The sequence below is a fragment of the Angustibacter sp. Root456 genome (genome assembly GCF_001426435.1).
GTDB lineage: Bacteria > Actinomycetota > Actinomycetes > Actinomycetales > Angustibacteraceae > Angustibacter.
In genome coordinates this window covers 170,616-399,807 of sequence record NZ_LMER01000001.1, presented here as the reverse complement: position 1 = coordinate 399,807, position 229,192 = coordinate 170,616, and the positions used below count along the sequence as shown (strand labels likewise).

General features: G+C 72.5%; 216 protein-coding genes, 1 tRNA gene and 2 pseudogenes (1 of these 219 running past the window's edge). 138 read left to right on the top strand and 81 right to left on the bottom strand.

The annotated features are described in order from the left end of the window. A protein-coding gene (locus tag ASD06_RS01910) for a nucleoside/nucleotide kinase family protein (protein WP_235502177.1) crosses the window boundary here: on the top strand, positions 1-388 show its 3' portion. The gene continues 302 nt to the left of window position 1, outside the view; only the last 388 of its 690 coding nucleotides appear in the window; its start codon lies off the left edge, out of view; the stop codon is at positions 386-388. Further along, positions 385-1,395, top strand: coding sequence for a LacI family DNA-binding transcriptional regulator (locus tag ASD06_RS01905; RefSeq protein WP_056672354.1), 1,011 nt, complete (start codon positions 385-387; stop codon positions 1,393-1,395). Before ASD06_RS01910 ends, ASD06_RS01905 begins: the two co-directional genes overlap by 4 nt. Positions 1,396-1,778: 383 nt before the next feature. Here ASD06_RS01905 and ASD06_RS01900 read toward each other — a convergent pair whose 3' ends face one another. Beyond that, positions 1,779-2,207 (bottom strand): type II toxin-antitoxin system VapC family toxin, encoded by a 429-nt coding sequence (locus ASD06_RS01900; RefSeq protein WP_056672352.1) that lies wholly within the window; start codon positions 2,205-2,207, stop codon positions 1,779-1,781. Then, positions 2,204-2,431 carry an Arc family DNA-binding protein gene (locus tag ASD06_RS01895; protein WP_056672350.1) on the bottom strand — a complete coding sequence of 76 codons (228 nt, stop codon included), beginning with the start codon at positions 2,429-2,431 and terminating at the stop codon, positions 2,204-2,206. Before ASD06_RS01895 ends, ASD06_RS01900 begins: the two co-directional genes overlap by 4 nt. A gap of 131 nt (positions 2,432-2,562) precedes the next feature. Here ASD06_RS01895 and ASD06_RS01890 point away from each other — a divergent pair, with 131 nt between their 5' ends. Further along, on the top strand, positions 2,563-3,144 hold the full coding sequence (locus tag ASD06_RS01890) for an NADPH-dependent FMN reductase (RefSeq protein WP_056672349.1): 582 nt from the start codon (positions 2,563-2,565) through the stop codon (positions 3,142-3,144). A gap of 112 nt (positions 3,145-3,256) precedes the next feature. Next, a complete protein-coding gene (locus ASD06_RS01885; protein ID WP_056672348.1) occupies positions 3,257-3,646 on the top strand; it encodes a cupin domain-containing protein in 390 nt (129 codons plus the stop codon). A gap of 72 nt (positions 3,647-3,718) precedes the next feature. Here the strand turns inward: ASD06_RS01885 and ribA are convergent, their stop codons facing one another. Beyond that, positions 3,719-4,351: a GTP cyclohydrolase II gene (ribA, locus tag ASD06_RS18670; RefSeq protein ID WP_056672346.1), complete on the bottom strand. Its 633-nt coding sequence runs from the start codon at positions 4,349-4,351 to the stop codon at positions 3,719-3,721. Further along, positions 4,348-6,738 (bottom strand): bifunctional FO biosynthesis protein CofGH, encoded by a 2,391-nt coding sequence (locus tag ASD06_RS01875; protein ID WP_056672345.1) that lies wholly within the window; start codon positions 6,736-6,738, stop codon positions 4,348-4,350. The genes ribA and ASD06_RS01875 overlap by 4 nt, the downstream gene beginning before the upstream one ends. A 113-nt stretch (positions 6,739-6,851) precedes the next feature. On the opposite strand from ASD06_RS01875, the gene ASD06_RS01870 reads away from it, so the two are divergent. From ASD06_RS01870 to cofC, 3 genes are read left to right on the top strand one after another with little or no spacing between them, the layout of a single operon-like run. Beyond that, complete coding sequence (locus ASD06_RS01870) at positions 6,852-7,586, top strand: response regulator (protein ID WP_056672343.1); 735 nt, start codon at positions 6,852-6,854, stop codon at positions 7,584-7,586. Continuing rightward, entirely contained in the window at positions 7,583-9,295 is a 1,713-nt protein-coding gene (locus ASD06_RS01865; RefSeq protein ID WP_056672341.1) for a GAF domain-containing sensor histidine kinase, read from the top strand. Before ASD06_RS01870 ends, ASD06_RS01865 begins: the two co-directional genes overlap by 4 nt. Continuing rightward, positions 9,292-9,948 (top strand): 2-phospho-L-lactate guanylyltransferase, encoded by a 657-nt coding sequence (cofC, locus tag ASD06_RS01860; protein WP_056672339.1) that lies wholly within the window; start codon positions 9,292-9,294, stop codon positions 9,946-9,948. The genes ASD06_RS01865 and cofC overlap by 4 nt, the downstream gene beginning before the upstream one ends. Positions 9,949-9,952: 4 nt before the next feature. Here cofC and ASD06_RS01855 read toward each other — a convergent pair whose 3' ends face one another. Then, a complete protein-coding gene (locus ASD06_RS01855) occupies positions 9,953-10,384 on the bottom strand; it encodes a pyridoxamine 5'-phosphate oxidase family protein (RefSeq protein WP_056672337.1) in 432 nt (143 codons plus the stop codon). A 142-nt stretch (positions 10,385-10,526) separates the two neighbouring features. On the opposite strand from ASD06_RS01855, the gene ASD06_RS01850 reads away from it, so the two are divergent. Next, on the top strand, positions 10,527-12,068 hold the full coding sequence (locus tag ASD06_RS01850; protein WP_056672984.1) for an AMP-binding protein: 1,542 nt from the start codon (positions 10,527-10,529) through the stop codon (positions 12,066-12,068). Positions 12,069-12,157: 89 nt separating this feature from the next. Further along, positions 12,158-13,144 carry an LLM class flavin-dependent oxidoreductase gene (locus ASD06_RS01845; RefSeq protein WP_056672335.1) on the top strand — a complete coding sequence of 329 codons (987 nt, stop codon included), beginning with the start codon at positions 12,158-12,160 and terminating at the stop codon, positions 13,142-13,144. Positions 13,145-13,167: 23 nt separating this feature from the next. On the opposite strand, the gene ASD06_RS01840 is transcribed toward ASD06_RS01845, so the two are convergent. Further along, positions 13,168-14,145 (bottom strand): TIGR03619 family F420-dependent LLM class oxidoreductase, encoded by a 978-nt coding sequence (locus ASD06_RS01840; RefSeq protein ID WP_056672334.1) that lies wholly within the window; start codon positions 14,143-14,145, stop codon positions 13,168-13,170. 54 nt (positions 14,146-14,199) lie between these two features. Here ASD06_RS01840 and ASD06_RS01835 point away from each other — a divergent pair, with 54 nt between their 5' ends. Both ASD06_RS01835 and ASD06_RS01830 read left to right on the top strand, forming a co-directional pair. Then, the gene (locus tag ASD06_RS01835) at positions 14,200-14,523 is read left to right on the top strand and encodes an antibiotic biosynthesis monooxygenase (RefSeq protein WP_056672332.1); all 324 of its coding nucleotides are present in this window, start codon (positions 14,200-14,202) and stop codon (positions 14,521-14,523) included. Positions 14,524-14,565: 42 nt separating this feature from the next. Next, positions 14,566-15,039 carry a nucleotidyltransferase domain-containing protein gene (locus ASD06_RS01830; protein ID WP_056672330.1) on the top strand — a complete coding sequence of 158 codons (474 nt, stop codon included), beginning with the start codon at positions 14,566-14,568 and terminating at the stop codon, positions 15,037-15,039. 9 nt (positions 15,040-15,048) lie between these two features. On the opposite strand, the gene ASD06_RS01825 is transcribed toward ASD06_RS01830, so the two are convergent. Continuing rightward, on the bottom strand, positions 15,049-16,350 hold the full coding sequence (locus tag ASD06_RS01825; RefSeq protein WP_056672328.1) for a PP2C family protein-serine/threonine phosphatase: 1,302 nt from the start codon (positions 16,348-16,350) through the stop codon (positions 15,049-15,051). A gap of 35 nt (positions 16,351-16,385) precedes the next feature. Then, positions 16,386-18,098, bottom strand: a complete 1,713-nt coding sequence (locus ASD06_RS01820) for a long-chain-fatty-acid--CoA ligase (protein ID WP_235502175.1) — start codon at positions 18,096-18,098, stop codon at positions 16,386-16,388. A 96-nt stretch (positions 18,099-18,194) separates the two neighbouring features. Between ASD06_RS01820 and ASD06_RS01815 the strand changes: the two genes are divergently transcribed. Continuing rightward, entirely contained in the window at positions 18,195-19,109 is a 915-nt protein-coding gene (locus tag ASD06_RS01815) for an MBL fold metallo-hydrolase (protein WP_082537579.1), read from the top strand. A gap of 30 nt (positions 19,110-19,139) precedes the next feature. On the opposite strand, the gene ASD06_RS01810 is transcribed toward ASD06_RS01815, so the two are convergent. Together ASD06_RS01810 and ASD06_RS01805 are read right to left on the bottom strand one after the other, a co-directional pair. Further along, the gene (locus ASD06_RS01810; protein WP_056672324.1) at positions 19,140-19,727 is read right to left on the bottom strand and encodes a helix-turn-helix domain-containing protein; all 588 of its coding nucleotides are present in this window, start codon (positions 19,725-19,727) and stop codon (positions 19,140-19,142) included. A 42-nt stretch (positions 19,728-19,769) separates the two neighbouring features. Beyond that, positions 19,770-20,453: a cyclase family protein gene (locus ASD06_RS01805; protein WP_056672323.1), complete on the bottom strand. Its 684-nt coding sequence runs from the start codon at positions 20,451-20,453 to the stop codon at positions 19,770-19,772. 90 nt (positions 20,454-20,543) lie between these two features. Here ASD06_RS01805 and ASD06_RS01800 point away from each other — a divergent pair, with 90 nt between their 5' ends. The 4 genes from ASD06_RS01800 to ASD06_RS01785 are packed head-to-tail and all read left to right on the top strand — an operon-like array spanning position 20,544 to position 24,886. Next, a complete protein-coding gene (locus ASD06_RS01800) occupies positions 20,544-22,115 on the top strand; it encodes a cytosine permease (protein ID WP_082537578.1) in 1,572 nt (523 codons plus the stop codon). Next, positions 22,112-23,137, top strand: a complete 1,026-nt coding sequence (gene speB / locus ASD06_RS01795) for an agmatinase (RefSeq protein ID WP_082537577.1) — start codon at positions 22,112-22,114, stop codon at positions 23,135-23,137. Before ASD06_RS01800 ends, speB begins: the two co-directional genes overlap by 4 nt. After that, the gene (locus tag ASD06_RS01790; protein ID WP_056672321.1) at positions 23,134-23,529 is read left to right on the top strand and encodes a nuclear transport factor 2 family protein; all 396 of its coding nucleotides are present in this window, start codon (positions 23,134-23,136) and stop codon (positions 23,527-23,529) included. The genes speB and ASD06_RS01790 overlap by 4 nt, the downstream gene beginning before the upstream one ends. A 16-nt stretch (positions 23,530-23,545) precedes the next feature. Beyond that, positions 23,546-24,886 (top strand): NAD-dependent succinate-semialdehyde dehydrogenase, encoded by a 1,341-nt coding sequence (locus tag ASD06_RS01785; RefSeq protein WP_056672319.1) that lies wholly within the window; start codon positions 23,546-23,548, stop codon positions 24,884-24,886. 129 nt (positions 24,887-25,015) lie between these two features. On the opposite strand, the gene ASD06_RS01780 is transcribed toward ASD06_RS01785, so the two are convergent. The 5 genes from ASD06_RS01780 to ASD06_RS01760 all read right to left on the bottom strand — a co-directional run bounded on the left by ASD06_RS01780 (position 25,016) and on the right by ASD06_RS01760 (position 29,988). Continuing rightward, complete coding sequence (locus ASD06_RS01780) at positions 25,016-26,017, bottom strand: NYN domain-containing protein (protein WP_056672317.1); 1,002 nt, start codon at positions 26,015-26,017, stop codon at positions 25,016-25,018. Between the two features lie 17 nt (positions 26,018-26,034). Then, positions 26,035-26,778: an SDR family oxidoreductase gene (locus ASD06_RS01775; protein WP_056672314.1), complete on the bottom strand. Its 744-nt coding sequence runs from the start codon at positions 26,776-26,778 to the stop codon at positions 26,035-26,037. Then, the gene (locus tag ASD06_RS01770) at positions 26,775-27,590 is read right to left on the bottom strand and encodes a carbohydrate ABC transporter permease (protein WP_056672312.1); all 816 of its coding nucleotides are present in this window, start codon (positions 27,588-27,590) and stop codon (positions 26,775-26,777) included. The genes ASD06_RS01775 and ASD06_RS01770 overlap by 4 nt, the downstream gene beginning before the upstream one ends. Continuing rightward, complete coding sequence (locus tag ASD06_RS01765) at positions 27,587-28,531, bottom strand: carbohydrate ABC transporter permease (protein ID WP_056672310.1); 945 nt, start codon at positions 28,529-28,531, stop codon at positions 27,587-27,589. Before ASD06_RS01765 ends, ASD06_RS01770 begins: the two co-directional genes overlap by 4 nt. Before the next feature lie 98 nt (positions 28,532-28,629). Then, the gene (locus ASD06_RS01760) at positions 28,630-29,988 is read right to left on the bottom strand and encodes an ABC transporter substrate-binding protein (RefSeq protein ID WP_056672308.1); all 1,359 of its coding nucleotides are present in this window, start codon (positions 29,986-29,988) and stop codon (positions 28,630-28,632) included. 429 nt (positions 29,989-30,417) lie between these two features. Here ASD06_RS01760 and ASD06_RS01755 point away from each other — a divergent pair, with 429 nt between their 5' ends. Further along, entirely contained in the window at positions 30,418-31,281 is an 864-nt protein-coding gene (locus ASD06_RS01755; RefSeq protein WP_200941789.1) for an AraC family transcriptional regulator, read from the top strand. Positions 31,282-31,302: 21 nt separating this feature from the next. On the opposite strand, the gene ASD06_RS01750 is transcribed toward ASD06_RS01755, so the two are convergent. Together ASD06_RS01750 and ASD06_RS01745 are read right to left on the bottom strand one after the other, a co-directional pair. After that, complete coding sequence (locus ASD06_RS01750) at positions 31,303-32,772, bottom strand: mannitol dehydrogenase family protein (protein WP_056672306.1); 1,470 nt, start codon at positions 32,770-32,772, stop codon at positions 31,303-31,305. A 136-nt stretch (positions 32,773-32,908) separates the two neighbouring features. Then, positions 32,909-33,415: a hypothetical protein gene (locus ASD06_RS01745; RefSeq protein ID WP_082537575.1), complete on the bottom strand. Its 507-nt coding sequence runs from the start codon at positions 33,413-33,415 to the stop codon at positions 32,909-32,911. A gap of 40 nt (positions 33,416-33,455) precedes the next feature. Here ASD06_RS01745 and ASD06_RS01740 point away from each other — a divergent pair, with 40 nt between their 5' ends. The 3 genes from ASD06_RS01740 (at position 33,456) to ASD06_RS01730 (ending at position 34,951) form a co-directional block, all read left to right on the top strand. Beyond that, positions 33,456-33,941 (top strand): hemerythrin domain-containing protein, encoded by a 486-nt coding sequence (locus ASD06_RS01740; protein ID WP_056672303.1) that lies wholly within the window; start codon positions 33,456-33,458, stop codon positions 33,939-33,941. A gap of 9 nt (positions 33,942-33,950) precedes the next feature. Then, entirely contained in the window at positions 33,951-34,520 is a 570-nt protein-coding gene (locus ASD06_RS01735; protein WP_235502174.1) for a DUF488 family protein, read from the top strand. A 152-nt stretch (positions 34,521-34,672) separates the two neighbouring features. Further along, complete coding sequence (locus ASD06_RS01730) at positions 34,673-34,951, top strand: cupin domain-containing protein (protein ID WP_056672301.1); 279 nt, start codon at positions 34,673-34,675, stop codon at positions 34,949-34,951. Between the two features lie 31 nt (positions 34,952-34,982). Here ASD06_RS01730 and ASD06_RS01725 read toward each other — a convergent pair whose 3' ends face one another. After that, the gene (locus ASD06_RS01725) at positions 34,983-35,681 is read right to left on the bottom strand and encodes a hypothetical protein (protein ID WP_056672299.1); all 699 of its coding nucleotides are present in this window, start codon (positions 35,679-35,681) and stop codon (positions 34,983-34,985) included. A 192-nt stretch (positions 35,682-35,873) separates the two neighbouring features. Here ASD06_RS01725 and ASD06_RS01720 point away from each other — a divergent pair, with 192 nt between their 5' ends. The 4 genes from ASD06_RS01720 (at position 35,874) to ASD06_RS01705 (ending at position 38,842) form a co-directional block, all read left to right on the top strand. Continuing rightward, a complete protein-coding gene (locus ASD06_RS01720) occupies positions 35,874-37,082 on the top strand; it encodes a sensor histidine kinase (protein ID WP_162248024.1) in 1,209 nt (402 codons plus the stop codon). Further along, complete coding sequence (locus tag ASD06_RS01715) at positions 37,079-37,738, top strand: response regulator transcription factor (RefSeq protein ID WP_056672294.1); 660 nt, start codon at positions 37,079-37,081, stop codon at positions 37,736-37,738. The genes ASD06_RS01720 and ASD06_RS01715 overlap by 4 nt, the downstream gene beginning before the upstream one ends. Before the next feature lie 254 nt (positions 37,739-37,992). Next, positions 37,993-38,172: a hypothetical protein gene (locus ASD06_RS01710; protein WP_056672291.1), complete on the top strand. Its 180-nt coding sequence runs from the start codon at positions 37,993-37,995 to the stop codon at positions 38,170-38,172. A gap of 76 nt (positions 38,173-38,248) precedes the next feature. Further along, the gene (locus ASD06_RS01705) at positions 38,249-38,842 is read left to right on the top strand and encodes a maleylpyruvate isomerase family mycothiol-dependent enzyme (protein WP_056672289.1); all 594 of its coding nucleotides are present in this window, start codon (positions 38,249-38,251) and stop codon (positions 38,840-38,842) included. A 14-nt stretch (positions 38,843-38,856) separates the two neighbouring features. On the opposite strand, the gene ASD06_RS01700 is transcribed toward ASD06_RS01705, so the two are convergent. Then, the gene (locus tag ASD06_RS01700) at positions 38,857-39,501 is read right to left on the bottom strand and encodes a dihydrofolate reductase family protein (protein WP_056672972.1); all 645 of its coding nucleotides are present in this window, start codon (positions 39,499-39,501) and stop codon (positions 38,857-38,859) included. Positions 39,502-39,610: 109 nt separating this feature from the next. Beyond that, on the bottom strand, positions 39,611-39,964 hold the full coding sequence (locus ASD06_RS01695) for a hypothetical protein (protein WP_056672287.1): 354 nt from the start codon (positions 39,962-39,964) through the stop codon (positions 39,611-39,613). Between the two features lie 151 nt (positions 39,965-40,115). Here ASD06_RS01695 and ASD06_RS01690 point away from each other — a divergent pair, with 151 nt between their 5' ends. From ASD06_RS01690 to ASD06_RS19075, 5 genes are read left to right on the top strand one after another with little or no spacing between them, the layout of a single operon-like run. Further along, positions 40,116-42,086: a sensor histidine kinase gene (locus tag ASD06_RS01690; protein WP_157371431.1), complete on the top strand. Its 1,971-nt coding sequence runs from the start codon at positions 40,116-40,118 to the stop codon at positions 42,084-42,086. Beyond that, positions 42,083-42,742: a response regulator gene (locus tag ASD06_RS01685; RefSeq protein ID WP_200941788.1), complete on the top strand. Its 660-nt coding sequence runs from the start codon at positions 42,083-42,085 to the stop codon at positions 42,740-42,742. The genes ASD06_RS01690 and ASD06_RS01685 overlap by 4 nt, the downstream gene beginning before the upstream one ends. Before the next feature lie 58 nt (positions 42,743-42,800). Continuing rightward, positions 42,801-43,145 carry a helix-turn-helix transcriptional regulator gene (locus ASD06_RS01680; protein ID WP_056672283.1) on the top strand — a complete coding sequence of 115 codons (345 nt, stop codon included), beginning with the start codon at positions 42,801-42,803 and terminating at the stop codon, positions 43,143-43,145. Between the two features lie 32 nt (positions 43,146-43,177). Beyond that, the gene (locus ASD06_RS01675) at positions 43,178-44,164 is read left to right on the top strand and encodes an SRPBCC family protein (protein ID WP_056672281.1); all 987 of its coding nucleotides are present in this window, start codon (positions 43,178-43,180) and stop codon (positions 44,162-44,164) included. 53 nt (positions 44,165-44,217) lie between these two features. Next, entirely contained in the window at positions 44,218-44,670 is a 453-nt protein-coding gene (locus tag ASD06_RS19075) for a universal stress protein (protein WP_056672279.1), read from the top strand. Here the strand turns inward: ASD06_RS19075 and crcB (ASD06_RS01665) are convergent. Together crcB (ASD06_RS01665) and crcB (ASD06_RS01660) are read right to left on the bottom strand one after the other, a co-directional pair. Beyond that, positions 44,663-45,046 (bottom strand): fluoride efflux transporter CrcB, encoded by a 384-nt coding sequence (gene crcB, locus ASD06_RS01665; protein ID WP_056672277.1) that lies wholly within the window; start codon positions 45,044-45,046, stop codon positions 44,663-44,665. The genes ASD06_RS19075 and crcB (ASD06_RS01665) overlap by 8 nt on opposite strands. Continuing rightward, positions 45,043-45,486: a fluoride efflux transporter CrcB gene (gene crcB, locus ASD06_RS01660; RefSeq protein ID WP_056672275.1), complete on the bottom strand. Its 444-nt coding sequence runs from the start codon at positions 45,484-45,486 to the stop codon at positions 45,043-45,045. Before crcB (ASD06_RS01660) ends, crcB (ASD06_RS01665) begins: the two co-directional genes overlap by 4 nt. A gap of 99 nt (positions 45,487-45,585) precedes the next feature. Between crcB (ASD06_RS01660) and ASD06_RS01655 the strand changes: the two genes are divergently transcribed. After that, entirely contained in the window at positions 45,586-46,590 is a 1,005-nt protein-coding gene (locus tag ASD06_RS01655; protein ID WP_056672274.1) for a YeiH family protein, read from the top strand. Positions 46,591-46,594: 4 nt separating this feature from the next. Here the strand turns inward: ASD06_RS01655 and ASD06_RS01650 are convergent, their stop codons facing one another. Then, positions 46,595-47,602: a LacI family DNA-binding transcriptional regulator gene (locus ASD06_RS01650; RefSeq protein ID WP_235502172.1), complete on the bottom strand. Its 1,008-nt coding sequence runs from the start codon at positions 47,600-47,602 to the stop codon at positions 46,595-46,597. Between the two features lie 114 nt (positions 47,603-47,716). Here ASD06_RS01650 and ASD06_RS01645 point away from each other — a divergent pair, with 114 nt between their 5' ends. From ASD06_RS01645 to ASD06_RS01615, 7 genes are all read left to right on the top strand, one after another. Next, positions 47,717-49,297, top strand: coding sequence for an alpha-N-arabinofuranosidase (locus ASD06_RS01645; protein ID WP_235502171.1), 1,581 nt, complete (start codon positions 47,717-47,719; stop codon positions 49,295-49,297). Positions 49,298-49,309: 12 nt separating this feature from the next. After that, positions 49,310-51,598: a family 43 glycosylhydrolase gene (locus ASD06_RS01640; RefSeq protein WP_056672269.1), complete on the top strand. Its 2,289-nt coding sequence runs from the start codon at positions 49,310-49,312 to the stop codon at positions 51,596-51,598. A gap of 67 nt (positions 51,599-51,665) precedes the next feature. Next, positions 51,666-53,006 (top strand): ABC transporter substrate-binding protein, encoded by a 1,341-nt coding sequence (locus tag ASD06_RS01635; protein ID WP_056672268.1) that lies wholly within the window; start codon positions 51,666-51,668, stop codon positions 53,004-53,006. A gap of 2 nt (positions 53,007-53,008) precedes the next feature. Next, a complete protein-coding gene (locus tag ASD06_RS01630; RefSeq protein WP_082537571.1) occupies positions 53,009-53,998 on the top strand; it encodes a carbohydrate ABC transporter permease in 990 nt (329 codons plus the stop codon). A 9-nt stretch (positions 53,999-54,007) separates the two neighbouring features. After that, a complete protein-coding gene (locus ASD06_RS01625; RefSeq protein ID WP_056672960.1) occupies positions 54,008-54,844 on the top strand; it encodes a carbohydrate ABC transporter permease in 837 nt (278 codons plus the stop codon). A gap of 13 nt (positions 54,845-54,857) precedes the next feature. Then, positions 54,858-55,079, top strand: a complete 222-nt coding sequence (locus ASD06_RS01620; RefSeq protein ID WP_056672267.1) for a DeoR family transcriptional regulator — start codon at positions 54,858-54,860, stop codon at positions 55,077-55,079. A 9-nt stretch (positions 55,080-55,088) separates the two neighbouring features. Next, positions 55,089-56,186, top strand: coding sequence for a DNA glycosylase AlkZ-like family protein (locus ASD06_RS01615; RefSeq protein WP_082537570.1), 1,098 nt, complete (start codon positions 55,089-55,091; stop codon positions 56,184-56,186). Here the strand turns inward: ASD06_RS01615 and ASD06_RS01610 are convergent. The 4 genes from ASD06_RS01610 to ASD06_RS01595 are packed head-to-tail and all read right to left on the bottom strand — an operon-like array spanning position 56,170 to position 59,307. After that, positions 56,170-57,483, bottom strand: a complete 1,314-nt coding sequence (locus ASD06_RS01610) for a DUF2254 family protein (RefSeq protein ID WP_056672263.1) — start codon at positions 57,481-57,483, stop codon at positions 56,170-56,172. The two genes, ASD06_RS01615 and ASD06_RS01610, sit on opposite strands and share 17 nt — an antisense overlap. Next, positions 57,480-58,562: a potassium channel family protein gene (locus ASD06_RS01605; protein WP_056672261.1), complete on the bottom strand. Its 1,083-nt coding sequence runs from the start codon at positions 58,560-58,562 to the stop codon at positions 57,480-57,482. Before ASD06_RS01605 ends, ASD06_RS01610 begins: the two co-directional genes overlap by 4 nt. Continuing rightward, positions 58,559-58,885: a hypothetical protein gene (locus tag ASD06_RS01600; protein ID WP_200941786.1), complete on the bottom strand. Its 327-nt coding sequence runs from the start codon at positions 58,883-58,885 to the stop codon at positions 58,559-58,561. Before ASD06_RS01600 ends, ASD06_RS01605 begins: the two co-directional genes overlap by 4 nt. Then, positions 58,882-59,307 (bottom strand): DUF1622 domain-containing protein, encoded by a 426-nt coding sequence (locus ASD06_RS01595; RefSeq protein WP_056672260.1) that lies wholly within the window; start codon positions 59,305-59,307, stop codon positions 58,882-58,884. Before ASD06_RS01595 ends, ASD06_RS01600 begins: the two co-directional genes overlap by 4 nt. 190 nt (positions 59,308-59,497) lie before the next feature. Between ASD06_RS01595 and ASD06_RS01590 the strand changes: the two genes are divergently transcribed. The 9 genes from ASD06_RS01590 (at position 59,498) to ASD06_RS01550 (ending at position 72,318) form a co-directional block, all read left to right on the top strand. Further along, the gene (locus ASD06_RS01590; RefSeq protein ID WP_056672258.1) at positions 59,498-59,923 is read left to right on the top strand and encodes a Fur family transcriptional regulator; all 426 of its coding nucleotides are present in this window, start codon (positions 59,498-59,500) and stop codon (positions 59,921-59,923) included. Positions 59,924-59,955: 32 nt separating this feature from the next. After that, positions 59,956-62,148: a catalase/peroxidase HPI gene (gene katG / locus ASD06_RS01585; RefSeq protein WP_056672957.1), complete on the top strand. Its 2,193-nt coding sequence runs from the start codon at positions 59,956-59,958 to the stop codon at positions 62,146-62,148. A 152-nt stretch (positions 62,149-62,300) separates the two neighbouring features. Beyond that, positions 62,301-64,910, top strand: a complete 2,610-nt coding sequence (locus ASD06_RS01580) for a SpoIIE family protein phosphatase (protein ID WP_162248023.1) — start codon at positions 62,301-62,303, stop codon at positions 64,908-64,910. Between the two features lie 37 nt (positions 64,911-64,947). Continuing rightward, a complete protein-coding gene (locus ASD06_RS01575; protein WP_162248022.1) occupies positions 64,948-65,547 on the top strand; it encodes a TetR/AcrR family transcriptional regulator in 600 nt (199 codons plus the stop codon). Beyond that, positions 65,544-66,194 (top strand): hypothetical protein, encoded by a 651-nt coding sequence (locus ASD06_RS01570; protein ID WP_056672252.1) that lies wholly within the window; start codon positions 65,544-65,546, stop codon positions 66,192-66,194. Before ASD06_RS01575 ends, ASD06_RS01570 begins: the two co-directional genes overlap by 4 nt. Beyond that, entirely contained in the window at positions 66,191-68,125 is a 1,935-nt protein-coding gene (locus tag ASD06_RS01565) for a YhgE/Pip domain-containing protein (protein ID WP_056672250.1), read from the top strand. Before ASD06_RS01570 ends, ASD06_RS01565 begins: the two co-directional genes overlap by 4 nt. Positions 68,126-68,261: 136 nt before the next feature. Beyond that, the gene (locus tag ASD06_RS01560) at positions 68,262-70,199 is read left to right on the top strand and encodes an APC family permease (RefSeq protein ID WP_056672954.1); all 1,938 of its coding nucleotides are present in this window, start codon (positions 68,262-68,264) and stop codon (positions 70,197-70,199) included. After that, positions 70,196-71,647, top strand: a complete 1,452-nt coding sequence (locus tag ASD06_RS01555) for a DUF4118 domain-containing protein (protein ID WP_162248021.1) — start codon at positions 70,196-70,198, stop codon at positions 71,645-71,647. The genes ASD06_RS01560 and ASD06_RS01555 overlap by 4 nt, the downstream gene beginning before the upstream one ends. Then, a complete protein-coding gene (locus ASD06_RS01550) occupies positions 71,644-72,318 on the top strand; it encodes a response regulator (RefSeq protein WP_056672249.1) in 675 nt (224 codons plus the stop codon). The genes ASD06_RS01555 and ASD06_RS01550 overlap by 4 nt, the downstream gene beginning before the upstream one ends. Here ASD06_RS01550 and ASD06_RS01545 read toward each other — a convergent pair. After that, a complete protein-coding gene (locus ASD06_RS01545) occupies positions 72,315-72,860 on the bottom strand; it encodes a GNAT family N-acetyltransferase (RefSeq protein ID WP_157371429.1) in 546 nt (181 codons plus the stop codon). The two genes, ASD06_RS01550 and ASD06_RS01545, sit on opposite strands and share 4 nt — an antisense overlap. A 319-nt stretch (positions 72,861-73,179) precedes the next feature. On the opposite strand from ASD06_RS01545, the gene ASD06_RS01540 reads away from it, so the two are divergent. Beyond that, a complete protein-coding gene (locus tag ASD06_RS01540; protein ID WP_056672945.1) occupies positions 73,180-75,303 on the top strand; it encodes a DEAD/DEAH box helicase in 2,124 nt (707 codons plus the stop codon). A gap of 13 nt (positions 75,304-75,316) precedes the next feature. Here ASD06_RS01540 and ASD06_RS01535 read toward each other — a convergent pair whose 3' ends face one another. From ASD06_RS01535 to ASD06_RS01525, 3 genes are all read right to left on the bottom strand, one after another. Next, positions 75,317-76,198: an oxygenase MpaB family protein gene (locus ASD06_RS01535; protein ID WP_056672247.1), complete on the bottom strand. Its 882-nt coding sequence runs from the start codon at positions 76,196-76,198 to the stop codon at positions 75,317-75,319. Position 76,199: 1 nt separating this feature from the next. Beyond that, entirely contained in the window at positions 76,200-76,481 is a 282-nt protein-coding gene (locus tag ASD06_RS01530) for a holin (RefSeq protein ID WP_082537566.1), read from the bottom strand. A gap of 103 nt (positions 76,482-76,584) precedes the next feature. After that, positions 76,585-77,427 (bottom strand): sulfurtransferase, encoded by an 843-nt coding sequence (locus tag ASD06_RS01525; protein WP_056672943.1) that lies wholly within the window; start codon positions 77,425-77,427, stop codon positions 76,585-76,587. Positions 77,428-77,591: 164 nt separating this feature from the next. Here ASD06_RS01525 and ASD06_RS01520 point away from each other — a divergent pair, with 164 nt between their 5' ends. From ASD06_RS01520 to recD, 4 genes are all read left to right on the top strand, one after another. Continuing rightward, the gene (locus ASD06_RS01520) at positions 77,592-78,029 is read left to right on the top strand and encodes a hypothetical protein (RefSeq protein WP_056672244.1); all 438 of its coding nucleotides are present in this window, start codon (positions 77,592-77,594) and stop codon (positions 78,027-78,029) included. 74 nt (positions 78,030-78,103) lie between these two features. Next, positions 78,104-81,499: an exodeoxyribonuclease V subunit gamma gene (recC, locus tag ASD06_RS01515; RefSeq protein WP_056672242.1), complete on the top strand. Its 3,396-nt coding sequence runs from the start codon at positions 78,104-78,106 to the stop codon at positions 81,497-81,499. Next, positions 81,496-84,894, top strand: a complete 3,399-nt coding sequence (locus tag ASD06_RS01510) for a UvrD-helicase domain-containing protein (protein ID WP_200941784.1) — start codon at positions 81,496-81,498, stop codon at positions 84,892-84,894. The genes recC and ASD06_RS01510 overlap by 4 nt, the downstream gene beginning before the upstream one ends. After that, positions 84,884-86,752: an exodeoxyribonuclease V subunit alpha gene (gene recD / locus ASD06_RS01505; protein ID WP_056672238.1), complete on the top strand. Its 1,869-nt coding sequence runs from the start codon at positions 84,884-84,886 to the stop codon at positions 86,750-86,752. Before ASD06_RS01510 ends, recD begins: the two co-directional genes overlap by 11 nt. A gap of 118 nt (positions 86,753-86,870) precedes the next feature. Here the strand turns inward: recD and ASD06_RS01500 are convergent, their stop codons facing one another. Then, a complete protein-coding gene (locus ASD06_RS01500; RefSeq protein ID WP_082537565.1) occupies positions 86,871-87,209 on the bottom strand; it encodes a WhiB family transcriptional regulator in 339 nt (112 codons plus the stop codon). Between the two features lie 137 nt (positions 87,210-87,346). Here ASD06_RS01500 and thpR point away from each other — a divergent pair, with 137 nt between their 5' ends. Next, a complete protein-coding gene (thpR, locus tag ASD06_RS01495; protein ID WP_056672236.1) occupies positions 87,347-87,958 on the top strand; it encodes an RNA 2',3'-cyclic phosphodiesterase in 612 nt (203 codons plus the stop codon). Here the strand turns inward: thpR and ASD06_RS01490 are convergent. The 4 genes from ASD06_RS01490 to ASD06_RS01475 all read right to left on the bottom strand — a co-directional run bounded on the left by ASD06_RS01490 (position 87,955) and on the right by ASD06_RS01475 (position 92,635). Continuing rightward, positions 87,955-89,454: a DHA2 family efflux MFS transporter permease subunit gene (locus tag ASD06_RS01490; protein WP_056672234.1), complete on the bottom strand. Its 1,500-nt coding sequence runs from the start codon at positions 89,452-89,454 to the stop codon at positions 87,955-87,957. The genes thpR and ASD06_RS01490 overlap by 4 nt on opposite strands. After that, on the bottom strand, positions 89,430-90,188 hold the full coding sequence (locus ASD06_RS01485; RefSeq protein WP_082537564.1) for a PadR family transcriptional regulator: 759 nt from the start codon (positions 90,186-90,188) through the stop codon (positions 89,430-89,432). Before ASD06_RS01485 ends, ASD06_RS01490 begins: the two co-directional genes overlap by 25 nt. Before the next feature lie 258 nt (positions 90,189-90,446). Beyond that, positions 90,447-91,073: a class I SAM-dependent methyltransferase gene (locus tag ASD06_RS01480; protein WP_056672233.1), complete on the bottom strand. Its 627-nt coding sequence runs from the start codon at positions 91,071-91,073 to the stop codon at positions 90,447-90,449. After that, entirely contained in the window at positions 91,070-92,635 is a 1,566-nt protein-coding gene (locus tag ASD06_RS01475; RefSeq protein ID WP_082537563.1) for a GGDEF domain-containing protein, read from the bottom strand. The genes ASD06_RS01480 and ASD06_RS01475 overlap by 4 nt, the downstream gene beginning before the upstream one ends. Positions 92,636-92,794: 159 nt before the next feature. Here ASD06_RS01475 and ASD06_RS01470 point away from each other — a divergent pair, with 159 nt between their 5' ends. Together ASD06_RS01470 and ASD06_RS01465 are read left to right on the top strand one after the other, a co-directional pair. Next, positions 92,795-93,313 carry a transcriptional regulator gene (locus ASD06_RS01470; RefSeq protein WP_200941783.1) on the top strand — a complete coding sequence of 173 codons (519 nt, stop codon included), beginning with the start codon at positions 92,795-92,797 and terminating at the stop codon, positions 93,311-93,313. Beyond that, positions 93,310-94,551 (top strand): MFS transporter, encoded by a 1,242-nt coding sequence (locus ASD06_RS01465; protein ID WP_235502170.1) that lies wholly within the window; start codon positions 93,310-93,312, stop codon positions 94,549-94,551. The genes ASD06_RS01470 and ASD06_RS01465 overlap by 4 nt, the downstream gene beginning before the upstream one ends. 28 nt (positions 94,552-94,579) lie before the next feature. On the opposite strand, the gene hisN is transcribed toward ASD06_RS01465, so the two are convergent. After that, positions 94,580-95,359 (bottom strand): histidinol-phosphatase, encoded by a 780-nt coding sequence (gene hisN, locus ASD06_RS01460; RefSeq protein ID WP_056672228.1) that lies wholly within the window; start codon positions 95,357-95,359, stop codon positions 94,580-94,582. A gap of 45 nt (positions 95,360-95,404) precedes the next feature. On the opposite strand from hisN, the gene ASD06_RS01455 reads away from it, so the two are divergent. Continuing rightward, positions 95,405-95,710 carry a DUF2087 domain-containing protein gene (locus ASD06_RS01455; protein WP_056672930.1) on the top strand — a complete coding sequence of 102 codons (306 nt, stop codon included), beginning with the start codon at positions 95,405-95,407 and terminating at the stop codon, positions 95,708-95,710. Positions 95,711-95,714: 4 nt separating this feature from the next. On the opposite strand, the gene rsgA is transcribed toward ASD06_RS01455, so the two are convergent. From rsgA to ASD06_RS01440, 3 genes are all read right to left on the bottom strand, one after another. Further along, complete coding sequence (gene rsgA, locus ASD06_RS01450) at positions 95,715-96,782, bottom strand: ribosome small subunit-dependent GTPase A (protein WP_056672226.1); 1,068 nt, start codon at positions 96,780-96,782, stop codon at positions 95,715-95,717. Positions 96,783-96,789: 7 nt separating this feature from the next. Then, on the bottom strand, positions 96,790-98,088 hold the full coding sequence (gene aroA, locus ASD06_RS01445; RefSeq protein WP_056672225.1) for a 3-phosphoshikimate 1-carboxyvinyltransferase: 1,299 nt from the start codon (positions 98,086-98,088) through the stop codon (positions 96,790-96,792). An 87-nt stretch (positions 98,089-98,175) separates the two neighbouring features. After that, positions 98,176-98,727 (bottom strand): DoxX family protein, encoded by a 552-nt coding sequence (locus tag ASD06_RS01440; protein ID WP_056672223.1) that lies wholly within the window; start codon positions 98,725-98,727, stop codon positions 98,176-98,178. Positions 98,728-98,833: 106 nt separating this feature from the next. On the opposite strand from ASD06_RS01440, the gene ASD06_RS01435 reads away from it, so the two are divergent. From ASD06_RS01435 to rsrA, 4 genes are all read left to right on the top strand, one after another. Then, positions 98,834-99,637 (top strand): SOS response-associated peptidase, encoded by an 804-nt coding sequence (locus tag ASD06_RS01435; RefSeq protein WP_056672221.1) that lies wholly within the window; start codon positions 98,834-98,836, stop codon positions 99,635-99,637. Further along, positions 99,634-100,287 carry an alpha/beta family hydrolase gene (locus ASD06_RS01430; protein ID WP_056672218.1) on the top strand — a complete coding sequence of 218 codons (654 nt, stop codon included), beginning with the start codon at positions 99,634-99,636 and terminating at the stop codon, positions 100,285-100,287. Before ASD06_RS01435 ends, ASD06_RS01430 begins: the two co-directional genes overlap by 4 nt. Before the next feature lie 188 nt (positions 100,288-100,475). Next, positions 100,476-101,123: a sigma-70 family RNA polymerase sigma factor gene (locus ASD06_RS01425; protein WP_056672217.1), complete on the top strand. Its 648-nt coding sequence runs from the start codon at positions 100,476-100,478 to the stop codon at positions 101,121-101,123. After that, complete coding sequence (rsrA, locus tag ASD06_RS01420) at positions 101,120-101,386, top strand: mycothiol system anti-sigma-R factor (protein ID WP_056672215.1); 267 nt, start codon at positions 101,120-101,122, stop codon at positions 101,384-101,386. Before ASD06_RS01425 ends, rsrA begins: the two co-directional genes overlap by 4 nt. Positions 101,387-101,456: 70 nt before the next feature. Here rsrA and ASD06_RS19870 read toward each other — a convergent pair whose 3' ends face one another. Continuing rightward, positions 101,457-101,531: a 50S ribosomal protein bL37 gene (locus ASD06_RS19870; RefSeq protein ID WP_369853652.1), complete on the bottom strand. Its 75-nt coding sequence runs from the start codon at positions 101,529-101,531 to the stop codon at positions 101,457-101,459. Positions 101,532-101,929: 398 nt separating this feature from the next. On the opposite strand from ASD06_RS19870, the gene ASD06_RS01415 reads away from it, so the two are divergent. From ASD06_RS01415 to ASD06_RS01400, 4 genes are all read left to right on the top strand, one after another. Further along, positions 101,930-103,417 (top strand): HD-GYP domain-containing protein, encoded by a 1,488-nt coding sequence (locus ASD06_RS01415; protein WP_056672213.1) that lies wholly within the window; start codon positions 101,930-101,932, stop codon positions 103,415-103,417. After that, on the top strand, positions 103,414-104,715 hold the full coding sequence (locus tag ASD06_RS01410; protein WP_056672211.1) for an HD-GYP domain-containing protein: 1,302 nt from the start codon (positions 103,414-103,416) through the stop codon (positions 104,713-104,715). The genes ASD06_RS01415 and ASD06_RS01410 overlap by 4 nt, the downstream gene beginning before the upstream one ends. 75 nt (positions 104,716-104,790) lie before the next feature. Continuing rightward, positions 104,791-105,882, top strand: a complete 1,092-nt coding sequence (locus ASD06_RS01405) for a type IV pilus twitching motility protein PilT (RefSeq protein ID WP_200941782.1) — start codon at positions 104,791-104,793, stop codon at positions 105,880-105,882. A gap of 77 nt (positions 105,883-105,959) precedes the next feature. Then, positions 105,960-106,775 carry a YhjD/YihY/BrkB family envelope integrity protein gene (locus ASD06_RS01400; protein WP_200941781.1) on the top strand — a complete coding sequence of 272 codons (816 nt, stop codon included), beginning with the start codon at positions 105,960-105,962 and terminating at the stop codon, positions 106,773-106,775. A 64-nt stretch (positions 106,776-106,839) separates the two neighbouring features. On the opposite strand, the gene mctP is transcribed toward ASD06_RS01400, so the two are convergent. The 7 genes from mctP to ASD06_RS01365 all read right to left on the bottom strand — a co-directional run bounded on the left by mctP (position 106,840) and on the right by ASD06_RS01365 (position 112,553). Beyond that, the gene (gene mctP, locus ASD06_RS01395) at positions 106,840-108,498 is read right to left on the bottom strand and encodes a monocarboxylate uptake permease MctP (RefSeq protein ID WP_056672208.1); all 1,659 of its coding nucleotides are present in this window, start codon (positions 108,496-108,498) and stop codon (positions 106,840-106,842) included. After that, positions 108,495-108,782 (bottom strand): DUF3311 domain-containing protein, encoded by a 288-nt coding sequence (locus ASD06_RS19515; RefSeq protein ID WP_235502169.1) that lies wholly within the window; start codon positions 108,780-108,782, stop codon positions 108,495-108,497. Before ASD06_RS19515 ends, mctP begins: the two co-directional genes overlap by 4 nt. A gap of 285 nt (positions 108,783-109,067) precedes the next feature. Further along, on the bottom strand, positions 109,068-109,472 hold the full coding sequence (sodN, locus tag ASD06_RS01385; protein ID WP_056672205.1) for a superoxide dismutase, Ni: 405 nt from the start codon (positions 109,470-109,472) through the stop codon (positions 109,068-109,070). A gap of 46 nt (positions 109,473-109,518) precedes the next feature. Then, positions 109,519-109,830, bottom strand: coding sequence for a S24/S26 family peptidase (locus ASD06_RS01380; RefSeq protein WP_200941780.1), 312 nt, complete (start codon positions 109,828-109,830; stop codon positions 109,519-109,521). A 26-nt stretch (positions 109,831-109,856) separates the two neighbouring features. Next, on the bottom strand, positions 109,857-110,693 hold the full coding sequence (locus ASD06_RS01375) for an amino acid ABC transporter ATP-binding protein (RefSeq protein WP_056672202.1): 837 nt from the start codon (positions 110,691-110,693) through the stop codon (positions 109,857-109,859). A 1-nt stretch (position 110,694) separates the two neighbouring features. Then, positions 110,695-111,648, bottom strand: a complete 954-nt coding sequence (locus ASD06_RS01370) for an amino acid ABC transporter permease (protein WP_056672199.1) — start codon at positions 111,646-111,648, stop codon at positions 110,695-110,697. Continuing rightward, positions 111,645-112,553: an ABC transporter substrate-binding protein gene (locus tag ASD06_RS01365; RefSeq protein ID WP_056672197.1), complete on the bottom strand. Its 909-nt coding sequence runs from the start codon at positions 112,551-112,553 to the stop codon at positions 111,645-111,647. The genes ASD06_RS01370 and ASD06_RS01365 overlap by 4 nt, the downstream gene beginning before the upstream one ends. 284 nt (positions 112,554-112,837) lie before the next feature. Between ASD06_RS01365 and ASD06_RS01360 the strand changes: the two genes are divergently transcribed. Then, positions 112,838-114,046 (top strand): NADP-dependent malic enzyme, encoded by a 1,209-nt coding sequence (locus ASD06_RS01360; RefSeq protein ID WP_056672194.1) that lies wholly within the window; start codon positions 112,838-112,840, stop codon positions 114,044-114,046. On the opposite strand, the gene ASD06_RS01355 is transcribed toward ASD06_RS01360, so the two are convergent. Further along, positions 114,043-115,734 (bottom strand): alkaline phosphatase D family protein, encoded by a 1,692-nt coding sequence (locus ASD06_RS01355; protein WP_056672190.1) that lies wholly within the window; start codon positions 115,732-115,734, stop codon positions 114,043-114,045. The two genes, ASD06_RS01360 and ASD06_RS01355, sit on opposite strands and share 4 nt — an antisense overlap. A gap of 18 nt (positions 115,735-115,752) precedes the next feature. Here ASD06_RS01355 and ASD06_RS01350 point away from each other — a divergent pair, with 18 nt between their 5' ends. Next, a complete protein-coding gene (locus ASD06_RS01350; RefSeq protein ID WP_056672187.1) occupies positions 115,753-116,718 on the top strand; it encodes a zinc-binding dehydrogenase in 966 nt (321 codons plus the stop codon). 102 nt (positions 116,719-116,820) lie between these two features. Here the strand turns inward: ASD06_RS01350 and ASD06_RS01345 are convergent, their stop codons facing one another. The 9 genes from ASD06_RS01345 to ASD06_RS01305 form a co-directional block, all read right to left on the bottom strand. Next, positions 116,821-117,432 carry a PadR family transcriptional regulator gene (locus ASD06_RS01345; protein WP_056672184.1) on the bottom strand — a complete coding sequence of 204 codons (612 nt, stop codon included), beginning with the start codon at positions 117,430-117,432 and terminating at the stop codon, positions 116,821-116,823. Further along, positions 117,429-118,268 (bottom strand): DUF4097 family beta strand repeat-containing protein, encoded by an 840-nt coding sequence (locus ASD06_RS01340; RefSeq protein ID WP_056672182.1) that lies wholly within the window; start codon positions 118,266-118,268, stop codon positions 117,429-117,431. Before ASD06_RS01340 ends, ASD06_RS01345 begins: the two co-directional genes overlap by 4 nt. 200 nt (positions 118,269-118,468) lie before the next feature. Then, positions 118,469-119,083 (bottom strand): GDSL-type esterase/lipase family protein, encoded by a 615-nt coding sequence (locus ASD06_RS01335; protein ID WP_056672180.1) that lies wholly within the window; start codon positions 119,081-119,083, stop codon positions 118,469-118,471. A gap of 4 nt (positions 119,084-119,087) precedes the next feature. Continuing rightward, positions 119,088-119,267 carry a DUF6104 family protein gene (locus ASD06_RS01330; protein WP_056672177.1) on the bottom strand — a complete coding sequence of 60 codons (180 nt, stop codon included), beginning with the start codon at positions 119,265-119,267 and terminating at the stop codon, positions 119,088-119,090. 6 nt (positions 119,268-119,273) lie between these two features. Continuing rightward, on the bottom strand, positions 119,274-123,110 hold the full coding sequence (locus ASD06_RS01325) for a multifunctional oxoglutarate decarboxylase/oxoglutarate dehydrogenase thiamine pyrophosphate-binding subunit/dihydrolipoyllysine-residue succinyltransferase subunit (protein WP_056672174.1): 3,837 nt from the start codon (positions 123,108-123,110) through the stop codon (positions 119,274-119,276). 176 nt (positions 123,111-123,286) lie between these two features. Then, on the bottom strand, positions 123,287-124,069 hold the full coding sequence (locus tag ASD06_RS01320) for an ABC transporter permease (RefSeq protein WP_056672173.1): 783 nt from the start codon (positions 124,067-124,069) through the stop codon (positions 123,287-123,289). Further along, positions 124,069-125,067 carry an ATP-binding cassette domain-containing protein gene (locus ASD06_RS01315; RefSeq protein ID WP_056672170.1) on the bottom strand — a complete coding sequence of 333 codons (999 nt, stop codon included), beginning with the start codon at positions 125,065-125,067 and terminating at the stop codon, positions 124,069-124,071. The genes ASD06_RS01320 and ASD06_RS01315 overlap by 1 nt, the downstream gene beginning before the upstream one ends. Before the next feature lie 67 nt (positions 125,068-125,134). Beyond that, on the bottom strand, positions 125,135-126,169 hold the full coding sequence (locus tag ASD06_RS01310) for an ATP-binding protein (protein WP_056672168.1): 1,035 nt from the start codon (positions 126,167-126,169) through the stop codon (positions 125,135-125,137). Then, positions 126,166-126,945, bottom strand: coding sequence for a response regulator transcription factor (locus tag ASD06_RS01305; protein WP_056672166.1), 780 nt, complete (start codon positions 126,943-126,945; stop codon positions 126,166-126,168). The genes ASD06_RS01310 and ASD06_RS01305 overlap by 4 nt, the downstream gene beginning before the upstream one ends. 59 nt (positions 126,946-127,004) lie before the next feature. On the opposite strand from ASD06_RS01305, the gene ASD06_RS01300 reads away from it, so the two are divergent. Next, positions 127,005-128,456, top strand: coding sequence for a GuaB1 family IMP dehydrogenase-related protein (locus ASD06_RS01300; protein ID WP_056672163.1), 1,452 nt, complete (start codon positions 127,005-127,007; stop codon positions 128,454-128,456). 19 nt (positions 128,457-128,475) lie between these two features. On the opposite strand, the gene ASD06_RS01295 is transcribed toward ASD06_RS01300, so the two are convergent. After that, the gene (locus ASD06_RS01295; RefSeq protein WP_056672160.1) at positions 128,476-128,904 is read right to left on the bottom strand and encodes a VOC family protein; all 429 of its coding nucleotides are present in this window, start codon (positions 128,902-128,904) and stop codon (positions 128,476-128,478) included. Between the two features lie 225 nt (positions 128,905-129,129). Here ASD06_RS01295 and ASD06_RS01290 point away from each other — a divergent pair, with 225 nt between their 5' ends. From ASD06_RS01290 to ASD06_RS01120, 36 genes and pseudogenes are all read left to right on the top strand, one after another. After that, positions 129,130-130,461 carry a hemolysin family protein gene (locus tag ASD06_RS01290; protein ID WP_056672157.1) on the top strand — a complete coding sequence of 444 codons (1,332 nt, stop codon included), beginning with the start codon at positions 129,130-129,132 and terminating at the stop codon, positions 130,459-130,461. Then, positions 130,458-131,516, top strand: coding sequence for a hemolysin family protein (locus ASD06_RS01285; RefSeq protein WP_056672154.1), 1,059 nt, complete (start codon positions 130,458-130,460; stop codon positions 131,514-131,516). The genes ASD06_RS01290 and ASD06_RS01285 overlap by 4 nt, the downstream gene beginning before the upstream one ends. 250 nt (positions 131,517-131,766) lie before the next feature. Beyond that, a complete protein-coding gene (locus tag ASD06_RS01280; RefSeq protein ID WP_056672150.1) occupies positions 131,767-132,957 on the top strand; it encodes a D-alanyl-D-alanine carboxypeptidase family protein in 1,191 nt (396 codons plus the stop codon). Between the two features lie 50 nt (positions 132,958-133,007). Next, positions 133,008-133,079 (top strand) — tRNA-Arg (locus ASD06_RS01275). A gap of 156 nt (positions 133,080-133,235) precedes the next feature. After that, positions 133,236-133,676: a PleD family two-component system response regulator gene (locus tag ASD06_RS01270; protein ID WP_056672147.1), complete on the top strand. Its 441-nt coding sequence runs from the start codon at positions 133,236-133,238 to the stop codon at positions 133,674-133,676. Positions 133,677-133,711: 35 nt separating this feature from the next. After that, positions 133,712-135,355 carry an arginine--tRNA ligase gene (gene argS, locus ASD06_RS01265; RefSeq protein WP_056672143.1) on the top strand — a complete coding sequence of 548 codons (1,644 nt, stop codon included), beginning with the start codon at positions 133,712-133,714 and terminating at the stop codon, positions 135,353-135,355. Then, positions 135,355-136,776 (top strand): diaminopimelate decarboxylase, encoded by a 1,422-nt coding sequence (gene lysA, locus ASD06_RS01260; RefSeq protein ID WP_056672138.1) that lies wholly within the window; start codon positions 135,355-135,357, stop codon positions 136,774-136,776. The genes argS and lysA overlap by 1 nt, the downstream gene beginning before the upstream one ends. Positions 136,777-136,889: 113 nt before the next feature. Then, positions 136,890-138,182 (top strand): homoserine dehydrogenase, encoded by a 1,293-nt coding sequence (locus tag ASD06_RS01255; RefSeq protein ID WP_056672921.1) that lies wholly within the window; start codon positions 136,890-136,892, stop codon positions 138,180-138,182. A gap of 2 nt (positions 138,183-138,184) precedes the next feature. Then, positions 138,185-139,270: a threonine synthase gene (gene thrC, locus ASD06_RS01250; RefSeq protein ID WP_056672135.1), complete on the top strand. Its 1,086-nt coding sequence runs from the start codon at positions 138,185-138,187 to the stop codon at positions 139,268-139,270. Positions 139,271-139,301: 31 nt separating this feature from the next. Continuing rightward, on the top strand, positions 139,302-140,183 hold the full coding sequence (thrB, locus tag ASD06_RS01245; RefSeq protein ID WP_200941779.1) for a homoserine kinase: 882 nt from the start codon (positions 139,302-139,304) through the stop codon (positions 140,181-140,183). Between the two features lie 303 nt (positions 140,184-140,486). Further along, positions 140,487-141,056 (top strand): annotated as a pseudogene (locus ASD06_RS19510) (Rho termination factor N-terminal domain-containing protein); the annotation flags it as partial. Position 141,057: 1 nt separating this feature from the next. After that, a partial coding sequence (gene rho / locus ASD06_RS01240; RefSeq protein ID WP_235502167.1) for a transcription termination factor Rho occupies positions 141,058-142,424 on the top strand: 1,367 nt, incomplete at its 5' end. 173 nt (positions 142,425-142,597) lie between these two features. Further along, entirely contained in the window at positions 142,598-142,972 is a 375-nt protein-coding gene (locus ASD06_RS01235) for a response regulator transcription factor (protein ID WP_056672128.1), read from the top strand. Then, the gene (locus ASD06_RS01230) at positions 142,969-144,072 is read left to right on the top strand and encodes a HEAT repeat domain-containing protein (RefSeq protein WP_056672126.1); all 1,104 of its coding nucleotides are present in this window, start codon (positions 142,969-142,971) and stop codon (positions 144,070-144,072) included. The genes ASD06_RS01235 and ASD06_RS01230 overlap by 4 nt, the downstream gene beginning before the upstream one ends. Further along, positions 144,069-145,583 carry a glycosyltransferase family 2 protein gene (locus tag ASD06_RS01225; protein WP_200941778.1) on the top strand — a complete coding sequence of 505 codons (1,515 nt, stop codon included), beginning with the start codon at positions 144,069-144,071 and terminating at the stop codon, positions 145,581-145,583. The genes ASD06_RS01230 and ASD06_RS01225 overlap by 4 nt, the downstream gene beginning before the upstream one ends. Continuing rightward, on the top strand, positions 145,580-147,673 hold the full coding sequence (locus ASD06_RS01220; protein ID WP_056672124.1) for an ATP-binding protein: 2,094 nt from the start codon (positions 145,580-145,582) through the stop codon (positions 147,671-147,673). Before ASD06_RS01225 ends, ASD06_RS01220 begins: the two co-directional genes overlap by 4 nt. A gap of 138 nt (positions 147,674-147,811) precedes the next feature. Further along, the gene (gene rpmE, locus ASD06_RS01215; RefSeq protein WP_056672120.1) at positions 147,812-148,039 is read left to right on the top strand and encodes a 50S ribosomal protein L31; all 228 of its coding nucleotides are present in this window, start codon (positions 147,812-147,814) and stop codon (positions 148,037-148,039) included. Positions 148,040-148,154: 115 nt separating this feature from the next. Further along, positions 148,155-149,255 carry a peptide chain release factor 1 gene (gene prfA, locus ASD06_RS01210; protein ID WP_235502192.1) on the top strand — a complete coding sequence of 367 codons (1,101 nt, stop codon included), beginning with the start codon at positions 148,155-148,157 and terminating at the stop codon, positions 149,253-149,255. After that, positions 149,252-150,130 carry a peptide chain release factor N(5)-glutamine methyltransferase gene (gene prmC, locus ASD06_RS01205; RefSeq protein ID WP_056672114.1) on the top strand — a complete coding sequence of 293 codons (879 nt, stop codon included), beginning with the start codon at positions 149,252-149,254 and terminating at the stop codon, positions 150,128-150,130. Before prfA ends, prmC begins: the two co-directional genes overlap by 4 nt. A 101-nt stretch (positions 150,131-150,231) precedes the next feature. Next, positions 150,232-150,888: an L-threonylcarbamoyladenylate synthase gene (locus tag ASD06_RS01200; RefSeq protein WP_235502166.1), complete on the top strand. Its 657-nt coding sequence runs from the start codon at positions 150,232-150,234 to the stop codon at positions 150,886-150,888. 43 nt (positions 150,889-150,931) lie between these two features. Then, entirely contained in the window at positions 150,932-152,209 is a 1,278-nt protein-coding gene (gene glyA / locus ASD06_RS01195; RefSeq protein WP_056672109.1) for a serine hydroxymethyltransferase, read from the top strand. A gap of 9 nt (positions 152,210-152,218) precedes the next feature. After that, entirely contained in the window at positions 152,219-153,340 is a 1,122-nt protein-coding gene (locus ASD06_RS01190; RefSeq protein ID WP_056672108.1) for a glycosyltransferase family 4 protein, read from the top strand. Between the two features lie 173 nt (positions 153,341-153,513). Continuing rightward, a complete protein-coding gene (locus tag ASD06_RS01185; RefSeq protein ID WP_157371427.1) occupies positions 153,514-153,885 on the top strand; it encodes a hypothetical protein in 372 nt (123 codons plus the stop codon). A 103-nt stretch (positions 153,886-153,988) separates the two neighbouring features. Continuing rightward, positions 153,989-154,468 (top strand): hypothetical protein, encoded by a 480-nt coding sequence (locus tag ASD06_RS01180; RefSeq protein ID WP_056672106.1) that lies wholly within the window; start codon positions 153,989-153,991, stop codon positions 154,466-154,468. 21 nt (positions 154,469-154,489) lie between these two features. Next, positions 154,490-154,708: an AtpZ/AtpI family protein gene (locus ASD06_RS01175; protein WP_056672103.1), complete on the top strand. Its 219-nt coding sequence runs from the start codon at positions 154,490-154,492 to the stop codon at positions 154,706-154,708. A gap of 109 nt (positions 154,709-154,817) precedes the next feature. Next, the gene (atpB, locus tag ASD06_RS01170) at positions 154,818-155,609 is read left to right on the top strand and encodes a F0F1 ATP synthase subunit A (protein ID WP_056672100.1); all 792 of its coding nucleotides are present in this window, start codon (positions 154,818-154,820) and stop codon (positions 155,607-155,609) included. A 66-nt stretch (positions 155,610-155,675) separates the two neighbouring features. After that, the gene (gene atpE, locus ASD06_RS01165; RefSeq protein ID WP_157371426.1) at positions 155,676-155,891 is read left to right on the top strand and encodes an ATP synthase F0 subunit C; all 216 of its coding nucleotides are present in this window, start codon (positions 155,676-155,678) and stop codon (positions 155,889-155,891) included. A gap of 37 nt (positions 155,892-155,928) precedes the next feature. Next, the gene (locus ASD06_RS01160; protein WP_056672098.1) at positions 155,929-156,525 is read left to right on the top strand and encodes a F0F1 ATP synthase subunit B; all 597 of its coding nucleotides are present in this window, start codon (positions 155,929-155,931) and stop codon (positions 156,523-156,525) included. Beyond that, on the top strand, positions 156,525-157,340 hold the full coding sequence (locus ASD06_RS01155; protein WP_056672095.1) for a F0F1 ATP synthase subunit delta: 816 nt from the start codon (positions 156,525-156,527) through the stop codon (positions 157,338-157,340). The genes ASD06_RS01160 and ASD06_RS01155 overlap by 1 nt, the downstream gene beginning before the upstream one ends. A gap of 87 nt (positions 157,341-157,427) precedes the next feature. After that, the gene (atpA, locus tag ASD06_RS01150; RefSeq protein WP_056672092.1) at positions 157,428-159,065 is read left to right on the top strand and encodes a F0F1 ATP synthase subunit alpha; all 1,638 of its coding nucleotides are present in this window, start codon (positions 157,428-157,430) and stop codon (positions 159,063-159,065) included. Between the two features lie 62 nt (positions 159,066-159,127). Further along, complete coding sequence (locus tag ASD06_RS01145; RefSeq protein WP_056672090.1) at positions 159,128-160,036, top strand: F0F1 ATP synthase subunit gamma; 909 nt, start codon at positions 159,128-159,130, stop codon at positions 160,034-160,036. A gap of 11 nt (positions 160,037-160,047) precedes the next feature. Next, positions 160,048-161,505, top strand: coding sequence for a F0F1 ATP synthase subunit beta (gene atpD, locus ASD06_RS01140; RefSeq protein ID WP_056672087.1), 1,458 nt, complete (start codon positions 160,048-160,050; stop codon positions 161,503-161,505). 218 nt (positions 161,506-161,723) lie between these two features. After that, positions 161,724-162,230, top strand: coding sequence for an NUDIX hydrolase (locus ASD06_RS01135; RefSeq protein WP_304438665.1), 507 nt, complete (start codon positions 161,724-161,726; stop codon positions 162,228-162,230). Between the two features lie 54 nt (positions 162,231-162,284). Then, entirely contained in the window at positions 162,285-162,905 is a 621-nt protein-coding gene (locus tag ASD06_RS01130) for a hypothetical protein (RefSeq protein WP_200941777.1), read from the top strand. A gap of 80 nt (positions 162,906-162,985) precedes the next feature. Then, positions 162,986-163,255, top strand: coding sequence for a F0F1 ATP synthase subunit epsilon (locus ASD06_RS01125; RefSeq protein WP_056672084.1), 270 nt, complete (start codon positions 162,986-162,988; stop codon positions 163,253-163,255). 13 nt (positions 163,256-163,268) lie between these two features. Further along, complete coding sequence (locus ASD06_RS01120; RefSeq protein WP_056672082.1) at positions 163,269-163,712, top strand: DUF2550 domain-containing protein; 444 nt, start codon at positions 163,269-163,271, stop codon at positions 163,710-163,712. 7 nt (positions 163,713-163,719) lie between these two features. Here ASD06_RS01120 and ASD06_RS01115 read toward each other — a convergent pair whose 3' ends face one another. Further along, positions 163,720-164,322: a cob(I)yrinic acid a,c-diamide adenosyltransferase gene (locus tag ASD06_RS01115; RefSeq protein ID WP_056672917.1), complete on the bottom strand. Its 603-nt coding sequence runs from the start codon at positions 164,320-164,322 to the stop codon at positions 163,720-163,722. 25 nt (positions 164,323-164,347) lie between these two features. Between ASD06_RS01115 and murA the strand changes: the two genes are divergently transcribed. Continuing rightward, the gene (gene murA / locus ASD06_RS01110) at positions 164,348-165,637 is read left to right on the top strand and encodes a UDP-N-acetylglucosamine 1-carboxyvinyltransferase (RefSeq protein WP_056672914.1); all 1,290 of its coding nucleotides are present in this window, start codon (positions 164,348-164,350) and stop codon (positions 165,635-165,637) included. A 30-nt stretch (positions 165,638-165,667) separates the two neighbouring features. On the opposite strand, the gene ASD06_RS01105 is transcribed toward murA, so the two are convergent. Further along, entirely contained in the window at positions 165,668-165,994 is a 327-nt protein-coding gene (locus ASD06_RS01105; RefSeq protein ID WP_235502165.1) for a hypothetical protein, read from the bottom strand. 85 nt (positions 165,995-166,079) lie between these two features. On the opposite strand from ASD06_RS01105, the gene ASD06_RS01100 reads away from it, so the two are divergent. The 4 genes from ASD06_RS01100 (at position 166,080) to ASD06_RS01085 (ending at position 171,891) form a co-directional block, all read left to right on the top strand. Beyond that, on the top strand, positions 166,080-166,934 hold the full coding sequence (locus tag ASD06_RS01100) for a 3-hydroxyacyl-CoA dehydrogenase family protein (RefSeq protein WP_056672079.1): 855 nt from the start codon (positions 166,080-166,082) through the stop codon (positions 166,932-166,934). A 101-nt stretch (positions 166,935-167,035) separates the two neighbouring features. After that, positions 167,036-168,904 (top strand): Na+/H+ antiporter, encoded by a 1,869-nt coding sequence (locus tag ASD06_RS01095; protein WP_056672078.1) that lies wholly within the window; start codon positions 167,036-167,038, stop codon positions 168,902-168,904. Between the two features lie 7 nt (positions 168,905-168,911). Next, positions 168,912-169,739 (top strand): GNAT family N-acetyltransferase, encoded by an 828-nt coding sequence (locus ASD06_RS01090; protein ID WP_056672075.1) that lies wholly within the window; start codon positions 168,912-168,914, stop codon positions 169,737-169,739. A 106-nt stretch (positions 169,740-169,845) separates the two neighbouring features. Further along, positions 169,846-171,891: a protein meaA gene (locus ASD06_RS01085; RefSeq protein WP_082537630.1), complete on the top strand. Its 2,046-nt coding sequence runs from the start codon at positions 169,846-169,848 to the stop codon at positions 171,889-171,891. Positions 171,892-172,040: 149 nt separating this feature from the next. On the opposite strand, the gene ASD06_RS01080 is transcribed toward ASD06_RS01085, so the two are convergent. After that, a complete protein-coding gene (locus ASD06_RS01080; RefSeq protein WP_056672072.1) occupies positions 172,041-172,334 on the bottom strand; it encodes a hypothetical protein in 294 nt (97 codons plus the stop codon). Positions 172,335-172,522: 188 nt separating this feature from the next. Between ASD06_RS01080 and ASD06_RS01075 the strand changes: the two genes are divergently transcribed. Both ASD06_RS01075 and ASD06_RS01070 read left to right on the top strand, forming a co-directional pair. Then, complete coding sequence (locus ASD06_RS01075) at positions 172,523-173,920, top strand: GNAT family N-acetyltransferase (RefSeq protein ID WP_056672069.1); 1,398 nt, start codon at positions 172,523-172,525, stop codon at positions 173,918-173,920. 81 nt (positions 173,921-174,001) lie between these two features. Beyond that, positions 174,002-174,421 carry a CBS domain-containing protein gene (locus ASD06_RS01070; RefSeq protein ID WP_056672062.1) on the top strand — a complete coding sequence of 140 codons (420 nt, stop codon included), beginning with the start codon at positions 174,002-174,004 and terminating at the stop codon, positions 174,419-174,421. A 12-nt stretch (positions 174,422-174,433) separates the two neighbouring features. Here the strand turns inward: ASD06_RS01070 and ASD06_RS01065 are convergent, their stop codons facing one another. Beyond that, positions 174,434-174,907, bottom strand: a complete 474-nt coding sequence (locus ASD06_RS01065; RefSeq protein ID WP_157371425.1) for an SRPBCC family protein — start codon at positions 174,905-174,907, stop codon at positions 174,434-174,436. A gap of 275 nt (positions 174,908-175,182) precedes the next feature. Between ASD06_RS01065 and ASD06_RS01060 the strand changes: the two genes are divergently transcribed. The 3 genes from ASD06_RS01060 to ASD06_RS01050 all read left to right on the top strand — a co-directional run bounded on the left by ASD06_RS01060 (position 175,183) and on the right by ASD06_RS01050 (position 176,934). After that, the gene (locus ASD06_RS01060) at positions 175,183-176,232 is read left to right on the top strand and encodes a glycosyltransferase (RefSeq protein WP_157371424.1); all 1,050 of its coding nucleotides are present in this window, start codon (positions 175,183-175,185) and stop codon (positions 176,230-176,232) included. A gap of 54 nt (positions 176,233-176,286) precedes the next feature. Further along, positions 176,287-176,598, top strand: coding sequence for a hypothetical protein (locus ASD06_RS01055; protein ID WP_056672054.1), 312 nt, complete (start codon positions 176,287-176,289; stop codon positions 176,596-176,598). Positions 176,599-176,703: 105 nt separating this feature from the next. Continuing rightward, positions 176,704-176,934 (top strand): hypothetical protein, encoded by a 231-nt coding sequence (locus ASD06_RS01050; RefSeq protein WP_056672053.1) that lies wholly within the window; start codon positions 176,704-176,706, stop codon positions 176,932-176,934. 25 nt (positions 176,935-176,959) lie between these two features. Here ASD06_RS01050 and ASD06_RS01045 read toward each other — a convergent pair whose 3' ends face one another. From ASD06_RS01045 to ASD06_RS01035, 3 genes are read right to left on the bottom strand one after another with little or no spacing between them, the layout of a single operon-like run. Further along, the gene (locus ASD06_RS01045; RefSeq protein ID WP_056672052.1) at positions 176,960-177,442 is read right to left on the bottom strand and encodes a DUF6328 family protein; all 483 of its coding nucleotides are present in this window, start codon (positions 177,440-177,442) and stop codon (positions 176,960-176,962) included. 42 nt (positions 177,443-177,484) lie between these two features. After that, a complete protein-coding gene (gene nucS / locus ASD06_RS01040; protein ID WP_056672051.1) occupies positions 177,485-178,180 on the bottom strand; it encodes an endonuclease NucS in 696 nt (231 codons plus the stop codon). 19 nt (positions 178,181-178,199) lie between these two features. Next, entirely contained in the window at positions 178,200-178,961 is a 762-nt protein-coding gene (locus ASD06_RS01035; protein WP_056672048.1) for a hypothetical protein, read from the bottom strand. A 201-nt stretch (positions 178,962-179,162) separates the two neighbouring features. On the opposite strand from ASD06_RS01035, the gene ASD06_RS01030 reads away from it, so the two are divergent. Both ASD06_RS01030 and ASD06_RS01025 read left to right on the top strand, forming a co-directional pair. Beyond that, a complete protein-coding gene (locus ASD06_RS01030) occupies positions 179,163-180,941 on the top strand; it encodes a 3-hydroxyacyl-CoA dehydrogenase family protein (protein WP_056672045.1) in 1,779 nt (592 codons plus the stop codon). A 3-nt stretch (positions 180,942-180,944) separates the two neighbouring features. Beyond that, positions 180,945-181,247, top strand: coding sequence for a hypothetical protein (locus tag ASD06_RS01025; RefSeq protein WP_056672043.1), 303 nt, complete (start codon positions 180,945-180,947; stop codon positions 181,245-181,247). 23 nt (positions 181,248-181,270) lie between these two features. Here ASD06_RS01025 and ASD06_RS01020 read toward each other — a convergent pair whose 3' ends face one another. Next, on the bottom strand, positions 181,271-181,924 hold the full coding sequence (locus tag ASD06_RS01020; protein WP_162248020.1) for a TetR/AcrR family transcriptional regulator: 654 nt from the start codon (positions 181,922-181,924) through the stop codon (positions 181,271-181,273). 61 nt (positions 181,925-181,985) lie between these two features. On the opposite strand from ASD06_RS01020, the gene ASD06_RS01015 reads away from it, so the two are divergent. Continuing rightward, positions 181,986-182,759 carry a maleylpyruvate isomerase family mycothiol-dependent enzyme gene (locus ASD06_RS01015; RefSeq protein WP_056672041.1) on the top strand — a complete coding sequence of 258 codons (774 nt, stop codon included), beginning with the start codon at positions 181,986-181,988 and terminating at the stop codon, positions 182,757-182,759. A gap of 12 nt (positions 182,760-182,771) precedes the next feature. Here ASD06_RS01015 and ASD06_RS01010 read toward each other — a convergent pair whose 3' ends face one another. Continuing rightward, positions 182,772-183,161: a DUF952 domain-containing protein gene (locus ASD06_RS01010; RefSeq protein WP_082537561.1), complete on the bottom strand. Its 390-nt coding sequence runs from the start codon at positions 183,159-183,161 to the stop codon at positions 182,772-182,774. 55 nt (positions 183,162-183,216) lie between these two features. Here ASD06_RS01010 and ASD06_RS01005 point away from each other — a divergent pair, with 55 nt between their 5' ends. Beyond that, positions 183,217-183,984 carry an alpha/beta hydrolase gene (locus ASD06_RS01005; protein ID WP_235502164.1) on the top strand — a complete coding sequence of 256 codons (768 nt, stop codon included), beginning with the start codon at positions 183,217-183,219 and terminating at the stop codon, positions 183,982-183,984. Positions 183,985-183,996: 12 nt separating this feature from the next. On the opposite strand, the gene ASD06_RS01000 is transcribed toward ASD06_RS01005, so the two are convergent. The 3 genes from ASD06_RS01000 to mce all read right to left on the bottom strand — a co-directional run bounded on the left by ASD06_RS01000 (position 183,997) and on the right by mce (position 187,214). Further along, positions 183,997-185,184 (bottom strand): AI-2E family transporter, encoded by a 1,188-nt coding sequence (locus ASD06_RS01000; RefSeq protein ID WP_082537560.1) that lies wholly within the window; start codon positions 185,182-185,184, stop codon positions 183,997-183,999. 30 nt (positions 185,185-185,214) lie between these two features. Further along, complete coding sequence (gene ccrA, locus ASD06_RS00995; RefSeq protein WP_056672038.1) at positions 185,215-186,564, bottom strand: crotonyl-CoA carboxylase/reductase; 1,350 nt, start codon at positions 186,562-186,564, stop codon at positions 185,215-185,217. 212 nt (positions 186,565-186,776) lie between these two features. Next, positions 186,777-187,214, bottom strand: coding sequence for a methylmalonyl-CoA epimerase (gene mce, locus ASD06_RS00990; RefSeq protein WP_056672031.1), 438 nt, complete (start codon positions 187,212-187,214; stop codon positions 186,777-186,779). A gap of 142 nt (positions 187,215-187,356) precedes the next feature. On the opposite strand from mce, the gene ASD06_RS00985 reads away from it, so the two are divergent. The 15 genes from ASD06_RS00985 (at position 187,357) to ASD06_RS00915 (ending at position 205,664) form a co-directional block, all read left to right on the top strand. After that, positions 187,357-188,565 carry an acetyl-CoA C-acetyltransferase gene (locus tag ASD06_RS00985; protein ID WP_235502163.1) on the top strand — a complete coding sequence of 403 codons (1,209 nt, stop codon included), beginning with the start codon at positions 187,357-187,359 and terminating at the stop codon, positions 188,563-188,565. Positions 188,566-188,573: 8 nt separating this feature from the next. Next, positions 188,574-189,536 (top strand): methylmalonyl Co-A mutase-associated GTPase MeaB, encoded by a 963-nt coding sequence (gene meaB / locus ASD06_RS00980; RefSeq protein ID WP_056672025.1) that lies wholly within the window; start codon positions 188,574-188,576, stop codon positions 189,534-189,536. A 131-nt stretch (positions 189,537-189,667) separates the two neighbouring features. Next, the gene (locus ASD06_RS00975) at positions 189,668-190,558 is read left to right on the top strand and encodes an ABC transporter ATP-binding protein (protein WP_056672900.1); all 891 of its coding nucleotides are present in this window, start codon (positions 189,668-189,670) and stop codon (positions 190,556-190,558) included. After that, on the top strand, positions 190,555-191,667 hold the full coding sequence (locus tag ASD06_RS00970; protein WP_082537559.1) for an ABC transporter permease: 1,113 nt from the start codon (positions 190,555-190,557) through the stop codon (positions 191,665-191,667). The genes ASD06_RS00975 and ASD06_RS00970 overlap by 4 nt, the downstream gene beginning before the upstream one ends. Positions 191,668-191,696: 29 nt before the next feature. After that, positions 191,697-192,002, top strand: a complete 306-nt coding sequence (locus ASD06_RS00965) for a thiamine-binding protein (RefSeq protein WP_056672023.1) — start codon at positions 191,697-191,699, stop codon at positions 192,000-192,002. Between the two features lie 6 nt (positions 192,003-192,008). After that, positions 192,009-192,560: a GNAT family N-acetyltransferase gene (locus tag ASD06_RS00960; protein WP_056672021.1), complete on the top strand. Its 552-nt coding sequence runs from the start codon at positions 192,009-192,011 to the stop codon at positions 192,558-192,560. A 23-nt stretch (positions 192,561-192,583) separates the two neighbouring features. Next, entirely contained in the window at positions 192,584-195,682 is a 3,099-nt protein-coding gene (locus tag ASD06_RS00955; protein ID WP_056672019.1) for an FtsX-like permease family protein, read from the top strand. Beyond that, the gene (locus tag ASD06_RS00950; protein ID WP_056672016.1) at positions 195,679-198,789 is read left to right on the top strand and encodes an FtsX-like permease family protein; all 3,111 of its coding nucleotides are present in this window, start codon (positions 195,679-195,681) and stop codon (positions 198,787-198,789) included. The genes ASD06_RS00955 and ASD06_RS00950 overlap by 4 nt, the downstream gene beginning before the upstream one ends. Continuing rightward, the gene (locus tag ASD06_RS00945) at positions 198,786-199,667 is read left to right on the top strand and encodes an ABC transporter ATP-binding protein (RefSeq protein WP_056672013.1); all 882 of its coding nucleotides are present in this window, start codon (positions 198,786-198,788) and stop codon (positions 199,665-199,667) included. The genes ASD06_RS00950 and ASD06_RS00945 overlap by 4 nt, the downstream gene beginning before the upstream one ends. Next, entirely contained in the window at positions 199,664-200,356 is a 693-nt protein-coding gene (locus ASD06_RS00940) for an ABC transporter ATP-binding protein (RefSeq protein WP_056672010.1), read from the top strand. Before ASD06_RS00945 ends, ASD06_RS00940 begins: the two co-directional genes overlap by 4 nt. A gap of 35 nt (positions 200,357-200,391) precedes the next feature. Next, a complete protein-coding gene (locus ASD06_RS00935; RefSeq protein ID WP_056672896.1) occupies positions 200,392-200,901 on the top strand; it encodes a MarR family winged helix-turn-helix transcriptional regulator in 510 nt (169 codons plus the stop codon). Between the two features lie 166 nt (positions 200,902-201,067). Further along, entirely contained in the window at positions 201,068-202,807 is a 1,740-nt protein-coding gene (locus ASD06_RS00930) for a methylmalonyl-CoA mutase (protein WP_056672008.1), read from the top strand. Positions 202,808-202,913: 106 nt separating this feature from the next. Then, a complete protein-coding gene (locus tag ASD06_RS00925) occupies positions 202,914-203,642 on the top strand; it encodes a hypothetical protein (protein ID WP_056672004.1) in 729 nt (242 codons plus the stop codon). Next, positions 203,642-204,655, top strand: coding sequence for a hypothetical protein (locus ASD06_RS00920; protein ID WP_056672001.1), 1,014 nt, complete (start codon positions 203,642-203,644; stop codon positions 204,653-204,655). Before ASD06_RS00925 ends, ASD06_RS00920 begins: the two co-directional genes overlap by 1 nt. A 43-nt stretch (positions 204,656-204,698) precedes the next feature. Beyond that, positions 204,699-205,664: a tetratricopeptide repeat protein gene (locus tag ASD06_RS00915; protein WP_056671998.1), complete on the top strand. Its 966-nt coding sequence runs from the start codon at positions 204,699-204,701 to the stop codon at positions 205,662-205,664. A gap of 310 nt (positions 205,665-205,974) precedes the next feature. Here ASD06_RS00915 and pgm read toward each other — a convergent pair whose 3' ends face one another. From pgm to ASD06_RS00890, 5 genes are all read right to left on the bottom strand, one after another. Beyond that, positions 205,975-207,609, bottom strand: coding sequence for a phosphoglucomutase (alpha-D-glucose-1,6-bisphosphate-dependent) (gene pgm / locus ASD06_RS00910; protein ID WP_056671995.1), 1,635 nt, complete (start codon positions 207,607-207,609; stop codon positions 205,975-205,977). A gap of 42 nt (positions 207,610-207,651) precedes the next feature. Further along, positions 207,652-209,253, bottom strand: coding sequence for a GGDEF domain-containing protein (locus ASD06_RS00905; RefSeq protein ID WP_056671993.1), 1,602 nt, complete (start codon positions 209,251-209,253; stop codon positions 207,652-207,654). A 62-nt stretch (positions 209,254-209,315) separates the two neighbouring features. Next, a complete protein-coding gene (glgB, locus tag ASD06_RS00900) occupies positions 209,316-213,071 on the bottom strand; it encodes a 1,4-alpha-glucan branching protein GlgB (protein ID WP_200941775.1) in 3,756 nt (1,251 codons plus the stop codon). Further along, positions 213,064-214,773, bottom strand: a complete 1,710-nt coding sequence (treS, locus tag ASD06_RS00895; protein ID WP_056671991.1) for a maltose alpha-D-glucosyltransferase — start codon at positions 214,771-214,773, stop codon at positions 213,064-213,066. The genes glgB and treS overlap by 8 nt, the downstream gene beginning before the upstream one ends. A gap of 2 nt (positions 214,774-214,775) precedes the next feature. After that, a complete protein-coding gene (locus ASD06_RS00890; protein WP_200941774.1) occupies positions 214,776-216,764 on the bottom strand; it encodes an alpha-1,4-glucan--maltose-1-phosphate maltosyltransferase in 1,989 nt (662 codons plus the stop codon). Positions 216,765-216,945: 181 nt separating this feature from the next. On the opposite strand from ASD06_RS00890, the gene glgP reads away from it, so the two are divergent. Continuing rightward, positions 216,946-219,531 (top strand): alpha-glucan family phosphorylase, encoded by a 2,586-nt coding sequence (gene glgP, locus ASD06_RS00885; RefSeq protein WP_056671988.1) that lies wholly within the window; start codon positions 216,946-216,948, stop codon positions 219,529-219,531. Between the two features lie 36 nt (positions 219,532-219,567). On the opposite strand, the gene glgX is transcribed toward glgP, so the two are convergent. Further along, positions 219,568-221,694: a glycogen debranching protein GlgX gene (gene glgX / locus ASD06_RS00880; RefSeq protein WP_369853640.1), complete on the bottom strand. Its 2,127-nt coding sequence runs from the start codon at positions 221,692-221,694 to the stop codon at positions 219,568-219,570. A 36-nt stretch (positions 221,695-221,730) separates the two neighbouring features. On the opposite strand from glgX, the gene ASD06_RS00875 reads away from it, so the two are divergent. Beyond that, positions 221,731-222,171 carry a nitroreductase family deazaflavin-dependent oxidoreductase gene (locus ASD06_RS00875; RefSeq protein ID WP_056671975.1) on the top strand — a complete coding sequence of 147 codons (441 nt, stop codon included), beginning with the start codon at positions 221,731-221,733 and terminating at the stop codon, positions 222,169-222,171. A gap of 4 nt (positions 222,172-222,175) precedes the next feature. Here ASD06_RS00875 and ASD06_RS00870 read toward each other — a convergent pair whose 3' ends face one another. The 3 genes from ASD06_RS00870 to ASD06_RS00860 are packed head-to-tail and all read right to left on the bottom strand — an operon-like array spanning position 222,176 to position 225,253. Next, complete coding sequence (locus tag ASD06_RS00870; protein WP_056671972.1) at positions 222,176-223,120, bottom strand: NADP-dependent oxidoreductase; 945 nt, start codon at positions 223,118-223,120, stop codon at positions 222,176-222,178. 40 nt (positions 223,121-223,160) lie between these two features. Next, entirely contained in the window at positions 223,161-224,759 is a 1,599-nt protein-coding gene (locus ASD06_RS00865) for an MDR family MFS transporter (protein ID WP_056671968.1), read from the bottom strand. Next, entirely contained in the window at positions 224,756-225,253 is a 498-nt protein-coding gene (locus ASD06_RS00860; RefSeq protein ID WP_056671965.1) for a MarR family winged helix-turn-helix transcriptional regulator, read from the bottom strand. Before ASD06_RS00860 ends, ASD06_RS00865 begins: the two co-directional genes overlap by 4 nt. Positions 225,254-225,352: 99 nt before the next feature. Here ASD06_RS00860 and ASD06_RS00855 point away from each other — a divergent pair, with 99 nt between their 5' ends. From ASD06_RS00855 to ASD06_RS00840, 4 genes are read left to right on the top strand one after another with little or no spacing between them, the layout of a single operon-like run. Then, positions 225,353-225,802 carry a hypothetical protein gene (locus ASD06_RS00855; protein WP_056671962.1) on the top strand — a complete coding sequence of 150 codons (450 nt, stop codon included), beginning with the start codon at positions 225,353-225,355 and terminating at the stop codon, positions 225,800-225,802. A 38-nt stretch (positions 225,803-225,840) separates the two neighbouring features. Then, positions 225,841-226,620: an enoyl-CoA hydratase/isomerase family protein gene (locus ASD06_RS00850; RefSeq protein ID WP_056671959.1), complete on the top strand. Its 780-nt coding sequence runs from the start codon at positions 225,841-225,843 to the stop codon at positions 226,618-226,620. Then, positions 226,620-227,579, top strand: a complete 960-nt coding sequence (locus ASD06_RS00845) for a class I SAM-dependent methyltransferase (protein ID WP_056671957.1) — start codon at positions 226,620-226,622, stop codon at positions 227,577-227,579. Before ASD06_RS00850 ends, ASD06_RS00845 begins: the two co-directional genes overlap by 1 nt. A 3-nt stretch (positions 227,580-227,582) precedes the next feature. Beyond that, entirely contained in the window at positions 227,583-228,329 is a 747-nt protein-coding gene (locus ASD06_RS00840) for a DapH/DapD/GlmU-related protein (protein WP_200941773.1), read from the top strand. A 4-nt stretch (positions 228,330-228,333) separates the two neighbouring features. On the opposite strand, the gene ASD06_RS00835 is transcribed toward ASD06_RS00840, so the two are convergent. After that, positions 228,334-228,816 (bottom strand): N-acetyltransferase, encoded by a 483-nt coding sequence (locus ASD06_RS00835; protein ID WP_056671954.1) that lies wholly within the window; start codon positions 228,814-228,816, stop codon positions 228,334-228,336. A gap of 127 nt (positions 228,817-228,943) precedes the next feature. Here ASD06_RS00835 and ASD06_RS19070 point away from each other — a divergent pair. Beyond that, positions 228,944-229,192: pseudogene (locus tag ASD06_RS19070) on the top strand (hypothetical protein); the annotation flags it as partial.

Genomic DNA, 229,192 nt, shown 5'->3' with positions numbered 1-229,192 from the left:
CTCCGAGCGCGCTGACCCGGTGGTGTACGTGCCGGAGTTCCGGCGCGAGCTCGAGGAGTCGTTCGCCTCAGCGCTCGCCGTGCCGCGCGAGGTGCCGCTCGTGATCACCGAGGGGAACTACCTGCTGCTGGACGACGGTGCGTGGCCGAAGGCGCGGGCGTACCTCGACGAGGTCTGGTACCTCGACGTCGACGAGCGCGTCCGGCGCGAGCGGCTGGTGGCGCGGCACCGGCGTCACGGGCGGTCGCTGGACGAGGCGAGCGAGTGGGTGGCTCGGGTCGATGAGCCGAATGCCGCGGTGATCGCTGCGACGGCGCCGGCTGCGGACCTTCGGGTTCGGTTCCGGGACGCGTCGGCCGGGCGCGTCGGGTCGGCGATGCCCGGATGACGACCATGCACGACGTCGCGAAGGCGGCGGGGGTCTCGCAGAGCACCGTCTCGCACGTCCTCAACGGCACCCGGGCGATCGCGCCGAGCACCGAGGCCGCGGTGCGCAAGGCGATCGAGGAGACCGGGTACGTCCACGACGACATCGCGCGGTCGCTGCGGTCGCGGCGCACCAACACCATCGGCGTCGCGACGTCGGCGATCTCGAACATCTACTTCGCCGAGGTCGTCAGCGCGGTGGAGCGTGCGGCGACGGCGCTCGGTCGCATCGTCATGCTCGTCGACACGCACGACGAGCCGGAGCGGGAGTACGAGGCCGTGCGGACGTTCGTGTCGCGGCGGGTGGACGGCATCGTGCTGGCCCCCTCCGCCGAGCCCGAGCGGAGCCTGAGCCTGCTGCACCGCCGCAACGTGCCGACCGTGCTGCTCGACCGGTTCCTCGAGGTCGAGAACGCCTGCGACATGGTGGGTGTGAGCAACGTCGAGCCGACGGCGCAGCTGGTCGACCTGCTCGCGGAGGCGGGGCACACCAACATCGGTTTCGTGGCCGGCCTTCGGGGGCTGGCGACGAGCGAGGAGCGGCTGGAGGGGTTCTCGCGGGGGTTGGCGCGCAACGGGCTGGCCGAGGGGCCTGTGGTGGAGGGGCGGTCGAACGGGGACGAGGCTCGCGCGGCGACGCGCGCTCTGCTGGCGCAGGACGACCGGCCGACGGCGCTGCTCTCGGCCAACAACGCCATGACGTTGGGTGTGCTGCAGGCCATCGGGGACGCCGGGCTCGCCGTCCCCAATGACATCTCACTCGTCTGCTTCGACGACCTGCCGTGGGCGGACCTGCTGTCGCCGCGGCTCACCGTCGCCGCTCAGCCGCTCGCTGAGATCGGGCAGCGGGCGATGCAGATGCTGCACGAGCGGATCGAGAACCCTGAGCTGCCACAGCGGGTGGTGCGGTTGGATCCCACGATCCACCGCCGCGAGTCAGTCGCCCCGCCTCAGGCGGCGTCCGGCTAGGCCACGCTGACGACCCTGTCGCCCGAGCCCTGCTACCACCCGACCGGGTCCACCTCCGGTGGCCCGGCGCCCGTCGCGTGCACGCGGACGAGGACGCTGCCACGACGACTGTTCACCTCGGTGGCGTCGCAGTACCGGAGTCCAACGGGTCAGGTCGTCCGGGTGCAGGTTGAGCACCTCGTGCGGGACGACGTCGCGGTTCGGCGTACGCCGCGTCATGGTGCCCGAGTTGTAGTGCGCCGTACGTCAGGCTGTCTCGGGCGCGTGACCAGCTCGTGGTGTGCGGTGATCCGTCGTTCGTCGAGGCGGTGGGAGGGCCTGAGGTGTTGAAGCGTCTGCGGCGAGGCGCGTGAGCAGTGACCGACGCTCCAGGCCGACTCGCGTCAGTCGTGCGCCGTCGGTCCGTCCCACGGGTTGACGCAAGCCACGCCAAGGGGCTCGAAGTGTTTCGTGTTCCGGGTCGCGACGGTCAAGCCAGCGGACTCGGCGACAGCAGCAATGAGCGCGTCGTCCAAGGGGGTGTGCTCCGGAACGCGGTAAGCCGCGAGGATCCGGGCTGCCGACAAGTCGAAGCCCAGGACACGACCCGCGAACGCAGGCAGGACGTTGTCCTCGAACCAGCGACGCAGGACCTCGCCCTGCTCGGCGTCGGCACGCTCCTTGGCGATCACGCCGCGCTCGATCTCGGCGATGGTGAAAGCGGAGACGAAATGGTCGCCCAAGGGAACTGACGCGGCCCACTCCTCCACAGAGCAGTTGCGCCCTCGCACCCGGAGCGCGGACACCACGTTGGTGTCCAGGAGGTACCTCACAGCTCGGCTGAGCGGGCGGTCAGGCCAAGGCGCTCCGGTTCGAACGTGATGTCAGCGCCCTCGTCGCTGCCCAGGATGTCGACGATCGTGACGGGCTCGTCGGCCAGGGCCCGCGCCAGCAGATCGCGCACTTCCGCCTCCATGGAGCGGTGATGCTGCTGAGCACGTGCACGCAGCGCAGCCTTGGTCCCAGCGGGAAGGTTGCGGATCAGTATCTGCTCCATGGACGACCACCTCCGATATCACGGTCACGATATCACCAGCCCCAGGGTGGCTGCTACGTGCAGCGGACCCCGGAGGCGCTTCGGGCAGGGTCTTGATAGGGTTTTGTTGAAACGTCAACGAAAGGGAGTCCATGCCCAACCTGACCGTGATCATCGGATCCACCCGCCCCGGACGCGCCGGCCTGCCCATCGCGAACTGGCTCGTCGAGCGCGCCGAGCGCCACGGTGGGTTCACGGTCGAGGTGGCTGACCTCGCGGAGATCGACCTGCCGTTCTACGACGAGCCGAACCACCCGCGGCTGGGCCAGTACGTCCACCAGCACACCAAGGACTGGAGCGCGATCATCGAGCGCGCGGACGCCGTCGTCTTCGTGACGCCGGAGTACAACTTCGGCTACCCCGCCGCGCTCAAGAACGCGATCGACTACCTCCACAACGAGTGGCGCGACAAGCCCGTCGGCTTCGTCTCCTACGGCGGTGTCGCGGCTGGCACCCGCGCCGTCCAGCAGCTCAAGCAGGTCGTCACGACGCTGAAGATGATCCCCGTCACCGAGAGCGTCAACATCCCGTTCCACGCCCAGTTCATCGACGGCGGCCGCGTCAAGGCCAACGAGGTCATGGAAGGTGCCGCCGACGCCATGCTCGACGAGCTCCTGCGGCTGGACGGCGCGCTGCGACCGTTGCGCGAGAAGAACGACCGCCAGGCGGCGTGACGGCGTCGCCGCCGACGAGCAGGCTGTCCGGAGGCGAGTCGCTGCTTGACACCGCGCACCCGCGGTAGCACCTTCCTCCCAACGAGGTCCCTGCCGCCCACAAGGAGTCGCTATGGCGGATGAGGCGCGGGTGAGGCTGGTCCGGCCCGCCGACCGCACGGCCGGTCACCCGACGCCTGGCATGCACCGGGAACAGGCCACCAGCACCGAGCGCACGTGGGCCGGCCACGTCACGACCGAGCCAGGAATGGTGTCCGGCTGGCACCACCACGGTGACCACGAGAGCCACATCTACGTGGTGTCCGGGGCCATGCGCATGGAGTCCGGGCCGGGCGGGCGAGACGTGGTCGACGCCGGGCCGGGCGACTTCATCTTCGTCCCGCCGCACACGGTGCACCGCGAGGGAAACCCAGCGACGGAGGACGCCACGGTCGTCGTCGTCCGAGCCGGCACCGGCGAGGTGGTCATCAACGTCGACGGCCCCGAGGCAGCCGACGACTGACAGACGTTCGCGCGGAGACGCGATCTACGCAGTGCTCCGCTACAAGGACCGCCACCGCGACCTGGCACCCGATCAGTCGCCCAGGGCGCGGCCGGCGTCAGCGGTGAGCGCCGCGCCGAGGTAGTGGCCGAACCGCACCATCTTCGTCGCCAGGTACCCCACGTTGGCGGGGGTGACGGGGGTGAGCAGCGGCACCTGCTGCCGGACGTCGATCCCGCCGTCCCGTAGGGCGGCGACCTTGTCGGGGTTGTTGGTCAGCAGGAGTACGGCGTCCGCGCCGAGGTCACGCAGGATGCTCACCGCGGGCCGGTAGTCCCGCGCGTCGGCCGGCAGCCCGAGTGCCAGGTTGGCGTCGACGGTGTCGAAACCTCTGTCCTGCAACGAGTAGGCCCGCAGCTTCTCAACCAATCCGATACCCCTGCCCTCCTGGCCCCGCAGGTACACGACCACGCCAGCGCCCTCCTGCGTCACGGCGGTGAGCGCCGCACGCAGCTGCGGCCCGCAGTCGCATCGGGTCGACGCGAAGGCGTCGCCGGTGAGGCACTCGGAGTGCACACGGGTCAAGACGCCATCGCGGAGGGCGTCGCGGAGGTCACCGCGCACCAGCGCGACGTGCTCCTGACCCGTGCCGGCGTCCCGGTAGCCGAAGGCCCGGAACGTCCCGAGCTCCGTGGGCAGCACGGTCTCGACGACGCGCGCGGTCACGAGGTCAGCTCCGCGACGCGCCGTTCCTGCGCGACCTCCCCGTACAGCGTGGTGCGCTGGCGCAGGGGCCGGCCGGCCGCTCGGGCGATGTCCGCGAGGTCGTCGGGCGTCAGCCCCTGGCCGTGGCTGGCGCCCGCGGCCCGGCTGATGTTCTCGTCCATCAGCGTGCCGCCGAGGTCGTCGACGCCGGCGGCGAGCAGCTGCTGTGCCCCGGCCGGTCCGAGCTTGACCCAGGACGCCTGCACGTGCGCGATGTCGCGCGCGTACGCGATGCGCGCGACGGCGTGCACGAGCACCGTCTCGCGCCACGTCGGCCCGCGCCTGGCACCTTGCTTGAGGTAGATCGGCGCCGCCATGTGCACGAAGGGCAGGCCCACGAACTCGGTGAATCCACCCGTCTCCCGTTGCAGTGCACGGGTTCTCAGCAGGTGCCGTACCCAGTGCGCCGGCCGCTCGACCGACCCGAACATCATCGTCACGTTGCTGCGCAGCCCGACGGCGTGGGCGGTGCGGTGCACCTCCAGCCACTCGTCGGTGGTGATCTTGTCCGGGCACAGCACCGCACGGATGTCGTCATCGAGGATCTCCGCCGCCGTTCCGGGCAGCGACCGCAGGCCGGCGTCCTTGAGCCGCAGCAGGTAGCTCTCGAGCGGCTCCTGCAGCCGGCGCGATCCCTCCAGCACCTCCAGGGCGGTGAAGCCGTGGATGTGCAGGTCGGGCACGCGTTCGTGCACCGCGCGGGTCACCTCGACGTAGAAGTCGCCGTCGAACGACGGGTGGATACCGCCTTGCAGGCAGACCTCCGTGGCGCCGAGCGCCCAGGCCTGCTCGCTGCGATCGGCGATGTCGTCCAGCGTGAGCAGGTACGGCGCCCCCCGCAGGTTCAGCGAGAGCGGCCCCTTGGAGAAGCCGCAGAACCGGCACTTGAACGTGCAGACGTTGGTGTAGTTGATGTTGCGGTTGACGACGAAGGTCACCTCGTCGCCGACGACCTGCCTGCGGATCTCGTCTGCCATCTCGGCCACGGCGTGCACCTCGCCGCCGCGGGCGGCGAAGAGCGCCTCGAGCTCCTCGGCGCCCGGGTCCTGACCCAGCCGCACGCCGTCCAGCACCTCGCGCACCCGCCCGCGCACGGTGCCACCGGCTGACGGGACCGGGCTCGGGTCGACGCCGGCGCCCGAGAACCACGCCGTCGACCGCCGGCCCACCTGGATCACCTCCGCGCCGGTGCCGACGTTCACGGCGTCGCGGTGGCGTTCCGGCCACAGCGCACCGGGGTCGTCGCGGCCGAGCAGATCGGCGTCGGCGCGGTCCAGCACGGGGAAGCGCGTGGCCGCGTCGAGCCAGCGCTCGGGCCGCGCGGCGAGCTCGGGGTAGATCGTCAGCCGTGGCGCGAGCTGGTGACCGGCTCCCTCAGTGGCGGCGCGCAGCTTCTCCAGAGACGGCCACGGTCGCTCGGGGTTCACGTGATCGACCGTCACGGGCGACACCCCGCCCCAGTCGTCGATGCCCGCGGCCAGCAGACCCGCGAGCTCGTCCGGCTCGGTGAGGTTCGGCGGGGCCTGCACGTGCACGTCGTCCGGCAGCACGAGGCGCGCGAGGGCGATCGCGCGCAGGTGGTCGTCCCGCGGGCACGGGGCGGCGGCGCGCATCGCCGTGCCGGGCTTGGGCAGGAAGTTCTGGACGATCACCTCCTGCACGTGCCCGTACGTGCGATGCGCCTCCGCGATCGCCACGAGCGCCTCGAGGCGGTCGGCCTCCGTCTCGCCGATGCCGACCAGGATCCCGGTCGTGAAGGGGATCGCGAGACGGCCTGCCGCCTGCAGCGTCGCCAGCCGACGAGCGGGCAGCTTGTCGGGGGCGCCGCGATGGGCCACCAGGTCCGCGCGCAGGCTCTCGATCATCATGCCCTGCGACGCGCAGGACGCCCGTAGCGTCGCGAGGTCCTCCTCGCTCAGCGCGCCGGCGTTGCTGTGGGGAAGCAGGCCGGTCTCCGCGAGCACCAGAGCGGTCATCTCGGCCAGGTAGCCGACCGTCGACACGTGCCCGTGCGCCGCCAGCCACTCGGCGGCCTCGGGGTAGCGCAGCTCGGGCGCCTCGCCGAGGGTGAAGAGCGCCTCGTGGCAGCCCGCGGCGGCGCCCTGCTCAGCGACGGCGAGCACCTCGTCGGGCTCCAGGAACGGAGCCGTCGCCGTCCGCGGCGAGTGGGCGAACGTGCAGTAACCGCAACGATCGCGACACAGCTGGGTGAGGGGGATGAAGACCTTGGGGGAGAAGGTCACTCTCGTGCCGAACAGGGCATCGCGCCGCTCGCGGGCCAGTCCCGTGAGGGAGCTGGTCGAGAGCTGCATGAGCGTCCGGGCGCGGGCATCCCACCGTGGCTGCATCCCGCCATCGTGTGGGCGCAGCCTCATGCCCGCCGCAACACGCGCTCAACGGAGGCACAACGCCCTGGGCGAAGACGTCGACCGCACTCAGTCGGCTGTGGTACCCATCCACCATGAGCCAGTCCGCGGCCGAGAAGGTCGCCGACGTGCGCGCGCCCGTCGTGCTCGTGGTGGACGACGACGCGGCCATCCGCACGGTGGTCCGCTGGCAGCTGGACGACGCCGGGTTCCGCGTCGTGGAGGCCGACGACGGGCCGTCCGCGCTGCGCCGGATCCGCGACGACCACCCGTCGCTGGTGGTGCTCGACCTGTCGCTGCCGCGGCTCGGCGGCCTGGACGTGCTGCGATCCGTGCGGGGCGGCCAGACCGGCCGGTCGGACATGCCGATCATCGTGCTGTCGGGTCGCAGTGGTGAGACGGACCGGATCGTCGGCCTCGATCTCGGGGCCGACGACTACCTGGTCAAGCCGTTCTCGCCCGGCGAGCTCGCCGCGCGCGTGCGGTCAGTGCTGCGGCGCAGCTCCTCCGAGCTGTCCGGCGAGGCCATCGTCGTCGGCACGCTCCGCGTGGAGCCCGCCAGCCGGCGCGTGCTCCTGGGCGGCGCGGAGGTCGACCTGACCCCGAAGGAGTTCGACCTGCTGGCGTTCCTCGCGGCGCACCCGCGGCACGTCTTCACCCGCAGCCAGCTGGTCGACCGGGTGTGGAACGCCTCGTCCGAGTGGCTCGGCGAGGCGACCGTCACCGAGCACGTGCACCGGCTGCGGCTCAAGCTGGAGAAGGACCCCTCGCACCCGAGGCTGCTGCGCACCGTGCGCGGTGTCGGGTACCAGCTGGTGGAGCCCGAGTGAGCACCGTCGAGCTGTCGCACCTCGGCGCCGGCCTCGGCCCCGAGGACGCGCGCGAGGTGCTCGACCGCCAGGCCGAGGTGCTGGAGCTCATCGCCCGGGCCGCCGCGCTGCCCGACGTCCTGACCCGGATCCTCACCTCCCTCGAGGAGCTCATCCCCGGCGCCCGGTCCTCGGTGCTGCTCCTCGACCGCGAGGGCGGGACGCTTCACCACGGTGCTGCGCCGAGCCTTCCGGCGCAGTACGTCGCCGCGATCGACGGCATCTCGATCCGGGAGGGCGCCGGCTCCTGCGGCACGGCCGCCGCGCTCAACGCACCGGTCGTCGCCATCGACGTGCGAAGCGACCCGCTGTGGGTGGACTTCCGGGACGTCGCCGAGGCGGCCGGCCTGCGCAGCTGCTGGTCGACCCCGATCGACGGGCGCGACGGGCTGCCGGTCGGCACGTTCGCGGTCTACCACCCGCAGCCGCACCGCCCGTCCCGGCGAGAGGAGCTCCTGGTCGACCGGTTCAGCCACCTGGCCTCGGTGGCCATCGAGCACGCCGGCCTGCTCGCCGACCTCGTCGAGAGCGAGGAGCGGTTCCGCCGGTCGTTCGACGACAACTCGCTCGGGATGGCGATCGTCGCGGCCGACCGCGTCATCGCCACGAGCAACCGGGCACTCACCACGCTGGCGCAGGCCGGATCCGGGCTGGTCGGCCGTCCGCTGGCCGAGCTCATGACGGCTCGCGGCCGCTCCCTGGATTCGCTGCTCGACGACCTCGACGGCAACGGCGGCGGCCCCATGACGTTCGAGGCCACCCTGCACCGCGACGACCGCCACGACGTCGAGGTGGAGGTGACGGCCTCGCTGCTGCACCACCGGGCCGGCGGCACGGAGCAGTACGTCGTCAACGTGCTCGACCTGACCGAGCGGCGCGCGGCCGAACGCGACCGGCGGGCGCGGCTCGAGGCCGAGACGGCCCGCCGGACGGCCGAGGAGCTCTCGCACGCCAAGTCCGAGCTGCTCGCTGCAGTGGGACACGAGGCCCGGACGCCGATCCAGGCCATCGTGGGCTTCGCCGAGCTGCTCGACACCATCGACCTCGACGAGGCGCGGCGGCGCGAGGCGCTGGGCTACATCGGCGCCGCGGCCCGGCACGTCATCGACCTCCTCGCCGACGTCCTGGACCTCAGCCGCCTCGAGGCCAACGCCCTCCCGCTCGACCTCGAGCCGGTGTGCGTGCGCGAGGTCGTCGTCGAGGTGTTCGGCCTGCTCTCGGCCAAGGCTGAGCAGCGGCAGGTCCAGCTGTCGCACGAGATCGCGGACGACGTCGTCCGCGCCGACCGGCGGCGGCTGCGGCAGGTGCTGCTCAACCTCGTCGGCAACGCGATCCGGCACGGGAACGTCGCCGGCCGGGTCGACGTCCGCACCCGCCCGGCGCCGGACGACGCCACGGTGCTCGTGTCGGTCGACGACGACGGTCCCGGCATCCCCCCGGACCTCCTGCCACGGGTCTTCGCGCCGTTCGCCCGAGCTGAGCCGAAGCCGGCGCCCGACGACGGTGGCGGCCCGGGCGACCTCACCCAGGACGAGAGTGTCGGGCTCGGGCTGGGCCTGGTCCACGGACTCATGAGCGCCATGGGCGGTGACCTCCGCGTCGACAGCACGGGACCGGACGGCACCTCGATGCTGCTGCGACTGCCCCGCGCCGAGGCGACGGCTCCGTGACGCCGCGCGCCTCGCACCGGGTGACGGCGGTCGTCCCGGTCAAGCCGCTCGCCCTGGCGAAGTCCCGCCTGGCGCTCGCCCCGGCGCAGCGACAGTCGCTCGCGCTGGCCTTCGCCGTCGACACGGTCTGCGCGCTCACCGGCAGCCCCCTGGTGGCCGGCGTGCTCGTCGTGACGGCGGACCCGATCGTCTCCGACCGCCTGCGCGAGCTGGGAGTGCGAGTCGCCGAGGACGACGCCAGCGGTCTGGGCGCGGCGGTGCACCACGGGCTGCAGGTCGCGCGCCGCTGGACGCCGGACGCCGGAGTCGCCGTGGTGCCGGCCGATCTTGCCTGCCTGCGGCCCGACGACGTGACGCAGGTGCTGACCGCCGCGCAGGCCACGCGGGGCGCCTTCGTGCCCGACCGAGCGGCGACCGGCACGACGCTGCTGGTGCAGCCGACCGGGCACCTGGCCGCCGCCCACTACGGCCCGGGTTCGGCGGCGCGACACCGCCTGATGGGCCTGGTGGCCCTCGACGACGCACCGGCCCGCGCGCGCCACGACGTCGACACCGTCGACGACCTGAGGGCCGCGCAGGCGCTCGGCGTCGGGCCGCAGACCGCCGCAGCGCTGCTCGCCGTGGACGGCCCGGTCGGCGAGGTCGCCTTCTGAGGCATCACGCCTCCTCGCTCGCCGCCCACCCCGTCACCCGGACGATGCGGCACACGAGCACGCGGTGGAAGGGCTTGTCGCGATACTGCGGGACGGCCCGGGCCAGCCGGTCGGTGAGGTCGTCCACCACTGCGGCCGGCGGGTCGTCCAGGTGCTCGAGGTCCGCTCGCACCCACCACAGCTTCGACCAGTCATCGGTCTCCCAGCGCTCGATGAGCAACGAGCCACGAGGATCGGCGGCCAGGTTGTCCTCGCGCTGCAGCCGCGACGACGCCTTCGGCTTCACCGTGTCGATCGGCACGCCGACGTGGCCGTCGTCGGTCACGGCGTACACGACGGGCTGCGGGTCGGGGCCGCGTTCGGGGTGCAGGGTACACAGCACGCCGTGCACCTGCTGGCTCAACCGCGCTCGTGCGACGTCCTCGGTCAGCCTCATCGATCGCTCCTCGGGCTCGTGGTCGGTGGGCCGGTGCGCGTCGACCAGCCTCGTCGATCCGAAGCCGCCGAACCATCACGCGTTCCTCAACAACTGCCGCGACGCCTTGACCGGCCCGACCACGCACGGCGACCTTGTCGGCATGAACCTCGCGACGTGGGTCGAGCGTCACGGGCGCGACCTGCGCCACCGGCCGGCGCTGGCCACCGGTGACCGCGTGCACGCGACGTGGGAGGGCTTCGCCGCCCGCACCGCCGGTGTGGCAGCGGGGCTGCGCGGTGAGCACGGCCTGGTCCCCGGCGACCGGGTCGCGATCGTCATGAAGAACCGGCCCGAGTACCTCGAGGCGATGTACGGCGCCTGGCACGCCGGTCTGGTCGCGGTGCCGGTGAACGCCCGGCTGCACCGCGACGAGATCGCCTACATCCTCGACCACAGCGGCACGCGGCTCGTCGTCACCGACGCCGAGCACGCCGACGACGTCGAGGCCCTGCTCGACACGGTGGAGTCGCTGCAGGCGGTGGTGCTGGCGCCCGGAGAGCAGTGGGACCGCCTGGCCGGCGCCTCGCCGATGCGGCTGCTCGACCGGCGTCCGGACGACGCGGCCTGGCTCTTCTACACCAGCGGCACCACCGGACGGCCGAAGGGCGCCACCCTGACGCACCGCAACCTGCTCATGGCCTCCCTCAGCTACTTCGCCGACATCGACGCGGTGTCGGCCGACGACAGCGTGCTGCTCGCCGCCCCCCTGTCGCACGGCGCCGGCCTGTACGGGTTGCCGCACGTGGCCCGCGGCGCCGTCAGCGTGTTCCCGAAGTCGGCCGCGCTGGACGGCCCCGAGCTGCTGACCCTGACCAACCGCTGGCCGGGGATGTCGTTCTTCGCGGCACCCATCATGGTGAAGCGGCTGGCGGCCGACCCGGCGCTCGCGGGCGCTGACCTCTCGCGGTTGAAGACGATCATCTACGGCGGCGCGCCGATGTACCTCGAGGACCTCGAGGCGGCGCTCGAGGCCTTCGGCCCCCGCCTCGCCCAGATCTACGGGCAGGGCGAGACACCCATGACCATCACCGCCCTGTCCAAGGCCGACCACGCCCCGCGCGACGACCCGCGACGGCGCGACCGCCTGCAGAGCGTCGGGTTACCCCGCACGGACGTCGAGGTCCGGGTCGTGGATCCCTACGACCGCGAGCTGCCCGTCGGTGAGGTCGGGGAGGTGGTGGTGCGCGGCGACGTCGTGATGGCCGGCTACTGGGGCCAGCCGGAGGCGACCGAGGAGACGCTGCGCGGCGGCTGGCTGCACACCGGGGACGTGGGCAGCTTCGACGACGACGGCTACCTCACCCTGCGCGACCGGTCGAAGGACCTCATCATCAGCGGCGGCATGAACATCTACCCGCGCGAGGTGGAGGAGGCGCTGCTCACCCACCCGCAGGTCGACGCCGTCGCGGTCGTGGGCCGGCCGGATGCGGAGTGGGGTGAGGCTGTGGTGGCGTTCGTCGTTGCCGCAGAAGGGGTTCAGCCGTCGGTCGACGCGCTCGATCGCACGTGCACCGAGCGCATCGCGCGTTTCAAACGGCCCAAGGAGTACTACTTCGTCGAGGCCTTGCCCACCAACAACTACGGCAAGGTCGTCAAGCGCGAGCTGCGCGAACGAGTGCGTAGCCAGACCGCTCATCGTTGAGCAAACCATGAGCGCCACAAGGCTTGTGACGCGCTCACGCCACCTGGTGAGGTACCAGACACAGCACCGATCGAGGAGATGTGTGCCCCATGAAGCTCGCCCTCTACCTGCCGAACTTCCGCAACCACGTGACGGTGCAGGAGCTCGCCGACCTGACCGATCTCGCCGAGGAGCTCGACTTCGACTCGGTCTGGACCCTTGACCGCGTCGTCGTCCCTGAGGCCTCCGACCGCGGGGAGCTGCAGTACTCCTTCGGGATGATGAAGGAGTTCCCACCGCAGCTGCCGGTCGAGTCACGCGGCAAGTGGTTCCAGGGCTGGCCGCTGCTGCCCTGGCTGGCGGCGCGCACCTCCAAGGTGCGCATCGGCATGAGCATCACCGACACGCCGTACCGCTCGCCGGGCGTCTTCGCCGCCGAGTGCGCCACGATCGACCACCTGTCGGGCGGCCGGCTGAACGTCGGCCTCGGCGCCGGCTGGATGCCGGAGGAGTTCGCCGCCTCGAGCGCGAGCCACCTCTTCCCGCGGCGGCACGCGCACGTGCGGGAGACGATCGAGATCTGCCAGGGCATCTGGGGCAACGAGACGTTCGAGTACCACGGCGAGTTCGCCGACTTCGACCCGTGCGGTTTCGGGCACCAGCCGCTGCAGAAGCCGCACCCGCCCATCTACTTCAGCGGCCTGCGTGACCCCAAGCGCTCGGCCAACCGCGTCGCGAAGTACAACCTCGCCGGCTGGATCGGCATCCAGGACACGCCGCGCGAGCTCACCGAGTGGCGCACCGCCATCGCTCGAGAGCTCGAGGAGCTCGGCCGGTCGATCAACGACCTCGAGATGTGCAGCATGATCTGGTTCACCATCACCGACGAGCCGACGGACCAGACCGACAACGGCAAGGTGTCGAACATCCTCGTTGGCACCGAGCAGCAGATCACCGACATGCTCAAGCGCTACAAGGAGGCCGGGCTCACCATGCCCCTGCTGTGGCCGCCCTTCGCCGACGTGCCGGTGTCCAAGACGCTCGACGACCTGAAGCGACTGAAGTACGACATCATGCCGAAGGTCGAGGCGGCCTGACGCGCGTCCCCCCCCGCGCTGCGTCAGGCGGGCGTCGGGGAGGCGGGGGCGAACGCCTCGAGCACCTGCTCGGCGTACGCCATCGCCTCCCCGGCGTCGACGTCCGGGGACCCCACCCGAGGCGAGAAGTTGAGGTCCACGAAAACCTCGGTGACACCTTGCTGGCTTAGTGCCGCAACGTCTTCGAGGATCTGCTCGCGGGTGCCGTGCAGTGGCGGCCGCGGGTCGTCGAGCGCGTCGTTCACCAGCTCGACGACGCCCCGGACGACGATCCGCAGCGCGTCCGGGTCACGGCCGGCCTCCCGCGCTCCGTCCCGCACCGCCTCGACGGAGCGCCCGATCGTCGTGAGGTCCTGGCGGCTGCTGCTGATCCACCCGTCCGCCAGCCGTCCCGCCCGGCTCAGGGCAGCCGGGGCTGCGCCGCCCAGAAGCAGCGGCGGGTGCGGGCGCTGCACCGACTGCACGCCCGTGTGCGATGGCGGCACGGTGTAGAACTCGCCGGCGAACTCGACCGGGTCGTCGGTCCACAGCGCGAGCAGGCAGCGCAGGTACTCCTCCATGCGCGCTCCGCGGCGCTCGAACGGGACGCCGGTCGCGGCGTACTCCTGCTGGAGCCACCCGATGCCCAGACCGACGGTGAGCCGCCCGTCGGACAGCACGTCCAGCGTCGTCATCTGCTTGGCCAGCACGGCCGGGGCGATGAAGGGTGCGCAGATCGTCGCCACGCCGAGTCCGATCCGCTCGGTGTGGCCCGCGACGTAGGCCAGCGGCAGCAGCGGGTCGTGCACGGCCCGGTACGCCGGCGCGTCCGCGGGGCGCGTCGCGGGGTTGTGCCGCGCCTCGTGCTGAAGGTCGCGGCTGCTGTCGGCCGGGCGCAGCACGCGCTGGAACGTCCACAACGACGCGTACCCCAGCTGCTCTGCGCGGCGGGCGACGTGCAGCATGTTCGACGGTGTGGCCCAGCTGCCCGACACCGGCAGGCCGAACCCGATCAGCGGCATGGTCAAGGATCGACCTTGCTACGGCAGCGTCGCAAGCGATGGCACCATCGGCGCATGATCGCCAGCACCCCCGAGCCGCCGTACACGGCCGTCATCTTCACGTCGCTGCGCACCGAGGGTGACCACGGGTACGCCGTCATGTCCCGCCGCATGACGCAGCTCGCGGCCGAGCAGCCGGGCTTCCTCGGCATCGAGTCCGCGCGTGAGGACGTCGGCATCACCGTCTCGTACTGGGCGGACGACGCGGCCGCCCGGGCCTGGAAGCAGGTCGCGGAGCACGTGGTCGCCCAGGAGCGCGGACGGTCCGCCTGGTACAGCGACTACCAGGTGCGCGTCGCCACCGTCACCCGCTCCTACGGCCCCGACGGCCCCCGCTGACGACGCCCGGGCGACGGGTGTCGGGCCTGAGAGGATCCGGTCATGGACCTGCTGACCGTGTACGGCGCCGCGCGGCGCGACGAGGAGGTCGCCCGGCTCCGGCGCGTGCTGGCGCTGCGCGCGCTCGTGGCCGCAGGGATGAGCCAGCGCCTCATCGGTGAGGCCGTCGGCATCACCCAGCCCGCCGTCAGCCAGCAGCTCAAGCACGCGACCGGGCTCGGCGGCGTCCACCCCGAGCTGCTCGTCGAAGCAGCAGGTCCCGTGCTCAGAGCCGTCGCGGCCGACCACAAGTACGCCCGTCTGGCCGTGTTCGGTGCCGTCGCTCGAGGTGAGGCGCAGCAGGGCTCCGTCATCGACCTGGTCGTCGAGCCGCCCATCGGCAGCGGCTCCACCGACTTCGGCCGCTTCCAGGAGCGCCTCGAGCGGATCCTCGACCGCAAGATCCAGCTGGTCGACTACGGCGGCCTCACGCCGGAGGCGGCCGACGAGGTGCGCCGCGACGCGGTCCCGCTGTGACCGAGCCGCTCAGGCCAGCGGGTCGCTGGCCCGCACCGGATCAGCGCCGGAGACCGCGCGCCGGTCGTGGTCGTGGTGCCCGTGCCAGTCGAGGCACAGCACCGTCGCATCGTCGCTGAGGGCGTGGCCCGTCGCCTCGAGCACGGCGTCCGCCATCGCGCGGACGGTCTCGCGCGGGTGCAGCGAGCGGGTCTGCTCGATGACCGCAGGAAGGTCGACGCTGGCGGCGTTGCGCTCGAGCATGCCGTCCGTGACGACGACGAGGCGGTCTCCGGGCGACAGCCCGAGCTCGGTGCTGTGGTACGGGCTCTCGGCGAACAAGCCCATGGGCAGGTCGACCGGAAGCGGCACCGGGCGCACTCGACCGTCCCGCGCCAGGTAGGGAGGGAGGTGGCCGGCGTTGACGATCTCCAACGACCCGGTGCGCAGATCGACCCGCCCGAGCAGGCCGGTCACGAAGTCGTCGGTGCCGGTCGTGACGGCGTGCTTGACCAAGGCAGCGCTCGTGCTCGTCACCTGCTCGAGCAGCGACCCGCCCTCACGCCGCGTCCCTCGCAGGCTGCCCATGCAGACGGTGGCGGTCAGTGCCGACAGCACCCCGTGACCCATGGCGTCGGTCACTGAGAAGTGGAGCAGGTCGCGGGCGAGGCTGTAGTCGAAGGTGTCTCCACCGATGCTGGCCGCCGGCTCCAGCCAGGCCGAGAGCGTGAACGCACCGGCCTCGCAGGTCCGGGCCCCTGGCAGCAGCCGTTGCTGGATCTCTGCCGACAGGCTGAACCGGCGCGTGCGCTGCCCCCACTCGAACAGGTCGGTGTGACGACTGTTCGCGATCACGACGAACGCCAGGACGTGGGCGAAGCGGCCGATCTCGGCCAGCGTCCCCCGATCGGGCTCTGCGGGCAGATCCATCTCGAGCAGACCGATGGCCTCACCGCGCTCGCTCACCGGGGCCAGCACCCTCCACCGGCCCGCCCCGCTGGCTCCCGGCACCGCCAGTACCTTCACCGTCTGGGTGCGCAGCGCCTGCTCCGCGGGTCCGCCGTCGAACGGGATGACGGTGGCCGACTCCTCGTCGTCGCGCCGAGGCCGGCGATGGCCGCCGGCGTCACCGGCGGTCGCCTCGTCGATCGGGCTGTGCGCCAGCCGCACCACGGCCCGCCCCGAGGCGTCGGCGATGAGGAGCGACACGGAGGTGGCGCCCAGCGCGGTCCCGAGCTCGCGTGTGACCGACTCGAGCGCTTCTACCGGTGACGACGCCTCGGCGGCGCGCAAGGTCGGCCAGAGCCCGAGGAGCCGGTCATCGTGTGCCACCGCCGAAGCATAGGCGCAGCACCCGATGAGCGGCGCTACGGGCGCCCCGGGCCGTCGTCCGGTGCCAGCCGCGCGAGCAGCTCCTCGCGCACCTTGCGCCGCAGCACCTTCCCGATGATCGACACGGGGAGCGCGTCGACCGCGTACACCCGTCGCGGCACCTTGTACGCCGCGACGTGCTCGCGGCACCCGGCCCGGATCGCCTCGACGTCGAGGGCGACGCCGGGCTCGAGCACCACGGCGGCGACCACCTCCTCGTCGCCCTCACCGGTGGGCAGGCCCACCACCGCGGCGTCCTGGATGCCTGGCAGGTCGCGCAGGGCGTGCTCGACCTCGCTGGGGTAGACGTTGAACCCACCGGTGATGATGAGCTCCTTGATCCGGTCGACGATCGTGAAGTACCCGTCGTCGTCCATCACCACGACGTCCCCGGTGCGGATCCACCCGTCCTGCAGCACCACCTCAGCCGTCTCGTGCGGTCGTTCCCAGTAGCCGGAGAACACCTGCGGGCCACGCAGCAGCAGCTCGCCGGCCTCCCCGTGCGCGAGGTCGCGGGAGGAGTCGTGCCGGTCGACCACGCGCACCTCGGTGGACGGGAACGGCACCCCGATCGAGCCGTTGCGGCGGCCCGGCCCGACCGGGTTGCCCAGCGCGACGGGCGAGGTCTCGGTCATGCCGTACCCCTCCACCAGCAGGCCGCCGGTCACCGACTCCCAGCGCGCCGCCGTCTCGGCCGGCAGCGCCATCGCCCCCGAGATGGCGTACCGGATGGAGGTGAGGTCGACGGCCTGGTCGAGCGCGGCGCTGGCCAGGCGGTCGTAGATCGGTGGGACAGCCGGAAGGAACGTGGCGGGTCGCCGCCGCATCGCCTCGAGCACCATCGCGACGTCGAAGCGCGGCAGCAGCACCAGGGTCGCCCCGATGCTCATCGAGAACGTCAGGCACAGCGTCAGTCCGTAGGCGTGGAACAGCGGGAGGACGGCGTACACGACCTCCTCGCCGTCGACGAGGCCGGGCACCCAGGCTCGACCCTGAGCGGCGTTGGCGCGCAGGTTGCGGTGGGTCAGCACCGCGGCCTTCGGGCGGCCAGTGGTGCCTCCGGTGTACTGCAGCAACGCGACGTCAGCGGCGGCCGGGCGCGGGTGGTCGGCAGGCAGGGGAGGGCTCGCGAGCAGGCGCTCCCAGCGCGCGACACCGGGCGCAGGTGCGGTCATGGCAGCCCGGGTCGCGCGGGCCTTGGCCACCGGTAGCCGCAGGGCGATCCGCTTGAGCGGCGGCAGAGCCGACGGCAGGTTGACCGCGAGCACTGTGCGGGCGCCGAGCGGCTCGGCGATCCGGCGCACCATCGGCGCGACCTTGTCCCACACCACCACCACCGTGGGGCGGTGGTCGCCGAGCTGGTACGACATCTCGTCCTCGGTGTAGAGGGGGTTGTGCTCGACCACGACCGCCCCGAGCCGCAGGGCCGCGTAGAACGCCACCACGTGCTGCGGGCAGTTCGGCAGCACGATCGCGACCCGGTCGCCCGCGCTGACCCCGAGCCGGCGCAGACCCTCGGCCGCCCGACTCACCTCGTCGGCGAGCTGCGCGTACGTCGTCGTCGCGCCGAAGAAGTCCAACGCGACGTGGCCGGCGAAGCGAGCGGCTGAGGCCTCGAGCAGGTCGACGAGGGACTCGTCCGGCACCTCGAGGTCGAGGGGGACGCCGGGCGCGTAGCTGCGCGCCCACGGGCGCTCTTCGCTGCTCACAGGCATCCCTCCTCACCTCGAGCCTAGGGTGCCAGGCGGCGTTCAGGCGCCGTTCCCAGCGGTCGGGTGCGACGACGCAGTGAGACGCTCTCAGGCATGGGCGACGCAGCGCGGCCGGGTGACCTGGACGTTCGGTGGATTCACGGGTCGACGTCGCGTCGGCGGCCGACCGACCCGCCGCTGCAGGTGCACCGCTACCGCGACGACACCATCATCGCCAGGCAGAGCAAGGACGTGACGTTCGAGGCACCATTCGTGTTCCTGCTGTTCGGCGCTGAGCGCGCGCTGCTGCTCGACACCGGTGCGGTGGACGACGACACGCTGCGGCGCGCCGTCGACGACCTGGTAGCCGAGTGGGTCGCCCAGCACCCGCACCCGCAATACGAGCTCGTCGTGGCGCACACCCACGGTCACGGCGACCACGTCGCCGGCGACCCCTCCTTCGCCGGCCGACCGCACACGGTGACGGTGGGCCGGTCGGTGCAGGACGTGCGAGCGTTCTTCGGTTTCACTGCCTGGCCCGACCAGGTGGTCGAGTACGACCTCGGTGGACGCCGCGTCGAGCTGCTCGCGATCCCCGGCCACCACCCGGCGTCCCTCGCCGTGCACGACGAGCGCACCGGGCTGCTGTTCACCGGTGACTCCGTCTACCCAGGGCGGCTCTACGTCGAGGACGTCCACGCCTTCGTCGAGAGCCTCGACCGGCTCGTCGACTTCGCGCAAGCGCGTGAGGTCAGGCACGTGCTCGGCTGCCACATCGAGATGACCCGCCAGCCGGGCCGCGACTACTACCTGGGATGTCGGCACCAAGCCGACGAGCCCCCGCTCCAGATGACCCTCGCGCAGCTGCGCAGCGTGCGGGACGCGGCAGCGTCCGTCGCCGCTCGACCCGGGATCCATCGCTTCGACGCCTTCGTGATCTGCAACGGCACGGGGCCGCGCACGCAGCTGCCGCTGGTGGCCCGCGCCCTCGCGGGCCGCGCTCGCGACGCGGTGCGGCGTGCGCGGTGACGGCAAACCGGCGAGGACGACGGCCCGGGCCTAGGCGCTTCCGCTCCACGGGGCGGGCGACAGCACCCACACGATCTCGGCGCCGCGTGAGGTGCTCGGGTTCTCCCAGGTGTGCGGCTCGTTGCCGCGCAAGGTGAGGGCGTCACCGGCGGTGAGGCGCTCGCGCCGGTCGGCGAAGACGAGATCGACGGTGCCCTTGATGACGTAGGCGACCTCGATCTCGCAGTTGATCGTGTAGAGGTCGGGGCCGCCCGTGGCGCCGGGCTCAGCGGTCGTGTGCACCACCTGCACGCGCGGCTGGCCGCGCGGCGTCATGAGCTTCTCGGCCACGCCGGTGCCACCGAGGTTGATCGCCGGCGCCGAGTCGCGACGCACCAGCTCGACGTCCGGGGCGCTGAACAGCGAGCCCGGGTTGATGCTGATCACCTCGCAGATGGTGATCAGCGACGCGACGCTGAGCGACGTCTCGTCCCGCTCCACGCGGCTGAGGAATCCCTTGGTGAGGCCGGCCGCCGTCGCCAGCTGCTCGAGCGTGTAGCCGTGAGCCTTGCGTGCGGCTCGCAGCCGCGCACCGAGCCGCGCGCCGTCGGCGGTGGGGGAGACGGGCAGCGGCCGCATCGCGCTCCTCAGGTCATGGGGGCCAACCGGGTCGACGCCAGACTAGTTGCCGGCCAACGGCTCCAGCTGCAAGGCCACGGCCCGCACCGGTGCGCCGTCCGCCGCCTCCAAGGCGATGGGGAAGCACGAGACGACCGGGTCCGGCCAGTCGATCGCGGCGACGTTGGTGAAGTTCTCGCCGATGACGCCGCCGGCCTCGGCGATGAGGTGGTGCACGGGGAAGCCCTCGCCGGGGTGGTCGTCGTCCGGCGTCTCGTCGAGGTTGATGGCGTCGATGCAGATGGTGCGCACACCGGTGTCGAGGATGCGGCGGCACGCGCCGGCGTCCAGGAACGGGTTGGCGAAGTACGAGGGCGTCCCGTAGCGCGTCGACCAGTCGGTGCGCAGCAGCACGATCACGCCGGGGCCGAGCCGCGAGGCCACCGGTGCCAGGTGGTCGTCCCAAGTGATCCGGCCGCGCTCGCCGGCGGCGGTGGCATCGACGACGACCGCGGGCCCGAAGAAGCGCTCGAGCGGCAACGCGTCGATGCGCGGCGTCGCAGCGTCGAAGTGGAACGGCGCGTCGACGTGCGTGCCCGTCTGCGAGCCCATCGACACCGACAGCAGGTTGAAGCCGTCGCGCTCGATGGTCGAGTGCGTCGTCAGTCGGGGCTCGGGATCACCGGGGTAGACGACGGTGCCGGGGCCGACGGTGACCGAAAGGTCCACGATGCGAAGGATCCTCATAGGAAACAACTATTGCATCTCATGCAACTCCGCGACTAGCCTCCGTCGAAGTCGTTCGCAGCGCAACGAAGCGCCCACCGAGGGAGACCCATGAGCGAGCTCCAGCACGACGCAGCGCCCGGCGCGACGTCGGAGGTCCGCCGCCCGCGTGCCACCGAGGTCGAGCAGCACGGCATCGACACCATCCCGCCCGAGCACCGGCATTCGCGCCCCCTGGACCTGTTCCGCATCCAGTTCGGCGGCGCCAACACCTTCGCCACGATCATCCTCGGCACGTTCCCGGTGCTGCTCGGCCTGTCGCTGTGGCAGGCGGTCGCGGCCACCGTGGTCGGGGTCGTCGTCGGGTCGCTGTTCCTCATGCCGATGGGCCTGTTCGGCCCGCTGACCGGTACGAACAACGCCGTGAGCTCGGGCGCGCACTTCGGCGTCCGCGGTCGCGTCGTGGGCTCGTTCCTGTCGCTGCTCACCGCGATCGCGTTCTACTCGATCTCGGTGTGGGTCAGCGGTGACGCGGTGGTCGGTGCCCTCGTGCGCCTGACGAGCATCAACGACTCCGAACTGTTGCGCGGCATCGTCTACGCGATCCTCGGCGCCATCGTGATCGTCGTCGTGATCTACGGTTACGCCTTCATGCTGCTGGTGAACAAGATCGTCGTCGTCGGCAACACGGTGCTGATCCTGCTGGGCGCGTTCGCCTACACGAGCAAGGTCGACCTCGGCTACGACCCCGGCTCGAGCGCATACGCCCTCGGCTCGTTCTGGCCCACGTTCGTGCTCTCCGCCCTGATCGTCATGGGCAACCCGATCTCGTTCGGCGCGTTCCTCGGCGACTGGTCGCGCTACATCCCCAAGGCGACGTCGGCCACGCGGCTCCTCGGCGCCACGTTCGGTGCGCAGCTCATGACCCTCGTGCCGTTCCTGTTCGGCGTCGTGACCGCGACGTTGGTCGCCGGCGACGCGGACTACGTCGTCGCGCTCATCAACCTCTCGCCGGCCTGGTACGCGGTGCTGCTGATCGTCGTCGCGTTCCTCGGCGGTCTGTCGACCGGCATCACGTCGCTGTACGGCACGGGGCTCGACTTCTCGTCGGTGTTCCCGCGGCTGTCGCGCGTGCAGGCGTCGCTGTTCATCGGCTCGCTGGCGTTCGTCTTCATCCTCGTCGGGCGCCTGGCGTTCGACCTGGTCGGCAGCGTCAACGCGTTCATCGGCGCGATCGTCATCTGCACGACGCCGTGGATGGTCATCATGACGATCGGGTACGTCGTGCGCCGCGGCTACTACCGCGAGAGTGACCTTCAGGTGTTCAACCAGGGCCGGCTCGGTGGGGCCTACTGGTTCAACGCCGGCGTCAACTGGCGCGGCATGGCGGCGTGGATCCCCTCGGCGATCCTCGGCCTGCTCTTCGCCAACTACCCGCCGCTCATCGAGGGACCGTTCCGCAACGTCGCGGGCGGCGTCGACCTCAGCCTCGTCGTCGCCATCGGGTTCGCCGCGATCTCCTACGTCGTGCTGCTGTACGTCTTCCCCGAGCCGCGGTACGCGTTCGGGCCTGATGGCTCACGCTGGGTGCCGACGCGCGACGTGACGATGCCGGAGATCACCGATGACCACCGGGCCTCTGAGCACCGCGCCCGCAAGCGTGCGACCGTGGGAGAGGCATGACGACCGAGGGGGGTAGGCAGGTGCAGGACAACAGCTCCGGGCTGCCGCGCATCACGACCGGGGGACGGATCGGGCAGGTCGACGCCACCGTCGTCCCGCGCTTCGCCGGGCCGGCGACGTTTGCCCGGCTGCCGCGCATCGACGAGGTGTCGGACGTCGACGTCGCGGTGGTGGGCGTGCCGTTCGACTCGGGCGTCTCGTACCGCCCAGGGGCGCGGTTCGGGCCGGCACACGTCCGCGAGTCGTCCCGGCTGCTGCGGCCGTACAACCCGGCCGCGGACGTCGAGCCCTTCGCCAGCCAGCAGGTCGTGGACGCCGGTGACATCGCCGTCAACCCGTTCCACCTCGAGGACGCGATCCAGCAGATCGAGGCCGGTGCGCGCGCCCTGCTGGAACGCGCCGACCGGCTCGTCACCATCGGCGGCGACCACACGATCGCGCTGCCGCTGCTGCGCGCCGTCGCGGCCAAGCACGGGCCGGTGGCGGTGGTCCACTTCGATGCGCACCTCGACACGTGGGACACCTACTTCGGCGCCGAGTACACGCACGGGACGCCGTTCCGCCGTGCGTCGGAGGAGGGGCTGGTCGATCGCAGCGCCTGCCTGCACGTCGGCACGCGGGGCCCGCTGTACGCGCGGCAGGACCTCGTCGACGACCGCGACCTGGGCTTCGCCATCGTCCCCAGCGTCGAGATCGACGACCTCGGCGCCCGGGGCGTGATCGAACGGATCACGGCCCGCGTCGGCGAGCGGCCGGTGTACCTGTCGGTCGACATCGACGTCCTCGACCCGGCGTTCGCGCCCGGCACTGGGACGCCGGAGGCTGGCGGCATGACGAGCCGAGAGCTGCTCGCGGTGCTGCGCGGGTTCGCCCACCTCAACCTCGTCGGCTGCGACCTCGTCGAGGTCGCGCCGGTCTACGACCACGCGGAGATCACCGGCATCGCGGCCTCTCACGTGGCCTACGAGATGCTCTCGGCCCTCAGCCCGCGCGAGACCCGCGACCAGGAGGTGCAGGCGTGACCGTGGACGACGACGTGCTGGCCACAGCGGCGGCGTTGGTGCAGGCGTTCGGCCGGCATGACACCGATGCGTACTTCGCGAGCTTCGCCCCAGAGGCGACGTTCCTCTTCTACACCCATGACGCGGCGCTGAGGTCGCGCGATGCCTATCGGCAGCTGTGGAGCGGCTGGGAGACAGACGGATTCCGCGTGCTGTCGTGCTCGTCGTCGGACCAACACGTGCAGCAGCTGACGGAGAACGTTGCCGTGTTCACCCATCGGGTGCACACGAGGGTGCGCACAGGGCAGGATGAGGAGTCGCTCGACGAGCGCGAGACCATCGTCTTCCGCCGCGAGGACGACGGCCGTTGGCTCGCCGTCCACGAGCACCTCTCACCGACACCCACCGCCTGAGCCGCAGGAGCTGCAGATGACCCAGTACGCCGTTGTCGACCCCGCCACCGGCGAGAAGGTCAAGGAGTACCCGACCGCCACCGACGCCGAGGTGATGGAGGCCGTCGCGAACGCGCACACGACGTACCAGGAGTGGGCACGTGAGGCGTCGGTCGCCGAGCGGGCCCGCCTCGTCGGTCGCGTCGGCGAGCTGCACACCGAGCGTCGCCAGCAGCTCGCCGAGATCATCGTGCGCGAGATGGGCAAGCCGCTCGACGACGCGCTCGGTGAGGTCGACTTCAGTGCCGCCATCTACGGCTACTACGCCGACCACGCCGAGCGCTTCCTCGCCGACGAGCCGATCGACCTGCTGGACGGCGAGGGGTCGGCGGTGATCCAGCGCCGGCCGGTCGGCGTGCTGCTCGGGATCATGCCGTGGAACTTCCCCGACTACCAGGTCGCGCGCTTCGCGGCCCCGAACCTCGCGGCAGGCAACACGATCGTGCTCAAGCACGCGCCGCAGTGCCCGCAGACCGCCGAGGCGCTGCAGCAGATCTTCCTCGACGCCGGCTTCCCGCCGGGCGCCTACGTCAACGTCTACGCCACCAACGAGCAGGTCGCCGACGTGATCGCCGACCCGCGCGTGCAGGGCGTGTCGCTCACCGGTTCCGAGCGCGCCGGGGCGGCCGTGGCCGAGATCGCCGGGCGCAACCTGAAGAAGGTCGTCCTCGAGCTCGGCGGGTCGGACCCGTTCATCGTGCTGAGCACCGACGACCTCGACGCCACGGTCGACGCCGCCGTCGCTGCGCGCCTCGACAACACCGGCCAGGCCTGCAACGCCGGCAAGCGCTTCATCGTCCACGAGGGCATCTACGACGACTTCGTGGCGCGCTTCACCGACAAGATCCTGCAGAGCGCGGTGGCGCCGCTGTCGTCGCAGGCGGCCGCGGAGCGCCTGGAGAGCCAGGTGTCGCAGGCGGTCTCGGACGGCGCGTCGCTGGCCTCGGCGGGGGAGCGGCAGGGCACGACGTTCCCGCCCGGCGTCCTCACGGGCGTCCGACCTGACGCCGACACCTACCACGAGGAGCTCTTCGGGCCTGTTGCGATGGTGTTCAAGGCGATGGACGAGGACGACGCCGTGCGCATCGCCAACGACACGCCGTACGGTCTCGGCTCCTACGTGTTCACCACCGACGCCGAGCAGGCGCAGCGGGTGGCTGACCGCATCGAGGCGGGCATGGTGTTCGTGAACGGCGTCGGCGCCGAGGGCGTTGAGCTGCCGTTCGGTGGCGTGAAGCGCTCCGGCTTCGGCCGCGAGCTCGGGCGCTTCGGCATCGAGGAGTTCGTCAACCGCAAGCTGGTGCGCGTCGTCCGCTGACCCGCTCGCCCGGCCCCTTGCTCGGTGATCACGTGAACAAGGCTCCCCAGCACTTCACGCGGCGTTCACGCCCTGTGAAGTGCTGGGGGACCTACTTCACGTGATCACCGCAGAGGGCGCCGGACGACGCTAGGGGAGGCGGACGACGAGCTGGCCGTTGGCGTCCACCTGCGACTCCACGACACCGGACCGCGACTCCACGAACGCCCGGAAGGTCGAGAAGCCGAGCGTCTTCTCCTTGAACGCGGGGTTCATCCGCTGCATCTGGCTCTTCACCCCGCCCGCGTAGACCCACTCGTCGTCGCTCTTCTGCAGGCCCACGCGCACGGCGCGCACCAGCAGTGACGTCGCCTCCGCCTCGGCCGGTGACTCAGCTGGTGACTCGGCTGGTGACTCGGCCGGTGACTCGGCCGGGGCAGCCACCTTCTGGGCGGCGGCCTTCTTGGCGGTCTTCTTCGCCGTCTTCTTCGCCGTCTTCTTCGCCGGAGCCTCCTGGGCGGCCGCAGCCCGGTCGGGGGTCTGCGCTGATGAGGTCTTCCCGGCGGCCGGCTGCTTGGCGGCGGGCGGCTTCAGGGGCGCGACGCCCGGCAGGTCGGCGTAGTCGATGAACTCGTCGCACGCGGAGACGAGGGCCCGACCGGTCGATCCCGCGACGCCGATGCCGACGACGTACCGCCCGAGCCGCTTGCAGCGCTGGGCCAGGGGGACGTAGTCGGAGTCGCCAGCCACGAAGACCACGTGCGAGATGTCGGGGTGGCGCACGAGATCCTCGACGGCGTCGACCGCCAGCCGGATGTCGGCGCCGTTCTTGACTCCTGACATCGTGAAGAGCTGGACGAGGTCGATCGACCAGCTGACGAGCGGCGCCTTGTACGCGGCGTTGGCCGGCACCGACCAGTCGGCGTACGCGCGGCTCAGGGCCACCGTGCCGAAGGAGGCGGCGTAGTCGATGATCGCGCCGATGTCGATCTCGCCCTCGGCCAGCTTCACGTCGATCGGGTCGGTCGAGTCGGCGGCGCGACGGTGATCGCGCGCCTGGTCCTTGCGCCAGGCTCCCGCACCGTGGGCGCTGTCGTAGCGCGAGATCACGACGTTGTCGAAGTCGATGTACACGGCCACCCGATCGCTCATGGGGTGACAGTACGGCGTCAGTGCTGCTCGGCGAGGCTCCACATGGTCCACAGCTCGGTGCGCATGCGCCGAGGCTGGCGCAAGGTGTAGACGATCGCGCCCGCGATGTCGTCGGGTCGCATGAACGGCCCCTGCGCGGGGTCGGCGTCACCGAAGCGCCCGTCGGCGGCCGCGAACGGCGTGTTCACGCCCGCGGGCGCGATCACGGTGGTGCGGATGCCCTCGGCCCGCAGCTCGCGATCGAGCGCCGTACCGAGGTTGATCTGCGCGCCCTTGGTGGCGGCGTACACGGCCTCCTGACCACCGCCGATGAGCAAGCCGGCCACGGACCCGAGGATCACGATGTCACCCCCGACGCCCTGGGTGCGGAACTGCCGCAGCGCTGCGCGGGCCAGCCAGATGGTGCCCTTGACGTTCAGGTCGACCATGAGCTCGATGTCGCTGGGGGAGTAGTCGAGCAGGCCGCCGTAGAAGCCGATCGCAGCATTCGCGACCACCGAGTCGACGCGGCCGAAGGCCGCCACGCCGGCGTCCGTCAGCGCGTCGGCGGTGGCCTCGAGCCGCGAGTCGCCACCGACGACGGCAACCCGGTCGGCGCCCCACTCGTCCCGCAGTGGTGCGAGGGCCTCCTCGCGCAGGTCACCGGCGACGATGCGACCCCCCGCCGCGAGCACCTGCCGCGCCGTCGCGCCACCGATGCCGCCCGCCGCACCGGTGATGACGACGACCGTGCCCTCGAGATCCCTGCGGTCGTCGGTCACTTGATCGCCCCCATCGACAGTCCACGCACCAGCTGCTTCTGAGCCACCCAGCCGGCGATGATCACCGGCAGCGCCGCGATCGTGGCCGCCGCCGACAGCACCGCGAGGAACTGGCCGCGACCGTCGACGAAGCTGCCCAGGAACGGCGGGGTGGTACGCGCCGCCGAGCTCGTCAGCAGCAGCGCCAGGAAGTACTCGTTCCAGGCGAAGATGAAGCAGATCAGGGCAGCCGCGGCGATCCCTGGCAGCACGAGCGGGAGGACGATCCGCACGATCTCGCGGAACAGGCCGGCGCCGTCGACCCGGCACGCCTCCACGATCTCGAACGGCACCTCGAGCAAGAACGAGCGCATCATCCACACCGTGACCGGCAGGTTCATCGCGCCGTACACGATCGCCAGCATGTAGATGTTGTCGAGCAGGCCGATGTTCTTGAGGATCATGAACAGCGGCAGCACGATCGCCGCCAGTGGCATGAAGCGCGTGGAGATGAAGAACGACAACGAGTTCTCGACGTTCTTCACCCGGCGGATCGACAGCGCGTAGGCCGCCGGGATCGCCAGGCCCACGGAGATGATGGTCGCCGTCACGGACGCCGTCACCGAGTTCTGCAGGTACCCGGCCATGCCGCGGTCCATGGCGAGCTTGTAGCCGTCGGTGACCGGCTTGAAGATGAACGAAGGGTCGACCGACGACGCCAGCGACTCGGGCTTGAACCCGTTGAGCACCATCCAGAACACCGGGAAGAAGAAGATCAGCACCAGCACCCAGGTGACGACCGTGATCAGCGACTGCTTGAGCGAGGTGGTCATCGGCTTCCTCCTGCCATGAAGACCTTGAACAGCGTCTTGAGCGCGATGGTGGCGACGATGATGGTGAGGATCACCGTGACGACGCCGTAGGCCGCCGCCTGGCCGACGTCGAGGCCGATGAAGGCGCGTTCGTACAGCAGGTAGGCGAGCGTCTTCGTGCCACCGGTGCCCTTGGTGAGGATCGCGATCGGGTCGAACACCTGGAGGATGATCACGGCTCCCAGCAGCACCCCGATCTCGATGTACATGCGCAGGTGCGGAAGCGTGATCCAGGTGAACGTCCGCCAGGGGCCGGCGCCGTCGACCATCGAGGCCTCGATGACCTCGCGGGGCTGACCCTGCAGGCCGGCCAGCAGGATCAACATCATGAACGGCGTGAACTGCCACGTCAGCACGATGACCACCGTGGCCATCGGGTGCTCGGTGCTCCAAGAAACGACGGGCAGGTGGAGGCTGCGCGAGACCCAGTTGAGCATCCCGATGTTGGTGTCGAACATCGAGTACTTCCAGATCAGCGCTGCAGCGGCCGGCATGACGAGGAACGGCGTGATCATCAGGGTCCGGGCGATGGCGCGGCCGCGGAACTGGCGATCGAGCAGCACCGCGAAGAGCATCCCGCAGGCCAGGGCCAGGAGCACCGAGAACGTCGTGATGAGCACGGTCGCCACGATCGACGGCCACAGGTCGCCGGACGACAGCGCGCTGGCGTAGTTGCTGAGACCGCCGAACGCGCGGTCCTTGGGGTAGAGCAGGTTCCACTTCGTCAGCGAGTACCAGATGGTAACGAGGAACGGGACCTGGGTGAGCAGCAGCAGGAAGACGAACGCCGGCAGGAGCAGCGCGCGGTTGGTCCACATCGCCCTGCGCTTCAGGGCGCGAGGGTCCCGGGTCGCCTGCGGTCTGCGAGCGGTGGCCCGCGAGGTCGGTGTCGTGGTCGTCATGTCGGCACTCCTTTCGTGCGACCCGAGGGAAGCGGTGTGGCGGGCGCCGGGCCGTGCTCCGGGGAGCCGACCCGGCACCCGCCCTCACCGGTGGTGCGTCACTTCTTGTGGGCGTCGCCGGCCTTCTGGGCGATGCTCTGGCACTTGCCGAGGGCGTCGTCGAGCGACGACCGGTTGGCGATGTAGTCGGCCACGAGCTGCGCGCACTGGTTGCCGACGTCCTGGAACTCGGGGATCGAGACGTACTGGATGCCGACCCAGGGCTGGGGGTTGACGCCCGGCTGCTTCGGGTTCACCGAGCTCATGACGTCGAGCGTGATCGGCGCGTAGGCCGCCGCCGCCTTCTTGTACTCCGGGAGCTCGTACGTCGAGGTGCGCGAGCCCGGCGGGACGTTCGACCAGCCGATCTTGTTGCCCACGAGCTTGATGTAGTCCTTGCTCGTCGCCCACTTCACGAAGTCGATCGCGGCGTCCTTGTGCTTCGTGGTCTTGGGGATCGCGAGGTTCCAGCTCCACAGCCAGCCGGACTCCTTGGTCTTCATGACCGGCATGTGCGCGTACCCCATCTTGCCCTTCACGGGCGAGTCGTTCGCCTCGAGCATCGAGGCCGCGACGGAGGCGTCCGCCCACATGGCGGCCTTGCCCTCCTTGAGCGCGGTGAGGCACTCGTTGAAGCTGTAGGAGACGGGGTCGGCCTCGCCGGAGTCGTCGAGCAGCTTCTTGTAGAAGCCGACTGCCTGCTTCCACTCCGGGGTGTCGACCGTGGCGTTCCAGCTGTTGTCGTACCAGTTTCCGCCGAACGTCTCGACGACGGTCGTCAGCGGCGCGAACAGGTCACCCCAGCCGGGCTTGCCGCGCATGCAGATGCCGGCCATGTTGCTGGTCTTCACCTTGGCTGCGGCGTCGGCGACCTCTTGCCACGTCGGGTGCTCGCCGATCTTCACGCCCGCCTTGTCGAGCACCGACTTGTTGTACATCAGGATCGACGACTCGCCGTAGAACGGCACCGCGTAGAGCTTGCCGTCGTTCGTGAGGGCGTCTCGCACCGGGGGCAGGATGTCGTTGACGTCGTACGCCGAGTCGGCCTGCAGGGACGGTGTGAGGTCCACGAGCCAGCCGTTGGCGCCCCACTGCGGCGTCTCGTAGGCGCCGATCGTCACGACGTCGTACTGGCCGGCGCCGCTGGCCACGTCCGCCGTGACGGCGCTCCGCAGGTCACCTTCTTCCATGACCTGGAAGTTGACGGTCACTCCCTGGTGGGACTTCTCGTACTCGGTCTTGAGCTGCTCCATGTCCTTCATCTGGCCGTTGTTGACCGTGGCCAGGTTGAGCGTGACCGGGCCGCCGCTCTTGGCCGCGGAGCTGTCGCTCGAGACCGCACCCGAAGAACATGCTGCCAGCGCCAACGCGGACGCCCCTGCGCCCAGTGCGAACGCCATGCGCTTCCTCGCAAGCATTCCTAGCTCCTTTGGTAGGTCATCGTGGCTCGTGCCGAGACGCGCCGTGTGCGAGTCCGTCGTGGGCCTCTCGGCCCCGTGGTCCAGGACGACGACCCGTGGTGTCACCGGACTGGAATCCCTAGAGAATCCGGGAACTGCGCCCGAGCCAACAAGCACCTGCGGGGGCTGCTTTCGATACTATTTTTCGCGCCCCTTCAGTGATCACGGTCGGCGAGCTAGCCTCGTCCCCGGTGGCACAGGGGATTGACGGCAGCGGCCCCGGGGTCAGCGGAGAGGAGCGTCTCGATTTCGTATCGATCCGGCGACGGTGCAGCGCGCTCTGCCGCCACGACCTCGCGTCCGTCGGGGGAGCCCCTGATCCACGCGCCGCTCGCACCTGCCCCGCGGCGCGAGATCATCCCGCCCCACCCGCAGCAGTCGATCCGGGTGCTCACCCACGACTTCCCGAGCGAGATCTGCGGGTGGGGTGCGCACCCGGAGTACGAGATCCACCTGATCACGCAGACGCACGGCAGCTTCATCGCCGGCGACCACATCGGCACCTTCGGCCCTGGGCAGGTGACGATGATGGGCCCGAACCTCGGCCACGACTGGGTGAGCGACCTCCCGCCGGGCGAGGTCGCGGTCGGCCGCGACGTCGTCATCCAGTTCTCCGACGAGTGGTTCAGGGCGTGCATGGAGCGCATTCCCGAGCTCGGCGAGGCACAGGAGGTGCTGCACCGCTCGGCGCGCGGCCTCGTGTTCTCCGGCTCCACCGCCGCCCGCGCCGCGCGCGCGATCCTCGCCGTCTCGCACACCCACGGTGCGGAGCAGGTGGCGCACTTCATCCGGCTGCTGTCGCTGTTCGCCAAGGCGCCGACGGAGGAGTACGAGGTGGTGGCGAGCGCCTGGATGGGGCACGCGCCGAACGCCAGCTCACGGGAGGCGGTCGAGGCTGGCCTCAGCTACATCTTCGACAACCTCACCGGCGACATCCGGCTCGCGACGGCGGCGAAGCTGGCGTACATGTCGGAGCCGTCGTTCTCCAAGTACTTCAAGGCCGCCACGGGGATGACGTTCAGCAACATGGTCAAGAAGCTGCGGATCGCCCACGCGAGAAGGCTTCTCGACACCACGGAGCACTCCGTGGCGACCGTGGCCACCCTGAGCGGCTACCGCAACATGGCCAACTTCAACCGGCAGTTCCTCAGCGAGGTCGGGACGACGCCGACGTCCTACCGGCGACTGGAGGCCACGCTCAAACCGCCGCCGGAGGTCTTCAGTCTGGGGCTCAAGGGCCTGCCCGACTGACGCGTTCGGTGGCGGCGGCGGTCAGCTGCCCAACAGGTCGACCAGCGTGGCGCGCAGGCCGCGGCGGACGATCGCGGCCCGAGCGCGCAGGAACGGTTGGCTGAAGCGCTCGTCATCGGCGAGGTCGCCGAACAGGTCGCGCTGCTCGAGGAACGCCGAGGCGTCGCCGTCGGACGCCGCCGACGCCAGAGCATCCGCGTGCACGTCCGGCGGTACCTCGCTGTCCGACAGCCCACCCCGGGCGATGAGGGCCCAGTACTCGGCCCACGCCGCGCACATCACTGCGCCCAGCTCCACCGGTCTGCCGGCCTCGAGGTTGGCCCGCACGGTGGGCAGGGTGAAGGTCGCCATCCGGTTCCCGCCGTCGGTGGCGAGTCGCACGAGCGTGTCGCGGATTCCGGGGTTGGCGAACCGCTCGACCAGCGTGGCCATGTAGGCGTCGAGGTCGATGCCGGGCAGCGGGCCGAGGGTGGGCGCCGCCTCCTCGGCCATGTAGCGCTCGAGGAAGGCGCGGACGAGGTCGTCGCGCATGGCCTCGTCGACGAGCGTGTAGCCGAGGGGTGCGCCGAGGTACGCGATCGCCTGGTGGCTGGCGTTGAGCAGCCGCAGCTTCATCAGCTCGTAGGGGCCGACGTCGTCGACGAGCTGGACGCCCACCTCCTCGAGCGGGGGGCGCCCGAGGGGGAAGTGGTCCTCGACGATCCACTGGGTGAACGGCTCAGCCGGCACCGGCCACGCGTCGCTGACGTCGAACTCGCTGGCGAGGGCGTCGCGGTCGGCGTCGGTGGTGGCCGGCGTGATCCGGTCGACCATGCAGCTCGGGAACGTGACGGCCTCGTCGATCCAGTCGGCGAGCGACGGGTCGATCCGCCGGGCCAGCCCGACGACGGTCTGGCGCGTCACGTCGCCGTTGCCCTGCAGGTTGTCGCACGACAGCACCGTGAACGGCGGGTGCCCGACGTCGCGGCGCCGGCGCAGTCCCTCGACGACGTAGCCGAAGGCGGTGCGGGGTGTGGCCACGTGCGCGACGTCGTGCTGCACGGCGGGGTCGGCGACGTCGAAGAGTCCTGTCGCGGCGTTCTTCAGGTACCCGCCCTCGGTGACCGTGAGCGTGACGAGGCGGACGTCAGGATCGACGAGCCGGGTGAAGACGGCTTCGGGGTCGTCGGGTGCGAGGAGGTACTCGAGCAGCGACCCGACGACACGCGGCTCAAGCGTTCCGTCGGGATGCCTGACCACGACGGTGAACAGGCAGTCCTGGGCGTGCATGACGTCGCGCATGGCGGAGTCCTGCGGTAGCACGCCGACGCCGCAGATCCCCCAGTCGAGGGCCGAGCCGCCCTGCATGAGCTGGTCGAGGTAGACCGCCTGGTGCGACCGGTGGAAGTTGCCGACGCCGAAGTGCACGATGCCCACGCTCGCCGCCGACCGGTCGTACGTGGGGGTAGGGATCTCCAGCTGGGCGAGGGCGGCGCTGCTCAAGCGGGGCACGGACGAGTCCTCTCACGCGGTCGATCGGGCGCAGGGCTACACAACCAAGGCCGACGTCCGGTGACGAGCGTCGAGGGCCAGGTCGACCGAAAAGCATCGACAGTTCAGGACATCGCATGCGCCTCGCGAGATGCGGTCACGCTCTGGCGGCGCGCAGGTGAGCCAGCACCAGGCCGACCGGCACGCTGACGAGCAGGACGGCGAGCACCCCTCGGTAGGTCCACGTCCCGAGGGTGCCGTGCAGACGTCGCGAGCGCAGCAGGGCGATGGCCAGGGCCACCACGCACGCCAGCCCACCGACGTCCACGAGCAGGGGGAGCGTCACCAGCGTGCCGGTGATCACCAACGCGTTGCCGGTGTTCCAGGTGCCGACCTGCGCCCAGCCGCTCGACGCCCGACGTTCCGCACCGGGCGTCACCAGGCCGGCAACGCCCATGGCGGTCTGTCCGACGCCGCCGACCAGCACGAGGTAGGCCGCGACCCAGCTGCCGTGACCCAGGTCGAGCGGCGACGTCACTGCGGCGACGAGGCCACCCGCGACGACGCACGCGACACCGAGCGCGACGAGGGTCCGGGATGAGGGATCGCGCGGGAGGAGGTCGAGCGGCGCAGGCTGAGTGGTCGCGGAGGCGTGTGAGGTCACCCTCCGAGTTTACACGGGAACGTCGGTGTAAACTCGGTGCGTGACCGGTGAACCGCACCACCAGACCCTTCGCGGCGCCCTCGAGCGCGAGCACCGTGAGATCGACGCCGGCATCGAGGCCTTCCTCGCGGCACCCGAGGACGCCGATGCGGCAGAGGGCCTCTCGACGTCCTTCACCGCGCTGCGACGGCACATCTACCTGGAGGAGGAGTTCCTCTTCCCACCGTTGCGCGCGCAGGGGCTGATGGCTCCGGTGCTCGTCATGCTCAAGGAGCACGGCGAGCTGTGGGACGCGCTGGACGAGATGGATCGTGCGACCATCGACGGCATGGAGCCAGAAGCGTTGCAGCACAAGCTGGAGCACGTGCTCGACCTCCTCGACCGGCACAACGCCAAGGAGGAGCCGATCGTCTACGCCGCCGCGGAGCGCCTGCTGGCCCCGGACGCGGCTGCGCGGCTCAATGACCTCGTGTCGACCAGGTCGCTCCCCACCGGCTGGGTGTGCGAGCGCGCCCGCACGCACTGAGGCCCCGGAGTGGCGACGTCCACGATGTTGACCTTCGGGCACGGCCGGCTCGACCGTGAGGAGCTCGCCGACCTGCTCGAGTCGGCGGGTGTCGAGGCGATCGTCGACGTCCGCCGCTTCCCCGGCAGCCGCAGCAACGCCGCCGCGTCACGTGGAGCGGTCGAGCAGCTGGCCGCCGAGGTCGACATCGCGTACCGGCAGGACGCTCGGCTCGGCGGACGGCGCTCGCTGACCAAGGACGAGGACGCCGCCTCTCCCGATACCTGGTGGCAGGTCAAGGCGTTCCGCGCGTACGCCGGCTGGACCCGCAGCGAGGAGTTCCGCGCGGGCCTGGCCGACCTGCTCGCGGAGGCGCAGACGCGCCGTACGGCGATCCTGTGCTCCGAAGCGGTGTGGTGGCGCTGCCACCGCCGGATCATCAGCGACGTCGTCGCGGTGGAGGGCGGCGTCCGGGTCGAGCACCTCATGCACGACGGCCGGCTCGTCGAGCACCCCGTGAGTGACGGCGCCCGTGGAGGCCCCGGCGGTCGCCTGGTCTGGGACGGTCAGGCGGGCGGCCGGACGAACCCGGTCTCGTAGGCGTACACCACCGCCTGGGCGCGGTCGCCGCCTAGGCTGGCGGCGAGGAGGATCGCACGGGCACGTTGGGCGTCGGGACGCTCGCCGACCGGTGCGTTCGCTGTTGGGTGGCGCCCGCCCCGTGCACCAGGCCGGCTGACGAAGGAGACGGCATGCAACAGGCGAGGTCCGAGACCACGATCGACAACGACGTCGTCCGCGTCACCACCTGGACGATCGGCCCGGGCCAGACCACCGGGCCACACCGCCATGCCCTCGACTACGTCGTCGTGCCCGTGCGCGGGGGCGAGCTGGTCATGACGTCCGCGGACGGCGTCACGCGCACCACCATGGAGCCAGGCACGTCGTACTTCCGCTCCGCCGGCGTCGAGCACGAGGTGTCGAACGACGGCGAGGTGACCGTCGTCTTCGTCGAGGTCGAGGTCGTCTGAGGGTCCGCGGTTGAGGGGGTGAGGCAGCGCCTCAGTCGGTCGACGCTGCACGGGGGTCCATCGCGAGGCGGACGCCCATGAGCAGGCTCCAGGCGAGGAAGTAGGCCAGGCCGAGCAGCCCCACGACCTCCAGCGGACCGCCGTCGTAGCTGCCGGCGTCGACGAGTGCGAACGGCACTCCCGCGAGACTCAGCCACGTCAACCAGCGCGGGACGAACGCCGAGCGCAGTCCGGCGATGCCAGCGGCCCCGAAGAGCAGGACGGCGGGCAGAGCCGACACGTCGAGCAGGCCGCTCTGCAGCGAGCCGAGGGCCTGGGTGACGGCCGCGTCGCCGCCGGCGTCAACGTACAGCGCCGCAGCCAACGCGGTGCCTTGGGCCGCGAGCACCAGACCGCCGGTGAGGGCCCCGCCGACGACGGCGACGGGACCGAGGGACGACTCCCGCGGCAGCGCGCGCCGGATCGCCGTGACGACCGCGGCGGTCAGCGCGAGGAACGCGACTGCGGCCAGCGCCCGCACGTAGCTCTGGGCGATGGCGTCTCCGGTGTGCTCGGCCAGCCACGACGGGTCGGCAGCGGGCGAGACGTCGCCTCCGGGCGGCGCCGGGAAGGCGGCGGCCGCGACGACCAGCAGCGCGGTGTACGCGGCGCCGGACAACGGCAGCAGGCGTCCGGTGACGTCGGGACGGCTCGGGCGCAGGCGGGTGGCGGTGGCATCGGTACGGGTCATGAGGACCTCCAAGGAGCGATGAACGGGACGGCTCCACGGTCGTGCCGCGTGCCGGTCGGCGTCGTCGGCCCTCGCGGCAGCACCGGTACGCCGGCAGTCCCCACTACGTCCGTCCCGGGTACGCCGCACGACGTATGGGTATGTGCCTCAAGGCAGACGCCGCAGCCGCCCACGACGCGTACGGTGTGCGACATGGCTGCTGCGCCGGGCCTTCGCCGACTTCGCCCCTGGGGTGACAGAGCGCTCTGCGCCGTCCTGGTGGTGATCGGCCAGTGGCAGATCTGGGGTGGTTGGCACGACGGGGGCGTCGGGGCTCCGCCGTCCGGAGACCGCGTCGCCCGGGCAGCGCTCGCACTCGTGATCGCGGCGTCCCTGCTGTGGCGGCGCCGGTTCCCGCTCGCGGTGGTGGCTGCAGTCTGCGCCGGCATCGTCACCCAGCTGCTGGTGGTGACGCCGTATGTGCCGTTCCTCACCGGCCTGCTGCCCATGGTGATCGCCAACTACAGCGCCGCTGCGTACGGCCGGCGGTGGCGTGCGGCCAGCCTGCTGCTCGTGATGGGCGCGCAGGTCGTCGTCTACGTGCGCATCCCGCAGGAACGGACGAGCGGCGAGGTGCTGTTCGGCTTGTTCGTGGCCCTCGGCACGTGGGTGGTCGGCGACGTCGTCCGGACGCGGTTCCACGGCGCCGAGCGGGTGCTGGGGGACGCCCGTCAGCTCGTCGCACAGAGCGAGGCGGCCACTGCGGCCGCTCTCGCCGACGAGCGCAGCCGCATCGCCAGAGAGCTGCACGACGTCATCGCCCACAGCGTGAGCGTCATGGGTGTGCAGGCCGGAGCCGCGCGGATGCTGATGGACCGACGGCCGGACGCCGCACGCGCCGCGCTGCTGGAGGTCGAGGCCACGGCCCGGTCGGCGGTCGAGGAGCTGCGCCGGCTGCTGACCGTGCTGCGCGACGACGGTAGTGCGGCCGAAGGCCTTGCGCCGCAACCAGGTCTGGGTCAGCTCGGCGAGCTGGTGGCTCAGGTGCGTGCGGCCGGGCTCGACGTGACGCTCGATGCGTCGGAGGCCGCTCAGGAGCTGTCGCCGGGACTCGACCTGGTGGCGTACCGGATCGTGCAGGAAGCGCTGACCAACGCGCTGAAGCACGCCGGCGCAGCGACTCTCGTCACCGTGCGCGCCGCTGAGGACGAGCTGCGGATCGACGTGACCAACGGTGCGCCACAGCCGGGCCGGCGCGGGGACCCGCTGCCCGAGGGTGCCCGACACGGCCTGATCGGCATGCGCGAGAGAGTGCAGCTCTACGGCGGCCGACTGGTTGCCGGGCCGTCCCCCGACGGCGGCTTCCACGTGCGAGCCGTGCTCCCGACGGACGAGGCGCGACAGCTGGGGCAGGTCTCGTGATCCGCGTCGTGATCGCGGACGACCAGGCGTTGGTGCGCAGCGGTTTCGGCGCCATCCTGTCGAGCGAGGACGACATCGAGGTCGCCGGCGAGGCGGGCACCGGCGACGAGGCGACCGAGCTGGTGGCCCGTACGTCACCGGACGTGGTGCTCATGGACGTCCGGATGCCCGGCAGCAACGGGATCGAGGCCACGCGACGGATCACCACGGCCCACCGCGCCAAGGTCGTGATGCTCACGACGTTCGATGTCGACGAGCACGTCTACGACGCCTTCCGCGCCGGAGCGTCAGGGTTCCTGCTCAAGACGGTCTCACCCGAGTACCTCGTGCACGCCGTACGAGCGGCGCACTGCGGCGAGACGCTCCTCGCGCCGGCGATCACCCGACGCGTCGTCGAGCGCTTCACGGCAGCTCCGAGGCCCGGCGACGGACGCCGTCTCGAGCGACTGACCGACCGCGAGCTGCAGGTGCTGCGGCTCGTGGCGCTCGGTCTGTCCAACGACGAGATCGCTAGTCGGCTCTACCTCAGCGCCGGCACCGTCAAGACCCACGTCGGTCGCATCCTCGCCAAGTACGACCTGCGCGACCGCGTGCAGGCGGTGGTGCTCGCCTACGAGACCGGCGTCGTCCAGCCCGGGTCAGCCCGCGAGGAGTGACGCACCGGCAGCCGTCAGGGACGCGAGGCCAGACCACGGACGGCCAGCACCGCACCGAGCAGCGCCACCAGCACGTAGACCGCCCGCTCGAAACGGTGGGCCGGACCCGTCGCCTGGTCGCGGCGACGCGTCCGGCTGTTTGAGAATGTGGGGTATGACGCCTCCCGCGACGTCCCGCCTCGCTCGCTCCTGGCCCGTCGCGGCGCCCGCGCTGGCCGCCGTCACGCTCGCCGCCACCTGGGGGCGCGACCTCGGTGTGGGTCGGCCATCGGCTGCATGCGCGGATTCCGGCGTGCGCGACGACGTGCCGCGTCAGATTCGTCGTCCCGCTGACGACGCGCGTCGCGGCCGACAAGGTCTCCTTCGCGGCCGGCCACCCGGGCCTGCTGATGGCTGTGTTCGGCGTCTTCCTGTTCCTGTCCATCGCGCCCTGAGGTCGCCGCGCCCTACCCGCTTGCCGTATCGGGAGGGGCTTGCGAATCTGGCAACCCACATTCTGGAGGTACGCCGATGAGCGGCTCACAGGCCTGGGTGGCCGACACCTACTCCGGGCTCGCCGACGTCCTGGAGCGCTCGGCGGCCAGCTGGGACGCGCCGTCGCTGTGCGAGGGCTGGCAGACGCGGCACGTCGTCGCGCACGCGACCATGCCCGTGCGGCTGACGCCAGAGCGCTTCGGAGCCGAGATGGCGGCGGCCCAGGGCGACTTCGGCGTCCTGTCGAACACGGTGGCCGCCCGAGACGCCGCGCTGCCGACGCAGGAGCTGCTGAGCCAGCTCCGGTCGCCTGACCTGCACGGGTGGCAGCCGCCGGGCGGCGGGGTGGCCGGAGCGGTCAGCCACGCCGTCATCCACTCGCTCGACGTCACGATCCCCCTCGGGGAGCGACCGGTCGCACCGGCTGAGGCCGTGCGCGACGTCCTCGACCAGCTCACGGCCTCGCACGGCGCGTGGTTCGGCGTCGACCTGAGCGGCGTCCGGCTGGCAGCAACCGACACCGACTGGGCCTGGGGTGACGGTGACACCGTCAGCGCCGAGAGCGGCGAGCTCGTGGCCCTCCTCAGCGGTCGAGCGCTCCCGGACGGGCGGCGCCTGCCCCGCCGATGAGGCGCGACCCGGCGTCAGCGTCGCCAGTACAGATGGTGGGTCACGCCGCTCGGGCTGGGGACGACGTCGCGGTGGAATCGGTCGAGGAGTTCGTCGGGGGAGTCCCACAGCCGCAGGCCCGAGCCGTACGTCACCGGTGACACGGCGACGTGCAGCGTGTCGACCAGGTCGGCGTCGAGGAACTGGCGGATCGTGCTCACCCCGCCGCCGAGCCGAACGTCCTTTCCGTCGGCCGCCTCGCGGGCCCGGGCGAGGACGTCGGCCGGTTCGCCGTCGACGAAGTGGAACGTCGTGTCCGACAACGAGAACGACGGCCGGGGGTAGTGCGTGAGGACGAAGACCGGCGTGTGAAACGGGGGTTCGTCACCCCACCAGCCGCGCCAGTCGTCGTCCTCCCACGGGCCGCGCACGGGGCCGAACTTGTTGCGGCCCATGATCTCCGCACCGATGTTGTGGTGGAAGGCGCGCACCATGCAGTCGTCCAGGCCGCGCGTTCCGCCGGAATCTCGTCGACCCGGCCAGCTCGCGGTCGGGAACGCCCAGGACATCAGCTGCCCGGGATCCACGTGACCGAACGGTCGCTCGAGCGTCTGGTCCTCACCGGCGCCGACGCCGTCCATCGACACGGTGAAGTTCTGGACCTTGAGCAGCTGGGGCACGGGCATCTCCTGTCGTGTGGGAACGAGAGTATGACCGTCCCTGCCACGCGAACTCATCGCTGGTGCAGGACCACGCCGAGGTCGGGGGTGTCCGACCTCGGCGTGGCGGTCAGGCGCGGACGCGCTGTCGAGCCAGGCCGAGGGCGCCGCGGATCGCGACGAACACCGTCGAGGCGAGGATCAGCACGTCCGGCACGATCTCTCGGGCACCCGACGAGCCGGCGTCCCCGGTGATGATGTGCAGGCTCAGAAGCACCAGCAGAGCGGCGAACACCGTGACGGCGCCGAGCGAGAGACGCGAGCCGCGCACGGCGAACCACGCCGTGAGGGCGACCAGCACGAGCGAGATCTCGATGGGCAGGATCGGGCTCTGGTCGGGAGTGAGCAGCGCGGCGGTGATCAGCAGGACGACGGTGGCGGCGACGCCCACGAGGATCGGGGTGCGTGCGGGGCTGGCGGTCATGGCTGCTCCTTCGGTCGTGACGATGACGGTCGGTGGTGATGACGGACACCGAACCGGGCCGGGCGTCACGCCGTCACGAGGTGGGTGTCCCGAACACCTCGGGACACCGAACTCCGGACGCCAGGACACCACAGCCCCGATGATGGGGCGCATGCGCGACCTGAGCCGCAGCCGTCGTCGGACGTGGGTGCACGGCACTGCGCTGCTCACGGTGGCGCTCGTCGTCGTCGCGGTCGCCGTGGCACCGTGGGAGAGCGCCCGACCGGCTCCCGGCCACACCACCGCCTGGCTGGCCCAGCTGTTCGGGGCGCTCACCTTCGGCTACGTCGGGGCGGTGATCGCCGACCGGACGCGGCCGCCGGTCACGGTCGTCGGCGCGGTGCTCCAGGTGCCGGGGCTGACCCAGGCGGCGACGTTGCTGACGTCCTCGCTGCTCTACCGGGCGGCGGTCGACCGCGCGGACCTGCCCGTCGTCAGCTGGCTCGACGGCTGGCTCTGGGCGCCAGGGCTGCTGTGCGTCCTCACCGTGCTGCCGCTGGTCTACCCCGGCGGCGCGGCGCTGCCGCGGCTTCGGCCGGCCCTGTTCGCTGGGGTCGCCGTCACCGTGCTGGGAACGGTTGTCGTGGCCGCTCAGGCGCTGCCGAGCAGCGGCGTACCGACGTCGCTGACGGTTGGCCTCGTGGGGGTGGTCGCGGCGTGCGTGGTCTGCGGGGTGGTGAGCCTCGTCGCACGCTCCCGTCGCGGTGACGCCCGCACCCGAGGGCAGGTGGCGTGGCTCGCCGGTGCGGTCGTCGTCATCGTCGCGTTCGAGCCGCTGCAGACGGCCCTACCGCGGCCCCTGGCCACTGCGGCGCTGGCCTTCCTCCCGCTGCTCGTGCCGGTCTCGGTTGGTGTCGCGGTGCTCCGTCACGGCTTGTACGACATCGACCTGCTCGTGACGCGCACGCTCGCGTACGTCCTGCTCGTGGCCGTGCTGGTGGCGCTGTACCTCGCCGTCGTCGTCGCAGCCTCGCACCAGGTGGCTGGTGGTGCCGTCCAGGTGCCGGCTCTCGTGGCGGCAGTCGCCGTCGCCCTCGTCGCTGACCCCGTGCGGGCGCGGATCCAGCGCGTCGTCCGACGGTGGTTGTTGGGCGCATCGGCTGAGCCGCAACGACTGCTGGCGGACCTGGCCCAGCAGCTGGGCTCGAGCCCGTCGCTGCGGCACGCGCCGCAGACCGTCGTCGACACCGTCGCGGCGGCGTTCCGTGCGCCGTGCGTCGAGCTGCTCGCCATGCCTGATGACGGGCCGCCCACCGTGGTGGCCCGAGCTGGCACCGAGGTCGCCGGCCACTCGGTCACCACCCCCGTGGAGTACGGGGGACGCGTGGTCGGTGCCCTGTGCACGGGACGCGACCAACCCGCCGAACCCCGCGAGCTGCGGGCACTGGGCCATGTCGCCATGGCGCTCGGTCCGGTGCTGGACGGATGGCTGGTCGCCGCCGAGCTGCAGCGCTCGCGTGAGCGCGTGGTGGCCGCCCGCGAGTCCGAGCGCTCGCGACTGCACCGCGACCTGCACGACGGCCTCGGCCCCACGCTGGGTGGCATCACGCTCGCCGCGCACGCTGCGCACAACCTCGTGCGCAGCGACCCGCCGGCCGCCGAGACGGTGCTGACGCGCCTGAGCGAGCTCGCCGGCCAGGCGACGGCGGAGGTCAGGCGCGTCGTCGACGGGCTGCGGCCGTCGACGTTGGAGTCGCACGGGTTGGTCGAGGCGATCCGGCGAGAGGTGCACGTGGTCGACGGGCACCCTGTCGTGCACGTGATGAACGACCCCCTCCCTGACCTTCCGCCGGCCGTCGAGGTGGCGGCGATGCGGATCGTGCTCGAGGCCGTCACCAACGTGCGCCGACACGCGAACGCCCATCGGTGTGAGGTGCGGTTGGCGTTGGACGGGCAGGTGCTCACGGTGATCGTCGACGACGACGGCAGCGGGCCGCCCGGGGTCGACTACGGCGGTCGCGGTGTCGGTCTGGAGTCCATGGCCGTCCGCGCGAGCGAGCTCGGCGGCGTCTGCCGACTCGGGGTCTCACCGCTGGGCGGCACGAGGGTGCTGGCGCGACTACCGGTGAGGGAGTGCGCGTGAGCGAGCCGAGTCACCACGGGCTGCGCGTCATGGTGGCCGACGACCACCCCATCTTCCGGGAGGGGTTGCGGCTGCTGCTGGGCTCGGTGGGTGGGATCGACGTCGTGGGGGAGGCCGCCACGACGGACGACGCTGTCGGACTCGCCGCCACGTGCCTTCCGGACGTCGTCGTCCTCGACATCGACATGCCGAGCGACGGCGGCATCGTGGCGATCCCACGCATCCGCGCGGCCGCCCCGGGCTGCGCCGTCCTCATGCTCACGATGCTCGAGGACGACGCGACGCTGGCCGCTGCCCTGCGTGCCGGCGCAGCCGGGTACCTCGTGAAGGGCGTGGGGCAGCAGGAGGTCGTGGCGGCCCTGCGGACCGTGGCGTCCGGCGGCTTCGTCACGAGCGCGGCCGTGGCCGGCCGGGTTCGCTCCACGTTCCTCGCCTGCGACGAGGTGCGGCCCGCGCCGTTGCCGCAGCTGAGCGAGCGTGAGCGCGAGGTCGTTGCACTCGTCGGGAAGGGGCTCGCCAACCCCGCCATCTCCGACCAGCTCTACCTGAGTCCCAAGACAGTGCGGAACCTCGTGTCGTCCGCTATGGGCAAGCTGGGCGCGCCTGACCGGACGGCGCTCGCCATCGCTGCGCGCGACGCCGGTCTGGTGCAGTAGTCCTCGGGGCAGCTCGGGGTCTTGACGCGCTGAGGTTCGGTCACTAACGTACAACCACATGGTTGTAGATCAGCGCGAGCTCACCGACGCCGAGGTCGACCGGATCTTCCGGGCCCTCGCTGACGCCACCCGGCGCGACATCGTCCGCCGCACTCTCATGAGCGAGGCGACGGTCTCGGCGCTCGCGCAGGACTACGACATGTCGTTCGCGGCCGTGCAGAAGCACGTGGCGGTGCTGGAGAGGGCGGGCCTGGTGACCAAGGAACCGCAGGGTCGTGAGCGCCTGGTGCGCGGCAACCCGACCGCCATCCAGCGCGCCCAGGCGCTCCTGGACTCCTACGAGCAGCTCTGGAGAGAGCGCATCTCGCGCCTCGACGCGCTGCTCGCCGACGACGACCACTGAGCCACGACGTTCACCACGAGAGGACCACCGCCATGCCCGTCACGTCCGTCCACCAAGACCCCGAAGCCCTGACGATGACCGTCGTCGCGGACTTCGCCGCCCCCCTGGAACGCCTCTGGGACGCCTACGCCGACCCGCGCCAGCTCGAGAGGTTCTGGGGGCCGCCGACGTACCCGGCGACGTTCACCCGGCACGACATGTACGTCGGCGGCCGCTCGGCGTACGCGATGACCGGCCCGGAGGGAGACGTCTCGCGCGGCTACTGGGAGTTCCTCGACGTCAAGGCGCCGTTCTCCTTCGAGGTGCGCGACGGCTTCGCCCACGCCGACGGCACGCCCAACAACGACCTGCCCTCGATGCGCATGACCTTCGCGTTCGAAGCCACCCCAGGCGGTTCGCGGCTCACCACCACCACGTACTTCGCCAGCATGGCCGAGCTCGAGCAGCTGGTCGGCATGGGCATGGAGGAGGGCATGCGCCAGGCCATGGGCCAGATCGACGACGTGCTCGCCGACCTGCACACGTTCGCCGCCGACCTGCCGGCCGCGGCCCAGGTGCTCAGCGACACCCAGGTACGCGTCGCCCGGGTCATCCGCGGCTCGGTGCAGCAGGTGTGGGACGCCCACCACGACCCGAAGCTGCTGCAGCAGTGGCTGCTCGGGCCGGACGGCTGGTCCATGCCGACGTGCGAGACCGGCACCGAGGTCGGCCAGACCTACCGTTACGAGTGGCGCCAGGACGACGGGGGAGCGACCTTCGGGTCCACCGGGGAGGTGCTCGAGATCGCCGCGCCGCACCGCGCCGTCACCTCCGAGCGGATGTACGGCGACGGCATCCCGGACGACGCACCGGCCACCACCAACGAGCTCACCCTCACACCCACGGACGGCGGCACGCTGCTCTCGCTCGTGATCACCTACCCCGACGCCCAGACCCGCGACATCGTCCTGGGCACCGGCATGGTGGGTGGTATGGAGACCAGCTACGAGCGGCTCGAGCGCACGGTGCTCGCCGGCTGACGGGCCCGCTGATCGGCCCCCGGCTCCTCACGCTGCGGCGCTACAGTCGCAGCGTGAGGAGCCGCTGCGCGCTGGTCGTCGGCTTCGACCGCAACCCCACGAGCCGGGCCGCGCTGGGGTTCGCGGTCGACCTGGCGCAGCGGCTCGCTGCCGACGTGCACGTCGTGCACGCCATCGACCTGTCGGACTACCCGGTCGACCCGGACTCGGCCACGTGGGAGGACGACGCGCAGGCCGCCGTCGCCGGTGAGCGGGCGTTGGCGGCCGAGGCGCTCAAGGACTTCACCGGGGCGTGGACCTACCGGCAGGCGCACGGCGAGCCGGCTGAGGTGCTGGCCAGCGTCGCCGACGAGGTCGACGCGCTCATGGTCGTCGTCGGGAGCCGGCGCGAGGGGCCGGGTGCGGCCATCAGCCACCTGGTCAGCCCGTCGGTGAGCAAGCGGCTGCTCGGCCACGCGGCCACGCGACCCGTGCTGGTCGTGCCGCGCGTGGCGGCGCTCAGCTGACGGCCGTGACGAGCGCGGCCGCGGCCGCCCAGCCCCCGAAGGCGGCCAGAAGGCCCGCAGCCAGGCTGGCGACGACGTTGACCAGCGCGCTGCCCACGGCGCCGTCCTCGACCAGTCGCACGGTCTCGAAGCCGAACGTCGAGAACGTCGTCAGCGCGCCGCAGAACCCGGTGCCGACGAGGGTCGCCACCCACGACGGCCACCCGGCCGCGGTGCTCGCGCCCACCACCGCGCCCAGCACGAGCGAGCCCAGCACGTTGACGGTGAGCGTGCCCCACGGCATGGCCGACCCCTGCCGCGACCGCACGTGCTGGTCGATCACGTAGCGCAGCGGTGCTCCGACGAAGCCGCCGACCAGCACGAGCAGCAGCGTCATGCGCCGTCCCCTCGGTGGCGCCGGTGGGCGCGGCGGGTCCGGACGACCAGGGCTCGGGTGAGGGTCAGCGCCACCCACACCGCGAGCAGCCCGGCGAGCAGTGAGCCCAGAAGGTACGCGGCGGCCAGGCCCGGCCGCCCGTCGACGAGCAGCGACCGCGTCTCGAGCGCGTAGGTCGAGAAGGTCGTGTACCCGCCGAGCACTCCCACGCCGAGGAAGGGGCGCACGAAGCGCCGCGGCGGCCACACGTCGACCACCAGCACCATGAGGACGCCGAGGGCCAGGCACCCGCTGACGTTCACCCCGAAGGTCGCCCACGGGACGTGGCCAGGCGCCGACGGGGCGACGTGCGCCAGGGCCCAGCGGGCCGCCGAGCCGAGCGCGCCGCCCGCGCCGATGGTGAGCAGCACCGGGCCGTCGCGACGCGGTGGGTGGCTCACGCGCTGCTCCTTCCCTCCCTGCGCCGTCGGCCGCCACCGTACCCGAGCGGTCGCACCCCGCTGTGCCGACCCGAGGTGCGATCCCCCAGGCTAGGTGCCGTGCCGGACCAGTCATCAGCCCTTCGTCGGCTGCTGGCCGTCGTTCCCGGGCTGGGGCTCGTCGCGGTGCTGACGCTCGTCGCGTACGCGGTGACGTGGGCGCTGCCGGGCATCAACTCGGCCACGGCCGCCGTGGTGCTCGGTGCGCTGGTGGCGAACCTGGGCCTGCACTGGGCGCCGTTCCACGACGGGACACGGTTCGCCGCGCACCGCCTGCTGCGCGTGGCCGTGGTGCTGCTGGGCCTGCAGCTCGCCCTCGGCCAGCTGGCGAGGCTCGGCGGGGTCGGGCTCGCGGTCGTCGTGGTCACGGTCGCCGTCACCTTCACCGGGACGCGGCTCGTGGGGCGCTGGATCGGCGTCCCGGGCCCGCGAGCCCTGCTCGTCGCGACCGGCTTCGCCATCTGCGGGGCCTCGGCCGTCGCCGCCATGAAGGAGGTGGCCGACGGCGACGACGACGACGCCGCCGTGGCGGTCGCTCTGGTGACGTTGTGCGGCAGCATCGCGATCTTCCTGCTCCCAGCCTTGCGCGGGCCGCTCGGCCTGGACGTCGCGGCCTTCGGCACCTGGACGGGCGCCAGCGTGCACGACGTCGGCCAGACCGTCGCGACCGCGAGCCAGGTGCCGGGTGCGCTCACCGCCGCCGTGGTGGTGAAGCTGAGCCGCGTCGTCCTGCTCGCACCGCTGGTGCTCGGGGTGGGCGTGCTGCGCAGCCGGCGCACGGCCGACGCCGTGGCCACCCGGCGCCCGCCCCTGGTGCCGCTGTTCGTGGTCGGTTTCCTCGCCGCGATCGCCCTGCGCAGCAGCGGGATGCTGCCGCCCGCTGCGCTGTCGGTCGCCGAGACGACGCAGCACCTGCTGCTCACCGCCGCCCTGGTGGGTCTGGGGACCGGCATCCACCTCGCGACCCTGCGCCGGACGGCGGGACGCAGCCTGCTGCTCGCCCTCATCAGCTGGGTGCTTGTGGCCGGCGTCGCCTACGGGGGAGTCGTGCTGCTCGGCGCGTGAGCGGTCACCTGCCGCCGACCGTGCTCTCCCGCACCACCAGCTCGAACGGCGCCTCCACCTCGTGCGGGCCCTCGGCGTCGGAGCCGTCGAGGCGGCCGGCGAGCAGATCGACCGCGCGGCTGGCGATGGCCTGCTTGTCCGGGCGGATGGTGGTGAGGCTCGGTGTGCTGAAGCGGCCGTCCTCGATGTCGTCGAACCCCACCACCGCCACGTCGTCGGGCACGCGCACGCCGCGCTCGGCGAGGGCGCGCAACGCGCCCAACGCCATCAGGTCGTTGAAGCAGAAGACTGCGTCCGGAGTGATCCCGGAGTCCAGCAGGTCGGCCATGGCCACCGCGCCGTCGGCGCGGTGGTAGGAGTCGGTAAACCGCACCAGCGCCCGGTTGGGCTCGATGTCGTTGGCCCGCAACGCTTCTGCGTAGCCACGGGCACGCAGCCGAGCGGTGCCGGCGGACTCGCGGCGCTGCTCGCCGATGGCGGCCACCCGGCGTCGTCCCAGCCCGAGCAGGTGCTCGACGGCGGTGCGGGCCGCGGCCACGTTGTCGATGGCCACGTGGTCGACCGGTCCGTCGAAGACCCGCTCGCCGAGCAGCACCATCGCGGTGCTGTCGCGGCGGGTGAGCAGCTCCTCGCGCCCCGAGGCCAGGGGGCTGAAGATGAGCCCGTCGATGAGGTGGCTGCGGATGCCGTCCATCACGAGGCGCTCGCGGTCGGCGAGGCCATCGGTCTGGTCGACCAGCACGGTCCACCCGCGCGCCTCGGCCGCCCGCACGACGTGGCGCGCGAGCTCGGCGAAGTAGGGACTGTCGATCTCCGGCACCGCCAGGGCGATGAGGCCGGTGCGCGAGCTGCGCAGCTGGCGGGCGGCCAGGTTGGGGCGGTAGTTGAGCTCGTCCAGGGCGGCCTGCACGCGCTCGCGCGTCGCCGGCGCGACGTGCTGGAAGCCGTTGACGACGTTCGACACCGTCTTGATCGAGACGCCTGCTCGCTCGGCGACGTGACGCAGGCTCACCACCCCGCGTCTGGACCTCGGCACCGCACCAGCCTAGCCCTCAGGTCTTTACAACGTTGGAAACGACCGGTAGGAATGGGCGACATCCGACATCCCCGACGAAGTGGAGCGGACGTGGGGTCTTCAGGAGCCGTGCTCGGCACGGCGCGGTTCGCGCTCGACCCGGCCTTCGTGGTGGCCCCGGTCGACCGCCGGCTGTTCGGCTCCTTCGTCGAGCACATGGGCCGCTGCGTCTACACCGGCATCTACGAGCCCGATCACCCGACGGCGGACGCCGAGGGCTTCCGCCAGGACGTCGCCGACCTCACGCGCGAGCTGGGCGTGTCGGTGGTGCGCTACCCCGGCGGCAACTTCGTCTCGAGCTACCGCTGGGAGGACGGCGTCGGCCCGCGGGCGGAGCGCCCTACGCGGCTCGACCTCGCCTGGCGAGGGATCGAACCGAACGACGTGGGGCTCAACGACTTCATGACGTGGGCCCGCCGCACGAACGTGGAGCCGATGATGGCGGTGAACCTCGGCACGCGCGGGGTCCAGGAGGCCGTCGACCTCATCGAGTACGCGAATCACCCCGAAGGCACCTACTTCTCCGACCTGCGGCGTTCGCACGGCGCCAAGGACCCGCACGACATCCGGTTGTGGTGTCTCGGCAACGAGCTCGACGGCCCGTGGCAGATGGGCCGCAAGACGCCGTACGAGTACGGACGCCTGGCCGCTGAGACGGCGAAGGCCATGCGCATGGTCGACCCACGCATCGAGCTCGTGGCGGTGGGCAGCTCCAACTCGAAGATGCCTACCTTCGGCGCCTGGGAGCGCGAGGTGCTCGAGCAGACGTACGAGCACGTCGACTACATCAGCCTGCACGACTACTACGAGGAGCGTGAGGGTGACCTCGCGTCGTTCCTCGCGACGTCCGTCGACATGGACGCGTTCATCGCGGCCGTGGTGGCGACGGCCGACAGCGTCGGCGCGCGGCTGCGCAGTCCGAAGCGGCTCAAGCTCTCGTTCGACGAGTGGAACGTCTGGTACCAGGCCAAGTTCGTGGGCCAGCAGAACCTCGACTGGACGTTCGCGCGAGACCTCATCGAAGACGAGTTCAACGCCGCGGACGCCGTGGTCGTGGGCAGCCTGCTCATCACCCTGCTGCGCCACGCCGACCGCGTCGGTGTCGCCTGCCAGGCCCAGCTGGTGAACGTCATCGCACCGATCCGCACCGAGGCGGGTGGTACGGCCTGGCGGCAGACGATCTTCCACCCCTTCGCGCACACCGCGCGGCTGGCCCGCGGCACCGTGCTGCGGGTCGAACCTCGTGGCCCGCAGGTCGACACGGCCGCGTTCGGGCCGGTGCCGGCACTCGACGCCGTCGCCACCTACGACGAGGCCACCGGAGAGGTCGTGGTGCTGGCGGTCAACCGCAGCACCAGCTCCTCACTCGCCCTCGACGTCGACCTGCGCGGTATCGAGGCCGCGCACGGCGCGCTGCGGCTCGTCGAGCACCTCGTCCTGGCTGACGACGACGTCCGGGCGACGAACAGCGCTGCGCACCCCGATCGCGTCACCGCCCGCGAGGGCCGTGACGCCAGCACGCAGGACGGCCGGCTCGCGGCCGTGCTGCCTCCGGTCTCCTGGACGGCGCTGCGCCTGCAGCCGAGCTCCAGCCAGACCTCGACCCCCACCTTCGCGTCCTCCCAGAGCTGAGCGAGGTCCACCGTGCGACAAGGCCTGCCCGCAGTCCTGACCGTCCTGAGCGCCGCGGCGCTGGCGGTAACCACCGTCGCGCCGGCGTCAGCGTCGACGCCAACGCGCAGCGGCGATCGCTACGTCAACCCGGTGAGCGCGGCGTTCGCCGACACGTTCGCCGACCCCTCAGTCATCCGCGGCAAGGACGGGTACTGGTACGCGTACGGGACGTCTGACCCGCTGCGCGGAGGCGAGAAGACGCCGCACCGCATCCCCATCGCCCGCTCGTCCGACCTCGTGACCTGGACGTACGTGGGCGACGCGTTCAGCGACGCGACGGTGCCCGGTTGGGCCGACACCTCCCGCGGTGCAGCGCTGTGGGCGCCCGACATCCGTTACGTCGACGGCCAGTACCGCATGTACTACGTCGTCACCGAGACCACGGCGACCGACGAGCCGAACGACAACGCCGTCGGCCTGGCCACGGCGCCGACGCCCGCCGGCCCGTGGACCGACAGCGGCGCACCGGTCGTCGGCCCGCGGCGCGGCGGCGCAGGGGAGCCAGGCAACTTCCTGTGGACCTTCGACCCGTCAGCCGTCACCGACACCGACGGCAGCCAGTGGCTGTTCTACGGCTCCTACTACGGCGGCATCTTCGTCCAGCGCCTCACGGACGACGGCACCCGCGTGGTCGGGGACGCCACGCGCGTCGCCATCGACAACAAGTTCGAGGGCGCGTACGTCGTCCGCAAGAACGGTTACTGGTACCTGTTCGCCTCCACCGCGAACTGCTGCGCTGGCCCAACCACCGGGTACAGCGTGCAGGTCGGCCGGTCTCGAGACCTGCGCGGCCCGTACGTCGACCGCGACGGCGTCCCGCTGACGGCGTCCCGGGCAGGTGGCACGCCGGCGTTGGTGCAGAACGGCAACCGCTGGGTCGGGGCCGGTCACAACGCGGTGGTCACCGACCTCGCCGGCCAGGACTGGATCGCCTACCACGCGATCGACCGCGGCACGCCCTACCTCGACGGCACGGACGGCATCAACCGGCGGCCCATGCTGCTCGACCGGCTCGACTGGATCGGCGGCTGGCCGACCACGCGCGCCGGTGCCGGCCCGAGCGCGACCCCGCAGCCCCCGCCGGCCACCGGCGGGGTGCGTAGCCTCGACGACGGCACGGTGCCGCCGTCCGGGTGGGCCGCCGTGGGTAGCTGGACTTCCGTCGCCGACGCGCAGTCCGGCCGCGCTGCTCACTCGCAGGGGCCGGCCGCTCTGGTGAGCCGGCGCTCGGTGGGCGGTGACGTGCGGGTCGAGGCCGACGTCCGCAGTGGCGGCGCGGCCGTCGGCCTGGCGGTCGGTGACCCGCGAGCCCGCGACGGCGTCGTCGCCACCGTGCAGCCGAAGACGCACCGGCTCGTGCTGCAAGAGCGCCGGGCCGGCCGGGTCGTGCGCTCGCAGACCGCCGTCCTGCCCGCCGGGGCCGACCTCGCGAGGTGGCACTCGCTGGCCCTCGACGTCCGGCGCCGCACGGCCCACGCGCAGCTCAGCTCAGCCCGGCTGGGTGACCCCCTGGCCGACCTGACGCTGGTGCTGCGGGCCGACCCCGGCCCGCGCGCTGCCGTGGTCGCCGACGCCGCGGGTGCCGTCGTCGACAACCTCAGCGTGAACCGCGCGTCGCGCCCGGTGACCCGCCCGGTGCGCGACGACGTCCCGAGCCGGCTCGACCCCTCGGCGAGCGACGAGTTCACCGGCGGTGCTCTCGCGCCGGGCTGGTCGTGGGTGCGCGAGGACCCGGCCGCCACGGTGGTCGACGGGATGCTGCGCTGGCCTACCGAGGCGGCGGACCTGACCGGCACGAGCAACGACGCCGGCGTGCTGCTGCGCGATCCCGGCGCCGGCGACTGGACCATCCAGACCCAGGTGACCAACGACCTCGGCACCGACGACGTCCGCAACTTCGAGCAGGGCGGGCTGGTCGTGTACGTCGACGACGACCTGTTCGTCCGGCTGTCGCACGTCGCGATCTGGAACACCCGGCAGACCGAGTTCGGCAAGGAGATGCCGTACGCAGGTCGCCTCTCGTACGGCGGCACGATCGTCGGGCCGCCCGACACCACGACGCTTCTGCGGATCACCCACCACGTCGACCCCGCCACGGGAGAGCACCTGCTGCGCGCGTGGAGCCGGCGCCCGGGTGACCCATGGGTGCGCGGCGGCGTCTGGGCGCTGCCGGCCGGATCCCAGCTGCGCGTCGGCCTGGTCTCGCAGGGCGGCACCGGCGCCACGAACGACTTCGACTACTTCCGTCTGTACCGCTGACCCGTCTGCACCCCCGACCCGTCTGCACCCCTGAGCGGCAACCCTCACCCCGAGAGAGGCACCCACCATGTCCGAGCTCATCACCCCCGACGGCTTCAGCCGTCGTCGCTTCATCACGCTAGGCGGAGCCGTCGCGACCGGCGCGCTGCTGAGCGCCTGCGGGGGAGGCAAGTCGGCCAGTGACACCGCCGGTGGCAAGGCGGCCGGCAGCACCTTCAAGGGCACCTACGACGGTCCGGCGATCACGCTGTCGTACTGGAACGGCTTCACCGGTGGTGACGGCCCGTTCATGAAGAAGATGGTCGAGCAGTTCATGAAGGACCACCCGAAGATCACCATCACGTCCAACACCGTCGAGTGGGCGCAGTACTACCAGCGCGTCCCCGCTGCGGTGCAGGCCGGCAAGGGCCCGGACGTCGGTGCCATGCACCTCGACCAGCTGGCCACCAACGCCGCCCGCAACGTCATCGTGCCCATCGACGACCTCGCCACGTCGTTGGGCCTGACCGCGGACGACTTCCCGAAGGAGGTCTGGGACGCCGGTATCTACAAGGGCAAGCGGTACGGGATCCCGCTCGACGTCCACTCGCTCGCGCAGTACTACAACACCGACATGTTCAAGCAGGCGGGCATCAGCGAGGCGCCCACGGACGACGCCTCCATGCAGGACGCCCTGGCCAAGCTGAAGTCGGCCGGCATCACGTACCCGTTCTGGATGCCGAGCCGTTGGCCGGCGCACCTGATGTTCCTGTCGCTGCTGTGGCAGTTCGGTGGGGAGCCCTACGCGCCGGACGGTGCCAAGGCCACGTTCGACTCCGACGCAGGCGTCAAGGCACTCACGTGGATGGTCGACATCGTCCAGAAGGGCTACAGCCCGACCAACGTCGCCCAGGACTCGCAGTACGTCGGCTTCAAGAACAAGAAGCTCGCCACGACGTGGGACGGCATCTGGCAGATCAACGACCTCAAGGCGTCGGGGCTGCCGTTCGCGCTGGCGCCCCTGCCGAACATCGGCGGCCAGCCGCTCGCCTGGGCGAACTCCCACAACTTCTACATCACGCGGCAGGCCACCAGCGAGGAGAACAAGCTCAACGCCGCGAAGACGTTCATCGACTGGATGAGCAAGCACTCGGCTGAGTGGGCAGGGGCCGGCATGATCCCGGCGCGCAAGTCGGTGCGCGAGAGCGCGAAGGTGCAGGACACCGTGCAAGGACCGATCGCGGCGCAGGTGCAGAACCTGCGGTTCCTGCCTCCGGTGCCCGGGCTCGGTGACGTGCAGGCCCAGACGCTCGAGATCGCGGTGGCCGACGCGGTGCTCGGCAAGAAGCAGCCCGCCGACGCGCTGAAGTCGGCCGCCGACAAGGCGACCCAGCTGATGGAGGCGAACAAGAAGAAGTTCGAGGCCTGACCATGACGGCCCCGCAGACCGACCGCCCGACGCCTGGAGCCGCCCTGGCTCCGGGCGCGGCGAGCGGCGTGGTGCCGGGGGACACCGCCCGCAGCCGCCGACGACGCAGCACCACGAACCAGACCGGTGCCGCGTGGCTGTTCATGACGCCCTACCTGGTGCTGTTCGGGGTGTTCGTCATCGCCCCGATCGTCTACGGCGTCTGGATCAGCCTGCACGACTACGACTACACGCTGCCGGGCAAGCCGTGGGTGGGGCTCGACAACTACGTCAAGCTCGTCGACCCGAGCTCCACCACCTTCTCCGACTTCTGGTCGGCGATGCGGGCCACCGGCATCTTCACGGTGCTCAGCGTGCCGTTGCTCCTGGTCATCCCGTTGGTCGTGGCACTGGTGATGAACAAGAAGTTCCCGGGCCGCAACCTGTTCCGCGCGATCTACTTCGCGCCGTACGTCCTCGGCGTCGCCGTCGTCGCCGTGATCTGGCGGTTCCTGCTCGACTCCAACATCGGCGTCGTCAACCAGTACCTCGGGGCCGTCGGCCTGCCGGACAACATCGCCTGGCTGACGTCGACGCCTGCAGCCTGGGTGGCGCTCGTCGGCGTCACCGTGTGGTGGACGCTCGGCTTCAACGCCGTCATCTACCTGGCCGGGCTGCAGGACATCTCGCCCGAGCTCTACGAGGCGGCGCGGGTCGACGGCGCCAACCGGTGGCAGAGCTTCTGGAACGTGACGTTCCCTGGCCTGCGTCCGGTGCTGTCGTTCGTCACGATGATCACGATCATCGCGTCGGCCAACATGTTCGGGCAGGCCTACCTCATGACGCGCGGGGCTCCGGGCGTCGAGACCCGCACGGTCATCTACTACATCACCGACACGGGGCTGCGGAACTACCACATGGGGGACGCCGCGGCGATGTCGTACGTGCTGACGGTGATGCTGATGCTCCTGAGCGTCGGGGTGTTCTGGCTGTTCCGCGAGAGGAGGGCCTGAGCCATGGCCATGACCGCGACCGTCCGACGGCGGCAGGCCGCCGGCCGCTACGTGCCCCTGACGGTGCTCGGGCTGCTGTTCGTCAGCCCGTTGCTGTTCATGCTCGTGACGTCGTTCAAGACGCGCCAGGAGTCGGCCGCCGTCCCGCCGACGTGGATCCCGCGGCACCCGACGACGCAGGCCTACGACTCGGTGCTCAACGCCTCGGGAACCCCCGTGCTGCACTGGTTCCTCAACAGCATGGTGGCCGCGTCGGCCAACGCCCTGCTGGTGGTGCTGACCGCTGCCCTGGCGGCATACCCGTTGGCGCGCATGGATTTCAGGGGAAAGCGGGTCGTCTTCGCGCTCATCGTGGTGACCCTCTTCGTGCCGCCCGTGATCCTCGTCATCCCGAACTACCTCATCGTCGGCGACCTGCGCTGGCTCGACACCCTGCTGGCGGTGATCGTCCCCACGGCGGCCGGCGCGTTCGGCGTCTTCTTCCTCCGGCAGTTCTTCCTGTCGCTGCCGCGCGAGCTCGAGGAGGCCGCTCGCCTCGACGGGGCGAACCTGCTGCAGGTGTTCCTGCGGGTGGTGCTGCCGCTGTCGAAGCCTGCGCTGGTCACGCTGGCCGTCCTGTCGTTCCTCACCAACTGGAACGACTTCCTCTGGCCCGTGTACGTGCTGTTCAGCCCTGAGTCGCAGACGCTGCCCGCTGGCCTGGCAACGCTGCAGTCCGCGAACAACGTCCGTTACGACCTCCTGATGGCCGGGGCCGTCGTGGCCAGCGTGCCGGTGCTGCTGCTGTACGTCTTCGCCCAGCGCTTCATCATCGAAGGCGTCTCCCGCTCCGGGCTGAAGGGGTGAGGGAGCTGAGCTCATGACCGTGCCTCTGCCCCAGCTGCGCCTCACGCGGCTGCGCCGGCACGTACGCAGCACGGGCGGCGTGACGGTGGCCGAGGTCGTCGAGATGTTCGGTGTCTCGCCGATGACCGCCCACCGCGATCTCGCGGCGCTCAGCCGCACGACCCCCGACGTGCAGCGCGTGCAGGGGGGCGCCGTCCGGACGTCGTCGTCGCCGTGGGAGCGGCCCGAGGGCTAGCGTGGCCGCGTGGCAGTGACCTGGCGGTCGGCGCTGGCCTGGCGGTTGCGACGCCACCAGCTCGACCCACCTGGCCGCGGCGCGGTGGTCGACGTCGTGCGGCAGCTCGGCGCCGTGCCCGCGTGGCCCGACAGCACGGCCGAGCTCGCGGTCGCCGCGCGCCGCGGCGGTCGGGTGGGGGACGCCACGCGCGCGCTCGAGGCGCGCGAGGTGGTCAAGGCGTTCACCTTCCGCGGCGGCACCCACCTCATGACGCCGCAGGACGCCGGCGCCTACCTCGCGGTGCGTGCGTCCGGTCGCATGTGGGAGCTGCCCAGCTGGCGCAGCTTCTACCAGCTCGAGGCGTCGGACTGGCCGGCCTTTCGCGCCTTCGTCCGCGATGCCGTGGCCGAGCGGCCGCTCACCGTCGCCGAGCTGGCTGCGAAGCTGCGCCGCAGCCGGCGCTACCGCCGCGTCGGCGAGGCCATCGCCGAGGGCAACGAGACCGTTCTCAAACCCCTCACCTGGCAGGGCGACGTCGGTCTGGGCAGCGGCCCGCAGGGAAGGCTGACCCTGCTTCGGCTCGAGGACGTCCCCGGCTGGGCCGGCCTCCCCGAGCTCGAGGAAGCCGGCCACGCCGTCGTCACGGCGTACCTGCGCACGCACGGGCCCTCAACGGCCGAGCGGGTCCACGAGTGGGTGGGCAAGGGGCTCGGCGGCCGCCGGCGGGACGTCACGCGCTGGCTGTACGCCCTCGACGACCAGCTGGCGCGCATCAGCATCGAGGGCGAGGTCGTGCTGGTGCTCGCGGACGACGTCGATGACCTGCGTGCGGCGCGCCCGTCGTCCGCTGTCGTGCTGCTTCCGGCTCGCGATCCCTGGGTCATGGCGCCCGGGACGTCGGACGTGCGGGTGGTGCCGCCAGCGCGCCGCCAAGACGTCAGCCAGTCGGCGAACCTCGTGGTGCACGGTGGTGTCGTGGCCGGTACCTGGAAGGTGCAGGGCGAACGCCTGACGGCAGACTGGTTCCGCGAGTGCATGCCGCCCGAGCCCGCCGCGCTCGAGCGCGCCGTCGAGGCACTGGGCGCCGCGCTCGGTCGTCCGCTGCGGCTCAGTCCAGCTCGGTGATGGTGCGCTCCAGCGCACTGCGTGCCGCGTCCAGCATGCCGGCGGGCGGCAGCTGGTCCAGCAGCCAACGACCACGGTCGAGGTCGGCCAGGATCTGCTGCCGAACGGCCGCGGGCGCCTCCGGCAGCAGCGCGCGGTAGACGTCGAGCACCCGGGACGCCGTGAGGTGCTGGTGCGACTCGTGCGCCACCACGAGCAGGCCGTAGATGGCGTCGAGCAGCTGGTCGAGGTAGGTGTCCGGGTACACCACGCTGAGTGGCTCCGTCGGCTCCTGGCCGCGGTCGTCGTCCTCGTCGAAGCGGCGCGCCACGAGGTCCTTCAGGATGTCCAGGCCCTGGCGAGCCACCTGCGGACTGTGCTTGGACGTCGACCCGCTCGTCCAGGCGATGTTGGTGATCTCCGCGACGCCGGTGGTGGCGTCGCGGGAGATGTCACGCCACTGGTCCAGCAGGATGGCGGAGCGGATGTCGTGGGCGAGCGTGCGCGCCACGCCCTCCTCGTCGTCGTAGACGGTGGCGATGACGTCGCCGTAGGTGACGGCCTGGCCGAGGGTGACCTGCAGCCGGATCTCGGCCCGGGGTGCCCGCTCCAGCGCGCGGCCGAGGCTCTGCACGTCGATGCCGGTGACGAACCCGGTCTGGTCCGAGCGGTACCGCGCCGTCACGCCATCGGTGCGACGCGGTGCTCTCAGGGTGCAGCGGCGCAGCGGCGCCTGCAGGCTGCGCGCCGTGAGGGTCTGCCGGTGGATCTGGCGCAGCACGTTGGCCGGCCGCATCTGGTCGATCGTCACGTAGATGAGCACCAGCAGCAGCACCATCGCGACCACCGTGAGCAGCGTCGCGATCGCTGCCCCCACCACGGGGGGCGTGCCGGTCTGCGCCGCCATCACGAGGTACGCGAACACGCACAGCCCGACGAAGAACCCGAGCAGCAGCTGGTTGATGCGGCGGCGTACGAACTGGTCGAACACGACGGGGGAGAGGTTCGAGGCCGTCTGCTGGGCCGCGAGCAGCAGCACCGAGAACGTGATGGAGGTGACGGTGATCAGCCCGGTCGCGATCGCCTGCAAGGCCGTCGACGCCGACTTGCTGCCGATGACCTGACCCACGGCGTCTCGTAGCCCGTGCAGCACGGCCACGTGGCCCTCGTCGGCCACCACGGAGAGCACCGCGAGGGCCAGGAAGGCCAGCACCACGAGGCTGGGCACCATGGCGAACTCGCGGAAGGCCCGTCGCACCAGCACCAAGCCGTGCGGTGTGCGGGCGGCCAGAGGCTGACCTGTCTCGCGCTTGCTCACGGTCGTGCCACCTCGATGTCCTTCCAGTCGTAGAGCATCTCGTCGCTCAGCGTGCGTAGGGGGGCGTCCCAGCGCGCTCGCAGCGCGACGTACTCGTCAGCGCCTTGCTGCACGTCGGCGACGACGGCCAGTCCAGCGGCCCGGAGCACCTCCACCTCGGCGCAGAACCGGCTGCGCCAGTGCGCGATCCGCTCGTCGTCGGGGGACTTCGCCTCAGCCCGCGGCACCAGCTCCTGCAGCGTCTGCATGCCGGCGGCGACGAGCTGGTAGACCGCCGAGGAGCGGATCAGCCCGCGGTAGCGGTCACCGGCGAGCGCGGTCTGCACGAGCGTCGCGGAGTCCAGCGCGAGCAGGAGCAGCCGGGGGAGGGCGTACCGGTGCTGGCGGAAGTGGAAGTACCGCAGCACCGGGTACGAGCGGTGGGTCTCGGCCGTGTGCGTGAGGAACTCGGCGATCGTCGACAGCTGCGGCCGCGACTGCGGCAGATCGCCGTCGTCAGCGAGGCCGACGAGGAGCTGGACGGGGTCGCCCGTGTCGAAGGTGCGGTGGTGCAGCGTGGCCGAGAAGCTCTTGCGCGACACCAGCGCGTTGTAGACCGACAGGAAGTACGTCAGCACCATGGTGAAGGCGCTGAACCCCAGGGCCGCTTCGGCGATGGTCAGCAGCCGGTAGAGGTCGGTCGACGCGATGACGTCACCGGTGCCGAGGGTGGTCAGCGAGAAGCCGCTGTAGTACAGCGCCGTCGCGAAGTCGGTGTTGGTGTGGCCCTGGGCGGCGCTGATCCCGTGCCCCAGCGCGGGCTGGTACACCAGCGCCCAGCCGACCATCAGCAGCGCCACCCACACGAGGATCGTCACCGCGATCTGCACCGGCCCGCTGTAGGCGAGGAACCGCCGGCGCGTGCGGTGGCGCATCGGTCGGGCGAGCATCGCGAAGCCGCGCCACGTGAGCTTCGACAGCGGACGGCGGATCGGCCCGTGCCCGCTCGCCGGGAAGAGCACCGTGAAGAACACGTCGGCGATCACCAGCGTCACGCACGCGCCGCCGACAACCTGCAGGGCCGCAGGCCAGGCCGTCATCGGATCCGCCACCTCCGCTGCGCTGTGCCGCTCGTGAGGGTCGCGCCAGCGGGCGCAGCGACCGCTCGCACGCGACGGCGCGAGTCCGACGTCAGGGCGAGCACCACGAGCTTGCGGATCGCCACGAGCGCCGCGGCGCCCGCGATCGCCGTCCAGGTGTCGAGGAAGGTCAGGCGCAGCAGCCCGGCGCCGAGAAGAAGGTCGAGCAGGACGCCGAGGGCCGGCCGCGGGCGGCGCGTGGCCGCGAGTGTCAGCGCGGCGAGCAGCACACCAGCCGCAGCGAGCACCAGGGCCGCCGCGCTCGACAAGGTGGCGAGGTTCATGGCCGCGAGGCTGCGGTGTGCGGGCCCGTCGCGGGCGGTCGCGGCTGGGCCGGGTCGTGATCGCGGGCGATGACGTCCTGCTCCTCACGGATCTCGCGGGCGAGGAAGAAGTTCAGGGCCGTCCGGATCGCCGCGACGGCGGCCAGCTTGCCGAGCTCCTCGAAGCTCGGTGCGATCGCGGTGCGCAGGACGTCGGAGGCGAGCTGGAACTCCAGGCCCAGGGCGAGGAACCGGCCCAGGGTCAACCGCACCGGCACGAACGCGTCGGCGTCGCGGCGGGGGAGCACGCCCACGAACCGGACGAACGCCAGGAAGGCACCGGCCACGATCACCAGCGCCCCCGCCGCCTCGACGAGGATCACCAAGGCGTCGACGCCGGAGCGCAGCCAGTCGTCCGAGATCAAGGTCTGCGCGGTCGGCACGCACGCTCCTTTCGTCGGCAGGTGGCCCTCTACGATTGCAGGCGCGCAAGCATTGCGCCTGCCGAACCTCACCCCCGTCCCGCACGTCGGATCCGAAGTGCGCGCCAGGGGCGCCGGGTGACGGCGGGAGGCGGGGCCCGGGCTCGCGGTTGTCTTGACTGGTTCAAGAAAGTACGCGAGGCTCGAGCCCATGGGGACGGCCATCGACTTCGAGGGGATGCTGCGCTCGGCGCAGCTGCGGGTCACGCGCCCGCGCCTCGCGGTGCTCGAAGCCGTGCACGCCCGGCCCCACGCCGACACCGACGCCATCATCGAGGGCGCTCGCTCGCGCCTCGACGACGTCTCGCACCAGGCCGTCTACGACGTCCTGCGGGCGCTGACGGCGGCCGGCTTGGTGCGGCGGATCCAGCCGTCGGGCTCCGTGGCCCGCTACGAGAGCCGGGTGGCCGACAACCACCACCACGTCGTCTGCCGCGCGTGCGGCGCGATCGCCGACGTGGACTGCGCCGTGGGGCACACCCCGTGCCTCACGGCCTCGGACGACCACGGCTTCGTCATCGACGAGGCCGAGGTGACCTACTGGGGCCTGTGCCCCGACTGCCGCGCCGCGGCGTGACAGCCGACCCACCACGAAGGAGCGAGACCGACGTGTCTGCCAGCGAGAGCGAGAACCCGGCGATCCCGGCCCCCGAGCCGAAGAGGACCCGGCCCCACACCAACCAGGACTGGTGGCCGAACCAGCTCGACCTGAACGTGCTCCACCAGCACGGCGCCAAGCCGACGCCGATGGAACCCGACTACGACTACCGCGCGGCGGTGCAGTCGCTCGACGTCGAGGCGCTGAAGCGAGACGTGATCGAGTGCATGACCACCTCGCAGGACTGGTGGCCGGCCGACTTCGGTCACTACGGCCCGCTGTTCATCCGCATGAGCTGGCACTCGGCCGGTACATACCGCATCGAGGACGGCCGCGGCGGCGCAGGTGACGGCGCGCAGCGCTTCGCCCCGCTCAACAGCTGGCCCGACAACGCCAACCTCGACAAGGCGCGCCGCCTGCTGTGGCCGGTGAAGAAGAAGTACGGCAAGCAGATCTCCTGGGCCGACCTGATCGTCTTCGCCGGCAACGCCGCCCTGGAGTCGATGGGCTTCGAGACCTTCGGCTTCGCCTTCGGTCGCGACGACGTCTACCGGCCGCCGGAGGTCATCTGGGGCCCGGAGGACGCCTGGCTCGGCGATGAGCGCTACGCGGGTGAACGTGAGCTGCAGGGCCCGCTGGCCGCCGTCCAGATGGGTCTGATCTACGTCAACCCCGAGGGCCCGAACGGCAACCCCGATCCGCTGGCCTCGGCCCACGACATCCGAGAGACGTTCCGCCGCATGGCGATGAACGACGAGGAGACCGTCGCGCTCATCGCGGGCGGCCACACCTTCGGCAAGACCCACGGCGCGGCGAAGGCCGACTACGTGGGCCCGGAGCCCGAGGCGGCCCCGCTGGAGGAGCAGGGCCTCGGCTGGCGCAACACCTACGGCAGCGGCAAGGGTGACGACACCATCACGTCGGGCCTCGAGGTGACCTGGACCTACCACCCGACCCGCTGGGACAACGAGTTCTTCCACATCCTGTTCGCGTACGAGTGGGAGCTCATGGAGTCGCCGGCCGGCGCGAAGCAGTGGCGACCGAAGAACGGCGGCGGCGCCGACATGGTGCCGATGGCCCACGACGCCTCCACCCGCCGCGAGCCGCGCATGCTCACCTCCGACCTCGCCCTGCGCTTCGACCCGGCCTACGAGAAGGTCTCCCGCCGCTTCCTCGAGGACCCCGAGGCGTTCCGGCTGGCGTTCGCCAAGGCCTGGTACAAGCTGCTGCACCGTGACATGGGCCCGGTGTCGCGCTACCTCGGCCCGTGGGTGCCCGAGGCGCAGCTGTGGCAGGACCCCGTGCCGGACGTCGACCACGAGCTCGTCGACGACGCCGACGTCGCGTCGCTGAAGGAGAAGGTCCTCGCCACCGGCCTGACGACGGCGCAGCTCGTGCGCACCGCGTGGGCCTCGGCCGTCACCTTCCGCGGCACCGACAAGCGCGGTGGTGCGAACGGCGCCCGCATCCGCCTGGAGCCGCAGCGCAGCTGGGCCGTCAACCAGCCCGACGAGCTCGCCACCGTGCTCTCGACGCTCGAGCAGGTGCAGAGCGACTTCAACGGCGCGCACAGCGAGTCCGGCAAGAAGATCTCGCTCGCCGACCTCATCGTGCTCGCCGGAGGTGCGGCGGTCGAGAAGGCCGCGCAGGACGCCGGCCTGTCGGTGAGCGTGCCGTTCACGCCGGGCCGCGCGGACGCCACCCAGGAGCAGACCGACGTCGAGTCGTTCTCCGTGCTCGAGCCCCGCGCCGACGGGTTCCGCAACTACGTGCGGCCGGGGGAGAAGCTGTCACCTGAGACGCTGCTGCTCGACCGCGCGAACCTGCTCACCCTCACAGCCCCCGAGATGACGGTGCTCGTCGCCGGCATGCGGGCGCTCGGGGCGAACGCCGGTGACACCGCGCACGGCGTCTTCACCGACCGCCCGGGCGCGCTGACGAACGACTTCTTCGTCAATCTGCTCGACCAGGGGCTGGAGTGGAAGGCGTCGCAGTCCGACGAGGGCGTGTACGAGGGTCGGGACCGCACGAGCGGCGACGTGCGGTGGGCCGCCACCGCCGTCGACCTGGTGTTCGGAGCCAACTCCGAGCTGCGGGCGCTCGCGGAGGTCTACGGAGCCGACGACGCGCAGCAGAAGTTCGCGCACGACTTCGTCGCCGCGTGGCACAAGGTGATGATGCTCGACCGCTTCGACCTCGGCTGAGGCGAGCGAGCTGCAGCCAGCGGCCCGGGTGGGGTTCGCCCCGACCCGGGCCGCTGTGCTGCTGCGCGCCGCTCGCAAGGGTGCACAATGTCCAGAACCGATCGGGAGGCAACCCTGTGGGGTCACGGCACGCGCACGACCCCGCAGGCGACGTGGGGCAGCTCGAGGGGCTCGGGGGCCTTCCGGCCCTGCTGTCGGCCCAGGCCGACGCGCTCGCCGAGGTGGTCGCGGGCCAGCCGCTCGTGCTCGTCCTCGACGACCTGCTGCGCGCCGTCGAGCAGGCCTCGTCGCGTGAGGTGATGGCCTCGGTGCTGCTGCTGGACGACGACGGCCAGCACCTGCGCCACGGCGCCGCTCCCAGCCTGCCGGCCGAGTACAACGCGGCCATCGACGGCGTGCGCATCGGCCCGAGCGTCGGCTCGTGCGGCACGGCCGCCTACCGCCGCTCGCGCGTGATCGTCGAGGACGTCGAGACCGACCCGCTCTGGGACGACTTCCGTGACCTCGCTCGACGCTTCGACCTGCGCGCCTGCTGGTCGACGCCCATCATCGGCAGCCGGGACGAGCCGCTCGGCACCTTCGCCCTGTACTCGCGCGAGCCGCGACGGCCCGGCGCCGCCGAGCTGGCGGCGATCGACGTCCTCGTGGGCACCTTCGCGCTGATCATCGAGCGCAGCCGTGTGGGGCAGGCCGGCTCGGTGCTGCAGGACGCCGCCGCCCGGCGCCTGGTGCTCGAGCTGGCGATGGGGGCCGGTGGCCTGGGCACCTTCGACTGGGACCTCACCACCGGCGCGCTCGTGTGGGACGGCCAGCTGTTCGACATCTTCGACATCGCGCCCGCCGACCGCGAGCGGCCGATGACGATCGAGGACTTCTACGCCGGCGTCCATCCCGGCGACCGCGACCGCGTTCAGGTGGCGCTCGACCGGGCCGTCAGCGAGGCGGGCGACTTCGAGGTCGAGTACCGCGTCGTCGTGCGCGATGGCCAGCGGTGGGTGGCGGCTCGGGGCCGGGCGCTCACCGACCAGTCCGGTGAGGTCGTCCGGGTGATCGGCGCCGCGCAGGACACCACGTCGCGCAAGGACGACGAAGCGCGCGTCGCGCGGGTCATGGACTCGATGTCGACCGGCTTCTTCTTCCTCGACCCGCAGTGGCAGTTCACGTTCGTGAACGCCGAGGCCGAGCGCGTCCTGGGCCGCCCCCGCGAGGAGCTGCTGGGGAACTCCATCTGGGCCGAGTTCCCCGCCGCCGTGGGGTCGGACTTCGAGACCCACTACCGGCACGCCGCCGACAGCGGTGATCCCGTGGCGTTCGACGCCTACTACCCCGAGCCGCTCGAAGCGTGGTACGAGGTGCGCGCCTGGCCGAGCCCGGACGGCCTGGCGGTCTACTTCATCGACGTCACCGATCGCCGAGCGGCCGAGCAGAACGCGCAGCAGGCGATCAGCCGGGCGGGGCTCATCGCGCGAGTCAGCGAGGAGCTCGCCGGCACCCTCGACGCCCGGGAGTCGATGCGCCGCCTGGCCCAGGTGGTGGTGCCGGGGCTGGCCGACTGGTGCATCGTCACGCTCATCGACGACGACCGGCACGCCGGCACGCGCCGAGGGCTCGGCGAGGCAGTCGGCTGGCACACCGACCCAGACCGGCGATCGCTCGTCGAGCGGTACGCGTCGAGTCGGCTCGACCAGATGACCGACCACTCGCTCGTGGTGCGCGCCGTCGAGACCTCCGCGGTGCAGGTGCTGAACGGCAACGCCCTCGACGAGCTGTCGACCATGTTCGAGACCGACGCCGAGCCGTTGCGGTTGCTCACCGAGCTCGAGATCGACTCCGCGGTCGTGCTGCCGCTCAGCGGGCAGGAGCAGTCCGTGGGCATGCTGTCGGTGGTCAACGACCGGGAACGAGGTGAGTTCTCGGACGAGGACGTGCAGCTGCTGCGCGAGATCGCGGCGCGGGCCGGCATCGTGCTCGACCGCGCCCGCCTCTACCGCCAGCAGCGCGCCGTCGCCGAGACGCTGCAGCGCTCGCTGCTGCGCACGCCGCAGGCCCGGCCCGACGTGGCGCTGTCGGTGGCGTACGTGCCCGCGGCCGAGGTGGCCCAGGTGGGTGGCGACTGGTACGACGCGTTCAACCAGCCCGACGGCTCGACCACCGTCGTGATCGGCGACGTGATGGGGCACGACCTGCTCGCAGCCGCGGCGATGGGTGAGATGCGCACGCTCGTGCGGGCCCTCGCCGCGCGGCACGGCGGCCACCCGGCGCGCACGCTCACCGACGTCGAGAGCGTCATGCAGCAGCTGGGGGAGGAGACGCTGGCGACGGTGTTCGTGGGTCGGGTCGCGCCGTCTGACGACGGCGGCGCGCTCGAGCTGCAGTACTGCCTCGCCGGCCACCCGCCGCCGCTGCTGCTGCACCCGAACGGTGAGGTGGAGACCCTCGACGACAGCGGCTCGGCCGACCCGCTCCTCGGCATCGGCCACATCGGGCGCCGGCAGTACACCGTGCCGCTCGAGGACGGCGCCCTGCTCGTGCTCTACACCGACGGGCTCGTCGAGCGGCGCGACCAGCCGGTCGACGTCGGCATCGCCATGCTGCGCGAGGCGCTCGGTGAGCTGGTGCGGACCGACCCCGAGACGGTGCGCGACAAGCTGCTGGCGCGCATGCTGCCCGCCCGGGCCGAGGACGACGTCGCGCTGCTGGTGCTCGCGGTCGACCTCACCGGGCGCGGCCCGCGGACTCAGGAGCGCCACCCGCTCGACTAAGTTGCACATCAGTGTGCAATCTATCTACAGTGGAGGGGTGCCGACCCCCTCGCGCCGCGCTGATGCCGTGGCCAACCGCCGCGCCGTGCTCGACGCCGCGCTCGACGTGCTCAGCGCCTCGCCCGAGGCGTCCCTGAGCGACATCGCCGCGCGCGCCGGTGTCTCGCGGCGCACCCTCTACGGGCACTTCGCCAGCCGCGAGGACCTGCTGGCCGAGCTGGCGCGCGAGGTGGGCGCGGCGGCGGCCGAGCGGTTGGCGGCCGTGCCGACGTGCGACGACGCCGTCGAGGCGCTCGCGGTCTTCGTGCACGCGACCTCGGCCCTCGTGGCGAGCCACCACCGGCTCGCCGACCTCTCGCGCGCACCCGGGGTCCGCGAGCAGGTGTCAGGTGCCACGCAAGCTGTGCGCGCCCGCCTGCGTGAGCTCGTCGTGGCGGCCGGAGCGCAGGTCGACCTGCACGGCGCCGGCCCGGACGCCGTCGTGCGGCTGGTGCGGGCCATGCAGTGGGGACTGTTCGACGCGGTCTCGCAGGGGGAGATCGCCGAGGAGCAGGCGGCCGTGGTGGCCACCCGTTCGGTGCTGCGCGCGCTGGGGATCGCCTCCGACCACGTCGAGCGGCTGGTGTCCGCGCTGTGAGCGATCAGGTCGCAGGCATCCTGACCGGGCGGGCCGTGGCCGTCGGTGGCGGTCACGCGCCGCTGCTCGAACCCACGGACGTGATCGTGCGGACCGGCGAAGCTGTTGCCGCAGTAGGAGATCCGGGCCACGGCCACACGGCTCTCGCGCTGGCGCTCGCCGGGCGGCTGGCGCACGAGGGGTCGGTCGACGTCGACGGCGACAGCCGTGCGCGCCACCTGCAGCGGGCCGTGGCGCTCGTCGACGTCCCGGGCGTCAGCGAGCCGGACGGCGCCCTGCCCGTCACGACCGTCGTCGTCGAGGAGCTGGCGACCGCCGGACTGTCGACGCGCCGGTCGGCGGTGCACGACGTCCTGGCTGAGCTCGGCCTCGCGCAGCCGCCGCACCGGTTCGACGCCCTCGACGCGCGCACCCGGGTGGCTCTGCTCGCGGGGCTGGCGGCCCGGCGTCCCGACGTCCGCTTCCTGGTGGTCACGCTGCCCGAGCGACACGGTGCGACGCCAGAGGCCTGGTTGCCACCGCTGCACGCGCTGGCCGCGAAGGGCCTCGGCGTGCTCGTCACCGTGGGCCTCGGCACCGGCCGCCTCATCCACCTACCCGCCGCCGAGATCGGCGGCGCCATCATCGCCTCGAAGGAGACCGCGTGAGTGCCCTGCGCATCGCGCTGACCGAGTTGCGCCGCATCACCGCCGGTCGGCTGCCCCGCATCGCGGTGCTCGCGCTCATGATCGTGCCGACGCTGTACGGCGGCCTGTACGTCTACGCCAACCACGACCCTTACGCCGCAACGGATCGGGTGCCCGCCGCGCTGGTCGTCGAGGACTCCGGGGCCGTCGTCGACGGCGACCGCACGAACGTCGGCCGCCGGGTCGCCGACGACCTGCAGGAGAAGGCGAACCTCGACTGGCACCGCGTCTCGGCGACCACGGCCGAGCAGGGTGTACGCGACGGCCGCTACGACTTCGCGCTGACGATCCCGCGTGGCTTCACCACCGCACTGACCAGCCCGCAGCGTCAGCGCCCCCAGCAGGCGCAGTTGCGGCTGACGACGAACGACGCCAACTCCTACCTCGCCTCGACCATCGCGACGAACGTGTCGGGGCAGGTGCGTGACGCCGTCGCCCGCCGGCTCGGCGCGCAGGCCGCCGGACGGTTCATGCTCAGCCTGAGCCAGGTGCGGGCGGGGCTGGTCGACGCGGCCGAGGGCGCCGGACGGCTCGCCGACGGCGCGCGGTCGGCCCACGACGGCGCGGCGCAGCTGGCGAGCGGCGCCACCCGCGTGGACGCCGGCGCAGAGCAGCTCGCCGCCGCGAGCTCACGGCTCGCTGACGGTCTGAGCTCGCTCGACTCCCGCACCCGTGACCTGCCGGAGCAGAGCCGCCGGCTGGCCGAGGGTGCGCGGCAGGTCGCTGACGGCGACGCGGCGGTCGAGGCGAGCGGACGTCACGTGGCCGCAGCGGCGCAGCTGGCAGCGCAGCGGTACACCGAGGGTCGCGCGCAGCTGCAGCAGGCGCTCGCCGCCACGGACCTTCCGGCGGATCAGCAGCAGTCGCTGCTCGACCGGTACGACGCGGCTGGGGCGCCGCTCGACCGGGCGCTCGGCGACGTCCAGCAGAGCAGCGGTCGGCTCGACGCGCTCGCTGCTGGGGTCGAGCGGGTGGCCGATGGTACGAAGCGGTTGGCGGACAACGCGTCTGCGCTGTCGAGCGGCATCACCAGCGCCCGGCGCGGAGCCGACCAGCTCACTGCCGGATCACGGCAGCTCACCGATGGCACGCGCCGGCTGTCGGACGGCGCGGGCGAGCTCTCGGGCGGTACGCGCCGGCTCGCCGACGGAGCGTCCCAGCTCGGCACGAGGCTGAAGGACGGCGCCGCGCGCATCCCTGACCCCTCGGCCAGCACGCGCGACCGCATCGCCTCCACCATCGGCGATCCCGTGCGCGTCGCGAGCACCTCGCAGGCGAGCGCGGGCACCTACGGCGCGGGGCTCGCGCCGTTCTTCATGGCCCTCGCGGCGTGGATCGGCGCCTACGTGCTGTTCCTCCTGGTGCGTCCGCTGTCCGACCGCGCGCTCGCGTCCAACCAGGCGCCACTGCGGGTGGCGGTCGGTGGGTGGCTGACGCCCGCGCTCGTCGGGGTCGTGCAGATGGGGGCGCTGCTCGCAACGATCGCGATCGGGCTGGGCATCGAGCCCGCCCACGCCGCGCTGACCTGCGGCTTCCTGGTGCTGGTGTCGGTGACCTTCGTGGCGATCGTGCAGACCCTCAACGCGTGGTTCGGGGCAGTGGGTCAGTTCCTCGGCCTGGTGCTGCTGGTGACCCAGCTGGTCACCGCGGGCGGCACCTTCCCGTGGCAGACGATCCCCGAGCCGCTGCACGGGCTGCACCACGTGCTGCCCATGTCGTACGCCGTCGACGGGTTGCGTCAGCTGCTGTACGGCGGTCTCGGCTCGCTCGTGACGCGCGACGCGCTGGTGCTCGCCGCCTGCCTGGTCGGGGCGCTCGCGCTGTCGACAGTGGCCGCACGCCGACGTCGGGTGTGGACGCCCGCGCGCATCCGCCCCGAGCTGGTGCTCTGACGCCCAGCGGCCGCCGGGGCGGCTGAGGCGTCAAGGCCGGGTCAGGGCCGGCGCCCTGGGCGTCAAGGCGGCGTCAAGACGTCAGCGGTGCCTGAGCCCCCTGCGGCACGGTGGCGTCGTGACCACCCTCATCGCCATGCCGAAGCGGCTGCTCGTCGGCGAACGGCTGCGCAGCGAGCGGCTCTCGGAGACCTTGCTGCCGAAGAAGCTCGCCCTGCCGGTGTTCTGCAGCGACCCGTTGTCGTCGAACGCCTACGCCACCGAGGAGATCCTTCTCGTCCTCAGCCTCGGTGGACTGTCGCTGCTGCACCTGGCGCCTTGGGTCGCCGGGGCGGTGGTGCTGCTCCTCTGCGTCGTGGTGCTGTCGTACCGGCAGACCTGCCACGCCTACCCGAACGGCGGCGGCGCGTACACGGTGAGCCGCGAGAACCTCGGCCCGAACGTCGCACTCGTGGCGGCGAGCGCGCTGCTGGTCGACTACGTGCTCACCGTCGCGGTGTCGGTGGCGGCAGGCGTGGCGAACATCGTGTCCGCGTTCCCCGCCCTCGCCCCGCACGCCGTCGCGCTGAGCCTGGCCTGCGTCGCGGTGCTCGCGGTGATGAACCTGCGCGGGGTCCGTGAGTCCGGCACGGTCTTCGCGATCCCGACGTACGGCTTCGTCGCGTCGGTGTTCGTGATGCTCGCAGTCGGTGGCTACCGGGCGCTGACGGGTCACGCGCCGGTGGCCGAGTCGGCGGCCTTCTCCGTGGTGCCCACCCACCACGCCTCAGGGCTGTTGGTCGTGGCGCTGCTGCTGCGTGCCTTCTCGTCCGGTTGCACCGCCCTGACCGGCGTCGAGGCGGTGTCGAACGGCGTCCCGAGCTTCCGGCGTCCCAAGGCCCGCAACGCTGCGGCCACCCTCGCGATCATGGGCGGGCTCACCGTCACGATGTTCGCCGGCATCACCGCGCTGGCCATGGTGTCGAAGGTGCACGTCGTCGACGACCCGGCCCGGCTCGTCGGGGCACCGGCCGGCTACGACCAGCGCACCGTGATCGCCCAGCTCGGGGCAGCCGTCTTCAGCCACAGCTCGATCGGCTTCTTCCTGGTGCAGGCGTTCACGGCTGCGATCCTGGTGCTCGCGGCCAACACCGCGTTCAACGGCTTTCCGATCCTGGCCTCGATCCTGGGTGGGGACGGGTACCTGCCGCGCCAGCTGCACCGTCGCGGCGACCGGCTGGTGTTCTCCAACGGCATCGTCGTGCTGGCGCTGCTCGCGGGTGTCCTGATCTACGCCTTCTCCGCGTCGACGACCCGGCTGATCCAGCTGTACATCATCGGGGTCTTCGTGTCGTTCACCCTGAGCCAGCTGGGCATGGTGCGGCACTGGACCTGCGAGCTGCGGCGGTCGACGTCCGGGCAGCGGGCCCACCTGCATCGGGCCCGGGCCGTCAACGCCGTCGGGGCCGGGGCGACGGGGGTCGTGCTCGTCGTCGTGCTGGTCACGAAGTTCACGCACGGCGCCTACATCGTCGTCATCGCGATGCCGCTCATCTTCGCGCTGATGAAGGGGATCGAGCGGCACTACGGCCGTGTCGAGCGCGAGCTGCGACCCCAGCCGGCCGGCGTCTCGCTGCCCTCGCGAGTGCACACCGTCGTGCTCGTCTCGAAGCTGCACGCTCCCACGCTGCAGGCGCTGGCGTACGCCCGGGCCACCCGCCCGACGACGCTCACGGCTCTCACGGTGCAGACCTCACCGGGGGAGACCGAGGAGCTGCGGGCGCAGTGGCTGGCGCGCGACGTCCCCGTCGACCTCGTGGTGCTCGACTCGCCGTTCCGCGACATCACCGGCCCGGTGCTGGAGTACATCGCGCACCTGCGTCGCACGAGCCCGCGCGACGTCGTGGCCGTGTTCATCCCCGAGTACGTCGTCGGCCACTGGTGGGAGCACCTGCTGCACAACCAGTCCGCGCTGCGGCTCAAGGCGCGACTGCTGTTCCGACCCGGGGTGATGGTGACGAGCGTGCCCTGGCAGCTGCGCTCGGCGGGATCCGACCACGAGGCACCGGACCGTCGTGTCACAGTCGACTCGTGACGAGGTCTGCGACGTCGACGGGCCGTGACCGCAGCGGGCTGCGGGCGCTGGCGGGCGCGCTCGCCGGCAGACGTCGCGCCACCGGCCTGGGGCTCGCCGTCGTCGCTCTCCCGGCGCTCACGGCGGTTCTCGTCGCGGCCCGAGGCAGCATGGGTCTCGGCAGCGTCCTGCTCCTGTTCCTCCTGGTCGTCGTGCTCGTGGCGGCGGTGGGCGGGGTCCTGGTCGGTCTGGCCGCCGCGGCGGCGGCCTTCGTGCTCGCCAACTACTTCCTCACCCCGCCGTTCCACACCTTCGTCGTCGAGAGCCGTGACTCGGTCATCGCCCTGTCGGTGTTCGTGGCGGTCGCCGCCATCGTCAGCGTGGTGGTCGATGCCGCCGCCGACCAGCGGGCGCGAGCCGCGCGCAGCGAGCTGGACGCCGAGGCGCTCGGACGCGTGGCCGTGGAGCCGCTGGTGGGGCGCACCGCCGAGAGCCTCCTGCGCGACCTCGCGCAGACGTTCGGACTCACCGGAGCGGAGCTGCGCGAGATCGGTGGCAGCTCGCGTGTGGTGGCCCGTTACGGGCCCCCGGTGGGCGCGGGCACGGTGCGCGTCGACGCCGGCGCGGGCCGCGAGGTCGTCGGAGACGGGCCGGTGGGTTTCGCCGCGGATCGCCGCGTGCTGCGGGGGATGGCGCACGCGGCCGCGCGGGCGGCGGACGCCGAGGTGCTGGCCGACGAGGCGGCGCGCGCCCGGCAGCTCGCGGAGGTAGACCGGTTGCGTGCGGCCCTGCTCGCGGCAGTGGGTCACGACCTGCGCACACCACTCGCCACGACGAAGACCGCGGTCACCACGCTGCGGCTCGGGAGCGCCCTGAGCGACGACGAGCGCGACGAGCTGCTCGCGGCGATCGAGGGCTCCACCGACCGGCTCACCGACCTCGTGAGCGACCTGCTCGACCTCAGCCGGCTGCAGGCCGGTGCCGTCGTGGTGTCCGCGGAGCCGGTGGCCGCGGACGAGGTCGTGGCGCGCGTGCTCATCGACCGCCACGTCAGCGCGGTCGCGAACGACGTGCCCGACGACCTGTCGTTCGTGGTGGCGGACGCCGCGCTCCTCGAGCGCGTGCTGGCCAACCTGGTCGCGAACGCCTGCGCGCACGCAGCGCCGAGCGAGGTGCGCGTGGTCGGCCGGCGTCGCGGAGCGGTGGTCGACCTCGCCGTGGTCGACCACGGGCCTGGCGTCGCCGAAGCGGACTGGGCGCGCATGTTCCTGCCGTTCCAGCGGCTCGACGACCGGGCGAGCGGGCAGCACACCGGGCTCGGTCTGGCCATCGCCAAGGGGCTCACCGAGGCGATGGGCGGCTCGCTCACCCCCTCGGCGACGCGCGGAGGCGGCCTCACCATGACGGTGACGCTGCGCGTCGCCGCACCGGCCCGGACGCCCGTCGAGCCGTCGGGTGCGCCGTCATGACCCGCGCGCTGGTGGTCGAGGACGAGATCGCGCTCGGGCGCGCGCTCGCCATCAACCTGCGGGCGCACGGGTACGACGTCGAGGCGGTCGCGGACGGCGCGTCGGCGCTCGCGGCCGCGGCCCGACGTCCGCCCGACGTGGTGGTGCTCGACCTGGGCCTGCCCGATCTCGACGGCGTCGAGGTGGTCGAGGGTCTGCGCGGCTGGTCGAGCGTGCCGATCGTCGTGCTGTCGGCCCGGCACGACCGAGGGCAGAAGGTCGCGGCGCTCGATGCCGGCGCGGACGACTACGTCACCAAGCCGTTCGACCTCGTCGAGCTGCTCGCGCGACTGCGGGCTGCGGTGCGGCGGGCGACACCGGCCGAGGGAGCGGTCGGGCTCGAGACGGCCTCGTTCACCGTCGACTTCGCGGCTCACACGGTGCGTTCGAACGGGGCGCAGGTGCGGCTGACCCCCACCGAGTGGCACGTGCTCGAGGTGCTCGCCCGCCATCCCGGCAAGCTGGTCACCCAGCGCGAGCTGCTGCAGCAGGTGTGGGGGCCGCACTACGGCAGTGAGTCGAACTACCTGCGCGTCTACGTCTCGCAGCTGCGCCGCAAGCTCGAGCCGGACCCCTCACGCCCTCGGCACCTCATCACCGAACCCGGCGTGGGGTACCGGCTGGAGCCCTAGCGCCGATCGCTCTCGAGCAGGCCGTAGACGAGGCTGTCGGTCCACTCGCCGTCCTCCCACCAGCTCTGCCGCAGGTGGGCCTCGCGCTGCATGCCCAGGCGCTCGCAGAGGCGAGCCGACGCGACGTTGCGTGGATCGAGCTGCGCCGCCACGCGGTGCAGCCCGTAGGTGTCGAAGGCGATGTCGAGCACCGCGGCCGCAGCCTCGGTGGCCAGCCCTCGCCCGGCGACCTCAGGGTGGAACGCCCAGCCGATCTCGGCGAGGCGCTGGGCGTCGTCCGTGCTCCACAGCGCGACGTCCCCGACGACGCGGCCGTCGAGCACGGCCACGACCCCGAGCCCGCGTGCCTCGCAGGTGAGCCCGCGCCGCTTCACGCGCTTGGCCATGTGCTCGGGCGTGCTCTCGTCGTCCCAGGGCGCGAAGGGCACGTACCGCACGACCTCGGGGTCGCCGTAGTACGCGCGCAGAGCAGCGGTGTCCTGCGGCTCGTGCAGGCGCAGCACGAGGCGCTCGGTGCGAAGGGGCAGCTTCGGCTCGTCCACGTCCGCACCCTAGCGACGTCCCCCACCGTGCACATCGGATCCACGGTGCACGCCTGGAGTGAGGCCGCCGCGCCCTTCGGACCCGATGTGCGCGGTGGGAGCGGCGCCCTCGTCCGGTAGAGTGGTGTCACCGGCTTGCACCTCGTGGCTCCCACGTGAGCTCGCGACGCGACCGGCGCACCTGCACCGGCTGCCTGCACGGCGGCCGGCCGCGGCGCTCGACGCCGCACCCGACGGCGCTGCACCGCCGCGGATCTCGGGGCCGGGTCGGTCCCGTGTCGTCACGCCCTTGCGCCTCACGGCGCCGGAGGAGGAGTCCTTGGCCGGACGAGGCCAGCGCACAGCCACGACGTCGCGCTCCAGCAGCTCCAGCGGCCGCGACCGGCGGCGCACCAAGCACACGGACGACGAGGGCCTGATGCCCGTGCTCGCCAAGGCGGTGCGCGAGGTCGAGGCTCAGGCCCAGCGCGGCGCCATCCGGCGCAGCGGGCGCACGAAGTTCCAGGTCATCGCCCTGCTCGTGCGCGAGGAACGCGCCCGCGTCAAGGCGCAGGACGACGTCACCGAGGTCTGGCGCGCCGAGCAGCTCAAGCGGCTCGACGGCATCGCGACGATCCTCGCCAAGATCGCCGCGCGCGACCCCTCCCTGCTCGGGCTGCTCGCCGAGGACGCCTCGGTGACGGACGACGCCCGCATCCTCAAGCGCGACATGATGCTCGAGGGCGGCCTCGAGCCGCCGGAGGAGCTGGTCGAGCCGCAGGTGCCTGACCCGGCGTCCGCCCGCTCGGTGATCCCGATGTCGGTGCGCGCGCGCCAGCTCGCCAACCCGTTCCTCGAGCCCGACTACGAGGCGGTCGGCGAACGCCGCCGCCGCACCGGCCTGCTCACGGGCTGGGAGCTGCTCGGTCCGCTGTTCCGCTCCTTCGAGCAGGGCGGCGACTCCTCGTGCATGCAGCTGCCCGAGCCGGCGACCCTCAAGGGTCCCGACGGCCTGCAGCTGATGCACCACCAGGGCCAGCTCGTGGCCGCGGCGGCCCAGGGGCACCGCAGCTTCCTGCTCGCCGACGAGCCGGGCCTCGGCAAGACCGCGCAGGCGCTGCTCGCGGCGCAGGCGGCGAACGCCTTCCCGCTGCTCGTCGTGGTGCCCAACGTCGTCAAGACCAACTGGGCGCGCGAGGTGCACCTGTGGACCCCGAGCCGCGTGCCCACCGTGGTGCACGGTGACGGTGAGAACGTCGACGGCTTCGCCGACATCGTGATCGTCAACTACGAGATCCTCGACCGCCACGTCGGCTGGCTGGGGTCGTTCGGCTTCCGCGGCATGGTCGTCGACGAGGCGCACTTCATCAAGAACAAGTCCTCGCAGCGCTCGCAGAACGTGCTGCAGACGGCGGAGCGGATCCGGCAGCGGATGCTGCGACCGCTCATGATGGCGCTCACCGGCACCCCGCTGGTCAACGACATCGAGGACTTCCAGGCGATCTGGGAGTTCCTGGGCTGGATCGAAGCCAAGGCCCCCCGCGCCGAGCTGCTGGCCGCGCTGGAGGAGAACGGCTGGACGCCCGCCGACCCGCAGTTCTACCCGGCCGCCCGCTCGACCGTCGTCGACTTCGGCATCGTGCGTCGCCGCAAGGTCGACGTCGCCTCCGACATCCCGGCCCGTCGCATCGCCGACCTGCCGGTCGAGCTGGACGACGACGCCGGCCGCTCGATCCGCGAGGCCGAGGCCGAGCTCGCCCGGCGCCTGCTGCAGCGGTACGACGCCGCCCTGGCCGCACGGTCGTCGTCCACCACCACCGACGGCATCGACCACGAGCTCGTGCGCGTGGTCGCCAAGGCCGAGCGCGACGCCGAGGCGGCCAGCACCGGCGAGAACGTCTTCTCGCTCATGCGCCGGATCGGCCAGGCCAAGGCCGGGCTCGCCGCCGACTACGCCGCCCAGCTGGCGCGCAGCGTCGGCAAGGTGGTCGTGTTCGCCAAGCACATCGACGTCATGGACACCGCGCAGGAGACGTTCGCGCGGCGCGGCATGCGCTACTCGTCGGTGCGCGGTGACCAGACGCCGAAGGCGCGCCAGGAGAACATCGACGCGTTCACGAACGACCCCGATGTGCCCGTCATCGTCTGCTCGCTCACCGCGGCGGGTGTGGGCCTGAACCTCCAGGTGGCGTCCAACGTGGTGCTCGCCGAGCTGTCGTGGACCGACGCCGAGCAGACCCAGGCGATCGACCGCGTGCACCGCATCGGCCAGACCGAGCCGGTGACCGCGTGGCGCATCATCGCGGCGCAGACGCTCGACACCCAGGTCGCCCAGCTCATCGACAGCAAGGCCGGGCTCGCCGCCCGAGCCCTGGACGGCTCGGACGAGGAGGTGTCGGTGTCGGCCGACGTCCAGCTCGAGGCGCTCGTGGGCCTGCTCACCGAGGCCTTGCGCCGCCGCTGAGCCCGCCCGCGCCCTACGCGCGGTTGCGGACGTCGTCCGGATGGCGCATCGCCCAGCGCACCACCGACGTCGCGGCCGCCCCGAGCGGGCGGCCGACGAGCCGGTCGGTGACGGGCAGCGACGGCAGTCGCAGCGGGGTGCGCGCCCAGCGGGGGAGCAGGGCGACGGCGCCGGCGGCCAGCGCCAGGTAGCCGGGTCGGGCAGCGATCGGCAGCGGTGGGTGCACCAGCAGGAAGCGCGCGGCCTCGCGGGCGGCGGGGGTGCTCGCGAGCTCGGGGCGGTAGCCGTCGATCGTGGCCCGCAGCTGCTCCACCGTCGTCGGCGGGTCGACCACACCGAGTCGCCCCGCCACCACGGCCGCCTGCTCGACGTACCGGTCGGCTTCAGCGGGCGTCAGCGGTGCGTCGGCGTAGCGCTGGAACGCGGTGAGGAAGCTGTCGGCCTCGGTGACGTGCACCCAGCGCAGCAGGTGCGGGTCGCTGGCGGCGTACGGCCGGCCGTCCGGAGCGGTGCCGCGCACCCGCTCGTGGATGCGGCGCACCCGGGCGATCTGCTGCTCGGCGTGCTCGATGGTGCCGAACGTCGTCGTCGCGAGGAACTCGCTCGTGCGCTGCAGCCGGCCCCACGGGTCTCCCTTGTAGCCCGAGTGCGCCGCGACGCCGGCCATCGCCAGGGGGTGCAGCGACTGCAGCAGCAGCGCGCGGATGCCGGCGGGGAACATCGCGGCGTCGGCGTGCACCCGCCAGATCGGGTCGTCGGGCGTGAACCAGCGGGGGCCCTCGCTCAGCCAGATGCGCTCGGCCTTGCGCTGGGCGTCCCGGCCGGCCACGCGGGCGCGCAGGGCACCGGCGAGCTGCGTGCGGGCCCGGTGGAGGGCGGGGTCGAGGAGCGTCACATCAGGTGCGAACGGCGACCTGCCGGCTCCTGTTCCGGCTGGCGCGGTTCGCTGCCAGCCCCTCGCTCGTCAGTGACGGACCGGGCTCACCCACCCCACCGGACGCCACCGACGTCAGCAGCGACACGACGGCGGCCGAGGCGGCGACCGACAGGCCACCCAGCCAGTCGACGTCCAGGACGCCGGACCCGTTGGCGGCCAGCAGCGCCGCGAGCGTCTGGGCGAAGGTCTTGACGGCGCGCTCGCCGGCGGCGGCGAGGAACGCTCGGCTGAAGTACGACATGGCTCCTGCTCCTGCTCCGCGGATCGAGGCGACCCGCTGATGACAAGAGGCGAGCGGCTGCCGTCCTGATGCGTCGAGCCGGGAACTTCCTGGCGTCGGTGGGTCAGGGCCGGTCGCCGGTGCGCGCCTCGCGCGAGGAGTCGGCGCAGTACTGCGACCACGAGCCGGGGTAGAGCCGGCCGGGAGCGAACCCCGCGAGCTCGAGCGCGAGCAGGCTGTGGCAGGCCGTGACGCCGGACCCGCAGTAGGCGACGACCGAGGATCCCGGGTGAACTCCGGCCTCCTGGAACCGTTGCCGCAGAACGTCTCTGGGCAGGAAGTGCCCATGAGCGTCGAGGTGCTCGCGCGTGGGGAGGCTGCGGGCTCCGGGGATGTGGCCGGCGCGCGGGTCGACCGGCTCGGTGGCGCCCGCGTAGCGCTCGTGGTCGCGGGCGTCGAGTACGACGTGTCGCGGGTCGGTGGCGTCGTCGACGGTGGCGAGCAGCGTCGCCGGCCACTGGCGCGCCGTGAACCGCGCAGCCGCAGTGGGGGCGACCAGCTCGGTGCTGAGCGCGCCTGCCCAGGCACCCAGGCCGCCGTCGAGCAGCGCGGCGGCGTGCCCGGTGGCGCGCAGCATCCACACGAGCCGGGCCGCGATCACCCCGCCGGCGTCGTCGTACGCCACCACGGCGGTGTCGTCCCCGATACCGGCCGCGGCCATGCCCTCGGCGAACACCGCCGGGTCGGGCAGCGGGTGGCGCGCGCCGCTGGCGTCCGGTGGCGCGGCGAGCCACCGGTCGAGGTCGACGAAGACGGCACCGGGAAGGTGCCCGGCGTCGTAGGCGGCACGCCCCGACCGGCCGTCGAGGTACCACCGGACGTCGGCCGCCACCACGTCATCGCGGTGCGCGGCCAGCCACTGCCCGCCGACCACGACCGGCAGCGCGCGAGGTGCGGGAACCTGCATGCCAGCACCGTGCCACACCTCCCGCGCCGCCACCGGCCGAGCTCACCGCCGGGCAGCATTCGCCCCGGAGGACCATGGTCCCTGGCGAGCACCACCCGTCGGCGGCGAACCTCAGGTCGAGCCACTTCCACCGGTTTCGACCCGGACTTGACCCGGAGGTCCCGATGACGCACGTGCAGCCCGCCCCCGCTCCGTCCGAGGCGGTGGCCGACGTCGCGCCGTTCGAGGCCTCGGCGCGCGTCACGGCCGGGGTCGCGGTCATCACCGCCACCGGGCCGCTCGACGGCGACGCGTTCGGCGCGCTGCGCAAGGCCGTGCAGGCCGCGCTCAAGGTGCGTACGGCGCACGTGGTGCTCGACGTCAACGGGGCCGAGCTGGGCCAGGAGTCGGTGCTCGTCCTGGGTTGGATCCGCGCGGTGCTGGCGCGCCAGGGCGCCTCGCTGTCGCTCGTGACGGCGTCCCACGCCTCGATCAGCTGGTTGCAGGAGTTCGGCCACGACGCCTACCGGGTGCTGCCGACCGTGCCGCTGGCTGTGGGCGTGGCCGGGGGAGTCAGCCCCCGCAGGCAGCGGCTGGTGCCGCGCCAGCTCGTGGTGCGCTGAAGCCCGCGGCTGCTCGCCGCGGTGTCGGCGTCGCGTCATAGGCTCCTCGCGACGACCGAACCCGAGGGGGCCGAGTGCTGCACCTGCACCGCAGCGAGCGCGCGGACGCGCTCGTCGGCGCCCTGGCGGACGTCCTCGCCGATCCGCCGGACGACCCGTTCACACCGGACGTCGTGGCGGTGCCCACCCGGGGCGTCGAGCGCTGGCTCGCCCAGCGGCTGTCGCACCACCTGGGCGCGGCGCCATCCCCGGGCGAGGCCGGAGTGTGCGCGAACGTGTCTTTCGGCTCGCCCGCCCGGCTCGTGCGCGAGGCGCTCGCGGCCGCGGTCGGCCTGGAGGCGGACGACGACCCCTGGCGCACCTCGGCGCTGACCTGGCCGTTGCTGCAGGTGGTCGACGAGTGCGCCGGTGAGCCCTGGTGCGCCGTGCTGGGGCGCCACCTCGGGGCGGGCAGCGACGACGAGCTGCGGCAGGGGCGGCGCCTCGTCGTCGTGCGGCACCTGGCCCGCCTGTTCAGCGAGTACGCCCGGCAGCGCCCGTCGATGGTGCAGGCGTGGGCGCAGGGCCGCGACGACGACGGCACGGTGGTGGATGGTGCAGCGCAGCCGGTGCCACGCGACCTGGCCTGGCAGCCGAGGCTGTGGCGGGTCCTGCGCGAGCGCGTCGGGGTGCCGAGCCCGGCCGAGCGCCTGCCGCTGGCGGTGCAGCGGCTGGTCGACGATCCGGCGGTGCTCGACCTGCCCTCGCGGCTGTCGGTGTTCGGGCCGACGCGGCTGGCCGCCGACCAGCTCGCCGTCCTGCAGGCGCTGAGCGTCCACCGTGACGTGCACCTGTGGCTGGTGCACCCCTCGCCCGCCCTGTGGCGCGCCGTGGCCGGGCTCGCCGCGCCGTCGCCGCGCCGCCGCGCGCTCACCTCACCGGCGCGCCAGCCGCTGCTGGCGTCGATGGCGCGCGACGTCACCGAGCTGCAGCTGCGGCTGGCGGCGCTCGGGCCGGCGTCCGACCACCACCACCCGGCGCCGCATCGGCCGGACACCGTGCTCGGCGCGCTGCAGCGCCGCGTGCGCGACGACGACGCCACTGCCGCCACCCAGCCGCTCGTGCCCGGTGACCACAGCGTGCAGGTGCACGCCTGTCACGGCCGGGCGCGGCAGGTCGAGGTGCTGCGCGAGGTGCTCGTCGGGCTCTTCGCCGACGACCCGACGCTCGAGCCGCGCGACGTGGTGGTGATGTGTCCGGACGTCGAGGCGTTCGCCCCCCTGCTGGCCGCGACGTTCGGCCTGGCCGGGGAGTCGGCAGGCGCCCAGCCGGTGCCCGGCGACCTGCACCCTGGCCAGCAGCTGCGGGTGCGCCTCGCCGACCGCTCGATGCGCCTCACCAACCCCGTCCTCGAACTCGTGAGCACGCTGCTCGACCTGGCCGATAGCCGCGTCACCGCCTCGCAGCTGCTCGACCTGGCGGCCACCGAGCCCGTCCGCCGCCGGTTCCGGTTCGACGACGACGCGCTCGACCGCCTGCGCGAGTGGTCGGTGGCGGCCGGCGTCCACTGGGGCGAGGACGCCGCCCGGCGGGCGCGGTTCGGGCTCGGTGCGCTGCGCCAGGGCACCTGGGACACCGCCCTCGACCGGCTCCTGCTCGGCGTCGCCATGGCCGACGAGGACGCCCGGTTCGTCGGCTCCGCGCTGCCCCTCGACGATGTCGACAGCACCGACATCGACCTCGCCGGCCGCGTCGCCGAGCTGCTCGACCGGCTCTCCGGCGTGCTGCGCGGCCTCGACCGCAGCGCGCCGGTCGAGCAGTGGCTCGACCAGCTCGACACCGCGCTCGACCAGCTCGCCGACACCGCACCCGCCCACAGCTGGCAGCTCGTGCAGGCCCGGCAGGTGCTCGCCGACGTCCGGCAGGCGGCGGCCGTCGCGCGGGCCGGCGCACCGCTGCGGCTGCCCGACGTCCGGGCGCTGCTGGCCGACGGGCTCGCCGGCCGGCCCACGCGGGCCGGCTTTCGCACCGGTGCGCTCACCGTCTGCTCGCTCGAGCCGATGCGAGCCGTCCCCCACCGGGTGGTGTGCCTGCTCGGCCTCGACGACGGCGCGTTCCCGCGCTCGGCCAGCGTGGACGGCGACGACGTGCTGCTGCGCGACCCGTGCCTGGGGGAGCGCGACCGGCGCAGCGAGGACCGCCAGCTCTTCCTCGACGCCGTCGCCAGCGCCGCAGAGCACTTGGTGATCGTCTACTCCGGCGCCGACGAGCGCACAGGCGCCGTGCGGCCGCCCGCGGTGCCGGTGAGCGAGCTCCTCGACGCCGTGGAGCAAGCGGTCGCCGCCGACCCCGCCGCCACGCGCCGTCAGGTGCTGGTGCGCCACCCGCTCCAGGTCGTGGACGAGCGCAACTTCACGCCGGGAGCCCTGCAGCGGCCAGGACCCTTCAGCTGGGACCGCCGCTCGTACGGCGCGGCGCTCGCCGGCCGGGGGGAGCGCGACGAGGGGCTCGATGACCGGCTGCTGGTGACCCGCCCGCTGCCGAAGCAGCCCCGACCGGCGCACGTCGACCTCGACGACCTCGTCGAGGCGTTCGAGCACCCGGCGCGCTGGTTCCTGCGCCGGCGACTGGGGGTCTCGCTGGCCGGGGAGGTCGACGACGTCGATGACCGCGTGCCGCTGGAGCTCGGGCCACTCGATGCCTGGCAGGTGGGTGACCGGCTGCTCGCCGCGTGCCTGGCCGGGGTCGACCGCGACCGAGCGGTGGCCGCGGAGTGGCGGCGCGGCGACGTCCCGCCGGCCGAGCTGGGGCGCGCAGCGCTCACCGACCTGGTCGACCGGGTGACGCCGATCGCCGGCGCGGCGCTGGCTCGGGTGCACGAGCCGGCCACCGCGGTCGACGTGTGGGCTGAGCTGCCGTCCGGTCTGGCCGTCGGCGGCACCGTGTCGGGCGTTCACGGCGACCTTCTCGTGCGCACCGTCTACTCCCGGCTCGGCCCCAAGCACCGGCTGCGCGCGTGGGTGCAGCTGCTGGCTCTGGTGGTGAGCCGGCCCGACCGGCCGTGGCGCGCGCTCACCGTCGGACGACCGCAGGGCACGCGCCCCGGGGCTCTGGCGGCCGAGCTCGTCGCCCCGCCGCCCGCCGTCGCCGAGCAGCGCCTCGAGGAGCTCGTGCGCCTGCGCGAGCGGGCCGAGCGCGCACCCTTGCCGCTGCCGGTCGACACGGCGTTCGCCTACGCCGCGGCGCGGCACGCCGGCAACCAGGTCGTGCAGGCCGCCGAGACCGCCCAGCAGCAGTGGGCCGCCGAGCTGCGCTTCGGCGACGAGTACCGCGACCTGTGCTGGGGACGGGACTGCCGGTTCGACGTCCTGGCCGGCGAGCCGGAGGCCGACGAGCGGCGCTGGTGGCCGCAGGAGACCACCCGCCTCGGTGTCCTGGCCCGGCGGGTGTGGCAGCCGTTGCTCGATCACGAGACGACGGGCTCGCTGTGAGCGCGCCGCAGGTGTTCGACGTGTGCGGCCCGCTGCCGTCGGGGACGACCGTGCTCGAGGCGAGTGCAGGCACCGGCAAGACGTTCACGATCGCCGCGCTCGCGACGCGCTTCGTGGCCGAGGGCGTGGCCGAGCTGTCGCAGCTGCTGCTGGTGACGTTCGGGCGGGCGGCGACGTCCGAGCTGCGCGACCGCGTGCGCGAGCGGATGGTCAGCGCCGAGCGGCTGCTGCGGGCACCGGGTGCCCGCGCGAGCGCGGACGACGTCGTGCGCCACCTGGCAGCGGTCGACGACGCCGAGCTCGATCGCCGCCGGGGCCGGCTCACCCGCGCGCTGGCGCAGTTCGACGCCGCGACGATCGCCACGACCCACGGGTTCTGCCAGCAGATGCTGGCCTCGCTCGGGGTCACCGGCGACCACGACGCCGGGGCCGTGCTGGTGCCCGACATCGCCGACCTCGTCGACGAGGTGGTCGACGACCTCTACCTCCAGCGGTACGCCGCCGCGGCGCAGCCGACGCTCACCCCCGCCGAGGCACGCCGCGCCGCGCGGGACGCGGTCAGTGACCCGCTCGCCGTGCTCGAGCCGCGGACGCTCGACCCGCACACCGTGCCAGGTCACCGGGTGGCCTTCGCCGGCGCGGCCCGGCGCGAGGTCGAGCACCGCAAGCGCGTGCGACGCGTGCACGACTACGACGACCTCGTGCTCCTGCTGCGCGATGCCCTGCTGCATCCGGTCCACGGGCCGGTGGCGGCCGAGCGCGTGCGGTCGCGGTACCGCGTCGTCCTCGTCGACGAGTTCCAGGACACCGACCCGGCCCAGTGGGACATCCTGCGCGCGGCCTTCCACACTCACCGCACGCTGGTGCTGATCGGCGACCCGAAGCAGGCGATCTACGCCTTTCGGGGCGGCGACGTCGTCGCGTACCTCTCGGCGCGGCGGGTGGCTGACACCACGGCGACGCTGGGGCGCAGCTGGCGCAGCGACGAGCCGCTGCTGCGCGGGCTCGACCACCTCCTGCGCGGTGCGGCGCTGGGCGACGACGAGATCCTCGTCCGCCCGGTCGAGGCCGCCCACACCGGGCGCCGGCTCGACGGCGGCCCGCCGCTGCGCCTGCGTCAGGTCAGCCGCGGCGCGCTCGGCAGCCGGGGCAAGGGCCTGCCGCGGGTGGGTCCCGCGCGCGAGCTCGTGGTGCGCGATGTCGCCGTCGACATCGTCCGCCAGCTGCAGTCCACGCGGCTGCGCGACGGCGACGGCTGGCGCCCGTTGCTCCCGGCCGACGTCGCGGTGCTGACGCGTCGCAACGCGGACGCGACCGCGGTGCGGGACGAGCTGGCGTCGATGGGTGTGCCGGCCGTGGTGTCCGGCCTGTCCAGCGTCTTCGCCACTGCGGCCGCCGCGGACTGGCTGACGCTGCTCTCGGCGCTGGAGCAGCCGACGCACGCCGGGCGCGCCGCGGCCTTGGCCCTCACGCCCTTCGTCGGCTGGGACGCCCAGCGGCTGGCGCAGGCGAGTGACGCCGAGCGCGACGACCTCAGCGACCAGGTGCGCACGTGGTCACGCGTCGTCACCGAGGGCGGCGTCGCCGCGCTCGTCGAGTCGGTGGCCGCCGGCGGCGTCGCCGAGCGGCTGCTGCGCACGCGCGGCGGCGAGCGGGCACTCACCGACGTGCGGCACGTCGGGCAGGCGCTGCAGGTGGTTGCCGTGCGCGAGCGGCTCGGGGTGTCGGCGCTCACCGACTGGCTGCGCCGGCGCATCACCGAGGCCGGCGAGGACTACGCGGAAGACCGCTCGCGCCGGCTCGAGACCGACGCGGCGGCCGTGCAGGTGGTCACGGTGCACGCCAGCAAGGGCCTGGAGTTCCCGGTCGTCTACGTCCCCTTCGGCTGGGACCGCTTCGAGTCGCGGACGCCGCAGACTCTGCGCTACCACGACGACGACGGGCGCCGCACGATCCACGTCGGCGGCCCGGACGACCCGGGCTACGCCGCGGCCCGCGAGCGGCACCTCGACGAGGAGCGGGGCGAGGACCTGCGGCTGCTCTACGTCGCGCTGACCCGCGCGCGCTCGCAGGTGGTGGCCTGGTACGTGCCGTCGTCCACCTCGGCCGGCGGCCCGCTCAGCCGCGTGCTCCTCGGCGACTTCGCCCCCGGCCAGCAGCCGCCAGCGTCCGTGCCGACCGCGACGGACGACACGATCGCTGGCCGCCTGCACGACCTGGCGGCCCGATCAGGGGGCACGGTGGCGGTCGAGACGGTGCAGACGCTGCCCGAGGCCGTGCGCTGGTCGCCTGCCGCCGTCGAGCGGGGTGAGCTGGCTGTCGGCGCCTTCACCCGCCACCTCGACCTCACCTGGCGGCGCACCTCGTACACCGCGCTCACCGCAGCGGCTCACGACCTGGCCGTCGAGGCCGCCGAGGCCGCGGTGGCGAGCGAGCCAGAGGTGACGGGTACGCAGGACGAGCACGCCGTCAGCGCCTCGGCGGCTCACCCCGCGCCGGGGTCGCACTCGGCGGAGTGCGGCCACCTGACGCCTGCGCTCGCCGACTTCCCGGCCGGCGCCGCTTTCGGCACGCTGGTGCACGAGGTGCTGGAGCACGTCGACACCGCCGCGCCCGACCTGCGCGTCGAGCTCGAACGCGCCTGCGCCGCAGCGGGTACCGCCCGAGTGCCCGGCGTCGACCTCGCGGGGCTCGCCGGCGCGCTCGAACCGGTGCTGCGCACCCCGCTGGGCCCACCGGCCGCAGGCCTGTGCCTGGCCGACGTGGCACCGGCCGACCGGCTGGCCGAGCTGGAGTTCGAGCTGCCGCTCGCCGGTGGCGACCGGCCGGCCCACGCCGGTTTCACCTTGGGTGCCGTTGCGCGCGTGCTCGCCGACCACCTACCGGCCGACGACGTCTTCGCCGACTACCCGACCCGCCTGGCCGAGATCGGCGCGCTGTCGGGCCGCGTGCGCGGCTACCTCACGGGCAGCCTCGACGCCGTGCTGCGCGTGCGCGACGCCGACGGCGAGCCCCGGTACCTCGTCGTCGACTACAAGACCAACCGGTTGGCGCCGCCGGACGAGCCGCTCACCACCTGGCACTACCGGCCCCAGGCGCTGGTCGAGGCGATGACGCGCGCCCACTACCCGCTGCAGCTGCTGCTCTACAGCGTGGCCCTGCACCGGTACCTGCGCTGGCGACAGCGGGGCTACGACCCGCAGCACCACCTCGGCGGTGGGCTCTACCTGTTCGTGCGCGGCATGTGCGGACCCGACACCCCGCGAGTCGACGGCGTGCCCGCGGGCGTGCTGGCCTGGCGCCCTCCCGCTCCGGCGGTGGTCGAGCTGTCGGCACTGCTGGACGGTGTCGACCGTCAGGGCATCGACAGGCGGGGAGGCGACCATGACCGCTGACGCCTTCGACGCGCGGCGAGCCGTGCACGCGAGCGCGCTGCTGGCGACGTTCAACGCCGCAGGTGTGCTGTCGAGCGCTGATGTGCACGTCGCCACCCGGCTCGCCCGGCTGACCCGTGAGGACGACGAGCGCGTCGTGCTCGCCGTGGCGCTGGCGGTGCGCGGCGCCCGCACGGGTTCGGTGTGCGTCCGGCTCGACGACGCGGCGTCGCTGGTCGCGACCGACGTCGACGACGAGACCGTCGTGGTCGACCCGGCCGACCTGCGCTGGCCCGACCCGGGGCCCTGGCTCGAGGCCGTGCGGGCGAGCCCGCTCGTGGCGGCCGGTGTCGGCGGTGCCGCTGACCGCCCGGCGCGGCTGATCGACGGGCGGTTGTACCTCGACCGCTACTGGCGGGACGAGCAGCGGGTGCGCCGGCAGGTCGACGCGCGCCTCGCCGCCGACGACGTCGAGGTCAGCCCGCACGTGCTCGCCACCGTGCTCCAGCGGCTGTTCCCGGCGCCGGGTGACAGCCGGCAGCGCCTCGCCGCCGCCGCCACCGCACTCAGCCGGTTCACCGTGCTCACGGGTGGCCCCGGCACGGGCAAGACCACCACGGTGGCGCGGGTGCTCGCCACGCTGCAGGCGGTGAGCGGCGGCCAGCTGCGCATCGCGCTCGCCGCGCCTACCGGCAAGGCGGCCGCGCGGCTGCAGGAGGCGGTGCGGCACGAGCTGGGTCGCCTCGACGACGCGGACCGCCGCCTCGTGGGTGACGTGGGCGCCAGCACGGTTCACCGACTGCTGGGGTGGCGGCCGGGGTCGTCGACGCGCTTTCGGCACGACGCGAGCCATCACCTGCCGCACGACCTGGTCGTGGTGGACGAGACGTCGATGGTCTCGTTGCCGCTCATGGCACGGCTGCTGGAGGCGGTGCGGCCGCAGGCCCGCGTCCTGCTGGTCGGTGACCCCGACCAGCTGGCGTCGGTCGAGGCCGGGGCGGTGCTCGGTGACCTCGTCGCGCGTGCCGCGCCCACCAGCCGGCTGCCCGAGCGGCTCGCCGCCGCGGTCGCGGCGGACCTGCCGGAGGCACCGGACGCGGTCGACGCGCTGCGCGCCGGCGTCGTGCGGCTCGAGCAGGTCCACCGGCACGGCGAGGACATCGGTGCGCTCGCGGCGGCAGTGCGCGAGGGGCGCGCCGACGACGTGCTCGACCTGCTGCGGGCCGGGGGAGCGGCGATCGACTTCGTGCAGACCGCTGCCGACTCGCCCAGCGACGCCGAGCTCGCGGGCCTGCGGGCCGACGTCCAGCGCGCCGGGCGCGATCTCGTCCACGCGGCTCGGGGCGGTGACGTGGCGGCTGCCTTGACCGCCCTCGACGACCACCGGCTGCTGCTGGCGCACCGGCGTGGCGCGGCGGGCGTCGCGCACTGGGCGCCGGTGGTGCAGGAGTGGGTCGACGACGCGTCGGGTCGGCCCGACGCCGCGCGCGGGCCGTGGTTCGCCGGCCGACCCCTGCTGGTGACCGCCAACGACCGCGACAGTGGCCTGTACAACGGCGACACCGGCGTCGTGGTGGCTGACGGCGAGGCGGTGGTGGCGGCGTTCGGTGACGCTGGCAGCCCCCTGCTCGTGCGGCCGCACCGACTGCCCGCGGTGGAGACCGTCTACGCCATGACGGTGCACCGTGGGCAGGGCAGCCAGTTCGCCCGGGTCAGCGTGCTGCTGCCGCCGGCCACTTCACCACTGCTGACCCGCGAGCTGCTGTACACCGCGGTCACCCGCGCCCGGCACCATTTGCGGGTGGTCGGCACCGCGGCGGCTGTGCGGGCCGCCGTCGAGCGGCCGGTGCGCCGGGCCAGCGGGTTGCGCGAACCCTGACACCGCGGGCTCCGGCAGCCAGACGCAGCCGCCGCCGGGCGCAGCGGTCAGCCGCGTGGTCAGCACGGTCAGCACGGTCAGCACGGTCGAAGTGGTCACCGTGGGCGACGGATCGCACTCAGGCTGCGGCGGCGTCCTTGCGCGGGCGGCCGCGCGGCCGTTTGCGCGCGACGACCACCCCGCGGGCGAACAGCTCCCCACCCCAGACGCCCCACGGCTCGCGCCGCTCGAGCGCACCGGCCAGGCAGCCGGCCCGCAGCGGGCAGCCGCCGCACAGCGCCTTGGCCAGCTCCAGATCCGCCGGTTCGTCGGCGAACCACAGCTCACCGCCGCGGTCACGGCAGGGCACGGTCGTGGTCGGCGTGACGGTGATGGTCTGGGTGGTGGTGACAGTCTGGGTGGTGGTGATCGTCGCGGTGGCGAGATGACGGGGGCGGGTGGCGGAGTGGTTCACCATGCTGCGTGGCTCCTGGCAGGTCGGCTCGGTGCGTCGAGCCTGATCGTCTGAGGTACCCGCGCGCCTGAGGAGAATTCCCTATTCCTGCGGCCGGCGGCTTCCTGCGGCTTGCGGGGCGCGTGGGTCACCATGGGGGTATGGCGGCCGGGCAGCGGATGTTCGTGGCGCTCACGCCGTCGCGGGAGGCGATCGAGGACCTCGAGGAGTTCCTGGAGCCGCGGCGAGCGGCCGATCGCGACCTGCGCTGGTCGGCGTCCGAGCAGTGGCACGTCACGCTGGCCTTCCTCGCGCAGGTGCCCGACCGCTGCCTCGACGACCTCGTCGACCGGCTGGCCCGCGCGGCGCGCCGACGTACGGCGTTCGTGGCCGCTCTGCGTGGCGGCGGCGCCTTCCCGCACAGCGACCGCGCGAAGGTGCTCTTCACGGGGGTCGACGTCGGCGAGCACGGCGGCACGCTGCACCGGCTGTCGGACTCGGTCCGCGCCGCGGCGAGCAGGGCCGGGGCACCGCCGGACGGCGCGCGGTTCCACCCGCACGTCACGCTCGCGCGCACGTCCCGACCGATGCCGGTGGTGCGTTGGGTGCGGCTCCTCGACACCTACGCCGGCCCGTTGTGGGCCATCGACGAGCTGCACCTGATCGCATCGCACCTGGGCGAGGGGCCGCGGCGACGACCCCGCTACGAGGTCGTCGCCACCCTGCCCTTCGCCGGTGAGAGTGCCGGTGCGAGCACCGGCGCGAGCGACTAGCCGGCCGTCGCCGGCTCGACCACAGCGGGTGACTCCCGCCGGAGGTGGCCAGGTGCGGCGAACAGGAGCACCGCGACCAGGCCGATCACCGACACGGCTGCGGGCAGCAGCAGCGACTGCGCCATCGCCGAGGCGAAACCGTCGCGCAGCGCGGGCGGGAGGTGCGTGCCCGGCGACAAGGCGCCCGTGCGGCCTCCTGCGCCACCTGGCAGCTCAGCCATGAGCCGCGACAGCATGAGGGCGGCGATGGCCGCGCTGCCGAGCACCGCACCGACCTGCCGGGTCGTGTTGTAGACGCCGGCGCCCGCACCGGCCTGCCGCATCGGCAGGTTGCGGGTGGCGGTGGAACCGACCGGTGCCCACATGAAGCCGTTCGCGACGCCCAGCAGCGAGATCGGCAGCAGCAGACGCCAGATCGCGACGTCCGGCGTCATGGTGAGGCTGAGCCACACCAGTGACACCGGCAGAGCGAGCAGCCCGACGCCGGCCACGTAGCGGGGGTGCACGCGGTCGGTGAGGCGCCCGACGAACGGCGCCAGCACGCCGGAGAGCACGGCCATCGGCACGAGCAGCAGCGCCGAGCGCGTGGGGCTGAGCCCCTTCACCAGCTGCGCGTACAGCATGAGCGGGAACGCCATCGCCGTGATGGTGAACCCGATCGCCGTGATGGCCACGTTGGCGAGGGAGAAGTTGCGGTCGGCGAACAGGCCCAGGGGCAGCAGCGGCTCACCGCGTTGCTTCGCCTGCCACCACAGGAAGAGGGCCACGACGACGACGCCGGCGATGATCAGGCGCCACACGGAGATCGGGCCGGTGATCGTGCCCCAGTGGTAGGACTCGCCCTCCTGGATGCCGAAGACGATGAGGAACATGCCGACGGCGCTGAGCGCCACCCCGAGCAGGTCGAACCGGTGGGCGTGCGTCTCCAGAGTCGGCACGAGGCGCCAGGCCAGCACGAAGCCGACGACACCGACCGGCACGTTGATGAAGAAGATCCACTCCCAGCCGAGCCCGTCGACGAGCACCCCGCCGAGGATGGGTCCGACGAGCGTCGCCACGCCGGCCACGGCACCCCACAGCGACATGGCCTGCCCACGCTGGTGGGCGGGGAACGTCCGGGTGATGACGGCCATGGTCTGCGGCGTCATCATGGCGGCGCCCAAGCCCTGGAAGACCCGCGCCACGATGAGCTGACCGATCGTGCCGGTGAGCCCGCACCACAGCGAGGCGAGGGTGAACACGGTGAGCCCGGTGAGGTAGAGGTGCTTCGGGCCGATGCGGTCACCCAACCGGCCGGTGACGAGCAGCGGCACCGCGTAGGCGAGCAGGTAGGCGCTCGTGACCCAGACGACGGCGTTGACGTCGGCGTGCAGGCCGCTCATGATCGCGGGCGTTGCCACCGACACGATCGTGGAGTCGACGAGGATCATGAAGAACCCGAGCACGAGCGCCCACAGCGCCGGCCAGGGGTTCAGCTCTTGCTGTGGTGTGGCCATGCCAGCTCCTGGTGCTCGAGTCGGTGGATGAGGGTGGCGATCCAGTCGCGTTCGGCGCGCTGGACGGCGCGCAGGTAGTCGGCTGCGCACCAGTAGGTCTCGGGGACGTCGTCGGCGCGTGCCTGGTCGATGAAGTCGGTGAGCCGGTCGATCTCGCCCTCGAGCGCGTGGACGCGGTCGGTGAGCTGGTTGACGACCTGGTCGGCTGGCAGGTTGTGGGACTCGCTGAGCGCGACCGGGAACTCGGGGTACTCGTTGACCGGGGCGTTCAGCATCTCCAGCAGCCGCCAGCGCAAGGCGGCCCGGCCGGTCGAGGTGATCTCGTAGGTCGTGCGCTCGGGCCGGTTGCCCGATCGCTCGGTGCCGCAGGCGCGCACGTGGCCGAGGCCGTCCAGGCGCTCGACCGTGTGGTAGAGCGAGCCGGGCCGGACCTTCACCAGCTCGTCCTCGTGGCGGTCGAGCAGGAGCTGGTACATCTCGTACGGGTGCATGGCCCGCTCGGCGAGCAGGGCGAGGACCGACACCGCCAGCGGCGTCAGGGCACCGGCCACGCCGACCTCCTCGATGCTCCAGGCGGAGTACACCTGCCCGAATATTCCGGGAGGAATATTAGCGCGCCGTCGCCCGACGCGGAATGACGGCGACGGCTCGGCGTCCGGCGTCGGGCGTCCCGCGTCCCCGACCCCCCGACGTCCACCGACGTCCACCGACCCGCTCTCCCCGCCCGTGATCATGCACGCCAGCGCACCTCTCCGCCCTCTCCCCGCCCGTGATCATGCACGCCAGCGCACCCCTGGGGAGGATCACTCCAGCTCTCGATGGCAACGGGGGCACCCAGCTCGCATCACAGTGCAACGGGGTGCCCCCGCGCCAGACGGCGGGACGCCGGGGGTTTGGATGCCGAGGATTCCGGCGATGCCGGTGCGCTGGCGTGCATGATCACGAGCGAGGAGGGGGCAGCGACAGGGCTCCGTCAGCGCGTGGCGGCGACGCTACTGACGGCGGGCTCGGGCGAGGACGTGCGAGACGCGGGGCAGGCCAGGGCCGGGGGAGAAGCCGAAGCGGCGCGCCTCCTCGACGCTGAGCCCTGCGGCGGTCGCCGTCGCGAGCGGGTCGCGGTCGAGGTGGCACCCGGCGGCCAACCGCGACCACATCGGCGTCACGAGCCGCTCCAGCGCACCCACCACCAGCCGCTGCGACCGGACGTGCTCGTACACCAGCACCGAGCCGCCGGGGCGCAGCACGCGCACCGCCTCGGCGAAGGCCACCCCAGGGTCGCGCACCGAGCAGAGCACGAGCGAGAAGACGACGACGTCGACGCTGCCGGTGGCCAGGGGCAGGTGCTGCGCGTCGCCGGCCACGACCGCGACCGGCACCGGCGCCTGCGCTGAGGCCTGGTGCGCGTGGACTCGCAGCGTCGACTCCGGCTCGACGGCCACGACCCCGCGGACCGCCGGCGGGTAGTGCGCGAACGTCAGGCCGTGCCCGGCCCCCACCTCGATGACCACGCCGTGCGCCGACGCCACCAGCTCACGGCGCACCTCGGCCTGCCCACGCTGCTCCGCGTGCTGGGCGAGCTCGGTGTACCGCTGCGCGAACCGCGGGTGGTCGAAGCTCACGCGCCCCGTCTCTGGGACGCGCGGCCCTTCACCGCGTACATCGCGGCGTCCGCGCGCTCGAGCAGGTCGCCGACCTCGACGCCGTCGGCAGTGGTCGCCACGCCCACGCTCGCGCGCAGCGACAGCGGGCCGGCGGGCGAGTCGATGCGGATCGCCGCGATGGCGCGCGTCGCCCGCTCGGCGAGCAGCTGGCCGGCTGCGGCGTCCGCACCGGCGGCGAGCACGACGAACTCGTCGCCGCCGAGCCGCACGACCGTGTCATGGGCCCGCGCTACCGACCGCAGGGCCACGGCGACAGCCCGCAGCACCTCGTCGCCGACCACGTGACCGTGCCGGTCGTTGATCGCCTTGAAGGCGTCGAGGTCGATGAGCAGCAGGCTCGTCGGTGCCCGGCCGACCTCTACCTGGGCGCCCACCTCGGCGGCGTGCAGCGCCTCGGTGAGGGCGCGACGGTTGCCGACGCCGGTGAGCGGGTCCTCCGCGGCGGCCCGCACGGCGATCTCGTTGTCGCGGCGCAGGCGCTCGACGTCCAGTGCCGCGCGGGCACCCTGGAGGGTGCTCAACCGTTGTTGCCACAGCACTCGGGAGAGCAGCTGCCCGTAGGCGCGTCCGGCAGTGGCGCCGGGGACGTCGGCGGCGGCCTCCAGCTCGACGAGGAGCCACCGGGCGCTGGCGGCGACCTGCCAGTCACCGGCCACCTCGGAGTCGCGGGCCGCCTCGTGGGCGACGTCGAGGGCCTCCGAGCGATCGCCCAGCTCCCACAGCACGCGCGCCAACGCGGTGCCGACCGATGCCCGCCCGCCCTGGTGCGCGCGGTGCAGAGGGCTGGCCAGCGCCGTGCGAAGTTCCTCGAGCGAGGCAGTGGCGTCGGTGAGTGGTCGAGAGCACAGCTCCATCGCCTCGCAGCTGGCCTCGAAGCTCGCGGCGCCCACGCGCCGAGCCTCCGCGACCGCGGCCGCAGCGTGCTGGTGGCCGACCGTGCGGTGCTGGACGACGTCGGCGTGCGCCGGGTCGACGCGCTCGAGCTCGTCGGCCCACCGCAGGTACATCTCGGCGAGGTTCATCAGGTCGATGGTGGTGGCCTCGACGAGCGGGATCGGGCTGGCGGGTATGCGCACTGCGGCCTCGAAGTGCGGCTGAGCCAGCTCGTAGAGCCGCAGCTCCAGGTAGCAGTAGCCGAGCCCCGTGTGGGCCCAGTTGCGCAAGGCGAGGTCGTCACAGGCGGCGAGGGCGACCTCGCTGCGGGCCAGGTCGATCAGGGCACCCTCGACGGCGCCCGAGCGGGCCTGGGCCATCGCGCGCATCGACAGCGCGTTGGCCGCCCAGCCGGGCTCAGCGGCCGCCTCGGCGAGCTCCAGGCACCGGTCGGCCGCGGCGATCTGCGCCGACCCGTCACCGCGGACGTGCTCGGTGACCGCGATGGCGTACCAGAGGCCGGCCTGCTCGAGGGCGGGCGACGTGGCAGCGCCCTCCAAGGCCGACTGCGACAAGGCGATGGCGTCGTCGGTGTGGCCGTCCTGCGCGAGGCTCATCACTCGCGCAGCGGTCGCGGACAACGTCATGCCCCCATCATCGGCCGTCCGCGACGCGGACCCGAGCCCTCACCGCACATTCACGGTCGGCGTGGCGCCCGTAGGTGGTGAGTTGTTCGTATTCGTCCCCTGCCCATGACCTCCAAATACCTGTTTGACGGTCAGCATCTCGGGCACCAGACTGCCGGCGTGGACGACCAGACCGAAGGGCTGCGTGCGCTGGCGCACCCGTTGCGCCTGCGCATGCTGTCGCTGCTCACCGGCACCGCCCTCAGCGCCGCCGAAGTGGCCCGTGAGCTCGGTGGCACGCAGGCCAACGCCAGCTACCACCTCCGCCAGCTGCACGCCGCAGGCCTGCTCGACGTCGTCGAGGAGGTGAGCGTGCGCGGGGGGCGCGCTCGCCGCTACCGCCACGTGGCGACCACCGACCAGCCCCTGGCCGGCGCGGGCGACGGCGACCACGTCCTGCTGGCAGCGGCGCTCGCCACGGAGCTCCAGCGGCGCACCGCGCTGCGGCAGCCCCGCGTCCCGGCGCCCATGGCGGACGCCGAGCTGTGGGTGCCACCGGAGGTCTGGCGCGACGTCTGCGACCGGGTCACCGCGGCCATGACCGACCTGCACGCGGCAGCGCGGCCGCCCCGCGAGCAGGGCACCGTGCGCACGAGCGCCACCGTCTCGCTGTTCGCCATGAGGCAGGAGGCGCCGTGACCACTTCGGTGGAGCCGCCCGGTGCACTAGCACCGTTGCGGCACAGGGACTTCCGCTGGCTGCTGGGTGGACGGTTCGCCAACTTCCTCGGCAACGCGATCGCCCCCGTGGCGCTCGCCTTCGCCGTCCTCGACCTCACGGGCTCGGTGAGCGATCTGGGCCTGGTCGTCGGCGCGCGGTCGGCGACGAACGTCGCGCTGCTGCTCTTCGGAGGCGTCGTCGCCGACCGTCTGCCGCGGGCCATGGTGCTTCGCGGCTCGGCGGTCGCGGCCGCGATCACCCAGGCCGCAGTGGCGGCCCTGGTGCTCACCGGCACGGCCACCGTCGGGCTGCTCATGCTGCTCAGCGCCGTCAACGGCGCTGTCGCGGCCATGGCCTTCCCGGCGTCCGCGGCGCTGACGCCGCAGACGGTGCCTGCGGCCGTGGTGCGCCAGGCCAACGCCGTGCTGCGGCTGGCCATCAACAGCGCGACCGTCGGCGGCGCTGCGATCGGCGGTGCGCTCGTGGCCGCGGTCGGCCCGGGCTGGGGCATCGCCGTGGACGCCGCGACGTTCGCGGTCTCTGCCGTCTGCTTCGCGATGATCCGCGTCCCCGACGTGCCGCGGGTGGCGGAGGAGTCCACGAGCACCTTGGCTCAGCTGCGCGAGGGATGGGGCGAGTTCGTCAGCCGGCAGTGGGTGTGGGTCGTCGTGCTGATGGCCATGGCGGGGAACGCGGCCTACACCGGGGGCGTCGTGGTGCTCGGCCCGGCGGTCGCCGACGCCTCGTTCGGACGCCGCGGCTGGGGTCTGGCGCTCGCGGTCGGCACGGTCGGCATGGTGGTCGGCGGCCTGATCGCGCTGCGCTGGCAGCCGCGGTACGCCCTGCGGTGGGGCACCGCCCTGGGGCTCACCTGGGCGCTGCCCCTGCTGGCGCTCGGCGTCTCGCCGAGCTGGGCCGTGGTCGCGGCAACGATGTTCCTCGCCGGATTCGCCCTCGAGCAGTTCGGCATCGCCTGGGACGTCTCGTTGCAGCAGCACGTCCCGCCCGACCGGCTGGCGCGTGTGTACTCCTACGACGCGGTGGGGTCGTTCGTCGCGATCCCTCTGGGTGAGGTGGCCGTAGGCCCCCTCGCGAGCCGGCTGGGCCTCGAGCCGACGCTGATCGGCTGCGCTGCGGTGGTGCTCGTCGCGGTGGGGGCGGCGCTGTGCAGCCGCAGCGTGCGGTCGCTGGCACGGGTCGACGTGCACGCGGGCTGAGCCTGGCGCGGGGCCACCGGAGCCACCGCTAGCGCAGGACGGCGAGCACCTCGTCGTGCAGCAGCCCGTTGGTGGCGACGGCGTTGCCTCCCCAGGGCCCAGGTTCGCCGTCCAGGCTGGTGAAGCGCCCGCCTGCCTCGGTGACGATCGGCACGAGCGCGGCCATGTCGTGCACGGCGAGCTCGGGCTCGCAGGCGATGTCGACGGCCCCCTCGGCGACGAGCATGTACGACCAGAAGTCGCCGTACGCGCGCGTACGCCAGCACAGACGGGTCAGGTCCAGGAACGGCTCGAGCCGGTCGAGCTGCTCCCAGCCCCCCAGGCTCGAGTACGACAGCGAGGCGTCCCGCACCGACGGGACGCGCGAGACGCTGATGCGCGTGGCCTGCGACAGGCTGCGTCCGGTCCAGGCGCCCGACCCGGTGGCGGCCCACCAGCGGCGCTGCAGGGCCGGCGCCGACACCAGACCCACCACGGGCTCGCCGTCGTCGACGAGCGCGATGAGGGTCGCCCACACCGGGACGCCGCGCACGAAGTTCTTGGTGCCGTCGATCGGGTCGATCACCCAGCGCCGCTGGCCGTGGCCGGTGGTCTCGAGCTCCTCGCCGACCACCGCGTCGCGTGGCCGGGTGCGCTTGAGCTGCGAGCGCACGAGCTCCTCGGCGCGGACGTCGGCGTCGGAGACCGGCGTGAGGTCGGGCTTGGTGTCGACCTCGAGGTCGCCCGCGCGGAAGCGGTCCATGGTGAGCCCGTCGACCTGGTCGGCGATCACGTGCGCCAGGCGGAGGTCGTCGTCGTAGGAGGGCACGTCCGCAACCTACCGTGACGGGCCCCGGTGGTTACGGTGGTCGACATGGCTGCGACTCCCCACGACGGGCTCCCGCGCGAGCAGCAGGCGGTGCTGCGGGCGTTCGTCGACGACGACGGCCGGCTGCGGCGCATCCCCGCCCGCCGCGCCAAGCGCCTCGTCGTGCTCGACCGCATCGTGCAGGTGTTCGAGGTGGGGGAGCGGTACTCCGAGCTGGAGGTCAACGCGCTGCTGCGCGCGTTCCACGACGACGTGGCCGCGTTGCGGCGCTACCTCGTCGACGAGGGCTTCCTGTCGCGCGAGCACGGCGTCTACTGGCGCACCGGCGGGACGGTGCTGTTCGACGACTGAGACCTCAGTCCGAGGTCTCGGTGCCCGAGCGGGCCCGCAGCACCCGGCGCAGCGAGTCCAGGCGCGAGCGACCGGCCGGCCCGGCGTGCCCCTGCTCGACCCACTCGTCGAGCGCGCAGTCCGGTTCGTCGTGGGTGCAGCCGCGCGGGCAGCCCGCCGTGCCGGGCTCGAGGTCAGGGAAGGCGTTGATGATCCGCGCGAGGTCGATGTGCGCCAGCCCGAACGAGCGCACGCCCGGCGTGTCGATCACCCAGCCCTCGCGTCCGGGCAGCCGGAGCGCGACGGCCGACGTCGACGTGTGGCGGCCTCGACCGGTCACCTCGTTCACGTGGCCGACGGACCGGTCGGCGTCCGGCACGAGCGCGTTGACGAGCGTCGACTTGCCGACCCCGGAGTGTCCGATGAACACACTTCGCCTGCCGCGCAACCGTTCCCGCACCGCGTCGAGACCGACGATGGTGCCGTCCGGCTCGCGGTGCGTCACGACGTACGGCACGTCGAGCGGCGCGTAGCTGCCGACGAACGACGCGGGGTCGGCCAGGTCGGCCTTGGTGAGCACCAGCAGCGGCTGCAGGCCGGCGTCGTACGCCGCCACGAGGCAACGGTCGACCATGCGCGGCCGTGGCTCGGGCTCGGCGAGCGCCGTGACGACCACCATCTGGTCGGCGTTGGCGACGATGACGCGCTCGTAGGGATCGGTGTCGTCAGCGGTGCGCCGCAGCACCGAGCGGCGCGGCTCGACGCGCACGATGCGCGCCAGGCTGTCGGGCTCGCCGCTCGTGTCGCCGACCAGGGCGACCTCGTCACCGATGACGATGCCCTTGCGCCCCAGCTCGCGCGCCTTCATCGCGATCACGGTGCGCTCGCCGTCCGCACCGTGATCGCCGCCCGTTCCGTGCGCGCCGTCCGTGGTGACCAACGTCGTGTACCGGCCCCGGTCGACACCCACGACGAGGCCGGTCTCGGCGTCCTCGTGGCGGGGCCGTTCCTTGGTGCGCGGTCTGGTGCCTCGCCTGGACGGCCGGACGCGGACGTCGCTCTCGTCGTACTCGTGCGTTCGGCGGCGGCTCATCGACCGCTCACGACGCCGGCTCGTCGAGGCCGAGCATCGCGTCCCAGTGCTGGGTGAAGTTCGGCAACGTCTTCGCCGTGGTGCCGACGTTCTCGACGACCACGCCGTCGACCGCCAGGCCGATCACCGCTCCCGCCATCGCCATCCGGTGGTCGTCGTAGGTGGCGAAGCTCCCGCCGTGCAAAGGCTTCGGCGTGATCCGCAGGCCGTCGTCGGTCTCGACGACGTCACCGCCGAGCGCGTTGATCTCAGTGGCCAGCGCTGCCAGGCGATCGGACTCGTGGCCGCGCAGGTGGGCGACGCCCCGCAACCACGACGGCGAGTGCGCGACAGCGGCCAGCGCGGCCACCACCGGAGTCAGCTCGCCGACGTCGTGCAGGTCGACGTCGACGCCCTCGACGGCCCCGTCGCCGACGACGGTGAGGCCGGCGTGGTCGAGGGTGACGTCGGCGCCCATGGCGTCGAGGATGTCACGCAGGCCGTCACCGGCTTGGGTGGTCTGCATCGGCCACCCGGGGACGTGCACCCGGCCGCCGGTGACGAGGGCTGCGGCGAGAAACGGCGCGGCGGTCGACAGGTCGGGCTCGACCTCCAGGTCGAAGGCACCGATGTCGCCCGGCAGCACCCGCCACGTGTTGGCCTCGCTGTCGTCGACGACGACGCCGCGGTCGCGCAGCACCTCGACGGTCATCGCGATGTGCGGCTGGCTCGGCACGGGCTTGCCGTCGTGGTGCACCGTGACGCCCCGCTCGAAGCGGGCGGCGGCGAGCAGCAGGCCGGAGACGAACTGGCTGGACGCCGACGCGTCGATCGTCACGTCGCCGCCGGGCACCACGCCCCGACCCCGCACCGTGAACGGCAGGGCCCCCCGGCCCTCGTCGTCGACGTCGACACCGAGGGCGCGCAGGGCGTCGAGCACTGGAGCCATCGGCCGCTGGCGGGCCCGCGGGTCGCCGTCGATGCGCACGTCGCCGTCGGCCAGTGCGGCCACGGCAGGCAGGAAGCGCATGACGGTGCCCGCGAGGCCGGCGTCGACCTCGATCCCGCCGTGCAGCGGCCCGGGCGTCACGAGCCAGTCGTCGCCGTCGTCGCTCACCTCGGCCCCGAGCTGCTGCAGCGACCGCGCCATGAGCGTGGTGTCGCGCGAGCGCAGCGGGCGGCGCAGTCGGCTCGGCCCATCCGCGAGGGCGGCGAGCACGAGCAGCCGGTTGGTGAGCGACTTGCTGCCGGGCACCACGACCCGCGCGTCCACCGGGCCGCGAGCGACGGGGGCGATCCAGTCCTCGCGGACCTCGACGTCAGTCATGGTGCACAGTCTCGCCAACCCGCCCGCCGGACGTCGAACCCGACCGCCTCGTGGTCGGGCCCGAGTGATGGCGCGCTGCCCCCTGGATCAGTCGAACGGCAGCGTGTCGGTGACCTGGTGTCGGGCGAGGCGCGCCTCGCGACGGGCCGCCTTGGCCGCTCGCCGAGCGTCCTTGCGGGCGTGCTTGGCGGTGCGGGACGCGTCCTTGGCGGCGTGGTGCGCGCGCCACGACAGGCCGGGGCGGCCGCCGGTGTCGACGGCCGCGATGAGCAGGCCACCGAGCATGCTGAGGTTCTTCATCAGGTGCAGTCGCTGCGCCCGGCGCTTGTCGGGGTCGTCCTTGACCTCCCAGAAGCGGTGCGCGGCAGCGGTCGTGGGCACCAGGCTGACGGCGAGCGTCAGCGCCGAGAGGCGGGGGAGGCGACCGGTGGCCAGCAGCGTCCCGGCGCCCACCATGGTGGCGCCGTTGGCGCGCACGAGCATCTCCGGGTCGTCCGGTAGGCCCAGCTTCGGCGCGTACTGGTGGATGAGGGGGCCGACCGTACCGACCTTCGCGGCCGGGTGACGCAGCTGGTCGAGGCCGCCGTCGATGAACATGGCGGCGAGCAGCGGTCGAGCGACACGACGAACGACGGACATGGATCCTCCCGATGATCAGCTACCCCCATCCTGCCGACCCACCGCCGACCCCGCGACCCGGGAAGCGACATCCGTCCTGTCGGACCGACCTGGCAGGCTGGCTCGCATGTGCGGTCGCTATGCAGCCAGTGCCAACCCCGACGAGCTCGTCGAGGAGCTCGAGGTCGAGGCCGACGAGACCCACGGCGGGGTCGCTGCCGACTACAACGTCGCGCCCACGCACCCCAGCCCCGTGGTGCTCGAGCGGGCGCCGCGCGACGACCGCGAGGCGCCGCCGGTGCGCCAGCTGCGCGTGCTGACGTGGGGGCTGGTGCCCTCGTGGGCCAAGGACCCCTCGGTGGGCAACCGGATGATCAACGCCCGTGCCGAGTCGCTGCTCGACAAGCCCGCCTACAAGCGCGCCGCCCTGGCGCGGCGGTGTCTGGTGCCCGCCGACGGCTGGTACGAGTGGCAGACCAGCCCCACGGCGCGCGACGCGAAGGGCAAGCCCCGCAAGCAGCCGTTCTTCACCCACCTCGCGCGTGGTGGCCGCCTGGCCTTCGCCGGCCTCTACGAGTTCTGGCGCGACCCGCAGCGCACCGACGACGACGCCGACGCCTGGCGCACCACCTTCACGATCATCACGACCGAGGCCGAGGCGGGGCTCGACCGGCTGCACGACCGCATGCCGTTCGTCGTCCCACCCGAGCGATGGGACGCCTGGCTCGATCCCGCGGTCGACGACCCCGACACGGTGCGGGCGCTGCTGGAGCCGCTGCCGCCCGGCCGCTTCGAGGCCTACCCCGTCTCGCGGCGCGTGGGGGACGTCCGGGCCACCGGGCCCGAGCTGCTGCAGCCGGCGCCGGTCGAGGAGCTCGTGGGCGTCGTCGACCCCATGACCGGTGAGCTGATCGGCGACCGCGAGGCATGAGCGCGCGCGTGCGCCGCCGCGTCGTGGACGTGCCCACACCCGAGGGTCTGGCGCGTGCGCACGTCAGCAGGCCGCCGTCCGCGCGCGGGACGCTCGTGCTCGGCCACGGTGCCGGGGGAGGGATCACGGCGCCGGATCTGCAGGCGGTGGCGACGGCCGCCGTCGCCGCCGGGTGGGCCGTGGTGCTCGTCGAGCAGCCGTGGCGCGTGGCCGGTCGCAAGGTCGCCACGGCGCCACCGAAGCTGGACGTCGCGTGGCGGGCCGTCGTCGACGCGCTGAGGTCCGGCCGCGGGGCGCTGCCCGCGCCGCTGGTGGCCGGCGGCCGCAGCGCGGGGGCGCGGGTGGCCTGTCGCACCGCCCAGGCCGTCGGCGCCACCGCCGTGGTGGCGCTCGCCTTCCCGCTGCGGCCGCCCGGCCGGCCGGACGCGCCCTCTCGAGCCGACGAGCTGGTGCAGGCCGCCTCCGCGGCGGCGGTGCTCGTGGTGCAGGGGCGGCGCGACCCCTTCGGCGCCCCCGAGGAGGTCGAAGCCGCCCGCACGGGTGCCCGCGTCGTCGCGGTCGAGGGTGACCACGGCCTGAAGGTCGAGCCTGATGCGATCACCTCGGCCGTGCTGCAGCTGCTGCGCGAGGTCGACTCGACCAACGTCTGACCCGATGCGCACCAGGTGGGTCGGAATGACCACTTCGGCAGGCGCGTTCAGACGACGTGCTGACCGCAGTCCCGGACCGAGCCGTCGACGCGCACCCCCTCGCGCGCCCGCCGGCAACCGCTTCAACCCCGCCCCGCCGATGGGTGCTCGACGAGCCGATGCGCCCTACGGCGATATCGTGGACGGCGATGACTGAGACCACCGGCTCCGCCGGAACCGAAGAGACGACCCGAGCCCCCGAGGCCGAGTCGCAGGCTGAGCGGGCCGCGCGCTTCGAGCGCGACGCGCTGCAGTACGTCGACCAGCTGTACTCCGCCGCGCTGCGCATGACCCGCAATGCCGCCGACGCCGAGGACCTGGTGCAGGAGACGTTCGCCAAGGCGTTCGCCGCCTTCCACCAGTACCGCCCCGGCACGAACCTCAAGGCGTGGCTCTACCGCATCCTGACGAACACCTACATCAACACCTACCGCAAGAAGCAGCGCGAGCCGCAGCAGTCCGACACCGACACGATCGAGGACTACCAGCTCGCCCGCGCCGAGTCGCACACCTCCACCGGCCTGCGGTCGGCCGAGGCCGAGGCGCTCGACCACCTGCCCGACAGCGACGTCAAGCAGGCGCTGCAGCAGATCCCCGAGGACTTCCGCATGGCGGTCTACTACGCCGACGTGGAGGGCTTTGCCTACAAGGAGATCGCTGAGATCATGGGCACGCCGATCGGCACCGTGATGTCACGGCTGCACCGCGGACGGCGCCAGCTGCGCGAGCTGCTGCAGGACTACGCCCGCGAGCGGGGCCTGGTCGGCGCCGGCACGGACGGCGGAGGCGCCTCATGAGCTGCGGCAACCCGCACGAGACCGACTGCACCGAGGTGCTCGATCGCGTCTACGAGTACCTCGACAACGAGCTGGAAGAGCTCGACTGCGCCAAGATCCGCCAGCACCTCGATGAGTGCGGGCCATGCCTGAAGCAGTACGACCTCGACCTGGCCCTCAAGGCGCTGATCCGACGCAGCTGCGCCTGCGAGCCGGCGCCGCAGGAGCTGCGCACCAAGATCCTCACCCGGATCACCATGGTGCGGATCGAGCTCGAGGGCTGAGCTCGCGCCGACACGACGAAGGCCCCGCCCGAGTGCTCGGGAGGGGCCTTCGTCGTCAGCGGGCTGGGCCTCAGGCGTTGGGCTTCTTGCCGTGGTTGGCGGCGTTGCCCTTGCGGCTGCGGCGCTTGCGGGCGCGCTTGCTCATGCGTCGCTCCTCAGTCGGTCGGATCGGGATCTGGACCATGGTCCCATACGCGGGTCTACCATCCGACTGCAGGCCGCCGGACGCCGTCCGGTGGCGCACAACTGAAGAGCGCGCGACATGGACTGCCGTCGAGGTCTTTACGGTGCCCACCCTGGCCTGTAGTTTGTCCGGTAAGCCCGTTCCGGTAGGGATCTGGCTGACTCGGGGTGTTCCGCTCCCTGGGTCCGGTACGCCGCTGAGGAGTGGTCCCCATGAGCAAGATCGTCTCCGCTGTCGAGAAGTTCCTCTCCGCCCAGCCGCACTGGACCTGGGAGGGCTGACCGCCCGGGTCTCTGCACGAGACCTGACCTCTCGCCGGTCCGTGCCGCGCGCTCTCGTCCCAGGACGGAGGGCGTGAGATGGACCGGTCACTGAGCCGCGTCCGCGCCTACGTCGGGGTGACGGCGGTGCTGGCGAGCGTCGCGCTCGTGCTGACCTGGCGTTGGCGCCCGCCCGTCGACTGGTGGTCGATCGTCGTCCTCGGGCTGCTGTGCGCGGTGAGCATCCACTCCCGGGTGCGTCGCCTCACCTCGACCACGGGCCTGTCGACGAGCTCGATCGTGCAGCTGGCGGCGGTCGTGCTCGCGGGCCCCACGGGAGCGATCCTCGTCGGTGTCGCGTCGTGGCTGCTCGAGTTCCGGTCGAGCAAGCGCCGCGTCTGGCTCCTGAACGTCAGCCTGTTCGCGCTCATGGGTGCGGGCGCGAGCGCCACGTACTACGCCATCGGCGGCACGGCCGACCCGAGCCGACTCGACACCACCGGCGCGATCGTCAGCGACCTGGCTCTGCCCCTGATCCTCGCGAACGTGGTCATGGCCCTGGTCAACGCGATCGTGCTGGCCGGCGTCGTGAGCCTCGCCGAGGGCGTGCCGTACCGCGAGGTGCTCACCGGCACCCTGCGCAGCGGGGGCATCGCCTACGTCGGCTACGGCCTGTTCGGCCTGCTGCTCGTCGTCCTGTGGTCGTCCGCCGAGGTGGGTCCGCTGTCCGCGGTGCTCGTGCTCGCGCCGCTCTTCGTGGCTCGGTGGGCGTTCGCCCAGTACGCCGAGCAGCACGCCGCCCACGAGCGGACGGTCGCGGCGCTGGTGCAGGCGGTCGAGGCCAAGGACCACTACACCCGCGGCCACAGCGAGCGCGTGGCTCGTGCGTCGGTGATCATCGCCCGCACCGTGGGCTTGTCGCAGCAGCGCACGTCCACGCTGCACTTCGCGGGCATGCTGCACGACGTCGGCAAGCTCGGCGTCCCGACTCGCGTGCTGCAGAAGACCGGGGCGCTCACCGACGAGGAGTTCGCCACCATCGCCCGCCACCCGGTGCGGGGCCTGGAGATGGTGCGAGAGATCGCCTTTCTCGGCGAGGCGTTCCAGGGGATCCTGCACCACCACGAGCGACTCGACGGGCGCGGTTACCCCATGGGTCTGGTGGGCCGCGCCATCCCGGAGTTCGCCCGGATCATCGCCGTCGCCGACGCCTTCGACTCCATGACGTCCACCCGGTCGTACCGGCGGGCGCGGTCGGTCGAGGAGGCGCTGGAGGAGCTCGACCACTGCCGGGGCACGCAGTTCGACCCGCAGTTCGTCGCTGCGCTCACCGAAGGCCTCCAGCGCACCACCTGGACGCCCGCTGCCACCCCTGACGACGACCTCGACCTCGATGTCGACCTCGACGTCGAGCTGGAGGTCGACGTCGTCCCTGGCGGCGTGGCTCGGGCCGTGCGGGCCGACGAGCGCGCCGGCCCGGTCGACTCGCGCGACCACGACGACCCGGCGTTCGCCGAGGAGCGGCGCGTGCCGCTCGAGCTGCCCGCCGATCCCGTGGACGACGGCACCGGACGGAGCGAGCCGTGAGGGCCCCGGCGGGCGCGCGGCCTCGGCTGTCGACCACGGGCGCCTTCACCGCCATCGCCGCCGTGATCACCGCGGGTGCGGTGGGTTCGGTGGCCGCAGGAGTCACCGAGCACGGGCTGGCCGGGCTGCCGGTGGTGCTGGCGTTCGGCGCCGCCATCGCCCTCGGGGAGTCGCTGCGCGTGTGGCTGCCCGGCGAACGCGAGGCCGCGCCCATCGGCACGGCGGCCGCCGTGGCGTTCGCGCTCGTCACGCGCGTCGGAACCACGGGGACGTCGATGCGCGCGGCCACGGTCATCGCGGTGATCGCCTTCGCCACCCTGCTGGGGATCCTGCCGCACTTGCTGGCCTCCAGGGCCCCCGACCTGGCCGGCCTCGTGCACCGGTTCCTGGCCGTCTCGTTGCTCGTGGTGCTGTGGCGCGTCGTCCCGCTCACGGCCGACGGCTCGCTGGCCGAGGCCGGAGGTGGCTGGCACGGCTACCGCTGGCTGCTCGCGCTGCTCATGCTGGTGGCGGCGGGCGTCACGATCACGGTCGACGCCGTGCTCGCGGCGGTGATGCGGGCGGCCGACGAGAACGCCCGGTTGCGTTCAGTGCTGCGCGACGAGCTGCGGGTGGCCGGAGGGCTCGGCAGCGCGATCGGCACCAGTGGCATCCTCATCGCGCTCGCCGCCGAACCCATGGGCCTGCTGGCGGTGCCCGTCTTCCTGGCGCCCCTGCTGCTCACGCAGTTCGCGTTCCGCCGGTACTCGATGGTGCAGGCCACCTACCACCAGACCATCCGCTCGCTGTCGCGTGTCACCGAGCTCGGGGGATACACCGAGACGGGCCACTCGCGACGGGTGGCGTCGCTGGCGCTCGCCATGGGCCGTGACCTCGGCCTCACCGAGCGCTCCCTGCGCGACCTCGAGTACGCCGCGCTGCTGCACGACATCGGCCAGCTCTCGCTCACCGAGCCGATCCCTGGCGGGGCCACCGTGATGGCCGCGCCGCTGGAGCAGAAGCGGATCGCCGACCTGGGCGCGGCGGTCGTGCGGCGTACGGGCGTGCTCGACGACGTCGCCCAGATCATCGAGCGGCAGAGCGAGCCGTACCGTCGGCGCCACCAGACCGACGACGTCGCCGTGCCGCTCGCCAGCCGCATCATCAAGGCGGCGAACGCCTACGACGACCTCGTCGGCGACGGCAGCAGCGAGACGCGGCGGCGCGAGGCTCTCGAGCGGATCCACCTCGGCCTGGCGTACGAGTACGACCCCCGGGTGGTGTCGGCCCTCACCCGCGCCGTCACGCACGCGGACTGAGGGCCCGGACGACTGCGCCGGACGAGTTCACCCGGGTGGCTCAAGTCGACCTGCGACCGCGCCGATCTGCTTCACGTGGACGACTCCGGCCTGATCTCCGTCTCGCCGTACCTTCGCGCCCTCGCGGAGCTGCGGGGCTCCGACCTGCACATCAAGGTGGGTTCCCCGGCTCGCGTGCGCATCGACGGGCGGCTCCGCAAGCTGCAGGGACCTTCGCTGACCCCTGAGCAGACCGCCGCGATCGCCGACGAGGTGATGCGCGATGACCTGCGCGAGTCGTTCCAGCGCACGAACGAGGCCGACTTCGCCTACTCGCTGCCCGGCGTCGGGCGCTTCCGCGTCAACGCCTTCCGCACCCGCGGGTCGATCGGCCTGGTGTTCCGTCGCGTCTCCGTGGGTGCGATCCCGCTAGACGACCTCGGCGTGCCGCCGGTGATCAGCCAGCTCGCCCTCGAGCCGCGCGGCCTGGTGCTCGTCACCGGCCCCACGGGCTCGGGCAAGACGACGACTCTCGCGGGCATGGTCGACCACATTAACACCCACCGCGAGTGCCACATCGTCACCATCGAGGACCCCATCGAGGTGCTGCACCGCGACCAGCTCTCGATGATCAACCAGCGCGAGGTGCGCCTCGACACCGAGGACTTCTCGGTGGCGCTGCGCGCAGCGATGCGCCAGGACCCCGACGTCATCCTCGTCGGCGAGATGCGCGACGTCGAGACCGTGAAGGCGGCGCTGTCGGCGTCCGAGACCGGCCACTTCGTCATGTCGACCCTGCACACCACGAACGCGCAGGAGACGGTGGCCCGCATCATCGACTTCTTCCCGCCGCACGAGCAGAAGCAGGTGCGACTGGCGCTCGCCGGTGCGCTGCGCGGCATCATCTGCCAGCGTCTGGTGCCCCGCGCCGACGGCCAGGGCCGCTGCGTGGCGATGGAGATCGCGGTCAACACCGGCCGTGTCGCCGACGCCATCGTCGACCCCGACAAGACGAGCACCCTCACCGAGCTCATCACCGAGGGCGGCTTCTACGGCATGCAGACCTTCGACCAGCACCTCACCACGCTGATCCGCGACGGCGTGGTGACGCTCGAGGACGCCATGAGCGCCTCCAGCAACCCGCACGACCTCACCGTCGAGCTGCGCCGCCTCGGCCTCGTCGCCTGACGCGCCCCGCCCCACCCGTGCACTTCGGATCCGAAGTGCACGTGGCGGCGTGGGGAGGGGTGGGTTAGCGTCGCGGCGTGGGAGGCGTCCGGCGGGTGATGCGCCGGCTGCCGGCGTCCACCGTGCACGCCCTGCGTGGCCACGACCTGCTGCTGTACGCCGCCGGCGTCACCTTCTACGCGGCGATCGCCGTAGTGCCGGGACTGCTCATCGCCACCCGCATGCTCGCCGTGCTCATCGGTCGCGACGGCGTGCTCGACCTCACGGCCGACCTGACGCGGGCCTTGCCGGGCACCCTCGGCGCCGGGGGAGTGGCGGCCGGTCTGCTGCGGCGCGGCACCGAGCTGAGCTGGTTCGGCGTCCTGGTCTCACTGCTGCCGGCCTCGGTGTACGGCGAAGGTCTGCGCCGGGCGTACGTCGCGCTGGCGGACGTCGACGACCGGCTCAGTGGCTGGCGCGGCCGGCTGGCGGCGGTGCCGATACTGGCGCTCGCACCGGTGCTGCTGCTCGCGGTGCTCGGCGTGACGCCGTTGCTGGCCGACCTGTTCGGCTCCGGAGCCGGCGGCCGGGTGCTCGGGGTCTACGTCGCGCTCAACGTCGACTGGCTGGTGGTGTCGGTGCCGCTCGCCTGGACGTTCCGCGTCGTCGCACCCGGCGTCCTCGGGTGGCGCGCGAGCGTGCTGGGCGGCCTGGCGACCGGTGCGTTCGTCGCGGGCTTCCTGCAGGGCTTCGTGCTGTTCCTGTCGCTGCCGCTCGACCTGGGTGCGCCGTTCGGTGGCGTCACCGGCATCGGGGCCGCGGTCGCCGTCCTGCTGTGGCTGTGGGTGCTGCACCTGGTGGTGCTGGTCGGCTGGGCCGCCACGCGCCAGGCGGCGGCGCTCGCCCGGGCCTGACCTCGAGACGCCGGACGGCGGTGCACCCCGTGGGATGCACCGCCGTCCGCTCGAGCGTCGTGCGTCAGCCCGCGAGCTCGGGGATGTCGTGGACGCTGGGGTCACCGGCGTCCGCCCGGTAGTCACGAGGAACGGTGACGTCCTCACCAGCCGGCGCCTTCAGAGCCCGGAACACCAGGGTGAGCACCGCGGCGACGACGACGTTGATGACGAACGCCGTCAGCGCGATGTAGCCGCTCTTGCCGATGATGTCGATCGCACCCACCGACGAGCCGAAGTGCTTGCCCGTCGCGGGGTTGATCTGCTGGTAGGCGGTGATGGTGCCGTAGACCATGGCGACCGCCCAGCCGGCGAGCAGCGCCCACCGGTGGAACCAGCGGGTGTAGAGCCCGAAGACGATCGCGGGGAACGTCTGCAGGATCCACACGCCGCCGAGTAGCTGGAAGTTCAGCGCCAGCGTCTTGTCGAGCGTGAAGACGAACAGCAGCGCACCCAGCTTCACGATGAGCGACACGAGCTTCGACACCGACGCCTCCTGGGCGTTCGTGGCGTTCGGCTTGATCCAGTCGCGGTAGATGTTGCGGGTGAACAGGTTCGCCGCCGCGATCGACATGATCGCCGCCGGCACGAGCGCCCCGATCGCGATGGCCGCGAAGGCGATGCCCGCGAACCACGACGGGAACTGGTCCTCGAACAGCTGCGGGACGACGAGCTGCGGGTTCGGCTTGCCGTCGAGCCCGATCGGCTTGGTGCCCGCCGCGATCGCGACCCATCCCAGCAGGGCCAGCAGGCCGAGCAGGAACGAGTACGCCGGCAGGATCGAGGCGTTGCGCCGGATCACGTGACGGTTCTTGCTCGACAGCACGGCGGTGATCGAGTGCGGGTACATGAACAGCGCCATCGCCGAGCCCAGCGCCAACGTCGCGTACGGCCAGAACTGCAGCGAGCTCGGGATGAACGCGCCCGTCGGCTTGCCCGTCACGGCGTTCGGCTTGGCCATCTTCTCCTGGGCCGCACCGAAGATGTGGTCCCAGCCGCCCACCTTGTGGGGCAGGTAGATGATGGCGACCAGGATCACCAGGTAGATCAGCCCGTCCTTGACGAACGCGATCATCGCCGGAGCGCGCAGTCCGCTGGAGTACGTGTACGCCGCGAGCACCGCGAACGCGATGAGCAGGGGCAGGTCACGCGCGAGCCAGTTGCCGCTGCCGCCGATGCCCATGACCTCGAGCACCGCCTGGATGCCGACGAGCTGCAGGGCGATGTAGGGCATCGTCGCGAGGATGCCGGTGATCGCGACGGCGAGCGAGAGGCCGCGCGACCCGTACCGACCCTTGACGAAGTCAGCCGGCGTGACGAACCCGTGGGTGTGCGACACCGACCACAGCCGCGACATGAACACGAAGATGATCGGGTAGACCACGATCGTGTACGGGACGGCGAAGAAGCCGCTCACGGCACCGGTGGCGAACATCGCTGCCGGCACCGCGACGAACGTGTAGGCGGTGTAGAGGTCGCCGCCGAGCAGGAACCACGTGATGAAGGTGCCGAAGGAGCGCCCGCCGAGGCCCCACTCCTGCAGGCTCCCCATCGGCCCGGTGCTGCGCCAGCGAGCCGCCATGAACCCCATGACCGTCACGAGCAGGAACAGGATGATGACGATCGTCAGCGCCGTCCCGTTGACCCCCGTGGTCTTCTCGGCGCTGAGCAGGGCCGCGCTCATCGGCGCTCCTCACGGTCGGCGCGGCGTCCGGTGCTGGCGACGACGACGCGGTAGGCGATGGACGTGCAGATGGCGGCGAGGAACACCCACAGGAACTGGTACCAGAAGAAGAAGGGGAATCCCCACAGCTTCGGCGTGGCCTTGGCGTAGCTCGACACCCACATCAGGGCGACGACGGGAGCGGCCAGCAGCACGATGACCAGGACGAGCTGCGGGGTGGGAGGGCGACGCGAGACGACCTCGCGATCTCGGTCGTCGGCGGGTCGGTCGACGGGTCTGTCCACGGGGGCCTCCGGGCGGGGTTCGTCGGACGATCGGCGGGGCTCGGATGCCACCGCCGGGCGGGACGATACTCCCGATGTGCCGCTGTGCAACGATCTTGCGCGCCAGGCGGTCGGCGCGTTGCGGTAACCGGTCGCGGCGCCGGCCCCTACCTGCCGACTTGTGACGACTTTCGTACCCAACCTGGACGGCGAAAGGGCCCTAACGCGTCACAAGTGCGGGGCCGCGGTGCCGGGAGGACGACGACGCCCCGGCCCGCAGCGCGGACCGGGGCTTCGAGGTGAGACTCAGGCGGCCTTCTTGGTCTCCCAGAAGATCTCGGCGATCTGGTCGATCTTGGCGAGCAGCTCGTCGGCCTTGCCGGGGTCAGAGGTGCCCTTGGCGCCCGCGGCGCCGGCGAGCTTGGTGGCCTCGTTGAACAGCTGGTGCAGCTGCGGGTACTTCTCGAAGTGCGGCGGCTTGAAGTAGTCGGTCCAGAGCACCCACAGGTGGTGCTTCACGAGCTCGGCGCGCTGCTCCTTGATGAGGATCGCGCGGGTCTGGAACTCGGGGTCGGAGTTGTCCTTCATCTTGCCGATGATGGCCTTCACCGACTCGGCCTCGATCTTGGCCTGCGCGGGGTCGTAGACGCCGCAGGGGAGGTCGCAGTGCGCGCTGACCTCGACGGTGCGGGCGAACAGGCGGGAGAGCATGGGGTGGTCCCTTCTTTCGCGACTCGCGTGAACGATCATGCTCAACTTACCCGCGCGGGTCGGGGAGCGCGCGGGCGGGCCGGGGCCACACGCGCGCCAGCACGACGCCCAGGACGTCGGCTTCGGCGATGGCCCCCACCTGCCACGAGTCGACCCCCTCGGTGGGGCTGTCGCGCTCGACCCACCAGGTGCGGCCCTCGCGGCGCACGGCCCGCTTGACCGACACCGGCCGCGGGCCGTCATCGGCGTCCGGCAGCCGGACGACGACCAGCCGGCCCGGGCGCGGGACGGCGCCCCACCGCACGAGCAACCGGTCGCCGTCGTGCAGCGTCGGCAGCATCGACCGGCCGCGCACCACGGTCAGGCCCCACCGACCTGACAGCGTCAGGCCTCCGTCGCCGGGTCGCCGGGCTCGTGGATGGCGCTGCCGTGATGACCCTCGGCCTCCTCGCGCTGCATGCGCTGCAGGAACGAGCGCGTGCGGGCGTGCTGAGGGTTGGAGATGACCTGGCGCGGCTCACCCTGCTCGACGACGACCCCGCCGTCCATGAAGACGACGCGGTCGGCGACCTCGCGGGCGAACGACATCTCGTGGGTCACCACGATCATCGTCATGCCGTCAGAGGCCAGCTCGCGCATGACCGTGAGCACCTCACCGACGAGCTCGGGGTCGAGCGCGCTCGTCGGCTCGTCGAAGAGCATCAGCTTGGGCTGCATGGCCAGGGCCCGCGCGATGGCCACCCGTTGCTGCTGGCCGCCGGAGAGCTGGGCGGGGTAGGCGTGCGAGCGGTCGGCCATGCCGACGCGCTGCAGCAGCTCGACAGCGTGCTTGCGCGCCTCGGCCTTGCCGATGCCCTTGACCTGCACCGGCGCCTCCATGACGTTCTCGGTGGCGGTCATGTGTGGGAACAGGTTGAACCGCTGGAACACCATGCCGATCTCGCGGCGCTGCGCGGCGATCTGCTTGTCGCTCAGCTGGTGCAGCTTGCCGTCGCGTTCCTCGTAGCCCATGAGGTCGCCGTCGACCCAGATGCGGCCGCCGTCGATCGTCTCGAGCTGGTTGATGCAGCGCAGGAACGTCGTCTTGCCCGAACCGGACGGCCCGAGCAGGCACACCACCTCACCGGTGCTGACGTCGAGGTCGATGCCCTTGAGCACCTCGGTGCCGTGGAAGGCCTTGTGCACGTTGACCGCGTGCACCAGCGGCATCTCGCGCGCCATCTCAGTGGCCTTCCTCGGTGATGCCGGTGGGCTTGACGCCCGTCTTGCTGCCGAAGCCGCGGCCGAAGCGGCGCTCCAGGAAGTACTGGCCGACCATCATGATGCTGGTGAGGATCAGGTAGTAGATCGTGGCAGCCACGAGCACGGGGAAGGTCTTGTACGTGCGGCTGCCGATCGACTGCAGCTGGAAGAACATCTCCGTGGTCAGCGGCAGGCCGATCAGCAGCGAGGTGTCCTTCATCATGGCGATGGTCTCGTTGCCCGTCGGGGGAACGATCACGCGCATGGCCTGCGGCAGAACGACTCTGCGCATGGTCTTGCCGCTCGACATGCCGAGGGCCTGGGCGGCCTCGCGCTGCCCCTGGTCGACGCTGAGGATGCCCGCGCGGGCGATCTCGGCCATGTACGCGGCCTCGGAGAGCCCGAGGCCGAGGATGCCGCCCCAGATGCCGGCGAAGATCTCGTTGGCGTTGAGGGTCAGGAACCGCAGGTCCGACGACAGGCCCAGCCAGTCCATGATCACCCAGTCGAACGGGAACCCGAACGACAGACCGTCGCGGAACAGCAGGCCGAGCACGCCCATCGTGGTGAGCAGCACCAGTCGCGGGATGCTGCGGAAGAACCACGTGAACACCCAGGCGACCCCGGACAGCACCGGGTTGGCCGACAGGCGCATGACCGCCAGGACGACGCCGCCGACGACGCCGACGACCATCGAGCAGATCGTCACGAGGATCGTGCCCTTGAGCAGGCCCTCGATCACCGGGCGCTGGTTCATGGCCTTGGCCACGAACGACCACTCGAAGGCCTTGTTCGTGAGCAGCAGGTGCAGCAGCATCAACGTCAGGACGGCGATGACCGCGACCGCCACCCACCGGCCGTAGTGCCGCAGCGGTACCGCGTCGATCGCCCCGGGGCGCTCGGCCCCGGGGCTCGACATCGGCTCAGCGGTCACGGGTTGACGGCGAAGTCGCTGATCGCGCCGGACTTCACGCCCCACTTGTCGAGCACCTTGTCGTAGGTGCCGTCGGACTTCAGCGCCTTCAGTGCGTCGACGAGGGCGTTCGCGAAGTCCGTCTGGTCCTTGGGCACGACGTAACCGTAGGGCGCGGAGTCGTAGACGTCGCCGACGGTCATGAGCGCACCCGACGACTGCAGCACCGCGTAGGCGCAGACCGGCGAGTCGGCGAGCATGGCGTCCGCCTTGCCCGTGGCCACGGCCGCCGTGGCCTGGTCCTGACCCTTGTACGGCAGGACCTTGATGGCCGGCTTACCGGCGTCCTTGCAGGCCTTCTGCCGCTTGGGCAGGTCCTCCTCCTGCTGCACGGTGCCCGTCTGCACGGCGACCGTGAGGCCGCACGCGGCGTCGGGGCTGACGTTCTTGGGGTTGCCCTTGGCCGTGGCCCACTGCGTGCCGGCGCTGTAGTAGCTCACCATGTTGACCTGCTGCTTGCGCTCGTCGTTGATCGTGAACGACGAGACGCCGACGTCGTACTTGCCGCCCTGGACGCCGGTGATGATGCTCGAGAAGTCGGCGGGCACGAACTCGACGTCGACGCCGAACTTCTGGCCGACTGCCTTGAACAGGTCGACGTCGAAGCCCTGGACGGTCTTGCCGTCCGCGGCGAGGAACTCGCTGGGGGCGTAGGAGGCGTCGGTGCCCACCACGATCTTCTTCGCCGTCTTGACCTTGTCCGGCAGCTTGGCCGCCAGCGCGGAGTCGACGCTCGCGGACGCGACGGTCTTGGTGTTGGAGCTGCCACCGGTCGACAGCGAGTCCGACCCACAGGCGGACAGCGAGATCGCGATCCCGGTGCCGAAGACGACGGCAGCGGCAGCGCGACGGGAGCGGAGCAACAAGGGAGGCCTCCTACGGGGCTTCGGTCAGGTGATCCGCATCCTGCCACCCCGCGGACGGCAACGTCATGCACGTCACAACAACTTCGACCGTCTCGTGACCTTCCAGCCGTGGTGACGACGAAATCCGTGTGGCACGATGGTCACGTCTTGCGGGAGACCCCCGTGCGAAGGCCCCGCGGCCACACCCGGCCGCCCCAGCTCGTGCACTACGGCAGTATCGCCGGCCGCACGCGGGAACGGGTCTCGAGGTCCCCGAAGCAACCCAGATGAGGTGAAACGGACCCATGTCCGCCGAACTGTCCCTTTCTCGCACCGCCGCGGGCGCGCTCACGCCCAGCCACGACCCGACCTCGCCGGTGTTCGAGTACCACCGCGGCGGCAAGCTCGAGGTGCGCGCGCGCACCCCGCTCACCGGACGCGCGGAGCTCTCGCTCGCCTACACGCCCGGCGTCGCCGAGGTCTCCCGCGCCATCGCGCTCGATCCGGAGCTGGCCGACGTCTACACCTCGCGCGCCAACACCGTCGCGGTCGTCACGGACGGCACGGCAGTGCTCGGCCTGGGTGACATCGGACCTGCCGCCGCGCTGCCGGTGATGGAGGGGAAGGCGGTGCTGTTCAAGCACTTCGCCGGGATCGACGCCGTGCCGGTCTGCCTCGACACCACGGACGTCGACGAGCTGGTCGACACCATCGCCCGCCTGGCGCCGTCGTTCGGGGGCATCAACCTCGAGGACATCTCGGCCCCGCGCTGCTTCGAGGTCGAGCGGCGGCTCAAGGAGCGGCTCCCCATCCCCGTGTTCCACGACGACCAGCACGGGACGGCGGTGGTGGCCCTGGCGGCGCTGCTGAACGCCGCCAGCGTCGTGGCCAAGCCGCTCGAGGGCCTGCGCGTCGTCGTGGGCGGGGCGGGCGCTGCCGGGGTGGCCGTGACGAAGATCTTGCTGCGGGCCGGTGTGGGTGACGTCGTCGTCTGCGACAGCCGCGGCGTCATCGAGCCCAGTCGCAGCGACCTGGCGGCGCACAAGCGCAGGCTGGCCGCGACCACGAACCTGCGTGGCGTCGCCGGTGGCTTGGCCGACGCCCTCGACGGAGCCGACGCCTACATCGGCGTCAGCGGTGGCACGGTGCCGGAGGACGCTCTGGCGCGCATGGCCCCGCGAGCGATCATCTTCGGGCTCGCCAACCCCGACCCGGAGGTGCATCCCGACGTCGCAGCCCGCTACGCCGACGTCGTCGCCACCGGACGCAGCGACTACCCGAACCAGATCAACAACGTGCTGGCCTTCCCCGGCATCTTCCGCGGGGCGCTCGACGCCCGCGCCACGTCGGTGACGGAAGGCATGAAGCTCGTTGCGGCACAAGCGATCGCGGGGCTGGTGGCGGAGCCCACGCCGGGCGAGGTCGTGCCCTGCGTGTTCGACGAGCGGGTCGTGCCAGCCGTCGCCGAGGCGGTGGCCGCAGCGGCGCGGCGGGAGGGTGTCGCGCGCGCCTAGCGGGTCAGCGTGCGGGTGAGCGTGCGGTCGAGCACCTGGCTGCCCTGCACGACGTGAGCGTGCTCCACCTCGACGGCGGCTCGGCGTCCGGCGATGTCGACGGTCATCACACCGTTGCTGAACCACGGGCCGCCGTCGACGGCCCAGCGGATGCCGGGGTCTCGCACCCCGGCTCGCCGCGCCAACCAGTGGAGCGCGCCCGCGACGGCCGGCCGGTCGAGCCAGCGGTTGGCTCGACGGATGAACGGCCCCAACGGATTGCGGAACGGCGACATCGTGAGCTGCACCATCGCGGTGCGGTTGGCGTCGACGCCCTCTACCTCGGCCGTCGCGATGTAGGAGCAGTGCACGTCACCCGACAGCCACAGCACGCTGGCGGGCGGCCGGTCACGGCCGGCGACCGACTGCACCAGCCCCACCATCGCATCGAACGACCGCCGGAACGCCGCCCAGTGCTCGAGGTCGACCGCCCGGCGCAGCTGCTCGCCCAGGCGGCGACCGGGCTCACCCCAGGCACCCTGCGCGACGGCCTCGTCCCAGCCCTCGAGGTGGTGCACACCGTGGACGAGCAGGAAGGGCAGCGACGTGCCGATGAGCAGGTGGTCGACGTCCACCTCGGTGGCCTGTTGGAACCACGCCCACTCCTTGGCGTCGACCATCGCGCGGTCGTCGGGGTCGAGGCGGCGCGAGCAGCGCGAGTCGAGCACCACGAGCCGTGTGCGCCCGAAGTCGCGCACGAAGCTCCAGCGCGCGGTGTCGGGCTCGGAGTCCGCACGCAGTGAGAAGTCGGCCAGCAACCGCGCGCGTGCCGCGCCGTCGGGCGCCTCGCGCACCTGCCGGTAGAGCGCGTCGTCCGCGAGCTCGCGCGGTGAGAGGTTGCCGAGGTGCTGGTAGACCCAGTACGACGAGAACGCGCCCACCACCCGGTCGCGCCACCACGGCTTGGCGCTCGTCTCCTGCCGCCACGACCACGAGCTGTTCCAGTCGTCGCGCAGGTCGTGGTCGTCGAGGATCATCGCCGTCGGCAGCGTGGACAGCAGCCAGCGCACCGCCGGTGTGCGCCACGACTCGTGGTAGAGCCAGGTGTACTCCTCGAAGTCGACGATCTCCTCGCGCACCTCGGGGTCGCGGTAGCCGCGCTCGCGCCGCTCGTCGCCGTCCTGCACGCGTTCGCCGAGGTCGTGCAGGTGGCGCAGCCGCTCCTTCAGCGCGGGGGAGGGCTCGTCGGCGTAGACCTGGTCGCCGGCGAGCAGCAGCGCGTGCGGCCAGTGGCCGTCGTCGCCGGCCATCATCCGCTGGGCCAGCGCCACCAGCGCGTCGGCGCCCACCGAGCGCAGGGTGCGGCGGTCGAACGGCGCGGCCCGCCGGCACGAGCCGAAGGCCAGGCGCAGGCGGTCGTCGTCCCCGAGGGTGTGGATCACGCTCGGTGGGTGGGGCGAACCCGGCTCCGGCCAGGCCAGGCGCCCGTCGAGGCGCACCTCGTACGGCGTGCGCGTGTCGGGCTCCAGACCCTCCACGACCACGAGCGCGTAGTGGTGGTCGTGCACGTCCCAGGTGCGGGTGCGGTGCCCCAGCACCTCCACCTCGCACGGGGCGTCGGTCTCGACCCAGACGGTCGCGGTGGTGTCGCCGACGTGCCGCAGCAGCGGGCCGACGACGACGGAGGGCCCGTCGGCGCAAGTGGTCACGGGGGCTAGGGTCGCACCATGTTCGCAGTCTACGCCGCCGAATCCCACGCCGACGACCCGCTGGCCGCCCTCCGCACCGGCGACCGGCCCGCCCCGGACGTACCCGAGGGCTGGGCGCGCGTGCGGTTGCGGGCGGCGAGCCTGAACCACCACGACCTGTGGAGCCTGCGCGGTGTCGGCCTTCCGGCCGACCGGCTGCCCATGATCCTCGGGTGCGACGGAGCCGGCGTCGACGACGAGGGACGCGAGGTGGTCGTGCACGCCGTCGTGAGCGACCCCGACTGGACCGGCGACGAGACCTTCGACCCGCGCCGCAGCCTGCTGAGCGAGCGCTACCAGGGCACCTTCGCCGACGAGGTGGTCGTGCCGCGCCGCAACCTCGTGCCCAAGCCGGCGGAGCTGTCGTTCGAGGAGGCGGCCTGCCTGCCGACGGCGTGGCTGACGGCGTACCGGATGCTCTTCACCCGCTCAGGCCTGGCCCCGGGCTCGACCGTGCTCGTGCAGGGGGCAGGCGGCGGCGTGGCGACGGCGCTCGTGGCGCTGGGCTCCGCGGCCGGCTACCGGATGTGGGTGACCAGCCGCGACGAGGCCAAGCGGGCCAAGGCGATCGAGCTCGGCGCCGACCAGGCCTTCGAGTCCGGCGCCCGGCTCCCCGAACGCGTCGACGGCGTCATGGAGACGGTCGGCAAGGCGACGTGGTCGCACTCGGTGAAGTCGCTCAGGCCCGGCGGCGTGATCGTCACGTGCGGCGCCACGAGCGGTGACGCCCCGCCCGCCGAGCTCACCCGCATCTTCTTCCTGCAGCTCAGCGTCGTGGGCTCCACCATGGGCACCCGCGATGAGCTGGACCGGCTGATGCGGCTGTGCGCGGTGACCGGCGTCCGCCCGCTCATCGACCACGTGCTGCCGCTCGAGGACGCCCGAGAGGGCTTCGAGCGGATGCTGCACGAGGACGTCTTCGGCAAGATCGTCTTCACCCGCTGAGGTCACCACGCAGGCGCGGGCTCGGACGGCGGCGGCGCACCGTGGCGCGCACGCGCTCCTGGGCGACGTAGCTGAGCACCTGCTCGGTGCTGACGGGGACGGTCATGGTTGCCTCCGGTGCTGGTCTACGGCGCGGCTGACGACGTCCATGACGTCGGCCCGCGCCCGGTCGATGATGGTGACGATCTGGTTGACGGACTCCTGGTCGATCCACTCGCGGCGGGTCGCCGCACGCAGGCCGTGCCGCAGCTCCTCCACGGCGCGCTCCACCTGGCCCTGCCGACCCTGCGGCGGCCGCTCTCCGGCCGGCTCGTCGTGGGCGCTGCGGCGAGCGGTCTTGGCGGCGGCGAGCAGCTCAGCGCGCAGCTGCTTCGAGCCGCCCTGCACCTGCGCGCGCACCTGCTCGGCGAGCTGGCGCACCGAGCGCTCGAGGTCGTCTCGCAGGTCGTCGACGTCGCCCGCCCGGGCGTCCAGCTCGGCGCGCCCGGCGTCGGTGATGCGGTAGACGGCCTTGCGGCCCTCGTCCTCGCGCACCACCAGCCCCTCGTCCTCCAGGCGAGCCAGCCGGGGGTAGATCGTGCCGGCGCTGGGGGAGTAGAGGCCGCCGAAGCGCTCCTCGAGGTCGCGGATGATCTCGTAGCCGTGCTTCGGGCCGTCGGCCAGCGCGGTCAGCAGGTACAGGCGCAGCTGGCCGTGGGCGAAGATAGGGCTCACGACGCGTCCTTGCGCAGCAGCGTGACGTCGCCGCTCACGGAGGTCGCCGACACGCGCACCGACTCGTCGCCGTCGCGGATCTCGCCCTGCGGCGGGCCGGGGCGTCCGGCGCCGATGCGCCGGCCGTCGGCGACGATCTGGCCCGAGACGCTGCGCGCGTCGAGCCGGAAGCCGCTGTCGCCGGGGATCCGCACCACGAGGTCGCCCGACACGCTCTTCATGTCGACCCGGCTGGGGGCCGTGTGCAGGTCGACGACCAGCTCGCCCGACACCGTCTTGACGTCCAGACGTGGCAGCTCGGCCGCCTGCACGACGATCGACCCGCTCACCGACTCGCCGCTGAGCGAGCCGTGCAGGTCACGCACGTCGATGCGGCCGGAGATCGTGCGTGCGGCGACGTCCCCGTGGACGTCGTCGACGGCCAGCTCGCCGCTCACCGTGCGCACCGTGGCGCCCTGCCGCAGGCCGGCGATCAGACCGTCGGCCGAGACGGTCGACACGCGCACCCGGGTGCCGGCCGGCACGGCCACGCTGATCTCGGCGCGGTCGTCGCGGCGGGCCATCGCCTTGATCGACTCCAGCAGGCCGTCCCACGTGACCTTCGGGTGCTGCACCGTCAGCACGCCGCCGTCCCAGGTGACCTCCAGCGGGCGGCCCTTGACGTCGGTGACCTCGAGCCGCGCCGTGGCTGCTTCCTCGGCGTCCTGGGCGTCCGCGGGGTGCGCGACGACGTCGACGCGCCCGGCCACCAGGCCGACGCGCAGCTCGCGCACCGGCTCGCTCTCGCCGCCGACCTCCAGGATGCGGGGTCCGTCGACCTGCCAGCTCTCGCTCATCTCCAGCTCCGTTCACGATATATCGCGTCTGTGGTGAACAAGATATATCGCGAGTTGCGAGAGTCGTCAACCCTTCTCCGCTCTCACCGGCCGTGATCATGCACGTCCGCGCACCGAGGCTGCGCTGGCGTGCATGATCACGCCGGGGGACGGGTTGGGGAGGGGTTGGCGGACGGGCCGGGAGGGAGCAGGGCAGGGGGTCAGCGGGGGTCGAGACCGAGCCACTGCGGCCACCCGCAGTGCAGCACGAGCCAGGCGAGCAGGCCGTAGCCTGCCTGGCCCGGGTGCATGCCGTCGCCGGCACCGAGGTCGGCGAACCACTGCTCGTGGGAGAGCAGGGGCGTGAAGCAGTCGACGAAGGGCACGCCGCGGCGCTCGCAGACGTCGCGCTCGGCGTCCACGACGGCGCGCAACCGCTCGTTGTCGGCCGGGTCGAGCCAGGGAGCGGGCCCGACGACGAAGGGCTGCAGCCCGTCGGCTGCCGCCTCGTCGACGACGTTGGCGAGGTTGAGCCGGGTGCGGGCCAGGGAGATGCCCTGCCCGATGTCGTTCGCACCGACCGCGATGACCAGCCGGTTGTCGGCGCCGTCGAACCAGCGGCGGCCGGTCTCCGCGCGCCACCTCTCGAGGACGCCGGCCGTCGAGTCGCCCCGGACGCCGAGCTGGTGGACGGTCAGGTCCAGGTCGTCCTGCGGCGTGCGGGCGACGACGCGACCCACCCAGCCGAGCGCCTTGGGATCGCCGTAGCCAGTGACGTAGGAGTCACCGACGATGCACAGGCGCACGTCGCGGCGTGCGACGTCCGGGTCGCTCACGAGGTCACTCGTCCTCGTCGTCGTCGAGGCGAGCCAGCCAGGTGGCGAGCCGCTCGACGGGCGTCTCGAACTCGGGGTGGAGGTCGACGAACTCCTGCAGCCGCTCGGACACCCACGTCAGGGAGACCTGCTCGTCGCCCCGACGCTGCTCGAGCTCCTCGATCCCGCGGTCGGTGAAGTACATCGCGGGCTACCGACCGAGCGCCTGCTCGAGCAGGGCGGCCTGCTCGGCCTCGTGCCGCTTCGACGACCCGCTCGCGGGCGACGCGGACGCCTTGCGCGAGGCGCGGTGCAGCGCCCGGCCCCCGAGGTGCTCGGGCAGGTGCAGCGCGACGTGCGGCCACGGCCCCATGTTGGCGGGCTCCTGCTGGGTCCACACGAGCTCGGCCTCGGGGTACTTCGCGAGCTCGGCGAGGATCTCGTCGATGGGCAGCGGCGCGAGCTGCTCGACGCGGACGATCGCCGTCCGGTCGTCATTGCGAGCGGTGCGCTCGGCCACGAGGTCCCAGTAGATCTTGCCCGAGCACAGGACGACGCGGTCGACGCGCGAGGCGTCGGCGGCGGCGTCGCCGATCACCGGCAGGAAGTGGCCGTTCGTGAAGTCCTCCGGCGCGCTCACCGCGGCCTTGAGCCGCAGCATCGACTTCGGCGTGAAGACGACCAGCGGGCGCCGGGGCCGTGCGTACGCCTGGCGGCGCAGCAGGTGGAAGTAGGACGCCGGGGTGCTGGGCATCGCGACGGTCATGTTGTCCTCGGCGCACATCTGCAGGAAGCGCTCGATGCGGGCGGAGGAGTGGTCGGGGCCCTGACCCTCGTAGCCGTGCGGCAGCAGCAGCACGACGGACGAGTGCTGGCCCCACTTCTGCTCCGACGAGGAGATGAACTCGTCGATGATGGTCTGCGCGCCGTTGACGAAGTCGCCGAACTGCGCCTCCCACAGCACCAGCGCGTCCGGCCGCTCGACCGAGTAGCCGTACTCGAACCCCATCGCGGCGTACTCCGACAGCAGCGAGTCGTAGACCCAGAAGCGCGCCTGCTCGTCGGTGAGGTACAGCAGCGGCGTCCACTCCTCGGCCGTGTGCTTGTCGATGAGCACCGAGTGGCGCTGCACGAACGTGCCACGGCGCGAGTCCTGGCCGGCCAGGCGCACGGGGGTCTGCTCCATGAGCAGCGACCCGAAGGCGATGAGCTCGCCCATGGCCCAGTCGATGCCGCCCTCACGGGTCATCTGGGTGCGGCGCTTCAGCAGCTGCTGCAGCTTGGGGTGCACCTCGAAGCCCTCAGGGATCTCACTGAACGCGTCGCCGATGCGGTGCAGCACCTCGGTGCTGATGGCCGAGGGGCGCGAGACGCTGTAGACCTCGTCGTCGACCTGCGCCTGCGGACGCTCGAGCCCGGCCGGCTCGGACGACGCCGCCGCTGGCCGGGACGCCTCACGGGTCTCGGTGAAGACGCGCTCGAGCTGCTGCTGGTAGTCGCGCAGCGCGGCCTCGGCCTCCTCGACCGTGATGTCCCCGCGGCCGATGAGCGACTCGGTGTAGAGCTTGCGGACACTGCGCTTGTTCTCGATCAGCCGGTACATGAGCGGCTGGGTCATCGACGGGTCGTCGCCCTCGTTGTGACCACGACGGCGGTAGCAGACCATGTCGATGACGACGTCCTTGCCGAACTCCTGGCGGAACTCGAACGCGAGCTCGGCGACGCGCACGCACGCCTCCGGGTCGTCGCCGTTCACGTGGAAGATCGGCGCCTGGATCATGCGCGCGACGTCGGTGGAGTAGAACGACGAGCGCGACGACGACGGCGCGGTGGTGAAGCCCACCTGGTTGTTGATGACGACGTGGATCGTGCCGCCGGTGCGGTAGCCGCGCAGCTGCGAGAGGTTGAGGGTCTCGGCCACGACACCCTGGCCGGCGAACGCCGCGTCGCCGTGCAGCAGCACGGGCAGCACGGTGAACGACTCCCCGCCGAGGTCGAGGCGGTCCTGCTTGGCCCGCACGATGCCCTCGAGCACCGGGTTGACGGCCTCGAGGTGGCTGGGGTTGGCGGCGAGGTACACCTTGGTGGGGGCACCCTCCTCGGACGTGAACTTGCCCTCGGTGCCGAGGTGGTACTTCACGTCGCCGGAACCCTGCACGCTGCGGGGGTCCTGCGTGCCCTCGAACTCGCGGAAGATCTGCGCGTACGACTTGCCGGCGATGTTCGCGAGCACGTTGAGCCGGCCGCGGTGCGGCATGCCGATGCAGACCTCGTCGAGCCCGTCGTTCGCGGCCCGCGACAGCACGCGGTCGAGCAGGGCGATCACCGACTCGCCACCTTCGAGGCTGAACCGCTTCTGCCCGACGTACTTGGTCTGCAGGAACGTCTCGAAGGCCTCGGCCGCGTTGAGCCGGCGCAGGATCCGCAGCTGCTCGTCCGGTGAGGTCTTGGCGTACGGGCGCTCGATCTTGCTCTGGATCCAGGCCCGCTGCTCGGGGTCCTGGATGTGCATGTACTCGACGCCGACCGTGCGGCAGTAGGAGTCGCGCAGCACGCCGAGGATGTGGCGCAGCTTCATGAACGGCTTGCCGCCGAAGCCGCCGGTGGGGAACTCGCGGTCGAGGTCCCACAGGCTCAGCCCGTGCGTGATCACGTCGAGGTCGGGGTGGCGGCGCTGGCGGTACTCCAGCGGGTCGGTGTCGGCCATGAGGTGGCCGCGCACGCGGTAGGCGTGGATCAGCTCCTGCACCCGCGCCGTCTTGGTGATGTCGTCGTCGTGGGTGGCGGAGATGTCCTGGATCCAGCGGATCGGCTCGTAGGGGATCCGCAGCGACCGGAAGATCTCGTCGTAGAAGCCGTCCTCACCCAGCAGCAGCTGGTGGATGCGGCGCAGGAAGTCACCGGACTGCGCACCCTGGATGATGCGGTGGTCGTAGGTGGAGGTCAGCGTGAGGATCTTGGAGATCGCGCTGCGGTTGAGCGTCTCCTCGCTCGCGCCCTGCCACTCGGCCGGGTAGTCCAGCGAGCCGACGCCGATGATCGTCCCCTGGCCGCTCATCAGGCGAGGCACGGAGTGGTTGGTGCCGATGGTGCCCGGGTTGGTGAGGCTGATCGAGGTACCGGCGAAGTCGTCGGCCGTGAGCTTCTGGGCGCGGGCGCGCCGGACGACGTCCTCGTAGGCGGTCCAGAACTGCGCGAAGTCCATGGTCTCGGCGCCCTTGATGCTCGGCACGAGCAGCTGGCGGGTGCCGTCGGGCTTGGCGAGGTCGATGGCCAGGCCGAGGTTGACGTGCGCGGGCTGCGCGAGCGCCGGCTTGCCGTCGCGCTCGGTGTAGCTGTGGTTCATCTCCGGCATCGCGCCGAGCGCCTTCACCACGGCGTAGCCGATGATGTGGGTGAACGAGACCTTGCCGCCCCGGCTGCGCTTGAGGTGGCTGTTGATGACGATGCGGTTGTCGATCAGCAGCTTGGCGGGGATGGCGCGCACCGACGTGGCGGTGGGCACCTGGAGGCTGGCCTCCATGTTCGTGACGACGCGCGCTGACGCACCTCGCAGCGTGGTCACGTCGGTGTCGGTGCTCGAGGCGGGAGCCGGCGACGGCGCGGGCCGAGCGGGTGAGGGGGTGCGCTGGGCACGCTGCGCGGTGACGCCGTCGGCGCGCTGCTCGGACGACGGCTGGGGGACGGCCTGCGGTGCGGGAGCCGGTGTGGGAGCCGGTGCGGGAGCCGGTGCTGCGGCGGGCGCGGGCGCCGGTGCGGGAGCCGGTGCGGGAGCCGGCGCTGCGGCGGGTGCGGGAGCAGCAGCGGGCGGCTGAGGCGCTGCGGCGGGCTGGGGGGATGCGGCCGGCGTCGTGGCCTGCGCGGTCGCGGCCTCACCCTGGCCGTTGGGCGTCGCGCCGTCAGCGGGGCTGTAGTCCTCGAAGAACTCCCACCAGGCGCGGTCGACCGACGACCGGTCCTTCAGGTACTGCTGGTAGAGCTCGTCCACCAACCATTCGTTCGGCCCGAAGGCCGCCATCGGGTCGCTGCTCGCGGACTCCTGCGACACGGCGGTGATCGCCTCTTCCGTCTCGTCAATCGCGTGGTGAATCGGCCAAGGTGCCGGTGCGCGACCGAGCTGGCCGGCCGGCGCCCCCCAGGCTAGTGCGTCGGCGTGCTGAGCGCCGACACCGGTGCGATCCCGCGCGCCACGTCGGGTGAAATGTCACGTGGCGTGACGCCGGGTCACGTGATGTCGCGGCGAGCCGAGGTGAGCCACGCCGCGACGGCGATGACCAGCCCGTAGGCCACCATGACGAGGCCACCGGCCCACCAAGGCAGCAGGTCGCTGCCCGTGTAGCCCTGCACGAGGGCCGTGGACGCGTTGCTCACCGTGTACTCGCCGAGGGTCTGCAGGTCGAGCTGGTTGAGCGCCAGGCCGAGCAGCGGGTCGATGAGGAACACGAACCCCACGGCGACGAGCACGGCGGCGATCTGGTTGCGCAACAGCATGCCCAGACTCACGCCGATGACGCACCACAGGGCGATGCCGGGCAGCCCGAGGAGCAGGGCACGCACGACCGTGGCGTCGGCGGCCCCGAGGCCGCCGCCGCGGATGGTCGAGACGAGCGCGACGAGCGCGAGCGACAGCGCCTGCGTCACGACGGCGTAGAGCAGGCCGTAGGCCACGCCCGAGAGCACCTTGGCGGCGATGACCCGGCTGCGGTGCGGCGTCGCGAGGAACGTCTGCGTCGCGGTGCGGTGCCTGAAGTCGACGGCGCCGATGATCGTGCCGAGCACCAGCGCCATGAGGTAGCCGCTCTGGAAGCCGGACGACAAGGCGGTGCGCAGTCCCTCGGCGGAGTCGAGGCCGGGCAGCGCCGGTTGTCCAGCGCCGGGGGAGCGGCCGGAGAACGCGGCGGTGACCGTGACCTGCAGCGCCACCAGGACGACCAGTCCCAGCAGCAGTCCCCACCACATCCGGGTGGTGCGGATCTTGACGAGCTCGGCCTGCAGCGCCCGGGCCATCACGCGGCTCCGTCCGTGATCTCGGTGGGGGTGGTGGGGGTGGGGGTGGGGTGGGTGGCGCGCTCGCGGTCGATGCGGCGCTCCGCGTCGTCGACCATGCGCAGGAACGCGGTCTCGAGGTCACGTTCGAGCGGCGCGAGCAGGTGCAGCCGCACGCCGGCGGTGAACGCGAGGTCCCCGACCTGCTCCGGGGGGCAGCCGCGGACGACGAGAGCGCCGTCCGGCTGCACCTGCGGCGCCAGCCCCGCCGCCGTCAGGGCCGAGGCCAGCGCCTCGGCGTCTGGGGTGACGACCCGGACGCCGGGATCGCCCGACAGCGAGTCGAGCGGCCCCGTGTGCACCAGGCGGCCGCGGGCGAGGATGACGACGTCGTCGACGGTCTGCTGCACCTCCGAGAGCACGTGGCTGCTGACGAGCACCGTGCGGCCCTGGCTCGCGAGGTGGCGCAGGAACCCGCGCAGCCAGGCGATGCCCTCGGGGTCCAGACCGTTGGCCGGCTCGTCGAGCACCAGCACGGCGGGGTCGCCGAGCATCGCCCCGGCGAGGGTGAGCCGCTGGCGCATGCCGAGCGAGAAGCCGCCCACTCGCCGGTCGGCGGCCTCGGTGAGCCCGACCAGGGCGAGCACCTCCTCGACCCGGGTCGTCGCGATTCCTGCGCTCGCGCACATCCAGCGCAGGTGGTTGCGCGCGGTGCGACCGGGGTGGAACGACGACCCGTCCAGCCCGGCGCCGACCGTCCGCAGGGGGTCGTGCAGGTCGCGGTAGGGCTGCCCGCCGATCGCGCAGTGCCCGGACGTCGGCGTCAGCAGACCCAGCAGGAGGCGCAGGGTCGTGGTCTTGCCGGCGCCGTTCGGGCCCAGGAAGCCGGTGACGCGCCCCGGCTCGACCTCGAAGCTGAGGTCGTCGACGGCGATGACCGGGCCGAAGCGCTTGGTCAGCCCGACGACCTGCAGCGTGCGTCCGGGCTCACCGGTTGGCTGCGTGCTGATGGAACCCACCCCCGAGGTGCATGGTGATCGTGAAGCCCCACCTTTGCATCTCACCCGGCGTGAGGGTCAAACGAGGTCAGGAGCTCGGGGCCTGGGGCACGATGACGCGGATGTCGCAGCCGGTCGCCGACTCGGCGACGCGGATCGAGCCGTGGTGCAGGTCGACCACCCAGCGCGCGATCGCCAGGCCCAGGCCGGTGCCGCCGTCGTGCGCCGACGCACCGCCGCGGTGGAAGCGCTCGAACACGCGCAGGCGCTCCTGCGGGTCGATGCCGGGGCCCTCGTCGATGACGTCGAGCTGCACCTGCCCGACGCCACCACGCGCCCGCGCGACGACCTCGCCGCCCTTGGGCGAGTGGCGCGCTGCGTTGTCGAGCAGGTTGGCCACCACCTGGTGCAGGCGGTCCTGGTCGGCGACGAGCGTGAGGTCGGCGGGCTCGACGTCGACGACGTAGTGCACGTCGCGTCCGGCGAGCTCGGCCTGCTCCACGCAGGCCGCCAGGAACTCTCGCAGCGCGAAGCGGTTGCGGTGCAGGGGCACCGCACCGGCCTCGACGCGCGACAGGTCGAGCAGCTGGCTCACGAGGTCGCCGAGGCGCTCGGTCTGGGCCAGCGCGGTGCGCAGCGACGCGTCGTCCGGGGTGGTGACACCGTCGACGAGGTTCTCGAGCACCGCGCGCAGGGCCGACACCGGGGTGCGCAGCTCGTGGCTGACGTTGGCGACGAGCTCGCGACGCTGCCGGTCGGCGTCGCCGAGGTCCTCGGCCATCCGGTTGAACGCACGCGCCAGCTCGCCGACCTCGTCGTTGCTCGTGGCGTGCACCCGGCGGCTGTAGTCACCGCGCGCCATGGCCTGCGCCGCAGCGGTCATCTCGCGCAGCGGCGACGTCATCCCGCGCGCGAGCAGCTGGGTGACCGCGAGCGCGATGACCACCGAGAGCGGCAGCGTGTAGCGCGTCGCGAGGTCGTTGTGCAGTCCTGCCCACACGGCGACGGCCGAGATGGTGGTGGTCGCTCCGACCAGCACCCCGAGCTTGATCTTGATGGAGCGGAAGGGGTCGAGGGGGCGCAGGTCTCGCACCCGCGAGCCGGCCACGGTGCGCTCGGTCATGGCGCGTCGGCTTGCCCGGGCTCGTCACCTTCAGCGGCGTCACCGTCAGCGGCGTCACCGGCCGGTTCGGCCGAGTAGCCGACCCCGTGCACGGTGCGGATCAGGCCCGGGCCGAGCTTGCGACGCAGCGCCTTGATGTGGCTGTCGACGGTGCGCGTGCCGGACGCGTCGGCCCAGTCCCACACGTCGGCCAACAGGGTCTCGCGCGTCAGCACGGTGCGGGCGTCGGAGGCCAGCCGCACCAGCAGGTCGAACTCGATCGGCGTCAGGTGCACCTCGCTGCCGTCGCGGCGAACGCGCCGCTCGGCCCGGTCGATCTCGACCGGCCCGAGCACGAGGGTCGAGGGTGCGTCGCCGACGTGAGCCAGCTGCTGGGCGCGCGCCACCCGGCGGATCAAGGCGTTCACCCGGGCCACGAGCTCACGCATCGAGAACGGCTTGGTCATGTAGTCGTCGGCGCCGACCCCGAGCCCGATGAGCATGTCGGTCTCGTCGTCGCGCGCCGTGAGCATCAGCACCGGCAGCGGTCGTTCGGCCTGCACCCGACGGCAGACCTCGAGGCCGTCGAAGCCGGGGAGCATCACGTCGAGCACCATGACGTCAGGCGGGTCGGACACCGCGGCGCTGACGGCGCTCGGGCCGTCGCCGACGACGTCGACGGCGTAGCCCTCGGCCCGGAGCCGGTGCGCCACCGACAAGGCGATGGTCGGCTCGTCCTCGACGACGAGCACGCGTCGTGGCGGGTGGTTGGTGCCGGTCTGGGGCTGGCCGCTCATGCCGCAGATGCTACGGCGCAGCGTGCGGGGGTTCTGTGTGCTGCACGTATCGTTCCGGTGTGCGCTTCCTGCAGGGGCAGACCCCCCGGACCGACCTCACCTACAGCGACGTCTTCCTGGTCCCGAACCGGTCGGACGTGACCTCGCGGCTCGACGTCGACCTGTCGACCACGGACGGCACGGGGACGACGATCCCGGTGGTCGTCGCCAACATGACCGCCGTCGCCGGGCGCCGGATGGCGGAGACCATCGCGCGGCGCGGCGGTCTGGCCGTGATCCCCCAGGACATCCCGACCGACGTCGTCGCCCAGGTCGTGCGCTGGGTCAAGGAGCGGCACACGGTGTTCGAGACGGCGCTCACGCTGTCGCCCACTGACACGGTGCTCGACGCGCTGCACCTGCTGCCCAAGCGCGCGCACGGTGCGGTCGTCGTGGTCGACGCGGCGCGCCGACCGGTCGGCATCGTGACGGCACAGGACTGCGCCGACGTCGACCGCTACACGCTCCTGGCCGACGTGATGAGCCCCGAGGTGCACACGGTCGAGGCTGACGTCGTCGAGGCGGTGGGCGGCCTGCGCGCCGGCTTCGAGCTGCTGCATGAGGCGCGCCGGCGGTTCGCGCCGGTCGTGCGTGAGGGCGTGCTGCAGGGGCTGCTCACCCGGAAGGGGGCCCTGCGCTCGACCATCTACCGGCCCGCCGTCGACCCGAACGGCCGGCTCAGGATCGCTGCGGCAGTAGGGATCAACGGTGACGTGGCGGGCACCGCGAAGGTGCTGCTCGATGCCGGCATCGACACGCTCGTCGTCGACACCGCGCACGGTCACCAGGAGAAGATGCTCGAGGCGCTTTCGGCCGTGCGGGCGCTCGACCCGCAGGTGCCGGTGGTGGCCGGCAACGTCGTCACCGCCGAGGGTGTGCGCGATCTCGTGGCGGCGGGCGCCGACATCGTCAAGGTCGGGGTGGGTCCGGGGGCGATGTGCACCACGCGCATGATGACCGCCGTCGGCCGGCCGCAGCTGTCCGCGGTGCTCGAGTGCGCCGACGCCGCGCGCGAGCTCGGCAAGCACGTGTGGGCCGACGGCGGCGTGCGACACCCGCGCGACGTCGCGCTCGCCCTCGCGGCAGGGGCCAGCCAGGTGATGGTCGGCTCGTGGTTCGCCGGCACCTGCGAGAGCCCCGGCGACCTCATGACCGACGCGCAGGGCCGCGAGTACAAGGAGAGCTTCGGCATGGCGTCCTCGCGAGCCGTGGCGGCGCGCACCAAGGAGGACTCGGCGTTCGACCGGGCGCGCAAGGGCCTGTTCGAGGAGGGCATCTCGAGCTCGCGGATGATGCTCGACCCCGCGCGTCCCGGGGTCGAGGACCTGCTCGACCAGATCACGTCCGGGGTGCGAAGCGCCGCGACGTACGTCGGCGCCCGCAACCTCGCCGACCTGCACGAGCGCGCGGTCCTGGGCTTGCAGTCGAGCGCAGGCTACGAGGAGGGACGGCCCCTGCCGGCCGGGTGGTGAACGCGCAGCGGGCGCGCCGCTAGCCGACGAACACGCAGAAGGGGTGGCCAGCGGGGTCGGCGTACACGCGCAGCGGCTCGTCCGGGTCGTCGGTGCGGTCGAGCAGCAGCTGGGCGCCCAGCGCGAGCGCGCGGACGTGAGCGGCGTCGAGCTCGGCGCGCGAGCCCACCGTGGTGTCGAGGTGCAGCTGCATCGGCACCGTGGCGTCCGGCCAGGTCGTGCGCGTGAGCTCGGCCACCTGCTGGAACGCCAGCTGCACGCCACCCGAGGGGTGGCGCAGCACGAGCCAGTCGGCGCCCCGCTCGTCGGGGCTGCCGTCGGTGGGCGGTGCGTCGCCCTCGCGGTACTGAAGGGCGAAGAGCTGGCGGTAGAACTCCGCCAGCGCCCGGGCGTCCGGCCCGTCGAGCACCACCTGCCGCACTGTGGGTACGCCGTGCGCTTCGGACATCGGTGACCTCCCGTGGCTCGTCGTCGTCCATCGTCGTCCGCCGCCGTCTTGCCGTCGTCGTCCACCGTGCCACGGCGGCCCGCGCGCGGTGTCGGGAGCAGGCCGTACGATCGGGGGGATGATGCAGCCCGAGACCGATCCCCCGGACGAGCCTCACCAACGCGAGCCTCACCAACGCAGCGAGCCCCCCGGTCGCAGCGCGCAGCCGCCCCGCGAGGCCACCTCGTGACCGAGTGGCTGCTCCTGCTCCTCAGCGTCGTGCTCACGCTCGGCACCGCGGTGTTCGTCGCGGCGGAGTTCTCGCTCGTCGCGCTCGACCGGTCCGCCGTCGAGCGCTCGGTGCAGGCCGGTGACGCGCGCTCGGTGGGCGTGCTGGCTGCGCTGCGCCGGCTGTCGACCCAGCTGTCGGCCTCGCAGGTGGGCATCACGGTGACCACCCTGCTGGTCGGCTACCTCGCCGAGCCCAGCATCGCGCGGCTGCTGGCGACCCCGCTGTCCGGCGTCGGCCTCCCCGCGTCTGCCGTCGACCCCGTCGCGGTCGCGGTGGCCCTGGTGCTCGCCACCGCCTTCTCGATGGTGGTCGGCGAGCTGGTGCCGAAGAACCTCGCCATCGCCCGGCCCCTCAGCACGGCGCAGCTCATCGCGGTGCCCATGCGGGTGTTCTCCACCGTGGCGCGTCCGCTGATCGCGCTGCTCAACGGCAGCGCGAACGCCGTCTTGCGCCGGCTCGGCGTGGAGCCGAAGGAGGAGCTGTCGGGTGCGCGCACGCCGCAGGAGCTCGCCTCGCTCGTGCGCCGCTCCGCCGAGGCCGGCACCCTCGACGCCGGCACCGCTGAGCTGCTCACCCGCTCGCTGGGGTTCGCCGACCGCACGGCCGAGGACGTCATGACCCCGCGCCTGCGGTGCACCGTGGTGCACCGCGACGACAGCGCGGCGGACGTCGTCCGGCTGGCGCGCACCACCGGCCACTCGCGCTTCCCCGTGGTCGACGACGACCTCGACGACGTCGTGGGCGTCGTCCACATCAAGCGCGCGGTCGCTGTGCCGCCGGAGCGGCGCGGCGACGTGCCGGCGGCCGCGCTGATGTCCGACCCTCTGATGGTGCCCGAGACCGTGCGTCTGGACCCGCTGCTCGTCCAGCTGCGCGAGCAGGGCCTGCAGCTGGCGGTGGTGGTCGACGAGTACGGCGGCACGTCCGGCGTGGTGACGCTCGAGGACGTCATCGAGGAGATCGTCGGCGAGGTCGCCGACGAGCACGACCGCGGCCGCACCGCCGGCCGACGGCTGCGCGACGGGTCGTGGGTCGTGCCTGGCCTGTGGCGGCCCGACGAGGTGCGCGACCGGATCGGCGCCGACGTGCCCGACGACGGCGCCTACGAGACCGTCGGCGGCTTCGTGATGGCCCGCATCGGTCGCGTGCCGCAGGTGGGCGACGTCGTCACCGTGCCCGGTTGGCGCCTGCACGTGTCACGCATGGACGGCCGCCGCGTCGACCGGCTGCGCGTGACGCCGGTGCGGGGTCTGGGCGTCACCGAACCCGATGGCGGGACGGCGTGAGCGGGGGAGCGGCGCTCGGGGTCGCGGCGGCGCTGCTGCTGGCGAACGCCTACTTCGTCGGCGCCGAGTTCGCGATCATGGCCGCCCGGCGCAGCCAGATCGAGCCGCTGGCCGACGCGGGCTCGCGCCGGGCGCGCTCGACGCTGCACGCCATGGAGCACGTCTCGGCGATGCTCGCCGCGGCCCAGCTCGGGGTCACGGTCTGCTCCGTGAGCCTCGGAGCGGTGGCCGAGCCGGCCCTCGCGCACCTGCTGGAAGCGCCGTTCGCCGCCGCCGGCCTCTCCGAGCGCCTCGTGCACCCCGTGGCGTTCGCGCTCGCGCTCGCCGTCGTGGTGTACCTGCACGTGGTGGTGGGCGAGATGGTGCCCAAGAACCTCGCGATCGCCGGCCCCGACCGCGCCGCGCTGCTGCTCGCGCCGCCGTTGGTCTGGCTGACGCGGGTGCTCGGCCCGGTGATCGGGGTACTGAACGGTCTGGCCAACGCGTGCCTGCGCCTGCTCGGCGTGGAGCCTAAGGCCGAGGTGACCTCGACGTTCACCGCGGAGGAGGTCTCCTCCATCGTCGCCCAGTCGCAGGCCGAGGGGTTGCTGCAGGACGAGCACGGCCTCGTCACCGGCGCCCTGGAGTTCAGCGAGCGCACGGCCGGTGACGTCGAGGTGGCGCTCGCCGACCTGGTCACCCTGCCCGAGGCCAGCACGCCGGCCGACCTGGAGCGGCTCGTGGCGCGCACGGGGTTCTCGCGGTTCCCCGTCACCGGCGCAGACGGCCAGCTCGTGGGTTACCTGCACCTGAAGGACGTGCTCTACGCCGACGACGAGCGCTACGACGCACCGATCCCGCCGAAGCGGGTGCGCGCGTTGGTGACCGTCGGCGCCGCTGACGACGTCGAGGACGTGCTGGCGACGATGCAGCGCTCGGGGGCTCATCTAGCGCGCGTGGTCAGTGCCGACCAGGTGACGGGTGTGGTGTTCCTCGAGGACGTGCTGGAGGAGCTGGTCGGCGAGGTGAGGGACGAGACCCGACGGCACCGCGGGATCGTCGATCGCGGGCTGTAGCCGCTCGCCGAAACGTCAGTGTGGTGTGGCGTGCGTCACATTCGCAGCGAGTGCCCCTGTTGTGATTCGCCGCAGTCTTCTAAGGTCGACTGACGGGTCGAACCCCGCCGATTTCGATCGAAGTCTATCGAAATCGTCCGACCCCGACTGAACTCGACTGACCTCGATTGACCTCGATCGACCTCGATTGACCACGGGTACCGTCCGACGTCGGTACCACCCGAACTCGACACCCCGCCGGAGTCTCTGCGTGCCCAGTGCGTTCTCGACGGATGACCGCATCCGCGCGGAGGAGCCGACGGCGTCGCAGTACCGCGGACGGCGACGCCGCGAACCGGTCGCCCCGGCCGTCTCGACCTCCCCGGCCAACCGCTCGGAGCCGACCCTGCCGCTCCCGGCGCCTGAGCTCGCCGCCGCAGTGGCCGTGCTGCCGCACCAGCCCCTCCAGGTCGACCGCCCGCGGGCGCAGGCGCCGGCGCCTGCGACCCCCAGTTACCTCACGCGGGCGCAGGCCAAGGCCGCGGCTCGCGCTGAGGAGCGCGCCGCCCGGGCGAAGGGCCGCCAGACCCGCACGCCGCGAAGCCGCACCCGCCCCGCGCCCGAGACGGCCGATAGCGGCAGCCAGCCGGCCACCGGGCCCCTGACCCAGCTACGCACCCCGCTGCGCCAGCGCCAGGTAGTCGTCGACGCGAACGCCCGGCGGGCGCCCCATCGACGCGACCAGGTCACGGCCCGCCCGGGGCCGCGCCATCGCGGCCTGGCCGCGGTCGCCGCGGTCGCCGCCGTGGGGGCGCTCGGTGCCGTGGCGTCTGCCGTGGGCGCCTTGCCCTCAGCGGCCTCCGACCAGGCTGCCGCCACGCTCGGCCCCCAGGCGGCCGCCGCCGTCGGCGTGGTGGACGCCCGGCGTCAGCGCAGCACCGAGCAGTCCTCGGCCCGCGCCGCCAGCGCCCTCGGTGACTCGGCGTTTCGGATGGTGGCGGTCTCCCGTTCGCAGGAGCGCGGCCCGATCGCCGGGTGCAGCGGCCGCGAGCCGGGGCAGCACTACGCCAACGGCCAGCTGCCGTCCTCCATCCTCTGCGCCTTGCCGTTCGCGCCGGGCCACAAGCTGCGGGCCGACGCGGCCGTGCGGCTGATCCGGCTCAACGAGGTCTACAAGGGCCGCTTCGGCTCCGACCTGTGCCTCACCGACTCCTACCGGTCGCTGGCGTCGCAGTACAGCGTCGCGGCCCGCAAGCCGGGACTGGCGGCGCGACCGGGCACCAGCGAGCACGGGTGGGGCCTCGCGATCGACGTGTGCGGTGGGCCCGACGAGGTGGGCAGCGCCCGCCGCACGTGGTTCCTGGAGAACGCTCCGGCGTTCGGGTGGGACAACCCCGACTGGGCGCGTCCCGGTGGCAGCAAGCCCGAGCCCTGGCACTGGGAGTTCGTCGAGGGCGAGTGAGACCGCCGTCCTGGCGCGCGGCTGGCGACTGGTAACCTCGTCGAGCCCGAGCCCCCGTAGCTCAGGGGATAGAGCACCGCCCTCCGGAGGCGGGAGCGCAGGTTCGAATCCTGCCGGGGGCGCCCTGCGACGTCTCAGACGTCGGCAACGAACGGACCTGCGATGCGCAGGTCCGTTCGTCGTTTCCGGACCCGTCCGGGCGCCGCCTGCGGGCGCCTGGCTTCCTTCGGATCAAGGGTTCAACCCCGTGGGGGTCGTCCGCCGCCTACCCTGGTCGCATGGTCCAGCAGCAGGGCAGAGGGCGGCGCCGGCGCGCCGTCAGCACCCTCAGCTCACCACGCGTGCTGGTCTGCGACGACACCGACTCCGTGCGCGCGCTGATCGTCATGAACCTCGAGCTCGAGGGCTACGACGTCATGGAGGCCCGCGACGGCCAAGAGGCGCTCGACCTGCTCAACGACCCGCAGGGCACGCTGCCGGACGTCGTCACCGTCGACGCGCTCATGCCGCGGCGCGACGGCTGGTGGACGGTGTCGATGATCCGCAGCGATCCCCGGCTCGAGCACCTCCCGGTGGTCATGGTCACTGCCTCCGTGCAGCGCCACCACCGCGCCCAGGCCGAGCAGGCGAGCGTCGACGCGTTCATCGCCAAGCCGTTCGACCCCGACGAGCTCGTCGCCATCGTCGGCGTGCTCGCGTCCGCTGGCCGGGTCGGCTGATCGGGTCGGCCACACTGCGCCGGTAGCCTGTGGGGGTGACCCCCGAGCAGCTGTCCCAGGCCATCCACGACGTCCTCGTCGAGGTCGTGCGCTCCGGCGAGCTCAGCGTCGCCGTCCCGGAGACGGTCCGCGTCGAGCGCCCGCGCAATCGCGACCACGGTGACTGGGCCACCAACATCGCGCTGCAGCTGGCGAAGGGCGCCGGGGTGCCCCCGCGCCAGCTCGCCGAGGCGCTCGCCGGGCGGCTGGCCGACGTACCGGGCGTGGCAAAGGTCGAGGTTGCCGGCCCGGGGTTCCTCAACGTGGTGCTCGACGCCGCGGCGGCCGGTGAGCTGGCGCGCACGGTCGTCGAGCAGGGTGCGGCGTACGGCGACAACACCGCCCTGACCGGTCACGTCGTCAACCTCGAGTTCGTCTCGGCCAACCCGACGGGCCCCCTGCACATCGGCCACACCCGCTGGGCCGCCCTCGGGGACTCGCTGCGCCGGCTGCTCACCGCCAGCGGAGCCGACGTCACCAGCGAGTACTACGTCAACGACGCGGGCGCCCAGATGGACCGCTTCGCCATCTCGGTGCTCGCCCGCGCGAAGGGTGAGCCGGTGCCCGACGGCGGTTACCCGGGCGAGTACGTCGCCGACCTGGCCCAGACCGTGCTGGCCCAACGTCCGGATCTGCTGGACCTTCCCGAGGCCGAGGCGCTCACTGTGGCGCGCGACCTCGGCTACCAGGCCCAGCTGGCGGAGATCCGGGAGGTGCTGGCCGACTTCGACGTCCACTTCGACGTGTGGTTCAGCGAGCGCGCGCTGCACGACGGCGGTGCGGTCGAGCAGGCAGTGAACCGGCTGCGCGAGCAGGGGCACGTGTTCGACGCCGACGGTGCGGTGTGGTTGCGCACCACCGACTTCGGCGACGACAAGGACCGCGTCCTGATCCGCCAGGACGGCGTGGCCACCTACTTCGCTGCGGACGCCGCGTACTACCTGAGCAAGAAGGACCGCGGCTTCCCCGAGAAGGTGTACATGCTCGGCGCCGACCACCACGGCTACGTGGGGCGCCTCAAGGCGATCGCGGCCTGCGCCGGAGACGATCCTGAGCACAACATCGAGGTGCTCATCGGCCAGCTGATCAGCATCCAGGGCGCCCGCATGGCCAAGCGCGCGGGGAACATGATCGAGATGCGTGACCTCATCAAGTGGATCGGCACGGACGCCGTGCGGTACTCGTTGTCGCGCTACCCCTCGGACTCGCCGCTCAACCTCGACGGCGAGCAGCTGCGCAAGCGCACCAACGACAACCCGGTCTTCTACGTGCAGTACGCCCACGCCCGGATCAGCCGGATGTCGCGGCTGGCCGCCGAGGACGGCGTCCGCCGCGAGGACGGCTTCGACCCGGCGCTGCTCGACCACGAGACCGAGTCGGTGCTGCTCGGCACGCTGGGGGAGTTCCCGCGGGTGGTGGCCCAGGCGGCCGAGCTGCGCGAGCCGCACCGCGTGGCCCGCTACCTCGAGGACCTCGCCGGCGCGTACCACAAGTGGTACGACGAGTGCCGGGTGCGGCCGGTCGGCGACGAGGAGGTCACCGACCTGCACCGCACGCGGCTGTGGCTGAACGAGGCCACCCGCACGGTGCTCGCGCGCGGGCTCGACCTGCTCGGCGTGAGCGCGCCGGAGCAGATGTAGTGCGGGCGCACGAGGCCGGTGCCCTGCACGCCGAGGGTTACCACGGGCCGTCGTGGCTACGACCTCCTGGCGACGTCAACGAGCTGCTGCCGCAGCTGTGGGCGCGCACGGTGCGGCGGGGGAGCCGGTGCGGCATGGTCAAGGTCGGCGGCGTCGACGTCGTCGCGATCGCCGAGCAGTACGGCACGCCCGCGTACGTCGTCGACGAGGCCGACTTCCGCGCGCGGGCCCGCGAGTACGCGGAGGCGTTCGACGCCGCCTTCGCCGACCTGTGCGGCGGCGCCGACGTGTACTACGCCGGCAAGGCGTTCCTGTCGACGGCGGTGGCGCGCTGGGTGGTCGAGGAGGGGCTGTCGCTCGACACCTGCTCGGGTGGAGAGCTGGCCGTGGCCCTGCGCGCTGAGGTGCCGCCCGCGCGGATCGGCCTGCACGGCAACAACAAGAGCGACGCCGAGATCGGTCGCGCCCTGGACGCCGGCATCGGTCGCATCGTGCTCGACTCGCTGGCCGAGGTCGACCGCGTCGCCGACCTGGCGGCCGCGCGGGGGGTGCGCGCACCGGTGCTGGTGCGCGTGACGGTGGGCGTCGAGGCGCACACGCACTCCTACATCGCCACGGCCCACGAGGACCAGAAGTTCGGGCTCTCGCTGGCCGAGGGCCAAGCGGGCGAGGCGGTGCGACGCGTGCTGGCTCGCCCCGAGCTCGAGCTGCGCGGGCTGCACTCGCACATCGGCTCGCAGATCTTCGACACGCAGGGGTTCGAGCTCGCCGCCCGGCGGGTGCTCGCGCTGCACGCCGACGTCGCCCGTGAGCACGGCGTCCAGATGCCCGAGCTCGACCTGGGGGGTGGGTTCGGCATCGCCTACACGACCGAGCACGACCCGCTGCCGGTGGCCGAGCTCGCGCAGGGCCTGGCCCGGATCGTGCGCCGCGAGTGCGCCGACCTCGGTGTCGCCGTCCCTCGCATCTCGGTCGAGCCGGGCCGGGCGATCGCGGGGCCGAGCACGTTCACCCTCTACACCGTCGGCACCATCAAGGACGTCGGCCTCGACGGCGGTGGCAGCCGACGGTACGTGGCCGTCGACGGCGGCATGAGCGACAACATCCGCACGGCGCTGTACGACGCCGACTACTCAGCCACGCTGGCCAACCGCCGCTCGGACGCCGCACCCGTGCTCTCCCGGGTCGTCGGCAAGCACTGCGAGAGCGGGGACGTCGTCGTCAAGGACGAGTTCCTGCCCGGCGACGTCGGGCCCGGTGACCTCATCGCTGTGCCGGGCACGGGTGCCTACTGCCGCAGCATGGCCAGCCAGTACAACCACGTGCCGCGGCCCCCGGTGCTGGCGGTGCGCGACGGCCAGGTGCGGGTGCTGCTGCGTCGCGAGACCGAGGACGACCTGCTCGCGCTGGACGTCGGGTGAACACCCCCGCAGGTCCGGATGGCGGACCAGTGGGTGGTCAGTGGGCGGACACCCGCCATGATGGCGGCCACGACACGGGAGGTGCGCAGGTGGCGGAGTCGCTCCGCGTCGCGATGCTGGGCTGCGGCGTCGTCGGGACGCAGGTGGCGCGGCTGCTGACGACCCACGCCGACGAGCTGGCCGCTCGGGCCGGCCGGCGGCTCGAGATCGTGGGCATCGCCGTACGGCGCACCGGCCGTGACCGGTCCGCGACCGGCGTCGCCGAGGAGCTGTTCACCACCGACGCCGAGGAGCTCGTGCGGCGCGCCGACATCGTGATCGAGGTGATCGGCGGGATCGAGCCCGCCCGGTCCCTGATCCTGTCGGCGATGCAGCACGGTGCGTCGGTCGTGACGGCCAACAAGGCGCTGCTCGCCCAAGACGGCCCGACGCTGTACGCGGCGGCCGAGCGCCACGGCGTCGATCTGTACTTCGAGGCCGCGGTGGCAGGCGCGATCCCGCTGGTGCGGCCGGTGCGAGAGTCGCTCGCCGGTGACCGGATCCGGCGGGTGCTCGGCATCGTCAACGGCACCACCAACTACGTGCTCGACCAGATGGACACCACCGGTGCCGGGTTCGCCGAGGCCGTGGAGCAGGCGCAGGAGCTCGGCTACGCCGAGGCCGACCCCACGGCTGACGTCGAAGGCTTCGACGCTGCCGCGAAGGCGGCGATCCTCGCGTCGCTGGCCTTCCACACCCGCGTGCCGGCGTCCGCGGTGTACCGCGAGGGCATCACCGAGGTCACGGCGGCCGACGTCGCGGCAGCGCGCGACATGGACTGCGTCGTGAAGCTGCTCGCGATCTGCGAGCGCGCTGGTGACGACGGCGGCGAGCCGGGCGTGTCGGTGCGGGTGCACCCGGCGATGCTGCCCCGCAGCCACCCCCTCGCCGGCGTCCGCGGCGCGTTCAACGCCGTCTTCGTCGAGGCCGAGGCCGCCGGTGGGCTGATGTTCTACGGCCCGGGAGCGGGCGGTGAGCCCACAGCGAGCGCGGTGCTCGGCGACGTCGTCTCGGTCGCGCGCCACCGGGTGCTCGGTGGTCGGGGGCCCGGGGAGTCGTCGTACGCCGACCTGCCGGTGCTGCCGATGGGCCGCACCCGCACGCGCTACCACGTGAGCCTCGACGTCGCCGACCGCCCGGGCGTGCTGGCTCAGGTGGCGCAGGTGTTTGCCGCGCACGAGGTGTCGATCGAGACGGTGCGCCAGCAGCTGCACCGGGCCGAGGGCAGCGACCAGCCCGACCGCGCTGCGCTCGTGGTGGTGACCCACCAGGCGAGCGACGAGGCGTTGTCGGCCACCGTCGACGACCTCGGCCGGCTCGACGTCGTCCGCGGTGTCGTCAGCGTGATGCGGGTCGAGGGGGAGTAGCCGTGGCTCACCAGTGGCGGGGCGTCATCGAGGAGTACCGCGAGCGGCTGCCGGTCGACGACACGACGCCCGTGGTGACGCTCGGCGAGGGCGGCACTCCGCTCGTGCGCGCCCGGCACCTGTCGCAGCTCACCGGGTGCGAGGTGTGGGTGAAGGTCGAGGGGATGAACCCCACGGCGTCGTTCAAGGACCGCGGCATGACCATGGCCATCTCGCACGCGGCGCAGCGCGGCGCCCGGGCCGTGATCTGCGCGAGCACCGGCAACACGTCGGCGTCCGCGGCGGCCTACGCGACTGCGGCCGGCATGGCCTGCGGTGTGCTGGTGCCCGAGGGCAAGATCGCGCTGGGCAAGCTCAGCCAGGCCATCGCGCACGGTGCGACGCTGCTGCAGGTCGACGGAAACTTCGACGACTGCCTCACCCTGGCCCGCAAGCTCTCCGAGGCCTACCCCGTCGAGCTCGTCAACTCGGTGAACCCGTACCGCATCGAGGGCCAGAAGACCGCCGCCTTCGAGGTGGTCGACGCGCTCGGGGACGCGCCCGACGTCCACTGCCTGCCCGTGGGCAACGCCGGCAACATCACGGCCTACTGGAAGGGCTACCAGGAGTACACGCACGACTCCGAGCAGCCGGGTCCGGCGTCCAGAACCCCTGCGATGTGGGGCTTCCAGGCCGCTGGCGCCGCGCCGATCGTCCAGGGTCACCCCATCGACCACCCGGAGACCATCGCCACGGCGATCCGGATCGGCAACCCTGCGTCATGGCGTCAGGCTGAGGCCGCGCGCGACGGCAGCAGCGGCCGCATCGACGCGGTGACCGACGAGGAGATCCTGCAGGCCCACCGGCTGCTCGCGAGCCGTGAGGGCGTCTTCGTCGAGCCGGCGTCGGCAGCCGGTGTCGCCGGCCTGCTGAAGGTGCACGCGTCCGGTGGACTGGTGCCCGGGCAGCGGGTGGTCTGCACCGTCACCGGTCACGGGCTGAAGGACCCGCAGTGGGCGCTGCGCACCCTCGACGGCTCCGACGTCCAGCCGGTGCGGGTGCCCGTCGACGCGATCTCCGCGGCGGCGGCCCTCGGCCTCGAGGGCTGACGTGCCCGGGCGTGCGAGAACCCGCGTGCGCGTGGGTGCGACGAGTGCCAACCTGGGGCCGGGATTCGACTGCCTCGGGCTGGCGCTCGGCATCCACGACGAGATCAGCGTCGAGGTGCTCGAGCGGCCCGACGTCGTGGTCGAGGTGAGCGGCGAGGGCGCCGACGAGCTGGCCGGCGCGGGGGAGCGGCACCTCGTCGTCCGGGCGATCCGGCACGCCTTCGACGTCGCGGGTGCGCCCCAGCCGTCGGGGTTGCACCTGGTGTGCCGCAACGCGATTCCCCACGGTCGTGGCCTGGGATCGTCCGCCGCCGCGGTGGTGGGGGGTCTGGTCGCCGGCCGTGACCTCGTGGGCGCCGATGCGCTCGACGACCACCTGCTGCTGCGCGCGGCCACCCAGCTCGAGGGCCACCCCGACAACGCCGCCGCCGCCCTGCTCGGCGGCCTGACGATCGCCTGGGGGCCGGTCGAGGAGCCGGACGCCGTGAGGCTCGCAGTGCATCCGGACGTCGCCGCTGTGCTGCTCGTGCCCACCACCCGGCTGGCGACGCACCAGGCCAGGTCGGTGCTCCCGGCCAGCGTCAGCCACGAGGACGCCGCCGTGAACGTCGCGCGCACCGCGCTGCTGGTGCACGCGCTGACGACCGAGCCCAGCCTGCTGCTGCCCGCGACGCACGACCGGCTGCACCAGCGCCAGCGCGCCGCGGCCATGCCCGAGACCATCGCGCTGGTCGAGCGACTGCGCCGCGACGGCCTGGCCGCCGTGGTGTCGGGGGCCGGGCCGAGCGTGCTCGTGCTGACCACGTCCGCCCGGCTCGACTCTCACCGGCAGCACAGCGCCACGGCGGCTGGACCAGGCTGGCAGTGCCTGACACCGGACGTCGGCGGACCGGGCGCCGCGACGGTCGGCTGAAGTACCGACACGCCCGCGACAGGCGTGCGGGAGGCCACGACGGCTCGGCACGGCTGGTGTTATCGTGACTGCGCGTCCCGGCTCCGGCGCGCTCCCCGCCTTCCGGATGCCGACGCAGCCGCCACCTCCGTTCGTCCCTTCGAGGGACGTGCCTCCGCGAGCCCATCACCTCACCGCCTCGTGCGGTTCCCTTGAGGCTGTGGGCTGGCGGTACCGAGAGCGGCGACGACCCCACCCAGGCAGCAGCGCCGGGTGGCGACACCGTGACCGATCTGCCGGTCACGACGAGGGGAGAAGGGTTCCTTGACCGAAACCACCGAACGCGTCGCGCCGAGCGCTGACGCGTCGTCCGAGGCCGGCTCCGCGTCTCGCCCCGCTCGCAGCGGCGGCCTGAGCGGCAAGCGCCTGCCCGAGCTGCAGGCGATGGCCGCCGACCTCGGCATCAGCGGCATCGCCAAGATGCGCAAGAGCGACCTGATCGCCGCGATCTCCGAGCGGCGCGGCGGACCCGCTGCAGCGCGAGCTGAGAAGCGCACCGAGGCCCCGGCCCAGACCCCGCCGGCCGCGCCGCAGCGCAGCGAGGCGCCGACCGAGCCGCAGTCGCCGCAGTCGCCGCAGTCTCCGCAGTCTCCGCAGTCTCCGGAGGCGCCGCAGGCGCGGGAGCCCGAGGGCGCCGCGCAGGGTGAGGTGGCCGAGCGGGCACCGCGGCGCGAGCGCCAGAGCAGTCGCGGTGGCCCGCGCCAGCAGGAGCGCCAGCAGGAGCGCCAGCAGGAGCGTCAGCAGGAGCGCCAGCAGGAGCGTCAGCAGGAGCGCCAGCAGGAGCGTCAGCAGGAGCGTCAGCAGGAGCGTCAGCAGGAGCGTCAGCAGGAGCGCNGCGCTCAGAACGACCGCGCTCAGAACGACCGCGCTCAGAACGACCGCGCTCAGAACGACCGCGAGCCTGACCGCCACAGCGGCCGGTTCGAGGACGACGAGGAGGGTGGCGGCCGCCGTCGCCGGGGCCGCTACCGCGACCGCAAGCGCCGGGGGCGCGGCGCCGAGGGTGGCCCGGGCCTGGACGAGCCGGAGGTCACCGACGACGACGTGCTGCTGCCGGTGGGCGGCATCCTCGACGTCCTCGACAGCTACGCGTTCGTCCGCACGTCGGGCTACCTGCCCGGCCCGAACGACGTGTACGTCTCGCTGGGCCAGGTCAAGAAGTACGGCCTGCGCAAGGGTGACGCCGTCACCGGCGCCGTCCGGCAGCCGCACGAGGGCGACCACCAGGGTCAGGGCCGGCACAACAAGTTCAATGCCCTGGTGCGACTCGACACGGTCAACGGGATGTCGCCGGAGCAGGCCAAGCAGCGCCTGGAGTTCGGCAAGCTGACTCCGCTGTACCCCCAGGAGCGGCTGCGCCTGGAGACCGATCCCGGCATCCTGACGACGCGGATCATCGACCTGGTCTCGCCGATCGGCAAGGGCCAGCGCGGCCTCATCGTCTCTCCGCCCAAGGCCGGCAAGACCCTGGTGCTGCAGGCGATCGCCAACGCCATCACGAAGAACAACCCCGAGGCCCACCTCATGGTCGTGCTCGTCGACGAGCGGCCCGAGGAGGTCACCGACATGCAGCGCACGGTGAAGGGCGAGGTCATCGCCTCGACCTTCGACCGTCCGGCCGACGACCACACGGCGGTGGCCGAGCTGGCGATCGAGCGGGCGAAGCGGCTGGTCGAGCTCGGCAACGACGTCGTCGTGCTGCTCGACTCGATCACCCGCCTGGGTCGCGCCTACAACCTCGCGGCCCCGGCGAGCGGGCGCATCCTGTCCGGTGGTGTCGACTCCAGCGCGCTGTACCCGCCCAAGCGGTTCTTCGGCGCCGCGCGCAACATCGAGGACGGCGGCTCGCTGACGATCCTCGCCACCGCGCTCGTCGAGACGGGCTCGAAGATGGACGAGGTGATCTTCGAGGAGTTCAAGGGCACCGGCAACATGGAGCTGCGGCTCGACCGCCGCCTGGCCGACAAGCGCCTCTTCCCGGCGGTCGACGTCAACCCCTCGGGCACACGGCGCGAGGAGATCCTGCTCGGGCGCGAGGAGCTGCAGGTCATCTGGAAGCTGCGCCGGGTGCTCTCGGGGCTCGACTCCGTCCAGGCGCTGGAGCTGCTCATGTCGCGGCTGAAGGACACCCGCAGCAACACCGAGTTCCTCATGCAGGTGCAGAAGACGACGCCGGTGCCGGGCAAGGGCGACGACGACTGACGCTGGCGCGCACGCGGGCCCCTGAGCTGCGGCGACCAGGCGCCCCCGCAACGCTGAGCGTGGCGGGGGCGCTGTCATGTCACCCGTTCGGCTTAAGGTCGGTCGAGAACCAGCCGACACAGCACCTGCGGGACGGCAGCGGGCCGCCCCCTCCACCAGCCACGGAGGCTGCCGTGACCACCGTGCTCGTCGCCGACGACGACCGAGACATCCGCGAGCTCGTGGCCTTCAAGCTGCAGGCCGCGGGCTTCACGGTGCTCACGGCGGCGGACGGCGACGACGCGCTAGCGCAGGTGCTGCAGCACCGGCCCGACCTCGCCGTGCTCGACGTGATGATGCCTGGGCGCAGCGGCCGTCAGGTGCTGCAGGAGGTGCGCGGCCACGAGGAGGTGGGCGCCACCCGCGTCATCCTGCTGACCGCCAAGGCCCAGGAGTCCGACGTCGAGTCCGGCTTCTCCCTCGGTGCCGACGACTACGTCGTGAAGCCCTTCAGCCCCCGCGAGCTGCTCAGCCGGGTGCAGGCGGTGCTCGCGCGCAGTACGTCGTGACCGCAGCGGCGCTGTTCGCCGTCGCGGGCACGGCGATCGCCGGCCTGTGCCTGCTGCTGGCGTTGGCGATCGTGGCCCGTCGCGGGCTGCGCGAGCGGGCCCACCGCCGCTCCCGGGCGCTCGCCGAACCCCACCGCCAGCTGCTCGTCGCACTCGTGGTCGACGACGACATCGACCAGGAGCACCTCGCGACGCTGCTCCAGCTCGACGCCACCACCTGGGCGGCGCTCGAGCCCATCGTCGTCTCGATGGTGCGCAAGCTGCGGGGTGAGGCGCGCGAGGTGCTCGTCGACCTGCTCGACCGGCGGGGCACGATCGCGCGGCTGACCCGGCGCCTGGGTGCGCGCGGCGCGGTGCGGCGGGCGCGGTCGGCTGAGCTGCTGGGGCTGCTGGGTGAGCACGCGCCGCGAAGCGAGCTGGAGCGACTGCTGCTGCGCGACCGCGATCCCGAGGTGCGGATCGTGGCGGCCCGGGCCCTGGGCGAGATCGGCGACCCGGCGTCGGCGCCGGCACTGCTCAGCGCGGTGTCAGGGACGCACACCGTGCCGATGCGCATCGTCGCGCGCAGCCTCGCCCGGCTCGGGCCCGGCGCGGCTCCCGCGCTGGTCGAGGCCATGACGTCGGCGCAGGCCCCGGCCCGCGCGGTCGCGGCCGAGATCCTCGGGCTCGGTGGCGCGGTCACCGCCGTGGGGGTGCTGTCGAGCCACGCGCTGCGCGACCCCGATGACGACGTGCGGATCCGTTGCGCTCGGGCGCTGGGGCGCATCGGCGTCCCGTCTGCGCTGTCGGTGCTGCGTCGGTGCGTCGAGCCGGAGGAGCCGGCCGCGTTGCGCGCGGTCGCGGCGCGCGCGGTCGGCGACGTGGGCGGCCCGGAAGCCGTCCGCGTGCTGCGACCCCTCGTGGCCGACGCCGAGCACCGCGTGGCGAGCAACGCCGCCCGAGCGCTGGCCGGGGTGGGCCCGGTGGGCCTGGAGGCGCTGCACGAGATGGCCGGCAGCGGCGCGCCCGGGGCGACGTACGCGGCCGAGGCGCTGGCGGTGCGAGACCTCGCCCGGCCGCGCACCGAGGACGCCTCGACCCCGGTGCGGACCTCGCCGTGAGCGACCTGCTGAGCGGCCTGCGGCCCACGGTCGTGCAGGTGCTCGCCGCGTTCGACGTCGGCGTGCTCGGCTACTTCCTGCTCATCAACACCTCCTACCTCGTGCTGGTGGTGCTGGCGTCCCTGGAGTTCGCGCGCCAGCTGCGTCGCGTGCCCTTCGCCGGGTACGACGAGGCTCACGCCAGCCCGCTCACGCTGCCGGTATCGCTGGTCGTGCCCGCCTACAACGAGCAGGTCGGCATCGTGGAGTCCGTGCGCAGCCTGCTGGCGCTGCGCTACCCCGAGCTCGAGGTGGTCGTCGTCGACGACGGCAGCACCGACGACACCTTCGCCGTACTCGACGCAGCCTTCGACCTGCGCCGGGTGCCCCGTGAGATCCCGCAGGAGATCGCGACGTCCGGGCGGGTGGTCGACGTCCACATGGCCTCGTCGGCGCCACTCGTCGTGGTGCGCAAGACCAACAGCGGGCGCTCGGACTCACTCAACGTCGGCACGAACGCCGCCCGGTACCCGCTGGTGTGCTTCGTCGACGCCGACTCCCTGCTCGACACCGACGCGCTCCTGCTGGTGAGCAAGCCGTTCGCCGACGACCCGCAGCGTGTCGTGGCGACAGGCGGCGTCGTGCGGGCGGTCAACGACTGCCTGGTCGCGGCGGGCCGGGTGGTCGACGTCCGCATGCCGCGCCGGTGGCTGCCTCGCATCCAGGCGGTCGAGTACCTGCGGGCGTTCCTCATGGGACGCACCGGGTGGTCACGGCTCGGTGCGCTCGCCATCATCTCCGGTGCGTTCGGCATGTTCCGGCGCGACGTCGTCGTCGCGGTCGGGGGACTCGACCCCACCAACGTCGGCGAGGACTTCGACCTGGTGACCCGCATCCACAAGCACATGCGCCGCACCCGCCGGGCCTACCGCGTGGTGTTCGTGCCCGAGCCGGTCGTGTGGACCGAGGTGCCGTCGACCCTGCAGGTGCTCGCGCGTCAGCGCCGCCGCTGGCACCGCGGGCTCGCCCAGACCCTCTGGCGCCACCGCGGGATGATCGGGAACCCCCGCTACGGGCGGATCGGCCTGGTCACCTTGCCGTACTACGTGGTGTTCGAGCTGCTCGCACCGGTGATCGAGCTCGTCGGGCTCGTGGCGATGCTGCTCGGCCTGGCCGTCGGCGCCGTCAACGTGCCGTTCGCGCTGCTGTTCAGCGCCGTCGCGTTCGGCTACGCGTTCCTGCTCACCATCGCCTCGGCCGCCCTGGAGGAGTTCTCGTTCCACCGCTACCGCCGCTGGAGCGACCTCGTGCTCACGGCGGCCTCCGCGCTCGTCGAGAACGTCGGCTACCGCCAGCTGACGGCCGTGTGGCGCTTGCAGGGTCTGTGGTCGGCCCTGCGCCGCAGCACCGTCGAGTGGGGCGTGATGACTCGGGTGGGCTTCGCGACGGCTCCCACGGCTCCCACGGCTCCCACGGCTCCCACCGCCCTCACGGCTCCGTCCGACCCGGCACCGTCGCGGGAGTCGACGTGAGCGTCGAGCACGAGGAGCGCGGCGCGGGCAGCATGCGCAGCCGGCTGCTCACCGCGTTCGCCGTCGTCGGCCTGCTCGTGGTGGGCTCGGCCGTCGCGGGAGTGCTGGTGATCAGGTCGTCGTCGTCCGCGGTGTCCGAGGTCGCCCGGGCCGGCGTGCCCCTGGAGCGGGCCAATGCCCAGCTGCGCGACGCCGCCACGGGGGCTGCCGCCGACCTGCGGGGGTACCTCATCTCCGGTGACCGCACGCTGCTGACCGACCTGCGCACGCAGTGGAGCGGGTACGCCCCGGCGCTCTCGCGGGCTCGCGTCGCCTGCCGGCAGCAGCCAGGTGCCTGCGCGCTGCTGGCCGAGTCCGATGCCGCCGCCCAGCGCTGGTACGCCCGCTACGCGGCGCCCGTGGTCGCTGGCACGGTGTCGCGGGCGACCGCGAGCAGCCAGTACGCCGCCTCCCGCGCCCAGCTCAGCGCCTTCGGCGACGCCAACTCGCAGGTCACGGCGCTGGTCGAGCGGCAGATCGACGCGGCGTTGCGCCGGGCTGATCAGCAACGCCGGGTGGGCCTGTGGCTGCTGGTCACGAGCACGGTGCTCGCGGTCGTGTGCCTGGTGGCGTTGGCGTGGCTCACGGTGCGGCAGGTCGTGCCGCCGCTCACGGCGCTGCGCGACGTCCTGCGCCGGCTCGCGGCGGGTGACCTCGAAGCGCGCATGCCGGTGCGCGGCCCGAGCGAGATGCAGGCGGTGGCCGCGAGCGTCAACCGGCTGGCCGACCAGAGCCTGCGTCTGCGCGACGCCGAGTTCGACCGGGCCCAGGTCCGGGGCCTCACCCGCGACCTCGACCGCCGGATGCGCCAGCACCTGCACGCCGACGCCGTGGCGGAGGAGGTCGTGGGTGGTCTGGGCGCCATGGGGCACGCCGACCGCGTGCACGTGCGTTTCATCGAGGCTGGGCGGATGGGTCCGGTGGCGGCCCAGTGGTCGACCCGCGGGCTGGCGAGCGTCGACCCGGCACCTCCCGGGCCGACGCACCCGCTGGAGTCGGCGGGCGCCGTGGCCGCCCGGGGCCACCAGTCGCTGGCGGTCGACGACGTCGAGCAGTACCTGCAGGGTGGCCCCGCGGGCACCGGCGGTGCCGCGGCGGCTCGCGCCTACGCGGGCGCCGGGCCCATGGTGATCGCGCCGGTGCTCGTCGGCCAGGAGCGCATCGGCGTGCTCGTCTGCGCCCGTGCCGCGGGCCGACCGCGCTTCGACGCCGCCGAGGTCGGCCTGATCGAGACGGTGGCAGGAGACCTGGCGCGGGCGGTGCACCACGCCCGCCTGTTCGAGCAGCAGAACACCGTCGTGGGTCAGCTGCGCGAGCTCGACCGCACGAAGTCGGACTTCCTGTCGACCATCAGCCACGAGCTGCGCACGCCGCTCACCAGCATCGCCGGCTACGTCGAGATGATGCGCGACGGCGACGCGGGTGAGCTGCAGCCCATGCAGGACAACATGCTCGAGATCGTGGGGCGCAACACCCAGCGGCTGCGCGACCTCATCGAGGACGTGCTCATGATCTCGAAGGTCGAGGCGGGTGCCGTGCGCAGCGAGCGCCTGCCGGTGGCGCTGGCCGGCGTGGTCGACCACGTGGTGACCGCACTGCGCCCGCAGGCCGATGCGGCGGGCGTCGTCATCGATGCGTTCCCCGTCCCGGCCGAGGCGGTGCTGCTGGGCGACCACAGCCAGATCGACCGCATGCTGCTCAACCTCGTGGGCAACGCGATCAAGTTCACCCCACGGCGTGGGCGGGTGAGCATCACCGTGCAGGTCACCGCCGACGAGCTCGTCGTGCAGGTGCAGGACACCGGCATCGGGATCCCCGCCAGCGAGATCTCCTCGCTCTTCACCCGCTTCTACCGTGCCTCCAACGCCACCCAGCGACAGATCCCCGGCACCGGCCTCGGCCTGGTGATCATCGCGGGCATCGTCGCGGCTCACGACGGTCAGGTCGAGGTCGACTCGGTCGAGGGCAACGGCACGACGTTCACGGTGACGCTGCCGCGCCTGGACGTCTCACGCGGCACGGGCCAGCCGACCGCCAACGTGCGGTTCTAGCCTGGAATGCCCGACCTGCACCGCGCGTTGTGACCCCCGGAGCAGTGTCTGGCACACTGGACCGCTGGTTCCGGTTCACGTCCCGCGGCACTCCGCCGCCCCTGACGACCCGGCGACCCTTCCACCCTGAGGAGCATCGTGAAGACCGACATCCACCCCGAGTACGTCGAGACGCAGGTCACCTGCACCTGCGGCGCGCAGTTCACCACCCGCAGCACCGCGACGTCCGGCCAGATCCACGCCGACGTCTGCAGCCAGTGCCACCCCTTCTACACCGGCAAGCAGAAGCTCATGGACACCGGCGGTCGCGTGGCCCGGTTCCAGGCCCGTTACGGCAAGAAGGACGCCAAGACCGAGGCCAAGTAGCGCTCTCGACGGTGCCGGTACCCCTGCGCGGGTGCCGGCACCGTCGCGTTTCACCCGCACCCCAGTCCTCCCGCCCATCCAGCCCCAGCCCGCCCGCTCCATCCCGCCCGTGATCATGCACGCCAGACCAGGAGGCCCGGTGCAGGACGCCGTCGAGGCGCTCGTCTCCGAGCACGCCGACCTCGAGCGCCAGCTCGCCGATCCCGCCGTGCACGCCGACCAGGCGCGCGCGCGCCGCCTGGCCCGCCGGTACGCCGAGCTGACTCCCGTGGTGTCAGCCCGGGCCGCGTGGCAGCAGGCGTGCGACGACGTCGAGGCCGCTCGCGAGCTGGCCGCCGACGACGCCGGCTTCGCCGAAGAGCTCCCCACGCTGGTCGAGCAGCGCGACGCCGCGGCTGAGCACCTGCGCCGGCTGCTCGTGCCGCGCGACCCCGATGACGACCGCGACGTCATCCTCGAGGTGAAGGCCGGCGAGGGTGGCGAGGAGTCCGCGCTGTTCGCCGGCGACCTGCTGCGCATGTACCTGCGGTACGCCGAGCGCCAGGGCTGGTCGACTCAGGTGCTCGACGCCACCGAGTCCGATCTCGGCGGCTACAAGGACGTCTCCGTCGCGATCAAGTACCGCGGAACGCCCGAGCCGGGCCACGGCGTGTGGTCGCGGCTGAAGTACGAGGGCGGAGTGCACCGCGTGCAGCGCGTGCCCGTCACCGAGTCCCAGGGCCGGATCCACACCTCGGCGGCCGGGGTGCTCGTCATGCCGGAGCCGGACGAGACCGTCGAGCTCGAGATCCCGGCGAACGACATCCGCATCGACGTCTTCCGCTCCAGCGGCCCTGGCGGGCAGAGCGTCAACACCACGGACTCGGCCGTGCGCATCACGCACCTGCCCACCGGCGTCGTCGTCTCGTGCCAGAACGAGAAGAGCCAGCTGCAGAACCGCGAGCAGGCCATGCGGATCCTGCGCGCCCGCCTGCACGCCATCGCCCAGGAGCAGGCGCAGGCCGAAGCGGCAGCGGCCCGGCGCTCGCAGGTGCGCACGGTCGACCGCTCCGAGCGCATCCGCACCTACAACTTCCCCGAGAACCGCATCAGCGACCACCGCACGGGCTTCAAGGCGTACAACCTCGACGCCGTGCTCGACGGCGACCTCGACCCGGTCGTGCAGTCCGCCGTCGAGGCCGACGAGGCCGCCCAGCTCGCGGCGATGGGGGAGTGAGCGAGCAGCAGCTGGCCCAGGCGGTGCGCGAGGCGACCGCCCGGCTCCAGCGCGCGGGCGTCTCGAGCGCCCGCCACGACGCCGAGGCGCTGGCGGCGCACGTGCTCGGCCGGCCCCTCGGCGACGTCCGCCTCGCCGTGCTGCGCGGGGACGACGTCACGCTCGGCGAGCGGTTCACCGCGCTCGTCGACGAGCGCTGCCGGCGCGTGCCCCTGCAGCACCTCACCGGCACGGCGCCGTTCCGGGGCGTCGACCTCGCGGTCGGCCCCGGCGTGTTCGTTCCCCGACCCGAGACCGAGGTGGTGGCCCAGCCGGCGGTCGACGAGGCGCAGCGGATCCTCACCGCCGAGGGCCGCAGCGCGGTGGTCGTCGACCTCTGCACCGGCTCGGGGGCCATCGCCATCGCGGTGGCCCGCGAGGTGCCGCACGCCGAGGTGCACGCGGTCGAGCTCGACGCGCAGGCGCTGGCCTGGGCGCAGCGCAACGTGGCCGCCCACGCCCCTCGGGTCGACCTGCGCCAGGGCGACGCCGCGACGGCCTGCCCCGACCTCGAGGGCGTGTGCGACGTCGTGGTCAGCAACCCGCCGTACGTGCCGCCGGACTGCGTGCCCGTCGACCCCGAGGTGCGCGACCACGACCCCGAGGTGGCGTTGTACGGCCGAGGCCCCGACGGCCTGCAGGTGCCGCGCCAGGTGATCGCGCGCGCGGCCGAGCTGCTCGCCGAGGGCGGCCTGCTCGTCGTCGAGCACGCCGACGTCCAGCAGGACGCGCTGCTGCGGGCGCTCACGACGTCCGGTGGCTGGGACGACGCCCGGGGCCATCGAGATCTCACCGGCCGCCCCCGCTACGTCACCGCCCGTCGTCGCCGCCCCTGAGCGCCCTGGCCACTTGTGACGCGTTCTCGACGCTTCTCGGGCGAATGAAGGTGGGGAACGCGTCACATCTCGTGGGCGGCGGGCCTGGCAGGATGTCGCCCGTGAACCGCATCGACGCTCGCACCGACACCGGCCGGACGACGGGAGCCCGCCTCACCGCGGACGCCGTCCAGCGCGGTGAGGTCATCGTGATGCCCACCGACACGGTCTACGGCGTGGGCGCCGACGCCTTCGACCCGCAGGCGGTGGCCGCCGTGCTCGCCGCCAAGGGTCGCGGCCGCGACGTCCCGCCACCCGTGCTCGTGCCGAGCGTGCGCACCCTCGACGGCCTGGCCATGGACGTCAGCCCGGCGGCGCGCGAGCTCGTCGCAGCCTTCTGGCCCGGGCCGCTCACGATCGTCTGCCGCGCCGCGCCCACGCTCGACTGGGACCTCGGTGACACGGGCGGCACGGTGGCGCTGCGCATGCCCCTGCACCGCGTGGCGCTCGCCGTGCTCGAGCTCACCGGCCCGATGGCGGTCACGAGCGCCAACAAGCACGGCCAGCCCCCGGCCACCACGGTCGACGACGCGATCGCCCAGCTCGGTGACGCCGTCAGCGTCTACCTCGACGGCGGCCCGAGCCCGTCGTCCACCGCCTCGACGATCGTCGACGTGACCGGCGCCGTGCCGCGCGTGCTGCGCGCTGGACCCATCCCGCTCGAGCGACTGCGGGCCGTGGCCGCCGACGTCGAGGGTCTGGCTGAGGCAATAGAGTGACGGGCGTCCTCGCCAGCCAGCTCACCACACCGGAGTGACGACCATGAGCGACACCTTCTGGGGTCCGGACTTCGACGCCCTGCAGCAGCAGGACCCCGAGATCGCGGAGGTGGTGCTCGGTGAGCTCAACCGCTTGCGCAGTGGCCTGCAGCTCATCGCGAGCGAGAACTTCACCTCGCCGGCGGTGCTGGCGGCGCTCGGCTCGACGCTGAGCAACAAGTACGCCGAGGGCTATCCGGGGCGCCGCTACTACGGCGGCTGCGCCGAGGTCGACAAGGCCGAGCAGCTCGGCATCGAGCGGGCCAAGGAGCTGTTCGGCGCCGAGCACGCCAACCTGCAGCCGCACTCGGGAGCGAGCGCCAACATCGCCGCGTACGGCGCGTTCTGCGCCCCGGGCGACACCGTGCTCGCGATGAGCCTGCCGCACGGCGGCCACCTCACGCACGGCACCAAGGTGTCGTTCAGCGGCAAGTGGTTCAACGCCGTCCACTACGGCGTCAACCCGAAGACCGAGGACATCGACTACGACCAGGTCCGCGACCTCGCCCGCGAGCACCGCCCGAAGATGATCATCTGCGGCGGTTCGGCGATCCCGCGCCTCATCGACTTCAAGGCCTTCCGCGAGGTGGCCGACGAGGTCGGCGCGATCCTCATGGTCGACGCCGCGCACTTCATCGGCCTGGTCGCCGGCAAGGCGATCCCGAGCCCGGTGCCCTACGCCGACGTCGTCACGTTCACGACGCACAAGGTGCTGCGCGGCCCCCGCGGTGGCGCGCTGGTCTGCAAGGCCGAGCACGCGGCCAAGCTCGACAAGGCCGTGTTCCCGATGATGCAGGGCGGCCCGCTCATGCACGCGGTCGCGGCCAAGGCCGTGAACCTCAAGGAGTGCATGACGCCGGAGTACCAGCAGTATGCGCGGCAGGTCATCGCCAACGCCCAGGCCCTTACCCAGGGGCTCGCCGACCACGGCATGCGCCCGGTCACCGGCGGCACCGACACGCACCTGGCGCTGCTCGACCTCGCGAGCACCGGCGTCACCGGCAAGGACGCCGAGGCCCGCTGCGACGCGGCTGGCATCGTGCTGAACAAGAACGCGATCCCCAACGACCCCCAGCCGCCGAGCGTGGCGTCCGGCATCCGCGTCGGCAGCCCGTCGGTCACCACGCAGGGGATGGGTGAGGCCGAGATGACGCGGGTCGCCGCGCTCATCGCGCGGGCCGTCAAGGAGACGGACGGCGACCCCGACCACGCCGTGGCGCGCGAGGTGCGCGCCGAGGTGAGCGAGCTGGTGAGCGCCTTCCCGGCGTACCCGCACGGCTGACGGGCGCGCGTGCGCGAGTACCTGTTCGTCCTGCTGGTGGCCGCAGCGGTCACGTACGTCGCCACGCCCCTGGTGCGCACGGTGGCCGTCCGGCGCGGTGCGATGACGGCGGTGCGTGACCGCGACGTCCACGCGGTGCCCATGCCTCGCCTAGGTGGTCTGGCCATGTTCGCGGGCGTGGCGGTGGCACTGCTCGTGGCCACCCACCTGCCCCGGCTGTCGCAGGTGACCCACGACTCGACCGACCTGCGGGCGGTGCTCATCGGGGCCGTGCTGGTGGTCGCCCTCGGGGTCGTCGACGACATCTGGGGCCTGGAGGCCTGGGCCAAGTTCGCCGGGCAGCTGCTGGCCGCCGGGGTGATGGCCCAGCAAGGCGTGCAGATGCTCTCGCTGCCGATCTTCGGCGTCACCTACCTGCCGACCACGGCCCTCGTGGCGATCACGGTGCTCGTGGTGGTCACCACGATGAACGCGGTGAACTTCGTCGACGGGCTCGACGGCCTGGCGGCCGGCATCACGGGGATCGCCGCCGTCGGCTTCTTCAGCTACGCCTACTCGATCTCGCGCGACTACTCCGCCAACGTGTTCTCGGTCGCGGCGCTCGTGGCGGCCGTGCTCATCGGGTGCTGCGTGGGCTTCCTGCCGTTCAACTTCAACCCGGCCAAGATCTTCATGGGCGACACCGGGGCGATGCTGATCGGGTTGCTGCTGTCGGCGGCCACGATCTCGCTCACGGGCAACATCGATCCTCAGGGCGTGACCTCGGGCGACCTGCCGCGGCAGCTGGTCTACCTGTTCCCGGTGCTCATGCCGGTGGCCGTGCTCGTCGTGCCCCTGCTCGACCTCGTGCTCGCCATCGTGCGGCGTACGCGGGCCGGCCGGTCTCCGTGGCAGCCGGACGCTCAGCACCTGCACCACCAGATGCTGTCCCTCGGCCACAGCCACGCCGGTGCGGTGATCGTGCTCTACCTGTGGGCCGCGCTCGTGGGGCTCGGCACCGCTGCGCTCGCGTTGCTCCCACTGCGCTGGGCCGTGGTGGTGATCGTGGCCCTCGCGCTCCTGGCGGTCACCACGACCGTCGCTGCCCCGGTAGCGCGGCGTGCACGCAGAGACGACAGCCGCCGGCACTGACGTTTTCTTTGCACGAAAAAGCATCTTTGTCTGTTTTGTGAGTTACCCCTACGGTGACCCTGACTGGCGCGGGTGGCGCGGTACACGGCGCCGGCCGTCATCACTTTCGACCTCCAGAGATGGGGCCGGTCCGGTGAGGTCTGGCTCGCCCTTCGGGGCTCTCGGGAGGAAAGATGAAGCGATTCGTTGTGGGCGCGGTCCTGGCAGTGCTCGCGCTCGTCGGTGCGACGAGCCCGGCCTATGCCCAGTCATCCTGGTCCAGCTGCTGCATCAGCGGGGTTCAGGCCAGCGGGACGTACTCGACGTCCGGTGGCGTCACCGTCATGTCGGGCCGCGTGTACGACACGGGTGGCGACGGCAAGTACGTCTTCTTGTACGTGCGCTTCTCGACGGAGTGCTGTGCGCACAAGATCGACAACAACAACGGCGTCAACACCAGCGTCGGGTTCACCTTGACCACGACGTCCCCGCACGCCGAGATCAACGAGTGCAAGAAGTCGACGTTCACCGTGGCCACCTGCGGTGGGTGGAAGCGGATCTTCTAGCGCTGTCGGCCGGTAGGGCGGGCTGACTGCTTGTGATAGCATTCACAAGCAGTCCAGCCCGCCCGAAGACCACCCCCGAGCCGCCGAGAGGCAGGCCCCCGTGATGGCCGAGGACGTCCGTCCGCACTCCGAGAGCGCCGCGCGCACGCGCGAGCAGTTCACGACGATGCTGCGCGGCTCGCTCGTTGCGACGCTCGTGGTGGGTGTCATCGCCGTCACCCTCGCCGCCGGCCTCGGGGGAGCGCGGACCGCCACCTCGGCCGCGTTGGGCGCGGGTCTGGTCGTCGTCTTCTTCTCGCTCAGTCTGCTCGTGATGCGCCAGACGGCGCACCTGCAGCCCACCGCGGTCATGGCCGTCGTGCTGGCCACCTACACCGGCAAGATCCTCGCCCTGGGTATCGCGATGATCGTCCTGCAGAGCGCCTCCTGGCTGTCGGGCCAGGCGCTCGCGCTGTCGATCATCGGCTGCACGGTCGTGTGGCTGGCCTTCGAGATGCGCGCCTTCACACGCATGCGCGTGCTCGTGGCACCCCAGGCCGAAAACCCCGACGGCGAGTCCGGCGGGGGCGGGGGTGGGTCATGACCGGGTACCCTGGATGCCGACATGAGCTCCACGAAGCCGCCGGACGGCGAGCGTCCGGGCGCCGAGGCCAATCGCGCCTGGCGGTCCTTCTCGTACCTGCTCGCCGGGCCGCTGGTGTACGGCGGCCTCGGCTGGCTGCTCGACCGCTGGCTGGGCACCTCGTTCCTGCTCCCAGTGGGTCTGGTCGCCGGGATGGGGCTGTCGCTGTACCTGATCTGGTTCCGGTACGGTACGCACTGACCCCGGCCGCCCGTCGAGGCGCCGCCGCGCGCCCACCCGCCGGGTCCCGCTGCTTCCCCTGCACCTCGCACACCCGCACTCCGAACACCCTGCCTGCTGAGGAGATCCTGTGAGCACGCTGGCCGCTCTTGCCGCCGAGGGCTCGACGTACGAGACCCCGGGCGTCAAGGACTTCTGGCAGCCGCTGATCGGCGACGGCGCCTTCGCGGTCACCCGCGCGTCCATCGTCATCCTGCTGTCGGTCGCGATCATCGCCTGGCTGCTGCTCGCCGGCACCAAGAAGCTCACCGTGGTGCCGAGCCGCAAGCAGGCCGCCACCGAGGTCACCTACGGGATGATCCGCAACGGGCTGGGCCGCGACGTCATTGGCAGCCACGACTTCCTGCGGTTCATGCCGCTGCTGTTCACCCTCTTCACGCTGATCCTGCTCAACAACCTGTTCAGCGTCGTCCCGGTGATCCAGTTCCCGACGATGAGCCGGATCGCCTTCCCGGCGGTGCTCGCGATCGTCGTCTTCGTGGTCTACCACTGGATCGGCATCGAGAAGCGCGGTTTCGTCGGCTACTTCAAGTCCCTCGTGCCCTCGGGACTGCCGGCCGGGCTCATCCCGCCGATCTTCCTGCTCGAGCTGATCACCGACATGTTCACCCGGCCGGTCACGCTCGCGCTGCGACTGTTCGGCAACATGTTCGCCGGCCACCTGCTCCTCGTGCTGTTCATCGGCGGCGGCGAGTACATGCTCACCCACGGTTCGTTCGGCCTCAAGATCGCCGGCGGCAGCTCGCTGATCCTGGGCTTCGTGATGACCGTGTTCGAGATCCTCGTGCAGTTCCTGCAGGCCTACATCTTCACGCTGCTGGCCGCCATCTACATCGCCGGCGCCCTCGCCGACGAGCACTGACCGTCCGACCCAACCGATTCACTCACCCGCGGGCAACCGGCTCCGGGGAAACCGCAAAGGAATGAAATGAACCTGACCGGCGACATCGCCATCCTCGGCTACGGCCTCTCCGCCATCGGCCCCGGCATCGGTGTCGGCCTGGTGTTCGCCGCCTACATCAACGGCGTCGCGCGTCAGCCCGAGGCCCGCGGCATGCTCCAGCCGATCGCCTTCCTGGGCTTCGCCCTCGCCGAGGCGCTGGCCATCTTCGGCCTCGCGCTGGCGTTCGTCTTCAAGGGCTGACCCCGCTCCCTGACCACCGCAACACCAGGAGATCCCCGTGCACCTCGCAACGATCCTCGCGGCCGAGGGTGACCAGGGCGGCTGGGCGAACGCCTACCCGATCATCCCGCACCCCGGTGAGCTGATCTTCGGCATCATCGCCTTCGCCATCCTGTACTGGATCGTGGCCAAGAAGGTCGTGCCTCGGCTGGAGACGATGTACGCCGAGCGCGCGGCGGCCATCGAGGGCCAGATCGAGGAGGCCGACAAGGCCAACGCCGAGGCGGCCGAGCTGCTTGAGCAGTACCGCGCCCAGCTGGCCGACTCGCGCGCCGAGGCCTCGAAGATCCGCGAGGACGCGCGCGCCGAGGGCGCGCAGATCATCGCCGAGCTGCGCGAGAAGGCCCAGGCCGACGCCGAGCGCATCGTCGCCTCGGCCCACGCCCAGATCGCGGCCGAGCGTCAGCAGGCCGTGATCGCGCTGCGCGCCGAGGTCGGCACGCTCGCGACCCAGCTCGCGTCCAAGGTCGTGGGGGAGTCGCTCGAGGACGAGGCGCGCCAGCGGCGCACCGTCGAGCGCTTCCTCGCCGACCTCGAGGCCGGCAACGTCGAGCGGGTAGCCGTCGCGGCGGAGCCTGCCGGGCAGGACTCCTGATGCAGGGCAGCAGCCGTGAGTCGCTGGCCGCGGCCCAGGAGCGACTGAGCTCGCTCCTGGGCGCGGCCGGCACCGACGGTGCGGCCATCGGGGCGGCGCTGTTCGGGGTGATCGACGTGCTCGACGCGAACCCGTCGCTGCGCCGCGCGCTCACCGACCCGTCGAACGACGCGGACGCCAAGGTCACCCTCGTGCAGCGTCTGCTGACCGGCAAGGCCTCGGCCGACGTCATCGAGCTCGTCAGCGAGCTCGTCCGGTCGCGGTGGTCGCGCGGCCGCGACCTCGCCGACGCCGCCGACGACCTCGCTGCCGAGTCCGTGCTGGCCAGCGCGGAGAAGGCCGGCCGCGCCGACCGCGTCGAGGACGAGCTGTTCCGGTTCGAGCGGCTCGTCGACGCCGACCCGGCGCTGGCTCGGGCGCTGGCCGACCGGGCCGCGCCGACGCAGAGCAAGGCCGACCTGGTCGAGCGCCTGCTGGCCGACAAGGCGGCGCCCGAGACGTTGACGCTCGTGCGCCGGGCGGTGCTGGCCGGTCGCGGTCTGCACCTGGCGAACGGGCTCGAGCGCTACATCAGCCTGGCCGCCGAGCGGCGCGAGCAGCTCGTCGCCCACGTCAAGGTCGCCCTGCCGCTCGAGGCCGACCAGCGCGACCGCCTCGCGGCGGCGCTGAAGGACCTCTACGGCAAGGCCGTGCAGCTGAACGTCGACGTCGACCCCGACGTCCTCGGCGGCATCCGGATCGAGATCGGCGACGAGGTGCTCGACGGCACCGTGTCGCGCCGCCTCGACGACGTCCGCCGGCGCCTGGCGGGCTGATACCCCCCGTCGGCCACCGGCACACCGCACCACCCCAGAACCATTGACAGCCAGCACCACGAGACAGAACAGAAGGCAGGCACCACGATGACGGAGCTCACGATCCGCCCGGATGAGATCCGGGCCGCCCTGGACAGCTTCGTGCAGTCCTACGAGCCCGGCGCGGCCGCGCGCGAGGAGGTCGGGCGCGTCAGCGAGGCGGGGGACGGCATCGCCCGCGTCGAGGGTCTGCCCTCGGTGATGGCCAACGAGCTGCTCCGCTTCGAGGACGGCACGCTCGGCCTGGCCCTGAACCTCGACGTGCGCGACATCGGCGTCGTCGTCCTCGGTGAGTTCTCGGGCATCGAGGAGGGCCAGGAGGTCCAGCGCACCGGCGACATCCTGTCGGTGCCGGTGGGCGACGCATTCCTCGGCCGCGTGGTCGACCCGCTCGGCAAGCCGATCGATGGCCTCGGCGAGATCGAGACCACCGAGACCCGCGCGCTCGAGCTGCAGGCCCCGACCGTGGTGCAGCGCAAGTCGGTGCACGAGCCGCTGCAGACCGGCATCAAGGCCATCGACTCGATGACCCCGATCGGCCGCGGTCAGCGCCAGCTGATCATCGGCGACCGCCAGACCGGCAAGACCGCGGTGGCGATCGACACGATCATCAACCAGAAGGAGTTCTGGGAGACCGGCGACCCGACCAAGCAGGTTCGCTGCATCTACGTCGCCATCGGCCAGAAGGGCTCGACCATCGCGGGCGTCCGCGGTGCGCTCGAGGAGGCCGGGGCGATGGAGTACACCACCATCGTCGCGGCCCCGGCGTCCGACCCGGCCGGCTTCAAGTACCTCGCGCCCTACACCGGCTCGGCCATCGGCCAGCACTGGATGTACGAGGGCAAGCACGTCCTCATCGTGTTCGACGACCTGAGCAAGCAGGCCGAGGCCTACCGCGCCGTGTCGCTGCTGCTGCGTCGCCCGCCGGGCCGCGAGGCCTACCCCGGCGACGTCTTCTACCTGCACTCGCGGCTGCTCGAGCGCTGCGCGAAGCTCTCGGACGACATGGGCGCGGGCTCGATGACCGGTCTGCCGATCATCGAGACCAAGGCCAACGACGTGTCGGCGTACATCCCGACCAACGTCATCTCGATCACCGACGGCCAGATCTTCCTCGAGTCCGACCTGTTCAACGCCAACCAGCGCCCGGCGGTCAACGTCGGTGTGTCGGTGTCCCGCGTGGGTGGCTCGGCGCAGATCAAGGCGATGCGCTCGGTGTCGGGTCGTCTGAAGATCGACCTGGCGCAGTTCCGTGCGCTCGAGGCCTTCGCGCTGTTCGCGTCCGACCTGGACGCCGCGTCGCGCCAGCAGCTGTCGCGTGGCCAGCGCCTCATGGAGCTGCTCAAGCAGGGCCAGTACTCGCCGTACCCGGTGGAGGAGCAGGTCGTCTCGGTGTGGCTCGGCACGACCGGCCAGCTCGACGACATCGCCGTCGGCGACGTCCGGCAGTTCGAGCGCGAGTTCCTCGACCACCTGCGTCGCAGCAGCAAGGTGCTGGGCACCATCAAGGAGACCGGCAAGTTCGAGGACGACACCGCGGCGGCCCTGCAGCACGAGGTCGACGAGTTCAAGAAGACCTTCCGCACCGAGGACCGCAACCCGGTCGAGGCCGGCCACGAGGAGTCGGCCGCGCTCGACGAGGGTGACGTGGAGCAGGAGCAGATCGTCCGGCAGAAGCGCGGCTGAGCCGAGGCCTCCTCGAGCACCTCGCACCAGTCCAGCGCTGACCAGGAAGGACGGCAGGCACCATGGGAGCCCAGCAGCGGGTCTACCGCCAGCGGATCAACTCCACCACGTCGCTGAAGAAGATCTTCAGCGCGATGGAGCTCATCGCGACCTCGCGCATCGCCAAGGCGCGCTCCGCGGTCGAGGCGTCGACCCCGTACGCCCGGGCCATCACCCGCGCGGTCTCGGCGGTGGCGACGTGGTCGAACACCGAGCACCCGCTCATCACCGAGAAGGAGACCGTTCGCCGCGCCGCGGTGCTGCTCATCACGAGCGACCGTGGCATGGCCGGCGCCTACTCCGCGAACGTGCTCAAGGAGGGCGAGCGCCTCGGCGAGCTGCTGCGCGAGCGCGGGGTCGAGCCGGTGCCGTACGTCGTGGGGCGCAAGGGCTCGGCGTACTTCCGGTTCCGCCGGCGCGAGACGGCTCAGGAGTGGACCGGCTTCAGCGAGTCGCCGCAGTACGACAACGCGCGCGAGATCGGCGACACCGTCGTCGACGCCTTCGTGCGCGGCTCGGACGACGGTGGGGTCGACGAGATCCACGTGGTCTTCACGCGGTTCGTCAACATGGTCACCCAGACCCCCGACGTCATCCGGCTGCTGCCGCTGGAGGTCGTCGAGGGCGAGGCGGCACCGGCGGCCGACGACGTGCTGCCGCTGTACGAGTTCGAGCCGAACGCCGAGGCGGTCTTCGACGCCTTGCTGCCGCGCTACATCGGCAGCCGGATCTACAACTGCCTGCTGCAGGCCTCGGCCAGCGAGCAGGCCGCCCGCCAGCGGGCCATGAAGTCGGCCTCGGACAACGCGTCCGACCTCATCCGTCTGTACACCCGGCTGGCCAACCAGGCCCGCCAGGCCGAGATCACCCAGGAGATCAGCGAGATCGTCGGCGGCGCCGACGCACTGGCCTCCGCCGGAGTCGAGAACTGAGAGTGAGAGAGATGACCGCCACTGCCACCGAGAACGCCGCGACCGCCGGCACCGCAGGTGTCGGCCGGATCGCCCGGGTGATCGGCCCCGTCTGCGACATCGAGTTCCCCGCGGACGCGATGCCCGAGATCTACAACGCGCTCGAGGTCGACTACGAGCTCACGGGCGAGCAGCGCACCCTGACGCTCGAGGTCGCCCAGCACATCGGCGACAACATGATCCGCGCCATCGCGATGAAGCCGACCGACGGCCTCGTGCGCGGCATGCCCGTGCGCGACACCGGCGCGGGCATCTCCGTGCCCGTCGGCGACGTCACCAAGGGGCACGTCTTCAACGTGACCGGCGACTGCCTCAACCTCGAGCCGGGCGAGAAGCTCGAGGTCACCGAGCGCTGGCCGATCCACCGCAAGGCTCCGGCGTTCGACCAGCTCGAGTCCAAGACCGAGATGTTCCAGACCGGCATCAAGGTCATCGACCTGCTCACCCCGTACGTGCTCGGCGGCAAGATCGGCCTGTTCGGTGGCGCCGGCGTCGGCAAGACGGTGCTGATCCAGGAGATGATCGCCCGCGTGGCGCGCGACCACAACGGCGTGTCGGTGTTCGCCGGCGTCGGCGAGCGCACCCGCGAGGGCAACGACCTGATCCAGGAGATGACCGAGTCCGAGGTCATCGGCCAGACCGCGCTGGTCTTCGGCCAGATGGACGAGCCGCCGGGCACGCGTCTTCGCGTGGCGCTGTCGGCGCTGACCATGGCGGAGTACTTCCGCGACGTCCAGAACCAGGACGTGCTGCTGTTCATCGACAACATCTTCCGGTTCACCCAGGCCGGGTCCGAGGTCTCCACGCTGCTCGGCCGCATGCCGTCGGCCGTGGGCTACCAGCCCACGCTGGCTGACGAGATGGGCGTGCTGCAGGAGCGCATCACCTCGACGCGGGGCCACTCGATCACCTCGATGCAGGCGATCTACGTGCCGGCCGACGACTACACCGACCCGGCCCCGGCGACGACGTTCGCGCACCTGGACGCCACCACCGAGCTCTCGCGTGACATCGCCTCGCTGGGTATCTACCCGGCCGTCGACCCGCTGACCTCGACCTCGCGCATCCTCGACCCGCGCTACATCTCGCAGGCGCACTACGACACCGCGGTGCGGGTCAAGCAGATCCTCCAGCGCAACAAGGAGCTGCAGGACATCATCGCGATCCTCGGCATCGACGAGCTGTCGGAGGAGGACAAGACGCTGGTGCAGCGCGCGCGTCGCATCCAGCGCTTCCTGTCGCAGAACACCTACGTCGCCAAGCAGTTCACCGGCATCGAGGGCTCGACCGTCCCGCTCGACGAGACGATCGACGCCTTCACCCGCATCGCGGACGGCGAGTTCGACCACATCGCCGAGCAGGCGTTCTTCATGTGCGGTGGGCTCGAGGACGTCGAGCGCAACTGGGCGGAGATCCAGAAGAACCTCTGATCCTGCGTGGAACCAGCCGTTGGCTGGGTTCCGCTCCGCGAAGGCCGGCACCTCTCCGGTTCGCTGTCGCAAGCTCCTTGACGCGAACCTGCGAGGTACCGGCCTTCGCTGTTCGTCGCGCCTCTCCCTCGCCCCGTACGACACCGGTGATCATGCACGCCAGACCACAGCCGGCGGCAAGCGGCCCCCGACGGACAATCCAGCACTAGTGTCGACTGATGCCGGACGCCGTCGACCTCATCGCTCACCGGAACAGCAGGCCCGCGAAGCGCATGGGCGCGGGCGCGCTGATTCGCGACAGGCATGGTCAGGTGCTCATTGTCGAGCCGACCTACCAGGACCACTGGGAGGTTCCGGGCGGTGTGGTGGAGGCGGACGAATCGCCCCGAGCGGCTTGTGCTCGCGAGCTGTCAGAGGAACTCAGCGCGGACCTGTCGCTTGGCAGGCTTCTGGTCATCGAGTGGCAAGGGCCGGAGCCCGACCGCACGGAGTCGATGATGTTCCTCTACGACGGCGGTGTCCTCGACGGTGCTCGCATCCTGCTCGCGAGGGAGGAGCTGCGGTCATTCGCGTTCGTGGCGCCAGAGGACCTGGGAGACCACCTCGTAGAGCGGCTCGCCAGGCGGATGCGCGCCGGGTTGCTCGCGCTGGCCGAGGACCGGTTGGTCGAGATGGAACACGGTGTCGTCCTGGCGAGCGACGCCGTTCAGGGACGCCAGGAGTAGATGCCGGTAGGCACTCATCGCGTCCAGCGCGCGAACGGTCGATAGGGTCGGCGGGTGGCTGAGACGGCGCAGGAGTTGTACGAGCGGGTGACGGCGGCGACGGACGACGCGTGGCGGGCGCAGGCCCTGCAGGCGCTGCAGTCCTGGGGAACGTTCCCCTTCGAGACCGACGGGCTGCGGATCGCTGCGCTGGAGCCACCGTCGCCGGAGACCGCGCGCAGCGGCGAGGGCGATCGTCCCTGCGGAGCGTGCCAGCGGGTGTCCGCGGACGAGCCCGACGACGCCGAGGTGTGGCGCGACGAGCACTGGCGGCTGATCGCGCTTCCTGCGAGCGGAGCGCCGCTGGTGCTCATGCTGCAGCCGCTCGCGCACCACGACCTCGCCGACCTGCCCGACGCGCTGGCAGGCGAGCTGGGGGTGCTGCAGGTGCACCTGGCCCGCGCCGTGGAGGCGCTCCCGAACATCGCGCGCTGCCACGTGCTGCGGTTCGGCGACGGGGGAGCGCACCTGCACGTCTTCTTCTTCGCCCGGCTCGCCGACGTCCCGCAGCTGCGCGGGTCGTTCCTGCTGGTCTGGGACGACCTGCTGCCACCGACGCCGGCGGAGCACGTGCGCGCGGACGCCGAGGCCGTGGCGCGGGCCCTGGCCGCGTCGTACGGCGGCACCGCCCGCTGAGCGCTGGTGGGCGACCTGCGTCCACATCGCCTGCGCCCAGCCGGTATCGTTGACTCATCCCCTCGAACGGAAGGACCCTCGTGGCGCTCACCGTTGAACTCGTCGCCGCCGACCGCAAGGTCTGGAGCGGCGACGCCACGCGCGTCGTGGCTCGCACCACGGACGGCGAGATCGGCATCCTGCCCGGCCACGCGCCGCTGCTCGGAGTGCTGGTCGAGGGTGAGGTCCGGATCTCCGGCGAGGGCGAGCAGGTGACGGCGCGCGTCGACGGCGGGTTCCTGTCCGTCGACCACGACCGCGTCACGATCGTGGCGGAGCGCGCCGAAGTCGGCGCCGGCAGCTCGAACTGAGCGGTCGGCAGTCATGGGCGGCCTCCTCATCCCGTTGGAGGCCGTCGCTGCCCTGCTGGCGCTGCTCGTCCTGGCGATCGCCGGGGTCGTCGTCCGGCGCCGCTGGCTGAGCCGGCAGTTCGGCACGTTCGACTGCTCGTTGCGCACCACGACCGGCGCGCACGGCAAGGGGTGGCGCCTGGGTGTGGCCCGCTACGAGGCCGACCGGATCGAGTGGTTCCGCGTGTTCAGCGCGTCGATGCGCCCCCGGCACGTGCTGCAGCGCAGTGACCTGGCGGTCCAGGAGCGCCGGGTGCCCGCCGGCGCCGAGGCGTTCTCGGTGATGTCGGGCTTCCTCATCGTGCGCTGTCGCCGGCCGCAGGGCCCGCTCGAGCTCGCCATGAGCGAGCAGTCCTACACCGGCTTCGCCTCGTGGCTGGAGTCGGCCCCGCCGGGGCAGAACGTCTCCGTCGCCTAGCGCGAGGTCAGCTCGGCGCCTGCTCGCGCCCGCCGCCGGGCTGCCACAGGACGTCGCCGCCGCGCTCGAGGTTCGCGTGCCGCGCCAGGATGAACAGCAGGTCCGACAGCCGGTTGAGGTACTGCGCGGTGAGCGGGTTGACGCCGCCGTCCTCACCGGTGCCGTAGGCCTCGATCGCGTGCCAGGTCGACCGCTCGGCCCGCCGGGCGACGGTGCGCGCGACGTGCAGGTAGGCGCTGGCGGTGCTCCCACCGGCCAGGATGAACGACCGCAGCGTCGGCAGCGGCTCGCCGTAGGTGTCGCACGCGGCCTCGAGCTCGGCCACCCACTCGGCCTTCACCCGCAGCGGTGGGTGCTGGTAGCTCGGCGCCAGTGGCGTGCACAGGTCGGCGCCGACGTCGAACAGGTCGTTCTGCACGCGCTGCAGGAGCGCGGCGACGTCGTCGGCGAGCTCGCCGACGGTCAGCGCGACGCCGATGGCGCTGCCGGTCTCGTCGCAGTCGGCGTAGGCCTGCAACCGGACGTCGGTCTTGGGCACGCGGCTGAAGTCGCCGAGCGCCGTCGTCCCGTCGTCGCCGGTGCGGGTGTAGATCCGAGAGAGCACGACCATGCCGCTCACACTAGCCTGGCCGATCGTGGAGAGGTTCAGGGTGCACGGTGGTGGTCCGCTGACCGGTGAGGTGACGGTCGTGGGCGCCAAGAACAGCGCGCTCAAGCTCATGGCGGCGGCGCTGCTGGCGGTGGGACGCACCACGCTGCGCCGGGTGCCCGACATCCTGGACGTCGCGATCATGGCCGAGCTGCTGCGCCGGCTGGGTTGCACGGTCGACCACGACGTCGCGGCCGGGGTGGTGCAGATCGACGTGCCCGAGCGGCCCGACCACCGAGCCGACTACGAGCTCGTGCGGGCCATGCGCGCGTCGATCAGCGTGCTGGGCCCGCTCACGGCCCGCTGCGGCATCGCTGACGTCGCGGTGCCCGGCGGCGACGCCATCGGCTCACGGGGCCTCGACATGCACGCCGACGGCCTGACCCGGCTGGGGGCCACGGTGCACGTCGACCACGGTTACCTGGTGGCCGAGGCTCCCGACGGCCTCGTCGGCGCACCGGTGTCGTTGGACTTCCCGTCCGTCGGAGCCACCGAGAACATCCTGATGGCCGCGGTGCTCGCCCGCGGCACCACGGTGATCGAGAACGCCGCGCGCGAGCCCGAGGTGGCCGACCTGGCCCGCATGCTCGTGGCGATGGGCGCCGAGATCGAGGGCGTCGGCAGCTCGAGCCTGATCATCACCGGCGTCGACCGGCTGTCGCCGGTCGACCACGAGGTGGTCGGCGACCGCATCGCCGCCGGGACGTGGATGTTCGCCGCCGCCGTCACCCGAGGGGACGTCGTGGTGCGGGGCTTCGACCCCCGGCACCTGGAGTTCGTCATCGACAAGCTCGTCGGTGCGGGCGTGGTCGTCGACCGGCGTCCGGACGGCGTACGGGTGACCTGCCCGCGCCGCCCCCGCTCCTTCGACGTCATGACCCTGCCGTTCCCCGGGTTCCCCACCGACCTGCAACCCTTCGCGCTCGTGTTCGACGCGCTGGCGGAGGGCTCGGCGATGGTGACGGAGAACCTGTTCGAGGCGCGCTTCCACACGGCGTCCGAGCTCGCCCGGCTCGGCGCCGACGTCCGGGTCGATGGCCACCACGCGCTGCTGCGGGGCCGTGAGCGGCTGTCGGCGGCGCCGGTGGTCGGCAGCGACATCCGGGCCGCCGCCGCCCTGGTGATCGCGGGACTGGCCGCCGACGGCGTGACGACCGTCGAGGGGGTCGGCCACGTCGACCGGGGCTACCCGAGCTTCGACGCGACGTTGCGCTCGCTCGGCGCCGACGTCCGGCGCGAGCGGGTCGAGGAGGTGCCCTTCGCACCCGCGACCTGAGGAGCGACCTGAGGAGCGGGTCGCGAGGGGTCAGCGGGGCCCGCGCAGCAGGGCCCGGGCGGTCTTGGCCTCGTCCGGGAAGACCAGCACGCGGGGGCCCTGGGTGGTCGGGGCGAGCGTCGCGCGGATGCCCTGGCCCACCAGGCGGGCACGGATCAGCTCGGCCTCGGCGAAGGAGGCTGGCGCAGCGACGGGGACGAGCAGGCCGTAGTCGTCGGGGTCGCCGACCTTGGGCCGCGGTGCCACCAGGGACGTGCCGCGGCGGAAGGTCCAGCGCAGCAACAGGGCGAGCAGGCCCACCACGGCGAACGCGACCACGAGGCCGTAGGTGGCGGAGTAGCTGCCCAGCGCTGGCACGAGGACAGTGTGCGACCACCGTCGGCAGGCCGCCAGGGGAACCCCTACCCGGTGGCGCGTTCGGCTGGTGGCTACAGTCCTGCCCATGTCAGCGCAGCAGAAGATCACCGTCGTCGGAGCCGGACTCATGGGGTCGGGCATCGCCCAGGTCAGCGCCCAGGCCGGCCACCAGGTGGTGCTGCGCGACGTCACCGAGGACGCGCTCTCGCGTGGCCGCTCGGGCATCGAGGCGTCGTACGCGCGCTTCGTCGCCAAGGGCAAGCTCACGCAGGACGACGCCGACGCGGCCCTGGCCCGGATCACGACCACCACGGACCTGGACGCCGCCGCTGACAGCGACATCGTCGTCGAGGCGATCTTCGAGGACGTCCAGGTCAAGACCGCGCTGTTCGCCGACCTCGACCGCATCTGCCGCGAGGGCGCGATCCTGGCCACGAACACGTCCGCCATCCCGATCACCCAGATCGCCGCGGCCACCCAGCGCCCGGAGTCGGTGGTGGGGACGCACTTCTTCTCGCCCGTGCCGATGATGCAGCTGTGCGAGCTCGTGCGCGGCTACAAGACGAGCGACGAGACGCTGGCTGCCGCCCGCTCGTTCGCCGAGTCGGTCGGCAAGACCTGCGTGGTCGTCAACCGCGACGTCGCGGGGTTCGTGACGACCCGCCTCATCGCCGCGCTCGTCGTCGAGGCCGTCAAGCTCGTCGAGAACGGTGTCGCCACCGCCGAGGACGTCGACACCGCCTGCCGCCTCGGCTTCGGCCACGCCATGGGGCCGCTCGCGACGGCCGACCTCACCGGCGTCGACATCCTGCGCAACGCCACCCGCAACATCTACACCGAGACGCAGGACGAGAAGTTCAACCCGCCCGAGACGCTGAACCGCATGGTCACGGCGGGCGAGATCGGTCGCAAGTCCGGGCGCGGCTTCTACCAGTACTGAGCCGGTGCGTTCTGCCCCTGCCCCTGCCCCTGCCCCTGAGCCCTGACACCTGAGCGGGGCGAGGCTGCGCGCCGCCGGTTCGCAGGCCGCATGATGGTGCGGTGCACGTCGCCGTCTCCCTCGTCGTCCTGGCGATCGTCGTCCTGGTGGTGGCCGGCGTGGCCCGGCGCCTCGGCGCGTCGCCCCCGCTCCTGCTGGTGGCCGCAGGGGTCGGCGGCGCGTACCTGCCGTTCGTGCCGGACGTCCGGCTCGACCCCGAGCTGATCCTCGTCGGCGTGCTGCCGCCGCTGCTGTACGCCGCCGCGATCCGCACCTCGCTCGTCGACTTCCGGGCGAACCGCTCCTCGATCGCGCTGCTGTCGGTCGGCGCCACCCTCTTCACCACGGCCTGCGTGGCGCTGGTGGCGCTCTGGGTGGTGCCCGCGCCGTTCTCGGTGGCGGCGGCGTTCGCTCTGGGCGCTGTGGTGGCCCCACCGGACGCGGTCGCCGCGACGGCTGTCGCGCGACGCATCGGCCTGCCCCGGCGGGTGGTGTCGATCCTGCAGGGCGAGAGCCTGGTCAACGACGGGACGGCGCTGGTCGCCCTCAACACGGCGCGCGCCGCGCTGGTCAGCACGGTCGCGGTCTGGCAGGTGGGTTGGGACTTCCTGCGCGGCGCGGCGGGCGGCGTGCTCGCGGGCCTGGTGGTGGCCACCGTGTTCGCCCTCGTGAGACGTCGGGTCGACGACCCGGTGTCCGACACCACCTTGTCGTTCGTGGCCCCCTTCGTGGCCTACATCGCGGCCGAGGAGATCAAGGCGTCCGGCGTCCTGGCCGTGGTCGTGACCGGCCTGGCGCTCAGCCACAAGTCGCACCTGCTGCAGTCGGGTGCGTCCCGGCTCGCCGAGGCCAGCAACTGGCGCACGGTGCAGTTCGTCCTCGAGAACGCCGTGTTCCTGCTCATCGGGCTGCAGGCCCCGTACGTGGTGCGCGAGGCCCGCTCGGACCTCAGCGGCGGCCAGCTGATCTGGGTCGCTGCCGTCGTCCTCGTCGCGGTGATCGTCTCGCGGTTCGCGTGGGTCTTCTTCTCCTACTCGACGCGCCTGCTGGTGCGCCATCCGATGGGGGAGACCTGGACCTGGCGCTCGACGCTCCTGGTGGCCTGGGCCGGCATGCGCGGCGTGGTCACCCTCGCCGCGGTGCTCGCGCTACCGCCGGAGACTCCGCGCCGCGGCGTGCTGGTGTTCGTCGCCTTCGTGGTGGTGGTGGGCACCCTGACGTTGCAGGGGCTGACGCTGCCGGCCCTGGCCCGCGTGCTGGGCGTGCCCGGGCCCGACCCGGCCGAGGACGCCCTGGCCGAGGCCGCCCTGCTCAGCGAGGTGGCCAAGGCGGGGCGGGCCAGGCTGGCCGACGTCGCCGGCGAGGGCGACGAACCCGAGGCGGTGGTCGAGGCCCTGCGCGAGCAGTCGCTCGACCGCGCCGACCGCGCGTGGGAGCGGCTCGGCCGGCCCCATGAGGAGTACGAACCGCCGACGGCGACGTACCTGCGGCTGCGGCTGCAGATGCTCGAGGCCGAGCGCACGGCGCTGATCGCGGCCCGCGACGCCGGCCGTTACGACGACGACGTGCTGCGAGCGGTGACGGCCGTGCTCGACGTCGAGGAGTCGCTGCTCGACCGCACGGAGCTGCGCCACGAGCGGATCGCCGCCGACCTCGCACCGGCTCGCAACGCGCAGGGTTGTGAGCACCTCATGGAGGCGCCGACACTCGTCAAGCCGCGGACGCCGGAGGGCTGCGAGGAGTGCCTGCGCGACGGCACCGAGTGGGTGCACCTGCGGCTGTGCCTTAGCTGCGGCCACGTCGGGTGCTGCGACAGCTCGCCGTACCACCACGCCGACACGCACTTCGAGGAGACGGGTCACCCGGTGATGCGCAGCTTCGAGCCGCACGAGCACTGGCGGTGGTGCTACGTCGACGACCTGCTGGGATGATCCGCGGGTGAGCGACGACCTGCTGCGCATCGAGGCCTTCTACGACGCGGTGCCGCGCCCGGTGGCCACGGCGCAGGAGGTGGGCCCACTGCGGCTGTTCGTGCGCGACGGCGCGGGTTGGCCGTTCTACGCGCGGCCCGGCCACCCTGCGGCCAGCGTGCGGCCGGACGACGTGCGCGCGGTGCTGAGCCGGCAGCAGGAGCTGGGCGTGCCGCAGGCGCTGGAGTGGGTGCACGAGCTCACGCCGTCGCTCACGGGCGCGGCCGAGCAGGCGGGGCTGGCGGTGCAGCGATGCCCGCTCCTCGTCCTGGACGTCGACGCCTTGGCCGGGGCGGCGGACGCCCTCGCCGCGCCGGCCGGCGTCCGGGTGGCGGTGGCCGGCCCCGACGATCTCGACCTCGGCCCGGCCGAGGCGGTGGCGTCCGTGGCCTTCGGCGCAGGCCACGGCACCGCGGTCGGGGACGCAGGACCAGCCGAGCGCGACGCGGCGGCCGCCGAGGCCGATCCGGTGCGCCTGCTGTCGACGCGCGAGGGGATGCGCCAGGGCCGGCAGGCGCGAGTGGTGGCCCGCAGCGACGAGGGTCCGGTGGGCGTCGGCGGCATGCAGACGGCGGCCGGCGTCGCCGAGCTGGTGGGCATCGCCACGCTGCCCACCGCGCGCCGCCGGGGGATCGCCGCGGCTGTGACGGTCGCGCTGGCGCGCCACGCGCTCGACCGCGGGCACCGCACGGTCTTCTTGTCAGCCCAGGACGACGACGTGGCCCGGGTCTACGAGCGCGTGGGCTTTCGACGTCGGGCCACGGCCTGCATCGCGGAGCCCCCCTCCCCGTCGTGATCATGCACGTCAGCGCACCACTGACGTGACGACCCTCACCGTCGCTCGACGTTCCCTCGCCGGTTACTCGCCGGTACGGTTCCAACCGAGCCCCGAGGAGGACGCCGTGCCCGAGCCCGCTGCCCGCCCTGAGCGCGACCGCCCCTGGGTCATGCGCACGTACGCCGGCCACTCCAACGCGGCCGCGTCGAACGCGTTGTACCGGCGCAACCTCGCCAAGGGGCAGACGGGCCTGTCGATCGCGTTCGACCTGCCGACCCAGACCGGCTACGACTCCGACCACGAGCTCGCCCGGGGCGAGGTCGGCAAGGTCGGTGTGCCGATCTGTCACCTCGGCGACATGCGCCAGCTGTTCGACGGCATCCCGCTGGCGACGATGAACACCTCCATGACCATCAACGCCACCGCGATGTGGCTGCTCGCGCTCTACCAGGTGACGGCGGAGGAGCAGGCGTCGGCAGAGGGTGGGGACGCTGAGCAGGCGGTTCGGGCGCTCACGGGCACCACCCAGAACGACATCATCAAGGAGTACCTGTCGCGCGGGACGTACGCGTTCCCGCCCGGGCCGAGCCTGCGGCTCACGACCGACACCATCGCCCACACGGTGCAGCACATGCCGAAGTGGAACCCGATCAACATCTGCAGCTACCACCTGCAGGAGGCCGGGGCCACGCCGGTGCAGGAGATCGCCTTCGCGATGTCGACGGCGATCGCCGTCCTCGACGCCGTGCGCGACAGCGGGCAGGTGCCACCCGAGCGCTTCCCCGACGTCGTCGCGCGCATCTCGTTCTTCGTCAACGCCGGGGTGCGGTTCGTCGAGGAGATGTGCAAGATGCGCGCTTTCGTCGAGCTGTGGGACGAGCTGACGCGCGAACGCTACGGCGTCGCGGACCCCAAGGCACGACGGTTCCGCTACGGCGTGCAGGTGAACTCCCTCGGGCTCACCGAGGCGCAGCCGGAGAACAACGTGCAGCGGATCGTGCTCGAGATGCTGGCCGTGACACTGAGCAAGGACGCCCGCGCCCGGGCCGTCCAGCTGCCGGCGTGGAACGAGGCGCTGGGGCTGCCGCGGCCCTGGGACCAGCAGTGGTCGCTGCGGATCCAGCAGGTGCTCGCCTACGAGTCCGACCTGCTGGAGTACGACGACCTGTTCGCGGGCAGCGCCGTGGTGGAGGCGAAGGTCGCCGAGCTGGTGAGTGGAGCGCGCGCCGAGATGGCGAAGGTCGCCGAGCTCGGTGGCGCCGTCGCGGCCGTCGAGTCCGGCTACATGAAGTCGGCGCTGGTGGCGTCCCACGCGGCCCGTCGGGCGCGCATCGAGTCGGGGGAGGACGTCGTCGTCGGCGTCAACCGCTTCGCGACCACCGAGCCGAACCCGCTCACCGCCGACCTCGACACCGCGATCCAGACGGTCGACCCGCAGGTCGAGCACGAGGCCGCGTCGGCTGTGAAGGAGTGGCGCGAGCAGCGGGACGCCGACCCCGAGCGGCGCGAGGCTGCGACCCTTGCGCTGCAACGACTTCGAGCGGATGCCGCCACGGACGCAAACCTCTTCGAGGCGACCCTCGCGTGTGCGCGAGCCGGGGTGACGACAGGGGAGTGGAGCGCGGCGCTACGCGAGCAGTTCGGCGAGTACCGCGCCCCCACCGGCGTCGGGGGCTCGGTCGGGGTCGCACAGGTGTCCGAGGACCTCGCCCGGGTGCGCGAGGCCGTGCGCGCCACCGGCGAGCAGCTCGGCGGCCGGCTGCGGCTGCTGGTGGGCAAGCCTGGCCTGGACGGTCACAGCAACGGCGCCGAGCAGGTGGCGGTGCGGGCGCGCGACGCGGGCTTCGAGGTGATCTACCAGGGCATCCGGCTGACGCCGTCGCAGATCGTCGCCGCAGCGGTGGCCGAGGACGTGCACTGCGTCGGGCTGTCGGTGCTGTCGGGCTCGCACATGGAGCTGGTGCCCTCGGTGCTCGACGGACTGAAGGAGGCAGGGGCCGGGGACATCCCGGTCGTCGTGGGCGGGATCATCCCCGAGTCCGACGAGCGCAGGCTGCGCGCGCTCGGTGTCGCGAAGGTGTTCACTCCCAAGGACTTCGGACTCACGCAGATGCTCGGCGAGATCGTCGAAGTGATCCGCGCGTCCCGAGGGCTCGCGCCGACGCGCTGAGCCGGCCCCGCACGCCGTCACGGTGTGCGGGGCCGTTGCCCGCCCGGTCAGCGCGCGAGGACCAGGAGCAGCAAGCCGGTGATGACCAGGGAGATCAGGATCGAGCCCAGGCAGCCGACGCGGTTGGAGAAGAAGAAGAACATCCGGCCTCAGTGATCGGTGACGTCATGGGCGTCATAGGCGTCCCGGCTGCCCGACTTGGCGAGGCCCCGGGCGACCATGTAGCCGATGGTCAGGTAGGTCACGAGCTGCAGCGCGCGCGAGGCGCTGAAGGGGTCGGCGCTGCCGTGGCCGTCGTCACCGACGACCAGAGACGTGATCACGACGGCCAGCACGGCCAGGACGTAGGCGATCAGCTCGCTGGTCTTCGTCGAGCTCTTGGTCTCGGTGGTCAGTCGTCGGGTCCGGCCGGTGGTGGCGGGCTCGGCATGGGTATGCGACATCGGGGTTCTCCAGGGTGGTGTGCGAGTACTCGGGGGAACTCCCACAAGTAGGGGCGCTTCGCGGACGAAGGCCTGGGCCGCCTCGTAGTGGCCAGCGGGGCGCGGTGCGCTTGTCGCCTGCCCAGCGTCCCCCGTCAACGGTCGCTCCGCCACCCGAAGGCTGAGCGAGCGGTCGCTACCGTGAAGGGGTGAGCGACCTCCAGTGCCCCGCCACCGTGCTCGTGATGCGGCACGGGCAGAGCGAGGGGAACGTCAGCCGCCGCCTGTCCGCCGCCGAGCCCGGAGCCCCGCTCACCGAACGGGGTCGCCAGCAGGCGAAGGATGCCGCCACCGCGTTGGCCGGGCGGAACGTGGCACGCGTGTACTGCAGCCCGCTGCTCCGGGCGCAGCAGACGGCCGGTGTGCTCGCGGAAGCCTTGGGCACCGGCGAACCCGTGGTGCTGCAGGGGATGCGTGAGTTCGACCTCGGAGATCTCGAAGGCAGCGACACCGACGCCGACTGGGCGCGCGTCGACGCCGTCTTCGACGCGTGGCTCGACGGCGACCTCGCGGCCGCGCTGCCTGGCGCGGAGTCGGGCGGGCACGTCGTCGCCCGGGTGCGCGACGCGCTCGACGAGGTGGCCGACCTGCACCGCGGCGAGACCGTGGTGGTCGTGAGCCACGGAGGGGCGATGTCGCTGGCGCTGCCCTGGCTCGCCCACAACGTGCGCAACGACCGGGCCCGCGGCGCGGGGATCGCGAACTGCGCGGTGGTGGAGCTGTCGGGCGACAGCGAGGGCTGGCGGCTCGTGTCGTGGCCCCCCCGCACCCCACAGCTCGGCACCTCGCCGTACCCCGGCGACCTGGTCGAGCTGCTGGGCCGGGCGGACGCCGACCGCAATCTCGCGCCACCGAGCGGTCACTGGCCCGACGGCGCTGCCTTCGAGACGGTCGCGGGTGTGGCGTGCGCTCACCTGCCACTGCCCTACGCCTGGGCCACCCAGGCGTCGCTGGCCGGCCTCGGGGCTGCCGCTGACGCGCCGCCGGCCGGGGTGGTCGCCGCTGTCACCGGGTGGCTTCAGCAGCACTCGCCCGACGCCTGGCACCTGGTGGTTGACCAGCAGCAGGTGGACGGCGTCGCGGCTGCCACCGGTCTGGTCGAGCAGCTCCGCCACGGAGTGTGGCTGTGCGACGCGGCCCCGGAAGTGCCTGTGCCGCAAGGGGAGACGAGCGAGCCTGTGTTGGATCGACCCCGGGACGTGGCGGAGTTCCTGACGGTCTTCGGCGCCGATCTCGGGCCCGTGGTCGAGGGCCAGCTCGACTTGCCTGACCGCGAGTTCGTCGTCGTGCGACACGAGGGCCGGGCCATCGGCTGCGCGCGCCTGCGAGACCTCGCGGGTACGACGTACGTCGGTGGCGTCACCGTCGTGCCCGAGCTGCGGGGCCGCAGGTGGGGCCGCGCGGTGTCGGCACTGGCGACCCGGCGGGCGCTCGAGCGCTCGCCGCTCGCGTGGCTGCACTGCGACGACACGGTGAGCCCCCTCTACTCCCGGCTCGGGTACCGCCGCGTCACGACGCACGTGCACCTCGGACCAGCACGCCGGTAAGGGGTTTGCGGCTCGCCACGGCGGGTAGGCAGGCGGTCACAGCGCGACGGTGGCGAGCCGTCGACACGACGAGGGAGCAGCATGCTGTCGGTGCAGGTGCGCGACATCATGACCACGTCGGTCATCTGCGCCGCCGCCGACGAACCCGTCGCCGCTGCCGCGCAGCGCATGCGGGACCTCGACATCGGTGCGCTGCCAGTGCGCGGGCACGACGACGTGCTGAGCGGCGTGGTCACTGACCGCGACCTCGTGTTGCGTGTGCTGGCGGAGGGAGCCGACCCCTGCCACGTCACGGTCGGCGGCATCGTCCAGGACGGCGTCGTGACAGTGTCTGCCGACGCCGAGATCGCGGACGCCGCCCGGCTGATGGGCCAGCACCGGATCCGCAGGTTGGTCGTGGTGAGCGGTCGCTGGGTGGTCGGGATCCTGAGCCAAGGCGATCTCGCACGAGCCCTGCCGGAGGCGGTGGCGGGCGCGTTGGCCGAGGCGGTGTCGGCCTGAACCCGTTGGCGTTCAGTCGGTGTGGGGCAGCTGCTCGAGAGAGCGGAGCGTGTCGACGTACCCGCCCAGCTCGGACTTGAGGTACTCGCGGAAGCCGTGCAGATCGGCCTCGAGCTCGGCGAGTCGCCGGTCGGCTTCGGTGACGGCGTCCGGGCCGGAGTGCTGCGGGTGCCAGCTCACCTCGACCGACACCGTGGTCGGCCCCGCGGGCGGTCCCATGAGACGCACCGTCGTGCGGGGGCGGCCGGGCCCGTCATCGCGCCAGGCGACCAGGCGCCGGGGAACGTTGTCGGTGGTCTCGACCTCGAGCGTGCACCGCTCGCCGTCGCGCTCGACCACCCAGCGGCTCCAGGTGCCGTCGAGCTCCTCGACCTCGAGCACACCGGCAAGGAACCGCGGGTACAGGTACCGCTGGTTCCATACGTGGTAGGCATCCTCCGGCGGGGATGCGACGTGCAGGTCCGCCCCAACGCTCACACGTGCCATGGACGAGAACCGTCCCTTCTGTCCATCCGGCAGCATGCCACGACGTCGTCGAGAGCGCCGGGCCCAAGGTCCCCCCTGGGACGGCGACGGCCTCGGGCGAAGATCGCCTTGCCGGAGCAGGTCCTGCAGCGTATACCTGAAGGGGTCGGACATTCCCGGCTCCCCGAGCGCTGAAGAAGCCAGGCGTTCACACCTCACCGAACGGTCTTTTCGGAGGACGTGTGCGTACCTTGCTGCTGCGATCTGGATCGGCGTTGCTCGCGACGCACGACTGCGTGGGATCACCGCGTCCGCTGCTGGCGGTGCTGCGTGCGCGGTTGGCCCAGCTGCACGGCCCACGCGAGGTGTCGACGCTGACGCTCACTCACGACGCCATGGGGCAGGGGCCGACTCACTCGTTGCGCCAGGACGTCGCCGCGCTGGCGCCGCTGGTGGCCGAGCGGTCCGCCGGTTGCGATCTCGTGCACGCGCTGGACCTGCCGTCGGCCGCCACGGCCCTGGCGGCCCGGCGCAGCACCGGCGTGCCAGTGGTGGTGCACGACCAGCCGGCGGCGCGTGAGTCGGCGTCGCACGCCCGCGGCAGCCGAGCCGCGTGGTCCGCGGTGCTGCGCGCCGCGGACGGCGTCGTGGTGCCGACCACCCAGGACGCCCGGGCGGCACGAGCAGCGGGCGTGCCGTCCGGGTGCGTCACCGTCTGCGCGTCCGCGGCCCTCGTGGCTGGCGCGCAGTGCGACGACCCCGCGGCGGATCCCGCTCCGTCCAGCGCGGACGCCTACCTGCTCGGGCTGTCCGGCGTTCCGGAGCTGGCGTCGGTACGGGCCGGGCTCGTCGCGGCGCTGGACGCCGACCGATCGCTGCGCATCGTGCTCGCGGGCTGCGCCGACGACGGCGACCAGGACCGCCGGCGAGACCTGGTGGGGCGAGCCGAGAGCCGTGGCGTGGCCGACCGCATGGACCTGCGTGACGTGCTGCCCTCGGTCGAGATGCTCGACCTGGTCGACGGTTCAGCGGCCGTCGTCGCGACGCGCAGCGACCCCTCGTCCGCGTTGTCGGCGCTGGTGGCCATGCACCGTGCCCGCCCGGTGGTGGGCGTGCGCAGCGTGTCGGCCGAGGACGTCCTGGTCGAGGGCGTCACCGGCCGGCTGGTCGACGCGCAGGATCCGGCCTCGCTGGCCCGCGCGCTGGTGCATACCGCGTCAGACCCGTTCCGCCGCCTGTCGTGGGGCCTGGCGGGCCTCGACCGGGTGTCGTCGCGCTACGACCGCGAGGTGGTCATGGCCTCGATCCTGCAGGCCCACGAACGGGCCGTCGAGCACGCCGCCTGAGCCTGACCGGCGGTTGGACGCATGATCTAGCGGCGGGCGGGCAGTGTCGCTGTCATGGAGCACAGCAACGACGACATCGCCGCGTCCTCAGCGCAGGAGGTGGACGTCGCCCGCAGTCAGGACGTCAAGGCGGTGCTGCAGCGGATCGTCGACGAGCTCGGCCCTCGCCTCGCCGACGAACCACCGGCCATCGTGCGCGAGCGGCTGGTGGCGGCCATCGCGGACGCCGGGTTGGACGAGCAGCCCGCGCCGTGGGTCGAGAGCGCGGTAGCCGAGCTGTCGGGCGGGCGGGGGCTGGTGATGGACGCGCGGTACGAGACCGACCGGCAGCGTCCGGGCCCGAGCGACCCCGAGTCGCAGCGCTGAGCGCACCGGCCGTCACCTGTTGTGGGACTTCGTCCCTTGTGTTCCAATGACCTCACGTGGTCAAGCAGGCGCGCCACACTGGTTCTCGAGTGCCAGGAGGCTGTCATGACGACCACACCAGAGTCGCTTGACCTGCGCAGCGCGTCGCAGGTGGACGAGCTCGCCAGCGCCTACGCCGAGCGGCTGTCGTGCATCCGCCGGGCCGCAGACGACGAGGAGCTCGCGCGCAACGCCCAGCGGATCAGCCGCCTGGAGGCGCAGTGCCGGGCGCAGCGGCGTCCGCGACAGGTCGTGGTGACGACCGCCCGCGTGGACTCCTCGCTGTACCTGGGCTGAGGCCCACCCCGTCCCTGCTGCGCTGTCAGGTCCTCGCGCGCAGTCGCCGGGGCAGCAGCCACCACGACGCACCCAGTGCGAGCAGCAGGAGCAGGCCGGCCACGGCACCGGACCACCCGCCGAGCACCACCGTGAAGACCAGGGTGACGACGCCGCTGACGGTCACGCCGAGCGCCCCGAGGCCGGCGCGGGCGAGCCGGTCGGCCGCGCGCACGAGGGTGTCCTTGGCGTGCCGGCGGAACAGCGCGCGGTGCAGCACCACCGGTGTCACCAGCAGCAGCGTCGACACGCACGCCACCACCACGGTGACGAGGTACAGGGTGCGCGTCGTCGCGCCGAGCTGGGTGAACCGCTGCTGGAACGGCAGCGTCAGCAGGAAGCCGGCCAGGATCTGCACTCCGGTCTGGCTGACCCGCAGCTCCTGGAGCAGCTCGTTCCAGTTGCGGTCCATGCGCTCGTCGTGCGACTCGCCGCGGTCGTCACGGCGCCGTGGGCCGTTGTCGGTCATGTGGCCGAACGTACCCCGGCCCGGCGCCGGCCATGCACGCGTTCAGAAGAGCCGGGAGCCGACGTCGTCCAACCCGCGCAGGGCCGCGTAGTCCAGGGTGACGCAGCGGATTCCCCGGTCGGTCGCGAGAGTGCGCGCCTGCGGCTTGATCTCCTGGGCCGCGAAGACGCCGGTCACCGGGGCCAGCAGAGGGTCGCGGTTCATGAGCTCGAGGTAACGGGTCAGCTGCTCGACGCCGTCGATCTCGCCGCGACGCTTGATCTCGACGGCGACCGCGCCACCCGAGCCGTCGCGGCACAGGATGTCGACCGGCCCGATCGCCGTCATGTACTCGCGCCGCACGAGCGTGTAGCCCTCGCCCAGCGTGTGGATCTGCTCGGCGAGCAGCCGCTGCAGGTGCGCCTCGACGCCGTCCTTGACCAGACCCGGGTCGATGCCCAGCTCGTGCGCCGAGTCGTGCAGCACCTCGTGGATCCGAATCTGCAGGGAGTCGCCGGTCTTGGTGTGCTGCACGGTCCACAGCAGCTCGACGCCCTGGGTGCGATCGGTCTGCGACGGCTCCCCGACTGCGAGCGTGCACGGCGGGCTCATCCAGTTGAGCGGCTTGTACGAGCCGCCGTCGGAGTGCACCAGCACGCTGCCGTCGGCCTTGACCAGCAGCAGCCGCGTCGCGAGCGGAAGGTGGGCGGTGAGGCGGCCGACGTAGTCGACCGAGCAGCGGGCGATGACCAGGCGCACCGGGGCAGCCTAGCCTCCGTCAGCGGTCGTCCTCGAAGTACCGCACCGAGGCGCGGACGACGACCCGCGGCACCGGGGCCGTTCCCGGGACGCCGCTCGCGGTGCGATCCGGGCCCTGCAGGGCGCGGCGGTAGGCCTCGACGTCACCCTCGACCGGCACCGACGGGTCGTAGGGCAGCGCACTCACCCCCGGCGGGTCGCGGCGCACCGTGACGGTGACCGACAGCTCCTGGGGCAGGTCACGCGTGCGGTAGTAGCTGCCAGTGCGCGTCGTGAGCAGGTAGCTGGCGCCTGCGTCGGCCGGCTGCGTCATCTCGTTCCGGGACCCGGCCTGGGCCCACCCGTCGTGCCGCAGCGCCGCGTCGAGCCGCCCGGCCACCGAGGCGACGTCCGGCGCGGCGGGGCGCAGGACGAGCGAGTCGGTCAGCTCGCAGCGCAGGGTGTAGCCGTCGTGGATCTTCCAGTTGTTCTGCCCGTGCTCGCACTGGTCGAAGCGCACGCGGGCCAGCTCGGTGCCGGGCACGTCGCGCAGCACGTCGGCCGTCAAGGCGCTGAGCGCGCCGCGTGCCGTCGACCGGGCCGTCACGACGTCGCGGTCGGTCGGCTCGGCCTGCGGCCGCAGGCCGTCCCAGCCGCCGGAGAACGCCCACACGAACAGGCCGAACGCGGCGAGCGCCGCGAGGAGCAGGACGATCAGCAGCACCAGCACCACGGTGACCCAGCGCGGCAGTCGCCGCCGGCCGGCGTCCCGGTCGGGCCGGGTCTGCCCGGGACTCGTCATCGGGACAGCATGGCCCACGCGAGGTGGGTGGTGTACGTCACGAGGTGTGGGAGTGAGGTCCGCGCTCTGCGAGGATGCTCTGGGCAGCGCCGCCGAACGAGGCGGACGACTGCGACGGAACGTCACGACGGCACGTCAAGACGACCCGTCAAGACGACATGGACAGACGACATGGACAGACGACGCGGAGGCACGGACGCGATGGCGCGTGAGCTGAGCACGATCGGTGTGGTGGGACTCGGCACGATGGGCGCTGGGATCGTCGAGGTCTTCGCGCGCAACGGCCTGCGGGTCTGCGCGGTCGAGGTCGACGCGGCCGGCCTCGACCGCGGTCGCGCCCACCTCGAGCACTCCACCGCCCGGGCCGTGGCCCGCGGCAAGCTCACCGAGGCGGAGCAGGCCGAGCTCATCGGCCGCGTGCGGTTCGCCGGCAGCCTGGACGACCTCGCCGACTGCGACCTGGTGGTCGAGGCTGTGCCCGAGCACCTGGACCTCAAGCGCGAGATCTTCGGCAAGCTCGACTCGATCGTGCGGCCCGACACGATCCTGGCCACCAACACCTCCAGCCTGTCGGTGACCGAGATCTCGGTGTCGACGCACAACCCTCGGCGCGTCGTCGGCATGCACTTCTTCAACCCTGCACCCGTGCTGCGCTTCGTCGAGGTGATCCGCACGGTGGTCACCGAGGACGCCGTCGTCGAGGACGTCAAGGCGCTCGCCGCACGTCTCGGCAAGATGCCGGTGGTCGTCGGCGACAAGGCGGGCTTCATCGCCAACGCGCTGCTGTTCGGCTACCTCAACCACGCGGTGTCGATGTACGAGTCGCGCTACGCCACGCGCGAGGACATCGACGCCGCGATGCAGCTCGGCTGCGGCCTGCCGATGGGCCCGCTCGCGCTGATGGACCTGATCGGCCTCGACACCGCCTACGAGATCCTCGACACGATGTACAAGCAGGGGCGCGAGCGGCTGCACGCGCCCAGCCCGCTCATCAAGCAGATGGTCACCGCGGGTCTGAAGGGTCGCAAGAGCGGTCGCGGCTTCTACACCTACGCCGAGCCCGGCTCGAGCCAGGTCGTGGACGACGGCCTCACGCCCGCGGCCGAGGCCGGGGAGCACGAGGCCCTGCGTCCGGTGTCGCGCGTGGGTGTCGTGGGGTCGGGCACGATGGCCACCGGCATCATCGAGGTCTTCGCCAAGGGCGGCTACGACGTCGTCTTCGTGGCCCGGGGCAGCGAGAAGGTCGCGGCCGTGACCGCGGCGATCGGCAAGAGCCTGGAGAAGGCCGTGCAGCGCGGCAAGCTGTCGGACGACGATCGTCGGGCCGCGCTCGCCCGGGTCACCGGCTCGACCCGGTTGGAGGACCTCGCGTCGTGCGACCTCGTGGTCGAGGCGGTCGTCGAGGAGCTCAGCGTCAAGCAGGCGTTGTTCGAGAACCTCGACGAGATCTGCAAGCCGGGCGCCATCTTGGCGACGACCACGTCGTCGCTGCCGGTGGTCGAGTGCGCGGCGGCCACGCAGCGGGCACGCGACGTGGTGGGCATGCACTTCTTCAACCCGGCGCCCGTCATGAAGCTCGTCGAGGTCGTGCACACCGTCTCCACCGCCGACGACGTCGTCGCCACGGTCACCGACGTCTGCCGACGCCTCGGCAAGCATCCGGTCACCTGCGGTGACCGCGCCGGGTTCATCGTCAACGCGTTGCTGTTCCCGTACCTCAACGACGCCGTGAAGATGCTCGAGGCGCACTACGCAGGCGCCGACGACATCGACACCGCGATGAAGACCGGCTGCGGGTACCCGATGGGTCCGTTCGAGCTGCTCGATGTCGTGGGGCTCGACGTCTCGCTCGCGATCCAGCGCCAGCTCTACCTGGAGTTCCGCGAGCGCGGGTACGCGCCGGCGCCGTTGCTGGAGCAGCTCGTGACGGCCGGCTACCTCGGGCGCAAGGTCGGCCGCGGCTTCCGCACCTACGCTTGAGCTGTGCCTCGAGCCAACCGACGGCGTCGCGACCAGGTCGAGCTCGACCTCGGCCGCGCGCTGTCGGGCTCGGCGCGTCGGCAGGTCTCGTCGGACGGCGAGTGGTTCGTCCGGCCGGTGAGCGGCGCGGCGGCGGGCAAGTCCTACCGGTGCCCGGGCTGCGACCAGGAGGTGCGGGCCGGCGTCCCGCACGTCGTGGCGTGGCCGGCCGACGGCCCGCGCAGCGACGACGCCGCGCTGGGTGACCGGCGGCACTGGCACACGCCGTGCTGGGCGGCTCGCGAACGCCGCCGACCCGGGCGCTGACGTCCGGCTCGGCGCCCGGCCGGCTAGGTGCGACTCCCTGCCAGCAGCAGGTCGACGGCCCGGTCGACGACGTCGGCCCAGCGGTGGCCTCCGGGGTCGTTGCTGACCTGTTGCGTCGCCAGACCGGTGAGCATCGCCGTCCAGAGGTCCAGCGCCACCGGGTCGGTGACCCCGACGGCCTGCAGGGCCCGCGACAGCTCGGTGAGCACCTCGCCGGCCAGGGCGTAGGACACCTGTGACGGGACGAACGACGGGATCACCGGCAGGAACAGCAGCTGGAGCCGCGCCGAGTCGGCCACGGCGAAGTCGAAGAAGACTCGCGCTCCCGCGCGCAGCCGCTCCTCGTCGGCCAGGTCCTCGACGAGCAGGGACTGGTAGGCCGCCCGCAGCTCGCGATAGCCCTGGGCGTACATCTCGTCGTACAACGCGTTCTTGCTCGCGAAGTAGACGTACAGCGACGGTGCCCGCATCCCGACCTGCGTCCCGAGATCCCGCAGGCCCCAGCCGGCGAGGCCGCGCTCGCGAGAGAGCTGCCAGGCAGCGTCGACGATGGCGCGCCGGATGCGCTCGCGCCGCTCGTCCCGGGTGGGGGCTGAGCGCTCGGCGGGCTCGGCGGGCTTGGCGGGATGGGCGGGCTGGGCGGGCTGGGTGGGCTGGGCGGGCTGGGTGGGCTGCACCCTTGACACGGTACCGGCGCGGCGCGACTCTTGCCTAACGCTGTTAGGGAATGGAGCCAGGATGACCACGGCCACGAGCGACGTCTCGCAGATCTCGCCGATCACCAGGAGCAGTGATGCGGCTCCGGTCGCGCTGGCCGCCTACGACCAGCTGCTCACCCTGCTGCGCTCGCTGGACGCCGAGGAGTGGCAGGCGGTCACGGACTGCCCCGGCTGGTCCGTCGCGGACGTGGTGGGGCACCTGATCGGCGCTGCGGAGGCCAACGCGTCCCTGCGCCAGAACCTGCGCCAGCAGGCCTGGGGCGGCCGCCACCGCAAGGAGCACTCCGACAACCCGCTCGACGCCGTCAACGCGTTGCAGGTCAGCGAGCATCGCCGCCTCACCCCGGCCGAGCGCGTGAGCAGGCTGACGGCGCTCGCCCCGCGAGCGGTCGCCGGCCGCATGCGGCTCCCGCGGCCGCTGCGCCGGGTCAGCGTCCCCATCGCCCAGTCGGGCTCGTCGGCCGGCATGCCACCGCGGCTGCAGCTCGGGCACCTCGTCGACGTCGTCTACACGCGCGACGTGTGGATGCACAGCCACGACATCGCCCGTGCGACCGGCCGCAGACTCGATCGCTGCGCCCCGGTGAACGCCCGGATCGTCGCCGACGTCGTCCGGGAGTGGGCACGCCGGCACGGGCAGCCGGTGGACCTCACGCTGACCGGGCCGGACGGCGGCCGCTTCGTCGTCGGTGCCGAGGGGGAGCGGATCGAGCTCGACGCCGTCGAGTTCTGCCGTGCCCTCTCTGGCCGGGCCCCGGCACCGGGTCTGCTCGGTCACCTCGTCATCTTCTGAGCCCAACGCCGCTCAGTCGCTGGCGTCGACCTCCGCCACGTCGGCGATGTGCGGCACCGCCCACGGCTCGCCGGGGGAGTGCTCGAGGCGCACGACCTCGACCACGGTCTGCGCGGGGATCACGCCGTACACGTGGGGGTACGGACCGTCGTCCGCTCCCGGCACGTCCTCCCACAACACCTGCGCGCCCTCGTGTTCGAGCCGGTCGAGGTCGATCACCAGCACGTCCACGGCGGGGACGTCGGCGTAGAAGCGGTCGAGCACCCCGGGCAGCTGCTGCAACGTCGAGGCGTGGATGAACCCCTCGTCGACGAGCGTGCGGCCGCGGGTCGAGACGTCGTAGCTGCCGTCGAGTCGCGCCCGCGACCAGTCATCGGGCAGAGCGGCGTGCAGGATGCGCATGCACCGAACGGTACGCGCGGGGCGACGTCCCTCACCGCTCGATACCCTGAACCCGATGAGCGACGACCCGCGCACCTTCCGCCCGAACATGATCCGCGCCAACACCGTGCTGCCCGCGCGACGCGAGGACATCGAGCTGCACACCGCCGACGGGCTCACCCTCGTCGGTGAGCTGGCACTGCCTGAGCACAACGACCCCGTCGCCACGCTCGTCACGCTCCACCCGCTGCCGACCCACGGCGGCTTCATGGACTCGCACGTGTACCGCAAGGCCTCCTACCGGTTGCCGGCGCTGGCGGACATCGCGGTGCTCCGGTTCAACACCCGCGGCACCTCGAGCCCGCGCGGCACCAGCGAGGGCGCGTTCGACGGCGCGGACGCCGAGCGCTACGACGTCGCGGCGGCCATCGAGCTGGCGGAGTTCCGCGAGCTGCCGCGCCCCTGGCTCGTCGGCTGGAGCTTCGGCACCGACCTCGCGCTCATGCACGGCTGCGACCCTGCGGTCGAGGGCGCGATCCTGCTGAGCCCTCCGCTGCGCTACTCCGCGCCCGAGGACCTGCAGCGGTGGGCCGACTCGGGCAAGCCGGTCGTGGCGCTGGTGCCCGAGCTCGACGACTACCTGCGTCCCGACGAGGCGCGGGAGCGGTTCGCGGCCATCCCACAGGCCGAGGTCGTCGCCGTCGAGGGCGGCAAGCACCTGTGGGTGGGGGAGCCGTACGTGCGCCGCGCGCTCGACGAGATCGTCTCCCGCGTGGCCCCCGGTCGGGCGCCGCTCCCGCACACCTGGGACGGCCCCCTCGGCACGGCCCTGCACGCCGACTGAGCCCGGCAGCGGTCAGGTCTGCTGCTGACGCGGCAGCAGCACCTCCTGGTACAGCAGCAGCAGGCCGGCGGCCACGGGGATCGCCATGAGCGCGCCGACGATGCCGAGCAGCGTGCCACCGGCGAGCGCCGCCACCACCGTCACCGCACCGGGCACGGCGACCGTGCGCTGCATGATCCGAGGGGACAGCACGTAGTTCTCCACCTGCTGGTAGATCACGTAGTACACCGCCACGATGAGCGCCGCCGTCCCGGACTGGAAGAGCGCGACGATCAGCACCAGCACCGCGCCGAGCGTCGCACCCACCATCGGGATGAGGCCGAGGACGCCGACGCTCACGGCGAGCACGGCTGCGTACGGGATCCCGACGATGGTCATCATGATGTAGCTGAAGATGCCGTTGAGGGTCGCCACCGCGATCTGGCCGAGGAAGTAGCCACCGACGCGGCGGCTGATCTCCTCGGACAGGAAGCTCACGCGCTGGCGACGGCTGCGCGGCACCATGCGGTAGACCGAGGCCTTCACCGTCGGCAACGACGCCGTGAAGTACAGCGTGAGCACCAGCACCGTGAAGGCGCTGAACAGTCCGCCCACCACGGCCTTGCCGGCACCGAGTACGCCGCCGAACACCGACGTCCACAGCGACTGGTCGGTGGCGCGCTTGCGCAGCTCCTCCTGCACGCGCGTGATGAGGCCGTACTGCTTGTCGAGGTCGCGCAGGGTGTGGTTCTTCAGCAGGTTGTCGACGAAGTCGGGTGCCTGGTCGAGGAGCTGACCGGCCTCGTTGACCACCGGGGGCACGACGAGCGCGATGATCCCGACGAACACCAGGATCACCCCGAGGAACACCACCGCAGCCGCGTAGCCACGCCGCAACCCGCGCGCCTGCAGCCACTGGACGACCGGGTCGAGCCCGAGCGCCAAGAACAGGGCGACGACGATGAGCAGCAGCACCGACGACAGCTGCGTCACCACGTGCAGCAGCCCCCAGGCGAACAGCACGCCGATAGCGCCGACGAACCCGACGAAGAACGGCGACTGGCGGTTCAGGGGACGCCCAGGACGCCCGAGAGAGGCGGCCGCCTCGGCCGCAGCCTCCTGCTGTCGTTCGCGACGGTCCTCGACGCGCTGCTCGGTCGCGTCGTCCTGCTCTGGGTCGTCCTCGCGGACGCCGGATGGCTCGGTCGTGCTGTCGTCCATGTGGCTCCTCTCGAGGTGGAGCCTAGGGGCTCAGACGTCGCGGAACCGGTTGAGGAGCGGCAGCAGCGCCTCGCGCTTGGCCGTGTCGCGCACCCCGAGTCCCTCCTCCGGGGCCAGACAGAGCACGCCCACCTTGCCCTGGTGGAGGTTCTGGTGGACGTCGTACGCGGCCTGACCGACGTCGTCCAGCGAGTACACGCGCGACAGGGTGGGGTGGATGAGCCCGCGGTTGATGAGGTCGTTGGCCTCCCACGCCTCGCGGTAGTTCGCGAAGTGCGACCCGATGATGCGCTTGAGGTTCATCCACAGATAGCGGTTGTCGTACTCGTGCATGTATCCGGACGTCGACGCGCAGGTGACGATGGTGCCGCCCTTGCGCGCCGCGAACACGCTGGCGCCGAAGGTCTCTCGACCGGGGTGCTCGAAGACGATGTCGACGTCGCGACCACCGGTGAGCTCGCGGATGCGCGCACCGAAGCGGCGCCACTCCTTGGGGTCCTGGGTCGTCTCGTCCTTCCAGAACTTGAAGCCCTCGGCGCGCCGGTCGATGACGAGCTCGGCGCCCATCGCGCGGCAGATGTCGGCCTTGTCGTCGCTCGACACGACGCACACCGGCGTCGCGCCGGCGGCCAGCGCCATCTGCGTGGCGTACGAGCCCAAGCCGCCCGACGCACCCCAGATCAGCACCGTGTCGCCGAGCTTGAGGCCGGCGCCGTTCTTGGAGATCAGCTGCCGGTAGGCGGTGGAGTTCACCAGGCCGGGCGAGGCGGCCTCCTCCCACGACAGGTGGCCGGGCTTCGGCATGAGCTGGTTGGCCTTGACGATCGCCAGGTGCGCGAGGCCGCCGAAGTTCGTCTCGAAGCCCCAGATGCGCTGCTCGGGGTCGAGCATCGTGTCGTTGTGGCCGTCGGGGTGCTCGAGCTCGACCGACAGGCAGTGGGCGACCACCTCCGCCCCCGGCTTCCAGCTGTGCACGCCCGCCCCGGTGCGCAGGACGACGCCCGCGAGGTCCGAACCGACCACGTGGTACGGCAGGTCGTGCCGCTTGGCGAGCGGCGACGTGCGGCCGTAGCGCTCGAGGAACCCGAACGTCGACACCGGCTCGAAGATCGACGTCCACACGGTGTTGTAGTTGATGGCCGAGGCCATCACGGCCACCAGCGCCTCGCCGGGGGCGAGATCGGGCAGCGGAACCTCCTCGACGTGCAGGCTCTTGCGTGGGTCCTTCTCCGCGGACGGCACGCCGTCGAACATGTCGACGTCGTCCTTGTGCACCGTGACGGCGCGGTAGTGGTCGGGCAGCTCGAGGGCGGCGAAGCCCTCGGGGCTGGTGTCGCCGGCGGTGATGGCGTCCAGGATCTGCTGCGAGGCGTCGTTCACGGCGGTCCTCCAGGGGCTGGCCGGGGCGGGCTGCGCACGGCTCGGTCGCGAGATGGTGCCTGAGGTGCCCCGAGGTTACTGACGAGTCACCTCCAGCGGGAGGCCCAGAACGCCCGTTGTGATCGACGACACGGCCCTGCCCCGACGACTTGTGACGAGCTTGCGACCCTTCTCGCCGCGGGAAGGGTCGGAAAGTCGTCACAAGTGGAGAGTCAGTGGGCGGCGGCGGGCTCCACGAGCTCGACGAGAACGCCACCGGCGTCCTTGGGGTGCACGAAGTTGACCCGGCTGCCCGCCGTGCCGCGGCGGGGCTCGTCGTACAGCAGCCGCAGCCCGCGCTCGCGCAACGTGGCGCTCACCGCGGCGACGTCGGCCACGCGGTAGGCGACCTGCTGGATCCCGGGGCCGTTGCGGTCGAGGAACTTCGCGATGGTCGAGTCCGGTGTGAGGGGGGCGAGCAGCTGCACGCACGAGCCGGAGTCGCCGACCGCCATCATCGCCTCGCGCACGCCCTGCTCCTCGTTGACCTCCTCGTGCTGCAGCTGCAGTCCGAGGCTGTCGCGGTAGAACGCGATGGCGGCGTCGAGGTCGGCGACGGCGACGCCGACGTGGTCGATGGCGGTGAACAGCGGGTCGGGCGTGGTCGTCATGCGTGGCAGGTTAGGCGTCACCGCGGCTCGCGGCACGGCCGTGCCGGCGTGATGACGGCCACGTCGCGAGGGCGGCGGTGGTGGTCCTAGGCTGGACGGCGGACCGACACCGGCGTCCGTCCCGTGATCTTCGGAGGTTCCCGTGCCTGCACAGCCCGATGCCCGTACATCCGTCATCGTCGGTGGGGCCCGGACGCCGATGGGCCGCCTGCTCGGGTCGCTGTCCGGGTTCAGCGCCGCCGATCTCGGCGGGTTCGCCATCAAGGGCGCCCTGGACAAGTCCGGGGTCGCCCCCGAGCAGGTGCAGTACGTGATCATGGGTCAGGTGCTCACCGCCGGGGCGGGCCAGATCCCCGCCCGTCAGGCCGCAGCGAAGGCGGGCATCCCCATGACCGTCCCGGCGCTGACCATCAACAAGGTGTGCCTCAGCGGCATCGACGCCATCGCGCTGGCCGACCAGCTGATCCGCGCGGGCGAGTTCGACGTCGTGGTCGCCGGCGGCCAGGAGTCGATGAGCCAGGCGCCGCACCTGCTGCCCAAGTCGCGTGAGGGTTACAAGTACGGCGACGTCACGGTGCGCGACCACATGGCCTACGACGGCCTGTGGGACGCCTTCACCGACCAGGCCATGGGCAACCTCACCGAGTCGGCCAACACCGCCGACAACGAGTTCACCCGCGAGGAGCAGGACGCCTTCAGCGCCCGCAGCCACCAGCTGGCTGCCCAGGCCTGGAAGAACGGCGTCTTCGACGACGAGGTCGTCGCGGTCGAGATCCCGCAGCGCAAGGGCGACCCGATCGTCTTCAAGGACGACGAGGGCGTGCGCGCCGACACCACCGTGGAGTCGCTGTCGCGCCTGCGTCCGGCGTTCCGCAAGGACGGCACCATCACGGCCGGCTCGGCCAGCCAGATCTCGGACGGCGCCGCCGCGGTGGTCGTGATGAGCAAGGCCAAGGCCGAGGAGCTGGGCCTCACGTGGATCGCGGAGATCGGCGCGCACGGCGTCGTCGCCGGGCCCGACTCGACGTTGCAGAGCCAGCCGGCGCGCGCCATCACGGTGGCGTGCGAGAAGGAGGGCATCGCGCCGTCCGACCTCGACCTCGTCGAGATCAACGAGGCGTTCGCGGCCGTCGGCCTGGCCTCGACGCGCGAGCTCGGCCTCGACGCCGACATCGTCAACGTCAACGGCGGCGCGATCGCCATGGGCCACCCGATCGGCATGTCCGGCGCCCGCATCGCGCTGCACCTCGCGCTCGAGCTCAAGCGGCGCGGCGGGGGAGTCGGCGCGGCCGCCCTGTGCGGTGGTGGCGGCCAGGGGGACGCGCTGATCGTGCGCGTCCCGAAGGCCTGACGCCCGGCGTGGCCCGCGCCGTCGACGTCCCCTCGCTGGTCGAGCAGGCTCGCGAGGGGCGTCCGCGTGCCGTCGCGCGCCTGATCTCACTCGTCGAGGACGCCCATCCCGCGCTGCGCGAGGTGATGGCCGCGCTCGCGCCTCACACCGGGAACGCTCACGTCATCGGGATCACCGGCAGCCCGGGCGTGGGCAAGTCGACGTCGACGTCGGCACTGGTGAAGGCGTTGCGGCACAGGGACCTTCGCGTCGGCGTGCTGGCCGTCGACCCGTCGTCACCCTTCTCGGGCGGCGCCCTGCTGGGCGACCGGGTGCGCATGCAGGACCACGCGCTCGACCCCGGCGTGTACATCCGCTCGATGGCCAGCCGGGGCCACCTCGGCGGCCTGTCGTGGGCCACGCCTCAGGCGCTGCGCGTGCTCGACGCCGCTGGCTGCGACGTCGTGCTCGTGGAGACCGTGGGTGTCGGGCAGAGCGAGGTCGAGATCGCCGGCATGGCCGACACCACGCTCGTGCTGCTGGCGCCCGGGATGGGTGACGGCATCCAGGCCGCCAAGGCCGGCATCCTCGAGGTGGGCGACGTCTTCGTCGTCAACAAGGCCGACCGCGACGGCGCCGACACCACGGTGCGCGACATCCGGCACATGATCTCCCTCGCCGAGGCGCGCTCGCCGGGCGACTGGCGGCCGTCGGTCGTCAAGACCGTCGCCGCCCGCGAGGAGGGGATCGACGACCTGCTCGCCGCCATCGACAAGCACCGGGACTGGCTGGAGTCCACCGGCCACCTGCGCGAGCGCCGGCTGCGGCGCGCCGCCGACGAGGTGGAGGCGATCGCCATGGTGGTGCTGCGCGAGCGGATGGGTGACCTGCGGCACGGCACCGGCCTCGACGCGCTCGCGGCCGACGTCGTCGACGGTCGCACCGACCCCTACGCCGCGGCCGACACCCTCGTGGACGCCGTCACCGCCTGAGGGCCGAGGGACCAGGAGCTTGCTCCTGCAAAGGGTGAGGCGCAGAGGCCGCGACCCGGCGTAGGGTCGGCGCCGTGACGACACTCGGGGTGGATGCAGCACGTCCGCTACCGGCCGGTGAGGACACCACGATCCAGGTCGAGGGCCTGGTGAAGCGCTACGGCGACCTGGTCGCCGTCGACGGTGTGTCCTTCGAGGTCCGGCGCGGTGAGTTCTTCGGGATTCTCGGGCCCAACGGCGCGGGCAAGACGACGACGCTCGAGATGGTCGAGGGCCTGCGCGAGCCGGACGCCGGCTCCGTGCGCCTGCTCGGCGAGTCGCCGTGGCCGCGCAACCCGCGCCTGCTGCCGCGCATGGGCGTGCAGCTGCAGGCGTCGGCGTTCTTCGAGAAGCTCACGGCGCGCGAGCAGCTCGAGACCTTCGGGTCGCTCTACGGCGTCGACCGCCAGCGCATCGACGAGATGCTCGATCTCGTGGGTCTCGCCGACAAGGCCACGACGCGCGAGGACAAGCTCTCCGGCGGCCAGCGCCAGCGCCTGTCGATCGCCTGCGCGCTGGTGCACGACCCCGAGCTGGTGTTCTTCGACGAGCCGACGGCCGCGCTCGACCCGCAGGCCCGCCGCAACCTGTGGGACGTCCTGCGCGAGATCCAGTCCCGCGGCACCACGGTCGTCTACACCACGCACTACCTCGACGAGGCCGAGATCCTCTGCGACCGCGTGGCCATCATGGACGCCGGCCGCATCCTGGCGATGGACACCCCGGCCGCCCTGGTGCGCGACCTGCACGCCGACACCCGCGTGGCCCTGCCCGACGGCGTCCTCAGCGAGGCCGAAGCCCGCTCGATGCCGGGCGCCGACGTCGTGATGGCAGGGGAGGGGGAGCTCGTGATGTCGACCAAGCGCCCCGCCGTCCTGCTCCAGGCCTTGGCCGAGCGCGACCGCCTCGACGGCGTCAGCGTGCGCACGGCCACCCTCGAGGACGTCTTCCTGCACCTCACTGGACGGGAGTACCGCGCATGAGCACCACGCTGCGAAGCGAGCCGCAGCAGGCGGCCGCAGCCCGCCGGCAGTACTCGGCCTCGGGCTGGTCGTCGTTCACGACGCTCGCGCGGGCCATGCTGCGCAGCTTCTTCCGCGACCGCATGGCGCTGTTCTTCACCTTCTTCTTCCCGCTGATGTTCCTCGTGGTGTTCGGTCTGGTGTTCAACAACCAGGGTTCGAGCCCCACGACCATCGGCGTCGTGGGCGACGGCGCCCTGGTGCAGCAGCTGCCGTCGAGCGTCCTGAAGGCCAAGCGGTATCCCACGCTCGACGCCGGGATCGCGGCCGTCCGCAACGGCGACGTGCCGGCGGTCGTCGCGCAGGAGGGTGACCGGCTGGTGCTGCGCTACGCGCAGAGCGACCCGGTGAAGGCCGCCACGGTGCAGGGGATCCTCGGCGCGGTGGTCGACCGCGCGAACGTCGCGGCCACCGGCCAGCCACCGAAGCTCACGCTCGACGCCAGCCGCGTCGAGGACGACTCGCTGAAGCCCATCCAGTTCATCACCGGCGGCATCCTGTCGTGGGGCGTGGCGACGTCCGCCGCGTTCGGCGCGGCGCTCACGATCGTGAGCTGGCGGCGCAAGCAGCTGCTGCGCCGCGTGCGCCTCTCACCCGCGCCCGTGTGGTCGGTGGTGGCCGCACGCGTGGGCGTCAGCGTCGTCGTCGCCTTCGTGCAGGCGGCGCTGTACATCGCGATCGCGCTCACGCCGCCGTTCGGGCTGCAGCTCGCCGGCAGCTGGTGGCTCGCCGCGCCGCTGCTGCTGTGCGGAACTCTGGCCTTCCTGTCGATCGGGCTGTTCGTCGGCTCGGTGGCCAAGACCGATGAGGCCGCTAGCGCGATGGCCAACTTCATCGTGCTGCCGATGGCCTTCCTGTCGGGCACCTTCTTCGACATCTCGGCCGCCCCCAGCTGGCTGCAGGCGGTGAGCAACCTGCTCCCGTTGCGGCACATGAACGACGCCATGATCGACGTGCTGGCGCGCGGGCAGGGCTTCAGCCAGATCATCACGCCGTGCCTGATCCTGCTCGGCTTCGCGCTGGTGCTCACGGCCCTCGGCGCACGGCTGTTCCGGTGGGACGACGCGTGATGGGCCGGCGTGAGGGCTAGCGTGGCAGCATGCTGATCGCCTTCTCCGTCGCTCCCTCCGGCACCGGTGACTCGGTGTCCGCCGCCGTCGCCGACGCCGTGCGCGTCGTCCGCGAGTCCGGGCTGCCGAACCGCACCGACTCGATGTTCACCACCATCGAGGGTGAGTGGGACGAGTGCCTGGACGTCGTCAAGCGGGCCTGTGAGGCCGTCGGCCGCCACGGCGAGCGCGTCTCGCTGGTGCTCAAGGCCGACATCCGCCCTGGCCGCACCGGCGAGATGCAGGCCAAGCTCGACCGGCTCGAGGCGGCGATCACGCACGCCGACCACGACTGACTGAGCATGACGGCATACGACGTCCGCTCCGCGCGGCTGGAGGACGCCGATGGGTTCGGGCGCGTGCACATCCAGGTCTGGCGCGAGGCCTACGCCGGGCTCATGCCGGCCGACTTCCTCGCCGGGCTGTCGCCTGAGCGCTCGAGCGCGTGGTTCGCGCAGCGGTGCGAGGAGCCGTCGGACGCCGTGACCCTGGTGGCGACCGCCGACGGCGAGCTGGTGGGCTTCGCCGGCGCCGGGCCCTCGCGCGACGAGCCGGCGGAGCCGGCGCACGAGCTCTACTTCATCAACATCTTGGCCGCCCACCACGGCACCGGGCTCGCCGACCGGCTGTTCACCGACACGCTCGCGGCTGCGGGCATCGACGGCCCGGTGAGCCTGTGGGTGCTGCGGGGCAACGACCGGGCCTGCGCGTTCTACACCCGCCACGGCTTCGCGCCCGACGGCCGCGAGAAGCCGCACCCGGGCACGGGCACGATCGAGGAGCGGTGGGTCAGGCCGGGGCCACGAACGGGTCACGATGCCGTCACGAAGGCGCCGCCGACGGCGGGCGACTGAGGCCGACTCACTAGGTTGGCCCGGTGACGGGACTGACGACGGCCCGGCTGCGGTCCCAGCCGGGCCAGGCCGTCCTGGTGGGGGCGCTCTCGGGCGTGCTGGCGCTGACGGCCGTGCTCGGCCTCGCCTACGCCCGGGCGGTGGGGGAGTCCGTGCAGCGCACGCTGCTGCGCGAGGCCCCAGCCGCAGCGCGGGGCGTGAGCATGACCGTCGAGGGCGCGGAACCGGCGAGCCCGTCCGAGCTGCTGCAGCGACTGCAGCCGCAGGTCGACCGGCCCACGTGGTCGACGCCGCTCACGCTCGTCGCGGCCAACGGGCTCGTCGGGCCGAGCGAGCGCCGGGTGCTGGTGCCGGTGATCGCCCGCGACGGCGCCTGCGCCCACGTCCACGTGGCCGAGGGCTCGTGCCCCTCGGCCGCCAGGGAGGTAATGGTCTCGCGCGCCACGGCGGCGGCGGCCGGCCTGCGGGTCGGGCAACGCCTCGACGTCGACGACGCCTCCGTCACCAGCGGAGCCAGCCGTCCCGGGCTCACCGGGCTGCGCGTGGTCGGCGTCTACGACCAGGTGCGCGACGTCGACACGTTCTGGTTCGGACGCAGGCTGGCCGCCGGCGCGCCCGGCTCGAGCGACATCACCGCCGGCGAGGCCGTGCTGGTCGACGCCTCGACGCTGCAGGCCGGCACCTGGCAGTCGGTGGCGGTCAGCGTCGACGTCCCGCTCAATGTGCGACGACTGACGATGGAACGTGTACCCACGGCGCGGGCCGATCTCGCGGCGCTGCAGCGCACGGGGTCGGCTCTCGGGGCACGCAGCAGCAGCCAGCTCGGTGCCTTGCTCGACCAGGCGGCCGCGCAGCGTGAGCGGGCCTCGACGCCGTTGCCCCTGCTGGCGCTGCAAGGCGTGCTCCTGGCGCTCGTGGTGCTGGGCTACGTCGCGGCGGCGACCACCGAGCAGCGGCGTCCGGAGGTGGCGCTGGCGCGGCTGCGCGGCCAGCTGCCCGCGAGGGCGGCGCGCATGCTCGTGCGCGACCTCGGCGCCGTCGTCCTGGCCGGTTGCGTGGTGGGCGGGGTGGTCGGCTGGCTGCTCGCCCGGGTGGCCGCGCGGGTCTGGCTCGAGCCGGGTGTGCCCGTACCCCTGCAGTGGCCGCTGGGCGTCGCGGTGCTGGGGTGCGCGCTCATGGCGCTCGTGGCCGTGACGGTGACCGCGGTGCCGACGGTGCGCGAACCACTCGTGTCGTTGCTGCGCAGCGTGCCTCCGCGCAGCAACGCGCTACGCGCCGGGGTGGCCGACGGAGCCGTGGTGGCGCTGAGCGTGGCCGGTCTCGTGACGCTGCTCAGTGAGAGCGCCGACTCGCCCACCGCGCTCATCGCACCCGGGCTGCTCGCACTGGCCGGAGGCCTGCTGCTCTCGCAGGTCGTCGTGCCGGTGGCCGGGGCGGCGGGCAGGCGTCTGCTGGCGTCAGGCCGCATCTCCAGCGCCCTGGCCTGCCTGGCGGTCTCGCGTCGACCCGCGTTGCGCCGCCTGGTGGCCATCGAGACCGTCGCCGTGGCCCTGCTGGTGTTCGCCGCGGCGGCGACCGCCGTGGGTGCGCACCAGCGAGAGGTCGCGGCAGAGCGCAGCGTCGGCGCGCCCGTGGTGCTCACGGTGGGTGCCGCCGCGCCCCGGGCGCTGGAGCGGGCGGTCGCGCACGCCGACCCGTCGGGTCGCTACGCCGCCGCGGTGGTGACGGCGCGTCCGGCGTCCGGCACGGGCACCTCCACGGTGGCGGTCGACCCGGCGCGATTCGCCGCCGTCGCCCTCTGGGACGACAGCGGGCAGCCAGGCGCAGGCGCCCGCGACCTCGACGCCCTCACCGCCTCGGGCGCCGCACCGGTGGAGCTCAGCGGGCGCCGGCTGGCGCTCGACGCGTCGTTCGCGTGGTCGCCCTACACCCCGGGCGCCGACCAGGCCGGCCCGGGCGCCGCGCCCACCGAAGGGGTGCTGAAGCCGGTGCACCTGGTGGCCACGGTGGTCGACGACGCGGGCCTGCTGCACGACGTCGACCTGGGCGCGCTGCCCACCGGCACGCATCAGCTCACGGCCGACGTGCCGTGCACCGAGGGGTGTCGGCTGCGCGCCGTGGCCCTCGTGCGCGCCGACAGCGACAACGGCACGGCCGTGCTCGACCTGGTGCTGCGCCGGGCCACGATCGACGGACGGCCGGTCGACCTGCGGGCAGGCGACCGCGGATGGGCGCCGGTCGGGTTCGTCGAGGAGCCGAAGGTCGACGCCGTCGGGGGCTTGCACGCCACCGCCCACAGCTTCGGGGCGACCCTGCTGCTGCATCGTCTGGACGTCCCCGTCACGCTGCCGGCGCTGACGACCGCCGGCGTCAGCGCCTCGTCCTACGGCGTCGCCGACCCCTCGGCGGAGCCCGACGAGCTGGTCAGCGCCCCGGCCCTGGCCGGCTCAGACCAACCCCTGCGCCGGGTCGACACCGTCAGCCGGGTGCCCGGCGTGCCCGACCCGGCCGTGCTCGTCGCGTTACCGCTCGCGGGCGAGCTCGACGGCGCGCTGTCGCCGTACGCCACGGCGCAGGTCTGGCTCGCCGATGACGACCCGCGCCGCGAGGCGGCCCTCGTGGGCGCCCTGTCAGCCGCCGGCCTGCCGGTGCTCGACCGCGTCACCGTCGCCGACGTCGCTGACGCCGCCGGGGCCCGTGGGCCGGCCCTGTCGCTGCACCTGGCAACCGTCGTGGGCGTCGTGGCGCTCCTGCTCGCCGCGAGCGTGCTGGCGGTGGCGGTCGCCACCAGCGGACGGGTCCGTGCGCACGACCTCGCCGGGCTGCGCGTCGTGGGCGTGCCTGCCGCGACCGTGCGTCGGGCGGCCGTCCGCGAGCAGCTGGCCGTGGCGGTCGCCGGGCTGGTCGCCGGTGCCGTGCTCGGCGCCGCGGGGGCTGCGTTGACGCTGTCGCGCGGTGGCGTCGACCGCGCGCTGCCCCGCCCCGACCTGGCATCGGGGGTGCCGTCGGTGGTCGTCGCGCTCGCGGTGAGCGTCGTCGTCCTGACCGGGGTCTGCTCTGCGCTGGGCGCGCGCCTCGGGCGGCTGGCCCAGCCCAGCGTGCTGCGCGAGGGTGCGCGATGAGGCACCCCGGCGGACGCGGCCGCTTCGTCGGCCTGCGCTTGGCGCTGCGCGGGATCGCCTACCGCCGCCTCACCGCTGTCGTCGTGCTGGTGCTCGCGGTCGTCGCCGCGACGGCGGCCGTCGTCGCGCCGCTGTACTCCCGTGCGGCCGAGGAGTCGATCGCGCGCGGCACGCTCGCGCGCTCGGACGTCTTCGCCCGGGCCGTGCACGCCGACGTGTCGGCCAACGCGGCCCGGGTGGCGCTCCCGGCGAGCGGCACGATCGACAGCCTGCAGCGTCGGCTCAAGCCGCCGGTGTTCGGCACGCCCCGGCTCTCGTCGACCACCGAGTCGATGGTCGACCCCACGGCCGGGCCCCAGGCCGGCGGTCAGGTGGAGGTGCCGCTGCTCGACCGCGAGGGCCTGTGCGACCACCTCGTGATGTCGTCCGGGCGCTGCCCCACCCGCCCTGACGAGGCCGCGCTGACCACGCGCAGCATGAAGCTGCTCGGCCTGCACCTGGGCTCGACGTTCTCCGCGTCCCTGGTCGACGTCCAGCGCGCAGACGGTTCGCAGCAGGTCGCCCACCTCACGGTGGTCGGCACCGCCGAGCCGTTCGACCTCGATGACGACTACTGGGTCGGCCGGCCGATGTTCCGCTACTACCCGATCTCGCGGCCCAGCGGGCTGAGCGAGCTGCCGCCGCTCACCGACGCGGTCTGGCTCGGCCCCGGGGCGGCCAAGGCCCTCGGCGTGCAGTCGTACAGCGTCGACGTGCCGGTCGACGGCCACGCCGTCGGGCTCGACGACGGCCCGCGCGTCGCCGCCGCCGTGGGCGCCGTCACCACCGACCTCGGAAAGGTCGCGGTGGCGGTGACGAGCCAGCTCCCGACGCTCATCGAGGGGTCGAATCGCCGCAGCGACGTCGTCCGCGTGGCCGCACCGCTCGCTGCCTTCCAGCTCGTGCTGCTCGCCTGGGTGATCCTCGCCCACGTGGTCGGGTCAGCCACGCAGGAGCGGGCCCCCGAGCTCGGGCTGGCCAAGCTGCGGGGCCTGACGCCGCCGCGCACCGTGCGCTTCGGGCTGGGCGAGGTGAGCGTCCTGCTGCTGCTCTCGGCCCCCATCGGCACGCTGCTGGGCTGGTGGGTCGTGCACCTCGTGGCCGACCACCTGCTGGAGCCAGGGATCGAGCTGCGGGTGACCCCGACCGTCATCGCGTCGGTGCTGCTGGGAGTCGTCGGTGGCCTGGCCGCCGCTGCGGTGGCCGCGCGGTCGGTGGCCCGCGGCCACGTCTCCGACCTGCTGCGCCGGGTGCCGGGCGCGGGTCGCGGACGCCGAGCCGGGGCCGTCGAGGGCATCGTGCTGGCGCTCGTGGCCGCCGGCGTCGTGCAGCTCGCCGTCTCGCGCGGGTCGACGCCGGGACCGGTCGCCTCAGCGGCTCCCGGCATGATCGCGCTCGGGGGCGCGCTGCTGGCCGCCCGCGCCCTGCGCTGGCTGTCGCGGCGCCGGGCCGCTCGAGCGCTCGACCGCGGGCACCCCGGCGCGCTCGTCGGCTGGGCCGGCGTCGCGCGGCGCGCCGGCACCGCCCGGACGACGGGCGTGCTGACGGCGGCCCTGTGCCTGCTGCTCGTCGGCGTCCAGGCCTGGACCGTCGCGGCGCGGGAGCGGCAGGTGCGGGCCCTCGCCGAGACCGGGGCGCCCGTCGTGCTGTCGGTGCGAGCGCCCGAGCCCGGACGCGTGCTCGAGGCCGTCCGGGCCGCCGACCCAGGCGGCCGCTACGCCATGGCGGTGATGGAGCTGGCCGGCAGCAACACCGCCTCGCGAGCCTTCGCCGTCGACGCGGAGCGCGCCGACGCGGTGCTGGGCTTCTCCGGCCGCGGCCCGTCGGACGTCGCCGCCGTGCTGCGCCCGCGCCTTCCCGCGTCGTTCGTCCTGCGGCCGGGGCCGGTGACGGCCGACGTCAGCGTGCTGTCGGTCGAGTCGGTCACCCCGATGGTGCTGTCGGTGACGGTGGAGGCGGCGTCCGGCTGGCAGGAGGTCGACCTGGGCGCGCTGCGCGTCGGCGAGCGAACCTACCGCGGCACCGTGCCGAGCAGCTGCGCCGCTGGGTGCCGGCTGGTCGGCCTCGCGGTGCGGCACGCGGGCACCGACATCACGACCGGCCGAGCGAGCCTGAAGGTGCGCTCGATCAGCGCCTCGACGGGGGGAGCGCCGGGACGGCTCGACGCCCAGCTCGAGCGGGCCGACGCCTGGCGTCCGGCGGTGCCGGACGCCGGTGGCGCCTCGTCGACGGTCACGCCCGGCCGCGCACTGGCCGTGCAGGTGAGCACCCCGGGCGGGTTCCCGGCGCGGGTGATCCACGGTGACGCACCCGACCCGCTGCCCGCGCTGACGGGCGCCGGCGCGGCCGTGCGCGACGGTCGGGTCGCGATCACCGGTGCCGACGGCGGCCCGGTGAGCGTGCGGCGCGCCGGGACGGCGCCGTTCGTGCCAGGTCTCGGCCGCACCGGCGTCGTCATCGACCTCGACCTCGCGCTGCGGTCGGTGCCCACGGCCTCGTCCGACAGCCTGCAGGTCTGGCTCGGTCGCGACGACCCCGCGGCCGAGCGCACCCTCACGAGCCGGCTGGCGGCGTCCGGGGTGCAGGTGACCGACCGGGCGTCGGCCCAGCAGGCGCTCGAGGTGCTGAACCGCGAGGGGGCGGTGCTGGCGCTGCTGCTGTTTCTCGCCTGCGGTGCCGTGGCGGTGCTCGTCGCCCTCGGCGCGGTGCTGGTGGCCGCGTTCGTCGGCTCACGCCAGCGGGCGGGGGAGGTGGCTGCGTTGCGCGCCGTGGGCGTCCGGCGTCCGGTGCTGCGGCGCGCCATGCTGGTGGAGAACCTCGCAGGCGTCGGGGTCGCGGTGGTGTGTGCCGTCGTGGCGGCGACGGTGACGGTGCTCGTGGTGCTGCCCGTGCTGCCGCTGGCCGACGAGAGCTCCGAGGTGATCGCCGCCAGCACCGCGCCCGCCCTCGTGGCCGGTGCGTGGTCGGTGGTCGGGGTGTCGGTGCTGCTCGCGGTCGTGGCGGTGCTGCTCGCCTCGGCCCAGCTACGAGGAGGATCGGTGGATCGGATCAGGGAGGCGGGCCGATGAGCGGCCTGGACGTCGCGGCCCACGGGCTCGTGCACATCTACCGGCTCGAGGGCAACGACGTGGTCGCGCTCTCGGGCGTCGACCTCGACATCGCCTCGGGCGAGGTCGTCGGGCTGCTCGGGCCGTCGGGCTCGGGCAAGTCGACGCTGCTCAACCTGCTCGCGGGCCTGCTGCGCCCCAGCGCCGGCCGGCTGCGCGTGGGTGAGCACGACCTCACCCGGCTCGACGAGAAGGGGCTGGCCCGGATGCGGGCCAGCGACGTCGGCATCGTGGTGCAGGGCGCCATGCGCAACCTGCTGCCGTACGCCTCGCCGGTCGACAACGTGCGCTTCGCCCAGCGCGGCGCCCAGGCCCTCGGCCGGGATCTGCCCGACCCGCTCGAGGTGCTCGACCTGGTGGGGCTCGCCGACCACGCGCGCACACCGCTCGACCAGCTGGCACCTGGGCAGCGCCAGCGGCTCGCCGTCGGGGTGGCCCTCGGGGCGCGACCTGGGCTGCTGTTGCTCGACGAGCCCACCAGCCAGCTCGACCACGAGGGACGCGACGAGGTGCTGGCGGCGATCGAGGACGTCAACCGGTTGCTCGGCACGACCGTCGTGGCGGTGACCCACGACCCGCAGGTGGCCGCCCGGCTGCACCGCACGGTGACGATCCGCGACGGGCGGGTCGGCGCCGAGGGACGGCGCGGCGAGGACTTCGCCGTCGTCGGCCGCGACGGGTCGCTCGCGCTGCCGCCCGACGTCCTGGAGGTCGTGCCGCCCGGCTCGCTGCTGCGGGTGGAGCTGCAGGACGACGGCACCGTGCGGCTCGTCCCGCAGACCGACGAGCCGGCTGAGCCGAGCGGACGTCACCGGGCCGCTGAGGAGGTCACCGCATGAGTGAGGTTCGAGCCACCACGGCCGTTGCCGCGCAAGGGCTCTCGGGTCGGTCGATCGCCGTCGCCTTCGACGGTCGCGAGGTGCTTGCCGACGTCGACGTGCAGGTGCGCGCCGGCCAGCTGTTGGCCGTCACCGGGCCGTCCGGCGCGGGCAAGACCACGTTGCTGTGGGCGCTCGCCGGCCTGCGGCTGCCTGACTCCGGGTCCGTCGAGCTGGACGGCGCGCCGCTCACCTCGCGCGATGACGCTTCGGCTCGTGGTGTGGTCATCGTGCCGCAGGGCAACGCGCTCGCGACGGTGCTCACCGCCGGCGAGAACGTCGTCGTCCCTCTGCTGGCGGCCGGTGTCGATCCCGAGCACGCACGGGCGGCGGCGGCCGCCGCGCTGGAGTCGGTGGGCCTCGGCCAGTCGGGGCACCAGCTCGTCGAGGAGCTGTCGGGCGGCCAGCAGCAGCGCGTCGCGGTCGCCCGCGGCCTCGCGCAAGCCGGGCGGGTGCTGCTGGCCGACGAGCCGACGAGCGAGCTCGACGCGGTGAACCGCGCGCGCGTCGTCGAGCTGCTGCGCGGTGAGGCAGAGCGCGGCGCGGTCGTCGTCATGGCCACGCACGATCCCGAGGCAGCGGCCGCGTGCGACGGCGAGCTGCACCTGGACGCCGGTGTGCCGCAGTGGGTCCGGCCGCTGAGCGGCTGAGCCGTCGGGCGCCGCCGGACGGTACGGTGCGCGTCATGCCCCGAGTCCTGCGCCTCGCCTTCGACCCCGTCGCGCGCGCCGAAGAGCTCTGGCGTGAGCGGTGGGACGCCGGCGACTCCATGGCGGCTGCGACGTCGATCATGCGCGTGCAGCAGCTGCTCATCGCGCGGTACGACGAGGCGCTGAAGCGGCACGAGCTCACGTTCGCGCGTTACGAGGCGCTGGTGCTGCTCACCTTCAGCCGCACGGGCCGCCTGCCGTTGTCGAAGATCGGCGAGCGGCTCATGGTGCACCCCACGAGCGTCACGAACATCGTCCAGCGCCTCGAGCAGGCCGGCTTGGTCGAGCGCACCCCGAACCCCGACGACGGCCGCGGCACCCTCGCCGGCATCACCGCGCGCGGCCGGCGCGTCGTCGAGGCGGCCACGGCCGACCTCGTCGACCTCGACTTCGGTCTCGAGGCGCTCGACGGCGCCGAGCGGGTGCAGCTGTTCGAGCTGCTGCGCAAGGTGCGCGTGGGGGCCGGCGACTTCGCCGACGCCTGAGCGCGCCGACCCCGCAATCCCGCTTTCCGCCGTCCACCCCGCTTTCCGCCCGTCAGACCGCGTTGCGTCGGGCGCACAGCGGCTTCTGTGGCGGAAAGGCGTCGGGGTGGCGGAAGGGGGGCGGGTGGGTCGACAGTTAGTAGGACGTCCAAGTAACTTGGTGCCCATGGGTGCTGAGCAGCAGGACGACGCGATCGAGGCCGGACGACGCCGCTGGCAGCAGCGCTACGACCAGGCCGTCGCCACGGGCAAGGTCCGCGACGCGGACTTCACGACCCTGTCGGCCAGCGAGGTCGAGCCCGTCTACGGCCCGCCCGAGGGCGCCGTCGACCCGCGCATGGAGCGCATCGGCTGGCCGGGGGAGTTCCCCTTCACCCGCGGGCTGTACCCCACGGGCTACCGCGGCCGCACCTGGACGATCCGCCAGTTCGCCGGCTTCGGCAACGCCGAGCAGACCAACGAGCGCTACCGGATGATCCTGGCGCGCGGCGGCGGGGGCCTGTCGGTGGCCTTCGACATGCCGACCCTCATGGGCCGCGACTCCGACGACCCCATGAGCCTCGGTGAGGTCGGGCACTGCGGCGTGGCCATCGACTCCGCCGCCGACATGGACGTGCTGTTCGCCGGGATCCCGCTCGGTGACGTGACGACGTCCATGACCATCAGCGGCCCCGCCGTGCCGGTGTTCTGCATGTACCTCGTGGCCGCCGAGCGCCAGGGGGTCGACCTGGCAGCCCTCGACGGCACGCTGCAGACCGACATCTTCAAGGAGTACATCGCCCAGAAGGAGTGGCTGTTCGCACCCGAGCCGCACCTTCGCCTGATCGGCGACCTCATGGAGTACTGCGCCGAGAACATCCCGGCCTACAAGCCGCTGTCGGTGAGCGGGTACCACATCCGCGAGGCGGGGTCGACGGCTGCGCAGGAGCTCGCGTACACCCTGGCCGACGGCTTCGCCTACGTCGAGCTCGGCCTCTCGCGCGGGCTCGACGTCGACCGCTTCGCCCCCGGGCTCAGCTTCTTCTTCGACGCGCACGTCGACTTCTTCGAGGAGATCGCCAAGTTCCGCGCGGCCCGGCGCATCTGGGCTCGCTGGCTGCGTGACGTGTACGGCGCGACGACCGACCGCGCGCAGTGGCTGCGGTTCCACACCCAGACCGCCGGCGTCTCGCTCACCGCCCAGCAGCCCTACAACAACGTCGTCCGGACGGCGGTCGAGGCCCTCGCTGCGGTGCTCGGCGGCACGAACTCGTTGCACACCAACGCCCTCGACGAGACGCTCGCGCTGCCCACCGACGAGTCGGCCGAGATCGCGCTGCGCACCCAGCAGGTGCTCATGGAGGAGACGGGCGTCACCAACGTCGCCGACCCGCTGGGTGGCAGCTGGTACGTCGAGGCGCTCACCGACCGCATCGAGGCCGAGGCCGAGGCCATCTTCGCCCGCATCCGCGAGATGGGGGAGCGTGGCCGCGACGTCGCCGCAGACGGCGAGGTGCGGCACGAGATCGGCCCGATCACCAGCGGCATCCTGCGCGGCATCGAGGACGGCTGGTTCATGGCCGAGATCGCCGACGCCGCCTTCCAGTACCAGACGTCGCTGGAGAAGGGCGACAAGAAGGTCGTCGGCGTCAACGTGCACACCGAGTCGCTCACGCACGAGCTGGAGATCCTGCGCGTAAGCCACGAGGTCGAGCGCGAGCAGGTCCGCGTGCTCGGCGACCGGCGCGCGGCCCGTGACGAGCAGCTGGTGCAGCAACGGCTGGCCGCGCTCGTCGAGACGGCCCGCGGCAGCGACAACATGCTGCCGGCGATGCTGGACGCCGTGCGCGCCGAGGCGACGCTCGGCGAGATCTGCGGGGCGCTCAAGGAGCTGTGGGGCGACTACCGGGAGCCCGCCCGGTTCTAGCCGCCGGCCGAAACGGGGCGGCCGAAGCGATTCGGAGTCTTCGACGGACCCGGTTACTGTGGATCGCCAGCCACTGCCACCAGCCAGCCAGGGAGGTACCGAGCCGATGAAGCGCGCCATCACGGGGGTCGCCACCCTCGTGGGCCTGGTGCTCGTCATCTGCTCGGTGATGGGGTTCGTCCTGCTGGGCTCGCACGGCACCTGGCACAGCGAGCTGCAGGTGCCCGCCGGACGCAGTGCGATCGTCATCGAGCCCGCGCTGGCGAGCGTCATCGGTCCCACCGTGTCGGTGCAGGCCCGCACGAGCAGCCCCGGCGCGCCGATCTTCATCGGCCGCGCCCGCCCGGACGACACCGCAGCGCTCGTCGACACCACCAACCGCCTCGTCGTCACCGGCCTCGACGGAGCCCGGCGTCTGACCACTCGCTCGGCCAGCGGCAGCGAGGGCCTGCCGCCCCTCGACCAGGTCGACGTCTGGCACAGCCGCGTGCAGGGCGACGGCGCCGCCACGCTCGTGTACCGGGCCGCTCCGGGTGCCGAGTCTGCCGTGATCGCACGTGCCGACGGCGCACCCATGCCCGCCGTCTCTGTGCGCCTGGCGTGGAGCGACCGCACATGGTTCTGGGTGCCGGTGCTGATGCTCGTGCTCGGCCTCGGGCTGCTGTACCTCGTGCGTCGCTGGAACCGGCCGCCGGCCGTGCGCGCCGCCGGCCTGTCGTCGGTGCGACGACGCGCCCGCAGCATGCGCCCGCACCGCGGTGGCGCCGCTGACCGGCCGAGCCGGTCGGGTCACGTCGGTCGCCGCCGCGCGGCCTCGCGAGCGAGGAGGGGCTGATGGCACGCAATCCAGGCCGTCCACGCCGCCAGCTCGCCGTCGCGGTCGCCGTCGCGGCCGTCGCCCTGAGCGCCTGCTCACCCGCCCAGACCCTCCTCGGGCTGCAGTCGAACACGGCGGTGCTGAGCAACAGCCCGGCGCTCACGCCCGGTCAGGCCAGCTCGGTCGCGACCCGGGCGATCACCCAGGCCCAGCGGGCCGACGCGCTGCGGACGCCGGCGGCGGCGCAGTCGGCGTACACCGGCCTGGCGCTGACGATCGCCCCGGCGCGGTACGTCGTCGAGAAGGCCATCGGCCCCGATGTCGATCCCGGTGGCGCGCTGGCGCCCGTGGCCCAGCCCTCGCGGGTCGTCGTCACGGCCGGCCGGGCCTTCCCGCGCACCGTGGTCGCCGTGTGGCAGCCGGAGGGGGGTCGAGCGCTCGAGGCCGTGCTCATGCGCAGCACCGACGTGCGCACGCCGTTCCGGGTGGCCACGCGTGTCGACCTGCTGCCCGGTGAGGTGCTGCCGCCCACGCCGCCGAACACCCGGGGTGCCTCGGTGCTGGCGGACGACGTCGGTGGGCTCGTCGCCACGCCGCGCCAGGCGGTCGCCGACCTCGCGAAGCTGCTGCAGACCGGCAAGGCATCGGGCACGCCCTTCGAGTCGAGCGTCGTCGTCAAGGAGGTGCGGGCGAAGGCCGCCGCCCAGGCGCGCGACGTCAAGAAGGTCGCGACGTTCAGCCAGCGGCACTCCGCCCGCGACGACGGCACCACGGCGATCCGCACGGCCGACGGCGGGGCGCTGGTGTTCGCCGCCATCAACCGCACCGACGTGTTCACGGTGCGCAAGGGCGCGGGTGTCATCACCCCGCCGCCCGCCTACCGCGCGCTCGCCTCGGGCCTGAAGAAGATCACCCGCTCGGCCACCGTGACGACGGTCGAGACCGTGGTGCTCGTGGTGCCGCCGCGCGGCGACGGCTCGGTGCGGGTCGTCGGCTTCAGCGAGGCGCCCGTCGCGGTGAAGGGCTCCTGAGCGCCCTGCGCCGCGTCGCACCGGGTCTGACAGAATCGTCGTCATGAGCCAGCCCACGGGCCAGCCGGCCTCCTCCTCGGTGCCCCTGCGCGGGGCCGTCGACCTCGCGGCCGTCGCCGCCCAGGCCAAGCGGCGCGAGCAGGCCGCGGCGTCGGCCGGTGCCTCGGGTGGGTCCGCTGCGTCCGGCGCGTTCGTCGTCGACGCCACGGAGGCGTCCTTCCAGGGCGTGGTCGAGCAGTCGATGACCGTGCCCGTGGTCGTCGACCTGTGGGCCGAGTGGTGCGGGCCGTGCAAGCAGCTCAGTCCGGTGCTCGAGCGGCTGGCGGCCGAGTACGCCGGGCGCTTCCTGCTGGCCAAGGTCGACGTCGACGCCAACCCACGGCTCGGCCAGGTGTTCCAGGCGCAGTCCATCCCGACCGTCGTCGCCATCGTCAAGGGCCAGCCCGTGCCGCTGTTCCAGGGAGCGCTGCCCGAGCAGCAGGTGCGCGCCTACCTCGACGAGCTGCTGCGCGTGGCGGAGGCCAACGGGGTCACCGGGCGCATCGAGGGTGGCGCGCCGGCGGACGATGCGGCCGAGCCGCCTGCCGAGCCGCCGCTGCCGCCGTTGCACCAGAAGGCCTTTGACGCCATCGAGGCTGGTGACCTCGACGCCGCCGCCGCTGCGTACGAGCAGGCCCTCGCGCAGGCGCCCGCCGACGCCGACGCCAGGGTCGGCCTCGCGCAGGTCAACCTCATGCGCCGCACCCAGGACGCCGACCCGCAGGCCGCCCGCGCGGCGGCGGCCAGCGCGCCGTCCGACCCGGACGCGCAGCTGCTCGTCGCCGACCTCGACCTGCTCGGTGGGCACGTCGACGACGCCTTCGCGCGCCTCGTCGAGACGGTGCGAACGACGTCCGGTGACGAGCGCGAGCGCGTGCGCCAGCACCTCGTGGAGCTCTTCGAGATCGTCGGTTCCGACGACGCGCGGGTCGCGGCGGCCCGCCGTGCGCTCAGCATGGCCCTCTTCTGAGCCCACCCCCTGGCGTGATCATGCACGCCAGCGCATCGTCCCCTTTCCGGGACGCCGTCGACCAGCATGAGCGGCGCACCCGGTAGGCGCCCGGTCCGCAGCGCGTCCAGGGCTGCCGTCAGCCGCGGACCGATCCGTGGGCCGCAGCGGTCGAGCACGTCGGTGGCCTCGACCACCGACTCGCCGGACTCGACGACCCCTCCCACGACGTCCCATCGCTGCGTGTACGACAGCTCCGCGAGGAGCACCCGGCCCGCGGTGCTGCGCACGACCAGCCCGGCGGACAGCACGCGCCGCGGCCGCTCGGCCATCAGGCGCCGAGGGTGGTGGAGACGAGGTCGCGGGCAGCGGCCTGCACCTGCTCGAGGTGCTCGGGGCCGCGGAAGGACTCGGCGTAGATCTTGTAGACGTCCTCGGTGCCCGAGGGCCGCGCGGCGAACCAGGCGGACTCGGTGACGACCTTCAGGCCGCCGACGGCGGCGTCGTTGCCGGGCGCGCGCGTGAGCTTGGCGGTGATCGGCTCGCCGGCCAGCTCGGTGGCGTCCACGTCGTCGGCCGACAGCTTCGCGAGCGCCGCCTTCTGCTCGCGGGACGCGGCGGCGTCCACCCGGGCGTAGGCCGGCTCGCCGAAGCGCTGGGTGAGCTCGCGGTAGTGCTCGGACGGCGAGCGGCCGGTGACCGCGAGGATCTCAGAGGCCAGCAGGGCGAGCAGGATGCCGTCCTTGTCGGTGGTCCACACCGAGCCGTCGCGGCGCAGGAACGACGCGCCCGCGCTCTCCTCGCCGCCGAAGCCGACCGAGCCGTCGAGCAGCCCGGGCACGAACCACTTGAAGCCCACCGGCACCTCCACGAGGCGCCGGCCCAGGTCGGCGGCCACGCGGTCGATCATGGACGACGACACCAGGGTCTTGCCGACCGCGGCGTCCGCCGCCCAGCCCTGCCGTGCGCCGAAGAGGTACTGGATCGCGACGGCCAGGAAGTGGTTGGGGTTCATCAGCCCGGCGTCCGGGGTGACGATGCCGTGCCGGTCGGCGTCGGCGTCGTTGCCGGTGGAGATCTGGTAGGCGTCGCGGTTGCCGATGAGGGACGCCATGGCGTACGGCGACGAGCAGTCCATCCGGATCTTGCCGTCCCAGTCGAGGGTCATGAACGACCAACGCGGGTCGACCTCGGGGTTGACCACCGTGAGGTCGAGGTCGAGCCGCTCGGCGATCGCTCCCCAGTACGCGACGCTCGCGCCACCCAGCGGGTCGGCGCCGATCCGCACCCCGGCATCGCGCACCGCCTCCAGGTCGAGCACCTCGGGCAGGTCGTCGACGTAGTGGCCGAGGAAGTCGTAGGCGTGCGCCTGCTCGCGGGCCTGCGCCAGCGGCACCCGCCGGACGCCGCGCAGCCCGTCGCGCAGCAGGTCGTTGGCGCGGCGCTGGATCCACCCCGTCGCGTCGCTGTCAGCCGGGCCGCCGTGCGGCGGGTTGTACTTGAAACCGCCGTCGCGCGGCGGGTTGTGCGAGGGCGTGACGACGATGCCGTCGGCCGGGCCGTGGGCGTGAGTGCGGTTGAGCCGCAGGATGGCGTGCGATACCGCTGGCGTGGGCGTGTAGCCGTCCTCGGAGTCGACGAGCACGGTGACGCCGTTCGCCACGAGCACCTCGAGCGCGCTCTGCCACGCCGGACGGGACAGCGCGTGCGTGTCGCGACCCATCAGCAGCGGCCCGGTCGTGCCCTGCTCGGCGCGGTACTCCACGATGGCCTGGGTCGTGGCGAGGATGTGCGCCTCGTTGAAGGCGCCGTCCAGACTCGACCCCCGGTGCCCTGACGTGCCGAACGTGACGGCCTGAGCCGGGTCGTCGACGTCCGGTGTGACGTCGGTGTACGCGGCGAGCAGGTGGTCGAGGTCGACCAGGTCGCTGGGCTGGGCGGGCTGACCGGCGCGGGAGTCGCTCATGAGTCCATCCTGGCCGATTCGCCGCCAGGGCACATCCGCGTGTCAGGCCACGGGCACGAACGGCCGGAAGAGCAGGCCAGCGGCCCCGAGAGCGAGCACGCTCCCGACCGCCCGCAGGTCGGCTCCGCTGTCGCGGCCGTAGAGCTCCAGCAGCCACCCGGTGACCCCGTCGCGGCAGCCGAGGGCGACGACGTGGTGCATGCCCATCTCGTGCAGCACGGCGCGCTCGTGGGGGTCGGCTTCCGGGTCGTCGACCGCGACGCGGAACCACTGGTCGCACTCGACCGCCGCCTGGCTCAGCGGGAAGTCATCGAGCCGGAAGCGCTTGTCGACCTGCCGGTCGTGCGCCGGGACGCTCGACAGGGGGGTCTGTCGCAGTCCCAGCGAGTCGGTGCTGAGCATCCGGTCGCCCACCAGGTCGACGCGGCTGAGCGACCACTCCTGCAGGTCGAGCGGAGTCAGCAGGCGCTCACCCAGCCACCGCAGCCGGCCACCCGGGGTGTCGGGGGCGTCGCTGAGCTGGTCGGCGAGCGTGGTCACCACCTCGCAGACGGCCTGCGCGGTGCTGAGGGCGGTCGGTGGGCGGTCGCTGTTGCGCCGCCGGTTCCGGCGACGCTCGGGGGCGATGTCGGGCAGGTCGGAGGCCACCACCAGCAGGGCGCCGCGCGTCTTGGCGGCGTACTGCGCCGCGTCGGCGGCTGCCACGGCGTCGCGGCCGCTGATGCCGGACGGGACGACGGCGATGCCGCAGCTGACCTCCACCGGCAGGTCGCTGGCGGACAGCAGCCGGGCCGCGGCCTCCACGATCGCGATGGCCCGTGCCCGCTGCTCGCCGACGAGCAGGACGGCGAACTCGTCGCCGCCCAGCCGCACGGTGACGGTGTCGGGGACGGCGTTCGCCGTCGTCGCGAGGGCGTCCGCCGTGGCCACGATGGCCCGGTCGCCCATGACGTGCCCGTGCTCGTCGTTGAGGTCCTTGAGGTTGTCGATGTCGCACATGACGACCGTGACGCCGGGGCCGCCGTCGGCGAGCAGCTCGCGCAGCGCGTCATCGAGAGCGCGCCGGTTGCCGACGCCGGTGAGAGGGTCCTCGAACGCCATGCGGGCCATGTGCTGCAACCGTTCCGCGATGGCGACCATGCCGGCCACCTCCGCGACGACGCTCTCACCGGCGGCCAGCGCCTCGAGGTCCAGCGCCTCGTCGTCCCGACTGACCCAGAGCTCACCCCACAGGCGCTCGTCGACCCACACGGGCAGGCTGAGCGCCGAGTCCTTGACCGAGAAGTCGAGCAGGCCCCGCCCGTGCTCGTCGAGCGCCGGGTCGCTGCGGCGGTAGAGCATGGGCTGGCCGACGAGCACGCGGGCGATCGCGGTGTCGGTGGCGGCCTCGTAGACCTCTTCTGGCGGGAACCGCGTCTCGGCCGGGCTCAGGTCACCCACGTTGACGAGGGTGCGCAACAGGCCGCGGTCACGCTCCCAACGCGACAGCGACGCGCTGTGGCCGCTGAGAGCGTCCATCGCGAACTGCGCGGGGATCGCGAGCATCTCCTCGTACCGCGCCTCCGGCAGGAGCACGAGCTCGCGCAGGGCCTGTTCAGCCGACGCCGGGCGCGACGAGGGCGTGAGGGCAGGAGGACTCGCCACAGGCGCTCCTCTCGGCTCCGACGCGGACCGTCATCCACCTCCAGACGTCGGCAGAGACGATCTCACCCTTGAGTCGGGGCACCTCTCAGCCAGACTGCCCCGAGAGGCGGAAGGCTGAGCACGGTCGAGGCCGGCAGCCCGTGCCAGCTCGTCGCGTCGGCGTCGACCTCCCCGAGGTTGCCGACGCCGGAGCCACCGTACTGCTCCGCGTCGGTGTTGAGAACCTCCGTCCAGCGTCCTGTGGACGGCAGCCCCAGGCGGTAGCCGTGGTGCGGCGCCCCCGAGAAGTTCACGACGCACGCGAGGACGTCGCCCGAGCCGTCGGCCGGGAAGCGCAGGAACGAGAACACGTTGCCCGCGGCGTCGTTGGCGTCGATCCACCGAAAGCCCTCGGGGGACAGGTCCTGCGACCACAGCGCGGGCAGCTCGCGGTAGCGCGCGTTGAGGTCACGGACCAGGGAGTGGACGCCGCGGTGGGCGGGCTGGTCGAGCAGCCACCAGTCCAGGCCGTGCGCGTCGGCCCACTCGGCCTCCTGGGCGAACTCCGAGCCCATGAAGAGCAGCTGCTTGCCGGGATGAGCCCACATCATGGCCAGGAACGCGCGGGTGTTGGCGAGCTGCTGCCAGCGGTCGCCGGGCATCTTGCGCAGCAGCGACCCCTTGCCGTGCACGACCTCGTCGTGGCTGATCGGCAGCACGAAGTTCTCGCTCCAGGCGTACATGAGCGAGAACGTCAGCTGATGGTGGTGCCACTGCCGGTGCACGGGCTCGTGCTCGACGTACTCGAGCGAGTCGTGCATCCAGCCCATGTTCCACTTCAGCCCGAAGCCCAGGCCGCCCAGGTGCGTCGGGCGCGTGACGCCGGGCCAGGCGGTCGACTCCTCGGCGATGGTGACCACTCCGGGCACCCGCTTGTAGACCGTCGCGTTGGTCTCCTGCAGGAACTGGACGGCTTGGAGGTTCTCGCGGCCACCGAACTCGTTGGGCAGCCACTCGCCGTCCTTGCGCGAGTAGTCGAGGTACAGCATCGAGGCGACCGCGTCGACGCGCAGACCGTCGGCGTGGAACTCCTCGCACCAGTACAGCGCGTTGGCAACGAGGAAGTTGCGCACCTGGGCCCGCCCGAAGTCGAACACGTGCGTGCCCCAGTCGGGCTGGTCGCCGCGCCGGGGGTCGGGGTGCTCGTACAGGGCCTGCCCGTCGAAGCGGGCCAGGGCGAAGGCGTCCTTGGGGAAGTGCGCGGGCACCCAGTCGAGGATCACGCCGATGCCGGCCTGGTGCAGGCGGTCGACGAGGTAGCGGAAGTCGTCCGGCGAGCCGAACCGCGCGGTGGGCGCGTAGTAGCCCGTCACCTGGTAGCCCCAGGACGGGCCGTACGGGTGCTCCATCACGGGCATGAGCTCGACGTGGGTGAAGCCGGTCTCGACGACGTAGTCGACGAGCTGCTCGGCGAGCTCGCGGTAGCCGAGCCCAGCGCGCCACGACCCGAGGTGCACCTCGTAGGTGCTCATCGGCCCCTGGTGCGGATCGGTCTCGGCGCGCCGCCGCATCCACTCGCCGTCACCCCACGTGTAGCTGCTCTCGTCGACGACGGACGCCGTGGACGGCGGTGCCTCCGTCGCCCGGGCCATGGGGTCGGCCTTGAGCCGGCGCTCGCCGTCGGAGCCCGTGATCTCGAACTTGTAGCGCGTGCCCGCGCCGACGCCGGGAACGAACAGCTCCCACACGCCCGTGGAGCCGAGCGAGCGCATCGGGTGACCCTGGCCGTCCCAGTGGTTGAAGTCGCCGACGAGCCGGATGCCGCGCGCGTGGGGCGCCCACACGGCGAACGACGTGCCGGTGACCTCGCCCATCTCGCCGGCGTAGCGGCGCACGTGCGCCCCGAGCACGGTCCACAGCTGCTCGTGCCGGCCCTCGCCGATGAGGTGCAGGTCGACGTCGCCGAGCGTCGGCAGGAAGCGGTACGGGTCGTCGCTGGGGTAGGTGGTCGTGGAGCCGTCGTCTGCGTCGTAGGTGACGTCGAGCCGGTAGTCGCTCACCTCGGTGCCCGGGACGACGCCGACGAAGACGCCGTCGTACTCGTGGGTCATCGGCGTGCGCGAGCCGTCGGGCAGCACGGCCACGACCTCGCGCGCGTGGGGGCGCAGCGCGCGCAGCGTCAGCCCGCCGTCGTGGGGGTGCAGGCCGAGGATCTCGTGCGGGTTGCCGTGCGAGCCGTGCACGAGCATCTCGAGCTCGCCGGGCGGCACCGGGCGCACCTGGGGCGTGCCGTGGCTCGCTCCGGGCGCGGCCGTCGCACCCGTCGCACCGGTCGCACCGGTCGATCCGGCGTCGGGCTGGCTCATGGGAGGCCGCTCCTTCTGGGTCGGGGACTCGGTGGTCGTCGCGGTGCGCAGCAACCGCTCGACGGCCGCCAGGGGGATCGGCAGCCACGACGGCCGGTTACCGGCCTCGTAGGCCGCTTCGTAGAGCGCCTTGTCGAGCTCGAGTGCCGGCAGCAGGGACGTCGCCTCGCGGGGGTCGCGCCCGGCCACCTCGGCGTAGCCCGTGCAGAAGGCGTCGCGGCAGCGCTCGGCCCACCGGCGGGCGCGGGTGGAGGTCGCGGTGTCGCTGGGGTCGGCGTCGACCAGCAGGTGGCCGGCGGCGTAGTCGAACGAGCGCAGCATCCCGGCGACGTCGCGCAGCGCGAGATCGGGCCGGTTGCGGTCGGCCAGCGGGCGCAGGGGCTCGCCCTCGAAGTCGATGACCACCCAGCCGCGGGCCCCGCCGTCGAGCACCTGGCCGAGGTGCAGGTCACCGTGCACTCGCTGCAGCGCGGGACGCTCGGTCAGGTGACGCACCGACTCCAGCACGGCCCGCGCCGCCGGCTCGTGCGTCGCCAGCTGCGGCACCTGGCGCACGGCCCAGGCCAGCCGTTCGGCGAGGCCGTCGGCGAGGGCGGCGACGGCCTCGTCGTCCATTTCGGCCGTGGGCATCGCCTGGGCGAGCGTGGCGTGCACGCGGGCGGTGACGGCGCCCAGCTCGCGCGCTCGCTCGGCGAAGTCCTCGTCGGCGGCCACCGCCTCGACTGCCTCGCGCCAGGCGTCGCGGGCGCCCGGGATGAGCTCCTGCACGAAGGCCAGGTGGCCCTCGGCCGTCGCGCCGTCCGCCGTCCAGGAGCCGATGACGTGCCCCACCGGTCGTGGCACGAGGGTCGAGCCGGCGTCCGCCAGGGCGCTCTGCACCACGACGTCGGGGTTTAGTCCATCGCTGAGAACGCGAAACAGCTTGAGGATCAACGAGATGGGTGGGCGCCCGTCGGTGGTCTCGAGGTCGAGCACCACCGAGGTGTTGGACTGCTCGCCCCGCATGACGCGGCTCGATACGACCGACCCGAGGCGGGCCAGGTCGACGTCGCGCTGCGGCACGCCGCGGGCCTCGCCGGTGCCGGCTGGTCCGTCGGAGCTCACCGTCGCACCCCTCAGCACCAACCGCATGACGGCGCGCACGTAGGCCGGGTCGTGGGGCGCGTCGTAGACGTAGCGGCGGCCGAGCCGGCTGTGCTCGGCGGTGGCCACCAGCGCGTCGTCGGCGCCGGACAGCGGCTCGCTGCGGTAGGTGAGCGGCACCTGGTAGACCGTGCGGCGCTCGCCGGACGTGTCGACCACCAGCCACGTCTCGATGCCCACCTCACCATCGGGGTCCTGCCAGCGCAGGCCGCCGATGCGCTGCAGCTGTGGCCGACGGCCCTTGGCGGTGTACCACCGCTGCCGCGCCACCCAGTCGGGCAGGAAGTCGGCGAACGCCGGCGTCATCGTCTCGGGCTCCGGGTCAACCACGGTCGGCCTCCGAGGCCTTCAGGCGCAGCCAGAAGAAGTCACGCGACCCCAACGACAGCGTGAGCGTTCCCTCCGGCGACACCGACGGGAAGCCGGAACCACCGAAGAGGTCCTCCAGGCCGGCGCCGGCGTTGTCGGGTAGGCGCAGCGTCGCTGCCTGGGGGGTCTGCGCCAGGTTGTTGACGCACAGCACCGCCTCCGGCGCCTCACCGGTCGACTCGTCGTCGATCACGCGCAGGAAGGCCAGCACGGCGTCGTTGTCGGCGTCGACGGGCACGTAACGTCCCACCCCGAACACGGGGTGGCGCTTGCGCAGCGCGAGCATGCCGCGCGTCCAGTGCAGCAGCGACGAGCGCGTCGCCAGCTGGGCCTCGACGTTCACGGTGTTGTAGTGGTGCACCAGCGACTGGATCGTCGGCAGGTACAGCTTGCCCGGATCGGCCGACGAGAACCCCGCGTTGCGGTCGGGCGTCCACTGCATGGGGGTACGCACGGCGTCGCGGTCGTCGAGCCAGATGTTGTCACCCATGCCGATCTCGTCGCCGTAGTACAGGCAGGGGCTTCCGGGCAACGACAGCAGCAAGGCGTTGATCAGCTCGATCTCGGCTCGGGAGTTGTCGAGCAGCGTGGCCAGGCGACGTCGGATCCCGATGTTGGCGCGCATGCGCGGATCGGGGGCGTACCAGCCGTACATGGCGGCGCGCTCCTCGGTGGTCACCATCTCGAGCGTCAGCTCGTCGTGGTTGCGCAGGAACGTCCCCCACTGGCCGTGCACCGGCAGGTCCGGCGTGTCGGCCAGGATGTCGATGATCGGGCGGGCCGACTCGTCGCGCAGCGCGTAGTAGATGCGCGGCATGACCGGGAAGTGGAACGCCATGTGGCACTCGGGTTCGTCGTCCGTGCCGAAGTACTCGACGACGTCCTTGGGCCACTGGTTGGCCTCGGCCAGCATGATCCGGCCCGGGTACTCGTCGTCGACCATCGCCCGCAGCCTGCGCAGGAAGTCGTGCGTGGCGGGCAGGTTCTCGCAGTTGGTGCCCTCGTCCTCGAACAGGTACGGCACGGCGTCGAGCCGGAAGCCGTCGATGCCGAGGTCCATCCAGAAGCGCACGACGTCGAACATCGCCTCCTGCACCGCAGGGTTCTCGAAGTTCAGGTCGGGCTGGTGGCTGAAGAAGCGGTGCCAGAAGAACTGCCGGCGCACGGGGTCGAACGTCCAGTTGCTCGTCTCGGTGTCGACGAAGATGATCCGGGCGTCCTGGTACCGGTCGTCGGTGTCGCTCCAGACGTAGAAGTCGCCGTACGGGCCCTCAGGGTCCGAGCGGCTCGCCTGGAACCACGGGTGCTGGTCGCTGGTGTGGTTCATCACCAGGTCGACGATCACCCGCAGGCCGCGCGCGTGCGCCTGGCTCACCAGCTCGGTGAAGTCGGGCAGCGTGCCGAACTCCGGCAGCACCGAGCAGTAGTCGGCGACGTCGTAGCCGCCGTCACGCAACGGGGAGGCGTAGAACGGCGGCAGCCACAGGCAGTCGACACCGAGCCACTGCAGGTAGTCCAGCTTGCTGATCAGGCCCGTGAAGTCGCCGGAGCCCGAGCCGTTGGAGTCGGAGAAGGCGCGCACCAGCACCTCGTAGAACACGGCCTTCTTGTGCCAGTGGGGGTCATGGCGCAGACCCGGACCGCTGAGGTTCAGACCCTCCACCGTCAGACCCCTCTCACGTGGACGATGTGCACCGGTTCAGTGTGCGGGTCGAGCCGCACGTAGACGTGCTCGCCCCAGTGCCAGGTCTGGCCGGTGACCAGGTCGTGCGCGACGAACCCGTCGTCGTAGCCGAGGCCCAGTGCCGGCATGTCGAGGTGCACCATGGTCTCGCGCACGCCGTGGGGGTCGAGGTTCGCGATGACGATGACGGTGTCCTCGCGCCCGGTGGGCGACTGCGCCGCGGTGAGGCGCTTGCTGAAGCAGATCGTCGCGTCGTCGTCCACGGGGTGGAAGGTGATGTTCCGCAGCCGTTGCAGCGCAGGGTGGTTGCGGCGGATCTCGTTGAGCCGGGTGAGCCAGGGCGCCAGGCTCGAGCCGTCCGCGAGCGCGGCGTCCCAGTCGCGCGGCTTGAACTCGTACTTCTCGTTGTCGATCTGCTCCTCGACGCCGGGCCGGGCGACGTTCTCGACGAGCTCGTAGCCGCTGTAGATGCCGTACGTCGGCACCATCGTCGCGGCGAGGGCGGCGCGCAGCCGGAAGGCCGGGCGGCCGCCGTACTGCATGTACGGCGTGAGGATGTCGTGCGTGGTGGGCCAGAAGCTGGGCCGCATGTAGTCGGCGGACTCGCCCGACAGCTCGGTGAGGTACTCGGTGAGCTCCTCCTTGGTGTTGCGCCAGGCGAAGTACGTGTACGACTGGTGGAACCCGACCTTGGCGAGCGTGTGCATCATCGCCGGCCGCGTGAACGCCTCGGCCAGGAAGATGACCTCCGGGTGCTCGGCGTTGACCTTGGCGATCAGCCACTCCCAGAACTCGACCGGCTTGGTGTGCGGGTTGTCGACGCGGAACAGCGTCACCCCGTGGTCGACCCACTTCAGGACGACGCGCAGCACCGCCGCGTAGATGCCCTCGGGGTCGTTGTCGAAGTTGAGCGGGTAGATGTCCTGGTACTTCTTGGGCGGGTTCTCTGCGTAGGCGATCGAGCCGTCGGCGCGGGTGGTGAACCACTCCGGGTGCTCGGTGACCCACGGGTGGTCGGGGGAGCACTGCAGCGCGAGGTCGAGAGCCACCTCCAGGCCCAGGCGGCGCGCCTCGGCGACGAAGGCGTCCCAGTCCTCGAAGGTGCCGAGGCTCGGCTCGATCGCGTCGTGGCCGCCGTCCGGCGAGCCGATGGCGTACGGCGAGCCCGGGTCCTCGGGGCGCGGGTCGAGCGTGTTGTTGCGGCCCTTGCGGTTCGTCGTGCCGATCGGGTGCACGGGCGTCACGTAGGCGACGTCGAAACCCATGTCGGCGATGGCCTGCAGGCGCCCCGCTGCGGTGCGCAGCGTGCCCGTCGTCCACGACTCGGTCGCCGGGTCGTAGGTCGCGCCCTCCGAGCGGGGGAAGAACTCGTACCAGGCGCCCACGAGCGCCCGCTCACGCTGCACGCGGATCACGTGGTCGGCGCTCGCGGTGACCATCTCGCGCACCGGGGCGGCGGACAAGGCGGCATGGACAGCGGGGGAGGTACCGGCTGCCAGTCGGGCCTGGGCCGGCCGGGTGGTGTCGCGCAGCCCGGTGACAGCGTCACGCAGGGCCTGGACGTGCGCGGGGGGCCGCCCCTTCGTCGCCGCCGCCCGCTCGAGCAACAGCGCGCCCTCGGTGAGCATCAGCTCGGTGTCGACGTCCGCGGCCACCTTGATGACCGCATCGTGCTCCCACGTGGCGTAGGGATCCGACCAGCCCTCGACGCGAAAGGTCCAGTCACCCTCGCGGTCGGGCACGACGTCGGCGCCCCACAGGTCGAGGCCGGCCTCGAGCAGCGCCATCCGTCGCGGCGGCTGCTCGACGCCGTCGGGGTCGACGAGCACGACGCTCGCGGCCACGGCGTCGTGGCCCTCGCGGAAGACCGTCGCGCGCACCGGCACGGCCTCGCCCACGACGGCTCGGGCGGGCCAGCGCCCGCAGTCCACGCTGGGGGTCACCGACATCACGGGGATACGTCCGATCACCGCGCCGACGCTACCGAGGACGGCGGGGCCCTGCACGCTCGAGCGGGGCGCCCCGGCACGGCGCGGGGGCCGGCGCAGGAGCTGCCGGGTCGATGCGGGCTCTGCAACGATTTGCAGAAGTTCGCAAGAAGTTGACTCGCGGTGTCGGATCTACGGCCTTCACGGTCTACGCTGGCTCGTCGTGAGAGCAATCCGTCGATTCAGTGTCCGCACCGTCCTGCCTGAGCCCATCGCGGCCCTGGGCGAGCTCGCCAGCAACCTGCGGTGGTCCTGGCACGCGCCCACGCGCGAGCTGTTCGCCGGGCTGGACCCCCAGCGATGGCAGGCCGTGCGCCACGACCCGGTCGCGCTGCTGGGAGACCTGCCGCCCGAGCGCCTCGCCGAGCTCGCCGACGACCCCACCTTCGTCGCCACGGTGGAGGCTGCGGCCGCCGACCTGAACGAGTACCTCGAGCAGCCGCGCTGGTTCCAGAGCCAGGCGCAGTCCGACGTCGGCGGCGAGGGCCTGCCGCGCTCGATCGCCTACTTCTCCGCCGAGTTCGGCATCACCGCCGTGCTGCCGCAGTACTCCGGCGGCCTCGGCATCCTCGCCGGAGACCACCTCAAGGCGGCCTCTGACCTGGGCGTTCCCATCGTCGGGGTCGGCCTGTTCTACAAGACCGGCTACTTCAAGCAGTCGCTGTCGCGCGAGGGCTGGCAGCAGGAGACCTACCCGGTGCTCGACCCTGACGGCCTCCCGCTCTCGCTGCTGCGCGAGGACGACGGCACGCCGTGCGAGGTCGTCGTCGACCTGCCCGGCGGCCGCCGGCTCGTCGCGCACGTGTGGAAGGCGCAGGTCGGCCGGGTGCCCCTGCTGCTGCTCGACTCCGACACCCAGGCCAACGACGAGGCGCTGCGCGGCGTCACCGACCGCCTCTACGGCGGCTCGGGCGAGCACCGCCTGCAGCAGGAGATGCTGCTCGGCATCGGCGGCGTGCGCGCCCTGCGCCTGTGGTCGCGGCTCACCGGCGCGCCGGCCCCCGACGTCTACCACGCCAACGAGGGCCACGCGGGCTTCTTGGGCCTGGAGCGCATCCGCGAGCTCGTGGCGTCCGAGGGCATGGGCTTCGACGAGGCGCTCGAGGCCGTTCGCGCCGCGACGGTGTTCACCACCCACACCCCGGTGCCCGCAGGCATCGACCGCTTCGGCGCCGACCAGATCGAGACCTACTTCGGCGGCGACAACGCCATGGCGGGAGTGCCCGTCGAGCGCATCCTGGATCTCGGCGCCGAGACCTACCCCGGCGGCGAGGCCGGCGTCTTCAACATGGCGGTCATGGGCCTGCGCCTCGGCGGCCGCGCCAACGGCGTCTCGGAGCTGCACGGCCACGTCAGCCGGCACATGTTCGACGGTCTGTGGCCGGGCTTCGACGACCGCGAGGTGCCGATCACCTCGATCACCAACGGCGTGCACGCGCCCACGTGGGTCGACCATCGCGTCTTCGAGCTGGCCGAGAAGCACCTGGGCCACCGGCTCGGCACCGACGCCGGCGTGTGGGACGACGTCCCGCTCGTGCCGCGCGGCGAGATCTGGGCCGTGCGCCGCGAGATGCGCGCCCAGCTGGTGCAGGAGGCGCGCCGCCGGCTGCGCGCCTCGTGGCTGCGGCGCGGCGCCAGCAGCGCCGAGCTCGGCTGGGTCGACTCCGTGCTCGACCCCGACGTGCTCACCATCGGTTTCGCGCGCCGCGTGCCGACGTACAAGCGGCTCACGCTCATGCTGCGCGACCCCGACCGGCTCAAGGCCATGCTGCTGCACCCCGAGCGGCCCATCCAGCTCGTGATCGCCGGCAAGTCCCACCCCGCCGACGACAAGGGCAAGTCGCTGATCCAGCAGATGGTGCGGTTCGCCGACGACCCCGCCGTCCGGCACCGCATCGTGTTCCTGCCGAACTACGACATCGCCATGGCGCAGTACCTCTACCCGGGCTGCGACGTCTGGCTCAACAACCCCTTGCGACCCTTCGAGGCCTGCGGGACGTCGGGCATGAAGTCCGCGCTGAACGGCGGACTCAACCTGTCGATCCTCGACGGCTGGTGGGACGAGTGGTTCGACGGCGAGAACGGCTGGGCGATCCCCACCGCCGACGGCGTCGAGGACCCCGACCACCGCGACGACCTCGAGGCCGCCGCGCTCTACGACCTCATCGAGGGCCAGGTGGCGCCGCGGTTCTACGACCGTGACGAGGCCGGCGTGCCGGGCCGCTGGATGGAGATGGTCAGCCACACCTTCCGTTCACTCGGGCCGAAGGTGCTGGCCTCGCGCATGGTCCGGGACTACGTCGAGCAGCTCTACACGCCGGCCGCGCGGGCCGGTTGGGCGCTCAACGGGCCCGGCTTCCCGGGCGCGCGCGACCTCGCGGCCTGGAAGTCGCGGGTGCGCGAGGCGTGGGGCTCGGTGAGGGTCGACCACGTCGAGTCCTCCGGCGTCAGCGACTCGCCGCAGGTCGGTGACGTGCTGTCGGTGCAGGCCTTCGTCTCCCTCGACGGGCTGGCGGCCGACGACGTGCAGGTGCAGGTCGTGCACGGGCGCGTGTCGTTCCAGGACGAGCTGACCGACACCCGCGTGGTGACGCTGCAGCACGCTGAGACCTACGAGGGCGGCAGGCACCGCTTCGAGGGCGACATCAAGCTCGCCCGCACCGGCGCGTTCGGGTACACCGTTCGCGTGCTGCCGCGCCACCAGGGGCTGGCCTCGCCCGCCGAGCTGGGGCTCGTCGTCAACGCCTGACGCGCGCTGAGGCGCCCCGACCCACGGCGGGGCGCCTCAGCGGGCGCGGTAGAGGCGCAGGCTGAGAGCGCGCACGCGCTGGACGCCGGTCATGACGTCGGCGCGCGGCGTCGGCCGCTCGTCGGCGCTGTCCCACACCAGCTCGTAGCCGCCCGCCCAAGGCGGCCCGGGCAGCGCGACGTCGGTGTCGTGCGGCGCACCGCACAGCACCAGCAGCAGCGAGTCACCGCCGACCGGCGAGCCGTGCAGGAACGCCTGCAGCACGCGCGCGTGCGGGTCGTGCCAGCGGCCGTCGTCCATGGGGCGCCCGTCGGCGCCGAACCAGCCCAGGTCGACCGTGCCGTCGGCGTGCGGCGGCCGGAGGCCGAAGAACTGCCGCTGCCGCAGCACCGGGTGCTCGCGCCGCACCCGCAGCAGGTAGGTCGTGGTGGCGAGCAGGTCGTGCTGCCACGGCTGCAGGTCCCAGTCGAGCCACGACACCTCGTCGTCGCGGTTGTAGGCGTTGTTGTTGCCGTGCTGGGTGCGGCCGAGCTCGTCACCCGCCGCGAGCATCGGCACGCCCGTCGAGAGCAGCAGCGTCCCGAGCAGGTTGCGGATCGAACGGCGACGGCCGGCGAGCACGACCGGGTCGTGGGTCTCGCCCTCGACGCCGTGGTTCCACGACCGGTTGTCGTCGTGCCCGTCGAGGTTGCCCTCGCCGTTGCCCTCGTTGTGCTTGCGCTCGTAGGCGGTGGTGTCGGCAACGGTGAAGCCGTCGTGCGCTGCGACGTAGTTCACCGACGCCAGCGGGCCGCGGTCGCCGCGTCCGAACAGGTCCTGCGAGCCCGAGAGCCGGGTGGCGAGCTCACGCACGCCGTGGCCCGGTTCGCCGCGCAGCTCGCGGGCGGCGTCGGCCAGCCAGAACGACCGCGCGGTGTCACGGAAGCGGTCGTTCCACTCCGCCATGGGGGGCGGGAACTGGCCGGTGCGCCAGCCGTGCGGTCCGACGTCCCACGGCTCGGCGACGAGCTTCAGCCGCGAGAGCACCGGATCGGTGCGCAGCGCCACGAGGAACGGGTGGTCGCAGTCGTAGGCGTCGTCGGCGCCCCGGGCGAGAGCCGTGGCGAGGTCGAAGCGGAACCCGTCGACGTGCACCTGCTCGGCCCAGTACCGCAGCGAGTCCAGCGCCAGCTGCACCGTGCGCGGGTGGCAGAAGTTCATGGTGTTGCCGCACCCGGTGACGTCGACGTCCCGGCCGTGGTCGTCCAGCCGGTAGTACGCGGGGTTGTCCAGGCCACGCCACGACAGCAGCGCGCCGTCGCGGCCCTGCTCGCAGGTGTGGTTGTAGACGACGTCGAGCACCACCTCGAGTCCGGCCTGGTGCAGCAGGCGCACCATGCCCTTGACCTCGTCGAGCACCCCGCGTGGGTCGCTGGTGCTGGCGTAGGAGGGGTGGGGCGCGAAGAACGACAGCGTGTTGTAGCCCCAGTAGTTGCGCGCACCGCGGCGCACCAGCGCCGGCTCGTGCGTGAAGGCGTGGATCGGCAGCAGCTCGACGGTCGTGACGCCGAGTGAGGTCAGGTGCTCGACCGTCGCGGGGTGGGCGAGACCGGCGTACGTGCCGCGCAGGTGCTCCGGCACACCGGGCAGGCGGCGCGTGAGGCCTCGCACGTGCGCCTCGTACACCACCGTCTGCGACCACGGCACCCGCGGCCGGCGGTCGTCGCCCCAGTCGAACCCGTCACCGACGACGACACCGCGCGGCACGAACGGCGCGGAGTCGCGGTCGTCGCGCACCTCCGGGTCGCCCGTGAGGCGCTCGTCGACACGGTGCCCGAAGACCTCGGGGCGCCAGTCGACCTCGCCGGCCAGGGCGCGAGCGTACGGGTCGAGCAGCAGCTTGGCGGGGTTGTGCCGCAGCCCGCGCGCGGGGTCCCAGGGGCCGTGCACCCGCAGCCCGTAGCGGTCGCCGTCGTGCAGGTCGGGCACGAAGCCGTAGTGCACGCCGTGCAGGTGCGCCCCCAGCTCGACCCGGCGCTCGCCGACGCAGACCTCGACGGCGTCAGCGTGCTCGGCGTAGACCGCGACGTCCGCGCCGCCGTCGCGCAGCGTCACTCCAAGGGCAGGCGGTTCCTCCGGGAGGGGGCGTGGCGTCACTCGCGACAGTCTCCCGCACCGGTGCACCGGAATCGCTGACAGGGGACGCGTGTTGTCGTCGTCATGCCACTTCAGGGAACCTACGAGCCCAGTCCCGCGCCCTGGGTGCGCGACCAGGTCGAGCAGTTCGAGCGGTCGGGCGGCGCCGAGGCCAACACGATGCAGGACGTGCCGATCATCGTGCTCACCAGCCGCGGCGCGAAGTCCGGGCTGCTGCGCAAGACCCCGCTGATGCGGGTCGAGCACGAGGGCCGCTACGCGGTCGTCGCCTCCAAGGGGGGCGCACCCGAGCACCCCGTCTGGTACCACAACCTCGTCGCCGACTCGCACGTCGAGCTGCAGGACGGCCCCGATCGCCGCGACTACGTCGCGCGCGAGCTCGACGGCGACGAGCGGGCCCTTTGGTGGGACCGCGCGGTGCAGGTGTGGCCGGACTACGCCGAGTACCAGACCAAGACCGACCGCCTGATCCCGGTGTTCGTGCTCGAGCCGACGACGGACTGAGCGGCTAGACCGTCAGGACGATCTTGCCGGGGGAGTGCGCGCCCATGAGGGCGCGGTGCGCCTCGGCGACGTCGGCCAGCGGGAAGGTGGCGGCGACGACGACGCGCAGGCGGCCGGCCGCGGCGTCCTCGATGAGTCGGCGACGGGAGGCCAGGCGCAGCTCGTCGCCGGCCTCGTCGCCGGGGCCCGAGCCGAGCAACCGGATGCCCAGCCGGGCGCCGCGCTCGAACGCGGCGATGCTCGCGATGCGCTGCGGATCGACCCCGAGCTCGAGTGAGGAGTCGAGCGCCTCGTCGGTGCCCACCGTGTCGATGGCCGCATCCACGCGCGAGGCCAGCCCGCGCACCCGGTCGGCCAACCCCGGCCCGTAGGTCACTGGCTCTGCACCCAGCTCGCGCAGCAGGTCGTGCGCCGTCGGCCGGGCCGTGGCGATGACGCGCGCACCCTGGGCTGCCGCGAGCTGCACGGCCATCAGGCCGACCCCACCGCTGCCGCCGTGCACCAGCACGGTCTCGCCCTCGCGCACCTCGGCCGCCACGACGGTGTGGATGGCGGTCGTGCCCGCCAGCAGCAGGCCGGCGGCGGCGTCCCACGGCAGCTCAGCGGGCTTGGGCAGCACCGCTGGCGCCCGCACGAGCAGGCGCTCGGCGTACGCGCCCGAGGTGCGGAACACCACGACCTCGTCGCCCACGGCGACCGGGCCGGCGGGCCCGACGGCGTCCGGCCCGACCGCCCGCACGACCCCGGAGGCCTCGAAGCCCAGCCGCATCGGCAGCCGGTTCGGGTCGGTGCCCCACTCCCCGCTGTAGGACTTCACGTCCGCCGGGTTCGTGCCGGCGGCTCGCACGTCGACCACCACCTGGCCGGGCCCAGGGGCCGGCACCTCGACGTCGACGAGCTCGAGGACGTCGGGCGGTCCGTAGTGCGGGGCGACGACGGCGCTGGTCATGCCCGGGCCAACCTCGCCACCCCGCAGCGCATTCCGCGGCTCAGACGCTGGCCTCCGTCGCCGTCTGCAGCGCGTCGGTGCTGGGCTCGGGCGCCGGGGGCTCGGTCGGGGCGTGTGTACGCAGCGCGACCTCGCGCACGAACAGGAGCACGATCGTGCCCGCAGCGGCCACCGGCAGACCGACCAGGAAGATGCGGTCGAGCCCGAGGGTGAAGGCCTCGCGCACGGCGTGCCGCACGGGTGCTGGTAGGGCGGCTACCGCGTCGGGGGTGCCGAGCTTGCCGGCGCCCGCCATGGCCTTGGCGGGCACACCGGCCTTCTGCAGCAGCCCCGGCAGGGCGTCGTGCAGGCGGCTGGTGAGCAGAGCCCCGAACACCGCGATGCCGACGGCACCGCCCATGGAGCGGAAGAAGTTCGCTGCGCTCGTGGCGATGCCGATGTCGCGCGGCTGAGCGGCGTTCTGCACCGCGAGCACCAGCACCTGCATCGTCAGGCCGAGCCCGAGGCCGAGCAGGGCGATGTCGAGACTCACCAGCACGAGTGAGGTGTCGGCGTGGATGCGTGAGAGCAGGCCCAGGGCCACGGCCATGAGGGCGGTGCCGACGACGGGGTAGACCTTCCAACGGCCGGTGGCTGTGATGCGCTTGCCGCTCACCATCGAGGTCAGCAGCATCGTGGCGACCATCGGCAGGGTGAGCAGGCCGCTCGCCGTCGGCGACTCGCCCTTGACGATCTGGAAGTACTGCGGGAGGTAGATCATCACGCCGAACAGCGCCACGCCGACGAAGAAGCCGGTGATGCTCGTGAGGTTGAATGTGCGGTCACGGAACAGCCGCGGCGGCAGGATCGGGTCAGCGGCCCGGCGCTCGGCCACCACGGCCACGACGAGCGCGACCACGGTGACGGCCAGGAAGGCGATGGTCCAGCCCGAGGCCCACTCGAACTCCTGACCACCCAGCGACAGCCAGACGATGAGGCTGGACGCCGAGAGGGTGAGGGCGGCGGCGCCCGCCCAGTCGATGCTGACGTCGCGGCGCGGGGCGGTGACCTTCAGCACGCGCTGGATCACGATCAGGGCGGCGACGGCGAACGGGACGCCGACGTAGAAGCACCAGCGCCAGCCGGGACCGTCGACGAGGAAGCCGCCGATCAGCGGGCCGGCGACGGTGGCCAGGCCGAACGACGCCCCGAGGTAGCCCGAGTACCGGCCGCGCTCACGCGGGCTGACGATGTCGGCCATGATCGCCTGTGCCAGCGCCTGCATGCCGCCGACGCCGACGCCCTGCACTGCGCGTGCCGCGATGAGCTCGGGCATGTTCTGAGCCATGCCGGCGAACACCGACGCGACGACGTACACGACGATCGAGAGCTGGAACAGCCGCTTGCGGCCGTAGAGGTCGGAGAGCTTGCCCCACAACGGGATCGAGACGGTCATCGTGAGGATCGTGGCGGTGGCGACCCAGGCGAGCTTGTCCTGGCCGCCGAGCTCGCCGACGATCGTCGGCAGCGCCGTGCCGACGACGGTCGCGGACAGCGACGAGACGAACAGCGCGAGGAGCAGACCCCACAGCACCTCGAGCACCTGGCGGTGCGGGAGGTAGCCGGTGGGACTCGGCGCGGTCGAGACGGTGGTGCTCATGCGGGGGCGTTCTCCTGGCTGGGCTCGGGGGAGGTGGGGGTCAGGTCTGCGGAGCGTGACGGACGTGGAGCGGCGAGCCCGTCGCTGAGCCGGGCGATGAGGCGCACGGCGTCGTCGATCTCCTCGCTCGACCAGTCCGCCAGGACGCGGGCGAGGTCGGCGCTGTGCTCGTCGCGGACGGCGGCGAGCCGGGCCCGGCCGTGGGGGGACAGCGAGACCACGTGCGACCGGCGGTCGGTGGGGTCGGTGGTGCGTTCGATGAGATCGCGGTGGGCGAGGGACGCCAGCAGGCGGCTGACCGTCGACTTGTCGAGGCCCATGACGTCGGCCAGCTCGCAGGCGTGGGCCTGGCCGAGCCGCTCGATGACGACGACGAGGGCGTACCCGCTGTGCTCGAGACCGGGGGACAGGACGTCTGCGGCGCGAAAGCCCGCCCCGCGCGCGGTGCGGGTGAACCGCACCAGCTCGCGTTCGAGGTCAACGGCGGAGTGCATAGGGCAACTATACGAGCCGTTAGTTGCCTCATGCAACTTCCTTGCCGGGCCCGCCCGGCCCGGAGGATCGCGGGTGCTCCGCCGACTACCGTGGGCGCCATGACCGACCCGACCTCCTTGCCCGACTTCCCGCCACCGGCGCACGAGCACCCCCTGCGCGGGCGCGTGCTCGACGTCCTGCTCGACGAGGGCTACCGGCCTGACATCGACTCCGACGGCGACGTCGCGGTGAAGGTGCAGGGGCAGCCGCTGTACGTGCGGTGCACCGAGGGCGAGATCACGGTGCTGCGGGTCTTCGGCCAGTGGCGCCTCGGCGACGCGACGCCCGGCGACGAGCTCACGTTGCTGCGGGCCTGCAACGCGGTGGCGTCCCGCCTCTCCGTGGTCAAGCTGACCCTCGGTGAGGGCATCCTCGTGGCGTCCGCCGACCACGTCGTCACCACGGGCACGCCGCTCAAGGAGGTCGTGACGTCGTCCCTGGAGCTGCTGCTGACCGCCGTCGGCATGTGGCACGAGAGCCTCGGCGGGTCGCCCGCGGCGGACGGCTAGGCTCGCTCGCGACCACAGCCAGCTTCAGGAGGTTCGACGTGGGCGAGTTCGTCCGGCTCGAGGTAGACGGTGGAATCGGCACGATCCGGCTCGACCGTCCACCGATGAACGCGCTGAACGCGCAGGTGCAGGACGAGATCGGGGCCGCGGCCCGCGAGGCCACCGAGCGACGCGACGTCAGCGCCGTCGTGGTCTACGGCGGCGAGAAGGTCTTCGCAGCCGGCGCCGACATCAAGCAGATGCAGGGCATGAGCTACACCGACATGGTCGACCGATCGGCCGCGCTGCAGTCGACGCTGGGTGCGGTCGCCCGCATCCCGAAGCCCACCGTCGCCGCGATCACCGGCTACGCCCTGGGTGGCGGCCTCGAGCTCGCGCTGTGCTGCGACTTCCGCGTCTGCGGCGACAACGCCAAGGTGGGGCAGCCCGAGATCCAGCTCGGCATCATCCCGGGGGCGGGTGGTACGCAGCGGCTGCCACGACTCATCGGCGTCTCGAAGGCCAAGGACCTCATCTACTCGGGCCGATTCGTCGCCGCCGACGAGGCGCTCGCGCTCGGCCTGGTCGACCAGGTGGTCGCGCCGGACGACGTCTACACCGCGGCGCGCGAGATGGTGAGCCGCTACGTCGGCGGACCGGCGTACGCGCTGCGCGCCGCCAAGGAGGCGATCGACCGGGGGATCGAGACCGACCTCGACACCGGTCTGGAGATCGAGCGCATGCAGTTCAGCGCGCTGTTCGCCACGCGCGACCGCGAGATCGGCATGCAGTCGTTCGTCACGGACGGCCCGGGCAAGGCGCGGTTCGAGGGTCGCTGATGAGCGCTGTTCCCGATCCGGCGCCGCGTCCGGCTGCCTCCGCCGACGAGGTCGAGGCGGCCTGGACCGACACCAAGCTCGCCCAGGTGCTGTACCACGACTGGGAGGCAGCGAGCTACGACGAGAAGTGGTCGATCTCGTTCGACGACCGCTGCATCGACTACGCGCGCGACCGCTTCGTCGCCGTGGCCGGGCGCGAGGGGTGGCCGTACGGGCGGGCCCTCGAGGTGGGCGCGGGCACCGGCTTCTTCTCGCTCAACCTCAAGCAGGCCGGCGTGATCGACGAGGTGCACGTCACCGACCTGTCGCCGGGCATGGTCGAGGCGGCGCAGCGCAACGCCCAGCGGCTGGGCTTCTCGGTGGAGGGGCGGGTCGCCGACGCCGAGCGCCTGCCGTACGACGACGACACCTTCGACCTCGTCGTGGGGCACGCGGTGATCCACCACATCCCGGACGTCGAGCAGGCTCTGCGCGAGATGCTGCGCGTCCTCAAGCCGGGCGGTCGCTTCGTCATCGCCGGGGAGCCGACCACCATCGGCAACTGGTACGCCCGCCGGCTGGGCCGCCTCACGTGGGAGGCCGCGACCCGGATCACGCACCTGAAGCCGTTGCGCGAGAAGTGGTCTCGGTCCAAGGAGGAACTCGACGAGTCCTCGCGCGCGGCCGCGCTGGAGTGGGTGGTCGACCTGCACACGTTCGACCCCGACGAGCTCGCCCGGACGGCACTGCGGGCCGGCGCGGTCGACGTCCGCACCGTCACCGAGGAGCTCACGGCGGCGTTCCTGGGCTGGCCGGTGCGCACCTTCGAGGCGGCGGTGAACCCCGAACGACTCGGGCTGCGCTGGGCGAAGTTCGCATTCGGCTCGTGGCGGGCGCTGTCGACGGTCGACCGCGTGCTCGACGCCGTGGTGCCGGACCGCTTCTTCTACAACGTCGGCGTCACCGGCACCAAGCCGTAGGTCGTGGTCGCGAACCTGGCTGTGCCCGGCGGCGTCGTCGGGGCGTGGCTGGTGCGGCTGCGCGACGGGCGCGACCCCCGGCAGGCGCGCTTTCTCACGCGCGAGAGCCTGCGCTGGGTGGTGCGGCACCGCGCGTTCACGCCCTGGTACCTCGTGCGGTACTGGCGGTTGCTCCTGCTGCGGCTGCGCAACCCGCACGTCGTCGTCCGAGGCATGGTGTTCCTCGGCCGCGGGGTGGAGGTCGTGGCCCGGCCCGGCTACGGGCGGGTCGTCCTGGGGCGCTGGGTGCACATCGGCGACGGCTGCCGCCTGCGGGCGCACGAGGGCACGCTCACCATCGGCGACAAGTGCGTGCTCGGTCGTGAGGACACCATCAACTGCTACCTCGACGTCGAGCTGCGCGACGCGTGTCTGCTGTCGGACTGGGTGTACGTCGGCGACTTCGACCACGTCACCGACGACCTCGACGTGCCGATCAAGGACCAGGGGATCAGCAAGTCGCCCGTTCGGCTGGGCCCCGACGTGTGGGTGGGCGTCAAGGCGAGCGTGCTGCGCGGCACCACCGTCGGGCGGGGGAGCGTGGTGGCAGCGCACGCCGTCGCGCGCGGCGAGTACCCCGACCTCGCGATCATCGCCGGGGTCCCCGGGCGCGTCGTGCGCGACCGCGCCGCAGTGCACGCTGCCCACGCCGAGCGCCGCGCGGCGCTCGCCGACATGGCCCGCAAGCACCGCGAGGTCGGCCGCGGCTGACCGTTCAGGCGGGCAGCGGTTTGCGCATCATCAGCTCGTCGCGACCGTCCCGGACGTGCACGCGCTCACCGGTGAACGCGTAGCCGAGGCGCAGGTACGCCGCGTGCCCACGGGGGTTGTCCTCCATGACGCCGAGCCCGATGGCGTCGGCGCCTGCGTCCCGTGCCACTGACTCGCACGCCACGACGAGCGCCTCCACGACGCCGGTGCCGCGAGCACTCGGCGCGATCCACATGCCCATGACCCACCAGGCGCCGTCGATCTCGAACACCCCGGCGGTTCCGAGGTCGGCGCCGTCGCGCGAGGCCACGAAGGTGGCGGGGCGGGCAGCCCGACGGCGCCACTCCGCTTCGTCGAACGACTGCTCCCGCGCGAGCGTCGACCCGAACATGGCGGGGGACTCGGCGAGCCCCGCCAGCCGAATAGCGCGCAGGCGCAGCCAGCCGTCCGGCTGGACCCGGGTCACGACGACGGGTGAGGAGGTCATGTTCCAGTGTCCTGCACGTGACGGTCGTTGTCAGTTGGCTATCCACAGGTTGACGCTGCAAGTAGTGTTGTCCACAGACCAGTTGCGGGACAGTGCGTCTGTCGGTGGTGGTGCGTAGGTCTGTCGCATGACGAATCGGGCGGACGGCGGCGGCGCACTCGCGCTGGACGTCGTGCTGTCCGACCTCGAGGAGGTTTTCGACCGACTCAGTGCGCTGCCGCTGTGGCAGCTGCCCGACCCGGCGTTGAAGACCGTGGCGGCCGCGCTGGAGCGGGCACGGCGCCGCAGCCAGGGCCAGACCCTGCGCGTGCTGGGTGAAGTTGACGCCCGCGGGATCCCCGGGCAGGACGGCACCCGCACATCCGGTGCGTGGCTT

Bases quoted from the DNA above. Each gene is read 5' to 3' on its own strand.
- ASD06_RS01905 (WP_056672354.1), top strand. From the start codon at position 385: ATGACGACCATGCACGACGTCGCGAAGGCGGCGGGGGTCTCGCAGAGC.
- ASD06_RS01895 (WP_056672350.1), bottom strand. From the start codon at position 2,431: ATGGAGCAGATACTGATCCGCAACCTTCCCGCTGGGACCAAGGCTGCG.
- ASD06_RS01890 (WP_056672349.1), top strand. From the start codon at position 2,563: ATGCCCAACCTGACCGTGATCATCGGATCCACCCGCCCCGGACGCGCC.
- ASD06_RS01885 (WP_056672348.1), top strand. From the start codon at position 3,257: ATGGCGGATGAGGCGCGGGTGAGGCTGGTCCGGCCCGCCGACCGCACG.
- ASD06_RS01875 (WP_056672345.1), bottom strand. From the start codon at position 6,738: ATGCAGCCACGGTGGGATGCCCGCGCCCGGACGCTCATGCAGCTCTCG.
- ASD06_RS01870 (WP_056672343.1), top strand. From the start codon at position 6,852: ATGAGCCAGTCCGCGGCCGAGAAGGTCGCCGACGTGCGCGCGCCCGTC.
- ASD06_RS01855 (WP_056672337.1), bottom strand. From the start codon at position 10,384: ATGAGGCTGACCGAGGACGTCGCACGAGCGCGGTTGAGCCAGCAGGTG.
- ASD06_RS01850 (WP_056672984.1), top strand. From the start codon at position 10,527: ATGAACCTCGCGACGTGGGTCGAGCGTCACGGGCGCGACCTGCGCCAC.
- ASD06_RS01845 (WP_056672335.1), top strand. From the start codon at position 12,158: ATGAAGCTCGCCCTCTACCTGCCGAACTTCCGCAACCACGTGACGGTG.
- ASD06_RS01840 (WP_056672334.1), bottom strand. From the start codon at position 14,145: ATGCCGCTGATCGGGTTCGGCCTGCCGGTGTCGGGCAGCTGGGCCACA.
- ASD06_RS01835 (WP_056672332.1), top strand. From the start codon at position 14,200: ATGATCGCCAGCACCCCCGAGCCGCCGTACACGGCCGTCATCTTCACG.
- ASD06_RS01830 (WP_056672330.1), top strand. From the start codon at position 14,566: ATGGACCTGCTGACCGTGTACGGCGCCGCGCGGCGCGACGAGGAGGTC.
- ASD06_RS01815 (WP_082537579.1), top strand. From the start codon at position 18,195: ATGGGCGACGCAGCGCGGCCGGGTGACCTGGACGTTCGGTGGATTCAC.
- ASD06_RS01810 (WP_056672324.1), bottom strand. From the start codon at position 19,727: ATGCGGCCGCTGCCCGTCTCCCCCACCGCCGACGGCGCGCGGCTCGGT.
- ASD06_RS01805 (WP_056672323.1), bottom strand. From the start codon at position 20,453: ATGAGGATCCTTCGCATCGTGGACCTTTCGGTCACCGTCGGCCCCGGC.
- ASD06_RS01800 (WP_082537578.1), top strand. From the start codon at position 20,544: ATGAGCGAGCTCCAGCACGACGCAGCGCCCGGCGCGACGTCGGAGGTC.
- speB (WP_082537577.1), top strand. From the start codon at position 22,112: ATGACGACCGAGGGGGGTAGGCAGGTGCAGGACAACAGCTCCGGGCTG.
- ASD06_RS01785 (WP_056672319.1), top strand. From the start codon at position 23,546: ATGACCCAGTACGCCGTTGTCGACCCCGCCACCGGCGAGAAGGTCAAG.
- ASD06_RS01780 (WP_056672317.1), bottom strand. From the start codon at position 26,017: ATGAGCGATCGGGTGGCCGTGTACATCGACTTCGACAACGTCGTGATC.
- ASD06_RS01770 (WP_056672312.1), bottom strand. From the start codon at position 27,590: ATGACCACCTCGCTCAAGCAGTCGCTGATCACGGTCGTCACCTGGGTG.
- ASD06_RS01765 (WP_056672310.1), bottom strand. From the start codon at position 28,531: ATGACGACCACGACACCGACCTCGCGGGCCACCGCTCGCAGACCGCAG.
- ASD06_RS01760 (WP_056672308.1), bottom strand. From the start codon at position 29,988: ATGCTTGCGAGGAAGCGCATGGCGTTCGCACTGGGCGCAGGGGCGTCC.
- ASD06_RS01730 (WP_056672301.1), top strand. From the start codon at position 34,673: ATGCAACAGGCGAGGTCCGAGACCACGATCGACAACGACGTCGTCCGC.
- ASD06_RS01725 (WP_056672299.1), bottom strand. From the start codon at position 35,681: ATGACCCGTACCGATGCCACCGCCACCCGCCTGCGCCCGAGCCGTCCC.
- ASD06_RS01720 (WP_162248024.1), top strand. From the start codon at position 35,874: ATGGCTGCTGCGCCGGGCCTTCGCCGACTTCGCCCCTGGGGTGACAGA.
- ASD06_RS01705 (WP_056672289.1), top strand. From the start codon at position 38,249: ATGAGCGGCTCACAGGCCTGGGTGGCCGACACCTACTCCGGGCTCGCC.
- ASD06_RS01695 (WP_056672287.1), bottom strand. From the start codon at position 39,964: ATGACCGCCAGCCCCGCACGCACCCCGATCCTCGTGGGCGTCGCCGCC.
- ASD06_RS01690 (WP_157371431.1), top strand. From the start codon at position 40,116: ATGCGCGACCTGAGCCGCAGCCGTCGTCGGACGTGGGTGCACGGCACT.
- ASD06_RS01680 (WP_056672283.1), top strand. From the start codon at position 42,801: ATGGTTGTAGATCAGCGCGAGCTCACCGACGCCGAGGTCGACCGGATC.
- ASD06_RS01675 (WP_056672281.1), top strand. From the start codon at position 43,178: ATGCCCGTCACGTCCGTCCACCAAGACCCCGAAGCCCTGACGATGACC.
- crcB (WP_056672277.1), bottom strand. From the start codon at position 45,046: ATGACGCTGCTGCTCGTGCTGGTCGGCGGCTTCGTCGGAGCACCGCTG.
- ASD06_RS01635 (WP_056672268.1), top strand. From the start codon at position 51,666: ATGTCCGAGCTCATCACCCCCGACGGCTTCAGCCGTCGTCGCTTCATC.
- ASD06_RS01630 (WP_082537571.1), top strand. From the start codon at position 53,009: ATGACGGCCCCGCAGACCGACCGCCCGACGCCTGGAGCCGCCCTGGCT.
- ASD06_RS01625 (WP_056672960.1), top strand. From the start codon at position 54,008: ATGACCGCGACCGTCCGACGGCGGCAGGCCGCCGGCCGCTACGTGCCC.
- ASD06_RS01620 (WP_056672267.1), top strand. From the start codon at position 54,858: ATGACCGTGCCTCTGCCCCAGCTGCGCCTCACGCGGCTGCGCCGGCAC.
- ASD06_RS01605 (WP_056672261.1), bottom strand. From the start codon at position 58,562: ATGACGGCCTGGCCTGCGGCCCTGCAGGTTGTCGGCGGCGCGTGCGTG.
- ASD06_RS01600 (WP_200941786.1), bottom strand. From the start codon at position 58,885: ATGAACCTCGCCACCTTGTCGAGCGCGGCGGCCCTGGTGCTCGCTGCG.
- ASD06_RS01590 (WP_056672258.1), top strand. From the start codon at position 59,498: ATGGGGACGGCCATCGACTTCGAGGGGATGCTGCGCTCGGCGCAGCTG.
- ASD06_RS01560 (WP_056672954.1), top strand. From the start codon at position 68,262: ATGCCGAAGCGGCTGCTCGTCGGCGAACGGCTGCGCAGCGAGCGGCTC.
- ASD06_RS01550 (WP_056672249.1), top strand. From the start codon at position 71,644: ATGACCCGCGCGCTGGTGGTCGAGGACGAGATCGCGCTCGGGCGCGCG.
- ASD06_RS01530 (WP_082537566.1), bottom strand. From the start codon at position 76,481: ATGTCGTACTTCAGCCGAGCGTTCCTCGCCGCCGCCGGCGAGCGCGCC.
- ASD06_RS01525 (WP_056672943.1), bottom strand. From the start codon at position 77,427: ATGCAGGTTCCCGCACCTCGCGCGCTGCCGGTCGTGGTCGGCGGGCAG.
- ASD06_RS01520 (WP_056672244.1), top strand. From the start codon at position 77,592: ATGACGCACGTGCAGCCCGCCCCCGCTCCGTCCGAGGCGGTGGCCGAC.
- recD (WP_056672238.1), top strand. From the start codon at position 84,884: ATGACCGCTGACGCCTTCGACGCGCGGCGAGCCGTGCACGCGAGCGCG.
- ASD06_RS01500 (WP_082537565.1), bottom strand. From the start codon at position 87,209: ATGGTGAACCACTCCGCCACCCGCCCCCGTCATCTCGCCACCGCGACG.
- thpR (WP_056672236.1), top strand. From the start codon at position 87,347: ATGGCGGCCGGGCAGCGGATGTTCGTGGCGCTCACGCCGTCGCGGGAG.
- ASD06_RS01490 (WP_056672234.1), bottom strand. From the start codon at position 89,454: ATGGCCACACCACAGCAAGAGCTGAACCCCTGGCCGGCGCTGTGGGCG.
- ASD06_RS01485 (WP_082537564.1), bottom strand. From the start codon at position 90,188: ATGATCACGGGCGGGGAGAGCGGGTCGGTGGACGTCGGTGGACGTCGG.
- ASD06_RS01475 (WP_082537563.1), bottom strand. From the start codon at position 92,635: ATGACGTTGTCCGCGACCGCTGCGCGAGTGATGAGCCTCGCGCAGGAC.
- ASD06_RS01455 (WP_056672930.1), top strand. From the start codon at position 95,405: ATGGCTGCGACTCCCCACGACGGGCTCCCGCGCGAGCAGCAGGCGGTG.
- rsgA (WP_056672226.1), bottom strand. From the start codon at position 96,782: ATGAGCCGCCGCCGAACGCACGAGTACGACGAGAGCGACGTCCGCGTC.
- aroA (WP_056672225.1), bottom strand. From the start codon at position 98,088: ATGACTGACGTCGAGGTCCGCGAGGACTGGATCGCCCCCGTCGCTCGC.
- ASD06_RS01440 (WP_056672223.1), bottom strand. From the start codon at position 98,727: ATGTCCGTCGTTCGTCGTGTCGCTCGACCGCTGCTCGCCGCCATGTTC.
- ASD06_RS01435 (WP_056672221.1), top strand. From the start codon at position 98,834: ATGTGCGGTCGCTATGCAGCCAGTGCCAACCCCGACGAGCTCGTCGAG.
- ASD06_RS01430 (WP_056672218.1), top strand. From the start codon at position 99,634: ATGAGCGCGCGCGTGCGCCGCCGCGTCGTGGACGTGCCCACACCCGAG.
- ASD06_RS01425 (WP_056672217.1), top strand. From the start codon at position 100,476: ATGACTGAGACCACCGGCTCCGCCGGAACCGAAGAGACGACCCGAGCC.
- rsrA (WP_056672215.1), top strand. From the start codon at position 101,120: ATGAGCTGCGGCAACCCGCACGAGACCGACTGCACCGAGGTGCTCGAT.
- ASD06_RS01415 (WP_056672213.1), top strand. From the start codon at position 101,930: ATGGACCGGTCACTGAGCCGCGTCCGCGCCTACGTCGGGGTGACGGCG.
- mctP (WP_056672208.1), bottom strand. From the start codon at position 108,498: ATGAGCGCGGCCCTGCTCAGCGCCGAGAAGACCACGGGGGTCAACGGG.
- sodN (WP_056672205.1), bottom strand. From the start codon at position 109,472: ATGCTCTCCCGCCTGTTCGCCCGCACCGTCGAGGTCAGCGCGCACTGC.
- ASD06_RS01375 (WP_056672202.1), bottom strand. From the start codon at position 110,693: ATGGCGCGCGAGATGCCGCTGGTGCACGCGGTCAACGTGCACAAGGCC.
- ASD06_RS01360 (WP_056672194.1), top strand. From the start codon at position 112,838: ATGTCCGCCGAACTGTCCCTTTCTCGCACCGCCGCGGGCGCGCTCACG.
- ASD06_RS01350 (WP_056672187.1), top strand. From the start codon at position 115,753: ATGTTCGCAGTCTACGCCGCCGAATCCCACGCCGACGACCCGCTGGCC.
- ASD06_RS01340 (WP_056672182.1), bottom strand. From the start codon at position 118,268: ATGAGCGAGAGCTGGCAGGTCGACGGACCCCGCATCCTGGAGGTCGGC.
- ASD06_RS01330 (WP_056672177.1), bottom strand. From the start codon at position 119,267: ATGTACTTCACCGACCGCGGGATCGAGGAGCTCGAGCAGCGTCGGGGC.
- ASD06_RS01320 (WP_056672173.1), bottom strand. From the start codon at position 124,069: ATGGCCCGGGCGCTGCAGGCCGAGCTCGTCAAGATCCGCACCACCCGG.
- ASD06_RS01310 (WP_056672168.1), bottom strand. From the start codon at position 126,169: ATGACCGAGCGCACCGTGGCCGGCTCGCGGGTGCGAGACCTGCGCCCC.
- ASD06_RS01305 (WP_056672166.1), bottom strand. From the start codon at position 126,945: ATGAGCGGCCAGCCCCAGACCGGCACCAACCACCCGCCACGACGCGTG.
- ASD06_RS01295 (WP_056672160.1), bottom strand. From the start codon at position 128,904: ATGTCCGAAGCGCACGGCGTACCCACAGTGCGGCAGGTGGTGCTCGAC.
- ASD06_RS01270 (WP_056672147.1), top strand. From the start codon at position 133,236: ATGGTCCAGCAGCAGGGCAGAGGGCGGCGCCGGCGCGCCGTCAGCACC.
- ASD06_RS01255 (WP_056672921.1), top strand. From the start codon at position 136,890: ATGCTGGGCTGCGGCGTCGTCGGGACGCAGGTGGCGCGGCTGCTGACG.
- prfA (WP_235502192.1), top strand. From the start codon at position 148,155: ATGCACGCCAGACCAGGAGGCCCGGTGCAGGACGCCGTCGAGGCGCTC.
- glyA (WP_056672109.1), top strand. From the start codon at position 150,932: ATGAGCGACACCTTCTGGGGTCCGGACTTCGACGCCCTGCAGCAGCAG.
- ASD06_RS01185 (WP_157371427.1), top strand. From the start codon at position 153,514: ATGAAGCGATTCGTTGTGGGCGCGGTCCTGGCAGTGCTCGCGCTCGTC.
- ASD06_RS01180 (WP_056672106.1), top strand. From the start codon at position 153,989: ATGGCCGAGGACGTCCGTCCGCACTCCGAGAGCGCCGCGCGCACGCGC.
- ASD06_RS01175 (WP_056672103.1), top strand. From the start codon at position 154,490: ATGAGCTCCACGAAGCCGCCGGACGGCGAGCGTCCGGGCGCCGAGGCC.
- atpE (WP_157371426.1), top strand. From the start codon at position 155,676: ATGAACCTGACCGGCGACATCGCCATCCTCGGCTACGGCCTCTCCGCC.
- ASD06_RS01155 (WP_056672095.1), top strand. From the start codon at position 156,525: ATGCAGGGCAGCAGCCGTGAGTCGCTGGCCGCGGCCCAGGAGCGACTG.
- atpA (WP_056672092.1), top strand. From the start codon at position 157,428: ATGACGGAGCTCACGATCCGCCCGGATGAGATCCGGGCCGCCCTGGAC.
- ASD06_RS01145 (WP_056672090.1), top strand. From the start codon at position 159,128: ATGGGAGCCCAGCAGCGGGTCTACCGCCAGCGGATCAACTCCACCACG.
- atpD (WP_056672087.1), top strand. From the start codon at position 160,048: ATGACCGCCACTGCCACCGAGAACGCCGCGACCGCCGGCACCGCAGGT.
- ASD06_RS01135 (WP_304438665.1), top strand. From the start codon at position 161,724: ATGCCGGACGCCGTCGACCTCATCGCTCACCGGAACAGCAGGCCCGCG.
- ASD06_RS01120 (WP_056672082.1), top strand. From the start codon at position 163,269: ATGGGCGGCCTCCTCATCCCGTTGGAGGCCGTCGCTGCCCTGCTGGCG.
- ASD06_RS01115 (WP_056672917.1), bottom strand. From the start codon at position 164,322: ATGGTCGTGCTCTCTCGGATCTACACCCGCACCGGCGACGACGGGACG.
- ASD06_RS01100 (WP_056672079.1), top strand. From the start codon at position 166,080: ATGTCAGCGCAGCAGAAGATCACCGTCGTCGGAGCCGGACTCATGGGG.
- ASD06_RS01080 (WP_056672072.1), bottom strand. From the start codon at position 172,334: ATGTCGCATACCCATGCCGAGCCCGCCACCACCGGCCGGACCCGACGA.
- ASD06_RS01070 (WP_056672062.1), top strand. From the start codon at position 174,002: ATGCTGTCGGTGCAGGTGCGCGACATCATGACCACGTCGGTCATCTGC.
- ASD06_RS01065 (WP_157371425.1), bottom strand. From the start codon at position 174,907: ATGGCACGTGTGAGCGTTGGGGCGGACCTGCACGTCGCATCCCCGCCG.
- ASD06_RS01055 (WP_056672054.1), top strand. From the start codon at position 176,287: ATGGAGCACAGCAACGACGACATCGCCGCGTCCTCAGCGCAGGAGGTG.
- ASD06_RS01050 (WP_056672053.1), top strand. From the start codon at position 176,704: ATGACGACCACACCAGAGTCGCTTGACCTGCGCAGCGCGTCGCAGGTG.
- ASD06_RS01045 (WP_056672052.1), bottom strand. From the start codon at position 177,442: ATGACCGACAACGGCCCACGGCGCCGTGACGACCGCGGCGAGTCGCAC.
- ASD06_RS01035 (WP_056672048.1), bottom strand. From the start codon at position 178,961: ATGACGAGTCCCGGGCAGACCCGGCCCGACCGGGACGCCGGCCGGCGG.
- ASD06_RS01030 (WP_056672045.1), top strand. From the start codon at position 179,163: ATGGCGCGTGAGCTGAGCACGATCGGTGTGGTGGGACTCGGCACGATG.
- ASD06_RS01015 (WP_056672041.1), top strand. From the start codon at position 181,986: ATGACCACGGCCACGAGCGACGTCTCGCAGATCTCGCCGATCACCAGG.
- ASD06_RS01010 (WP_082537561.1), bottom strand. From the start codon at position 183,161: ATGCGCATCCTGCACGCCGCTCTGCCCGATGACTGGTCGCGGGCGCGA.
- ASD06_RS01005 (WP_235502164.1), top strand. From the start codon at position 183,217: ATGAGCGACGACCCGCGCACCTTCCGCCCGAACATGATCCGCGCCAAC.
- ASD06_RS01000 (WP_082537560.1), bottom strand. From the start codon at position 185,184: ATGGACGACAGCACGACCGAGCCATCCGGCGTCCGCGAGGACGACCCA.
- mce (WP_056672031.1), bottom strand. From the start codon at position 187,214: ATGACGACCACGCCCGACCCGCTGTTCACCGCCATCGACCACGTCGGC.
- ASD06_RS00970 (WP_082537559.1), top strand. From the start codon at position 190,555: ATGAGCACCACGCTGCGAAGCGAGCCGCAGCAGGCGGCCGCAGCCCGC.
- ASD06_RS00965 (WP_056672023.1), top strand. From the start codon at position 191,697: ATGCTGATCGCCTTCTCCGTCGCTCCCTCCGGCACCGGTGACTCGGTG.
- ASD06_RS00960 (WP_056672021.1), top strand. From the start codon at position 192,009: ATGACGGCATACGACGTCCGCTCCGCGCGGCTGGAGGACGCCGATGGG.
- ASD06_RS00950 (WP_056672016.1), top strand. From the start codon at position 195,679: ATGAGGCACCCCGGCGGACGCGGCCGCTTCGTCGGCCTGCGCTTGGCG.
- ASD06_RS00945 (WP_056672013.1), top strand. From the start codon at position 198,786: ATGAGCGGCCTGGACGTCGCGGCCCACGGGCTCGTGCACATCTACCGG.
- ASD06_RS00940 (WP_056672010.1), top strand. From the start codon at position 199,664: ATGAGTGAGGTTCGAGCCACCACGGCCGTTGCCGCGCAAGGGCTCTCG.
- ASD06_RS00935 (WP_056672896.1), top strand. From the start codon at position 200,392: ATGCCCCGAGTCCTGCGCCTCGCCTTCGACCCCGTCGCGCGCGCCGAA.
- ASD06_RS00930 (WP_056672008.1), top strand. From the start codon at position 201,068: ATGGGTGCTGAGCAGCAGGACGACGCGATCGAGGCCGGACGACGCCGC.
- ASD06_RS00925 (WP_056672004.1), top strand. From the start codon at position 202,914: ATGAAGCGCGCCATCACGGGGGTCGCCACCCTCGTGGGCCTGGTGCTC.
- ASD06_RS00920 (WP_056672001.1), top strand. From the start codon at position 203,642: ATGGCACGCAATCCAGGCCGTCCACGCCGCCAGCTCGCCGTCGCGGTC.
- ASD06_RS00915 (WP_056671998.1), top strand. From the start codon at position 204,699: ATGAGCCAGCCCACGGGCCAGCCGGCCTCCTCCTCGGTGCCCCTGCGC.
- pgm (WP_056671995.1), bottom strand. From the start codon at position 207,609: ATGAGCGACTCCCGCGCCGGTCAGCCCGCCCAGCCCAGCGACCTGGTC.
- ASD06_RS00875 (WP_056671975.1), top strand. From the start codon at position 221,731: ATGCCACTTCAGGGAACCTACGAGCCCAGTCCCGCGCCCTGGGTGCGC.
- ASD06_RS00870 (WP_056671972.1), bottom strand. From the start codon at position 223,120: ATGACCAGCGCCGTCGTCGCCCCGCACTACGGACCGCCCGACGTCCTC.
- ASD06_RS00865 (WP_056671968.1), bottom strand. From the start codon at position 224,759: ATGAGCACCACCGTCTCGACCGCGCCGAGTCCCACCGGCTACCTCCCG.
- ASD06_RS00860 (WP_056671965.1), bottom strand. From the start codon at position 225,253: ATGCACTCCGCCGTTGACCTCGAACGCGAGCTGGTGCGGTTCACCCGC.
- ASD06_RS00855 (WP_056671962.1), top strand. From the start codon at position 225,353: ATGACCGACCCGACCTCCTTGCCCGACTTCCCGCCACCGGCGCACGAG.
- ASD06_RS00845 (WP_056671957.1), top strand. From the start codon at position 226,620: ATGAGCGCTGTTCCCGATCCGGCGCCGCGTCCGGCTGCCTCCGCCGAC.
- ASD06_RS00835 (WP_056671954.1), bottom strand. From the start codon at position 228,816: ATGACCTCCTCACCCGTCGTCGTGACCCGGGTCCAGCCGGACGGCTGG.